Annotated in this window: 200 protein-coding genes and 1 tRNA gene (1 of these 201 cut by a window edge); 70 read left to right on the top strand and 131 right to left on the bottom strand. The window is 35.2% G+C overall.

Annotated features, from left to right (window positions below; translation table 11 throughout):
* The 6 genes from LB465_RS03775 to LB465_RS03750 form a co-directional block, all read left to right on the top strand.
* Window positions 1–236, top strand: the 3' portion of a protein-coding gene (locus LB465_RS03775) for a DUF4402 domain-containing protein (protein ID WP_224467167.1). Its footprint begins 235 nt before the window's first position; the window shows 236 of its 471 coding nt (coding positions 236–471); its start codon lies beyond the left edge, outside the window; the stop codon is at window positions 234–236.
* Window positions 237–332: 96 nt separating this feature from the next.
* Complete coding sequence (locus LB465_RS03770) at window positions 333–827, top strand: DUF4402 domain-containing protein (protein ID WP_224467165.1); 495 nt, start codon at window positions 333–335, stop codon at window positions 825–827.
* 80 nt (window positions 828–907) lie between these two features.
* Entirely contained in the window at window positions 908–1,729 is an 822-nt protein-coding gene (locus tag LB465_RS03765; protein WP_224467163.1) for a fimbrial biogenesis chaperone, read from the top strand.
* Window positions 1,730–5,662, top strand: coding sequence for a hypothetical protein (locus LB465_RS03760; RefSeq protein ID WP_224467161.1), 3,933 nt, complete (start codon window positions 1,730–1,732; stop codon window positions 5,660–5,662). It abuts the gene before it with no gap.
* A gap of 9 nt (window positions 5,663–5,671) precedes the next feature.
* Window positions 5,672–6,190, top strand: coding sequence for a DUF4402 domain-containing protein (locus LB465_RS03755; RefSeq protein WP_224467159.1), 519 nt, complete (start codon window positions 5,672–5,674; stop codon window positions 6,188–6,190).
* Between the two features lie 83 nt (window positions 6,191–6,273).
* Window positions 6,274–8,775: a hypothetical protein gene (locus tag LB465_RS03750; RefSeq protein WP_224467157.1), complete on the top strand. Its 2,502-nt coding sequence runs from the start codon at window positions 6,274–6,276 to the stop codon at window positions 8,773–8,775.
* On the opposite strand, the gene LB465_RS03745 is transcribed toward LB465_RS03750, so the two are convergent.
* From LB465_RS03745 to LB465_RS03735, 3 genes are read right to left on the bottom strand one after another with little or no spacing between them, the layout of a single operon-like run.
* Entirely contained in the window at window positions 8,776–10,122 is a 1,347-nt protein-coding gene (locus tag LB465_RS03745) for a GntP family permease (protein ID WP_224467154.1), read from the bottom strand.
* Window positions 10,122–12,026: an NADP-dependent phosphogluconate dehydrogenase gene (gene gndA / locus LB465_RS03740; protein WP_224467152.1), complete on the bottom strand. Its 1,905-nt coding sequence runs from the start codon at window positions 12,024–12,026 to the stop codon at window positions 10,122–10,124. The genes LB465_RS03745 and gndA overlap by 1 nt, the downstream gene beginning before the upstream one ends.
* Complete coding sequence (locus LB465_RS03735; protein WP_224467149.1) at window positions 12,026–12,520, bottom strand: GreA/GreB family elongation factor; 495 nt, start codon at window positions 12,518–12,520, stop codon at window positions 12,026–12,028. Before LB465_RS03735 ends, gndA begins: the two co-directional genes overlap by 1 nt.
* A 135-nt stretch (window positions 12,521–12,655) precedes the next feature.
* Between LB465_RS03735 and LB465_RS03730 the strand changes: the two genes are divergently transcribed.
* Together LB465_RS03730 and LB465_RS03725 are read left to right on the top strand one after the other, a co-directional pair.
* Window positions 12,656–14,467 carry an SLC13 family permease gene (locus LB465_RS03730; RefSeq protein WP_224467147.1) on the top strand — a complete coding sequence of 604 codons (1,812 nt, stop codon included), beginning with the start codon at window positions 12,656–12,658 and terminating at the stop codon, window positions 14,465–14,467.
* Between the two features lie 119 nt (window positions 14,468–14,586).
* Complete coding sequence (locus LB465_RS03725; RefSeq protein WP_224467145.1) at window positions 14,587–15,846, top strand: glycosyltransferase; 1,260 nt, start codon at window positions 14,587–14,589, stop codon at window positions 15,844–15,846.
* A 55-nt stretch (window positions 15,847–15,901) separates the two neighbouring features.
* On the opposite strand, the gene LB465_RS03720 is transcribed toward LB465_RS03725, so the two are convergent.
* Entirely contained in the window at window positions 15,902–17,239 is a 1,338-nt protein-coding gene (locus LB465_RS03720) for an aspartate kinase (protein WP_224467143.1), read from the bottom strand.
* 165 nt (window positions 17,240–17,404) lie between these two features.
* Between LB465_RS03720 and LB465_RS03715 the strand changes: the two genes are divergently transcribed.
* On the top strand, window positions 17,405–18,049 hold the full coding sequence (locus LB465_RS03715) for a hypothetical protein (RefSeq protein ID WP_224467140.1): 645 nt from the start codon (window positions 17,405–17,407) through the stop codon (window positions 18,047–18,049).
* Between the two features lie 146 nt (window positions 18,050–18,195).
* On the opposite strand, the gene LB465_RS03710 is transcribed toward LB465_RS03715, so the two are convergent.
* Window positions 18,196–18,342: a hypothetical protein gene (locus tag LB465_RS03710; protein WP_224467138.1), complete on the bottom strand. Its 147-nt coding sequence runs from the start codon at window positions 18,340–18,342 to the stop codon at window positions 18,196–18,198.
* 63 nt (window positions 18,343–18,405) lie between these two features.
* Window positions 18,406–19,284, bottom strand: coding sequence for an NHL repeat-containing protein (locus LB465_RS03705; RefSeq protein WP_224467136.1), 879 nt, complete (start codon window positions 19,282–19,284; stop codon window positions 18,406–18,408).
* Between the two features lie 151 nt (window positions 19,285–19,435).
* On the opposite strand from LB465_RS03705, the gene LB465_RS18355 reads away from it, so the two are divergent.
* Entirely contained in the window at window positions 19,436–19,567 is a 132-nt protein-coding gene (locus LB465_RS18355) for a hypothetical protein (RefSeq protein ID WP_262902884.1), read from the top strand.
* On the opposite strand, the gene LB465_RS03700 is transcribed toward LB465_RS18355, so the two are convergent.
* The 3 genes from LB465_RS03700 to LB465_RS03690 are packed head-to-tail and all read right to left on the bottom strand — an operon-like array spanning window position 19,568 to window position 22,581.
* Window positions 19,568–20,638 carry a transporter substrate-binding domain-containing protein gene (locus LB465_RS03700; RefSeq protein ID WP_224467134.1) on the bottom strand — a complete coding sequence of 357 codons (1,071 nt, stop codon included), beginning with the start codon at window positions 20,636–20,638 and terminating at the stop codon, window positions 19,568–19,570.
* Window positions 20,635–21,090 (bottom strand): 3D domain-containing protein, encoded by a 456-nt coding sequence (locus LB465_RS03695; RefSeq protein ID WP_224467132.1) that lies wholly within the window; start codon window positions 21,088–21,090, stop codon window positions 20,635–20,637. The genes LB465_RS03700 and LB465_RS03695 overlap by 4 nt, the downstream gene beginning before the upstream one ends.
* Window positions 21,091–21,114: 24 nt before the next feature.
* Complete coding sequence (locus LB465_RS03690) at window positions 21,115–22,581, bottom strand: Gfo/Idh/MocA family protein (RefSeq protein WP_224467130.1); 1,467 nt, start codon at window positions 22,579–22,581, stop codon at window positions 21,115–21,117.
* Between the two features lie 286 nt (window positions 22,582–22,867).
* On the opposite strand from LB465_RS03690, the gene LB465_RS03685 reads away from it, so the two are divergent.
* Window positions 22,868–23,299, top strand: coding sequence for an FKBP-type peptidyl-prolyl cis-trans isomerase (locus LB465_RS03685; protein WP_224467128.1), 432 nt, complete (start codon window positions 22,868–22,870; stop codon window positions 23,297–23,299).
* Window positions 23,300–23,454: 155 nt separating this feature from the next.
* Complete coding sequence (locus tag LB465_RS03680) at window positions 23,455–23,868, top strand: OsmC family protein (protein ID WP_237690488.1); 414 nt, start codon at window positions 23,455–23,457, stop codon at window positions 23,866–23,868.
* Between the two features lie 75 nt (window positions 23,869–23,943).
* Here LB465_RS03680 and LB465_RS03675 read toward each other — a convergent pair whose 3' ends face one another.
* Genes LB465_RS03675 through LB465_RS03665 form a run of 3 tightly spaced genes read right to left on the bottom strand, consistent with a single transcriptional unit; the run spans window position 23,944 to window position 27,299 of the window.
* The gene (locus LB465_RS03675) at window positions 23,944–24,627 is read right to left on the bottom strand and encodes an N-formylglutamate amidohydrolase (protein ID WP_224467125.1); all 684 of its coding nucleotides are present in this window, start codon (window positions 24,625–24,627) and stop codon (window positions 23,944–23,946) included.
* Window positions 24,624–25,844: a carboxylate-amine ligase gene (locus LB465_RS03670; RefSeq protein ID WP_224467123.1), complete on the bottom strand. Its 1,221-nt coding sequence runs from the start codon at window positions 25,842–25,844 to the stop codon at window positions 24,624–24,626. Before LB465_RS03670 ends, LB465_RS03675 begins: the two co-directional genes overlap by 4 nt.
* 3 nt (window positions 25,845–25,847) lie before the next feature.
* Window positions 25,848–27,299: a RimK family protein gene (locus LB465_RS03665; protein WP_224467120.1), complete on the bottom strand. Its 1,452-nt coding sequence runs from the start codon at window positions 27,297–27,299 to the stop codon at window positions 25,848–25,850.
* Window positions 27,300–27,438: 139 nt separating this feature from the next.
* On the opposite strand from LB465_RS03665, the gene LB465_RS03660 reads away from it, so the two are divergent.
* A complete protein-coding gene (locus LB465_RS03660; protein ID WP_224467118.1) occupies window positions 27,439–28,728 on the top strand; it encodes a dipeptidase in 1,290 nt (429 codons plus the stop codon).
* Between the two features lie 80 nt (window positions 28,729–28,808).
* On the opposite strand, the gene LB465_RS03655 is transcribed toward LB465_RS03660, so the two are convergent.
* From LB465_RS03655 to LB465_RS03630, 6 genes are all read right to left on the bottom strand, one after another.
* Window positions 28,809–29,357, bottom strand: coding sequence for a type 1 glutamine amidotransferase domain-containing protein (locus LB465_RS03655; RefSeq protein ID WP_224467116.1), 549 nt, complete (start codon window positions 29,355–29,357; stop codon window positions 28,809–28,811).
* Between the two features lie 130 nt (window positions 29,358–29,487).
* Window positions 29,488–30,498: a YihY/virulence factor BrkB family protein gene (locus tag LB465_RS03650; protein ID WP_224467114.1), complete on the bottom strand. Its 1,011-nt coding sequence runs from the start codon at window positions 30,496–30,498 to the stop codon at window positions 29,488–29,490.
* Window positions 30,495–31,019 carry a DinB family protein gene (locus tag LB465_RS03645; protein ID WP_224467112.1) on the bottom strand — a complete coding sequence of 175 codons (525 nt, stop codon included), beginning with the start codon at window positions 31,017–31,019 and terminating at the stop codon, window positions 30,495–30,497. The genes LB465_RS03650 and LB465_RS03645 overlap by 4 nt, the downstream gene beginning before the upstream one ends.
* A gap of 2 nt (window positions 31,020–31,021) precedes the next feature.
* Window positions 31,022–33,595 (bottom strand): phosphoenolpyruvate carboxylase, encoded by a 2,574-nt coding sequence (locus tag LB465_RS03640; RefSeq protein WP_224467110.1) that lies wholly within the window; start codon window positions 33,593–33,595, stop codon window positions 31,022–31,024.
* A gap of 95 nt (window positions 33,596–33,690) precedes the next feature.
* Window positions 33,691–34,170 carry an Lrp/AsnC family transcriptional regulator gene (locus tag LB465_RS03635; protein ID WP_037314044.1) on the bottom strand — a complete coding sequence of 160 codons (480 nt, stop codon included), beginning with the start codon at window positions 34,168–34,170 and terminating at the stop codon, window positions 33,691–33,693.
* Between the two features lie 75 nt (window positions 34,171–34,245).
* Entirely contained in the window at window positions 34,246–35,409 is a 1,164-nt protein-coding gene (locus LB465_RS03630) for a M14 family metallopeptidase (RefSeq protein ID WP_224467107.1), read from the bottom strand.
* Window positions 35,410–35,687: 278 nt separating this feature from the next.
* Here LB465_RS03630 and LB465_RS03625 point away from each other — a divergent pair, with 278 nt between their 5' ends.
* Both LB465_RS03625 and LB465_RS03620 read left to right on the top strand, forming a co-directional pair.
* Complete coding sequence (locus tag LB465_RS03625; protein ID WP_224467105.1) at window positions 35,688–36,098, top strand: helix-turn-helix domain-containing protein; 411 nt, start codon at window positions 35,688–35,690, stop codon at window positions 36,096–36,098.
* Between the two features lie 49 nt (window positions 36,099–36,147).
* Window positions 36,148–36,522: a DNA topoisomerase IV gene (locus LB465_RS03620; RefSeq protein WP_224467102.1), complete on the top strand. Its 375-nt coding sequence runs from the start codon at window positions 36,148–36,150 to the stop codon at window positions 36,520–36,522.
* A 2-nt stretch (window positions 36,523–36,524) separates the two neighbouring features.
* Here the strand turns inward: LB465_RS03620 and mscL are convergent, their stop codons facing one another.
* From mscL to LB465_RS03585, 7 genes are all read right to left on the bottom strand, one after another.
* Window positions 36,525–36,980, bottom strand: a complete 456-nt coding sequence (mscL, locus tag LB465_RS03615) for a large-conductance mechanosensitive channel protein MscL (RefSeq protein WP_224467100.1) — start codon at window positions 36,978–36,980, stop codon at window positions 36,525–36,527.
* Window positions 36,981–39,626, bottom strand: coding sequence for a DNA gyrase/topoisomerase IV subunit A (locus tag LB465_RS03610; protein ID WP_224467098.1), 2,646 nt, complete (start codon window positions 39,624–39,626; stop codon window positions 36,981–36,983).
* Window positions 39,626–40,108, bottom strand: coding sequence for a hypothetical protein (locus LB465_RS03605; protein WP_224467096.1), 483 nt, complete (start codon window positions 40,106–40,108; stop codon window positions 39,626–39,628). The genes LB465_RS03610 and LB465_RS03605 overlap by 1 nt, the downstream gene beginning before the upstream one ends.
* Window positions 40,105–41,967: a DNA topoisomerase IV subunit B gene (locus LB465_RS03600; RefSeq protein WP_224467094.1), complete on the bottom strand. Its 1,863-nt coding sequence runs from the start codon at window positions 41,965–41,967 to the stop codon at window positions 40,105–40,107. Before LB465_RS03600 ends, LB465_RS03605 begins: the two co-directional genes overlap by 4 nt.
* A 122-nt stretch (window positions 41,968–42,089) precedes the next feature.
* Window positions 42,090–42,518, bottom strand: coding sequence for a response regulator (locus tag LB465_RS03595; RefSeq protein ID WP_224467092.1), 429 nt, complete (start codon window positions 42,516–42,518; stop codon window positions 42,090–42,092).
* Between the two features lie 107 nt (window positions 42,519–42,625).
* The gene (locus LB465_RS03590) at window positions 42,626–47,332 is read right to left on the bottom strand and encodes a PAS domain-containing protein (protein WP_224467089.1); all 4,707 of its coding nucleotides are present in this window, start codon (window positions 47,330–47,332) and stop codon (window positions 42,626–42,628) included.
* Window positions 47,333–47,535: 203 nt separating this feature from the next.
* A complete protein-coding gene (locus LB465_RS03585) occupies window positions 47,536–48,108 on the bottom strand; it encodes a T9SS type A sorting domain-containing protein (RefSeq protein ID WP_224467087.1) in 573 nt (190 codons plus the stop codon).
* Window positions 48,109–48,325: 217 nt separating this feature from the next.
* On the opposite strand from LB465_RS03585, the gene LB465_RS03580 reads away from it, so the two are divergent.
* Entirely contained in the window at window positions 48,326–49,204 is an 879-nt protein-coding gene (locus LB465_RS03580) for an AraC family transcriptional regulator (protein WP_224467085.1), read from the top strand.
* 97 nt (window positions 49,205–49,301) lie between these two features.
* Here the strand turns inward: LB465_RS03580 and LB465_RS03575 are convergent, their stop codons facing one another.
* Window positions 49,302–49,655 (bottom strand): 4Fe-4S dicluster domain-containing protein, encoded by a 354-nt coding sequence (locus LB465_RS03575; protein WP_224467083.1) that lies wholly within the window; start codon window positions 49,653–49,655, stop codon window positions 49,302–49,304.
* A gap of 134 nt (window positions 49,656–49,789) precedes the next feature.
* On the opposite strand from LB465_RS03575, the gene LB465_RS03570 reads away from it, so the two are divergent.
* The 8 genes from LB465_RS03570 (at window position 49,790) to LB465_RS03535 (ending at window position 57,392) form a co-directional block, all read left to right on the top strand.
* Window positions 49,790–50,839 carry an acyl-CoA reductase gene (locus tag LB465_RS03570; RefSeq protein WP_224467080.1) on the top strand — a complete coding sequence of 350 codons (1,050 nt, stop codon included), beginning with the start codon at window positions 49,790–49,792 and terminating at the stop codon, window positions 50,837–50,839.
* 42 nt (window positions 50,840–50,881) lie between these two features.
* Window positions 50,882–51,946: a 3-phosphoserine/phosphohydroxythreonine transaminase gene (gene serC, locus LB465_RS03565; RefSeq protein ID WP_224467078.1), complete on the top strand. Its 1,065-nt coding sequence runs from the start codon at window positions 50,882–50,884 to the stop codon at window positions 51,944–51,946.
* A 164-nt stretch (window positions 51,947–52,110) separates the two neighbouring features.
* Complete coding sequence (locus LB465_RS03560) at window positions 52,111–53,064, top strand: D-2-hydroxyacid dehydrogenase (RefSeq protein ID WP_224467220.1); 954 nt, start codon at window positions 52,111–52,113, stop codon at window positions 53,062–53,064.
* Window positions 53,065–53,227: 163 nt separating this feature from the next.
* Window positions 53,228–53,848, top strand: coding sequence for a DUF937 domain-containing protein (locus LB465_RS03555; RefSeq protein WP_224467076.1), 621 nt, complete (start codon window positions 53,228–53,230; stop codon window positions 53,846–53,848).
* Window positions 53,849–53,909: 61 nt separating this feature from the next.
* On the top strand, window positions 53,910–54,329 hold the full coding sequence (locus LB465_RS03550; RefSeq protein ID WP_224467074.1) for a DUF6146 family protein: 420 nt from the start codon (window positions 53,910–53,912) through the stop codon (window positions 54,327–54,329).
* 44 nt (window positions 54,330–54,373) lie between these two features.
* Window positions 54,374–54,676, top strand: a complete 303-nt coding sequence (locus LB465_RS03545) for a DUF6787 family protein (RefSeq protein ID WP_224467072.1) — start codon at window positions 54,374–54,376, stop codon at window positions 54,674–54,676.
* 6 nt (window positions 54,677–54,682) lie between these two features.
* The gene (locus LB465_RS03540; RefSeq protein ID WP_224467070.1) at window positions 54,683–55,000 is read left to right on the top strand and encodes a hypothetical protein; all 318 of its coding nucleotides are present in this window, start codon (window positions 54,683–54,685) and stop codon (window positions 54,998–55,000) included.
* Between the two features lie 46 nt (window positions 55,001–55,046).
* The gene (locus LB465_RS03535) at window positions 55,047–57,392 is read left to right on the top strand and encodes a TonB-dependent receptor (RefSeq protein ID WP_224467067.1); all 2,346 of its coding nucleotides are present in this window, start codon (window positions 55,047–55,049) and stop codon (window positions 57,390–57,392) included.
* Between the two features lie 107 nt (window positions 57,393–57,499).
* Here the strand turns inward: LB465_RS03535 and LB465_RS03530 are convergent, their stop codons facing one another.
* The 5 genes from LB465_RS03530 to msrA form a co-directional block, all read right to left on the bottom strand.
* The gene (locus tag LB465_RS03530; protein ID WP_224467065.1) at window positions 57,500–57,739 is read right to left on the bottom strand and encodes a hypothetical protein; all 240 of its coding nucleotides are present in this window, start codon (window positions 57,737–57,739) and stop codon (window positions 57,500–57,502) included.
* A gap of 135 nt (window positions 57,740–57,874) precedes the next feature.
* Window positions 57,875–58,768, bottom strand: a complete 894-nt coding sequence (locus LB465_RS03525; protein WP_224467063.1) for a YihY/virulence factor BrkB family protein — start codon at window positions 58,766–58,768, stop codon at window positions 57,875–57,877.
* 152 nt (window positions 58,769–58,920) lie between these two features.
* Window positions 58,921–59,229 (bottom strand): hypothetical protein, encoded by a 309-nt coding sequence (locus tag LB465_RS03520; RefSeq protein WP_224467061.1) that lies wholly within the window; start codon window positions 59,227–59,229, stop codon window positions 58,921–58,923.
* Window positions 59,230–59,272: 43 nt separating this feature from the next.
* Entirely contained in the window at window positions 59,273–59,869 is a 597-nt protein-coding gene (gene folE, locus LB465_RS03515) for a GTP cyclohydrolase I FolE (RefSeq protein WP_224467059.1), read from the bottom strand.
* Window positions 59,870–59,876: 7 nt separating this feature from the next.
* On the bottom strand, window positions 59,877–60,419 hold the full coding sequence (msrA, locus tag LB465_RS03510) for a peptide-methionine (S)-S-oxide reductase MsrA (RefSeq protein ID WP_224467056.1): 543 nt from the start codon (window positions 60,417–60,419) through the stop codon (window positions 59,877–59,879).
* 135 nt (window positions 60,420–60,554) lie between these two features.
* Here msrA and LB465_RS03505 point away from each other — a divergent pair, with 135 nt between their 5' ends.
* The 9 genes from LB465_RS03505 (at window position 60,555) to LB465_RS03465 (ending at window position 71,405) form a co-directional block, all read left to right on the top strand.
* On the top strand, window positions 60,555–62,993 hold the full coding sequence (locus LB465_RS03505) for a DUF5916 domain-containing protein (protein WP_224467054.1): 2,439 nt from the start codon (window positions 60,555–60,557) through the stop codon (window positions 62,991–62,993).
* 51 nt (window positions 62,994–63,044) lie between these two features.
* A complete protein-coding gene (locus tag LB465_RS03500) occupies window positions 63,045–63,719 on the top strand; it encodes an ABC transporter ATP-binding protein (protein WP_224467051.1) in 675 nt (224 codons plus the stop codon).
* A gap of 5 nt (window positions 63,720–63,724) precedes the next feature.
* Window positions 63,725–64,489, top strand: a complete 765-nt coding sequence (locus LB465_RS03495; RefSeq protein ID WP_224467049.1) for a TIGR02757 family protein — start codon at window positions 63,725–63,727, stop codon at window positions 64,487–64,489.
* A gap of 45 nt (window positions 64,490–64,534) precedes the next feature.
* Window positions 64,535–65,764, top strand: coding sequence for a sensor histidine kinase (locus tag LB465_RS03490; RefSeq protein WP_317198418.1), 1,230 nt, complete (start codon window positions 64,535–64,537; stop codon window positions 65,762–65,764).
* Between the two features lie 113 nt (window positions 65,765–65,877).
* Window positions 65,878–67,101: a GAF domain-containing sensor histidine kinase gene (locus LB465_RS03485; protein WP_224467046.1), complete on the top strand. Its 1,224-nt coding sequence runs from the start codon at window positions 65,878–65,880 to the stop codon at window positions 67,099–67,101.
* Between the two features lie 43 nt (window positions 67,102–67,144).
* A complete protein-coding gene (locus LB465_RS03480; RefSeq protein WP_224467044.1) occupies window positions 67,145–69,070 on the top strand; it encodes a BatA domain-containing protein in 1,926 nt (641 codons plus the stop codon).
* A 54-nt stretch (window positions 69,071–69,124) separates the two neighbouring features.
* Window positions 69,125–70,375, top strand: a complete 1,251-nt coding sequence (locus tag LB465_RS03475) for a dihydroorotase (RefSeq protein WP_224467042.1) — start codon at window positions 69,125–69,127, stop codon at window positions 70,373–70,375.
* A gap of 43 nt (window positions 70,376–70,418) precedes the next feature.
* Window positions 70,419–70,745, top strand: coding sequence for a DUF4870 domain-containing protein (locus LB465_RS03470; RefSeq protein ID WP_224467039.1), 327 nt, complete (start codon window positions 70,419–70,421; stop codon window positions 70,743–70,745).
* Complete coding sequence (locus tag LB465_RS03465) at window positions 70,746–71,405, top strand: alpha/beta hydrolase (RefSeq protein WP_224467037.1); 660 nt, start codon at window positions 70,746–70,748, stop codon at window positions 71,403–71,405.
* On the opposite strand, the gene LB465_RS03460 is transcribed toward LB465_RS03465, so the two are convergent.
* Both LB465_RS03460 and LB465_RS03455 read right to left on the bottom strand, forming a co-directional pair.
* The gene (locus LB465_RS03460; RefSeq protein WP_224467035.1) at window positions 71,402–71,899 is read right to left on the bottom strand and encodes a hypothetical protein; all 498 of its coding nucleotides are present in this window, start codon (window positions 71,897–71,899) and stop codon (window positions 71,402–71,404) included. The genes LB465_RS03465 and LB465_RS03460 overlap by 4 nt on opposite strands.
* Before the next feature lies 1 nt (window position 71,900).
* Window positions 71,901–72,662, bottom strand: coding sequence for an MBL fold metallo-hydrolase (locus LB465_RS03455; protein WP_224467033.1), 762 nt, complete (start codon window positions 72,660–72,662; stop codon window positions 71,901–71,903).
* A gap of 105 nt (window positions 72,663–72,767) precedes the next feature.
* Here LB465_RS03455 and LB465_RS03450 point away from each other — a divergent pair, with 105 nt between their 5' ends.
* Window positions 72,768–74,228, top strand: a complete 1,461-nt coding sequence (locus LB465_RS03450) for a TonB-dependent receptor (protein ID WP_224467031.1) — start codon at window positions 72,768–72,770, stop codon at window positions 74,226–74,228.
* Between the two features lie 192 nt (window positions 74,229–74,420).
* On the opposite strand, the gene murA is transcribed toward LB465_RS03450, so the two are convergent.
* From murA to LB465_RS03435, 3 genes are all read right to left on the bottom strand, one after another.
* The gene (gene murA, locus LB465_RS03445; RefSeq protein WP_224467028.1) at window positions 74,421–75,734 is read right to left on the bottom strand and encodes a UDP-N-acetylglucosamine 1-carboxyvinyltransferase; all 1,314 of its coding nucleotides are present in this window, start codon (window positions 75,732–75,734) and stop codon (window positions 74,421–74,423) included.
* A 16-nt stretch (window positions 75,735–75,750) separates the two neighbouring features.
* Window positions 75,751–76,398 (bottom strand): DUF4290 domain-containing protein, encoded by a 648-nt coding sequence (locus LB465_RS03440; RefSeq protein ID WP_224467026.1) that lies wholly within the window; start codon window positions 76,396–76,398, stop codon window positions 75,751–75,753.
* A gap of 187 nt (window positions 76,399–76,585) precedes the next feature.
* A complete protein-coding gene (locus tag LB465_RS03435; protein WP_224467024.1) occupies window positions 76,586–76,879 on the bottom strand; it encodes a DUF493 family protein in 294 nt (97 codons plus the stop codon).
* 84 nt (window positions 76,880–76,963) lie between these two features.
* On the opposite strand from LB465_RS03435, the gene LB465_RS03430 reads away from it, so the two are divergent.
* The 5 genes from LB465_RS03430 to LB465_RS03410 all read left to right on the top strand — a co-directional run bounded on the left by LB465_RS03430 (window position 76,964) and on the right by LB465_RS03410 (window position 81,497).
* On the top strand, window positions 76,964–77,497 hold the full coding sequence (locus tag LB465_RS03430; protein WP_224467022.1) for an AAA family ATPase: 534 nt from the start codon (window positions 76,964–76,966) through the stop codon (window positions 77,495–77,497).
* A gap of 10 nt (window positions 77,498–77,507) precedes the next feature.
* Window positions 77,508–79,409, top strand: coding sequence for a RecQ family ATP-dependent DNA helicase (locus LB465_RS03425; protein ID WP_224467020.1), 1,902 nt, complete (start codon window positions 77,508–77,510; stop codon window positions 79,407–79,409).
* Complete coding sequence (fmt, locus tag LB465_RS03420; protein ID WP_224467216.1) at window positions 79,409–80,356, top strand: methionyl-tRNA formyltransferase; 948 nt, start codon at window positions 79,409–79,411, stop codon at window positions 80,354–80,356. Before LB465_RS03425 ends, fmt begins: the two co-directional genes overlap by 1 nt.
* A gap of 185 nt (window positions 80,357–80,541) precedes the next feature.
* Entirely contained in the window at window positions 80,542–80,814 is a 273-nt protein-coding gene (locus LB465_RS03415; protein WP_006990442.1) for an HU family DNA-binding protein, read from the top strand.
* 122 nt (window positions 80,815–80,936) lie between these two features.
* A complete protein-coding gene (locus LB465_RS03410) occupies window positions 80,937–81,497 on the top strand; it encodes a YqgE/AlgH family protein (RefSeq protein ID WP_224467018.1) in 561 nt (186 codons plus the stop codon).
* Here LB465_RS03410 and LB465_RS03405 read toward each other — a convergent pair.
* Both LB465_RS03405 and LB465_RS03400 read right to left on the bottom strand, forming a co-directional pair.
* Window positions 81,494–82,339: an aminotransferase class IV gene (locus LB465_RS03405; RefSeq protein ID WP_224467016.1), complete on the bottom strand. Its 846-nt coding sequence runs from the start codon at window positions 82,337–82,339 to the stop codon at window positions 81,494–81,496. The genes LB465_RS03410 and LB465_RS03405 overlap by 4 nt on opposite strands.
* 51 nt (window positions 82,340–82,390) lie before the next feature.
* The gene (locus tag LB465_RS03400; protein WP_224467014.1) at window positions 82,391–82,780 is read right to left on the bottom strand and encodes an START-like domain-containing protein; all 390 of its coding nucleotides are present in this window, start codon (window positions 82,778–82,780) and stop codon (window positions 82,391–82,393) included.
* A 181-nt stretch (window positions 82,781–82,961) separates the two neighbouring features.
* On the opposite strand from LB465_RS03400, the gene LB465_RS03395 reads away from it, so the two are divergent.
* Window positions 82,962–83,035, top strand: a tRNA-Met gene (locus LB465_RS03395).
* A 308-nt stretch (window positions 83,036–83,343) separates the two neighbouring features.
* Here the strand turns inward: LB465_RS03395 and LB465_RS03390 are convergent.
* Window positions 83,344–84,069, bottom strand: a complete 726-nt coding sequence (locus tag LB465_RS03390; RefSeq protein WP_224467011.1) for an SOS response-associated peptidase — start codon at window positions 84,067–84,069, stop codon at window positions 83,344–83,346.
* A gap of 67 nt (window positions 84,070–84,136) precedes the next feature.
* Here LB465_RS03390 and LB465_RS03385 point away from each other — a divergent pair, with 67 nt between their 5' ends.
* The 4 genes from LB465_RS03385 to LB465_RS03370 all read left to right on the top strand — a co-directional run bounded on the left by LB465_RS03385 (window position 84,137) and on the right by LB465_RS03370 (window position 87,207).
* Window positions 84,137–84,553, top strand: a complete 417-nt coding sequence (locus LB465_RS03385) for a LexA family protein (RefSeq protein ID WP_224467009.1) — start codon at window positions 84,137–84,139, stop codon at window positions 84,551–84,553.
* Between the two features lies 1 nt (window position 84,554).
* On the top strand, window positions 84,555–85,817 hold the full coding sequence (locus tag LB465_RS03380) for a Y-family DNA polymerase (RefSeq protein ID WP_224467007.1): 1,263 nt from the start codon (window positions 84,555–84,557) through the stop codon (window positions 85,815–85,817).
* A gap of 181 nt (window positions 85,818–85,998) precedes the next feature.
* Window positions 85,999–86,571 (top strand): hypothetical protein, encoded by a 573-nt coding sequence (locus LB465_RS03375; RefSeq protein ID WP_224467005.1) that lies wholly within the window; start codon window positions 85,999–86,001, stop codon window positions 86,569–86,571.
* Between the two features lie 216 nt (window positions 86,572–86,787).
* Window positions 86,788–87,207, top strand: coding sequence for a hypothetical protein (locus tag LB465_RS03370; protein WP_224467003.1), 420 nt, complete (start codon window positions 86,788–86,790; stop codon window positions 87,205–87,207).
* A 71-nt stretch (window positions 87,208–87,278) separates the two neighbouring features.
* Here LB465_RS03370 and LB465_RS03365 read toward each other — a convergent pair whose 3' ends face one another.
* The 10 genes from LB465_RS03365 to LB465_RS03320 form a co-directional block, all read right to left on the bottom strand.
* Window positions 87,279–87,722: a hypothetical protein gene (locus LB465_RS03365; protein ID WP_224467000.1), complete on the bottom strand. Its 444-nt coding sequence runs from the start codon at window positions 87,720–87,722 to the stop codon at window positions 87,279–87,281.
* 119 nt (window positions 87,723–87,841) lie between these two features.
* Window positions 87,842–89,521 (bottom strand): S41 family peptidase, encoded by a 1,680-nt coding sequence (locus LB465_RS03360; RefSeq protein WP_224466998.1) that lies wholly within the window; start codon window positions 89,519–89,521, stop codon window positions 87,842–87,844.
* A 55-nt stretch (window positions 89,522–89,576) separates the two neighbouring features.
* On the bottom strand, window positions 89,577–90,740 hold the full coding sequence (locus LB465_RS03355; protein WP_224466995.1) for a serine hydrolase domain-containing protein: 1,164 nt from the start codon (window positions 90,738–90,740) through the stop codon (window positions 89,577–89,579).
* A gap of 31 nt (window positions 90,741–90,771) precedes the next feature.
* Complete coding sequence (locus LB465_RS03350) at window positions 90,772–91,788, bottom strand: hypothetical protein (protein ID WP_224466993.1); 1,017 nt, start codon at window positions 91,786–91,788, stop codon at window positions 90,772–90,774.
* A 190-nt stretch (window positions 91,789–91,978) separates the two neighbouring features.
* A complete protein-coding gene (locus tag LB465_RS03345; RefSeq protein WP_224466991.1) occupies window positions 91,979–93,907 on the bottom strand; it encodes an AAA family ATPase in 1,929 nt (642 codons plus the stop codon).
* The gene (locus LB465_RS03340) at window positions 93,897–94,415 is read right to left on the bottom strand and encodes an ABC-three component system middle component 5 (RefSeq protein ID WP_317198417.1); all 519 of its coding nucleotides are present in this window, start codon (window positions 94,413–94,415) and stop codon (window positions 93,897–93,899) included. The genes LB465_RS03345 and LB465_RS03340 overlap by 11 nt, the downstream gene beginning before the upstream one ends.
* Window positions 94,402–94,977, bottom strand: coding sequence for an ABC-three component system protein (locus tag LB465_RS03335; RefSeq protein WP_224466987.1), 576 nt, complete (start codon window positions 94,975–94,977; stop codon window positions 94,402–94,404). Before LB465_RS03335 ends, LB465_RS03340 begins: the two co-directional genes overlap by 14 nt.
* A complete protein-coding gene (locus LB465_RS03330) occupies window positions 94,977–95,330 on the bottom strand; it encodes a hypothetical protein (RefSeq protein WP_224466985.1) in 354 nt (117 codons plus the stop codon). The genes LB465_RS03335 and LB465_RS03330 overlap by 1 nt, the downstream gene beginning before the upstream one ends.
* A gap of 136 nt (window positions 95,331–95,466) precedes the next feature.
* Entirely contained in the window at window positions 95,467–99,348 is a 3,882-nt protein-coding gene (locus tag LB465_RS03325; RefSeq protein ID WP_224466983.1) for a DUF7149 domain-containing protein, read from the bottom strand.
* A 784-nt stretch (window positions 99,349–100,132) separates the two neighbouring features.
* Window positions 100,133–100,381 carry a helix-turn-helix domain-containing protein gene (locus LB465_RS03320; protein ID WP_224466980.1) on the bottom strand — a complete coding sequence of 83 codons (249 nt, stop codon included), beginning with the start codon at window positions 100,379–100,381 and terminating at the stop codon, window positions 100,133–100,135.
* A gap of 711 nt (window positions 100,382–101,092) precedes the next feature.
* On the opposite strand from LB465_RS03320, the gene LB465_RS03315 reads away from it, so the two are divergent.
* From LB465_RS03315 to LB465_RS03305, 3 genes are read left to right on the top strand one after another with little or no spacing between them, the layout of a single operon-like run.
* Window positions 101,093–104,089: a SusC/RagA family TonB-linked outer membrane protein gene (locus LB465_RS03315; protein WP_224466978.1), complete on the top strand. Its 2,997-nt coding sequence runs from the start codon at window positions 101,093–101,095 to the stop codon at window positions 104,087–104,089.
* A gap of 10 nt (window positions 104,090–104,099) precedes the next feature.
* Entirely contained in the window at window positions 104,100–105,500 is a 1,401-nt protein-coding gene (locus LB465_RS03310) for a RagB/SusD family nutrient uptake outer membrane protein (RefSeq protein ID WP_224466976.1), read from the top strand.
* A 1-nt stretch (window position 105,501) separates the two neighbouring features.
* Window positions 105,502–108,369: a M16 family metallopeptidase gene (locus LB465_RS03305; protein WP_224466973.1), complete on the top strand. Its 2,868-nt coding sequence runs from the start codon at window positions 105,502–105,504 to the stop codon at window positions 108,367–108,369.
* A 69-nt stretch (window positions 108,370–108,438) separates the two neighbouring features.
* Here LB465_RS03305 and LB465_RS03300 read toward each other — a convergent pair whose 3' ends face one another.
* The 3 genes from LB465_RS03300 to LB465_RS03290 all read right to left on the bottom strand — a co-directional run bounded on the left by LB465_RS03300 (window position 108,439) and on the right by LB465_RS03290 (window position 110,226).
* Complete coding sequence (locus LB465_RS03300; protein WP_224466971.1) at window positions 108,439–108,705, bottom strand: DUF6520 family protein; 267 nt, start codon at window positions 108,703–108,705, stop codon at window positions 108,439–108,441.
* Between the two features lie 208 nt (window positions 108,706–108,913).
* Window positions 108,914–109,834 (bottom strand): helix-turn-helix domain-containing protein, encoded by a 921-nt coding sequence (locus tag LB465_RS03295; RefSeq protein ID WP_224466968.1) that lies wholly within the window; start codon window positions 109,832–109,834, stop codon window positions 108,914–108,916.
* Window positions 109,835–109,857: 23 nt separating this feature from the next.
* Complete coding sequence (locus tag LB465_RS03290; protein ID WP_224466966.1) at window positions 109,858–110,226, bottom strand: DUF7793 family protein; 369 nt, start codon at window positions 110,224–110,226, stop codon at window positions 109,858–109,860.
* A 604-nt stretch (window positions 110,227–110,830) separates the two neighbouring features.
* Between LB465_RS03290 and LB465_RS03285 the strand changes: the two genes are divergently transcribed.
* Window positions 110,831–111,394 carry a hypothetical protein gene (locus LB465_RS03285; protein WP_224466964.1) on the top strand — a complete coding sequence of 188 codons (564 nt, stop codon included), beginning with the start codon at window positions 110,831–110,833 and terminating at the stop codon, window positions 111,392–111,394.
* Between the two features lie 73 nt (window positions 111,395–111,467).
* On the opposite strand, the gene LB465_RS03280 is transcribed toward LB465_RS03285, so the two are convergent.
* The 3 genes from LB465_RS03280 to LB465_RS18350 form a co-directional block, all read right to left on the bottom strand.
* Complete coding sequence (locus LB465_RS03280) at window positions 111,468–112,556, bottom strand: serine hydrolase domain-containing protein (RefSeq protein WP_224466961.1); 1,089 nt, start codon at window positions 112,554–112,556, stop codon at window positions 111,468–111,470.
* A 138-nt stretch (window positions 112,557–112,694) separates the two neighbouring features.
* On the bottom strand, window positions 112,695–114,995 hold the full coding sequence (locus LB465_RS03275) for an outer membrane beta-barrel family protein (RefSeq protein ID WP_224466959.1): 2,301 nt from the start codon (window positions 114,993–114,995) through the stop codon (window positions 112,695–112,697).
* 86 nt (window positions 114,996–115,081) lie between these two features.
* Window positions 115,082–115,783, bottom strand: a complete 702-nt coding sequence (locus tag LB465_RS18350; protein ID WP_317198416.1) for a response regulator transcription factor — start codon at window positions 115,781–115,783, stop codon at window positions 115,082–115,084.
* Window positions 115,784–116,164: 381 nt separating this feature from the next.
* Between LB465_RS18350 and LB465_RS03265 the strand changes: the two genes are divergently transcribed.
* On the top strand, window positions 116,165–117,790 hold the full coding sequence (locus LB465_RS03265; RefSeq protein WP_224466957.1) for a hypothetical protein: 1,626 nt from the start codon (window positions 116,165–116,167) through the stop codon (window positions 117,788–117,790).
* A gap of 34 nt (window positions 117,791–117,824) precedes the next feature.
* Here LB465_RS03265 and LB465_RS03260 read toward each other — a convergent pair whose 3' ends face one another.
* Both LB465_RS03260 and ccsA read right to left on the bottom strand, forming a co-directional pair.
* A complete protein-coding gene (locus LB465_RS03260) occupies window positions 117,825–118,295 on the bottom strand; it encodes a hypothetical protein (protein ID WP_224466954.1) in 471 nt (156 codons plus the stop codon).
* Window positions 118,296–118,756: 461 nt separating this feature from the next.
* Window positions 118,757–121,945 carry a cytochrome c biogenesis protein gene (ccsA, locus tag LB465_RS03255; RefSeq protein ID WP_224466952.1) on the bottom strand — a complete coding sequence of 1,063 codons (3,189 nt, stop codon included), beginning with the start codon at window positions 121,943–121,945 and terminating at the stop codon, window positions 118,757–118,759.
* Between the two features lie 1,026 nt (window positions 121,946–122,971).
* Here ccsA and LB465_RS03250 point away from each other — a divergent pair.
* The 6 genes from LB465_RS03250 (at window position 122,972) to lepB (ending at window position 129,489) form a co-directional block, all read left to right on the top strand.
* Window positions 122,972–123,316 carry a single-stranded DNA-binding protein gene (locus tag LB465_RS03250; protein ID WP_224466949.1) on the top strand — a complete coding sequence of 115 codons (345 nt, stop codon included), beginning with the start codon at window positions 122,972–122,974 and terminating at the stop codon, window positions 123,314–123,316.
* Window positions 123,317–123,384: 68 nt separating this feature from the next.
* Window positions 123,385–123,834 (top strand): JAB domain-containing protein, encoded by a 450-nt coding sequence (locus tag LB465_RS03245; protein ID WP_224466947.1) that lies wholly within the window; start codon window positions 123,385–123,387, stop codon window positions 123,832–123,834.
* A gap of 753 nt (window positions 123,835–124,587) precedes the next feature.
* Entirely contained in the window at window positions 124,588–125,127 is a 540-nt protein-coding gene (locus LB465_RS03240; protein WP_224466945.1) for a BfmA/BtgA family mobilization protein, read from the top strand.
* Window positions 125,111–126,130, top strand: coding sequence for a MobB family relaxase (gene mobB, locus LB465_RS03235; RefSeq protein WP_224466942.1), 1,020 nt, complete (start codon window positions 125,111–125,113; stop codon window positions 126,128–126,130). Before LB465_RS03240 ends, mobB begins: the two co-directional genes overlap by 17 nt.
* A 232-nt stretch (window positions 126,131–126,362) precedes the next feature.
* Window positions 126,363–127,727, top strand: a complete 1,365-nt coding sequence (locus LB465_RS03230) for a type IV secretory system conjugative DNA transfer family protein (protein ID WP_224466940.1) — start codon at window positions 126,363–126,365, stop codon at window positions 127,725–127,727.
* A gap of 163 nt (window positions 127,728–127,890) precedes the next feature.
* Window positions 127,891–129,489 (top strand): signal peptidase I, encoded by a 1,599-nt coding sequence (gene lepB / locus LB465_RS03225; RefSeq protein WP_224466938.1) that lies wholly within the window; start codon window positions 127,891–127,893, stop codon window positions 129,487–129,489.
* 138 nt (window positions 129,490–129,627) lie between these two features.
* On the opposite strand, the gene LB465_RS03220 is transcribed toward lepB, so the two are convergent.
* The 15 genes from LB465_RS03220 to LB465_RS03150 all read right to left on the bottom strand — a co-directional run bounded on the left by LB465_RS03220 (window position 129,628) and on the right by LB465_RS03150 (window position 144,530).
* A complete protein-coding gene (locus LB465_RS03220) occupies window positions 129,628–130,035 on the bottom strand; it encodes a hypothetical protein (protein WP_224466935.1) in 408 nt (135 codons plus the stop codon).
* Between the two features lie 218 nt (window positions 130,036–130,253).
* Window positions 130,254–130,637, bottom strand: a complete 384-nt coding sequence (locus LB465_RS03215) for a hypothetical protein (RefSeq protein ID WP_224466933.1) — start codon at window positions 130,635–130,637, stop codon at window positions 130,254–130,256.
* Between the two features lie 584 nt (window positions 130,638–131,221).
* Entirely contained in the window at window positions 131,222–132,016 is a 795-nt protein-coding gene (locus LB465_RS03210) for a DUF4138 domain-containing protein (RefSeq protein ID WP_224466931.1), read from the bottom strand.
* On the bottom strand, window positions 132,013–132,927 hold the full coding sequence (gene traM, locus LB465_RS03205) for a conjugative transposon protein TraM (RefSeq protein ID WP_224466929.1): 915 nt from the start codon (window positions 132,925–132,927) through the stop codon (window positions 132,013–132,015). The genes LB465_RS03210 and traM overlap by 4 nt, the downstream gene beginning before the upstream one ends.
* Window positions 132,914–133,531, bottom strand: coding sequence for a conjugal transfer protein TraK (locus LB465_RS03200; protein WP_224466927.1), 618 nt, complete (start codon window positions 133,529–133,531; stop codon window positions 132,914–132,916). The genes traM and LB465_RS03200 overlap by 14 nt, the downstream gene beginning before the upstream one ends.
* Window positions 133,532–133,543: 12 nt before the next feature.
* Window positions 133,544–134,368: a hypothetical protein gene (locus LB465_RS03195; protein ID WP_224466925.1), complete on the bottom strand. Its 825-nt coding sequence runs from the start codon at window positions 134,366–134,368 to the stop codon at window positions 133,544–133,546.
* Window positions 134,369–134,371: 3 nt separating this feature from the next.
* Complete coding sequence (locus tag LB465_RS03190) at window positions 134,372–134,959, bottom strand: conjugal transfer protein (protein ID WP_224466923.1); 588 nt, start codon at window positions 134,957–134,959, stop codon at window positions 134,372–134,374.
* A complete protein-coding gene (locus LB465_RS03185; protein ID WP_224467211.1) occupies window positions 134,956–137,370 on the bottom strand; it encodes a TraG family conjugative transposon ATPase in 2,415 nt (804 codons plus the stop codon). Before LB465_RS03185 ends, LB465_RS03190 begins: the two co-directional genes overlap by 4 nt.
* A 267-nt stretch (window positions 137,371–137,637) precedes the next feature.
* Window positions 137,638–137,925, bottom strand: coding sequence for a hypothetical protein (locus LB465_RS03180; RefSeq protein ID WP_224466920.1), 288 nt, complete (start codon window positions 137,923–137,925; stop codon window positions 137,638–137,640).
* A gap of 132 nt (window positions 137,926–138,057) precedes the next feature.
* On the bottom strand, window positions 138,058–139,179 hold the full coding sequence (locus tag LB465_RS03175) for an exonuclease/endonuclease/phosphatase family protein (RefSeq protein ID WP_224466918.1): 1,122 nt from the start codon (window positions 139,177–139,179) through the stop codon (window positions 138,058–138,060).
* Window positions 139,180–139,182: 3 nt separating this feature from the next.
* Window positions 139,183–139,839, bottom strand: a complete 657-nt coding sequence (locus LB465_RS03170; protein ID WP_224466916.1) for an ATPase — start codon at window positions 139,837–139,839, stop codon at window positions 139,183–139,185.
* Window positions 139,823–140,632 (bottom strand): hypothetical protein, encoded by an 810-nt coding sequence (locus tag LB465_RS03165; protein WP_224466914.1) that lies wholly within the window; start codon window positions 140,630–140,632, stop codon window positions 139,823–139,825. The genes LB465_RS03170 and LB465_RS03165 overlap by 17 nt, the downstream gene beginning before the upstream one ends.
* An 11-nt stretch (window positions 140,633–140,643) precedes the next feature.
* Entirely contained in the window at window positions 140,644–140,916 is a 273-nt protein-coding gene (locus LB465_RS03160; RefSeq protein WP_224467209.1) for a helix-turn-helix domain-containing protein, read from the bottom strand.
* Between the two features lie 258 nt (window positions 140,917–141,174).
* Window positions 141,175–142,008, bottom strand: a complete 834-nt coding sequence (locus LB465_RS03155; protein ID WP_224466911.1) for an RteC domain-containing protein — start codon at window positions 142,006–142,008, stop codon at window positions 141,175–141,177.
* 101 nt (window positions 142,009–142,109) lie between these two features.
* Window positions 142,110–144,530, bottom strand: coding sequence for a bifunctional aminotransferase class I/II-fold pyridoxal phosphate-dependent enzyme/GNAT family N-acetyltransferase (locus tag LB465_RS03150; RefSeq protein ID WP_224466909.1), 2,421 nt, complete (start codon window positions 144,528–144,530; stop codon window positions 142,110–142,112).
* A 235-nt stretch (window positions 144,531–144,765) separates the two neighbouring features.
* On the opposite strand from LB465_RS03150, the gene LB465_RS03145 reads away from it, so the two are divergent.
* Window positions 144,766–145,149 (top strand): DUF7793 family protein, encoded by a 384-nt coding sequence (locus tag LB465_RS03145; protein ID WP_224466906.1) that lies wholly within the window; start codon window positions 144,766–144,768, stop codon window positions 145,147–145,149.
* Between the two features lie 2 nt (window positions 145,150–145,151).
* Window positions 145,152–146,021, top strand: a complete 870-nt coding sequence (locus tag LB465_RS03140; protein ID WP_224466904.1) for a helix-turn-helix transcriptional regulator — start codon at window positions 145,152–145,154, stop codon at window positions 146,019–146,021.
* A gap of 77 nt (window positions 146,022–146,098) precedes the next feature.
* On the opposite strand, the gene LB465_RS03135 is transcribed toward LB465_RS03140, so the two are convergent.
* Window positions 146,099–146,905, bottom strand: coding sequence for a DUF5694 domain-containing protein (locus LB465_RS03135; protein WP_224466902.1), 807 nt, complete (start codon window positions 146,903–146,905; stop codon window positions 146,099–146,101).
* A gap of 129 nt (window positions 146,906–147,034) precedes the next feature.
* Between LB465_RS03135 and LB465_RS03130 the strand changes: the two genes are divergently transcribed.
* From LB465_RS03130 to LB465_RS03120, 3 genes are all read left to right on the top strand, one after another.
* Complete coding sequence (locus LB465_RS03130; protein WP_224466900.1) at window positions 147,035–148,102, top strand: sensor histidine kinase; 1,068 nt, start codon at window positions 147,035–147,037, stop codon at window positions 148,100–148,102.
* Window positions 148,086–148,784, top strand: coding sequence for a LytR/AlgR family response regulator transcription factor (locus tag LB465_RS03125; RefSeq protein WP_224466898.1), 699 nt, complete (start codon window positions 148,086–148,088; stop codon window positions 148,782–148,784). Before LB465_RS03130 ends, LB465_RS03125 begins: the two co-directional genes overlap by 17 nt.
* Before the next feature lie 81 nt (window positions 148,785–148,865).
* On the top strand, window positions 148,866–149,486 hold the full coding sequence (locus tag LB465_RS03120) for an SOS response-associated peptidase (RefSeq protein ID WP_224466895.1): 621 nt from the start codon (window positions 148,866–148,868) through the stop codon (window positions 149,484–149,486).
* 362 nt (window positions 149,487–149,848) lie between these two features.
* Here LB465_RS03120 and LB465_RS03115 read toward each other — a convergent pair whose 3' ends face one another.
* The 6 genes from LB465_RS03115 to LB465_RS03090 all read right to left on the bottom strand — a co-directional run bounded on the left by LB465_RS03115 (window position 149,849) and on the right by LB465_RS03090 (window position 155,830).
* Window positions 149,849–150,247 carry a hypothetical protein gene (locus tag LB465_RS03115; RefSeq protein ID WP_224466893.1) on the bottom strand — a complete coding sequence of 133 codons (399 nt, stop codon included), beginning with the start codon at window positions 150,245–150,247 and terminating at the stop codon, window positions 149,849–149,851.
* Window positions 150,244–150,825 (bottom strand): hypothetical protein, encoded by a 582-nt coding sequence (locus LB465_RS03110; RefSeq protein ID WP_224466891.1) that lies wholly within the window; start codon window positions 150,823–150,825, stop codon window positions 150,244–150,246. Before LB465_RS03110 ends, LB465_RS03115 begins: the two co-directional genes overlap by 4 nt.
* A 1,003-nt stretch (window positions 150,826–151,828) precedes the next feature.
* Window positions 151,829–152,284: a hypothetical protein gene (locus LB465_RS03105; RefSeq protein WP_224466889.1), complete on the bottom strand. Its 456-nt coding sequence runs from the start codon at window positions 152,282–152,284 to the stop codon at window positions 151,829–151,831.
* A 231-nt stretch (window positions 152,285–152,515) separates the two neighbouring features.
* Window positions 152,516–153,442, bottom strand: coding sequence for a hypothetical protein (locus LB465_RS03100; RefSeq protein WP_224466887.1), 927 nt, complete (start codon window positions 153,440–153,442; stop codon window positions 152,516–152,518).
* An 848-nt stretch (window positions 153,443–154,290) separates the two neighbouring features.
* Window positions 154,291–154,764: a hypothetical protein gene (locus tag LB465_RS03095; RefSeq protein WP_224466884.1), complete on the bottom strand. Its 474-nt coding sequence runs from the start codon at window positions 154,762–154,764 to the stop codon at window positions 154,291–154,293.
* Between the two features lie 424 nt (window positions 154,765–155,188).
* Window positions 155,189–155,830, bottom strand: a complete 642-nt coding sequence (locus tag LB465_RS03090; RefSeq protein ID WP_224466882.1) for a hypothetical protein — start codon at window positions 155,828–155,830, stop codon at window positions 155,189–155,191.
* A gap of 779 nt (window positions 155,831–156,609) precedes the next feature.
* Between LB465_RS03090 and LB465_RS03085 the strand changes: the two genes are divergently transcribed.
* Window positions 156,610–158,145, top strand: a complete 1,536-nt coding sequence (locus LB465_RS03085) for a tetratricopeptide repeat-containing sensor histidine kinase (protein ID WP_224466880.1) — start codon at window positions 156,610–156,612, stop codon at window positions 158,143–158,145.
* 79 nt (window positions 158,146–158,224) lie between these two features.
* On the opposite strand, the gene LB465_RS03080 is transcribed toward LB465_RS03085, so the two are convergent.
* From LB465_RS03080 to LB465_RS03030, 11 genes are all read right to left on the bottom strand, one after another.
* Window positions 158,225–158,962, bottom strand: coding sequence for a CPBP family intramembrane glutamic endopeptidase (locus LB465_RS03080; RefSeq protein ID WP_224466878.1), 738 nt, complete (start codon window positions 158,960–158,962; stop codon window positions 158,225–158,227).
* Between the two features lie 108 nt (window positions 158,963–159,070).
* Window positions 159,071–159,940 carry a CPBP family intramembrane glutamic endopeptidase gene (locus LB465_RS03075; protein ID WP_224466874.1) on the bottom strand — a complete coding sequence of 290 codons (870 nt, stop codon included), beginning with the start codon at window positions 159,938–159,940 and terminating at the stop codon, window positions 159,071–159,073.
* A 164-nt stretch (window positions 159,941–160,104) separates the two neighbouring features.
* Entirely contained in the window at window positions 160,105–160,650 is a 546-nt protein-coding gene (locus tag LB465_RS03070) for a porin family protein (RefSeq protein ID WP_224467206.1), read from the bottom strand.
* Window positions 160,651–160,911: 261 nt separating this feature from the next.
* The gene (locus LB465_RS03065; protein ID WP_224466872.1) at window positions 160,912–161,199 is read right to left on the bottom strand and encodes a hypothetical protein; all 288 of its coding nucleotides are present in this window, start codon (window positions 161,197–161,199) and stop codon (window positions 160,912–160,914) included.
* 280 nt (window positions 161,200–161,479) lie between these two features.
* Entirely contained in the window at window positions 161,480–162,247 is a 768-nt protein-coding gene (locus LB465_RS03060) for a hypothetical protein (protein WP_224466870.1), read from the bottom strand.
* Between the two features lie 515 nt (window positions 162,248–162,762).
* Window positions 162,763–163,176, bottom strand: a complete 414-nt coding sequence (locus LB465_RS03055; RefSeq protein ID WP_224466868.1) for a hypothetical protein — start codon at window positions 163,174–163,176, stop codon at window positions 162,763–162,765.
* Window positions 163,177–163,369: 193 nt separating this feature from the next.
* Entirely contained in the window at window positions 163,370–164,794 is a 1,425-nt protein-coding gene (locus LB465_RS03050; protein WP_224466865.1) for a S41 family peptidase, read from the bottom strand.
* 159 nt (window positions 164,795–164,953) lie between these two features.
* Complete coding sequence (locus LB465_RS03045) at window positions 164,954–165,784, bottom strand: alpha/beta hydrolase (RefSeq protein WP_224466863.1); 831 nt, start codon at window positions 165,782–165,784, stop codon at window positions 164,954–164,956.
* 155 nt (window positions 165,785–165,939) lie between these two features.
* Window positions 165,940–166,275, bottom strand: a complete 336-nt coding sequence (locus LB465_RS03040; RefSeq protein WP_224466861.1) for a hypothetical protein — start codon at window positions 166,273–166,275, stop codon at window positions 165,940–165,942.
* A gap of 316 nt (window positions 166,276–166,591) precedes the next feature.
* Window positions 166,592–166,771, bottom strand: coding sequence for a hypothetical protein (locus tag LB465_RS03035; protein ID WP_224466859.1), 180 nt, complete (start codon window positions 166,769–166,771; stop codon window positions 166,592–166,594).
* A gap of 233 nt (window positions 166,772–167,004) precedes the next feature.
* The gene (locus LB465_RS03030) at window positions 167,005–167,679 is read right to left on the bottom strand and encodes a hypothetical protein (protein ID WP_224466856.1); all 675 of its coding nucleotides are present in this window, start codon (window positions 167,677–167,679) and stop codon (window positions 167,005–167,007) included.
* Window positions 167,680–168,032: 353 nt separating this feature from the next.
* On the opposite strand from LB465_RS03030, the gene LB465_RS03025 reads away from it, so the two are divergent.
* From LB465_RS03025 to LB465_RS03015, 3 genes are read left to right on the top strand one after another with little or no spacing between them, the layout of a single operon-like run.
* A complete protein-coding gene (locus tag LB465_RS03025) occupies window positions 168,033–168,968 on the top strand; it encodes a tetratricopeptide repeat protein (protein WP_224466854.1) in 936 nt (311 codons plus the stop codon).
* Window positions 168,959–169,993: a sensor histidine kinase gene (locus tag LB465_RS03020; RefSeq protein ID WP_224466852.1), complete on the top strand. Its 1,035-nt coding sequence runs from the start codon at window positions 168,959–168,961 to the stop codon at window positions 169,991–169,993. Before LB465_RS03025 ends, LB465_RS03020 begins: the two co-directional genes overlap by 10 nt.
* 21 nt (window positions 169,994–170,014) lie before the next feature.
* Window positions 170,015–170,686 (top strand): response regulator, encoded by a 672-nt coding sequence (locus LB465_RS03015; protein WP_224466850.1) that lies wholly within the window; start codon window positions 170,015–170,017, stop codon window positions 170,684–170,686.
* A gap of 358 nt (window positions 170,687–171,044) precedes the next feature.
* On the opposite strand, the gene LB465_RS03010 is transcribed toward LB465_RS03015, so the two are convergent.
* From LB465_RS03010 to LB465_RS03000, 3 genes are all read right to left on the bottom strand, one after another.
* Window positions 171,045–171,860: a hypothetical protein gene (locus LB465_RS03010; RefSeq protein ID WP_224466847.1), complete on the bottom strand. Its 816-nt coding sequence runs from the start codon at window positions 171,858–171,860 to the stop codon at window positions 171,045–171,047.
* Window positions 171,861–172,225: 365 nt separating this feature from the next.
* Window positions 172,226–173,158 carry a hypothetical protein gene (locus LB465_RS03005; RefSeq protein WP_224466845.1) on the bottom strand — a complete coding sequence of 311 codons (933 nt, stop codon included), beginning with the start codon at window positions 173,156–173,158 and terminating at the stop codon, window positions 172,226–172,228.
* Between the two features lie 23 nt (window positions 173,159–173,181).
* Window positions 173,182–174,951 carry an erythromycin esterase family protein gene (locus LB465_RS03000; RefSeq protein WP_224466843.1) on the bottom strand — a complete coding sequence of 590 codons (1,770 nt, stop codon included), beginning with the start codon at window positions 174,949–174,951 and terminating at the stop codon, window positions 173,182–173,184.
* Between the two features lie 368 nt (window positions 174,952–175,319).
* On the opposite strand from LB465_RS03000, the gene LB465_RS02995 reads away from it, so the two are divergent.
* Entirely contained in the window at window positions 175,320–177,317 is a 1,998-nt protein-coding gene (locus LB465_RS02995; protein ID WP_224466841.1) for a tetratricopeptide repeat-containing sensor histidine kinase, read from the top strand.
* Between the two features lie 9 nt (window positions 177,318–177,326).
* On the top strand, window positions 177,327–177,983 hold the full coding sequence (locus LB465_RS02990) for a response regulator (protein WP_224466839.1): 657 nt from the start codon (window positions 177,327–177,329) through the stop codon (window positions 177,981–177,983).
* A gap of 135 nt (window positions 177,984–178,118) precedes the next feature.
* On the opposite strand, the gene LB465_RS02985 is transcribed toward LB465_RS02990, so the two are convergent.
* The 3 genes from LB465_RS02985 to LB465_RS02975 form a co-directional block, all read right to left on the bottom strand.
* Window positions 178,119–178,436, bottom strand: a complete 318-nt coding sequence (locus tag LB465_RS02985) for a hypothetical protein (RefSeq protein WP_224466836.1) — start codon at window positions 178,434–178,436, stop codon at window positions 178,119–178,121.
* A 96-nt stretch (window positions 178,437–178,532) separates the two neighbouring features.
* Complete coding sequence (locus LB465_RS02980; RefSeq protein ID WP_224466834.1) at window positions 178,533–181,118, bottom strand: carboxypeptidase-like regulatory domain-containing protein; 2,586 nt, start codon at window positions 181,116–181,118, stop codon at window positions 178,533–178,535.
* On the bottom strand, window positions 181,115–181,936 hold the full coding sequence (locus LB465_RS02975; RefSeq protein ID WP_224466832.1) for a GLPGLI family protein: 822 nt from the start codon (window positions 181,934–181,936) through the stop codon (window positions 181,115–181,117). Before LB465_RS02975 ends, LB465_RS02980 begins: the two co-directional genes overlap by 4 nt.
* A 187-nt stretch (window positions 181,937–182,123) precedes the next feature.
* Here LB465_RS02975 and LB465_RS02970 point away from each other — a divergent pair, with 187 nt between their 5' ends.
* On the top strand, window positions 182,124–183,575 hold the full coding sequence (locus LB465_RS02970; RefSeq protein ID WP_224466830.1) for a sensor histidine kinase: 1,452 nt from the start codon (window positions 182,124–182,126) through the stop codon (window positions 183,573–183,575).
* Window positions 183,568–184,251: a response regulator transcription factor gene (locus LB465_RS02965; protein ID WP_224466828.1), complete on the top strand. Its 684-nt coding sequence runs from the start codon at window positions 183,568–183,570 to the stop codon at window positions 184,249–184,251. The genes LB465_RS02970 and LB465_RS02965 overlap by 8 nt, the downstream gene beginning before the upstream one ends.
* A gap of 381 nt (window positions 184,252–184,632) precedes the next feature.
* Here LB465_RS02965 and LB465_RS02960 read toward each other — a convergent pair whose 3' ends face one another.
* From LB465_RS02960 to LB465_RS02920, 9 genes are read right to left on the bottom strand one after another with little or no spacing between them, the layout of a single operon-like run.
* A complete protein-coding gene (locus LB465_RS02960; RefSeq protein WP_224466826.1) occupies window positions 184,633–186,048 on the bottom strand; it encodes a TolC family protein in 1,416 nt (471 codons plus the stop codon).
* A gap of 7 nt (window positions 186,049–186,055) precedes the next feature.
* The gene (locus LB465_RS02955; protein WP_224466823.1) at window positions 186,056–186,721 is read right to left on the bottom strand and encodes an ABC transporter ATP-binding protein; all 666 of its coding nucleotides are present in this window, start codon (window positions 186,719–186,721) and stop codon (window positions 186,056–186,058) included.
* Window positions 186,718–187,416, bottom strand: a complete 699-nt coding sequence (locus LB465_RS02950) for a GIN domain-containing protein (protein WP_224466821.1) — start codon at window positions 187,414–187,416, stop codon at window positions 186,718–186,720. Before LB465_RS02950 ends, LB465_RS02955 begins: the two co-directional genes overlap by 4 nt.
* Window positions 187,417–187,459: 43 nt before the next feature.
* Entirely contained in the window at window positions 187,460–189,868 is a 2,409-nt protein-coding gene (locus tag LB465_RS02945) for an ABC transporter permease (RefSeq protein ID WP_224466819.1), read from the bottom strand.
* A 54-nt stretch (window positions 189,869–189,922) separates the two neighbouring features.
* Window positions 189,923–192,307 (bottom strand): ABC transporter permease, encoded by a 2,385-nt coding sequence (locus LB465_RS02940; protein ID WP_224466817.1) that lies wholly within the window; start codon window positions 192,305–192,307, stop codon window positions 189,923–189,925.
* Window positions 192,308–192,317: 10 nt separating this feature from the next.
* Window positions 192,318–194,708: an ABC transporter permease gene (locus LB465_RS02935; protein WP_224466815.1), complete on the bottom strand. Its 2,391-nt coding sequence runs from the start codon at window positions 194,706–194,708 to the stop codon at window positions 192,318–192,320.
* Between the two features lie 34 nt (window positions 194,709–194,742).
* Complete coding sequence (locus LB465_RS02930; RefSeq protein ID WP_224466813.1) at window positions 194,743–197,127, bottom strand: ABC transporter permease; 2,385 nt, start codon at window positions 197,125–197,127, stop codon at window positions 194,743–194,745.
* Window positions 197,128–197,158: 31 nt separating this feature from the next.
* Window positions 197,159–197,836 carry an ABC transporter ATP-binding protein gene (locus tag LB465_RS02925; RefSeq protein WP_224466811.1) on the bottom strand — a complete coding sequence of 226 codons (678 nt, stop codon included), beginning with the start codon at window positions 197,834–197,836 and terminating at the stop codon, window positions 197,159–197,161.
* A gap of 40 nt (window positions 197,837–197,876) precedes the next feature.
* Window positions 197,877–199,127, bottom strand: a complete 1,251-nt coding sequence (locus LB465_RS02920) for an efflux RND transporter periplasmic adaptor subunit (protein ID WP_224466808.1) — start codon at window positions 199,125–199,127, stop codon at window positions 197,877–197,879.
* Between the two features lie 204 nt (window positions 199,128–199,331).
* On the opposite strand from LB465_RS02920, the gene LB465_RS02915 reads away from it, so the two are divergent.
* Together LB465_RS02915 and LB465_RS02910 are read left to right on the top strand one after the other, a co-directional pair.
* Complete coding sequence (locus tag LB465_RS02915; protein ID WP_224466806.1) at window positions 199,332–200,675, top strand: sigma-54-dependent transcriptional regulator; 1,344 nt, start codon at window positions 199,332–199,334, stop codon at window positions 200,673–200,675.
* Window positions 200,665–202,020 carry a sensor histidine kinase gene (locus LB465_RS02910; protein ID WP_224466804.1) on the top strand — a complete coding sequence of 452 codons (1,356 nt, stop codon included), beginning with the start codon at window positions 200,665–200,667 and terminating at the stop codon, window positions 202,018–202,020. Before LB465_RS02915 ends, LB465_RS02910 begins: the two co-directional genes overlap by 11 nt.
* A 274-nt stretch (window positions 202,021–202,294) precedes the next feature.
* Here LB465_RS02910 and LB465_RS02905 read toward each other — a convergent pair whose 3' ends face one another.
* From LB465_RS02905 to tnpC, 26 genes are all read right to left on the bottom strand, one after another.
* Window positions 202,295–202,969, bottom strand: coding sequence for a response regulator (locus LB465_RS02905; RefSeq protein ID WP_224466802.1), 675 nt, complete (start codon window positions 202,967–202,969; stop codon window positions 202,295–202,297).
* Window positions 202,935–204,863, bottom strand: coding sequence for a tetratricopeptide repeat-containing sensor histidine kinase (locus LB465_RS02900; protein ID WP_224466798.1), 1,929 nt, complete (start codon window positions 204,861–204,863; stop codon window positions 202,935–202,937). The genes LB465_RS02905 and LB465_RS02900 overlap by 35 nt, the downstream gene beginning before the upstream one ends.
* 361 nt (window positions 204,864–205,224) lie before the next feature.
* A complete protein-coding gene (locus LB465_RS02895; RefSeq protein WP_224466796.1) occupies window positions 205,225–205,902 on the bottom strand; it encodes a hypothetical protein in 678 nt (225 codons plus the stop codon).
* Entirely contained in the window at window positions 205,884–206,420 is a 537-nt protein-coding gene (locus LB465_RS02890; protein ID WP_224466794.1) for a DUF3575 domain-containing protein, read from the bottom strand. The genes LB465_RS02895 and LB465_RS02890 overlap by 19 nt, the downstream gene beginning before the upstream one ends.
* A gap of 230 nt (window positions 206,421–206,650) precedes the next feature.
* Window positions 206,651–207,139, bottom strand: a complete 489-nt coding sequence (locus LB465_RS02885; protein WP_224466792.1) for a hypothetical protein — start codon at window positions 207,137–207,139, stop codon at window positions 206,651–206,653.
* An 828-nt stretch (window positions 207,140–207,967) separates the two neighbouring features.
* Window positions 207,968–208,438 (bottom strand): hypothetical protein, encoded by a 471-nt coding sequence (locus LB465_RS02880; RefSeq protein ID WP_224466789.1) that lies wholly within the window; start codon window positions 208,436–208,438, stop codon window positions 207,968–207,970.
* 196 nt (window positions 208,439–208,634) lie between these two features.
* The gene (locus LB465_RS02875; RefSeq protein ID WP_224466787.1) at window positions 208,635–209,255 is read right to left on the bottom strand and encodes a hypothetical protein; all 621 of its coding nucleotides are present in this window, start codon (window positions 209,253–209,255) and stop codon (window positions 208,635–208,637) included.
* A 766-nt stretch (window positions 209,256–210,021) separates the two neighbouring features.
* Complete coding sequence (locus LB465_RS02870; protein ID WP_224466785.1) at window positions 210,022–210,585, bottom strand: GNAT family N-acetyltransferase; 564 nt, start codon at window positions 210,583–210,585, stop codon at window positions 210,022–210,024.
* A 184-nt stretch (window positions 210,586–210,769) separates the two neighbouring features.
* Entirely contained in the window at window positions 210,770–211,342 is a 573-nt protein-coding gene (locus LB465_RS02865) for a mycothiol transferase (RefSeq protein WP_224466783.1), read from the bottom strand.
* Between the two features lie 284 nt (window positions 211,343–211,626).
* A complete protein-coding gene (locus LB465_RS02860) occupies window positions 211,627–212,841 on the bottom strand; it encodes a hypothetical protein (RefSeq protein WP_224466780.1) in 1,215 nt (404 codons plus the stop codon).
* Between the two features lie 193 nt (window positions 212,842–213,034).
* The gene (locus LB465_RS02855) at window positions 213,035–213,766 is read right to left on the bottom strand and encodes a CPBP family intramembrane glutamic endopeptidase (protein ID WP_224466778.1); all 732 of its coding nucleotides are present in this window, start codon (window positions 213,764–213,766) and stop codon (window positions 213,035–213,037) included.
* 216 nt (window positions 213,767–213,982) lie between these two features.
* Window positions 213,983–215,299 (bottom strand): M20 metallopeptidase family protein, encoded by a 1,317-nt coding sequence (locus tag LB465_RS02850; RefSeq protein WP_224466776.1) that lies wholly within the window; start codon window positions 215,297–215,299, stop codon window positions 213,983–213,985.
* Window positions 215,300–215,371: 72 nt separating this feature from the next.
* Window positions 215,372–215,965 carry a Crp/Fnr family transcriptional regulator gene (locus tag LB465_RS02845; RefSeq protein WP_224466774.1) on the bottom strand — a complete coding sequence of 198 codons (594 nt, stop codon included), beginning with the start codon at window positions 215,963–215,965 and terminating at the stop codon, window positions 215,372–215,374.
* 136 nt (window positions 215,966–216,101) lie between these two features.
* The gene (locus LB465_RS02840) at window positions 216,102–216,563 is read right to left on the bottom strand and encodes a hypothetical protein (protein ID WP_224466772.1); all 462 of its coding nucleotides are present in this window, start codon (window positions 216,561–216,563) and stop codon (window positions 216,102–216,104) included.
* 7 nt (window positions 216,564–216,570) lie between these two features.
* Complete coding sequence (locus tag LB465_RS02835; RefSeq protein ID WP_224466770.1) at window positions 216,571–216,849, bottom strand: hypothetical protein; 279 nt, start codon at window positions 216,847–216,849, stop codon at window positions 216,571–216,573.
* A 91-nt stretch (window positions 216,850–216,940) separates the two neighbouring features.
* Complete coding sequence (locus LB465_RS02830; RefSeq protein ID WP_224466768.1) at window positions 216,941–218,134, bottom strand: S41 family peptidase; 1,194 nt, start codon at window positions 218,132–218,134, stop codon at window positions 216,941–216,943.
* Window positions 218,135–218,496: 362 nt separating this feature from the next.
* A complete protein-coding gene (locus LB465_RS02825) occupies window positions 218,497–219,465 on the bottom strand; it encodes an alpha/beta fold hydrolase (protein ID WP_224466766.1) in 969 nt (322 codons plus the stop codon).
* 137 nt (window positions 219,466–219,602) lie between these two features.
* A complete protein-coding gene (locus LB465_RS02820; RefSeq protein ID WP_224466764.1) occupies window positions 219,603–219,818 on the bottom strand; it encodes a hypothetical protein in 216 nt (71 codons plus the stop codon).
* A complete protein-coding gene (locus LB465_RS02815) occupies window positions 219,819–222,470 on the bottom strand; it encodes a carboxypeptidase-like regulatory domain-containing protein (protein WP_224466762.1) in 2,652 nt (883 codons plus the stop codon).
* A 17-nt stretch (window positions 222,471–222,487) separates the two neighbouring features.
* Window positions 222,488–223,294 (bottom strand): GLPGLI family protein, encoded by an 807-nt coding sequence (locus LB465_RS02810; RefSeq protein ID WP_224466760.1) that lies wholly within the window; start codon window positions 223,292–223,294, stop codon window positions 222,488–222,490.
* Between the two features lie 237 nt (window positions 223,295–223,531).
* On the bottom strand, window positions 223,532–223,723 hold the full coding sequence (locus tag LB465_RS02805) for a hypothetical protein (protein ID WP_224466757.1): 192 nt from the start codon (window positions 223,721–223,723) through the stop codon (window positions 223,532–223,534).
* Window positions 223,724–223,995: 272 nt separating this feature from the next.
* Window positions 223,996–225,621 (bottom strand): S41 family peptidase, encoded by a 1,626-nt coding sequence (locus tag LB465_RS02800; protein ID WP_224466755.1) that lies wholly within the window; start codon window positions 225,619–225,621, stop codon window positions 223,996–223,998.
* A 142-nt stretch (window positions 225,622–225,763) separates the two neighbouring features.
* Window positions 225,764–226,672 carry an alpha/beta hydrolase gene (locus LB465_RS02795; RefSeq protein WP_224466752.1) on the bottom strand — a complete coding sequence of 303 codons (909 nt, stop codon included), beginning with the start codon at window positions 226,670–226,672 and terminating at the stop codon, window positions 225,764–225,766.
* A gap of 152 nt (window positions 226,673–226,824) precedes the next feature.
* Complete coding sequence (locus LB465_RS02790) at window positions 226,825–227,625, bottom strand: hypothetical protein (protein ID WP_224466750.1); 801 nt, start codon at window positions 227,623–227,625, stop codon at window positions 226,825–226,827.
* Window positions 227,626–227,820: 195 nt separating this feature from the next.
* The gene (locus tag LB465_RS02785; protein WP_224466748.1) at window positions 227,821–229,416 is read right to left on the bottom strand and encodes a TlpA family protein disulfide reductase; all 1,596 of its coding nucleotides are present in this window, start codon (window positions 229,414–229,416) and stop codon (window positions 227,821–227,823) included.
* Between the two features lie 160 nt (window positions 229,417–229,576).
* Window positions 229,577–230,686: IS66 family transposase (tnpC, locus tag LB465_RS02780; protein WP_224466746.1), on the bottom strand; the 1,110-nt coding region annotated here is incomplete at its 5' end.

The following is a 230,686-nucleotide window of genomic DNA, read 5'->3' as shown; positions in this document are numbered from 1 at the left end:
TTAGTGTTACTGCTGCCAATGGCTTTAGATATAATGTTATACTACCAGGAGATACTGATCTTTTAAGTGGAACCGATGTTATAACAGTATCAGCTTTTAATGATGATGCTGGTGCCGAACCTACAGGTAGTGGTGCTGCTCAAACCATTGGTGTTGGAGCAACATTGACTGTAGCAGAGAATCAGCCAACAGGTAATTACACAGGTACATTTGACGTAGGTGTTGCTTACGAATAAATAGAATTATTTACAAGATATAAAAAACGCCGCCCACACTGTGGCGGCGTTTTTTTGTTTAAATTAGTTGTTATCCAACCGTTATTGAAAATAACAATGAGAAATTATATTTTCATCCTCTTTTTTAGCTTCTTCGGATTTGGCGTTTCTTCACAAAATTCGGCTTCCGCTACGGTAAATAGTAGAGCAACGGTTATAGATCCTATTAAAATTGACAAAACTGTAGACCTGGATTTCGGCAATATTATTAGTGCTTATAATCCCGGCCAGGTGATTTTGTCACCGGATGGATCAAGAGTTGCTTACGGTGTTCAGATTTCCAATTCTATTCCCGGAACGGTAAACCCTGCCGAGGCAATTGTTACACACGGGAATAATAATTACGCTATCACCCTACCCGAGCATTTCACGTTATATAACCAGGAAAATCCCAACCAGGTTTTAATAATAGATCAGTTTACAGTACAGCCCCAGGAAGGCAATTTAATCGATATTATAAAAATTGGCGGCACTTTAAACCTTGAAGCCAACCAGACTTCCGGCTTTTATACCAATTCCACCGGCTTTAACGTGACGGTTTCATACAATTAAATTCAGATTTCCCTAATAGGCTTAAATCTTATTTATTACCTTTGAAACCAACGAAATAACATAAATCCAGCCCCACGGAAATGATAAAAAAACTACTTAACCCCCTACTCCTATTCTTTATTTTTATTTTTTCAGGACTTGCAACTTATGCGCAGGGAGATCTTATGATCATGCCGAAGCGACTTGTGTTTGATGGTTCTGAACGTTCCCAGGAAATAAATCTTGCCAACACCGGTAGCGACACAGCTGTTTACGCTATTTCCTTTGTAAACTACATAATGACGGAAAGAGGAAATTTTGAACAAGTAGAAAAACCCGAAGAAGGTCAACGTTTTGCGACCGATTTCCTAAGGTATTTCCCACGACGAGTTAGCCTTGCTCCCAACGAAGCACAAACCATTCGTGTACAGCTTACCAGAACCGGAGATTTAGATCAAGGCGAATACCGTTCGCATATGTATTTTCGCGCTGTAGAAGAGCAAACCGCTCTTGGTGCTGAAGAAGCCGAAGAAAGCGAAGGCATTTCCATCAATATCAAAACTGTTTTTGGAATTAGTATCCCTATTATAATCAGGGAAGGAACTTCTACTACAGATATAAAACTAAGCGAACTTAAATTAAATAGCGATGGCGAAAACCCAAGACTTTCCATGGTGATTAATCGTTCCGGTAATATGTCGGTCTATGGAAATTTAACCGCAACCCATATCGCACCAAATGGAACCCAAACCGAAATTGGCATGGTAAAAGGAGTTTCTGTCTATACACCAAATAACAAAAGATATTTCAGTTTTGAACTTAGAAATGCAGCTGAAGTAGATCTAGCAAAGGGAAAATTAGAAGTTTCATATGCTGAAGATAAGGGCGGAACTTTGGCTACAAAAGAAATTTCACTGAACTAAATGGATAAAAACTACCCCCGGTTTTTTAATTTTTTTAAGCCAGGCTTGTTCTTGGTGGTTTTTTTATTTTTTAGTTTTAATGGGTTTGGACAAACTATTAGTAAACCTATAATTAGTGATGTTCCAGTTTGTAAAGGATCGAATCTAATATTGACTTTTACAGTAAAAAATGCTGATAATGGTGCCTCAAATAAATATTTTACTGCAGATACAAAATATTTAGTGTATGATTACACTGGTGGAGCAAGCCTATTAAGAGGAGAGTATAATTCAAATGTACAACCTAATGGTAGAAATGCATCCGCTACAATTGTTCTTTCTATTTTTATACCCAATAATGCAAGTTATCCTGCTGCAACTGATTACAGGATAAAGGTATTTTCCGAGAATCCGGATGCTGAATCTAATTTTTCAGATCCATTTACAGTTAAATCTAAACCACTTTCTCCTTCAGTAACAAACAATAGTCCTATCTGTGAAGGTGAAACTTTAGAACTTACTACTTCTAATATTGCAGGAGCTACTTACAGTTGGAGCGGGCCAAATGGTTATACCGCTACAGGTCAAACACTGTCACGTACCAACGTTACCACAGCCATGGCAGGCACATACACCGTAACGGCTATGGTTAATGGTTGTAGTAGTGATCCAGTTAGTACAAATGTTACCATAAATAATACTCCTACATTATATTCAGAAAATGAAATAGGAAACGATTCGTGGATTGGTCACGTCTATGATGGGACTAATTTGAATCAAAATTTCAATCAGGATTTCACTAATTATATTGGAGGTTACGAAGAACCTTTGAGCTTTGACCAAAATTTCGGAGGAAACCAAAACAATTTTCAATTAGGATCGGGAATTTGCGCTCCTTCGATTTATACAGAAACATTTGCCGTACGATATAGAATGAATAGTACTTTAAATGGGCTTTATGCTATTAATATTGGATCTGATGATGGAACAAGGTTAAGTGTAGATGACGATTTAATTTATGATGATTGGAATGATCATGCTTATAGAAACCAGGATATTTTGGTAAACCTTTCTGGTAACAGCAACTTAGTGTTAGATTATTATGAGAATGCTGGCGGAAACAGAGTAAGTGTAACAACTCCAAAACTGCTTATAGAGAATATTCTTACAAGTAACACCAGTCAGACTATTTCCACTCCATCTGATTTTCAAGAGATATCGGGAGATGATTTCGCTAATCTACCCAATGGTATCTCAAGAGAAAATACTGGTTTTCAGTGGGTTTATAGTAACACACAAGGAGGTGCCATTTCACTAATTAATGGAGCAAACGGAACTTCTTTTAATCCAGATACTAGCATCGTCCCATTTGATTCTCCTGGAACTTATTACGTTTACAGGATTGCAAGCTTAAATGGTAATAATATTGGACAAAATTACAATACTTCAATTAAGTCTAATCCGGCTACTATTATTGTAGAAGATTTTTGTGCTGATTTAGATGCTAATAATAATATCTCATTTTTTAAAGGAAATACAGCTACATTACAAGCTACTGTAAATGAAAATCAGGATATAAATTTCAGCGCTCCTGAAGGTACTGTTTTTACTTACATAGATTTTGCCAGTTACGGGACACCAACTACTAATAACGGTAGCTTTACTATAGATCCAAACTGCCACGCTGCAACCAGTCAATCGATAACAGAATCTTATTTATTAGGTGAGAGTGCAGCGACAGTTCCGGCTACAAATGTTGTTTTTACCGATCCCTGTGTAGGTGCTTTTAAGCGATTGTACGTAAGTGCAACTTACGCAGAAGCTGTTTGCGAAGCAGAAGATCCCGGAACGATTACCGGAACCAACATTAATGGAAATAATATAGAATATCAATGGCAAATAAGTACTACCGGAGCAGCTGGTAGTTTCTCTCCTGCCCCTGGAAATAATATTTCACAAAACTATCAGCCTGGCACTTTGTATGAGGATATCTGGTTAAAAAGACAGGTAACTACTGATAATTGTACCAGCGAATCTGCTGTATTGTACATTCCTGTAAAAAAAGTAAACACCTGGACGGGTGCTGCAGACACCAACTGGAACAATACCAATAACTGGAGTTGCAACAGCCTGCCTACTTTAGAAACCAACGTCCTAATTCCGGAAAATCTAACTTCAGGAAATTATCCTGAAATAAATCCTGGAACTAATGCTTTTGCTAAAGATTTAGTTATCGAAAATACCGCAAGTGTATTAGTCAATGATAACTGGTTGCGTATTGCCGGGAATTTGACTAATAATGGAGTCCTAAACACGTTTACAGGTAGTATTTCTTTTGAAGGAACTTCAGCGCAGATCATTCCAAATTCAGCTTTTGAAAATAACCGAATTCGAAATTTAAATATTGATAATAGTTCGGGAGTAACTTCAGAGGCGATTATTGAAGTTACAGGAACTTTAAAAGTTGAAAACGGAAATTTTGATACCGGTAATGAACTGACCTTAATTTCTGACGAAAATCAAACCGCACTTATAGACGGCAGTGGAAATGGCGAAGTAATTGGTTTAGTGACTATGCAACGTTATCTTGATAGGGCTTTTGGCTATAAATATTTTAGTGCTCCATTTCAAAATTCTATAGTAGGCGATTTTGAACCTTTTATGAATTTTACAGATCCCGTTACTGCTTTTCCACATTTCTATCGTTATGATGAAAATCGAAATATAGCAATAAATGATACGGTGCGGGATGCCACTGGTTGGACAGCTTATATTGATCCTGCTAACAATCTAAATATAGGCGAAGGCTACGCGCTTAACTTTGGAACCACTACAGCTGCGCAAACCATAGAATTAATTGGAGAAGTAAATAATGGTACAATTCCAGCACGCCAGTTAGAAAACAATCATCGGGAATATACCAAAGGTTTTCATTTGGTAGGAAACCCTTACCCCTCTCCTATAGATTGGGATGCTGACTTAGGTTGGACTAAAACTAATATTGACGACGGTATTTATTTTTTCACCGCAGGAAACGATAGCCAGTATACCGGAACCTATACCGCTTATGTAAATAATATTTCTACAACAGACCCTCGTGAAGATGGCCGTTCTTCAAACATAATTCCTTCTATGCAGGGATTTTTTATTAAAGTAAGCGATTCTGATATTGAAGATAAAGTGACCGGAAGTTTTGGAATGGATAATAATGTACGGGTAACCGATTTTGACCAGGAATTTTTAAGAACCCAGGAAGATCTAAAACCTTTAATTCGTTTGGAGGCCGGCTTTAATACTTCAAACCGTCAGGATCTAATGGTTATCTATTTTTCATCTTATGCCACTCCAAATTTTGAAAAAGAAATGGATGCGCATAAATTAATGAATACCGATCCCGCCGTTCCTAGTTTTTATAACCTAACAGAAGATAAAAAAGAACTGGCCATTAACGCAATTCCTTTTCCGGAATCGAGAAGCTATAAAAAAATTCCACTAGGTATTAAAGCCGATCAAAATGGTAAAATGAAGATCAACCTTACAGCGGTAGAAAATTTGAATTCAAATTTCAACATTTATTTAATAGATCACAAAAAAGGTAAAGGTCAAAACTTAAGAAATAACCCGGAATATTCTTTCAATATTCAAGCGGGCACTCATAATTCCAGATTCGAATTAATGTTTTCTGAAGAAAAAGTGACAAGTCCTGCTATTGCATTTAACGAACCTTTTGATGTTGATGTCGAGAATGGGGATTTAGTGGTTAAACTAAATTTAGAAGAAAATCAGGAAGGAATTCTTAGAGCAAGTACAATGACCGGGCAAATTCTCCAAATAAAAGAGGCCAGTGGAAAAGACCAGGTTATTTTTGAAGGAATAACCAGTGAAGGGGTTTATATAATAAACCTACAGGTAGGGAAAGATTATTATGGTAAAAAAGTCTTGATAAAAAAATAAACGAAAACTATGCAAAATAGACGCTTATTTAAGAACACATTTTTGGTGTTACTGCTTATGTTTTCAGTATTTGAAATTAAAGCCCAGGAAGATCCGCCTATTCCTATAGAAGTCGAAGTAAGAACTTCCAGAAATCTTAATTTTGGTTCATTTACTGCCGGTAGTGCTGGTGGTAATGTAACTGTGAGTTATGACGATCAACGAACCGTTAATGGTGATATCGTTGAACTAAATTTTGGAGAACCGGTCTCTGCCGCTTTATTTGATGTATATGCCAATCCCGGGACAATTATTCAAATTGAAACTTTAGGAGATTACATTTTGTTAAATCAAGATACCGGAGCCGAAATAAAACTTACTATCGACAGTTTTAGTACCGGCCAGAGAACTTTTGTCACCCAGGCCGCTAATGCCCAAACGCCGAATGAAGTCTTTGTTGGAGGTACCTTAACCATTCTTCCAGACAATTCAGGTTTGCTTCCCGGCACCTATTTTGGTAATTTCACGCTAACTTTTATTCATCAATAGTAAGAACGCTAAGCGAAATGCAAACCCCTCACTGCGCTTTTTCTGTTGAGTTTTATAAAAAACTTTTCCCGGTAATTTTCTTGATGCTTCTTTCGTTAGCAGGTTTTGCCCAGGAAGATTTTCCTGAATACGATGAGTTAAGCGTAGAAATGAATGTACCCGATCTCGGTACTATTGAAATCCCTATCGCGATTAAAGGTCAGGACGCTTATATTCCGGTAAAGGAGCTTTTTGATTATTTAAAGATTAAAAATGAAGAAACCGCTAATGGTGTTGAAGGTTTTATTATAAATCCCGATTCTACATATCAAATAAACCCTTCAATAAACAGGATTCTTTATAAAAATGAAGAATTTACGCTTACTGAAGAGGATTACATTCAAACTCCAATAAATTTTTATTTAAAATCGAACCTCTTCGGGGAAATCTTCGGCTTAAATACCAATTTCTCTTTTAGAGGCCTTTCGGTTACCATGAAAACCGAAAAAGACCTGCCGGTAATAAAAGAAATGCGGCTTAAAAAAATAAGAGAAAATCTAAACCGCGTAAAAGGTATTGTGGAACCCGATACAACGATGGCCAGGCGTTTTCCGCTATTTAAAGGCGGTGCTTTAGATTGGGGCGTGGTCACTACTCAACAAAGTGAATTTGAAAATGACAACCGATTATCCTTAGGTCTGGGAACCATGTTTCTTGGAGGCGAAACGAATTTAATGCTGAATTATTCTACGCGGGTTCCCTTCGATTCCAGGAACCAATTTTACCAGTGGCGTTATGTGAACAATGATAACAAGGTTTTTAAACAGGTAACAGCAGGTAGAATATTTACCCGGGCTACCTCTTCCCTGTTCGCTCCGGTAAGTGGTGTACAAATTAGTAACAGCCCATTTCAAAACCGAAGATCTTTTGGAACATACGTGCTAAACGATTATACCGAACCACGCTGGACGGTTGAACTTTACGTAAATAATATTTTAGTTGAATTTACCCAGGCTGATGCTTCAGGCTTTTACACCTTTGATGTGCCGTTAATGTATGGAAATACCGCCGTAAGCCTTAGGTTTTATGGCCCTTATGGAGAAGAACGTATCCAGGAAAGGGTGATCAATATTCCGTATAATTTTGTTCCAAAAAATGAGCTGGAATATACCCTTAGCGCCGGGATTGTAGAGAATGAAGACCTGGACCGTTTTTCCCGGGTTAATTTTAATTACGGGCTCAGCAATTCTGTTACCATTGGTGGTGGTGCCGAATACCTTACCGGCGTGACCAGTGGCGAAGTAATGCCATTTGTGAATTCCTCTATTCGTTTTGCTTCAAATTTTCTGTTTACAGGAGAATATATGCACGGAGTAAAAGGGGAAGGGATTTTAAGTTACCGCACTCCCGGAAATATTCAGGTAGATCTTAATTATATAAAATATGATGAAGACCAGACAGCTATTAATTTTAATTACCTGGAAGAAAGAAAATTGAGCTTTTCGGCGCCTATTCGTTCTAAAAATTTCTCGATGTTCAGCAGGTTTAGTGTGAACCAGATCATTATGCCTACAACCGAGTTCACTACTGCACAATTGTTACTTTCAGGAGCAATTATGGGAATAAGTACTAACCTTACTACCTACGGGATTTATAATGACCGTGTAAAGGAACCTACCATTTACACCTCCATATCTCAGAATTACAGGCTTCCGAATAAATTCTTGTTTTCACCACAGGTGCAATATGATTTTAGCCGAAATCAGTTCAATAATATTATCATGGAAATAGAGCGACCGGTTTTTGATAACGGATTTCTCAATGTTGCCTACGAAAATAATATGCTTAGAAATGCCCATATTTTTGAAGTCGGTTTAAGATATGCATTCAATTTTGCTCAAACTTCTGTGACCTCCAGGTTGGGTAATAGAAATAATTCTTTTGTACAGTCGGCCCGAGGTAGTTTAATGTTGGACGATAATACTGGTTATATAATGGCGAATAACCGTACCGCCATGTCCAGAGCTGCTTTAAGTATTATTCCGTTTTTGGATTATAACACCAACGGAAAAAGAGATCCTATGGAACCTGCTGTGCAGGGAATGGAAATTAAAAATACTTCTGGCCGACTTTCCTATAACGAAGATGAGACCGTTTTACGTATTACCGAACTTCAGCCTTATATAGATATCATCCTGGAAGTTGATCCAAACAGCCTGGATAATATTGCCTGGAAAGTGAAAAACGAAAAGATTAAAGTACACACCGTTCCTAACCAGTTTCAGGAGATTGAAGTGCCGGTGGAAGTTTTAGGTGAAGTTGCCGGAATGGTTTATTTTAAAGAAGGAAGCAGTCTTCGCGGCCAGGGAAGGATAACCGTAAATATTATAGATGAAAATGGAAACCTGGTGAAAGAAATCCTAACCGAAGGTGACGGTTACTTTACTTACCTGGGATTAAAACCCGGAAATTATACTGCTGAAATTGATCCTGTACAAATGCAGAAATTAGATTATAATGCAAGCGAACCCATTGAATTTGAAATCAAAATAGATGAATATGGTGATATTGTAGATACCCTGGAATTCACCGTTGAAGCCGATTAATTAAATTATAAACCATATAATTAGAGAAACAGCTAAACCAACTACGGCTATTAAGGTTGTCATTACCGTCCAGGATTGAAAAGTCTGTTTTTCGGTTAAACCTAAATACTGGCCAACGAGCCAGAATCCGCTATCGTTAACGTGGGATAAAATTGAAGCACCTGATGCAATCGCAATTACAATGAGCGAGGTTTGTGCCATAGAATAATCACCACCTGTCAACACCGGCGCGGTAATTCCGGCAGCGGTAATCATCGCAACTGTTGAAGATCCTTGTAAAATTCTAACCAAAGCCGCCACAATAAAACCAAAAACCAGCGGATTGAACCAGGCGTTATTTAAAGCATCGGCGATCATCTCTCCTGCTCCTGTTTCGATCAGGATTTGTTTAAAAGCGCCACCGGCACCGGTAAGTAAAATAATTATCCCGGCCGCCTGGAAAGATTTTGTAGCTACTTTCAGTAAAAATTCTTTTTGCATTCCCCGTCTTACTCCAAGAAAATACCAGGCTACAAGATTTGCAATTATCAATGCAGAAAATGGATGTCCCACCAATTCTATCGTATATAAAAGCCCTTCTGGAATTAAAACTCCATCAAATAACGGACTTTGAACTAAAGTGTTTGCTACTATTAGAAAAATTGGAATAAGAATGATGGAAATAATCAGTCCCGGTGAAGGTGCTTTTGATTCATCATATTCTATTTCTTCGGTAAAAGTTTTAGGCTCAATCTGGATTCTTTTTGAAATATACCGGGCGAAAATTGGTCCACTAATGATTGCTGCTGGAATTCCCGCTAAAAAACCGAAAACAATCACCCAACCTAAATCGGCACCAAGAATATCGGCAACCGCAATTGGTCCCGGGGTGGGCGGAATAAACGCGTGGGTTATTGCTAACCCGGCAAGTAAGGGCAATGCATAAAGCAAAAGTGATTTTCCGGTACGCTTGCTTAAGGCATAAGTAACCGGCACCAGAATAATAAAAGCCACATCGAAAAATACTGGAATGGCAACGGCAAATCCGGTAACCATCATTGCCCAGGGCGCTTTTTTATCTCCAGTTTTCTTTAATAAAAATGAAGCGAGGCGTTGCGCTCCACCAGATTGTTCCAAAACTCCACCGAATAAAGCTCCTAACCCAACTACCGTGGCTACAAAACCCAGTGTGCTGCCCATCCCGTCCTTCATAGTTTCCAGGATTTCGGTAGCGGGCATTCCGGCGATAATTCCTACCGCGATGCAAACAATTAATAATGCTAAAAAAGCTTGTATTTTAAGTTTTAAAATGAGGAAAAGCAAGAGCGCAATTCCGGCGAAAACGGCAAAGAGTAATTGTATATCCATTAACTATTGTTTTTCCATTGGGTATGAAAAAATTCGCCCCGGGGCTTATCGGTTCGTTCGTAAGTATGCGCACCGAAATAATCCCGTTGCGCCTGAACCATATTTGCGGAATTTTGAGAAGAAGTAAAATTTAAAAGGTAATTGGCCGCAGCCGATAAAACCGGAACAGCAAATCCCGCCTGCAGCGAAACCCCGACTGTTTTAACTAATGAAGCCTGATTTCCCTTTATTTCGGATATAATATTTTTATTAAGTAATAAGTGATTATTTGAATCTTTAAAAATATTAACTAAGTCTTCCATTAAACCAGATCTTATGATGCAGCCATTGGTCCAAACCCGGGAGATTTCAGATAAATTAAGGTTCCAATTGTATTCTGAAGAAGCCACCCGAAGCAGATCATAACCTATTGCGTGATTAATAAGACTCGCTGTTTCATAAGCCTGGAATAATTCATCTTTTATTTCTTCTAAATTTCCATTTTGGTTATTTGTGTTCTTATACAAGTTCGAAGCTTCTACCCTAACTTCCTTCATCCCGGAAATATTCCTGGCTAAAACTGAAGCGGTAATTGTATCTAAGGGAACACCAAGTTCTAATGCGGCGTTGGTTGACCAACCGCCGGTGCCTTTTTGTTTTGCTGCATCCAAAATTTTATCGATCAGGAAACCTTCATTTTCTTTTTTTCGAAGAATATCTACCGAAATTTCCAGTAAATAGCTTTTCTTTTCCTTATTCCAGATTTCAAAAAGATCGGCAATTACTTCTGGATTCGTATTAGTGTAAAATCGTAGATAATGATATATTTCAGAAATAAGTTGCATTTCGCCATATTCAATACCATTGTGCAACATCTTTATAAAATGACCTGCGCCATCGGGACCAATATGGGTACAGCAGGGATTTCCGGTTTTATCTTTGGCCGCTATTTTTTCTAAAATCGGTCCTATTTGTTTATAAGCTTCTAAAGATCCTCCGGGCATAATTGAAGGACCTTTTAAGGCACCTTCTTCCCCACCCGATATTCCGCAGCCTATAAAATGAATTCCCTGTTCTTTTAAGGTCTTTTCCCTTCTCAAAGTATCTTTATAATGGGAATTCCCACCATCGGTAATGATATCATCTTTTTCTAAGAAAGGAAGCAAACTTTCTATTACAGTATCAACCGCAGTACCGGCATTTACCATTAATAAAATTTTCCTGGGTCGATTTAAAGACGAAACAAATTCTTTTAAATAATCAAAACCCTGAAATGTATATTTTTCAGCATTTTCCTGAACAAAATTTTTAGCGATATCTTCTTCCTGGCCGGGAACGTGACGGTTAAAAACAGAAATATTAATATTTTTTGAAAGTAGGTTTAAAGCCAAACTCTTGCCCATTACTCCAAGGCCTATTAACCCGATTTCTGCTTCAGGAGCTTTTAATTTTGCCATAATTTCCTTTAAAATATTTCCTTCAGAAGTATTTACATTTATTCGTAAACCATAATCTGGTTCTTCCAGGGTTTCAAATTGCGAAGTGAGCATTTCCGGCTTAAAATAATGGCCTTTCCGGACTTTTAACCTTTCTAAAATCACCTCAAAATCTGCCCATAGAAAAATCCAATTTAGATCTTCTTCAGGAACTGAAGTCAATTGTTTACGATATTTTTCTTTTAAAGCCGAACAGGCCAAAACAGCGCCACCGTTTTTATCCCATTTTTGAATATTTTCAGCTAAAACCGCTAACCATCCTTTTCTGTCTTCATCCTGCAGTGGCCTACCGCTTTTCATCTTCTCCACATTTTCGGGAGGATGAAAATCATCGGCATCATAAAAGGTTAAATTCAATTTTTTAGCAAGTAGTTTTCCAATGGTAGTTTTACCGGACCCGGAAACGCCCATTACAATATATACGCCCATTAGTAAGCTATTTTCAGGATTTCGAGCTTTCGGGTTTCTTCTCCCAGTTTAAAGTCTATTTTATCGCCCACTTTCTTTCCCGTAACGGCTTTCGCAATAGGCGCTACAAAGGCAATCTTTTGCTTTTTTACGTCGGCTTCATCCACGCCTACAATTTGAAATTTTTGGGTATTTCCGTTTTGTTTAAATTCTACAACGGCACCAAACCGTACTTCGTCTCCAGGCTGGTCTTTTGGATCTAATATTCTGGCTGTATTAATGCGCTCTCTTAGTAATTTCAGATTTCCATCTATCACAGCTTGTGCCCTTCTTCTTTCAGTATCATTTTCCTTATCGAGATTGGCCCGCTCTTCAGTAAGTTCAGCTTCTTCTTTTTTTAATTCCTTTAATCCATTTGGGGTCACATAATTTATTTCTCCAGTGGGTAAAGCCGCTCTTGGCGGGATCATTGGAGCTTCTTCCTGATCGTCTTCCTTTACAAATCCTCTGCTCATAATCTTGTTTTAATCTTCAAAATAGGAATTTATATCGCTTGATGAAAATTATAAGTATGTATTAAATCATAAATCTTTCAGAAGAAGATTTTTCCAAAGCGGTATTCCCTTATTTTTATTTTATAAATTTAAGTAATGAGTCTGGAAATAGCTATACTGTTTTTTATCATTATCGTGGTAATTATCCTTTTTGCACTGGAAATTTTCCCGGTAGATAAAATCGCCTTTTTTATTCTCGCCGCCTTATTATTATCCAATATCGTTAGTCCGGAAGAAGCTATTTCCGGGTTTTCAAGTCCGGCTACTATAACGGTTCTTGCCTTAATGATCATCGCAATTGGCCTGGAAACCAATGGGGTGATAGACTGGCTGGCCAGCGGACTCAAAAGTTTACGGATGCTTCCAATTTTTCTTATGGTGCCGGCCTTTATGTTAATTGCAGGGAGCATTTCAGCATTTATTAATACTACGGCGGTTGTAATCGTTTTTATAAAGATCATTACAGAGTTATCGGCTAAATACGATATCCCTAATTCAAAATTGCTTTTACCTGTTTCTTTCGCGGGAATTATTGGAGGAAGTTGTACACTTATGGGCACTTCTACCAACCTTATTGTAAACGCGGTTGCTATCGACAGAGGTGTTGAACGATTTAGTTTTTTTGAATTTACCTGGTATGGATTGATTTTTTTAATTATCACCATAATTATAGTCAGTGCTTTGGTAAAACTTCTCCCCACCACTAAAAAGACTAAATTAAGCGAAGATTATAACCTTGATGAATATATTACCAAGGTTATTATTACCGCAGATTCTAAGGTAATTGGGAAAAGTATTGGTGAAACTTTTTTGCATGATAATGACGATATTGAAGTTTTAAGACTTAAGCGGAATGGAATTATTAACGACAGGCCAGGGAAATTCACCAGCCTTAAGGAAGACGATCAGCTTTTACTGCGCTGTAATCTTGAAAACCTTATAAAACTAAAAGATGCTGAAGGTTTTACCGTAATTAAAGACGAAGACAATAAAAAGCTTGCTGACCCTATCACTGATTCTGATGAACTCGAAGAAAATGTACAGGTGGTAGAACTTTTAATGCTTCCCAATTCACCTTTAATTGGAAAAAATATCAAAACCGTGGGTTGGTATGATCTTCACGGGGCTGTACCGCTGGCAATAAGAAAAAGAAGAAATTTTAGAAACCCCAGGAGACGAATTTTTAATCGTGGTAAAGATGAAATTGAATTAAGGGTTGGAGACCGTCTACTGGTGGAGGTTAGCGAAAGTGCCCTGGATGAACTTCAAAAGATTGAAAATGTTACCATTTTACAACAACACAAGAATATTGAAGTTACCACTAAAACTAAAAAATATCTTTCGTTGGCTATTCTTTTAATAGTTATTGGACTCTCTGCTTTCTCTATTTTTCCAATTTTAAAAAGTGCGCTTATTGGCTGTTTTTTAATGATTTTCACCAAGTGTATAGATCTTGGTAAAATTTATTCCCAGGTGAACTGGCAAATTATTTTCCTGCTCGCAGGAATGATACCTTTAGGAGTGGCAATGACTAACACCGGCGCCGATAATTGGATATCTGAACAATTACTGCTAATCTTCGAAAATCAAACAGATATTATTGTAATTGGAATTTTGTTTCTTGTCACAATGGTTTTAAGCGGATTTATCTCCAATAATGCCACAGCAATAATCATTACACCTATTGCTATAAGTATTGCTGCAAGTATGCAAATGGATCCAAAACCCTTTATTTTATCAGTTTTATTTGCTTCTAATTTTAGTTTTTTCACTCCCGTTGGTTATCAAACCAATACCATAATTTACGGGATGGGAATTTATCGCTTCAGGCACTTTTTTATTATTGGTGGTATCGTTTCCCTGGTACTTTGGGTAACGGCATCGCTCCTACTTTCAGCCAGTTTTTAATTAGGAATCTGCTTTAATTTCAGGTATTTTTGGAAAAAACTTTATACCGCTTTTAATCGAGATTAGATGGCGCAGATCTAAGTTCAAATTAGAATATTAATTTTTCCTGTAAATTTTTCATGAGCTTACCTAAAAGTAGTTTACTTGTAATTGGTTGTGTTTGGCCCGAACCCAATTCTTCTGCCGCCGGTAGCAGAATGCTGCAATTACTCCAGTTTTTTCTTGCTGAAAATTATGAAATCACTTTCGTATCCTCCGCGGCTCGTAGCGAGTATGCTGTAGATTTAGAAAAGATGAATATCACTTCTGAAGTGATAAGAATGAATCATCCTTCTTTTGATGAAATGCTGAAAAGAATTCAACCAGATGTAGTGCTTTTTGATCGTTTTATGACCGAAGAGCAATTTGGCTGGAGAGTTGATGAAATCTGCCCTGAAGCCATAAAAATCTTAGATACTGAAGATCTTCATTTTTTAAGAAGAACCCGCACTGAAGCTTTTAAAAAGAATATTCCCGCGGAAAGCCTGTATTTTGATGGCGATATCACAAAAAGGGAAATCGCGAGTATATATCGCTGTGACCTTAGTCTTATCATTTCTGAAGTTGAAATGAAATTGCTTCAAAATGAGTTTAGCATACCTAAAGATCTTTTACATTATCTGCCCTTTCTGCTGGAACCTATTACTGAAGAAAAACAGCTTGGCCGACCAGAATTTAATCAAAGACAAAATTTTATAAGCATTGGTAATTTTCTGCACGAACCAAACTGGAACGCGGTTTTATATTTAAAAGAAGAAATCTGGCCAGTAATTAGGCAGGAACTCCCTGAAGCAAAACTGGAAATTTATGGAGCTTATCCTTCGCAGAAAGTCTGGAATCTGCACAACGAAAAAGAAGGTTTTATCGTAAAAGGTCGTGCCGAAAATGCCGAAACCGTCGTGAAAAATGCCAAAGTTTGTCTTGCTCCAATTCAATTTGGAGCAGGTTTAAAAGGAAAGCTTATTCAGGCAATGCAATGCGGTACGCCTTCTGTCACTACAAATATTGGAGCCGAGGGAATTGCCAGCGACCTTAACTGGAATGGGTTTATCACTAACGATTCTCAAGAATTTGCCCAAAAAGCCGTGCAACTATATTCCGAAGAAAAACTTTGGAAAACATCTGTTAAAAATGGTTTTAAGATTATTAATTTAAGGTTTGATAAAGCAGTATTTCAGAAAAGATTTTCAGAAAAATTGTTTGATCTAATTCAAAATTTAAATTTCTACAGGAAGCAGAATTTTGTTGGGAAAATGCTGCAACATCATCAGCATAGAAGTACTTATTTTATGGCCAGATTTATTGAAGAAAAGGAAAAAAATAAAAAAACCGCCGGTTAGCCTACCGGCGGTTTTCACTACACAAAAAGAACAGTTGCCTGTTCACAAACAGAAATCAAACAAATTGAGGTACTTTTCGGTCCTCAAACAATTTATGATTTAAACCCTGTAGGGTTTGTATTTTGTTTTTAGTATCTACCAGTAAAGAAATATTGTTGTCGCTTCCGCCATAAGAAATCATTCTCACAGGAATATCATTTAAAAGTTCAAAAAGTCGGCTAGTGCTTTTATCTTCAATAAGTCCCTCACCCACAATGCAAATAATACTGTGATCTTTCTCCACTGTAATCTCGCCGTAAGCGTTTAATTCTTCCAGGATTAGATCTAAATTCCTATCATCGTCAATGGTTAAGGAAATAGCAATTTCTGAAGTGGTAATCATATCAATTGCAGTTTCGTATTTGTCAAAAACCTCAAAGATCTTTTTTAGGAAACCGTGAGCCATTAACATCCGGTTAGATTTAATTTTAATAGCAGTAATCCCGTCTTTAGCCGAAATCGCTTTAAGTCCACGAGAATGAATCTCTGATGATATTTTAGTTCCGGGAAGTTCGGGAGTAAAGGTGTTTTTTAGAAATAAAGGAATTTGTCTTTTTATAACCGGAGAAATAGTTTGCGGATGCAGAATCTTTGCTCCAAAATAAGCCAGCTCGGCAGCTTCCTCGAAACTTAACTCGGCAATAGCGTGCGTATTTTCAACATATCTTGGATCGTTATTATGAAATCCGTCAATATCTGTCCAGATTTGTACTTCTTCTGCCTGAACCGCTGCGGCCAGAATGGTAGCGCTGTAATCACTTCCACCACGCTTTAAAGTACTAATGGAATTCTGGGCATCAATTCTAACAAAACCCTGGGTAATATAGATATCTGTAGGTTCGAGGTTTTCTATACTTTGCTGAAATAGCTTTCCTACTAAATCTGTATCAGGATTTTCCAGGTTTGAAACCTGCATAAAATCTTTAGCATCCAGGAAGTTATTCTGAATTCCCGAATTGGTAAGAAACGTAGAGAAAATATAGGTAAGCATAGTCTCGCCGGTTGTCACCACTTCCGAATACACTCTTTCAGAATATTTATTGCGGCTAATTTCATGTAAACCTTGAAGCACATTATTCACAAAAGCTTTGGCATAAGAATTCAATCCAGGTTTGTCTATAAGTTCATCTATCGTAGATTCGTGCTTTTGTTTTAACTCAGCAATAATTGTATTGATGGCTGAATAATTTTCGACCTTAATATTTTCGGTGATTTCAACCAGTTTATTGGTCACTCCCGCCATTGCTGAAAGAACCAGAACTTTCTTCCCCCTCCTTGCAGATAAAATGTTTTTTACATTTCTAATGCTCTCTACAGATCCTACAGATGTGCCACCAAACTTTAATACTTTCATTGCTAATTATTTACTCAAAGTAAGATTTATATTATTAAATACTTTATTGATTTTTCCGATTTCATCTAATGAAATAATAAGATGCATAATTAGAATTAAAGCCGTCTGCACCAAAAAATATCTCTCAATTTATATACATTTGCACAAAATGTACAATATTTAACAATGAAGACGATAACTACCTGTGTTCACGATATTATAAGACACCAACCATTTCTCGATGATGCGATAGCTCGTGATATTGTAAATTTTAGCGGACTTGCAGAAGATATTCAGCCCCAGGTGGAAAAAGAAATGAGAAAACCGGTAAAGCAGGGTTCTATTATTATGGCTTTAAGGCGCTACGCTCCCCGCCGCACTAAAATAAATATGCGGCATTTACGCGAGCTTGGTGATATTGTGGTGCGATCTGGAATTACCGAATATACCTTCTTGAACTCCAATACCATAATTGCCAATAAAGCGAAGTTGTTGGACGCGGTAAAAGATCAAACCGGGGTTTACCTGAATTATTCCAGTAATTACCAGGAAAGTAATATTTTGGTTTCCTCCAGTCTTACTAATCTTGTTGAAGATTGCTTTAGAAACGAAAGACGGGTATCTATAAAAGAAGAACTTTCTTCTATAACCATAGCCCTGCCTAAAAATAGTTCGCAGTTTGTAGGCCTATATTTCTATCTTTTTAAACTCCTTGCTTACGAAGGAATTCCGATTTTTGAAATGATCTCTACCTCAAACTATTTTGCACTCTTTTTAGAAAAAGAATATGTGAATCAGGCGTTTCTGTTAATTAATGAGATTAAGAAGTAGGTGATTTTTTTCTTCACATAAATGGTCTATCCACATCAATCTATCTCAAAACCTCAGGCTGGAAATATCTTTCGTTATAAACAACTTAGATTCTGAAATAAATTAGAATGACGTTAAAGTAATTACAAGAAATCAATCTTGAATTATTACCAAAACTCAAAATAAAAACCGGAAATTACCACGGCTGCAATGAGAATAAGTATAATGGTAATAATAAAACCTATCCCAAAATTAGTTTTCTTATTATCCTTTAAAATATAATCTTTCTCTTCTTCGTCTTTCTTAAGTTCCATTTGGTTAGTTTTTTTTTCAAAAATAGTATTTAAAAATTTTAAGAATAATAAGGTAGTCTTAACTTATTGAAGTTGGTACCACCAAACGGCGTTTTGAAAATTCATAGGTAAAACCAACTGATTTTTTTTTGCGTCAAAAAAGATATCTCCCGAGCTTTTTTCTGAAGTTAAAACTTCTTTAAGTTCCCCATCTTTTTTGGCGAGATAAATTTTTCCGGTAGCCCAATCAGAAATGTAAAAAGCATCATCACCTACAGGTTGTACTCCATCCAAATTGCCTATTCCTTCCTTAGATATTTTTTCAATCTCGCGAGTATCCATATCTACTTTCAAAAAGTTTCCGTCGGTATTTTCTCCCCAGGCGGCGGCGTAAAGATGGTCTTTTTGCGCATAGAGACCATTTACATATTCTAATCTGGTACTGTTCAAATATTCAATAATCTCACCTTTTTTATTTTTAGGGACCATCATATTGGCGGAGTCTCCGGGCATCAAATAAATAGCGCTTTTCCCTGAATCTGAAATAAAAATATTTCCAACCGCGTCTACTGTTATATCGTTTAGAGATTTAGCCCCTTCAACTTCAATTCGCTTCGTTATTTTAGAATCTTCAATACTAATCTCAATAAGTTCGGTATTATTGGTTACATAAACCTTATCCTCTACAATAAGTAATCCCTTTGGATCTTTTAAACCATCTATCCACTTTAATTCAATAATTTCACCTTCGGCAGAAACCCTGGAAATAAATCCGTCTCCTTCCACCCTGTCGGCCATATTCGAGACGTAATATTCATTTTTATCTTCATTAAAAACTACAGATTCCGGATGGCTAAATCCTTCTACCTTTTTTATTAAAGTAGCCGAAGTACTTTGCGCATAAATACCGCTGCTCAATATTAAGCTTAAAAAAACGAGTTTGAATGTATGTATTTTCATCATAGTCTATTTTTAATTTTTATAAAGATACAAAATCGAATGTTTTATTGTTTTAAGGCTTTGTGCTTAATTGCTGCTAAATATTTGCTAATTCTAAATTTTAAAATTTGTTTTCATCTAAATTAGTCCTGACTTAACCTATTAATATTTAATTATGAAAAGTATCATCAGGGCTATTCTCGCCGGCTGGGGCGCCAAAAAACTAGGTGGCGGCTGCGGATGTTTTGGAATTATTGTGGTATTTATAATTCTGTGGATAATCCTGGGTTATTTAGGCCTTGGATAATTATTCGTATTCAGCCATAATAGAGTTCCACTCCATAGTTTTCATTACACCTATAAGCACTGGATCAATCTTTTGTAATAACGCTGAATTCTTCGGAAAGCTATACCCGTAATAATCTTTTTTAAGGGTTTTGGGAAGAACTTCTATTTCATCTTCCAGGCCTCTTCTCTTGATCTCATAGCGTAAAATAGGCTCATCGTAAACAAAAAGTTTAGTTTCTTCGTTTTTCAATAAGGCTATGCCTTCTTTTTCATCCATCACTTCATTATGTTCTATATTATAGAGGTTTAATAATTCCTGCGCACTACTGCTTTCTACACTGGTTACCTCAAATTTAGACAAATCCTGTACCGAATTTATTTCATCGTTCATAGTTTGAACGGTAAGCGATGATGCGATACCGGCTGTTAAACTGGAAATAATGATAATAGCCATAAACATCCAGATAAGCGCGATTACCCGTCCTCCTGTAGTTCTAGGAGATTTATCTCCATAACCAACCGTCGTCATAGTTACAGCACTCCACCAAAAACCCTGAAGGATTCCCCGCGATCCGTTTCCAAACTCTTCGGCATTCTTTTTACGTTCAAAAATCCATACCAGGAAGCCGAAAATAAAAATTACAGCGAGTAAAATAAGTATTGCTGAAATAAAATTCCAGCTAAATAAGTTTGCTAAATAACTAAAAATCTGAGATTCACTTCTTTTAGCCACACCGGTATGCGAAATAAAATAAGGTTGCGAAAAATCCATTCGTTGCATTCGATTATTAGTCACCGTAACCGGATTAATACTAAAATCTACTTCGCTGTTTTCTATTGCATTTAAAAGTTCTGATAGTGAACCATATTCTTTAAACTCATAATCGAAATCCATTTCTTCATTGATCAATTCCCAGGAATCGATACTTAAGCCGGAGTACTCACCATTTTCTTCCATCACAAATGGTGGGGTTGGTGTCACACCAATCACCAATGTTTTTGAAAGATTCACACTATCAGTTGCCTGCTGGGCTTGAAAGCTTAAACTTGAAATTAAAAGGATAGATAGTAGAAAGTATTTCTTAATCATTCAGAATTATTTTTTGAATTATTATTTTTTGAAATTGAATCGAGAGGAACTTCAAAATAGATATTTAATTTTTTGCGACCAAAATTTCTGGCTTTTTGGACATCCTCATCCATATAGATATCTATTTTGTTTTTCCAGCGATAATGCATTTTATCTTTTACCAGGAAAACGCTATCAAAACCTTCAATTTTGACACGGGTATTATGGTCCAGACCTCTTTTTATCAAATCCCTGGAAACTGCAATTGCATTTAACCCAGGTTTTAAAGTATCTCCCCAGGCCGTTATATTAGCACCCCCGGCTCCCGTTTGCCAGCTAAGAGAATTATATGCTGAAGCCGTAACTTCTAAAGTATCCCATACCATTTTGGACTCAGGCTCTTTATTATTGAAATTACAGGCTAAAAAGCTGAAGTAAAATACTACTAGACAAACTACTACAACGACTTTCATAACTATAATTTCTGAATTATTATTCTAGCTCAACTTCCAGCCATCGCGGTATTCTCTTCGCACAAACTGATTGGCTTCCTCAAAATTGGTAACCCGCATATTTTCTGAATCCCAGAGCATTTTTATATCACGCCCGGGATAATTGAAATAAGTATCACCATTATCGCGTCTTTGCTCATTTCTTACATCATAACCTCTAATAGCTAAATTAGCGATCAACAAAGTTTCAGTAAGCGGTCCAGCAATTTCGAATGGAGAACTTAATTCTTTTTTTCCGTAACCCGCAATCGCGCCTTCAACCCATTGGGCGTAATGGCCTTCTTCCCCACCGGGAACCCTATCGTATTTTTGAGCAACATTTACTTCATCTGTTTTGGAAGTTGGCAGTAATCTTGGATTTCGGCCATAAGTACCACACATCATTTTTCCTTTATCTCCAATAAATAAAACGCCGTTGCCACCATCGCCAAAAGTTTCATTTGGCCCAAGTTCTTCCGGTCTTTTTGGTTTAATGCCACCGTCCATCCAATGTAGCGTTACATCTTCACTGGTTTTATCGGTTTTCGGGAAAGTCATCACTGCGTGGCTTGATGGCGGACAGCTTTCAGGGAAATATCCTCTTTTAAATTCATCTACATAAACACTTCCCACGCTACACTGAACATCTTTAGGATGGCCCAGGCCTAAAACACGATATGGTGCTTCAATTAAATGGCAGCCCATATCGCCAAGTGCCCCGGTACCATAATCCCACCAGCCACGCCAGTTAAAAGGAACCAGGCCTTCTATATAGTTTTTATAAGGAGCGGTATTCAACCATAAATCCCAGTCTAAACCTTCAGGAACGGCGGTTGTTTTGCCTTTTGGCCAGGGAATTCCCTGTGGCCAAACGGGCCGATCTGTCCACACATATACGGTATGCACTTTTCCTATAAGATCGGCGTCGTACCATTCACGCATTTTTCTAACACCATCACCAGAAGCCCCTTGATTTCCCATTTGGGTAACGACCTGATATTTTTTTGCAGCTTCAGTTAATTGTCTTGCTTCATAAATATCGTGAGTTAAGGGCTTTTGAACATACACCGGTTTCCCCAGTTCCATAGCCGCTAAAGCTTGAACTGCGTGACCGTGATCTGGCGTAGAAACAGAGACTGCATCTATATTTTTAGCTTCTTTCTCTAACATTTCCCGATAATCTGTATAGAACTTGGCCTTAGGAAAGCGAGCAATAGATGCTGCAGCCCTTTTTTTATCCACATCGCATAAAAAACCAATATCAGCCTTACCAGATTGATAAAAACTGTTGATATCGCTTTCACCCTTTCCTCCTACTCCAATTCCCGCAACTACTAATTTATCACTTGGCGCTAAAAAACCGGGGCCTCCCATAACATGCCTGGGAATAATACTAATTCCGGCAGTAGCCAAAGCGGTGGTTTTCAAAAAACTTCTCCTTGAATTGGATTTAGGGGTATGGTCTTTTTTCATTTTGTATAGGTTTTAATTGTAAGTGGTTGAGATAAATCAATATTTTCTAAAACTTAAGTTAATAAATGTATTTACTTATTACGGAAATTCCAATTTAAATTTTAAGCTCCTGTCTTTCAAAGCGCAGCATTTCAAAATAAATTTCTATTCAAAATGTTAAGATTTTTAAAAGATTCCGGGATTAAGGGCGCCATAATTTGGAAGCGCATATTATAACTGTACCTTTGCACTCTTTAACGGGCATATTGTTAAATAAAGCCCATTATAATTTTTGAAAAACAACATTATGAGTCAAGTAAAAGCAAATGACACGGTAAAGGTACATTACACAGGTAAACTAGCTGACGGGCAGGTTTTTGACAGCTCTGTAGAAAGAGGTGAGCCTATAGAATTTACTATGGGACAAGGACAGCTTATCCCTGGTTTTGAGAAAGGCCTTATCGATATGAAAGTGAGCGAGAAGAAAACCATAAATATTCCTAAAGAAGAAGCTTACGGAGAGCCAAGAGAAGAGCTTGTGCAAGAAGTACAAAAGAGCCAACTTCCGGAAGAAATTAAACCAGAAGTAGGAATGGGACTTGTTTCTAAAAGCCCTGACGGACAGGAAATGAACCTTGTGGTTAAAGATGTAAAAGATGAAACTATTGTGGTAGATGGAAATCACCCATTAGCAGGAAAAGATCTTGTATTTGATCTTGAAGTAGTAGAGATCAAATAAGTAGTTCTTATAAATTATATAGAAGAGCTCGAAGCCTAATGGTTTCGGGCTTTTTTGTTTGATGATTTCAAAGGAAGGGGTTAATGTTTTGATAATAATTTGAGGTTGGGTGTAATGATCTTTATCTTAGAAAGAAATCAACAAAAAGTATTATTATGAAAAGAAATGGAACCGCAGTTTGGAAAGGGAATCTTAAAGAAGGTAAAGGCACAGTAAGCACCGAAAGTGGTGTATTAAAAGAATCGCAATATTCTTTTAAAACCAGGTTTGAAGATGGAATTGGCACCAACCCCGAAGAACTAATAGGTGCGGCTCATGCCGGCTGTTTTACGATGCAACTCTCGGCTAATTTAACCGAGGAAGGTTTTGAACCGGATGAACTGGAAACCAAATCTGAAATTACTTTTGAAGATGGCGCTGTAAAAAAATCCCATTTGATTTTAAAAGCGAAAGTGAAAGGAATTGATAAAGCTAAATTTGATAAAATAGCCAAAGATGCTAAAGAAAATTGCCCAATTTCTAAGTTGCTAAATACAGAAATCACTTTAGAATCTGAATTGATTCAATAAGTTTTTGAGAATATTTTATTCTGAAAAAATCAAGCCACGAATTCACGAATATAAATTAGTGAATTAGTGGCTTTCTTATTTTACTAAAACTTTTAAAGCTGAAAATACTTCTCTCTTAACCGCTGAATCCATTTGATTATTCATTACAAATTTTTGATTCACTTCCAGTTCAATTCCCATATAATTTTCAGGAAATTTTTTACGTAAATACGTAGTGAATCCATCAGCCTTTCCCAGGTAAGGATAATTGAACCTGACTTTTAGATCTGGATTTTGACTGTTGAGAATTCGCTTGAAATTCTTACTGAATTCCTTTTCACCCGATCTCGCAGGATCATAAAGTAATCCGATATCGGTATTTCTTACTATTCCGTTTAATTCCGGGGTAAAAGTATGTACCGAAAAATGCAACACCTTCTCCCCTTTTTCTATTATGCTTGAAATTTGCTTTTCTACCGAATCCCGATAGGGAAAATAGTATTCGTTTAAAAGTTTGGTTTTAGAGGTTTTAGAAAGCTTTTTAGTGAATTCAGAAAATAAATTAGAATGCCATTTAGATCTATTTACTTCTACTAACAAACGCCCCGTTTCGTGAAAAAATGAAAAATCGGATAATTTCTTTAGCTCATTAAACAGATCTAAGGCACCGGGATCGTAGGCACGGTGTGATTCCAGAGTTTCCCTGGCATTAGTAAATAAATTGTGATATTCCTGCGGAATAGTATTAAAAGCGTGTTCGCAGGTTAATACCAGTTTCACGGCTTAAAGAATTTATTCTCTTCAAGACAATCGGCTAACTTAAAATAGGTTTTTTGAATATTTTCATTTGAAAAATCATTACCTACGGCTTTTAAAATACGGGTTGAAAGACTTCCGTTATTCAGTAGAAACTTTATGCTTTCCTGGTGTTTTTCTGCAATATTTCTTTTCACTTTTGAAAATAAAATCCGCCAAATTTCTTTGATTTCAATGGTTTGTGAAAGTCCGAAAATTTTGAGGTACTCTTTATTATTGATCTTTGTATTTTCAGCATCCTTAATTACGGCATCAAAAATTTCAAAAAGCTCGTTTTCGTGCCATTTTTTCTGCTTACCAATAGAAATCAATTCTTCGCTAACCAACAATTTTAAGCATTCAATTATTAAAATAGCGATTGCCATATCTGCCTTTGGACATTCCTGAACATCTATTACACGAATTTCAATGGCATTTCGGTCAAACCTAGCGATAGCTCCCCTAGAGTTTAAAAAATGGTGATCCAAAATATTTTCGGTATCGTGTGGCTTAATCTTTTTATTAATCGGTTCAAAAATCGTTTTGTAATAATCGTCTTTAGAGAAAACCTGTTCAGGAATAACTTTACCCGTCATCTCTGGAATTTCCTTTTGGTTGGTTTTATACACCTGCATTCTGGCATCTTTAAAACCGGTATTTTTCCCTTCAAAAATGGGTGAACTGGCGCTTAAGGCCGGAATTATAGGTAAAAGCAAACGTACTGCGGCGTGCAGTTTATCAAACTCATTATCATCAAAAAACGGAAGGTTAATATGCATACTCTGCACATTGCTCCAGCCGTGGCCGCTACAGTCAAAAATACGGTTGTAAAGTGCGTAAATTTTACTGGAACTGTGTTTCCATAACTGAGTTTCAGTTGCAGGAATCATCAAAGGGTGGGCAGCCGAAGGTAAAAGTAGCGTGTTCTTTTCCTTCAATAATTGGTTTATTTCTTTAACATTTTCGGCAAAAAGAAGGTCCAGATGTTCCACATCTCCGGTTGGACCATTGGTTTTAAGTTCCACTACGTGCGCAACTAACTCATTACTCCATTCAATTTCCCCATTTTCAATATCTGAGGTGATATCTCCATTTTTACTGATAAAAAGCTGGTCTACAATTGGATTTACCTTAAAACTGGATGCATCAACAAGCATATATTCCAATTCAATTCCAAAAACTTCAAAAAGATGATACTTCATAAACTATTTCTTTACTAGGCGGTTTTTTAGAGCGGTTATAATTTCCACATAAACCTGTTCGCCATAATAGGCGTCTTCAACTCCAAAATCTATGTTTGGATTATCGTTAATTTCAATTACAAGGGCTTTTCCTCCTACTTCCTTTATATCTATTCCATAAAGACCAGTTCCCATTAATTTAGCCGATTTTAAAGCAGCTTCAAGTATTTTCTTCGGAACTTTTTCTATAGGTAGGCAATCGGCATTTCCATCCTGATCGTCTTTTGCCTTGGCATCCCAATTATAGATCTGCCAGTGGCCTTTGGCCATATAATAACGGCAGGCATAAAAAGGTTTATTATCCAAAATTCCTATTCTCCAATCATATTCTGAAGGCGAAAATTCCTGCGCAATTACTAATTCCGATTTCTTGAGCATCATCGTGACTAATTCCTGGTATTCAGCGGGCGTAGTCGCTTTCTTTACTCCAAAGGAAAACGTAGAATCTGGAGATTTTAAAACTACCGGAAGCCCGGTAATTTCTAGCACCTTATCTATATTTTCTTTATGAATTATCACAGTTTTTGGCGTTGGAATATTAGCGTTTTCCAAAGCTTCAGCCATATAAACTTTATTACAACATTTAAGGATCGCATCAGGGTAATCTATAATCGCAATCCCTTCTTGCTGGGCTTTTCGGGCAAAAGCATAAGCCTCATTATTTACTTCGGTACTCTGCCGAATAAACAAGGCATCAAAAGCAGATAATCGCGAAAGATCTTTAGGAGAAACTATTTCTACGTAGAAATCCATTTTTTCAGCTATTTCCACAAATTTCTTTAATGCTTTGGCATTACTTGGCGATGCGGGATCATCGGGTTGTACTAAAATTGCAAGATCGTATTCCGCAGTATTGGTGCGAGGTGTATCGTAACGTTTTTTTGCAAAATACTGTGCCGCAAATTCATACATACTTTCTAAGTGATCTTCGGGAATTTCTGCCTCAGAAATCGCTTTAATGCTTTTAATGTTCCACCTGGTTGTATAATTAAATTTTACCCGCAAAAACGGTATTTGAAAGTGCCTATGAAACATAGCGCTCAACTCCTTATATTTTTGGGCTACATTTTGCCCAAAATAAATACTAAGGGTGAATTCCTGCGATTTTATACTTTTTAAGCTGGTTTGCATTAAATCGTCAAACTCTTCTGAAACTATTTTTACCAGTTTCGGTTCGTGTAAATCCACAATATTTTTAACGGTAGGAATTGCTAAATGCCCGCGGGCTTCGGCTAAAAGCGACACGTAGTAACCTTTAGATTGATAAGAATAATCTTTGGAAAGGTTGAAAATCCTTGCATTTTTGATCCTGGCAAAGTCGGGATTTGTGAGATAAGCCTGGGCAGAAATTATCTCTACATTATCCAGTATTAGTTTCCACTTTTCAGGGTGGTTTACAATTATATATTTATTCATTGAGCAGTTGAAAATTCTATCAAATGTAGGAGAAAATTAAATACGCTTTTAATGATTTTTACCAAAATAAGACATTCAATTTATTTCTTTAATATTTATTAGTAATTTGAGGGCTTCAATAAAATGAAATACAATATATATGAAATTAAATCTTCTTAGCCTTGCGCTAATTTTTACGGGAAATCTGGTACTTGCCCAGCAAAGCAGTGATGAAGCTTTACTTGAAAAAGCCAAAGAAATTCACGAAAATGTTATTACTATAGACACCCACGCCGATATCAATATAAATAATTTTACTGAAGACAGGAATTATACCATGGACCTGGAAAACCAGGTAACCCTTCCTAAAATGGAAGCCGGCGGACTTGATGTGGCCTGGTTTATAGTTTATACCGGCCAGGATGAACTTACAGATGAAGGTTTTAAAAATGGCTATGAAAATGCAATGAGCAAATTTGATGCTATTCATAAATTGGTAAAAGATTTCGCACCAGACCAAATAGGATTAGCTACAAACTCTGAAGAAGTAAGAAAGTTGACTTCTGAAGGAATGAAAGTAGCCATGATAGGTGTTGAAAATGGATATTCTATAGGAAAAGATATTGAGAACGTAGAGAAATTCTACGACCTGGGCGCAAGGTATATGTCGCTTTCCCACCAGGGCCACAGTCAGTTGAGCGATTCTAATACCGGTGAGGAAAACGATGAATGGCTCCATAACGGCCTTAGCGATTTGGGAAAAGAAGTTATCGCAGAAATGAACCGTCTGGGAATGATGATAGATGTTTCGCATCCTTCTAAAGAAGCAATAAAACAAATGTTTGAGCTTTCTAAAGCACCGCTTATCGCTTCCCACTCCTCTGCTCGCGAACTTTGCAATCGTAGTAGAAATTTAGATGATGAACTTTTATTGCTTTTTAAAGAACACGGCGGGGTTGTACAAACTGTTGCATTTAGCGCTTATGTAAACACAGAGAAAACCCAGGCTTTTAACGAAGCTAGTTCTAAAGTTTATGAGAAAAAGGCCGAAGAAATGAGTTTTGAGATTTTACCCCGCGATTCTGTAAGGGCTTTAAGCAATGAAGATAGAAACGCTTATTACGCCGATTTTCAAAAAGTACGAGCTGAGGCTGCACCTGAAGTTGAATTATTGAAAGAAGAAATCGTACCCGTTGGAGTTTCAGATTTTGTAGATCATATAGATTATATGGTAAAGCTAATAGGAATTGAGCACGTAGGGATTAGTTCAGACTTTGATGGCGGTGGCGGAATTGACGGCTGGCAGGATGCTTCAGAAACCTTAAATATCACCAAAGAGTTAGTAAAACGAGGCTATACCGAGGAAGAAATTGCTAAACTTTGGGGTGAAAATTTACTCAGAGTGATGGACGAGGTTGATGCCGTAGCAGCAGAGCTTCAGAAAGCATAAATTCTGAAATATACACTAAAAAAAGCCTGTCTGGGAAATTCCAGACAGGCTTTTTTAATTCTAATATTTCGGTTTAAGTACTATGCATGTTGTAAATCGTGCTTACCTTCTTTGATTTCCTCAATCATCTTAGCATTAAATGCCGGAAGATCATCAGGATTTCTAGAAGTTACGAAAGCTTCATCTACAACTACTTCTTTATCTACCCAAAGTGCTCCTGCGTTTTCCAGGTCTTTTTTGATAGAGCTAAAAGAAGTCATTGTACGGCCTTCTACAACTTCTGCATCAATTAGCGTCCATGCTGCGTGGCAAATAGCGCCTACAGGCTTACTTTGCTTAAAGAAGTCACGCACAAAAACTAAAACTTCGTCATTTCTTCTTAATTGATCTGGGTTAATCACTCCACCGGGAAGTACTAAAGCATTATATTCTTTAGCGCTTACCTCATTTATGCTGCGATCAACATCTATTTCTCCAGACCAGTCAGTACCTTCCCAGCCTTTAATTTTTCCTTTTTCAAGGCTTACTATATCTACTTTAAAACCTTCGTTTTCTAAAGCCTCTTTTGGGGAAAATAATTCACTCTTTTCAAATCCGTTTGTAGCTAAAATTGCTATTCTCTTTTCCATAATTTCATCTTCATTTTTGGTTCACTCAAAGATAAAATATGTATATCCAATAGTGTGCTAAGGGCATTATAAAAGGAACCCCGCTTAAAGTTAAACTTTATTAATTCTCTTAAAACTATTTAAAAAGCAGCTATTTCTTATTCTTGATTTTTTGATTCTTTCCCCGGTTTTTCTCCCAATCCATATTATTCTTAAGCGTATCTATAATTTCCTTTTCTTCCTCCAACTGAGTACGCTTCTGTTGTAATTTTTCCAGTTCCTGGTAAATGGCAGGTTCTCCATATTTATTTGGAACTACCCTTTCATTTCTAAGAAGGGCGTATTGCACGGTGAATTCGGCTCCAAAAAACAAGATTAGGCAGGTATAATAAACCCAAAGTAGAATTAGCACTACAGAAGATGCCCCGCCATAGACCGAAGCCGGTTCGCTTTTTCCGAAGTAAAAACTAATTAATGCTTCTCCTATTAGAAATAAAATGGTGGTAACCGCGGCTCCCAAATAAGTAACCCTCCACCGCAATTTAATATCGGGAAGCAACTTAAAGATGGCAGCAAATAAGGTCGTAATTACAAGAAATGAAATGCTGGAATTAGCAGCCTCTACCATAAATTCAGTTACATTGGGTGCATAATCACCAATTTTGTCTTTTAGAATTCTTATCAAGGTGGAAATAACAAGGGAGAGTAGTAATAAAAGACCTATAACCATCACCATTCCAAATGAAATAAGGCGATCGAACATCATTCTAAGGAAATCGGTTTTTTTGGCAGCTACGTTCCAGATATTGTTCATAGCCATTTTAAGTTGGAAAAAGACCCCGGTGGCACCAAAAAGCAACATTCCTATACCAAATATAATTGCCCACGTAGATTCTGATGCAAGGGCTGCACTGGCAATCATTTTTTCAATAGCTTCAGCAGGCTCCTGGCCTATAAAACCACTAATTTCTGTAGTTAATCTTCCCTGTACAGCTTCCTGTTCAAAGAAATATCCAGCAATAGTTACTACAATAATCAATAGAGATGGTAAGGAAAACAATGCATAGTAGGCTATAGTAGCACTACGGGCATAGGGTTCGTTCCTATTCCAGCTTATATATGCTTGTTTAAAAAGTGACCAGGTGGTTTTAAGAAATTTCATGAAATATGATATTTCTCTTTAAATATTTCAATATGATGTTTGGTATGTCCCGCAGTTATAAATCCCAAAGCCCTGCAGCTGGTTGAACTTCCACTTACAAATCCCTGACTCTCCAGCATTTCTTTAGAAAAGCTCTGGTATAGGGAAATTCCGGCATTTCGTACCGCTTTAAATTCCTTTTTAAAACTTTTTAGGCTACGGTTTTTAGCAGAGCTGGCAGGAACATAAGCATCGTGATCAAAGCCCGGTAATTTAATCCCCGGTTCTCTTGCAAGAGTAAGCGATCTATATTGAAAAATACGTTCTACATCTATAAGATGCTGAATTACTTCAGCTATAGTCCATTTACCTTCAGCGTAACTATAGGTTAAGTCTTCCGGTTTTATTTTCTTCAGTAAGCCAAGGAATTCTTCCTTGTTCTCCAGAAGTAAAATCCCCAGCTCTAAATTGCCGGGGATTTTCTGTAAATATCTGTCATAGTACGCATTGTACTCATCAGATGTTAGATTCTTCGCTATCATTATTAAGCTGAATTTCTACTTGCGTTAATATTACCGTAAAGGGAACGTGTTACCATTTTTTCGTAAACTTCCAGCATTTCTTCAGCACTCTTGCCCTGCTCCTGAAGCTCCTGAACTTTTCTAAGCGCGTGCTGCTGAATGGTTAACAAAGGTAAAACAATTCGCTCACGAGCCTGAATAGATGCTCTACCGGCTGGCTGATTTTCCATGAGCTCATCATAACCGGTTACTTTTAATAACATCGCATGGCTACGCTTATATTCAGCATAAATGATCTTCCAAAATTCTCCAAATTCCTTATCCTGCTCCATATACGCGGTTAGCGCGAAGAAAGATTTGGTAAGGCTCATCATAGAATTCTCCAATAAGGTTTTAAAGAATACCGAATTGTTATAAAGTTGCTGAACTTTGTCAAACTCACCAGCCTGTTCAAACTTTTCCAGTGCCGTTCCCACACCAAAAAATCCGGGAACATTTTGTTTTAACTGGCTCCAGCTTCCTACAAAAGGAATTGCCCTAAGATCGTCTAAATTAAGCTCGGCAGATTTATTCCTTTTAGATGGGCGGCTACCAATATTAGTTTTTGCGTAATATTTAAGCGTACTCATCTTTTCTAAATAAGGAATAAATTTCTCGTGTTGCTTGAAGTTGGTATAGGTTTCATAACTAATTTCAGCAAGTCTGGTCATAGTTTCCCGGTCTTCATCGGTTAACTTGTTTTTATCATCACTAAAAATTTCATTTGAAACACCTGAACTTAATAATTGCTCCAGATTATATCTACAGGAATCCAGGGTTCCAAAATTAGAACTAATAGTTTGACCCTGTACGGTTAACTGAATTTCTTCATTTTCAATATCTGAACCTAAGGAAGCATAAAACTGGTGTGTCTTACCACCACCACGAGCCGGTGGTCCTCCTCTACCATCAAAAAATACGACTTTAATGCCATATCTCCTGGAAACTTCGGTAAGCATCTCCTTAGCTTTGTAAATACTCCAGTTGGCCATTAAATATCCACCATCTTTAGTACCATCACTAAATCCGAGCATAATCGTTTGCTTATCTCCTCTGCTTTTTAAATGCTCACGATAAACAGGATTTTTATACAAAATCTCCATTACTTCTGGTGAAGCTTTTAAATCGGGTACCGTTTCAAAAAGAGGAATAACATCTACCGTTGGTTTCTTCCATCCACACAGCCTTAAGAAAGCAAACGGTTCTAAAATACTTTGCGGTACTTCACTATGGCTAATTATGTAGCGGTTAGCTCCATTTTCCCCGTTCTTTTCCTGAATTTCCTGCATTGCGTATATAGAGGACAAAGTAGATTTAGTAATACCGTCTTCATAACTTTCAGGATCAATATTTCCTTCAGCTTTTGTAAGCGCTTCTATTTGTTCTTCGTTAGAAAGAGAAGCATAGTTTTTAGGAAGTAAATCGGGCTGGGTTTTAATAATTTCCTCTAAAACTTCAGCGTGTTTTCCCGAATCCTGGCGGATATCTAAAGTAGCAAAGTGGTATCCGAATATATTTACCTTATTAATTAGATCGTCAATATCTTCAACGAACAAGCCCTGATGTTTCGCTTCAACTATTTCTTTGAGTTGATGAAGCTTAGACTTGAAATCTTCAAGTGACATTTTAATCTTTCCAGTCTTGGAGATTGCACTTTGATAGAGGGGAGTTTCTATTTCAGCAATAATTGCATCGACTTCGCTAAAGGTTACCCTTCTTTTAAGTCTTCTAATATCCCGATAATAATTCATCAAAATAGTACTTCTTAATCTCTTGGCAACTTTTAACGTAATTTCAGTTGTCACGAATGGATTACCATCACGGTCTCCCCCTGGCCAGAATCCTAAATTGATTACCTGGTTGCCAATATCTTCGCCATCAAAAATATTCTGCTGAATATAGTTATAGATCTTACTTACACTTTGGTAAAATACATTTTCAAAATACCAGATTAAGCTTACGGCTTCATCATAAGGTGTTGGCTTCTCTTTTTTGAAAAACGGAGTTTTACCAAGTTGCGCCAGTAATTTCTTAATAAGCGTAATATCGTTCTTTTGAATAGCTTTATCCAAATCGGTAATTATTCCTAAAACGGCTCCCGGATAGAACTGCGTTGGGTGGGCAGTTAATGTTGGTCTCACATTAAAGCGCTTTAGATACTCACGTAACTCTGGCGTTTTATCTTTAGCTTCAGCTTCCTCTTTTACGTTTCTAAGAGTTCCGCGGCCATCCATATTATTTACTATAGGAAAAGACGCATCTTCTATAGCATCAAAAAGTACTACCTGTCTTTCTATATATTGAATAAACCTGAAAAGTAAACTGATTTGATGCTCTTCTGAAGGATCATCCTGGTATTTACTAAAAAAACTCTCAATAATCTCTGAAGGATTTTTGTTATCCTTAAAGCCTGCTTCACAAATTTCCTGAAAAAGAGGCAACAGGGATCCTGTTTTACTAATATCGTCAAAAGGTAGCGTTAGGAATATACTATTATAGACCTGATATTTTGAAAGTACGCTTTCATTAAAACGTTCTAGTTTTGGTTCTCTGTGCATAATTAATTTTAGTTGATTAAGATTAAATTTAAAGTTATAAAAAAACCCTTTAAACACGGAAGCCTAAAGGGTTTTTATAATAAGTTTAGGCTTATTTACATATCCTGAAAAATAGAGTGCATTAAACGTTTTTTATCGTTTAAGCTCTCTTCTAAAGAAATCATAGTTTCTGTTCTGTAAACTCCTTCAATATCGTCTAATTGAAAGATTACTTCCTTAGCGTGTTGTGTATTACGTGCTCTAATTTTACAGAATACATTAAATTTACCCGTAGTAACGTGAGCAACAGTCACAAAAGGAATTTCGTTAATGCGTTCTAATACAAATTTCGTTTGTGAAGTATTCTTTAAAAAAACACCAACGTAGGCAATAAACGCATACCCCAATTTCTTATAATCCAGAGTTAAAGAAGAACCTTTTATAATTCCTGCTTCTTCCATTTTTTTAACCCTTACGTGTACGGTTCCTGCCGATATTAAAAGTTTCTTCGCGATATCGGTAAATGGAGTCCTGGTATTCTCAATTAACATATCGAGAATCTGATGATCTGTTTCGTCTAATTTAAACTTGGCCATTTTTTAAATTTCTTTATTTATATGAAATTCAAAATTAATACAAAATCCTTGAATAATTGCTAAGGTTTTTGAGAATTATTCACATTTAAGAGGCAATTCTAGACCATTTAGGGTGATTTTATTAACTATAACGTTTTCGGTAAGTGTAGATTCGCCGTTAATTTCAATTTTTTTATTCTCACAAAAGATTTCTTTATGTGCGAACTTGCTAATTTTTGAGTCAATTTTCTCTATTTCCGGCAAAAACAGCAATTTTCCACCTTTAACCCCTTCTTTATATTGTATTGAGATATCCACTACTCTATTTTCGGTTTTAGCCTCTCTTAAGATGATGTCATTAAATAATTTTTCATTTTCAGGGATGTTTTGATAATCGCGATAATCTATTTCTTTGAAACTTTCGTCACATATTCCTTTTAAAACCGATATTAAAGCCAAAAACACATATTCCCTCGTTTCTTCTCGCTTATAATCTTCAGGATAATGCCCGGCTTCAAAAAGAATGGTAGGCGTTTGCGTACTTTGAAAGGTATCTCCGGTACAATTAATATTAAAACCATCATCATACCTTCCTATTCTCCCCGGAAGTAAATCTGAAAGATCTGAAGCTATTTTAGCGATAAGCTGCATACTTTTTATACGGGAAGGGAAGATTTGTCGCTCCTTATCCATAGAAGGCGTTAAAAACGATAAAACTGCTGGTTCAGGCTTGCTTCCTGCACTAAAGATAGTTCGCTGGTCATGTAGGTTTAGACAGAAATCAGGTTGAAATTTTTCGAATTCCCTTCGTAGAATCCTGCTTTCCGGCTGACTTAGATCCTGCGCATCACGGTTTAGATCAATTTTATTGGCATTAACACGTGTGTAAGCCTCGGCGCCATCAGGATTCAACATTGGAATAATACAGAAGCTGCAGTTCGCTAAAAAAGATTTTACTAAAGCTTCGTCTCTATAAATACTTATATAATTAAGAAGATCAAAAACCGCTTTAGTGGTGGTAGATTCATTTCCATGCATTTGGGACCAGGCAAGAATTTTTATTGGTCCATTACCAAATTGAATACTATGAATAGGTTTACCCAGAACCGAATCTCCAATGTTTTTTACAATGAACTTTTCTTCCAGATTATCCAGCAAATTTTGAATATCAATTTGCCGAATATATCTCCCGGAAATCTCCTGATTTTTAAATGAATTATAACTTTTAAATAGTTGTTTATATAATACTGTTTCTTCCATGTTTACAAAAGTAAACAATACAAATTTCACAATTGTAAACAGATCAATTCACTTTTGTTAGTTACAAGTGTAAACAATGATTCGTTTCATTAGACATCTTGCATGGAATAAATCCTATGCAGTTATTTTTAAATAATACTTATCTTACTTTTAGTAAGTTAAAACACTTTAAATAAAGTTATAATTCATACTTTTTAAATTAATTACAATTGTAATTTGCAGGCTATTTAGGGTTTGATTACATTTGTAAATAGCAATTTTCTATAATAGAATTTACAATGGTAAACACGGAAGACTTTTCCAAACGCTTGCATAAAATCCTTGAGTTTTATGAGTTATCGGCTGCTGGTTTCGCCGATAAAATTGAAGTTGGACGCTCTTCTATTTCCCACATTTTATCGGGTAGAAATAAGCCGAGTTTAGATTTTGTGATGAAGGTTGTAAAGTCTTTTCCCGAAGTGGAATTGTACTGGCTTCTGAATGGAAAAGGAGGTTTCCCTCCTTCTGAAAAACCTAGCCCACAACCTGAAGAAAAACAACCAACTCCTACCGCTTCTATTCAACAAAAGGAAAGTAGTCCCGAAAAGAATGAAATGCCATTCTCTTTTCCGCAGCAGGGAAAAAGTAAACCCATTAGAAAAATTGTTATTTTTTATGAAGATGGTACTTTTGAGGCCTTTGAAAATTGACAGTCCGAAGAAAATAGGCTTATTTTGCAATTCAAAAGAAATTGCCATTATGAAGAAGCTTATAGCGATATTTAGCCTACTTTTTATTTTCACAGGCTGTTTTGAGCCGGAAAGAAATTGCGCCGACTTTAAAACCGGCACATTTGAATATAAAACCTATTTAAACGGCGAATTAGCCACCTCTACCTTTATAAGGAACGATTCTATAGAAATTGATAAATTCCAGGGGAAATCGGATACCTCATCGGTTAGATGGATTAATGACTGTGAGTATATCCTCAAAAATGTTAATCCCAAAAGCATGGCGGAAGAAAAACCTATTCATATCAAGATACTCACCACTAATAAAGACGGCTATACTTTTGAATATGGTATTGTTGGGCAGGATAAAAAGCAACGCGGCCAGGTAGACCGCGTTAAATAAGACTATTTCCTTTCTGAAAAGTTATTTTTAAGCAATTGATTTTGTTCTTCCATAAGATGGTTCATTTTAGATAGAAGTTCAATATCTTTTGGGGTAACTTCCCGCTTATCCTCTGGATTTTCAGCTTTTTTTCTAAAACGGTTCATAAATTTTATAACCAGGAAAATAGTGAGACCTATTATCAGAAAATCCATTAGAGATTCAATTAAAGCACCATAACCTACGGCCACTTCTTCTACAAGTGTCACGCCCTCAGCTTCTGCAACGCCTTCCCTAAGCACCCATTTCTTATTAGCGAATTCAATACCATCGGTCATTAGGCTTAAGGGAGGCATTACCACCTCTTTAACCAGGGTATTAACAACCGAATTAAATGCCGTCCCGATGATGATCCCCACGGCCATATCTACCATATTCCCCTTTATGGCAAATTCCTTGAACTCCTTTAAAATACTCATTTACTCATCAAATAATTTAGTCTGGCTTTCTGAATCTCCGGAATCATCTTTTTTACGCACAATATTCAGCTTATTTTTTTCTTCGGAAACTGACTCCTCTTCTACTACTTCAATCTCTTCAGCCGGAACATCTTCTTCCTCTTCGTAAGGTAATGGTTCTAAAGGATTTATTTGCTTTACTTTATCAGTAGTTAGCTGGTTTCCAAGAGCCTTAATACCCTTTACCGAAATGAATTCTTCAATATTAACTTCCTCATTAGGGCGTTGCTCTTTTCCACGTTGTTTGGAGAAAACTATTTCCGCTTGTGGGTAATAATCGGTAGAAACAAGTTCTAAATAAGAGTTTTCATGTTCGCTTATAAACTTCTCTTCCCTCTCAGGATTTTCAATTAAAAATCGCTTCACATAGAAACGCTCTTTTTCGGGTTCCCAGTAAATTGCTGAAATTGGTTTTTTCGGCATCCATTTTTCCAGCACTACCATCTCTTCATCAAAACGGGTGGTGAGTTCGGGAATTATGGTCTTTGCAACTCCGTCCTGGGTAATGATCAAAATACGATCTTCTCCTCTAAACTCTCCAAGAAGTTCTCCACGTTCATCAACATTCAATCTTTTTACGGTTTCATCAAACCAGATTCTCCTGGGTTTTAAAGTAGAAACTCCTTCTTCTTTTAATTCTACGCGTTTTACGGCATATTTGGTAACGATATTACCTTTTACATTTCTACCTTTAATAAGCATATCGGCAAAGTCTAAATCAAATTTCAATTTTTTGATGCTACCTACCTGTCTTAAGAAAATAGTCACCACTTCTGCTTCACCATTAGGATTTGCTGAGAAATAATGTACTTTCGAGTCTTTTTTTCCTTGTGACAAATCGTATTCTTTGTCTCTTGTTATTGAAGTAACCGAAAAACGCTTAATATAAGATGCACCAGCCTTACCATCGCGGTAGATCAAATTATAAATTGTACGCTTATCTTTTTTCTTAAAAATAGCAACGTGAATTATGTCTTTCCCGATAAAGGTTTTGCTATCTACCTTTGTAACCATCATCTTTCCGTCCGCAGTGAAACAAATTATATCGTCTATATCACTACAATCGGTAACATATTCGTCTTTCTTAAGCGCAGTGCCAATAAATCCTTCTTTACGGTTCACATAAAGTTTAGAATTTCTAATAACCACTTTAGTCGCTTCGATATCATCAAAAATGCGAAGCTCTGTTTTTCGATCTTTATCCTGACCGTAATCTTTTTTAAGTTTTGTAAAATACGCAATAGCATACTCTACCAAATGGTCTAAATGGTGTTTTACCTTTGCGATCTCATCTTCCAGGGCTTCAATCTTCTGCTGTGCTTTATCTAAATCGAATTTTGAAATTCTTTTAATTCTAATTTCGGTAAGCCTTGTAATATCGTCGCGGGTTACGGCACGTTTCAAGTGTTTTATATGTGGTTTTAAACCTTCGTCTATCGCATTGATCACACCATCCCAGGTTTCTTCTTCTTCAATTTCGCGGTAAATCCGTTTTTCAATAAAAATTCGCTCTAAAGAAGAAAAATGCCATTGCTCTTCTAGTTCCTCGAGCGTAATCTCTAATTCTCTTTTTAATAAATGAAGCGTATGATCTGTAGAGCTTCTTAAAATTTCTGAAACTCCAAGGAAGATTGGTTTATTGTCAATAATTACACAACCTAGCGGTGCGATGGAATTCTCACAGGAAGTAAATGCATAAAGCGCATCTATAGTTCTGTCTGGAGAAATATTATTTGGTAAATGAATAAGGATCTCCACTTCGGCTGCGGTGTTATCCTCAATCTTTTTAACCTTGATTTTTCCCTTATCGTTCGCCTTTAAAATAGAATCAATCAAAGTAGTAGTTGTGGTTCCGTAGGGAATTTCAGTAATAGCCAGGGTATTTTTATCATACTGACTAATCTTTGCCCGCACTCTAACCCGGCCACCGCGTTTTCCGTCATTATAATTGGAAATATCGGCAATGCCTCCGGTTGGAAAATCGGGGAATATCGTGAATTTTTTACCTTTTAAATGTCTTATAGACGCATCTATAAGTTCATTAAAATTATGCGGAAGTACTCGGGTACTTAAACCTACCGCAATCCCTTCGGCTCCCTGTGCTAGTAACATTGGAAATTTTACCGGCAGATTTACGGGCTCTTTCTTTCTCCCATCATAAGAGAGTTGCCATTCGGTTAACTTCGGATTAAATAAAACCTCCAGCGCGAATTTAGACAAGCGGGCTTCAATATACCTTGGAGCAGCAGAACGGTCTCCTGTTAGAATATTTCCCCAGTTTCCCTGCGTATCGATAAGAATATCCTTTTGGCCTATTTGCACCATGGCATCACCAATACTGGCATCGCCGTGCGGGTGATACTGCATGGTATGCCCAACGATATTCGCTACTTTATTGTAACGGCCATCGTCCAGATCTTTCATAGAATGCATGATGCGGCGCTGCACAGGTTTAAACCCATCTTCCATGGCAGGTACCGCACGTTCAAGAATCACATAAGAAGCATAATCCAGAAACCAGTCTTTATACATTCCGGTTACCTTTATAAGCTCTTCTTTTGGTTGCTCTAAATGTTCATCTTTAGCTTCTTCCTGGTTGTCTTCCATTAAGCTGTTGTTTTTTGATTGTCTACTATTTTCTGCATCGAAGCTATCATGCCACGCTTCTTCTTACGGGTTAGAAAAGTAGTGTTAAAAGTATATTTTTTGTAGCCACGTCTTCTGCGTGAACTTATATAAATTGTTATTGCGGAATAAAAAAAGTAATCACTAAACCTGAATTTGCCGAGTTTTCTCTTTGGAAATTCGGCTTTCTTCACGCGGTATTCCATAAATTTAGAGAAGAAGACTCCGTTGTTTTTTAAATTTAGGGTTTCGCCGTCGCTATCAAAGTCGAAACTCTGCCCAATTCTATGCACATAAAAACCAAGCAAAAGCACAACTATATTAGGAAGGTAATGACTAAACCTCACCGGTTCATCACTACTCATTAGCTCAATATTCACAAAAATATTGGTAACGAAAATCGCCACCAAAACGATGTAAATTGAAGGGACTACTTTTACTTCATTCTTATTGGTGAATCTCATAAGCCTAACTCTTCAATAAGATCAAGTTCCACTTTAAGGTTATCAATAATGAATTCCTGCCTGTCTGGCGTATTTTTTCCCATATAGAAATTAAGCATTTCGTCTATAGATTTCTCTTTATCCAGCATCACGGGATCTAAACGAATATTATCCCCAATAAAATGTTTGAATTCATCTGGAGAGATTTCACCCAAACCTTTAAATCGGGTAATTTCTGCTTTTCCGGTGAGTTTGTCTACAGCATTTCTTCTTTCGGTCTCGCTGTAACAATAAATTGTTTCTTTCTTATTTCGAACCCTGAATAATGGTGTTTGCAGAATATATAAATGATTTTCCTTGATTAATTCAGGGAAAAACTGCAGAAAAAATGTAATTAACAACAACCTGATATGCATTCCATCTACATCGGCATCGGTAGCGATCACAATGTTATTATACCTGAGATCTGCTAGTGATTCTTCAATATTAAGCGCGGCTTGCAGCAAATTGAATTCTTCATTTTCATAAACGATCTTTTTGCTTAAGCCGTAACTGTTCAACGGTTTTCCTTTTAAACTAAAAACCGCCTGTGTATTCACATCTCGGGATTTAGTAATAGAACCACTCGCCGAGTCTCCCTCGGTAATAAACAAAGTAGTTTCCAGGTAGCGTTCTTTTTTACTGTCTCCAAGATGAATACGGCAATCACGTAATTTTTTATTGTGTAAACTGGCTTTTTTAGCCCGGTCTTTTGCCAGTTTTCTAATTCCAGAAAGGTCTTTTCGTTCCCTTTCTGCCTGTAATATTTTACGCTGAAGCCTATCGGCCGTTTCCTGATTTTTATGCAGGTAATTATCCAGTTGTGTTTTTAGAAAATCGTTTATGTGAGTCCGCACTGTAGGCATATCCCCACCCATATCGGTAGAACCCAGCTTTGTTTTGGTCTGGCTTTCAAAAACCGGTTCCATCACTTTAATACTAATGGCGGAAACTATGGATTTTCTAATATCGCTGGCATCATAATTTTTACCGTAGAACTCACGTATGGTTTTTACGATCGCTTCTCTAAAAGCGGCAAGGTGTGTTCCCCCCTGAGAGGTGTTCTGCCCGTTTACGAAAGAATGATATTCTTCGCTGTACTGAGCTTTACTATGTGTTAAAGCTACTTCAATATCGTCACCGCGCATATGGATAATTTCATATAAACGCTCATCTTCGTGAATGCTATCTTTTAAAAGATCTTTAAGTCCGTTTTCGGAATAAAATTTTTCACCGTTAAAAATTATGGTTAACCCGGGATTCAGGTAAACATAATTTTTAAGCATTTTTTCTATGTATTCATTTCTGAATTTGAAGTTCTTAAAGATAACCTCATCGGGTACAAAGGTTACTTTGGTTCCGCGTCGGCGGGAAGTTTCATCTAAATGTTCTTCTTCTTGTAATTCACCCTGGGCAAATTCGGCAGCGTGAGATTTATTATCCCTGGAAGATTCTACCCTAAAATAAGACGAAAGTGCATTTACTGCTTTAGTACCAACTCCGTTAAGTCCAACCGATTTTTTAAAAGCACGGGAATCGTATTTTCCACCGGTATTCATTTTAGAAACCACATCCACTACTTTCCCTAGAGGAATCCCACGACCATAATCACGTACAATAACACGCTGATTTTGCACCGAGATCTCAATGGTTTTGCCGGAGCCCATAACAAATTCATCGATACTGTTATCCAGCACTTCTTTGAGAAGAATATAGATCCCATCGTCGGCACTGGAGCCGTCACCCAGCTTCCCAATGTACATCCCGGGACGCATTCTAATATGTTCTTTCCAGTCTAAAGACCGTATATTATCTTCGGTATACTTCGTTTCCTGGCTCATAAGTGGTTCATGGAGTTGTGGGGCTAATATAAGGCTTAGGGCAAAAAGTTAAAACAAAGCATTGATATTTTAATTAACAAAAAATTAAAATTTCCTATTAATTATATTTTTAGGAAAAATAATTATTTGGAAGGATGCTTTACCAAATTCACCCAGAAATCTTCAATTTGATTAACGGCTTTCATAAAATCACCTACTTCTATGGGTTTTGTAATGTAGCAATTTGCATAATTTCGGTAAGAACTATCAATATCTTCTTGCGAAGAGGAGGTAGTAAGCATTATTACTGGTATTGTTTTTAGGGCTTCGTGCTGTTTTATATATTTAAGCACTTCGTGACCGTTCATTTTTGGTAAGTTTACGTCCAAAAGAACAAGGTCTGGGATTTGTATTTCTTTAAAATTACCTTTTTTATTCAGAAATTCTACAGCCTCTTTTCCATCTCTAACCACACTTAATTTATTCAGAATTTTACCTTCTTCAAGTGCTTCAGAAGTTAGAAGAATATCTCCCTCGTTATCTTCAATTAAAAGTATGTGGATAGATTCCATAGCTAGAAAATTTTAATAATAAAAATACAGATTTAAATGAGAATTAACTAAAACGTCTAACTCATTTCTAAGGCAAACCTAAAATACATAAAATTGTAATAAATTTCTTACAATTTTGCAATCTTTTTTGAAATGCTGAAATTAAATTTACTTCCTTCTCCTTCAGCTGATTCCACCCAAATTTGTCCTCCAAGATTTTCGATAATTTTTTTCGTTACTGCCAGCCCCATTCCTGTCCCGGAGTATTCGTCGCGACGATGCAAACGCTGAAAAATCACAAATATACGATCAAAATATTCCTTGTCAATTCCAATACCATTGTCTTGTATGCTAAATTTCCAGAAATCTTCGGTTTCAATAGCATCTATTGTAATTATAGGATTAACCTCTTGTTTACTATATTTAATCGCATTACTAATAATATTCTGAAAAACCTGCCGGATAGGACTTTTTGGAACTTTTATAACAGGTAAGTCCTTACTTATTATTTTCACTTTTCGTTCTTCTATTCTTTTTCGGTATAAATGTTTTATTTCATCTAAAATATCATCTACAGCTACATCTTCAAGCTTATCTTCGGTTCTTCCTACCCTCGAAAATTCTAAAAGATCTAGAATAATTTGACGCATCCTTTTTGCACCATCTACTGCGAAATCTATATATAGCAAAGCTTTTTCATCTAGTACATCGGCATATTTTTTTTCTAATTGGGTTAAAAAACTGGTTACCATACGAAGCGGTTCCTGGAGATCGTGAGATGCAACATAAGCAAATTGCTCCAGTTCGGCATTTGATATTGCCAGCTCTTTAGCTCTTTCCTTTAAATCAGCATTCAGTTTTGTTAGAGAGATCTCGTATTGCTTTTTACGGGTAATATCTTGCATTGCACCTACTATCCTAAGGGCTTTTCCCTTTTTATCCCGCACCACAAAACCTCTGTCAAAAACATCTAAATATTCTCCATGTGCATTTCTGTATCTGTATTCTTCTTCCCAAATAGTCTCTTCTCCTTGAATGAACTTTTGGAAACCATCCAAAACCCTTTCCAGGTCTTCGGGATGAATTTTATTATACCAAGTAGATAGCTGTGGCTTAAACTCATTTAATCTATATCCAAACAAAGTCTCAAAACCGGCGCCCCAAAATAAGTTACCGTCAACAACATTATAATCCCAAATAGCATCTGAAGTGGCTTTAGTTACATACCGGTATCTTTCATTCGCGCTTTCAAGTTCTTTTTCGTATGCTTTAATATCAGAAATATCGCGCAGCACCCCGATCATCCTTACCGGCTTTCCTTCATCACTTCTAATAATATAACCATTATCAATTATACTTAGATAAGTGCCATCAGCTTTTCTAAAAAGATATTCAGAATCCCATTTATACTTATTTTTATCCTTTAAACTGTCCTCTAAGCTTTTAACAACCTCAGTTATCTCTTCGGGATGTACGCGTTCGCTCCATTTTTCAAGTGGAAATGTTCCGTTTTCCCTATCGCGACCAAGCATTTTATAGAATCCATCTCCCCATTTTAATTCGTCTTTTACTACATCCCAGTCATAAATGGCATCTTCGGTAGCTTTATTTACAAATTCATATCGCTGGTTACTGCGTTTTAAAGCAATTTCATTTAACTGAAATTCAATTATTAATTGTAATAACCCAACCGATCTTTTAATACTTCTTTGCTCCTGCTTTTCTTCAGGAAAAAAATCATTTTTATAAAAAATCGTGAAAATCCCTAGAGTATTTCCTTTTGAATCTATAATTGGATAAGTCCAGCAAGATTCAATTTTATTTGCCAAGGCTACAGATTTTAAATTAGAATTCCCAGCATCATCAATTTTATGAATAATAGCTTTACCTTTATCAAGCCTTGAACAAATTCTATCTTTTTCTTCTATTCCCTGTTCATTCAAAGCTTGTATTAAATCAGGTTGAATTTTACCTGAAGCCCAACTATATAATTGCTCGTTTTCAAGTTTTTGAATTACGAAATAGGCATTTGGATTTATCCTTTCCAGATTTTGCACATAAAAATTTAAAATTTCTTTTAATCGGGAAGTCTTTTTAAAATTCATTTCCAAGACCTTACGCTCCAGATATTCCAGTTCCTGAAAACGCAATTTTTCGGTAACATCCCTGGAATTTGCGACAAAGCCTTTTACAGCGGGATCGTCCATAAGGTTGGTTACCGTGCTTTCTAACCAACGCCAGCCACCATATTTATGACTAAATCTAAACGGACTTATTTCTAACCTTTTTCGAGATAATATCTTTTCAAATTTCTTTTTAACTCTTTCCACGTCCTCCGGGTGAATAAACTCAAAAGCATTTCGATTACTGAAATCTTCGGGGCTATATCCCAATACCGAAATTGAAGTTGGACTGGCATATTTATAATCCCCATTTTCATCTAATAGCGCTATAAGATCTCCACCCTCCTGTACCAAACCTTTAAAACGCTGCTCACTTAATTGTAGCTGTTCTTCTGCCTGTTTTCTTTCCCGTGAATCCCGGGCAATTGCATACACAAGATCTTCTTTCTTATCCCAATATGCTGACCAGGTTAGTGGAATAACTTCACCGTTTTTTGCAACATAGCGATTTTCGAAATTGGTCATTGGAATACCATTTTTGATGTCAATGGTTGCTTTTTCGGTTTTCTCTTTGTCTTCTTCATATACAAAATCCATAAAGGCTTTTCCATTTAATTCTTCAATGAAATAACCTAAAATATTTTCTGCAGCTTTATTAATTTCTATAAAATTACCACTGTCATCAATTATGGAAATTATATCAAGAGACTCGTTCATGATTTGATCTAAACGCGATCGTTTTTCCTCCAGGTCTCTTTCTGTCTTTTTTCTTTTAGAAATATCGGTCATAATCCCACGTAACCACCTTGGTTTTCCGTTTTCCTTAACAACCGATACTATATCGCTTATCCAAGTATAACTGCCGTCCCCCTTAAGCATTCTGTATTCGAAACTGTGATTCTTGCCTTTTTCCACCTGGCTCGCACAGAAATTAATAGCATACTCACGGTCTTCAGGATGAATATGGCTTTCCCAGAATTTTGGATCGTGATACCATTGTTCTGGTTCAATTCCCAATAAATTTTTAGCCTGTTCACTCACGAAAATAAACTCAAAGCTTTCTATATCCAATTCCCAAAAAACACCATCTATACTTTTTATTAGGCCTTCATATTGTTCTTTTGCTTCATTTAAGGCAGTCTCCGCTTCTTTCTTTTCTGAAATATCTATTCCTATACATTGAATTTCGACAGGGTTTCCTTCGGCATCACATAAAGCAGTAAAATCCCAAACTGTAGTTCGAATCCTCCCGTCCCGCCTTGGTTTTCCTATATCTATTTGAAAAGTCTTACTAGGATTTTCTAAACATTTTATAGCCGTGTTCTCTACCTTTTGCCTGTCTTCTTCAACAATTGAGATCATACAAGTTTGACCAATCAACCCTTCATCTTCGTGGATCCAGCCAAAATCTTCATCAAATTTATTGTTATAATAAGTGTAATTTCCTTCAATATCGGTCCTAATCACATAATTGGTTTGTGACTCTAAAAGACCACGTTGCCTGGATTCGTTTAACTCAAGTAACTCATAAGCTGTTTTTTCCTCTGTAACATCCAAAATAATGGAATCCCAGATAACACTACCGTCTGAAAGCATTTGGGGCGATCCAGAACTTCGGTTCCATCTTAATCCTTTTTCGGGGTGATTAACGCGCCATTCATAAGACCATAAACTTAATTTTTCTGCAGAATCACGAATGCTTTCTTTAAGCTCATCGATATCATCTTCATAAAACAAGTTCCAAACTTTTTCATTATTTCGAGCTGCTTCGCAAGGTGCAATACCCCAAATTTCCCTGGAACCCTCACTAACATACATCATTTCATCTTCCCCATCAGGTTTAAGCTTATATCTAAATACAACTCCCGGAATGTTATCGTTTATATTTTCAAGCCTTATTTCAGTTTGCTTGCGTGAGGTAATATCCTGAGTAGCACCAAAAACACGAATACATTTTCCGTTTTTAAATTCCGTTTGCCCTGTAGCACGTATCCATTTTTCATTATTGCTAGCCGTAATTATTTCCAGTTCCAGATCAAATGCTTCGCCGGTTTCTATGGCTTTTGAAACCGCATTTTTTATTAGAGTTTTCTCCTTATCAGTTTTATAAAAATCAATTGCAGATTCAAGCTGAGGAATATAATCTTGCGCCACCTCATGTATATTCTTGAGCTCATCGGACCAATACAGCCTGCTCTTCCCAATATCCAATTCCCAGCTTCCAATTTGAGCTACCTCCTGGGTCTCTTTTAAAAGTTTTTCATTCTCCTGAAGCTTTTTTAATGAAACCTGCTCTTTTTCTTTAGTAAAAACTATCTGGGTTATATCGCGAACACGGTGTAAGATAAATTCGGTTTCGCCTTTAGCATTATTGATAGGAATACTATCTGCCTCCCAAAATTTGCGTTGTAAACTACCAGTTTCCCGATTGGGTAGATCATACCGTACCTCCGGAATATGATCTGGCTCACCTGCTTCTAGAGTATTTCTTAAAGATTTAGAAAGAATATCAATAAATTCCTGATCGGCCTGCTCCCTGCCAAAAGCCTCTAAAATACCATTCCCTATCAGTTCGTCTCGTGACATACCGGAACTTTTTTCAAAGGAGCGATTTACTTCAATTATTGTGAATTTTGGATAATCTGGTTTCAATAAAAAACAGTTATCTGGAAAAGATTGGAATAGCTCAGTTAAGTGTGTGGGGTTAATCATTATAAATTTGGGTTACAAGGCTAAGTTTAATTGTCTTGAAAAACAAAACTTTATTTCACGTTGAAAATACTTAAAATCTGTGAAACAGTTTAGGTCACGACATAAAAAAACCGAAGCCAGGGAAACCAACTTCGGTTATTAAATAATAAAAGCAGGGAATTTTAGGTACAAATCCCTGCTTTTGGTTGAATTAATTAACTAATTTAAATAGACAGTTTTTCAGTAATAACCTTATCAGCAACACTTAGTCTAAAAGTGTATTCACCTTTTGGCATTTTTGAAAAATCTAGTGTTTTACTAACTGTATACCCTTTTTCTTTAATTTCTCCTACGAGTTCTCCAGCAGCATCATATACTCTTAAGCTGGCATAAGTTTCAGCAGGATTGGTAAGAAAAAATCTAACTTGTTTTGATTCTACTCTATAGATTGGTTTAAATACCACTGCAGCAGTTTTATCTTCAATGCTTAATCCAGTGGAGGATTTTTTAATTACCGTGGTATAAATTCCGTTCAGATCTTCAGAGTTTAAGAAGTAAGTTCCTGTAGGAATACGGCTAAAATCTATTTGCTTTCTATAGTTTCCATCTAGCGCCGGACTATCTTTAAAAAGAATAAATCCTGAAGCATCTTCTAAACTCACTGTACTTACATCATCTAACTCAACAATTAGAGTTTGTCCTTCATTCACACTAACCTCCACACGATCAGCAGCGTATAGATTTATACCGGTTATTAAAGCTACTAGCAATAACGAATTTTTCAATAGTTTTTTCATAATTTTGATTTTTAATTGTTAACACCCCTTGTTTACATTTACAAAGATAGACCACTTTTACCCCGCTGAATAGTAGTGAATAAACAACAAAATGTGCTATATTGATCTTTACAATTATTTAATATTCATTTATTGTGCATATAGCATATTTTTAAGTTATTTTGTATCACAAGCTTATGTTACGCCTGTATTACCTAAAAGTTAATTTGTTGAGAATATGATAAAAACAAGTAAGCCTTCTTTTGAAAAAGTTGACCCAAGCTTTGGAAGTTCGTTTTCCTTTAAAAGCTTTAACCAGGAACATCAGAATAAAAACCACACGTTTTGGCATTATCATCCCGAAATAGAGCTGGTTTACGTAAATGGTGGTTCGGGAAAAAGACAAATTGGGAGCCACGTCTCCTATTATCAGCAGGGCGATCTCATATTAATTGGCGCTAATTTGCCGCATTGCGGCTTTACCGACAGCTTAACCGATAACGACCGGGAAACCGTTATACAATTTAGCCCAGATTTCCTCGGAAGGAATTTCTGGGAGATCCCCGAAATGAGAAATGTACGGGTTTTACTGGAGCGGGCTAAAAATGGAATTGTTTTTCACGGCGAAGATAAAAACCTTATTGGTGACAAAATTGAAGCTTTAAATTCCCTCACTAACTATAAAAGGTTGCTGGGTTTACTTGATGTTCTTAATATGTTGGAAAACGCCCAAGATTTCACACTATTAAATGCCGAAGGTTTTGTGCTGGATACCGAGCTGGAAGACCACAACCGGATTAATGTAATCTTTAACTTTGTGAAGAACGAGTTTAAAAGAAATATCGCCCTGGAAGAGATTGCCAATGTGGTAAGCTTAACTGTACCCGCTTTTTGTAGGTACTTTAAGAAAACTACAGGGAAAACCTTTGTTCAATTCGTGAACGAATACCGCCTGGTACACGCGGCTAAATTACTGCACGAAAAGCAAATAAGCATCACTGATGTTTGCTTTGAAAGCGGATTTAATAATTTTAGTCATTTTAATAAGCAGTTTAAGAAGTTTACAGGCAAGTCACCTTCGGTTTATCGCAATGAGATCAAGTTTGCAGTTTCTTAAGTCCATCTATGACTTTTAAATCTAAAATGGAGAGAAAACAAAAAGATCCCGTTTCAGTTGAAACAGGATCTTTTATATTTTAAATTCAGAATAGAATTTATTCGTTCTCGTGCATAAATTTTTGCTTGGCGAGTAATTCTTCTTCGCTTTCTACGTGTTCATCGTCTGGAACGCAGCAGTCTACGGGACATACTGCGGCACATTGTGGCTCCTCGTGAAAACCTATACACTCGGTACATTTATCGGGTACAATATAATAGATCTCATCACTAATAGGTTCCTGGGCCTCGTTAGCATCTGCTTCCTTACCATTGGGTAACACTACATGGCCTTCAAGGTCGGTTCCATCAGCATGACGCCAGTCATCTGCACCTTCGTAAATCGCTGTATTCGGGCACTCGGGCTCGCAAGCGCCACAGTTTATACATTCATCTGTTATAACAATTGCCATAGCTTTTTTCTTTGTAATTTAATTAACGTAAAACTTAGGTGGTATTTCCCGTCCTTTTTTAGGAGTTTGCCGGCTTAAGTTTTAATTTCGCGCTACAAATTTAAAGCCATTGGCTATCATAACCAAATAAGGAAATGACAATCGAAGAAAGAAAATCATATTTTGTTCAAGTAGGAAAATTCCTGAGTCTTTTTGGGGATAGCACTAATGATTCAATAAAAATATCGGCTGAAAACGAAAGATTTTTTAATGAATTAAATGATAAAATTGATCAGGCTGTTCATTACAACGGTTGGTTTACCCGAGAAAACGTGATTTTCTCACTTCAGCAATGGAGCAAAGCGCTAACGCAAAGCAATTTGGAGCAATGGCTGGAACCATACAAATTCGAAAAAACAGAAGAAAAAACAGTAGCCATTATTATGGCCGGAAACATTCCGCTGGTTGGATTTCACGATTTTCTTTCGGTTTTAATTTCGGGACATAAAGTTTTGGTGAAGCAATCTTCTAACGATAAGCAATTGTTACCTGTAATTGCTGGTTTTTTAATGAATATCGCTCCAGAATTTGAAGACCGAATAAGATTTACTGAAGACAGGCTTAATGATTTTGATGCGGTTATAGCTACCGGAAGCAACAATACTGCCCGGTATTTTGATTATTATTTTAAAGGGAAACCAAACATTATAAGAAAGAACCGAAACTCGGTAGCTATTCTTACCGGTAAAGAAAGCAAAGAAGACCTGGAAGCGTTGGGTGAGGATGTTTTTAGGTATTTTGGCCTGGGTTGCCGTAATGTTTCTAAACTTTACGTTCCTAAAGAATATGACTTTGACGATTTCTTTAAAGCGATGTTCCCGTGGAATACTTTAATGAATTCAGCTAAATATGCTAACAATTACGATTATAATAAGGCAGTATATCTAATGAGTGAATTTAAATTACTGGAAAACGGATTTCTTATTTTAAAAGAGGATGAAAGTTTCGGCTCTCCTATTGCCACCTTGTTTTATGAACAATATGAAGATGAAAAAAAATTACAGGAAAAACTTCAGCAAAATAAAGAAAACCTGCAATGTGTTGTAGGAACAAAGGCCGATGTTGATTTCGGCCAAACCCAGCAACCAAAATTGTGGGATTATGCCGATGGCGTTGATACTTTAAAATTTTTAGAAAAGCTTTAAATAAAGAACCTCCCAGAGGAACTAACCACTAATAAACCAACTATGAAAAAACATAACTATAGCGCAGGTCCCTGTATTTTACCACAGGAAGTTTTTAAAGAAGCCTCGCAAGGTATTTTAGATTTTCAGGATTCAGGATTGTCAATTTTGGAAATTTCGCATCGCAGCGCTGCTTTTGTAGATGTGATGGAAGAAGCCCGCGGCCTCTCCCTGGAACTTTTAGGACTTAAAGATAAAGGATACAAAGCCTTGTTCTTACAGGGAGGTGCCAGTATGCAGTTTCTAATGACCGCATATAATTTGCTAAATAAAAAAGCCGCTTATCTCAACACTGGAACCTGGTCTTCTAAAGCGATAAAAGAAGCGAAACTTTTTGGTGAAGTGATTGAGGTGGCTTCTTCTAAAGACAAAAACTTCAATTATATCCCTAAAAATTATCAAATCCTGTCTGATATAGATTATTTTCATTGCACGAGCAATAACACGATTTTCGGCACTCAAATTAAAGATTTCCCGGAAGTTGATGCACCACTGATTTGCGATATGAGTAGCGATATATTTTCCCGGGAACTGGATTTTTCAAAATTCGATCTTATTTATGCAGGAGCCCAGAAAAATATGGGCCCGGCAGGCACGACACTGGTCGTAATCAAAGAAGAAATTTTAGGTAAAGTTGAACGGGAAATTCCTTCAATGTTAAATTACAAAGTACACCTGGATAAAGACAGTATGTTCAATACCCCGGCTGTTTATGCAGTTTATGTGTCGCTTTTAACCTTGAGATGGATTAAAACCAACGGCGGGATTACAGCAATGGAAAAAAGAAATGCCGAAAAAGCCGACTTCCTTTATAATGAAATAGACCGAAACCCCTTATTTAAAGGTTTTGCTGAAGTTGAAGATCGTTCGCCAATGAATGCCACCTTCACCCTTACCGATGAAAGCAAAAAAGATGCTTTTGATAAACTTTGGAAGGATGCCGGCATCAACGGACTTAACGGCCATAGAAGTGTGGGAGGCTACCGTGCCTCTATGTATAACGTACTAGACCTTGAAAGTGTAAAAGTACTGGTTGAAGCTATGCAGCAGCTGGAAAAACAATCATAATTCAAAATAAATAACACCAGCATGATGCTGGACGCAAAAATTGACAACATACAGGAAAACGATTGTAATCCTGTATCAAATTCCCGCGCCAGGGATTAAATTTTAAACAGATGAAACCTGAAGATTTTTTTAATAAACCCACAACACTAAATCAACCAGAAAAGATAAAAGTCCTCGCCAACGATGGTCTTGCAAAAGCCGGTGTAGAACAGCTTGAAAAAGCAGGTTTTGAAGTAATAAGTACCAAAGTAGCCCAGGAACAACTGGCCGATTATATAAATTCTAAAGACATACAGGTTTTACTTGTTAGAAGCGCTACCACCGTAGACAAAGCGATTATTGATGCATGTAAAAACCTGAAATTGATAGGTCGTGGCGGTGTTGGTTTAGACAATATTGCTGTAGACTATGCCGAAAGTAAAGGCATAAAAGTCATTAATACACCTCAGGCGGCTTCAGGCTCGGTTGCTGAACTTGTTTTTGCCCATCTTTTTAGTGGAGTAAGAAAATTATTCGATGCTAACAGGAATATGCCTTTAGAAGGTGAGTCTCGGTTTAAGGAATTAAAAAAATCCTATTCAGCAGGAATTGAACTTAGAGGGAAAACCCTGGGAATTATTGGTTTTGGAAGAATTGGACGCGAAGTTGCCAAAATCGCTTTAGGTCTGGGAATGAAAGTTATAGCCAGTGATAAAGAAGTTGGAGAAGTAAAAATTTCATTGGAATTCTATAACCACCAAAGCATAGAAATTCCGATTAAAACAGAACCTGTAGAAGAGCTAATAAAGCATTCAGATTTTATCACATTACACGTGCCGGCACAATCTAAACCGCTAATTGGTAAAAAGCAAATTGAAGCAATGAAACAGGGAGTTGGTATCATTAACACTGCTCGTGGTGGAGTGATAGATGAAGTCGCACTTCTGGAAGCCATAGAAGACGGTAAAGTTGTATTTGCCGGCTTAGATACTTTTGAAGCCGAACCAAGACCGGCCATTAAATTGTTGATGAATGAAAAGCTTTCTTTGAGTCCACATATTGGAGCTTCTACCCTGGAAGCACAGGAACGCATAGGTTTAGAACTTTCAAATCAAATTATTTCACATTTTAAAAAGTAGATTATAATAAAGCTTTAACGTTAGATGCTGCTTAAAAGCTGTAAATTGATTTAGTAAATTTCTTCGGGACAAGCCCCAAGGAGCATCATTGGATAATAAATTTTGACTTCTAGGCAAACCTTGGCGCAGTTAAATCTCGATTATCGATTAAAAAATTAAAATTATGGCTTCAATATTAGATTTACTAAATACACAAACAGGAGAACAGCTAGTAAACAAAGCCAGCTCAAAAACTTCTGAAGATAAAACCAAAATAATTTCGGTACTTGGTATGGCTATGCCACTAATACTTGGTGCGATGAAACGAAACGCAAAAGATCCTAAAGGTGCCGAAAGTTTAAATAAGGCTTTACAAAGCGAAAAGCATAATGGCGATGTTTTAGATAATTTAGGAGATAAAAATCCAGAAGAACTTACTAATGAAGGCAGTAAAATTCTAAGTCACGTTTTAGGGGCAAAACAAAGTGGGGTGAGCAAAACAATTGCCGGAACCTTAAATATAGATGAATCCACGGTTAATTATATTCTTGAAATGGCTGCACCGGTTATTATGGGCATATTAGGTCAGCAAAAGAGGAAAGATGATGTTGGCGCTTCCGGTTTATCAGGACTTTTAGGATCGGTTATGGGCTCCAACAATTCTCACGATCAATCTTTGGTCGAAACTTTACTGGATGCCGATGGGGATAGCAGCGTTATAGACGATGTATCAGGAATGATTTTTGGCGGAAAAAAAGGTAAAAAAGGCGGCAGCCTGCTTGGTGGTATGTTAGGCGGTAAATAAATTAGGAACATAATTTGCTTTAAATTATTCAGAGTATTTAAAGCTTCAGAGAGAAACAAAAATGAAAAATTTTATTTACATATTTTTACTGGGACTATTTATCTATAGCTGCGGAAGTTCAAGAGATAGAAACCTGGGAGATTCACAAATAAATGAGGATACGGTTCGTATTGCAAACGATAGCCTTGAGTATGAGATCATAATTATAGAGCCGGGATTCAACCTTTTCATTAATTCCATCGCTAAACCCGAAGGTTATTATTCCCAGCAATACCTGGAAAACAAAAACCGATTTTTGGTTTCAGAGTATAATCAGCGGGTAAGACAACCACAGGTTTATAATCCAGATCTTTATTTACAGCAAATTAACTATGAGCCTAATATAGATTATGGGTACGAAGTTAACTATCTCCTGTACAATTACTTTGTGTATTTCAGTAGGCATTATAACCAAAGCTTTTCAGTCCCTACGCGTATTTAACACTCATTATTTTAATTCTCCGATGCTTTTAGTATTTTTGCCACATGAATAAATTAAAAGCACGTTGGGGTATAGATTCTAATTGGCAGATATTTGTAATTCTTATAGTATTCGCCATTACTGGATCTACATCGGCTAAATTAGCTGAACCTTTATGTAATCTTTTGGGTATTTACGAAGCTTCCTCTCATTGGGCGGTTTACTGGAGTGCAAGAATTTTTCTCATTTTTCCTATCTACCAGGTTCTATTGGTTAGTTTCGGCTGGATTTTTGGCCAGTTTCAATTCTTTTGGGCTTTCGAAAAGAAAATGCTAAGCAGAATGGGATTTGCAAAATTATTCCAATAATTATTTTTGAAAATATTTAGACACATATTCGCTATACTTTTAGGGGCTCTGCTTTTGCTTCCTATGGTAATTAGTTTCTCGCATATCTTCAGCGGGCACGGACACGAATTATGTGTTAATTATGCCGATGAGCATTTTCACGAGAGTAGCCTGGACTGTGAATTACATTCTTTTAATCAAAGTCCGGTACTCGCTGCAGACTTCATTAGTTTTGAACCGCTTTTAGAAAAGCAGATCAAAAAACAATTCTCCGATTTTTATCAATTTTTAAGTGATTATCAAAGGCTCCCCTTTGAGCTTCGCGGTCCACCTATGGCTGCCTAACAATTCGAATTTATTTGTTAGAAGTATAATTATTTAAAAAATTAATATGAAAAGTTTACTTTTCTCATTGCTATTTTTAGCAGTGAGCCCCATTATATATGCTCAGAATAGTTTCTCGGGCCAGGTTACCAATGCTGAAACTGGAGAACCGGTATTTAGTGCTAATGTTTATTTTCCAGAACTCAGTAAAGGCGATATGACCGATATTGATGGAAATTTTAGGGTAGAAAATATTCCAAACGGAAAATTTAAAATTGTGATTTCATCGGTTGGTTTTGCGACTTATTCCAACGAACTCGATTTTCCTGAAACTTCCAGCTTAAATATCACTTTAGAAAAGTCGGCCATAGAAATGGAAGAAGTGATTGTCTCTACTCCTTTTCATCAATTGCAAAGCGAAAATGTAATGCGCGTAGAACGTGAAAACGTAGCTGATCTAAACCGAAAAGGAGCTATTTCTTTAAGCGACGGACTAACCCAGATTGCCGGAGTAGAAAGCCTAACTACAGGTGTGGGAATTGGGAAACCTGTAATTAGAGGTTTAAGCTCTAATCGGGTTTTGGTCTATACACAGGGTGTTAGGTTGGAAAACCAGCAATATGGAGACGAACACGGTCTTGGAATAAGTTCTAAAGGAATTGAAAGCGTTGAGGTTATAAAAGGCCCTGCTTCCCTTCTCTACGGAAGCGACGCTATTGGTGGAGTTCTTTACCTGAATCCTGAAAGATATGCTGCAGCAAATGAAACAAATGCTGAAGCTGATGTGAATTATTTTAGTAATACTCAAGGTTACCAGGGAAGCGTAATGGCTAAAACTTCAGGAGAAAAGCTAAAATTCCTGGCCCGTGGAAGTTATGCCGCTCACAGCGATTACGAAACCGGAGATGGGGAAAGAGTGACCAATACCCGCTTTAATGAAACCGATTTTAAAGCAGGAATTGGCTACCAGGATGCCAAATTTAAAACAGATTTAAGGTATAATTTCAATAAATCTAATATTGGAATTCCGGAGGAAATAGGCGAACAATCTACAGATAAAGATCCTCTTCTTCCCTATCAGGAAATTGATAATCATATTCTAAGCTTAGAAAACAAACTTTATTTTAATAATTCAAGTTTAGACTTTAAAATTGGATATCAATATAATAACCGAAAAGAGTTTGAAGAACATCTTCACGAAGAGGAACACAGTGAAGAAGAGCACGCAGAGGAAGAAGAACACCTCGAAGAGGAAGAAGGCGCAGATCATCCCGCACTGGAAATGCATTTGGAAACTTTAAATTATAACCTTCAATATAATTTACCCAGAACCGGAAGATTTGAAACCATTTTGGGAGTTCAGGGAATGCATCAAACCAATACCAATTACGGCGAAGAAATTTTAATTCCAGATGCCATTACAACAGATTTTGGAGTGTTTGCTACTACCCATGTGCATTTTGATAAATGGGATTTCCAGGGAGGCTTAAGATTTGATACCCGGAGTATTGACAGTGAAGCCGTGGAACCACACGAAGAGGAACACGCTGAAGAAGAGCCTGAAGGTGAAGAGCACGTAGAAGAGCTTGAACATGCGCACGAAGGTGGAGAAATTGCCGCTGTAAATAACTCATACAAAAGTATTAATGGAGCCTTAGGTGCAAAATATATTATTTCTGAAAGATTAAGTGCAAGGTTAAATCTTGCTACCGGTTTTAGAGCGCCTAATTTATCGGAATTAACTTCTAACGGTTCTCACCACGGGACAAATCGCTATGAGGTTGGAGATCAAAACCTTGATAATGAACAGAATTTCCAGGTAGATCTTTCTTTAGAATGGCGGAACAAGCATTTTGAAGCTTTCGTAAACGGATTTCATAATACGATAAACGATTATATTTATCTGGAGCCCACCGGCGAATTAATCGAAGAAAACCCTGTTTTTGAATACACCCAGAACAATGCTGAATTGTATGGTGGGGAAATAGGTGTCCATATTCATCCACATCCTTTAGACTGGCTTCATTTGGAAAGTAGTTTTGAAACCGTGACGGGAAAAAGAAATAATGGAGAGTATTTGCCCTTAATTCCGGCAAATTCCATAACCAATACCTTTAGGTTGGAATTTGATAATTCCGATGAGAAAATCTATAGCAAATATGCATTTGTAAGGCTTAAAAATGTATTCGATCAAAATAACGTGAGTGCCTTCGAAACCCGTACAGGTGGCTACGGCCTTTTAGGTGCTGGATTTGGAGGAGAGTTCGCCATAAATACTACAGAAATGAGAATTGGAGTAAGCGCGAACAATATTCTGAATAAAGATTATATTTCCCACCTTTCCCGCTTAAAATCTGATGGTATTTCTAATATTGGAAGAAATATTTCAGTTTCGGTTAGATGGTTCCTTTAATAATGTAATTGAAAAAAGAAACAGGCATAAGTAAGCCTGTTTAATAAATCTTATAAAAAACCTCACAATACCGAAAGGGACCGTGAGGTTTTTACCTTTTAGCAGTTTTATATTACAATTTTATTTTTCCCTTCAATTTCAGGATTATTGTCTTCAATATTGTCAATATGGGTTAGGTCTTTTTTATTACGCTTTTTAAATAAGCTATAAACTGCGATTCCAGCCCCTGCTGCTACTGCTCCAACCCCAAGTGCACTTGCTGGTTTTTTCATGATCATTTTGCCTGCTTTAAAGATAACAGCTCTTTTAAGCCATTTCATACCTGTTTGTACTACCTGATTAGTCATAATTTTTTTTTAATGGTTTTACCCCGAATTTTTCGGTTAATTAAATATCGAGGTAATTCTGCATTTCTAACGTTAAAGAGATTTCAAATAACACAGTTTTAACGGTCTTACGCAGACTTACATTTCGCTTGAAATTTATTTAAATGAAGTGATCTTCTTAGCGTATCTCTCTGTAGCAGAATTAATTTGAGCTCCGAGCAACATTGTAAAACAACTAATAAAAAGCCATAACATCATAATAACCACAGCGGCAATAGAACCATAAACTTCCCCATAACTTCCAAAATTACTTACATAAAACGAAAAACCCCAAGAAGCGATTAACCAAAGAATGGTAGCAACCAATGCACCGGGAATCACCCACCTTAGTTTAGGATTGGTGCGCTCTGGCGCATATTTATAAATAAGACAGAGAAAAAAACCAACTATAATGGCCAAAATTGGCCAGCGTAACCAACTAATTAGGCTTTCTATATTTTGGGGCAAACCCAATTCTCCCACAACAGCAGGAAAAGCCACAATTAAACCCATACTTAAAATAACCTGTATTATAGCGCCAAAAGTGAACAATAAAGTAAGTGCATTTTGTTTTATAAATCCGCGTGTGCTTCGAGTTGCGTAGGCGATATCAATACCTCTAAATAAAGACTTCATTCCTTTATTGGCACTCCAAATACTAAACAATATACCTATTGCCATTCCCCAACCCAGTGCTTTTCCGGATGTAGATATAAACGCCTCCAGCCTTTGCTCTACGATACCAAATGCTTCATCCGGTAACATCGTGCCAAGCTGATTTAATTGATATTCAATTTGAGCCGGAGTCACCGCCAAACCATAAATAGAAACCAGAGCCATAACTGCCGGAAAGATTGCTAAAAATGCATAGAAAGCTACGCCTGCAGACACAATACTTAAATTATTTTCGTCTATTTTATCCTTTATTATAAAAGCTATTTTCTTCCATCCGGAGAATGAAATTTTTGATGGATTGGAAATTACTGGTCTATCCTGGTCAAATTCTGACATTGCATAAATTTTACATTCAAGGTAAATTACATAAAACATTTAAAAGCAAAAGCGGTCGCTGTTAAAGAGTTTTTAAATAATTTACAACAAATGCAAAAAAAAACGGAATCCCGATATGGAATCCCGTTTTAAAAATTTTATAAAATAGAAACTTATTCTATTATTTCAACTTCTATTACCTGACCTTTAGGTTGTTTTTTCTTGCTCCAAACAAAAGTATAGAAATACATTAGCGTAAAGGTTGGAATAATATCTGTTCCCGGTAAAATCTCTTCAAGAAATACAATTACTGAAGCCACTTTACCTTTTTTTCCTTGATACATTTCACCCATTTTTCTGGCGGCGTAAGGTGCCCATAATAAATCGAGAAACGGCCCCACTAAAGGAATTGCCAAGGTAACCATACCAATAGCATCATACACCAGGCTTTTTATAAATAGTTTATCTTTTAAAAGTTTCATTTTGATTGCTTTTATTAAATAAAGCAAATAAAATGCCAATTTGCTATTTAAGATTCGAGCTTATTAGCTTTAGAAATTCATTCCTGGTTTCTATTTTTTCAAATTGCCCTCTAAACCCGGAAGTCGTAGTCGCACTGTTTTGCTTCTGTACACCGCGCATCATCATACACATATGTACTGCTTCAATCACTACCGCAACTCCTTTTGGTTTAAGGGTGTTATTTATACATTCCAAAATATCGTGGGTTAAGCGTTCCTGTACCTGCAGTCTTCTTGCAAATACATCTACCACCCTTGGTAGTTTGCTTAAACCTACAATATGCCCGTTAGGAATATAAGCAATATGGGCTTTTCCAAAGAAAGGCAACATGTGGTGCTCACACAAAGAATATAATTCTATGTCCTTTACCACCACCATTTCGTCGTAACTCTCCTTGAACATGGCTTTTTTTAGAATGGTTTCAGCATCCATCTTATAACCCTGTGTTAGAAACTGCATTGCTTTCGCTGCACGTTCTGGAGTATCTTCTATGCCTTCACGACTTATATCCTCGCCTATTCCTTCAAGGATATTTTTATAATTTTCCTGAAGCCCATCAGTAACCTCAATATTATATTCTTCTTTAAATTTATATGACATTTTTTTATTATTTCAGTTTATCGGAAAAGACTTCAGTTAGTTTTTTAATTTTAGGATCTATTATAAATTGGCAATATGGTTGCTGCCGGTGCTGGTTATAGAAATCCTGATGTTCTTTTTCTGCAATATAAAAATCTTTCACCGCACTAATTTCGGTTACGATCTTATTCTCGAAAACCTCCTTTTCTTCTAACTCTTCAATTACCTTTTCTGCAGATTCTTTTTGTGCTTCAGAATGATAAAATACCGCGCTTCGATATTGTGTCCCAACATCATTTTGCTGTCGATTCAACGTAGTTGGGTCGTGCGTGGCAAAAAATACATATAACAAATCCTGAAAGCTTATCACCTCTGGATTAAATCTAATCTGAATTGCTTCAGCATGGCCGGTTCGGCCGGTTATAATTTCACGATACGCAGGATTTTTTATATTCCCACCGGTAAAACCTGAAAGCACCTGTTCCACACCATTTAAACGTTGAAAAACAGCTTCAGTACACCAGAAACAACCTCCTGCCAAGGTTGCAAGTTCTATATTTTCTGAATTCATAGATTATTTTTGTTTAGCAAATCTAAGCTATTAATAAACAAACCAAATATAGTTTAACGTGAATTTAAATCAAAACTTGGTCTACATTGAGAACTATGATATATTTGAACTCATTTTCACCCTAATCATCAATTAATGGTTCCGAAAATCCGGTTGATTTTAATATTCTTCATTTTTACCCATCAAATTACTGCGCAAATAGATAGTCTTCCGCGCAAAAACTATTCAGCAACAAAAGCGCAAAAATCTCCTGATATAGATGGACTTTTAGACGATGAAGCCTGGAAGAACCTTACTGAAGCAAAAGATTTTGTGATGTATTATCCCGGAGATGGCGATCCCATTCCATCAAGTCACAACACTTCTGTAAAAGTAGTTTACGATAATGAAGCGCTTTATATCGCCGCTTCTTTATTAGAAAATAATCCTGAAGATATAGTAAAGCAATTTACCCAACGAGATAATTTGGAGCAAAGCGATTATTTCCAAATAGACATTAATACTTATGACGATGGTGAAAACCAAATAAGGTTTGCGGTTACCGCTGCAGGTACACGTGCAGACGCCAAAATTACCGGCGATAATGAAGATTTTGGTTTTAATATCGTTTGGGAGGCGGCGGTTTCTCAAGATGAAAACGGCTGGTATGCGGAAATTCGTGTTCCTTATTCTGCGCTGCGTTTTCCTGAAAAACAGGAACAAAAATGGGGAATTCAGTTTTTAAGGCAAATTTCTCAAAGAAATGAAAGTTATACGTGGAATTATGTAGATAAAGCCGTTGGATTAATGAGTCAGCAAACCGGCTTACTTACCGGTATAGAAAATATAGAACCTCCTACCCGACTTAGTTTTTACCCATATACATCGGCTGAAATAGATAGATTTGATGGCCAGACCGAAACCAATTTTAGTGCAGGGCTGGACGTAAAATACGGAATTAGCAAAGCCTTCACCTTAGATATGACTTTAGTTCCAGATTTTGGCCAGGTGGCTTATGATAATGTAGAACTTAATTTAGGTCCATTTGAGCAAATATTTGGAGAAAATCGTGCGTTTTTTACCGAAGGAACCGAGCTTTTTACAAAAGGAGATCTTTTTTATTCCCGCCGTGTGGGAAATACTCCTATTGGTTTTAATAATGCCCAACGAGAAAAACTTGAAAATGAAGAAATCCTCGAAAATCCTGAAAGGACCGATCTCATAAATGCATTAAAAATTTCGGGCAGGACGGAACGTGGACTGGGAGTTGGATTTTTTAATGCCGTTACTGCTGAAACCAAAGCTGTTTTTAGAGATACTCTTACCGGTAAAAGCAGGGAGAAAGTTACAGAACCTCTTGCTAATTATAACATCCTGGTGCTCGATCAAAGATTTAATAAAAATTCTTCTATAAGTTTAATTAATACCAATGTTACCAGGGAAGGCAGTTTCAGGGACGCAAATGTTACCGGATTTCTATTTGATGTTTTTAATAAATCCAACTCATTTAACTTTGTTGGAGAAGCGAAAATGAGCAATGTGAATTTATCGGGACAAAAGGAAACAGGCTTTTCTTCTTTACTTTCAGTTAATCGAACAAAAGGTAATTTCAGGTATGGCCTTTCGCACGAACTGGCCAACGAAACTTACGATATTAACGACCTGGGAATAAGTTTTACCAACAATTATAATAACTTTTACCTGAATACTTCTTATCAAACTTTTGAGCCTACCGGGATTTTTAATCAATATAACATAGAATTATATGCAAACCACCAGCGGAGATATCGCCCTGGTATAAATGTGGCCAGTGGTGCTGGTTTAAGCATTTTTGCAATGACCCGCGACCGATTTGCTTTTGGAGGTTTTGCCGAAGTGAATTCAGCATTTAAAGATTTTTTTGAGCCGCGTAGGGAAAATACTTTTATAACCTACCAACCCAATATTATCGGAAACGCCTGGATTTCTTCAGATTATAGAAAGAAACTAGCTTTAGATCTTCGCTCCACCTACCAGGTTTTTGGCGAAGACTCACGAGAAAGTTTCAATTTTATATTTAAACCCAGAATTAGGTTAAACGAGAGGTTTCTGGTAATTTATGGTTTTGAATACGATAATGAAATTAACCGCCCCAGCTTTGTAAACCTCCAGCCGCGGGATATTATCTTCGGAAACCGGGATATGCAAAGTTTCGAAAACTCGCTTCAGGCAAATTATAATTTCACCACAAAGCAGGCATTAAATTTAAGTTTCAGGCATTTTTGGTCGGTTGCTCAGTTTGAAGAAGGTGAATTTTCAAAATTAAATAATGACGGAAGTTTAACTTCAGTAAATTATGATACTGAGGAAAATTATAATCCTGACGCTAATTTTAATATCTGGAACCTCGACTTAAGCTACCGCTGGCAATTCGCTCCCGGAAGCGAAGCTATTTTACTCTATAGAAATTCAATTTTTAACCAGGATGAATTAAGTTATCTGGATTTTCAACGAAGCCTGGATAATTTGTTTGACAGGCCGGCAAGACATAATTTTAGCCTGAGGATTGTTTATTATATAGACTACAATCAGGTAAAAAACATATTACAGTCCTAACTTGGGGATTTTCCTTAATTTGGCTAATTTCACGAGCCTTAAAGCGCATATATGATTATAGCCAAAAATATTCATAAATACTACGGAGATCTTCACGTTCTTAAAGGTCTGGATCTTCATATTAAAAAGAGCGAAATTGTTTCTATTGTAGGAGCTTCGGGAGCAGGTAAAACCACTTTGCTTCAAATTCTGGGAACTTTAGATAAACCTGAAAAGGATAAAGATTCTATGCTTGAAATCAATGATACCGATATTTATAAACTTTCATCCAGGGAATTATCAAAATTTAGAAATAAGAATATTGGATTTATTTTTCAATTTCATCAGCTGTTACCTGAGTTTACTGCTTTAGAAAACATTTGTATTCCTGCCTTTATACATAACACCCCAAAAGAAAAAGCCGAAGAACGTGCTAAAGAGCTTTTAGGCTTCTTAGGGCTAAAAAACCGGGCACACCATAAACCGGCAGAACTTAGTGGTGGAGAGCAACAACGTATTGCCGTTGCAAGGTCCCTTATTAATAATCCTGCGGTGATTTTCGCCGATGAACCTTCTGGAAATTTGGATACCGAATCTGCTGAAAATCTTCATCAATTATTCTTTAGGCTTCGCGACGAATTTCAGCAAACTTTTGTGATTGTAACTCATAACGAAGAACTTGCCGATATGGCCGACCGAAAAATCACAATGCAGGACGGAAAAATAATCGACAAAAAGCAAATTTAGGCAGTTTGAAAAAAAGTGAACTCAAATCTTTTCTTGACTTTAAAGTTGAGCAGTACAATACGCCTGAATTTATAGATACTGATCCTGTGCAGATTCCGCATCAGTTCAGTAAAAAGGAAGATATTGAAATTGCCGGTTTTCTCACGGCAACGATTGCCTGGGGAAATAGAAAAAGTATTCTTAAAAATGCAAATCGTTTAATGGAAATGCTGGATCGTAGTCCGCAGGATTTCGTCTTGAATCATTCTGAAAGTGATTTGGAAAATTTAACCGGATTTGTTCATCGTACTTTTAACGAAACAGACCTTATTTATTTTATTTCAGCCTTAAAAAATATCTACAAAAATCACGGTGGCATTGAAGCTATTTTTACTAAAAATGCTAAAAAAGCTTCACTTCAACCCGCTATTCACGAATTTAAAAAGGTATTCTTTGAAATTCCACATCCTCCACGAACACAAAAACATGTAAGTGATCCACTTAAGAATTCGGCTGCTAAAAGAATAAATATGTACCTGCGGTGGATGGTGAGAAAGGACCAGGCCGGTGTAGATTTTGGTCTTTGGGAAAAGCTCGATGCTTCTCTATTAAGTTGCCCATTAGACGTCCATTCCGGAAATGTGGCTAGAAAATTAAAACTCTTAAAGCGAAAAGCCAATGATGCGAAAGCTTTGGCTGAGCTAGATACTTCGTTAAGGAAGCTGGATCCAGCAGATCCCGTGAAATATGACTTCGCTTTATTTGGTCTTGGCGTGTTTGAAAAGTATTAGTATAAATTTAACAAGTTACGGTGAAAATTGTTAAATTTGTTTTAATTGAATTTTCATTATATGTTAAGTCCCGCTATTCCAGAAAACGAAAGTCAACGTTTAAAAGCGCTTGAGGACGCTAATATTTTGTATAGTCCTACCGAGGAGGAATTCGACAATATTACCCAATTGGCTTCTTTTATTTGCAAAACGCCAATTTCTTTAATTTCTTTAGTTGGCGAGCACGAGCAATGGTTTAAATCTAAATATGGCACCGAAATGTGTACCTCAGAACGGGATGTTTCGTTTTGTAGTCACGCCATCTTGGTACCTGAACAGTTGATGGAAGTTGAAGATACCAGGTTAGATAAGCGTTTTGAGGATAACCCTTTTGTTCTTGCCAAATCAGATCCTATTATTTATTACGCCGGGATGCCCCTCAAAAATCATAACAATATGGTTTTAGGTACACTCTGTGTGATTGATACCAAGCCAAATAAATTAAACCAGGACCAGAAAAAAGCCTTAAAATCACTTGCTAAACAGGTAGAAATACTTTTAGAATTAAAACGCAAGAACGATTACCTGGAGGATATTAAAAAGCAATTGAACGAGCATAATGCTATGCTTAAAAATTTTGCCGGAGTGGTTTCTCACGATATGAAAATGCCCTTGGCAAATATGATTATCACCGCAGATATCCTTAAAGCAAAATTCGGCAAAAAACTGGGAGAAGAAGGTTTAGAATACCTAAAAAATCTAAAACAGGCAGGGTTAAGACTTAGCGAGTACATAAATGGCATTTTAGATCATTACGAAAGCGATAATATTGCTGCCTCAAATAATGAAGAATTTGACGTACATCAATTATTAGAGGAAATTATTGACCTCTTAAATATTACCGAAGACTGCATCATCAACCTTCCTGAAGATAATACCATTATAAGTTCTAACCGCGCCGCGCTGGAACAAATATTTTTGAATTTATTGGGGAACAGCCTAAAGTACAACGATAAGCAAAAAATTATAATTGATATTGAATTCTCCCAAAACCCCGATTTCTATTACTTCAGTATTCAGGATAATGGTATAGGAATTCCTAAAGAAAAAGAAGAAGACATTTTTAAACTCTTTACTACCGTAGCCAAAAGTGACCGTTCCGGCAATAAAGGCAATGGCATTGGCCTTTCGACAGTAAAAAGACTCGTAGGTAATTTAGGCGGAAACCTAAAGGTTAATTCAGAAATAGGAGAAGGTACTCGTTTCGATTTTTCGATTAGAAAAAAACATAATTGATGCTGCTTTTTTATAGAAAAATGTTTAATTTTTTCTATATTAAATTAAGCTGTAATATCGGGATCCATAACAAAATCCTCACAGCACATTTTTAGTTTGTCAAATATCTTATAGTGAGTAACATAGCAGATGATATGCAGCAAAAAAAAGTCTCTTCAAACGAAAAATTACGTCGGGCAGCACTTGCTGAATATGCAATTTTTAAATCTGGAGAAGACAAGGATTACGACCAACTTACCTTTTTAGCCGCTAAAATCTGCCAGGTTCCTATTGCGAAAATCAGCATTATAGGGAAAACAAATGTTTGGTATAAATCGGCTTACGGCACTCAACCGGCTGAAATTCCGAGAGAAAACTCCTTCTGTGAACGTGCTATGAATGCTGGCGAAGAAATCTTCATTATAAACAGCCAGGAGCATCCTAAATTTTTTGAATGTGCTAACAATGTTTACGATCGTGAATTTCATTTTTATGCAGGGATTCCACTTTTAAATACAAATGGTCACGCCATAGCAGTGTTCTGCATTTTTGATACAAAGATTAGAAAGTTAGACGAAGATCAAAAAAAATCATTATTAGCCCTGGCGAACCAAAGTATGAATCTCTTTGAGTCGCGCAAGCACAAAACCAAACTTCAGCACGTACAGCGAAAATTGAAGCAGAAATATAATGAACTTGAAAAATTTGCCAGCCTGGTCTCGCACGACATCAAATCGCCATTAGCCAATATTATTTCCTTAACCGAATTACTTAAGGACGAAAACAAAGAAAAGCTTGATGACCAAAGCAGGCAATATCTTGACTTTTTAGTTGAGTCTTCTTATTCGCTTAGAAATTATGTTGATGGAATTCTAAGTTTTTATCGCAGCGATCATATTCTGGAAAAAGATTTTGAGGATGTACACCTTCCTACCCTTTTAAAAAGAATCACCGATCTTTATGTTCTAGAGGAAAATGTTGAAATCTCCTATCCCGATAAAGGTCATCTCAAAAACATAAATAAAGCCGCTCTTAGCCAGGTTTTTATGAATTTAATAAGTAATGCCTTAAAGTACAATAACGAAGAAGTAAGAAAAGTGGATATAAGTTTCAAAACTACTACTACTTATTATTGGTTTGAAGTGAGCGATAACGGCATAGGCATAAATAAAAACGATAAAGAAAAGATCTTTCAACTCTTCTCCACTCTAGATGCGAAAGACAGATATGGCAATCCTGGCAGCGGCATTGGCCTTGCCACCGTAAAAAAACACATAGAGCAAATGAATGGCTCCATTGATGTAATTTCTGAAAAAGGCAAAGGCAGCACTTTTAAATTCAAAATTAAACGGCCCTAGCTTAAATTCCATTTCATATATTTGAAAAACTTTTTAAAGCTTTATGGAATTTAAACAGCCGGAACTACTTTATGCCCTGTTTTTACTAATCATACCGCTCGCTGTTCACTTATTTCAACTACGACGCTTCCAAAAAGAAGACTTTACCAACGTAAAATTTCTAAAAAAAGTTATTCGGCAAACCCGAAAAAGTTCTCGCTTAAAAAAATGGTTGGTTTTAGCTACAAGAATGTTAATGTTAACCGTTTTAATTTTCGCTTTCGCCCAACCCTATTTTCCTGCCGAAAACCCTGAAGCTGCCTCAAGTGATAAAGTTATTTTTTTAGATAATTCTTACAGTATGCAGGCTACGGGACAAAACGGCGAACTCCTGGCAGCTGCTATTCAGGATTTAATTAAAAACCTTCCAGAAAATGAGGAAATAAGTCTTTTTACTCATAATGATGATTTTTTTAATCTTCCTGCTGAAGAATTAACTACAGAACTTCAAAACCTCGACTTTGCAGAAACCTCTTCTGATTTTAATACGCTGAATTTAAGAACAGAACAACTGTTGAAAACTTCTACCAGAGACAAAGATGTTATTCTTATTTCCGATTTTCAGCAAAATTTGAATCCTGAAGATTTATCAGATGCTTCCAATATAAATTATCATTTAATTCCGGCAATTCCCGGAAACACCCAGAATATCAGCATAGATTCTGTATTTATAAGTAACCGTGAAGCTTCTGAAATTGATTTAAAGGTCTTACTGAGCAGTTCGGCAGAGATTTCAGAACCTGTAAGCGTTTCAGTTTATAACGGAGAAGAACTTTTGGCGAAAACAGCTGTGAATTTTGTGGAAAATGAGCAAACACAAACCAGTTTTATGGTAAATGCTGAGGAAATTCCCAACGGAATTATAAGGATTGAAGATGCTTCTTTGGAGTATGATAATTCTTTATTTTTCAGCCTAAATAAGCTTAAACCGGTAGAAGTGGTTATTATAACCCAGGATACAGATGCCAGTTTTTTAAGCCGTATCCTTACCCCTCCTGAATTTAATACTGAGATTTTTGAAATAGATCAACTTGATTTTAACAGGCTAAACGCAGCTGATCTGGTAATTCTCAACGAACTGGAAGCAGTTTCCGGGGCACTTGAATCTAACCTTACGAACCTTCAGAAGAATGCGGTACCTCTGATAATTATTCCCTCAGAAAATATAAATCAAAACTCTTATAACAATCTACTTCGCAGTCTGAACGCTCCTATTTTTTCTGAATTAAAAACCCAGGAGGTATTAATCACAGAACTCGCTTTTGATCATCCTTTGCTCACCAATGTTTTTGAGGAAAGGATTGAGAATTTTGATTATCCGAAAGTGCAGTCTTATTATAGTCTGAACAATGGAAGGAAAATAATTTCTTATCAGGAAAATACCGGTTTTTTACTCGAAGGAAACGGGGTATTTTTATTTTCTGCAGCCTTAAATCCAGATAATACCAATTTCAGAAACTCTCCTTTAATTGTTCCGGTTTTTTATAATATGGGGCTTACCGCTTTAAAAATTCCAAATCTGTACTACGAAACCGGAAAAGAAAATGAAATTAATATCTCGCTACAAACGCAGCAAGACGAGGTGGTTCACATTGTTTCAAGGACCGAAGATTTTATTCCGCAGCAACGTGCTTTAGGTGATAATTTGGAAATTTCAACTTCCGGACTGGAAATCGCTTCAGGCAATTATTCGCTGGAATATAACAACGAAAATCAGACCTACATAAGTTTTAATTCCCCCAGAAGCGAAAGCGAACTGGAATATAATATCCCGAAGGAAACAGAAAATGTAAAAATACATTCTAATATAGGATCTTATTTTAATGAAATAAAAGCAGCCGGGCAAAGCAACGAGCTTTGGAAATGCTTTGTTATTTTTGCACTGATATTTTTAACAGCAGAAATGCTCCTCTTAAAATATCTTAAATGATCGCATTACAACTGAATACAATTAGCAACAGATTGGGATTAAAACTATAACTAAATGAAACTACTTTTAAAATCGGCCACAATTTTAGATAAACACTCAGCCTACAATAATAAAAAGCTAGATATTCTAATCGAAAACGGGATTATAAAAAAAATAGGTGAAGACATTAAGTCGAAAGTCGATAAAGTAATTACTGAAAAGAATCTTCACGTTTCAAGAGGTTGGTTTGATAGTAGTGTAAGTTTTGGAGAACCCGGATTTGAAGAGCGTGAAACCATTTCTAACGGACTGGACACTGCAGCAAAAAGCGGGTTTACCAGCATTGCTTTAAACCCTAATACTTATCCGATAATTGATAATAATGGTGCGATCACTTCAGTGAAATCAAAGGCAGCGCATCACCCGGTTAAAATGTTCCCTACCGGAGCATTAACTATTAAAAGTGAAGGCGTAGACCTTGCCGAACTTTTTGACATGAAACAGGGTGGCGCCATTGCTTTTGGAGATTATAAACGGGCTGTAAGGAATCCGAATCTGCTAAAAATTGCACTTCAATATGCTCAAAATTTTAATGCTTTAGTGCAGTCATTTCCTCAGGAAGATCGTATAGCCGGCAAGGGAATGGTCAATGAGGAACAAAACAGTACTTCGCTGGGGTTAAAAGGAATTCCTAACCTGGCAGAAGAATTACAAATTACGCGAGATCTATACCTTTTAGAATATACCGGCGGGAAATTACATATTCCTACAATTTCAACTAAAAAATCGGTAGACTTAATTAAGGAAGCCAAAAAGAAAGGCCTGGATGTAAGCTGTAGCGTTGCGATTCATAATTTGATCTTTACCGATGAACTTTTGCAGGATTTTGATACCAATGCAAAAGTTTTACCTCCGTTAAGAACCAAAAAAGATATAAAAGCGCTCATAAAAGGTTTAAAAGATGGAACCATAGATATGGTCACCAGCGATCATACACCAATAGATACCGAGCATAAAAAAGTTGAATTTGATAATGCTTTATACGGTACCATCGGCCTGGAATCAGCTTTTGGAGCTTTAAATATGATTTTTTCCACCGAAGAAGTTGTTGAAATGCTTTCACGAGGAAAACAAAGGTTTGGTTTGGAAGACATAGAAATTAAAGAAGGAAATCCGGCAGATCTCAGTCTTTTTATTCCGAATGAAAAATATGAATTTACTGAAGCGGATATTTCTTCGACTTCAAAAAACAGTATTTTCAAAGGCCACCAACTCAAAGGAAAAGCTTTAGGAATTGTTACTAAAGCGGGAGATTTTGGTTTATAAATTCTTACTTAATTTAATACCTTTGTATTTTAAATAACCAGCTATGAAAACTGTTACCGAAGAAGGAAAAACCCCTGCTATTGTTGCCTATCTTACGATTATTGGCACCATTATCGCCTATTTTATGAACAACGAACATAAAAATCCTTTTGCTTCATTTCATATTAGGCAGGCCTTTGGCATTCACGTTACTTTTTACGTTTTAGGAGTTTTGGTAGGAATGTTTGACAGCTGGTTAATTTCATCGGCCTTTTATATTTTTATTGCGGTTTTGGGTATTTACGGCCTGGTAACCGCAATACAGGGCGAACAAAAAGAAGTGCCAATTCTTGGGACTTATTATCAAAAATGGTTTAGCACAATACAATAAATGAATACCAAAGAACTTTCTCTACAACACCTTATAAGAAAACCGAAAACCCAAACTGAAAAGCCGCCCTTACTCATTATGCTTCACGGATATGGAAGCGATGAAAATGATCTCTTCTCTTTTGCTGAAGAATTACCGGATGAGTTATTCGTTGTTTCTGTAAAAGCGCCTTACCCGATGCAGCCTTATGGAAATGCGTGGTACGCAATTCACTGGGATAACCAGGATGGTAAGTTTAGTGATGACGAGCAGGCCAAAGAATCAAGGGAACTAATCGCCGGATTTATAGATGAAGCGATAGACGCTTATAATTTAAATGCAGAAAACGTAACCCTTTTAGGTTTTAGCCAGGGCAGTATCTTAAGCTATGCAGTAGCACTCTCCTATCCTGAGAAGGTTAAAAATATTATAGCGCTTAGCGGTTATATCAATAAAGCAATTTTAAAACCTGGATTTGAAAAGAATGATTTTTCGAGCCTATCATTTTATTGTTCACACGGCTCGGTAGACCAGGTGATTCCGGTAGAATGGGCACGAAAAACCAAGCCGGCCTTGGACGAGCTTAATATTGAAAACAGCTATTCAGAATTCCCGGTTGGACACGGAGTAGCGCCACAGAATTTCTTCGAATTACGGGAATGGCTTAAAAAACGAATTTAACTCGGGGGATAAAGAAAATATTTTTCAGAATTAAGTTCGAGCTTACCCTCTTCGTCTATTGAATAGGTGAAAAATATTTCACCCCAATAAGTACCATCAGTAAAATCGGCAATCACCCATTTATGGTTTAAGATCTTGATTTTATTAATGTGCATATCTCCTTCCATTCCAGGAAAAGGAACATAAGAATTATCGACAGAAACTTTATTCTCGCTAATTAATTCATTTTCTATAGCTTCAGAAACATCAGCAACGTCAATTCCCCTATTTTCAAAATAGGTCATTGCATCTTCATTTTCCAATAAGGAAAAATAGCCGTCATTTTCGTTTAAAATAGCAAGAGAATCAGTTTCCAGCTCAAGTCGTTCGACTTCCGCTCTTAAATTCTGAATTTCTGCATCCCGGGAATCAAGGATCTTTTTGTCGTTTACATAAATAAAAATGGTAAACAATAGAGAAAAAATAAAGAGATAAAGCAATAAATTCTTGCGCATCTTAAATGGTGATTTTTAGGTTATCGTAGGCTACGAATACATTTTCAGGAAGCTGTTTTTGAACTTCATCATGAAATCCAAGTAAATGGCTAATATGAGTTAAATAAGCTCTTTCCGGCTTTACTCGGGCAATGAACTCTAAAGCTTCTTCCAGGTTTAAATGAGAATGATGCGGCTCAATTCTTAAGGCGGTAACCACCATAACCTTTACGCCATCCAGTTTTTGAACCTCTTCTTCTTTAATAGATTTAAGATCGGTTAGATAAGCGAAATCTTTAAGTCTAAAACCAAAGACCTGTAAGCGATTGTGCATATAATCTATTGGCGTAATTTTTAAATCTTTAAAGTAAAAAGCTTCATTTACAATTTCGTTCTCGTGCACACCCGGAGCTCCGGGATATTTATTGGTTGAAGTAAAAATATAATCAAAACGTCTACGCAAGGATTCTAACACTCGTTTGTGCGCAAAAACAGGAATATCTCCCTGACGAAAGAAAAAAGGCCTTATATCATCTAAACCAGCGGTATGATCGTTATGCTCGTGGGTGTACAAAATAGCGTCAAGGTTTTCTACAGGATTTGCAAGCATTTGCATCCTAAAATCAGGACCGCAATCTATCAGGATATTATATCCTTCCCATTTTACTAAAACCGATACCCTAAGGCGTTTGTCTTTGGGGTTATCACTAAGGCAAACTGGGTGTTTACTACCTATAATTGGGATTCCCTGTGAGGTGCCAGTACCTAAAAATATTACTTCCAAGAATTGTTTGTTTTACGCAAAAGTAAAGATATTTTTTTTCAATACCTTGCTGTTTTTAGTACCTTTGATAGACACAAAAAAGAAATCACACTTAAAAAAGAAATTATGCCAATTACAATAATGGGCGATAAGGAATTTGAAAATGTTCCTTCTATAAAAAGCAAAGCACTTCGCATTAATTTAAACGAAAATATCTACGGAACTTTTTCTGAAATTGGTGCCGGTCAGGAAACTGTAAGAAATTTTTTTAGGGCCGGTGGTGCCTCCGGTACTATCGCAAAGGCAATGAGTGCCTACGATAAAGACTTTAGTGATGCTATTTACGGAGTTGAAAATGACAGGAGATATGTAACTGAGGCACGATTAAAAAAGATGCTTTCCCACGAAATTGGACTTATTGAGCAGCGAATTTCCCGTGAAAAGCATCCTAATAAACTTTTCTTTAGTTATGCCAACACCGTAGCTACTATAGATTTTGCAAAAAAATATAAAGGTCACGGTTGGGTAGGAATTAGATACCAGGTTGGCCCTGAAGAAGATTATAACGAGATTAGCCTTCACGTTAGATTTCACGAAAACGATGCACGTCATCAACAAAATACTTTAGGAATATTAGGTGTGAATCTTATTTATGGCGCTTATTATAAATATGATAATCCTAAGAAACTTCTACGTTATCTGTACGATCATATAGATAAAGATCAAATAGAAATTGATACTATAAACTTTAGCGGACCTCGATTTGAAGGTGTAGACAACCGTTTAATGAGTTTACAACTGGTTAAAAACGGAATGACAGATGCCGTAATGTTTGCACCTGACGGAAATAACGTACTTCCCGCAAAAATTCTTTATAAAAAGAATATTCTTGCGCTACGCGGAAGTTTTAGACCGGTGACCAAGGTAAATATGGATATGTATGAGCGTTCCCTTGAACTATTCCTAAAAGAAAGCAAAGTAGAAAAAGAAAATACCGAAGTGATTTTTGAAATCACGCTTTCTAACCTTAGGGCCGAAGGTGAAATTGACGAACGTGATTTTATGGACCGGGCAAAACTTTTATGTTCCCTGGGCCAAACGGTAATGATCTCCAATTTCCAGGAGTATTATCGTGTTGTTGAATATTTCTCAAGGTATTCCAAGCAGCGTATGGGCTTAACGATGGGTGTAAATAACCTGGTTGATGTTTTCGATGAGAAATATTACAGACATCTAAGTGGTGGTATTCTGGAAGCCTTTGGTAAATTATTCTTTAAAGACCTTAAGGTTTATCTATACCCACTTAAAGATTCTGAAACCGGAGAAATCACTACCAGCGATAACTTAAAAGTTCATCCTAGGATGAAAGAATTGTATAAATTCTTTAAGTATAATGGTAGAGTTGAAGATATCGAGAACTACAACCCTGAAATCCTTGATGTTTACTCTAGAGAAGTACTACAGATGATTAGCGAAGGAAAAGAAGGTTGGGAAGATATGCTACCTGAAAAAACTACAAAAATGATTAAGGAGCACAATCTTTTCCATTATAAAGAAAACAAGAAAAAAGCCGAAACTGAAGTTTAGTTTTTAAAGTTAAAAGCATAAAAAAATCCGGATGAATCACCCGGATTTTTTTATGCCTATTTTTTACGTCATCCTGAATTTATTTCAGGATCTAAGCTATTTGAAATCCAGTTATGTTAGAAACTGAACCAAGTTCAGCTTGACAAAAACAAGATTTTCCGAAAACTTTTTATTTTATTTCAAAATTGAACCTTAAGCAACCCGCTCAATTTTTGCACCAAGTGCTTTAAGGCGTTCATCTATATTTTCGTAACCTCTGTCTATTTGTTCGATATTGTGGATCGTAGAAGTTCCTTTTGCAGAAAGTGCAGCAATTAATAAGGAAATTCCTGCCCTGATATCCGGTGAAGTCATTGTGGTAGCTTTTAATTGCGACTTGAAATCGTGCCCAATTACCGTAGCCCGGTGTGGATCACAAAGAATAATCTTAGCGCCCATATCTATCAGCTTATCCACAAAGAATAATCTGCTTTCAAACATTTTTTGATGAATAAGTACACTTCCTCGAGCCTGTGTTGCCACTACCAAAACGATACTCAATAAGTCCGGTGTAAAACCCGGCCAGGGTGCATCGCTAATATTCATTATTGAACCATCTATAAAACTCTGTACTTCATAACCATTTTTATGCGCGGGAATAAAAATATCGTCCCCTTTACGTTCTATAGTAATTCCTAATTTTCTAAAAGTAGTTGGAATAATCCCTAACATATCCCAGCGAACATTTTTAATGGTAATTTCGCTTTTGGTCATAGCGGCCATACCAATCCAGGAACCTATTTCAACCATATCAGGCAAAACTCTATGCTCACAACCTTTTAAAGAATCTACTCCTTCAATAGTTAAAAGATTAGAACCTACGCCGGTAATTTTTGCGCCCATTGAATTGAGCATATTGCAAAGTTGCTGCAAATAAGGTTCACAGGCAGCATTATATATGGTTGTAGTTCCTTCAGCAAGAACAGCAGCCATTACAATATTAGCGGTACCGGTAACCGAAGCTTCCTCCAGGAGCATATAGTCACCTTTCAGTCCGTTTGGAGCTTCAACTCCATAAAAACGTTCTTCTTTATTATACCTGAATTTTGCGCCCAGTTTAATAAACCCTTCAAAATGCGTATCAAGTCTCCTTCTACCAATTTTATCGCCGCCCGGTTTCGGAACAAATCCTTTACCAAATCTTGCCAGTAATGGTCCAACGATCATAATTGATCCTCGTAACCCGCTACCGTCTTTTTTAAACTGATCACTGCTTAAATAATCTAAATCCAGATCGTCACTTTTAAAAGAATAACTTCCTTTTCCAAGTTTTTTGATCTTAACTCCCAGATTTTCCAGAAGCTGAATTAATTTATTCACATCCAGAATATCTGGAATGTTATTAATAACAACTTCATCAGAAGTTAATAATACGGCACAAAGAATTTGCAGGGCTTCGTTTTTGGCTCCTTGCGGCTGAATTTCACCACTAAGTTGCTGCCCGCCTTCAATTTGGAAAGTTCCCATGAAAGTAAAATATTATTTAATAGCGCTTACGGCCACCTCCACCTTTGCGGTTGGATTTTTTAGGATTATTGTTTTTACTGGTATGCTTTTTCTTATTTCTAATAAGGTTAGAAGCATCGCTAAGATCTTCATCGGCGTTTTTTAAATTAATTTTCCCGCCGCTAAGTTCACGAAGATGTTCAAAGATTATCTCGTCTTCTACAGTATCACGATTCCAGTTAAGATAAGACTTCTTCATATGGTTGGCAATGGTTAATACCAAACCTTCTTTTAAAGGGCCTTCTTCCCAATCTTTAACCTCATTAATCATTCGGTTAATATTATTTCCGTAGAAACGATATTTTGGGAAATTCTGAGGATAACCTAACATTTCAGGACGCTCTGCCAGCATTTCCCTGGTAGGTTTTGGAAAAGGTGATTCAACATCAAGCTTAAAATCACTAATTATAAATAATTGGTCCCATAATTTATGCTGAAAATCGGGTACATCACGAAGATGTGGTTGCATATTACCCATTACGGCAATTATAGATTTTGCAACCTGGTTTCGTTCTTTATCATCCTCAATTTCAACGGCTTCTTCCACCATTTTTTGAAGATGTCTCCCATATTCGGGAATAATTAAGTGTTTCCTTTCGGAATTATATTCTAATGCGTGTGTCAAAATTGAAATTTATAAGGTGATACTTTACTCGATAATCGAGTCTTAAATATACTGAGGTTTGTCCCAAAATTAAAAATTCTTCCATTTAATGCCTCGAAGGCTCAACCCCAAGGTAGTTTATTGTAGAATTTAATCGCTGCAAAATACTAAATATTATCGGGATAGATAAAAAATTCAGAATTTAAAATTAAAGGGAGATTACGCCCTCTACCTTTTTTGCAACTTCTTTGTATTTTTCTATTACCGCATCTGGATTTTTCATGCGTACATTAACCGAAGTACTTATATAAGTTCCCTTTTTTGATTTCCTGGTAGTAATTACCGCCCCCATATTATTAAAAATCTCATCGATAATTTTCACCTGATTCGATTTTGTAGGAACTATAAATTTATAAAGATACTCAGATGGCCACAGGGATGTGTCTTGTAATTGTGATCTTAATTTGTTATAAAACTCTTCCTGATCTTTCTCTCCACTCATAATTTTCTAACTTAAATTTAGGCTGCAAAGATACATGGATTGCATACATTTTTATAATCAATTTCAAATGTCGAAATTTGCAGCGTGAAAAAACAGAAAATAGTAATTACCGGCGGTCCCGGTACCGGAAAATCTTCTATAATCCGCCAGTTGGAAAAACGTGGGCACGAATGTCTTCATGAAATTTCCAGACAGGTAACTTTAGAAGCCCAAAAACAGGGAATAGACCAGTTATTCCTTGAAAAACCTTTGCTCTTTAGCGAAAAATTGCTGGAAGGCCGAAAAATTCAGCATCGCGAAGCCGATATGATTCCTGCTTCAATCATATTTATAGATCGTGGTCTGCCCGATGTACTAGCTTATATGGATTATTTTAAGACTGAATATTCCTCTTACTTTACCGATGCTTGTATAGAATATTCTTACGATAAGATATTCTTTTTACCACCCTGGGAGGAAATTTATCAAAGCGACAACGAGCGCTATGAATCTTTTAAAGAAGCCAGCCTAATTTCTAAACATCTTTTTAAAACCTACAAGACTTACGGCTACACCCCTATTGAAGTTCCAAAAACCTCGATAATTGACAGGACTTCATTTATTTTAAATCAAATTTGATCCAGGCTATTTGCAGGACGCGCACTACATATTAAAAAAATACTGGGGACATTCGTCCTTCAGGCCGCTACAGGAACCTATTATAGAAAAACTCCTGGAGCAAAAGAATGTGTTGGCCTTAATGCCAACTGGCGGAGGGAAATCACTATGTTTTCAAATCCCGGCCTTAATTCAGGATGGAATTTGCATAGTGGTTTCTCCCCTGGTGGCCCTAATGGAAGATCAGGTTAACGCGCTTCAACAAAAAGGAATCAAAGCTATGGCCCTAATTGGCGGGATGGCCTATCGCGACCTTGACGCCGCCCTTGATAATTGTATCTACGGAAATTATAAATTTCTGTATCTATCTCCTGAAAGACTACAACAAGATTTAGTACAGGAACGTATTAAACTGATGAACGTTAACCTTATCGCTGTAGATGAAGCGCATTGTATTTCACAATGGGGTCACGATTTTAGACCAGCTTATCGCAATATTTCGCTCTTAAAAGATTTAAAACCAGAAACGCCCTTTATTGCGCTTACCGCTACCGCAACTCCCGCGGTGGTAAAAGACATTGTGAAAGAACTGGAATTAGAAGATATTGAGGTTTTAAAAGATTCTTTTTATCGACCGAATATTGCTTACAATGTTTTAATAGCCGAAGACAAATATTATCGCTTATACCAATTGCTGAAAGATAAAAATGAAGCGGCCATTATCTATGTGCGAAGCCGAAAAGCAAGCCTGGAAATCGCAGATTTATTAAACAAAAAAGGCTATAAAGCTGATGCTTTTCACGGCGGATTGCAACCTAAAGAAAAAACCAAAAGGTTAAGTGATTGGTTGGAAAACAAGCATCACATAATGGTGGCTACAACAGCTTTTGGAATGGGAATAGACAAACCCGATGTTCGGCAGGTAATTCATTTAAATCTACCGGAATCATTGGAAAGCTATTTTCAGGAAGCCGGTCGCGCAGGTAGGGATGGCGAAAAAGCTGTCGCAACTATTCTTACCAATAAAAGCGATATTCCGGTTTTAAAGAATCAGTTTCTTGCAAATTTACCACAACTGGAAGATGTAAAACTGGTTTATAAAAAACTGAATACTTATTTCAGGATCGCTTATGGTGAAGGGGAGGAAACCGAACATAATTTTAGTTTTTCTAAATTTTGTGCCCAATACGAGCTTTCCTTTTCAAAAACCTACGAGGTACTTCAGCTTTTAGATCGGTGCAGCGTCTTGAAGCTTTCAAAGGAATTTCATAAAAAAACCAGCATTCATTTTACGATTTCAGGCAAGCAACTACAGTATTATTTAGATCAAAATCAGAAATATGAAAGCTTTGTAAAAGCCCTTTTACGGACTTACGGCGGAATCCTGGAAAATAAAACTGCGATAGACCTGGCTTCGATTTGTAAAAAATCAAATATCGATCAGAAAAAAGCGCTTAAATTTCTCGAGGAGCTGGAAAAAGACCAGGCGCTGGAATATGTTTTTGCTGAACATGATGCTACCGTTTTATTTTTGGTTCCCAGGGAAGACGATTTGGTTATTTTTCCACTGGCGCCATATATAAAGCAACATAATAAATCTAAAAAGGAAAAAATTGATTCGGTTCTAGATTATTTAAAAAATGATAAAATCTGCCGAAGCAAACAGCTCCTGGCATATTTTGGAGAAGAAAAAGAAGAAAACTGTGGTATCTGTTCAATTTGCCAAAAACAAGCTGAGCCCTTAAACAGGGAACTTAAAAATGCGATTTACAAAGAAATAATGAAAACTTTAAAAACCTCTGATGCTTCTTCCCGAGAACTCACCGAAGCCATAGATTATCCTGAAGAACAGGTTTTAGAAGTTTTGCGCTTGTTAATAGACAAAGAATTAATTTCCCGAAAATCAGGGAATATTTACAAAATAAATAAATGATGAGATCATTAAGAATAGTATTTATGGGTACGCCAGATTTTGCCGTGGGCAGCCTGGAAAGCATCCTAAAAGCCGATTATAATGTAGTTGGCGTAATCACAGCTCCCGATAAACCAGCGGGCCGCGGAAGAAAATTACAGGAAAGTCCAGTGAAGAAATTTGCAGTAAGCAAAGGTTTAAAGGTTTTACAACCTACAAATTTAAAGAATGAAGATTTCATTTCAGATTTAAAAGCTCTTGAGCCTAACGTACAGGTAGTGGTCGCTTTTAGAATGTTGCCAAAAGTTGTTTGGGATTTACCGGAATATGGCACTTTTAATCTACACGCATCCCTACTCCCTCAGTATCGAGGTGCTGCACCAATAAATTGGGCTATTATTAATAATGAAACAAAAACAGGCGTTTCAACATTTTTCTTAGATGAAAAAATAGATACCGGCGCGATGATCCTTCAGAAGGAAATAAACATCACTCCTGAAGAAAGCGTTGGCGAACTTCACGATAAACTAATGAAACTTGGATCTGGACTGGTGGTAGAAACCCTTCAGCTTATAGAAAAAGGCAACCTATCTCCTACTCCACAGCCCTCGGATGAAATACTAAAAGATGCGCCCAAGTTAGACAGGGAGAATACAAAGATTAACTGGAGCGATTCTTTAGATCAGATTTACAACCTAGTTCGCGGGCTAAATCCCTATCCGGCAGCCTGGAGTATTTTGTTTAACGATGGAAAAGAAGAAAAAGTAAAGATCTATCACTGCAAAAAAGAAGTAGTCAGTCATTCTTTAGAAAGTGGAAGTATAATTGTTGAAGATAAAATGCTAAAGGTAGCGGCACAGGGCGGTTATCTAATTATTGAAGAATTACAACTTCCCGGAAAGCGAAAAATGGATGTAAAATCACTTTTAAACGGATATAATTTTTCGGAAACGGCAAAATTCGTCTAAAGCCTTATGGTTGCTGAAACGGATAAAAATCAACTAAAATCGGACTTGTTTATTAACAAAATGGCCGACTTATTAACAAAATCCGGCATTTCCCTTGATATTACTTGCACGGCCGAGAATTCCATATAAATTTGTAAAGCAATTTAACAGAATGTTTAACCAACAATTTATTTAAAATTCAAATTATGAACAAAACAGATTTAATTGATGCAATGGCTGAAAATGCTGGAATCTCAAAAGCAGCAGCAAAAAAAGCCTTAGAATCTTTCTTAGAAAACGTAGAAAAGTCTCTTAAAAAAGGAGATCGTGTTTCTCTAGTAGGATTTGGATCTTGGTCAGTTTCTAAAAGAGCTGCCCGTGAAGGAAGAAACCCACAAACCGGAAAAACCATTAAAATTGCTGCTAAGAATGTAGTTAAATTTAAGGCCGGTGCAGATTTACAAAAAGCTGTAAACTAATAATTTATATTAGTAAAACATTGAAAGCCTCCCAGCTGGGGGGCTTTTTTAATGAAAATATTTTAAGTATTAATTTGATTTTTTTTCAAATTAATGGTAGCTTAGATAAAAACAATGCTAAAATGATTGCTTTAAAACCAACCAAAGGCCATCTATTGGTAGCAGAACCATCTATAATAGGAGATGTGGCATTTAACCGCTCTGTGGTTTTACTTGCCGATCATTCTGAGGCAGGTTCTGTAGGTTTTATACTTAATAAAGCATTGGACTTTACCTTAAAAGATCTTGTTCCCGACCTTTCTTCAAATTTTAAAATCTATAATGGCGGGCCAGTAGAACAGGACAATCTTTACTTTATTCACAAAATACCAGATCTTATTCCACAAAGTGTAGAAATTGCTAATGGGATTTATTGGGGTGGTAATTTTGATGTAGTAACAGAATTAATTAATCAAAATTTAATTAGTGAAAAAGAGATACGGTTCTTTCTGGGATATTCGGGTTGGGATGCCAATCAACTGGATGAGGAATTAAACTCCCACGCCTGGATTGTAACCACAAATGAAGATCCTAAAGATATTATAGAACGACCTTACCGCTCTTTCTGGAAGGATAAAATGATGCAACTTGGCGGAGAATATCTGTTATGGTCTAACGCTCCAGAAAATCCCAGCTATAACTAACCCAGTCTTGCTTTCACGTTTAATTTTGAAAGCAGGTCTTTTGCAACTTTATTTTCAAACTTCTTTTTCCTGTATTTTGTTACCGGTTGAATTCCTGTAACGACATTGGTTATAAACAATTCATCAGCTTTTTGAAGTTCAAAGGGAGATATTGAAGTTTCTTCTAAAGTTAATTCAGGCAAGGTTTTAATAATTTCCAGCAATTTCTTACGAGTAATCCCGTTTAAAGCGCCGTCGGTAAGAGGTGGTGTTTTAATCTTATCTCCTTTCACAAGAAATAAATTTCCGTTTAGAGCTTCAACCACGTTTTTCTTTTCATTAATCAGGAAGCAGTTTTCATACCCGTTTTCAGAAGCAAAAATACTCCCCAAAACATTAATCGCGCGATTGTTCGATTTAATTGTAGAGAATAAGCCGCTGGTTACATAATGATCTTTAAAAAGCTCCACTTCATAATCATTTTCATTCAGCAAATAAAATGCGTCAGAAAGTTCTTCTGTAGTAATTATAAATCCTATTTCACGGGTAGTAGGTCTATAATAGCCTCCTTCTTCTCTGTAAGCTGAAAATTTTACGCGGGCCGCAGTAGTATCTAAGTCATTTTCTTTAACCAGATCAAGAATCTCCTCTTCAAGGAATTCAGGAGAAAAATTCGCAGGAATTTCCATACGCATTATACGCATAGAAGCCATTAGTCTAAAATAATGATCTTCCCAGAACATTATTTTCCCGCTAATTACACGAATGGTTTCAAAAACCGCATCTCCATAAGCAAATCCTCGATTGGTTATTGACAGTGATGCCTGTTTGTCTTGTACTAATTTTCCGTTTAGATTTATCATAAAAAAGCCCCGTTTTAGAACGGGGCAAAGGTAATGTTTATCTTAGGAATATTAAACCGATCCCAGCACCTGTTTAAGGTTTGAAATCATATTTTCCCAAAGCATCTTGCCTTCTTCAATTTCATCATCATCTTCAGCAAAATCGGTAATCATTATAGAAACATCTTTGGTAATTTCGTCTACCTGAATTCTTATTTCAAAAAAATACGGAGTGTCTTCATCATCAAGCCATTTAAATTTTACGCGCTCGTCACTCTTTTTGCTTACCAATTTGGCCTTCTCTTCACTTCCTTCCCAAATAAAAGTAAACAATTCGCCCCGTGAATTTACATTATCTGCATACCATTCACTTAATCCTGAAGGGGTTGATATATATTGGTATAACAATGAAGGAGAAGCCTGAATGGGAAATTCCATTTCGTACTTTATCTTATCTTCCATTTTTAGATTTAATTAGTTTCGGGCAATATAGATATTAATTGGAAGGATAAAAAGAAAACAAATTAAATATTTTAGAAAATAATGTTTGCGACAATACAAAATGTTTATATATTTGCACCCGCATTCACAATCACCTAGAATGCTTGTAAAGTCAGGCCAATAGCCAGCTTACAGAAAATACGGCGAGGTAGCTCAGTTGGTTAGAGCGTCGGATTCATAACCCGGAGGTCCCGAGTTCAAATCTCGGTCTCGCTACTAGTAAAATAAGGGGTTTCGATTTTTAGAAATCCCTTTTTCTTTTCCCAGGTACAACATAGGTACAACTTTAAGACTTTTTTAAAATTTCATTAATGTTCATTGCAGATGATTTCATTTGCAATAAAACCTCTTGAAACTTTTAAAATTAGATTCTAAAAAAATAATGGAAGAATAAATTTGTTCAAGATTTTTGAAAGTAGATCTTAGAAATTTGGCTTCACAGAAAGCTAATTAAAAAACCCACCAGTTTATTGAACTAAGCGGTGGGTTTTTTTGTGTTTTGGTAATATTAAAACTAAGATAATTTACTCATTAAAAAGGTTAGGGTTTTCCTCTACTTGTTTTAGAATTTCATAAGTGTTGGTATTAAAATCAGCTCCATAGAAATTGGCTACAGTATGTGATTTAAATTCTTCCCTTATAAATCCGTGTTTCACCAGTTCTAGAATACTTTTATCTGCTAAATCCTTACGGAGCCATTCATCTTCAAAAGTAGGATCTAAAACCAGGGGCATCCTCTTTTCTTTATTATTAATTTTGGAGAATACATCATTCGCTTGAGTGGTTACCAAGCTTACATTCCAGTATTCATCATCAAAGTCATTATATATTCCAGCAATACAAAATAGCTTTCTTCCTTCAAGAAAACAATATTTTGGAACTGGACTGGCTTTAAAATTATTGTTTGGGTAGTGGGGCTCAAAGAATCCGTCCGCTAGAATTAAACAACGTCTATTTCTTGCTGGTTCCCTATTTGTTTTAGATTTCATCAGGTTCTCTCCTTTTGCTATTAAGGTATTATAGGCTTGTCGGAAATTAATAATATCTAAATCTGGCTTATTAGGAAGCAACCCCCACCACTCCATTGGATATATATGTGAAGGATCTTCAATTGGTAAGCAAAAAAGGTTGGGATGAGTATAGCCCGATACATGATAATAGGGTTCATAGGTCCCATAATATAAAAGCTCAACTCCTTTATTTTCTTCGATATAATCCAATGATTTAGTAAGGCTGGTTTCGTAACACATAATTTTAAATTTGGATTATATCCAATTATATGGATTTTTGCCTAATTTTGTTTTCCAATCTTAGCTTATGAAAATTTACAAAAAATATTCTTTACATAACCTTATAATGCCGCTTTCTACCAATGGAATCTCTGCGGGATTTCCCTCCCCTGCAGATGACCATCTGGAAGATATCATTGATCTTAACCAACAACTCATAAAGAATAAAGAGGCCACTTTTTTTGGCCGGGCGGAAGGCGATAGTATGATTGGTGCCGGAATTGGTAATGGTGATCTTTTGGTAATCGATAAAAGTTTAAGACCAAAAAATGATAACATCGCGGTATGTTTCTTAGACGGTGAATTTACCGTGAAGCGTATTAAAATTGAAAAGGATATTATATGGCTTGTAGCTGAAAATGAAAAGTATCAGCCAATTAAAGTCACCAGGGAAAATGATTTTGTGATCTGGGGAATCGTCACTCACTGCATAAAGGATTTATAATATGTTTGCCCTGGTAGATTGCAATAATTTCTATGCGAGTTGTGAAAGGGTATTTGATCCTTCCCTTCGGAATAAACCGGTTGTTGTGCTTAGTAATAACGACGGCTGCGTAATTGCGCGAAGTAATGAAGCTAAGGCAATGGGCATTCCTATGGGCGCACCGGCCTTTCAATTTGAAAAAGATTTTGAAGCTAATGGAATTTCTGTTTTTTCCAGTAATTATTCCCTCTATGGAGATATGAGCGGACGTGTTATGAATATTCTTTCTCAATTCACCCCTGATATAGAAATCTACTCCATAGATGAATCTTTTTTAAAGTTTAATGGCTTTGAATTATACGACCTGGAGCGAATTGGTAAGGAAATGGTGAACAGTGTGTTCAGGCAAACCGGTATTCCCATAAGTGTTGGCTTGGCTCCTACCAAAGCCCTGGCCAAAATTGCCAATAAGATCGCCAAGAAATTTACCGAGCGCACCGGTAATGTTTACGCCATTGACTCCGAGGAAAAGAAAGAAAAAGCACTTCGCTGGACAAAGATTGGCGATGTATGGGGTATTGGTCGGCAGCACGAAAAAAGATTACTTGATATAAATGTAAAAAACGCCTGGGATTTTATTCAGTTGCCCAATGAATATACCCTGAAAAAAATGAGCGTGGTGGGTTTAAGACTAAAGCGGGACTTATCTGGTGAAAGTACGCTGGATTTTGAAGAAATAAAGAACAAAAAGAACATCGCGGTTACTCGTAGCTTTGAGAAAATGTACAGCGAGTTCGACGATCTTCGGGAGCGGGTAGCTACTTATGCCGCAAAAGCTGCAGCCAAACTTCGCAAGCAAGATTCAAATTGCACTTTAGTCTATGTGTTTTTAATTACCAATCCTTTTAGAACCGACCTGAAGCAGTATCGTGCCAATATGGTAGTGAAACTATCCTCACCAACCAATTCCACTATGGTGTTAACCAAGGCTGCTTTATATGGCCTTAAAAAGATTTTTAAACCCGGTTACCAGTACAAAAAAGCCGGAGTAATTATTATGGGAATTACACCAGGTTCTGAACGGCAGCTCTCATTGTTTTCTGCGGAAGACCCCCGGCATCATATCCTTATGAAAACCATAGATCGATTAAACAAAACCGAAAACGGAAAAGTAAAATTTGCCGGAATGGATCTTGGCCGTACCTGGAAAATGAAACAGGAACGTCTTTCAAATCGTTTTACCAGTAGGATTGATGAAATAATTCGGGTTAAGTGTAGAAATTAGGTGAAAGTGAAGATGGTCGGGAATTCAATAATTAGGTTAGATTATTGCCAGATTAATTTATGGTTTATCTGATTAAACATCTAAACTTAATAATTATTCCTTGGTTTTTTCTCTGAACTAGCCCTATATTTTGGAAAATTACTAACTAACCGTATTTTAGATGAGATTAAACAATCCAAAAATGAATAATCTTAAAGTTTCTCTATTCTTTCTAACTTTTACAATTCTTTTTTCCTGTTCCAAAGATGATGTTTCTCCAACCCCACCCACCGAACGGTTTCCAGGAATTGAGGGTGAATGGCAATTAGAGGAATATTACTATGAAAATATCACTACTGTCTCCAACAAAGAGTCGTCATTTCCTAATAATTATAATGCGGTAGCAGATGATATAGATTTAAAACTTGAAATTAAAACTGAACCAAATAACTGGACTATTAAAGGAAATTATATTCTTAATTTAAGTTCTATGGAAGATGAATCGGTTACCAAGGAGATTGCAATTGAAGGTTTATCAAATAATGGTAACTTTAGTTATGATGATTATTGGTTTGACCCAGAAGAAGATCCAACCGGTTTTCCCGGTTTTCCTAACCCAAAAGAAGTTACTCCTATGAATTTCTCAGTTTTTGTAATAGAAGATCTTTCAGCGAACAGAATGGAATTAAGGATTAGTGAACAGCATGTATTTACTGAAAATGGAACACCTGTTAAAGTCCTTAGAAGTGGATCCCAAATCTACAAAAGGCTTTAAATCACTCAAAAACAGAAAGTAAAATTTATGGAATGGATCCTGGTCGTTTTTGTAAAATGAAACAAGACTGTCTTTCAGATCGGTATACCAATAAGTTTGATGAGATTATTCGGGTAAGGTGTAGTTAAAAAAGGTAAACTTCCTTATTAAAAATTTTTCATAGAGTTTTAAGTACCACTACCCTTCTAATCAGTTAAATATTATAACTTTAGGAGAATGAGAATTCTTTGCCTAATATTAATATTTACACCATTTCTCCTTCGAGGACAGGAAGTTTATTACTCTCCTTTTACTGAAACTTATCCTAACATTTATAGATCTGAATTTGAAAAAATAAACCGTAGAATTGTTTTCGAACCAAATGAGGTAACCATTGTAACCGAAACTCAAAGAGGCAAGGATATAGAAGTTTTAAATATTAAGGAAATCCAATTTGTAGATAACAGACTTATATTACAATGTCAAAATAGGAGCAAGCGTAAAGTAACGATTATATTACCGGAGGAACAGGAGCAACTTTTTTATATAGATTATTATTACCGTTCCTCTACAACCAATGAAGAGATCCAAATAAGGTTGCACCTTGAAGAAATGCAAACTGGCCAGGGAGATCCGGTAAAAATTAAATTTGGTTAAGATTGAGACACGCAGAAACCGGAAACACTACAAGGTCAACCTGATTTATCAGAATCTCATATGACCTAACCTTAAATCTTTTTGTAAACAGATGCCTTATGCTTATAGCTTACGCCATCCCTTGTGTAAGCCCCTCCCGAAATCATCCACATCGTACTATTATCGGGGAAGGAGATTTCATATTCTGTACCGGCACGAGCACTAAATATTTTATAGGTTCCATCAGAAATTTCTTCCCAATGGAGATCATCACTGGTAGCAAATTCATTTATAATACACGCTCCAGTACCACCGTCCAATGTATATTCCACAGACTTGAAACTCCCATTATTACTAAAAGTGATGATAGTATTTTCCGTACATGGTGCAGGATCTCTTTCAATTGTTTCCCCCTCTTCTGTAAATTCTGTTATTCCCTGATACTGCCAGCTACCTACAATTTGGTTTGAAGGCTCATCTTCAGAAGAACAGGAATAAAATAGAATTGCTAAGAGAAGAAGTAATAAGTTTTTCATTTGTTAAGAATTCAATTTAAAATTTATATGATTTTGTTCAATTTGTAATTTAAACAGAGAGATAACTCACTTCCCCCTTGCCCTACTGTCATCGCAACGAAAAATTGAGCTAATCAAAGCTAATTGCTTTCTTCAATAAGCTCAATTGCAGTCTCCAGATAAAGATCTTTATTATAATTAATTGCACTTTCGTCTATGACCACGTCAAGTTTTAAACCATCACGCTGCACTTCAGGACCCTTGGGATAGAAGGCAGTAGTCATTGTGAAATCTATGGAAGTATCATCCATTAAAATTATTGGATTTCTGTTAAGGACAGCACCGCCGGTCTGTTCTCCTACAGTAATAACATTAGGAGCGGCCTGTATTGCCATTCCTATCCACTCAGCCCGGCTCAAAGTAGATCTGTCTACCAGCAGAATAATCGTTCCTTTATAATAATTCCTGTTTCTCTTACCCGCGGCAAACGGATTACTGATAAATCTCAGGGCCGTTTTGGTATCGGGATTCCCGTAGGACGGTAGTTCGGGAGTTAGCGCTTTGACAAATTGCTTTTTGTGCGGATAGAGATATTTTGGTAGGGTCGATGTGGAAATACCTTGGGGATAATTGCGAATATCAATAATAATTCCTTTTGTTCCCTCAAACTTCTGGAATGCCACATCTACTTCATCTTTTGTAATTTCGTACAGGTTCATATAACCAATTTCCCCGCCCAACATTTTCCAGCTTTCTGTCTTCTCAGGCTGCTTTCGTTGATACTTTTCATAAGGATACTTTAATGTATCTAAACGTAAATATTTCTCCAGTGTACTCCCGTTCTTTTTAAGGACACCTACCCTAATAGAATCTTTATCTGAAGCCATTAAATAATTGTTTTCAATTTCCCTCTTCAGGTAATTTTCATTGGAAACGCTAATAACCTGTGAAAATTTATCGGTGTAATATTCTTTAAGTTTTACGCCTTCTACAGAATATATAATATCCCCGACTGAAATCTTATTCTTTTTTATCGAATCTTCATTAAAGATCCTGGTGACTACGAGGGAGTCATTGATTATTCTTCCACGGAAGTTTGGAAAATGTGTGAGTGAATTTAGGGTAAGGCTGGGATAGTAATTTGAATGGGAGTCGTTTAGTTTGCTGAAAAGTTTTTCCTTGGCTAACTCAAATGACTTTGTATTCAATAAGCTAAACTCCGGGATCATTTCCGGCAGGACCTGTGACCAGGGTGTTTTGGTAAGGTAAATATTGACGTTCCAGTATTTCATCGCATTCCAGAAGTGGGCAAGAAACAATAACCGGTGTGCTTTGTTGGTTGCATCAAAATTCTTCTGCGGCAGGTCATTGTCAAATTCCACAACGCTGGCCCAGCGGTTAACCGATGCATAATGATCTTTATAATTTTTGTTCAATTGAATTTTTTCCAGAAGCACCTGTAATTCTTTACTAAAACCCGATTTCCCTATCCACTTAAAATCTGCATTTTTGCTAAATAGTTCCTCTCTTTTTCTCCAGTTCTTTTTCGGCTTTAAATCTTTTGTTCCCAGGCTTTCCATCCAGTTAAGAACTTGCGAATTGAAATCCTCCCGACTTTTTATGCTTTCCAGTTTTTCCATCTGACTAAGAAACTCGGCGTTGATATCGTAATTACCACGGCTAACTTCAGGATGTTGATATTTAACCATACCCCACACCCGAATAAGGTTTTCAATTTTTTCTTCTTCCGAAATCTTTGCTTGTGAAAAACAAACCTGGGAACATAATAAAAGCAGCAGGAAATAAAGTTTTTTTATCATTTGGTTTTAAAAGTAAAATATAGGGGTTTTGATAAGATTTATTGGTTTTCCCAAGTTATTGCTGGTTTTGTTCATTATGTTTTACTATTCCATCAATTATTTCATCAACGGCCTTTTTCATTTTTGGAGCTGTATCTTTTCCACTTTGGTTTGTGATCAGAAAAATTCCCAAATCGTACTTCGGTAATATAAATAGAAAACATTGTGACCTGGGTACCCCGCCATGATGTGAATAATATTTACCTAAATCAGCTTGTGAAGCATCCACCTCCCAGAAATAAGCTACTCCCACTTCATCAGTATAATCTACCAGTACCTTTTGGGACTCCTCCACTACCTCATTATTTCCTAATTGGTATTGGAGGAATTTCATCATATCCGGAACAGTAGATTTAATACCTGCACCAGCACCCCAGGGTAATTTACCCATTGGTAAGGTAATATCAGGATGATCTGCGTGATAACCCACAGCCAGGTTTTTCTCATTATTCTTATCCAGGGTAATAAAAGTCTCCTCCATACCTACTTCATTGGAAAGAAACTCCGTGAGCAGTTTTTCGAATTCTGTTTGATACACATTCTCTAAAATGTGGGCGGCTAGCTCTGTTCCTGCTGTTGAATAAGAATAATTTACACCGGGAACGGTATCTATGCTAATGGTATGTAAATCCTTCAGAAATGACTGCTGACTATAATCCTTCAGGATGCTATCAATCTTTGAAGGTGTGTCCTGCTTTAGAAAGTCGGTTGTCATAAGAGAATTAAGCTTAAGGGGAAGAATGTTTGGCAGGCCGCTTGAGTGTGTGAGCAGATGTTTAATTTTTACTGGCTGATTCTCATAGGCCAAATTAGGATAATCTTCCTTCAAATATTTACTGACCTTATCTTCAAGATTCAGTTTATCCTCTAATACTGCATTGGCCATAAGGGTTCCCGTCAATACTTTACTCAAAGAACCTATTTCATAAACAGTATTATTGGTAGGAGAATTGTTGTTACCTTTTTCCAATTCCCCTTGATGTGCTATGTATTCCTGGTTATTGTAAACTATACCTATGGAGGTAGAATTAATTAATGGTTCATTAATTAACCGATTTGCAGCACTATCAATGAGTTGTTGGATCTCGTTATTCTCATTCTTTGCCAGGCTTTCATTTTTTTTATTCTGATTACAACTTGTAATGATTATAATAAAAATAAGGAAAAGGTTTTTATTCATAGTTTTCATTTAGAGGAAGCTATAGCATTTTTCAATTCTTAATCTCTGAAATACTTTTAAGCTTATAATTATCATCCCATTTGGTAATGAGCTTTAAATCAAAAACATCGTAATCGTCAGTGATTTTCGATTTGGATTTATAAATCATCTCATAGGAAACATGATAATCTCCATTACTTTTCCTAGCAACTTTAAAGCTATCCCAGTCGATATCTGAAGACGAGAATGGGTACTTACCACGGTGGGCTTTAGCATTTCTATAGATCCACTCCCGGGACGGGTTCTGTTCCCCATACCAGCCGGTGACTTGCGGACTCAAATACTCTGGCAACTTTTCTACTTGATTACTATTCATGGTTTGATAATAATCAGCTACAATTTCTTTTAGTTGTTCCTCTGGAGTTTTTACAGGATTCTCATCAGAAAAGGCGAAGCTGTAAATTATCATAAAGATGGCCAGTACTCCAACACCAGCGAGCGCCAGGATTTTGGAGTTATATTTCTGAAAACTTTTTTCCGGTTCTGTTTTTTTCTCTCCTTGTGGAGGTACTTGACCTTCTTTTGGCTCACTCTCTTTTTCTTCTTCTTGTTGAATAAAATGGTTATTAGGATAATGAACCTTCTCGATATTAAAGGAATGAACTTCGCCAGGTGAAATTTTTAAACTTCGCACTTGATTCAAAGGAATCAGGCTAACATAATCCGGATTCGAGGCTTGGCCTCCATAGCCAAAGGCAATAAAAACTGGTCGCTCAGAGGAATTAATTGTAGGAAAAGATTCAAACTGTTTTTCGCTTAATACCTGATATAAATCTTTATAAGGTTTTGCTCGCCATTTTGCTTCAACATAAAATTCTTTCCCCGTGACTCTACATTTGAAATGAAAATCGGGTTCTAATGATTTTGTAACGAAACGTCTCCTATTTTGTGTACTATCACTGGTTTTGTAAATTACCTCATAATGTGCTTCTGGAAAAATTGTTTCCTCAACATATCTTTCAAATTGTTCTCCCTTTTTAAAGGATTCTTCGTTGTAATTTTTTTCCATTCAATTGGTATCGTAGTTTCATCTATTTGTAATTTTATTCACTTCACGCATCGAGAACAGTCAAGTATAATCGTATCAAGGGATTATAAGTACTTCTTCTTCAGTTCGTCAATATGTTTGTTAATTCATTTTGTTAAAATTTTGCCCTTCTGCCCGTGTTATACTTATAGATTTTTGTATGCAGTCTTTTCTACTTATTAATGTTTTTAAGACTTGGATTTTCTTTTGTGTAATATTCTCCAACAACAAGTTCACTTTGATTAAGTTCCTCTGTAATATATGAGGTTGTATAAATCATTTGATATTTGTTTTTATCAAAATTATTTACCCTTTCAATTAATAAATATTGAAGGTTTTGAGCCCTTTTCATTTCAATTCCTTTATCCTCCATATTGTCTGCGAAAATAAATCTAGGGTAACGCATTTCATCAATATGTAAAGAAGCTAAGAAGATTGAAAACCTTGCAACAACTTTTAAGTAAAAATTTGAGCTTGCCGAATATTTAGAAAATTTATTTGATAGAAAAGCGATATTATTTGAATAATCAATAAAGAAGTCATTCGCGTTTTTAAACTCATCCTGTCTATCTAAATCATTGTTGAGTAAATAAACCCCTTCCTCTTTGATTTTTTCATTTATTGCTTGTTTTATTGTTGTCTGAGCTTTCTCTGTTTTAAAAATATAAGATTTTAAATATTTCACCTCTTTTCCTAACTGATTTTTCTTTTGGAGAAGTCGGTCATATAATTCGGCATTTTCTAGCATAGTCCTATATTGAAGAATTTCTCCTTCAATAAAACCTTTTTTATTGTTAAGATTATCTGTTGCTTCTTCATTGTACGATTTGACATCTTCTAATGCTGAATTAACTTGTTTTTGAATATCATGGAGTTTGCCAATTTCGCTAGAATATTTAGATTCTAATTCTAACAAACTTCTCTTATTGAGCTCAAGTAATTTTTTTGATTCATTAATTTGAAAACCAATTTCAAGTTCCATTCTTCTAGCCTGAACAACACCAAACGATTCATCTATACTTTCTTTGCATAGTTTACAATTAGAACTTTCTTCATTTACTTTTATCTTTGTCAAACATTCAGGGCAATATTCAAGAGGAAGATTGCCTAAAAACTCTCTAGTATGTATAGAATTCTTTAATGCTTCTACTTTTTTATTAAGAGTTTCAATGAAAAAGGTGGAATCTTCAATTTCATTGTACAAATATGTGATTTCATTTTCTAAAGCAGTAACAACTTTCCGTTGTGCAATTGCATTTTCATTTATTTTTTGAAAGGAAAGTTTAGAATCATCATCGTAACTAACTTCCTTACCTTTATTTCTAATAGAGATAATTTCTTCTTGAATAGCGGATATTTCCTTTTCTCTGTTTTGAATAGCTTCAAGAATATGTGCTGGATTTAGTGCAAGCGGATCAGAAAAAAATTGCGAAGTTACTTTTAATTCACTTTTAATGCTTTCGTATTCTTTCTCTGCTGCAATTAGACGCTTTTTATTTTCATACAGTTCTTCATTATAAACACCTAATAATAAGTCCGATACTGTTTCTCTAGTTAGTTGGCTATCAAAGTGTTCATATAAGAATAAGGAGCTTGTGGGTGATTCTTGGTCAATATACAACAGTCTCAAAATTTGGTGAAATGTTATATTACTATCACCTTTAACTATAGGCAGATCAAGGTTTTCAAATATCACGTTAGAGAAGCTTTTTCTATTATCGGTAGTCCTATAACCAAATTTTTGCCAACCTTTATCAATTGGAGGATCAAAGCTTTCATTCATATTACCCCAAAAAAAATAGAGTGGTGTTTGTGTACTTATATTTCCTTTATCATCTTGTACAATATCTCTTTTTATAGTAAAAGTTGCACCATTCATCTCAACTTCTGCAATGGATTGTGAACATAGCCTTGCCTCTGGTACAAAATCATTAAATGCTCCACCTAATACGTAAAAAATGAAATGAGTAATAGTTGATTTACCACTACTATTATCTCCACGAATTATATTAACACCTTTATGAAATTTTTCGTCATATGCTATTTCTCCATTCTCAGTATATATTCGTAGTCTGTTCAGGAATAAATTATTACGCATCATACTTACTTTCTAATAGGTTAGTTCTACTCTTTAATCCATCAGTTCCGAATAGTGATATTTGGTTAAAATGTGATGTCATTAAGGAAATTACATTTTTCTCTTTTGCAGGTAACTCTTCGAAGTTATTTACAAATTCAGTCAAGATTTCTTTGTTAATTATTGAAATTCGTTGTTGATCTAAAAAGGATTTATCAATTATACCATAGGAAGCTATACAGTTAAGTGCGGCTAGTTGATATGGTTTTATTTTTTCAAATATTTTTCGATTTTCAAATATTTCCTCATAGGGATTCTTTGAATCTTTTATGAATTGTTTTCTTAATACTCTAATATCAGATTCACTTTGTTTCAACCTTATTTCATGAATCTTACTTGGAAAAAGAAAATAAAAATCCCAAATCCTAATTCTTTCAATTTCAATCATACTCTTGTTTTCAAACTTGTTAAGAAAGTGGAGCAACCTAAAGATGGTATGATATAAATCAAGAGCTTGATTATATACTATCATAATTTTTCCAGTTTATGTGACATTGACCTGTTAAGTAATAAATCATTCCAAAAATATCATCAGCGTTGTAGTTTAACACTTCATCATCTTCACCCTCGATATTTATTAAGTCGAGCACAGGCTGAACTACTTTTATAACAACATGTTGTAATATTTCGATTTTGGAAGACCCATTGTCAATTAGAGGTAAAACAAAAGCTTCAAAATCCATTTTTATTTTGGCAAATAATTGACTATCTATCCACTGAGCAGATTCGAAAAATCTATTGAGTTGTAATCGTTTTGCATACTTTTCTTTTCGTTTCATTGCGGAAATAATCTCATTTTCATTAAAACCACCATCAGACAATTTTGTTTCGGCATCAATTCCATCAAGTTTTGTTAAATAATATTTCAAGGATTCCATAGTTCCTTCATATCGTTCATCATTTTTGACTTCCTGGTTTAGTTTTTCAAACCTTTTCGCGAATCGGGTTTTCTTTGTGAAATATATGCTTCCTTCAACATTTGTTGCATTTAACTGTGATTGGATTTCTCCTTCATTATTTACTTCTTGCCCCATTAAAATTTAATATCTCCTGTATTAGATTGAATATTTACCTGTTTTTCAACTTTACCTTGATTATTGATATTTTGTTGATTAAGGTTTATTTCGGCCTGAGTAATAGTTTCAAGAAGTTCATTTTTAAAAGTTTCATTGTTTTGAACTTTTAGGAGTAATTCCTCTTCTATTTTCTTTAATTGTTTTTCATTTGGGCATTCCGTAAACAACTCTTCCTTTCTTTCTTTGCTGAAAGGTTTCTTTAGTAAATTCCATACATCTTCGCCTATTTTCTCAGCAACCTTTTCACCTGTCTTTGCCAAATATGGAGAAGCTAAAGAAAGTGCGGTTGTTATTATTGTAATTGGTTCCATTTGTTTAGTTCTGTAATGGTTTAAATTGAATATTATCTGTTTTTAAAAAGTTTTTTCCAATCAATTTATTGTTCTATTCTAATAAAGAGAATTAATTATTCTTTTCCTCAAAACAATCTCCCCTCAGGAACGTCAATTAATTATTAATCGAATTTTCAACAATCCCGATCTCCTCCTCCGTCAGCCCATAAAGCTCATACACCAGCCGGTCAATTTCTGCTTCTAAGACAGCGGTGTCGGCGGTGGGATTTTGTTTTTTTATTTCAATCAGAGTTTTAACCTTCTCCGTAATTTCCTGCTCTTTTTCTATTGAAACTGCTCCTGGAAGAGGAAAGGGATTTAGATAATTTGTTTTGAAAGTGCGCGCATCACCACGAAGGGTATCACCAGTGATAATTAGGAACCACCATAAAATTTTAGAATTGGCGATGCTAAGTAAATATTCGTAGCTTTCTTTTGTCGTTTCTTTTTTGATCCAACTATAAACTTTTGTATTGTGGTAGATTCCAGGATTGAGAGTCACATTAGGATATCGTGAACAAATTTCCATTGACGAGAGCTTATACTTTTGAAACTTATCTAAATTTTTCGGATAAATATATGTATACCATAAATCCATTTTTCCGGCTCTCCCTCTCTCTCTTGATTTAAAATTTATTTCATTGTCAATTATATATTTAAATGTCAAAGGGTAGCCTTCTTCAAATTTATTTAATGTAACAGCTGGTTCCCCTTCAGTAGATAAATCATAAGGAAAGAAAACAAACAGATCAGTTTTCAAATAGGAATATCTTTGCACATCTTTTCCTCTAAGAAGTGGTTTAAAAAAATCTTTTTCAACCTCATACTGTTTGTTTAGTTTTTCAAAAGTTAAAACGTATGTTTGTTCAGTCTCCTCAAGGAGTTCTCCTATATATAACTCATCTTTACTTGTTGCTATTCCTTGGTAAATCCCTTCAAATCTGTCAGAAAAAGTAATTCCTGATTTATAAAGCTTTTCGAATATTCTTACCCCTAAACGGCCTTCAGGCAATATCCACTGATTTGAACCATATAATTCGGACAACTCATTCAGCTGTTGATATAATATTAGATCGTAATTATATTCGTCAAGCATTTTAGAATGATAATCTTCATTATATTTTGCTTTGTAAAGTAAAAAGCCTGAGTTGGGAAGAGGACTAAAATTAGCTATACAAGTATAAGTATCAGCCTCATCAAATATCATATTTGCTCCAAAATGTGTTAATTTGTCAATATACTGTCCATCTGTAAGGTAATCCCTAAAATTACTTGTGCTTGATGAGTTGAAAAACTTGTGTGGTAATATGTAGCAATTACTAGATTTAACATTAGATATATTTACGGCTAATTCCATAAAAATATTAGCCAGATCGTAAGAAGAACGAGCAACCTGATAATTTTGTTCGTAGAAATTCTTTTCTAAAGGCTGTGTTTTAGTAATTTCCTGTACGCGCATATAAGGCGGATTCCCAATCACCACATCAAAACCTATATAATCTCCATTTTTATCCAACACTTCCGGAAACTCAAAACGCCACTCAAAAGCATTTTCATAGATCTTATTGTCTATGATCTCCTGGATTTCGGTTTCCAGTTTTTTGCTGTCTTTGGTGAGTTTTTGCAGTTTTTTATTCCAGGCAGCTTTCTCACTTTTTGAAAGCTCAAACATCTGGGTTTGATTAGACATTATAAAGAGTTCGCCTTTTACTTTTTGCAACTTTTTAACCTTGGGATCGTTGGCCGAGATCTCGCTTCTAAAATCGCTTTTAATGTCCTGGATAATCTTCTCCATCTCCCGCTTTTGCTCTTTATTTTGAGCGTTCCGGTAGGTATCTACGGCATTGCGATAGCTGTCAATATTCCATTTGCTGTCTTTTAGCGCCTTGCTTAAGTCGGCATCCAGGTCAAAGCGGCTAATAAGGGAATTTCCGCATTTTATGTTGATATCAATATTCGGCAAGGTCTCAAGTTCCGTCTCGTTCTTGTAGTAGGCATTCTTCAGTAACTCTATCCACAGTCGCAGTCGGCATATTTTTACCGAGTTCGGGTTGATATCCACTCCAAAAAGGCAGTTTTCTATGATCTTCTGCTTCTCGTGAAAAAGGGCTTCCTGGATGCGCTGACTTTCCTTTGCGGTGGGGTTATATTCAAAGAGTTCGCCGTCCTCATCGGTTACAATAAGTTCGTCGTTCACCACTTCCACCTGGTATTCCTTAAGCCGCCTTCCGGAGCGATCCTGCAGGATATTCAGGTCGTTTTTAATGGCGATCATCTCATTTAACGCCGAAACCAAAAAGTGTCCGGAGCCCACCGCGGGATCACAGATCTTCAGGCTGTTGATAAGCTCATTCGCTTCCTTGCGGTCTTCTATTCGATCATATAATTCATCCAGATCCTTACAATCCCAGTCTTTGTTCTCGTTAAATTTCTGCACCACCGCTTTCCTTATGGTCTCGCGGCACATATACATCGTAATAAAGCCGGGTGTAAAGAAAGAGCCGTCTTTATAGCCGTTTATCTTTTCAAAAATAAGCCCCAGCACAGAGGCATTAATTAAGGTCTTGTTATCTTCCTGAATGGTCTCCCCGCCTTCACTGCTAAAATCGTAGGCATTGAGGAACTCAAACAAATATTCCAGGGCGTTAAGTTCGCCGCTGCGTTTTTTGCCTTTTTTGTCCTTTAGCACCGTAGCGCTATATATAGGTAAAGTCTTATCGTCCCGTAGATTACTTATAAAAAGCGTACTGTGTTCAATATCTGTAGGTTCAAAAAGGGAAGAATTGAGATAGGGCACTTTTTCAAAAAGGGCTTTTACATCTTCATTCCGCTCTGAATACTGACGTGCCAACACCTGAAAAAACAGGCTGTTTAGATCGTCATAATTATTTATCCTGTCCAGGCTAAGAAATTCATAAGATCTATCTCCTTTGTGATAGGTGATTAATTGAGCTTCTAAAAGCTTTAGGAAAAGAATCCTGTTTAACCAGGTAATACTTAGTTCCAGTCCAACATTAAAAAGCCGTTCCTGTTGGTTTGCACCAAATTGAGTGGGGTTTTCCAGTCTGCCAATCTTATCCATACTATCTAGTTGGATAATAGCATTCTCCAAAAAAGAACCGGTATTTCGCTGTCCTTCTTTCTGGCGTTCTATTAGTTTTTTACCACCCTGCTTGGTTTCGGTTAGGCCTATAATATGAAGCAATTCGCCATAGAATCGTTTATCAAGGCTGTTGCTATCGTTGGTAAAAGGAAGTTTTAAAAGATGTTCAGGCGATAACAATTTATAAAGGGCAATCAGCTTATTATCATCCTTTGGGTTGTTGTTCCTGAGTGGTTTTTCGTAGTTCCTTATATCAAAATAAGTGAATTCCACTTCCTGCTGCATTTCAGCAATAAAAGGCTGGGCTATTTCTTTATAGAAGTAATCGGTATTTGTTCCAGTAAGTCTGCCGGCTTCAAAATCGGTAAACTGACTTACCAGTTTTTTGTTCTGTGCAAACGCCTTTTCAAAAACATTGGCATCAAAGATAAACCACTCGTGAATATTAGTGGCAATCACGTATTTCACCTCCAGGTTCTTATGCGTGATGCGTTCCCGCAGGTAATATAACACCAACTCCTGGAACGCCTTCACGTTGATCTTCTCCCGGCTAAGCATCTCTGCCCGGTTCGTGGGTTTCTTTGCCTCCAGGATAACACCTACGCTGCTTTTGGCTTTGTTTCCGTTATGAATCACCAGGTCGTTCCTGCCCTTGGTATTGATGAAATGTTTGGATTCGTAATAAGTCCTATTCAGAAAGTTTGTTACCAGGTTCTTATGGAACTCCTCGCTTTCAGTATCATTAGTCCTGTCCAGTAACTGAATAAGGTTCTCCTTAAACTCCTCGATCTGCGAGCGATTAGGCTTAACCTTTAAAAAAGCTTTGTTGAGTGCCTTGCGAGGCTTGAGTATATGTGTATTACCTATTTTTTTGGCGTGTTGTTCAGTCTGCATGCAAAGATGGGGGAATTATCATTAAAACAGACAGCCTGTAGGGAGTGCTGTCTGAGCAGAATCCGTTTCATTCTAATTCTGCTTGTTAAAATTTTTAACAATATAAGAAGAAACCTTAAAACTCTACAAATACTTCAAAAAAATCTTTTAACAATTAAAAGTGAATAATTCCTATATTTGAATTAAAGTTGAAGATAGCGGTTAAGGAGTGGCCAACACCTGGCAGATGATGGGGGCGACTTTCGGCTGATAAGGACGGCGTTATCTGATATTAATCTGCACTTAAGTCCCGTGTGAGGCGGGGCTTTTTTTATATGTACTTCAAGTGATAATTTTCAACCCACCCTTCCTTAGATCTATAGAACTTAAAGGTTTAGCAATCAAAAAATCTTCTCGAAAATGCTGCAATTAAAAATCCCTGGTTACTTAAATCGTTTCTTTGAAGAGTATTAAGATAGTCAGTATATAATATGTGAGTTATTGAATACATACTAACTAGTATGACAAGTCCTACAGCAATAATAGCATCCATTTGATTTATTGTATATTTTTTTGGCTTCCCTAACAGCACCATGGCAATCAGAGTGATAACCTAAGTCCCGACGATTAATTGGAGTTGGCCCATTAGAACAATAAGTGTCTTCATGAACTTCGTGATCACCATTAGATTGAGCGTTGGTATTCACATAAAATCTTGGCATAACAATATAATTTTAAGTTAATAATTCTTAAATATAAAACTATATAGTCGAAGTAAATTACGGATTTCCGTAAAAGAAGAAACCTACTTAATCGTATGCTTTTTAATATCAAATTCAAAATCCAACAATTCTTTTGGATGAACATCTAATACATGAGCAAATTTTAAAAATGTTTTAAAAGTCATATTTATTTTTCCTTGCTCATATTTACTGATTTCTGAAACTTCTAATCCAGTATGGAAACTAAGATCCGATTGTTTATCACCTTTTTTTTCTCTGATCTCAATAATTTTCTTACCTATTTCCTTAAGAAAATCTTTATTTATATCCATAATAAACCATTTCAAAGCAATTTCTTTTAAATGGCAAAAAATATTATTGGGATATATCCCAATTTTAAAAATTATTATTATATTTACCTCATATTATTATATTTGCGATACTTCTTAAAGTAAAATATTAGAAGCATTCGCTTTGAATCTCGCCGTCAAAAACTGGTAATTTATGCAACGAGATGATAAGCAAGGATGCTCACGACCTAGGCGTGGGCTCTCTTATCGTTGCACGGTATACCAGTACCTTGATGGCATAAGTTGAGTCTCTACGCCTTTTTTGGTTACAAACTCCACTTAATTTTCAAAGTTACCTTCTACAGTTTATAAGCATTAGTCTCGCTTTTTTTGCCCCTACATTATAATAGGCCATAGTGATCGGCAGTAGTTTTACTGTATTCGCTAATTCTTGTTTGCGGGAACAAGGAAATCTAATAAACAATCCCGTGGGCTGCTGTTATGTGCCCTATTATTCAATAACAGCTTTGGGTGGGGTCTCCTCGAGGCACTGGGAAAATTTGATTTGGGTTAATAGGTGTTAACGATTAGGGCCGTTAATTTTAAAAAAAAAAGAAATTGTCTATGAAAAGAAAGTGAATTAGCCTTAGTTAAAGGTGTTAAGCCAAAAAGCCTTCCCCTAAGATTGCCGTCTGAGTGGGGAAGGCCTAAGCTTAAATAAAACATTGTTTCATTTAAATCACATGTAAAATTATGAAAAATAATTATTCGCGCCTTAAATGGGTGGCGCTAATTATTCTTGGTGGGATACTATTCTTCCTGTCCAAGTCTGCGACTGCAGCAACCACTACTACCCCACTCTTTCAACAACAGGAGGTTTCGGGTTTAGTGACAGATCAAAATGGGCTTCCCATTCCTGGAGTAACCATAACGGTTAAAAATACCACACAAGGTACTGTCACCAACCTGGACGGTAAATATGAAATAACCGCTCCTTCTAATAACACTTTGGTATTTTCTTTTATTGGTTATAAAACCATGGAAGTGGAAATAGATGGTCGAGCTGAAATTAATGTTCAACTTGAAGAAGATATTGCTGCACTGGGTGAAGTAAAAATTAATGCAGGATATTATAATACAACGCGTAGAGAAAGTACGGGAAATATTTCGAGAGTCACAGCAGAGGAAATAGAACTACAACCGGTGGTAAGCCCGATACAAGCTTTAGCCGGCAGAATGGCTGGGGTGGAAATCATTCCCGGTGGCAATTTACCTGGACAGGCATCTACCATACGTATTCGAGGAACTAATAGCTTACGCGAGGAAGGTAATTTCCCCCTATATATTATTGACGGGGTACCAATAAATCCTACTCCTATAGAAAGTAATAGTAATTTAGGTAATGTAGGAATAGATCCTTTAAACTCCTTAAATCTTTCGAATATAGAAAGTATCGAGGTTCTAAAAGATGCCGATGCGACCGCCATTTATGGATCTCGCGGAGCTAACGGTGTAATTTTAGTAACCACTAAAAAAGGAAGAGAAGGAAAAACTGAATTACAGGCCCGGATCTATACCGGTGCCTCAACGGTGCCTAACCGGGTTGACCTACTCAACACAGAAGAATATCTACAAATAAGAAGAAGGGCTTTTGAAAATGATGGTGTGGAGCCTACCGAGGGGAATGCCTACGATTTATTGGTCTGGGATCAAAACCGATATACAGATTGGCAAGAAGAATTTTTTGGGGGCACGGCCCAGGTAACTGATGTAAATCTAAATGTAACAGGGGGAAATAAGAATACTACTTACCGATTAAGTGGTTCTTATCATAAACAAGGTACCGTTTTCTTAGGGGATTATGACTATAACAAATTTACTGCTGGATTACAGCTCAGTCATACTTCAAATAACAAAAAACTGAATTTCAATTTATCGGTTAATTATGGAATAGACATAAACAATCTCGTAGGATATCTGGACCTATCTTCCTATGCGTTTTTGCTTCCCCCTAATGCTCCTTCCCTATTCACTAACAATGGTGATTTAAACTGGGAAGATTGGGGGTCTGTTGGACAAAACCATCCCTTAAACGGTTATTACAATTCCAGTAAAACACAAGGGGATAATCTTAATTCTAATTTGTCGATTTCTTATGAATTTTTAAAAGGATTAAGTATAAAAACCAATTTAGGATACACCGATTATAACGGGCAAGAGATAGTAAAAAGACCACGCAAATCCTACAGCCCCGGCAGTCGCACAAATATTGAGAATCGTTCAAACCATTTAATGTCCAATAGAAAATCCTGGATTATAGAACCTCAGTTGATTTATAATGCACAATTTGGAAAAGGAAGTCTTGATGCGCTATTAGGTGCAACCTTTCAGGAAAGTGAAACCAGTGGCTTAAGCCTTCAGGGAGAAGGTTATGTTTCTGAATCAATAATAGGTAATTTAAGTGCAGCTGAAGATATTATTTCTTCATTTAACCAAAATATTAAATATAGATATAATGCCGTATTTGCTCGCCTGGGTTATAACTGGAATAAAAAATACTATGTTAATCTAACTGGTAGACGAGATGGTTCTTCCCGATTTGGATCTGGAAATAGGCTTGCTAATTTCGGGGCAGTTGGTGCTGCCTGGATATTCTCAGAAGAACCTTTTATTAAAAAGTCACTGCCATTTTTGTCCTTCGGAAAATTTAGGGGAAGTTACGGTACTACCGGTAATGATCAGATTGGCGATTATGGCTATTTTGATGCATATCAGGCAACTATAGGACCCGGTGGCCTTTATCCAAATCAACTTGCAAATCCTGAATATTCCTGGGAGATCAACAAAAAATTTGAAGCTGCCATAGAACTAGGTTTATTTAAAGACAAGCTAAGGATGGGAGTAAGTTGGTTTCGAAACCGTTCTTCTAATCAGTTAGTTGGTTTCTCGCTTCCCGCTATTACAGGGTTTTCATCGGTTCAGGCCAACTTGCCAGCCACGGTAGAAAACACCGGTTTAGAAGTTGAAGTTTCATCAGTAAATATTAGCTCAGATAAGTTTCGATGGGAAACTTCTTTAAATTTCACATTACCAAGAAATGAATTAATAAGCTATCCTGATATTGAGCAATCTTCTTATGCAAACACCTATAGAATTGGAGAACCATTAAATATTTCGCTTTTATATCAATACAAAGGTATTAATAGCGAAACCGGTTTCTATAATGTAACTGATGTTAATGAAGATGGCAGGTTTGATTACCAAGACAGGACTGTCGCCTGGGACCGGGGACGGGAATTTTTCGGTGGAATTAGCAATACAGTATCTTATGGAAATTTCTCGTTGCAATTTTTAATGCAATATGTAGAACAAGAAGGATTATTAGCACTCTTCGATGCAGGTTCATTAGGAGTACAACGCGCTGATGTGACGCAAGCATTATCAGAAAATAGTACATACCAAAGGATCTCCAGGTCAATAGCAGCATCTCGGGCTTACAATGACGTTTTAAATTCTACTTATCCTATTGTAGATGCTTCATTTTTAAGATTAAAAACAATCAACCTGGGTTATTCATTACCTACTGCCTTTCTCCAGAGTATCGGTTTACAGGAAGGCAAAATCTTTGTTAACGGACAAAACCTATTTACTATAAGTCCTTACCAAGGTATGGACCCTGAAACCCCTGGCAGAGGAACTGCATTCGCAGGTCTGAGAACCATAACCGGTGGCTTACAACTTAATTTTTAAAAAATATATTATGAAAACATTTATATACAAGCTGGCTCTACTGGCAATTATAATTTTTTCGTTTACCTCTTGTGAGGATTTTCTCGAGTTAGAGACTCCCGATCATAAGATTGTAAGTGAAACAGTTTTTAACAACGAAGAAACCGCAATTAGTGCAATGACGGGAATTTATAACCAGTTATATAGAACATCTTTTAGCGGTGGAAGAGAAAATAGTGTACACGTATTGGCTGGTTTATCGGCTGATGAACTTCAGGTTATTCGCGAGAATGATCTTTCATTTCTGGAATTTCAACAAAATGAAATCCAACCAAACAATAACAGGAATCTTTCTTTATGGTCAGGAAGCTACACTATGATCTATATGACAAATTCACTTCTGGAAGGCCTGGAATCTTCAAATGAATTATCAGATGAAATCAGAAAAAGCCTGGAGGGGGAAGCAAAATTTATTAGAGCCCTTACCTATTTTTACCTGGTTAATTTATATGGTGAAGTTCCACTTATTCTTACCACTGATTATAACGAAAATTCACTGGCTTCCAGAAAAGATAAGGACTTGATATACGAGCAAATAATTAATGACTTAAACGAATCGATAGCCTTACTCAGTCCTGAGTACCGGGAAGATGACCGCTCAAGGGTTAACCGTTTTGCGGCCGTAGCCTTATTAGCCAGAGTACATTTATACCTTGAAAATTGGGAAATGGCTCAGGAATTAAGTAGTGAAGTGATTGCTCAGTCTAATTCTTATCAAATCCTGGAAGATTTGAATCAGGTTTTTCTTGCCAATAGCCAGGAAGCAATTTGGCAAATTTCACCAATAGGAGGCGGTGGTAGGTTAACATATACCAATGAAGGTTTGACCTTTATAATCGATCCCTTTGTTCCATTTTTTACACAGCTTAGGTTACACAGAAACCTGGTGAGTTCCTTTGAAGAGGAAGATAAGCGCCTTACTGACTGGATAGGATATTTCGAAGGCAGTGATAGCTATTTCGCCTATAAATATAAAGATGGAAATAGTATAGATAACATTACAGAATATTCTATGGTTTTACGCCTTTCAGAACAATTTCTTATAAGAGCAGAAGCAAAATTAAATCAAGGAGACCTACCCGGTGCCATTGCTGATTTGGATATCATTAGAAAAAGAGCTGGATTAGATTTAATATCAGAAATGAATCCTGAAATTTCTGAGGAGGATCTAATGAATCAGATTCTTATAGAGCGCCGGAAAGAACTTTTTACCGAATGGGGACACCGTTGGCTTGACCTAACACGAACAAATATGGCTACTAATATTTTAAGTGATATCAAGCCCAATTGGCAAGACACAGATGTGTTGTACCCTATACCAGCTGAAGAGCGTTCGAAGAATCCAAACCTATCTCAAAATTCAGGCTATTAATATGGTTTTATTTAAAAATATATATAAGCTCATTCCCCATTCTTTCATGATTCTATCATTTTTAGGGTTTGGGCAAACCTCTCTAGATACCAGCCTAACGACTGAAAGAAATTTCAGGGAGGGAAAGTTAAAAAACGGTATGAAATATTATATAAAGTCAGTACCGAATTCACAGCCAACTATTCATTTGAAGCTTTTAGTACGGGTGGGAGTGCATAACCAGGATAGTAGTCAGGCTGATATTGCTCATTTTGTGGAGCATATGGCTTTTAAAACAACTGAAAATTTTCCTAAGGGAATTCAAAATCATACTGAACTTTTAAATAGAAATAACATGTCTCGTTTTGATCTTAAAGCTCATTACGGCCAGAGATTTACTGAATACATATATCTTTCTCCCGACGAAAATATCGAAGCTTTAAAAACAGGTTTATTATGGTTTGAAGATATTGCAGTTAGACTTAAAATGACACCTCAAGATATAGACAGTGAACGTGAGGTTATGATTCAGGAGTTTATTGAGCGAAGCGGAGATAATTTGGATAAATCCATAGTGAGAAATAAACTAAAAAGGCAACTCCTTCCTGGGCACCAAAACTTGACCGATATTTCTATGCATCTCAGAAATTTTGAACCTGAAAAATTAAAAAATTTTTATAAAGACTGGTACCGACCCGATTTGATGGGAGTTATTGTTGTTGGTTCGTTGGATAACATTGATAAAATTGAACAAGAGATAATAAAACGTTTGTCAGATATTCCGGTAAAACAAAATCCCAAACAACCTGTAAATTATGATTCTATTTTTTTGAATCAGCCTCCCAGGTTTGTGGTAGTGAACGGTAACACTAAACATAAAAATAGTGAAGCGTCTACTACGCTTTTTAATCTACATTTTAGAGATAAATCAATGCTCAATCTTAGCAGTAACTTTGAAGTCCTTAAGCGAAAATATAAGTGGAGTATTTTTCAGGATATATTAAATAAAAGATTTAGAGAAGCATCGAATGTTTATAATAGTCCCTTCAGCGCCAATATGTTTCAGAGAGGGATTCTGCCATTATCTTTAAGACTAAAATTATCCATCAAAAACGGTAAGGAAGAGGAAGCTTTGAAAAAGACTTTTCAAATTTTAAAGCAGCTTCAGAAATACGGTGTTTCTGGTTCCGAATTTAAGGAAGCAATGGAAAGACAGCTCCATGCTATTTCAAATAATAATGAGCAGGAATATTGGATAGAGGCAATAAAAACTCATTTTCTTAACGAAGAAACCATCCAAATTGATAGTCTGGAAAATTTTTCAAATTGGGCCTCAAATTTCAAATTAGATGATTTTAACCAGTTTATTCGACAAGAAAACTTTTCGATGCCCGAGGACATTGGAATAATAGCTTCTTCAGATCATCAAAAATTACTGTATAAGGAGAATGAAATTCGGAATTGGATAAAAGAAATTGATAAAGAAAGCATCCATGTCTATTCACCTCCCCCCGTTCCTAAATATCTTTTAAGTCCTAATAAAATTAATGAATTTAAAGAAGGAAAAATCGAAGATATGGGTGTAGGAGCATCTGGAGCAATGAAATTCAAATTAAAAAACGGAGTTAATCTAATTCTGAAACCTTTTAAACCCTCACCTGGTGTAGAGCAGGATAATATCTTGATTCACGGTATTGCACCTATTGGTGCCCTGGATTTTCCTCACGAAGATTATTTCTCTGCTGTTAATGCCCCAGGCTTCATTAAAAATAGTGGCGCAGGAGGATTTGATAAATTTCAAATACAGCGCTATCTAGCCAATAGTAGTCTATGGTGGGGAGGTATTCATTTATACTTGGACAATTTAGAAAGCGGAATAAAAATAGGAGCTTCCCCTACAGACCTGGAAAAAATGTTGCAGGTTATTTACCTATATTTTACCCAGCCAAATAAAAGTAAAGATGCCTTTCAAGATTGGAAAAAAGATCAGAAAAGGTTTTATAAAAATCCTTCTAGTGACCTAAAAGATACCGATTTGAGAGTGTTGATTAGAAAAGTTCTCGGAGATTCATCTGAGGTGTTAACGGGCACAGAGCGTTTTAAAGGTTTGGAGAAAACCAATATGAACCGCGGACACGAAATCTATCGGAATATATTTCAAGCCTCGAATGAATTTACGTTTATCGTAAGTGGGGAATTTAAGAAAGATTCAGTCCTTCCAATATTTAATAAATATCTGGGAAATCTACCTAATGACCATACTGAATCATCGCCTGAATCTAAACAATTAACTAAGAACTCTTTACCAAAAGGCCCCTTTTATAAGGAATTTGTTTTTCCAGGAAATTACAATAAAAGTAACGTGCTTTATAAACCAAAATATATAAAAGCAACTAACATAAAACCTGATTGGAAAGAAAAATTAAGGATTCAGGCTTTAGGAGCTGTGGTGAATAAATTGGTTTGGGATTTACGATTCGAAAAAGGATATGCATTATACGTAACCGGTGCAGTAGGAGAGTTTAATGAAAAAATAAACCAATATTCAATTGGTGCTAGTTTTAATTGTTTACCTGAAGAATATCCTTTACTACGTAAAGAATTTTCTCAAATAATAAATAATTTAAAATCTGATTTGATTACAGAAGAATTACTAGAACAAAGTTTAAAGCGTTTAAGGTTTTTATCAGTACCAGATGGAAGAATTAAATCGAATAGAGAAATGCAAAATAGATTATACTCACACTATAGATATGATACGGAATGGATAGATCCAAAGAAAAAGTTTGATTTTATAAAAACACTGAGTCCCGAAGATATTAAGGAATCTGCAAATGTGTTATTCAAAGATGAATATCTATACGAATTTGTAATAGGAAAAAATTTATAGTCCTTATTTTTTAAGGGATAAACAAGCCGGGAAATTCCCGGCTTGTCAAATTTTAAAAAATGATTAGAATTAAAATAATTGAATCACCTGCCCACTACCTAATTTTGGTGTTTGAAGATTCATGTCGTCGTACACTTCATAAATCGGTCCATTTTCAGAGAATTGAACTCTACATTGTTCATCTCCACTACCACACTCCAATTCTTGAATAGATCTTATTCCATTCTCAGTTTCAACATAATCCAAAGTCGGATCAGCTTCTACAAACGGGTTGGCAAACATCATCCCTATGGCACATATAAACGCCAACATGGGTAACAAAACTTTAGTTTTCATAATTTTAAATTTAAAGATTAATAAAAAATTCCCGTTTTTTATTTCAGGTGGCGGTGCACCCTAAAATTGCTGCAACAAAATTTCTTTTTCTTATTTTACTGTTTTAGAAGAAGCTTCTTCAACACCTCATTGATTATCAATGGTGTAAAGTTGCAGAATAAAACATGACAGAAGTGGAGGTAAACATATCAAATCGGTAGAAAATGGATTAAATGCTAGGATTTTTTCTGCGTTTCCGGTATCCTTTGGGCGTCATTTTCACCTCCCTTTTAAAATACCTGGAAAATTTTGGATAGGTTTTAAAGCCCATTTTAACAGCTATGTCCTGCAATGAATAGTCGGTATTTTCAATCAGGATTTTACTCTGTATGATACGATGTTTTTTATGGTATTGGGCAGGAGTTAGTCCTACTACTTTTTTAAAGCCTGTTTTAATTTTATGTTCATTGGTATTAAAAATCCTGGCCAGTTCGTAATTTTTCCTTGGAGGCTCCTTAATATGGTCCAGGATATACTCTTCAATATTCCGGAAGAGTTGCTGATTCCAGATAGAAATCTTATTTATCCTGGAGTTTTCTGTGACATTGAATAATTCATCTTTTTGAATATCTAAATACGAAGAGGTGACGATAAACTTTATTTCATTTTTTCCGCCTACTTTGGTTAGTACTGATGGTTGTTTAATCTCTAAATGTTTGTAGAATTCATACCTCAGTAAAAGTTTTATAAAAGTAGGTTCTCCCTTAATGAACTTTTGGATGTCCTTCCGCCATTGCCGCCTGTATCCCGACATCAGTAACATTTCAAAATCATTGCCTCTAATATCCAGTGACTGGGTGTTTTTTTTAAGAGCACTTCCCTCCCACTTATAATCAATTATTTTAAGATCGTTACTTAGTAAGAAGCTTGAAGTTCTTATCGTTACAATTTCATTGTACCTTTTAAACCATAAAAATTGGTTCCTATTCTTATTTAATTTTTGGACGGTTATATTTAGAAGGGCTATTAGTCCCTCCAATTCATCGCGATGGTTCGTACGCTTAATTTGATACGCAAAATTTCCTTTTGCTATTTCATACAGCATACGGTGCACACCTGCTAGACTCTCCCTAGTTAATTCACGTTCCATAACTCTCCACTTTAGGTGCTATTTCATTTACTGTAGGGTATAAGAAAGTTTATAGCTTGGTTTTTAGTTTCAAAAATATCAGCCGGTATATTTTCTTGAAGGGTTTCCAGGAAGAATTTAGTTAGAAGTATATTTGGAGGGAATTTTGGGTAAAATGCTATAGCCTTTATAAGAAGTAAGCCTTCCAGGGCAAGATAAGTAAGGGCTTCAAAATCAGCTTCAATAATACCGGAGGTATCACAAAATATTGCATACTCCCTATTCTGTTGATAGGTGATGCGACTATTTACTACCACACGAGCTACTTTCTGGGTGAGCTCAAGTCCATGCTGGTATTCCAGAAATAGAATGTCGTTTTCAATCCAAATTCTCGCATATTCATCTTCATACATTACTTCCGTTTTTACAGAAAGTCGTTAGAAATTACATTATTCTATTTTAAAAACTATTTTCTTTAATTTAAAGTCAAGTAACAAAAATGGATTTGACCTAATCAACAAAACTTTTTACCCTGAAGTGCTTTTTTAAAGTATTGTTAATTTTTTCTAAGAAAAATAGACTTCTAAAGCAAATTCAAAATTTTTAAGGCAAATTGTTCCTTGATCTTACTAAAAAAATCGACTTTAATTAAGTAGATAAAAATGAACTAATCTATATTACTCGTCAATATTGATTACCGCTTTAGGAGTAGCTCATCGTATTATTGACAATGTTTTTAGCAATAAAAGCTTATATTTTAAAAGTATCTTTTTATTCTCCGGTGAGATTGATTTTTTGTAAAATTAAACCTATTGAACCAATGAGTTTTGCAACTTCCACAATTTCCTATCGTCTTTTAAATGATGGCAAGCACTTGTAAGAGGCTATTTAACTTATAAATTCTTTAATTAGATTATTAAGAAAAAATACTAACCATAATTAACAATGAAGAAAATTTTATTTTTTATCCTCCTTATAATAATTGGGCTAATATGCTTTTTTTCAAATTCCTTCGAATTGATTTTACTTCCCATTAGTGCGGTAGCTTTAATTTTTATAATAATCGCTGGCCTAATTCAGGTTTTTAGAAAAGTGAATTTTCGCTATTTTAAATTCCCTTTGCTAATTATCGTTATATGTGTTTTTGGCATGGTTGTTTCCATTTTTAGACCTTATGAAAATGCAGTCATAACTTCTGGAAACGTCAGTGAAAAACTGGAATATGCATATAAAACGGACCAACAAGACCGAAAACAATTAAAATCCTTTATACCTTATTTAAGTAAGTTAGAACAACGGGATTCAAAAAGATTAAAGCTTACAAAAGACCTTTATAATGATGGTCTGATAAAAAAGCCTAGTGATAAGTTCTACGCTGCTTTTATTTATCATCACAGCGATAATACTAAGGATTACAAATTGGCGTCTATCCTGTCAGCCGAGGCAGCAGAAAGTGCTATATTGAAGGATGATTACCAGGCACAATGGCTCAAAAAAGCAGCTTACGATCGCTATATGGTTTCCATTGGAAAACCAGAAAAATATAATACCCAAAACAGCTTTAGCCTGGAGGTGGAATAGTTCGATTCTAGAGTATCCAAGCTTCTATTTAAAGGATTTGGAAAGTGCGGGATTCGTTTTTTGGAAATATAATTTATTTAGTTCCTCCTGCAATTAATGTTTTGAAAAATTCAGATACCATTGCCTGACCAGTATCCATACTCGAATCAACATTAGACAAAATTGTTATCGTATAATCAGATTCTGGGAAATATATTATCTCCCCACTTATTCCATACCAACCCCCGCTATGACCTAAAATAATTTCATCATAACGTTGATCTACATCTATTCCATAACCTAAATGTGTATTGTAACCTTTCACTCTTGGCTCGATCATTAGGTTCAAAGTTTTTTCACTTAGTAATGTATGGTTAAAAAGTGCTTTGTTGAAATTAAATAAATCTTCAACTGTGGAATAATGAAAACCTCCTGGTGAAGCTTTAGACAAATAATAAATATTATTTTTTAAAGGTTTCGTGGTATCGCCGGCAAAAGTATATCCGTTGGCTTTATTTCTTACAATAGCGTCAACCTCAAAAGCTGCAGTATTTGGCATTTTAGCTATTTGAAATATATTCTCTGTTAGGTAATCATAATAAGTTGAGCCGGTTACTTCTTCAATAATTAAACCTAGTAAAACATATCCAGCCGCATCATAGTTGTATTCGGTTCCTGGCTCAGAAAGCAAGGAGTCATTTACAAAAAGTGGTACAAAATCCTTAACTTCTTTAAAACCAAATTTACATCTATCTAAAAAATTAGTAACATAGAAATTTGGCAAACCGGCAGTATGGGTTAATAACTGGGATATAGTTACTGAATTTCTTACTTTCTTGTTTGGGTAGTCTTCCAGATATTTTCCTATCGGGGTTTTTAAATCAATTTTTCCAGCTTCATAAAGTTGGAGAATCGCAACGGCAGTAAATGTTTTGGTTATAGATGCTATATTAAACTTTGTATTAATTTCATTCTTTACATCAAATTCTATGTTGGCCAGGCCATAAGCGCGATGTTGTAAGACAATATCATCTTTTGCAACCAAGATGGAGCCGGAAAAATCTTCCTCGGTTAGGCTGTCAAAAAATGAATTGATATTTTTTTCAATTGAAGTACTTTGAGAATGAATAAGCATAGGGGAAAGAAGTAAACACAAAAGCCCTACATATTTAATTTTTTGCATACTAATCAGCTATTTAGAATAATCATAAGTTTCGGATAAGAATCTAAGTAAAAAAAGTCGTGCGAAAATAGTAAGTAATAATCTTTCATTCGGATGGGTCAGAAATTAAAGATAGCTAAAAAGTTTAGAACACTAATTTCAATTGACCCTATCCAATTCCTCATCTACCATTTCCTGCTGGATTAGATCTTTTAATTCTTTTCCGAATGAATACTTTATACCGATGGCTATTTCCTGACCGTCTGCAAAGAAAATACTGTCAGTTCGGATATTATTGATCTGATAGCGTTCTCGGTAATTCAATTGCTTAAAAAGGTCATTCAGGTTTAAACTTAGCTGCCATTTTTCAAAAAAAGTTCTTGAAATGGATGCACCTACCACAACCATGGCATTCCTTTTGTAAATTCCTTCAAACCGGGTAGTTTGCCCCCAAAAGTTAATGGCAAATTTAGTTTTGGGTAATATATTGAATTCATTATTGGAATAGTAATATAGAAAAGGCTTTGCGTTAAATGACTGTATTCCTTCGGCATCTTGTATCTTGGTATAAGCTAACAATGCCGTATTATAAGAAGTCAGAAATTTATAAGTAAAAGGTGCGGTAAGTTCCAGGTACATTCCATTTTCTCTTTCCAAATTATTAGGTGCCATAATTAAGCGTTCCATATTTTCATTAAAATAGGCGGTATAATACACAGGGTCTTTCTGGGTATAATAACTAAAGCCCAAAGTGAATTTGTCCCAATGATAACTCAGGGAAATTTCGTCGGTATAAGTTGGTTTTAAATTAATATTTCCGGAGAACTCCAGAAATGGATTTAAATAAGCAGTAATAGAACTGGCATTAGAATAATTAGGCCGTTGTACACTTCTCTTATAATTTAAAGATAATTGGCTATCATTTTTTGTAGAATAATTAATTTGAAGTGAGGGCAACCAATTAATGTTGTCCCGGTTTATTAGCAAATTCTCTTCACTTGCATAAGCACCTTTTACCAGACTTTTTTCCATTCTCAAACCCATTTGATACTCAAATCTTTTTAGACTTCCCGAAAAATCAGCATAGGTGGCATAAATGGATTCTTCATATCGGTAGTTTTTGGTTTGTGAATCAATGAATGTGTATGCGTTAGCTCCGGCTAAGCTCAGATTGGCTCCTAATGAAAAGTCTATTAATGTGCTGAATTTATTTTCATAATCAACGCGCATACTACCCCTTCGGATCCCAAAATCCTGATCCCTGAAATCTAAAAATTCATATCCCTGTTGGTTAATACTGTTATAAATTTCTGTTTTTAAATCCTGTCCATACCAGGAGTATTGAGCACCTAAAAATAGGTTTTGTTCTTTTGAAAGTGATTTATTAAAATTCAACTGAGAGCTTAAATAGCTTTTTTTTGTTTTATTCTGGGTTAGCGTGGTAATATCTACGTTCTGAAAATCTTTTCGAAACAATGTTTCTGTCTCTATCGGGAAATCTTCGTAATGGGTCCTGTAATTGATACTTGTTGAAAGTTCCGTGTCCTTGTCGAAGTTATAAGATAACAGAAGCCCGGATATGATCTGCGGTCGTGGAGCTGAAGTTACCACAAGATACTTCGAATAAATATCCTCGTTGAGAAGTGTGAATTCGGATTGATTACTTTCCCAATGATGAAGCTGGTTATATTCAAAATTAGCAGTAACCCCTATATTGTTTTTTCTATAATTGACAGCGGTAGATGCATAATTATTAAATCTTCTTTTAAAAGATGCTGTTTCAGCTATGTTCACATGGACGCCTTCTTCCAGGTTATCCTTTAGGTGTACTACAATGGCACTACTTCCCTCAGCCTCAAATTGAGCACCAGGATTATTTATAATTTCAATATTCTTAATATTGGTAACGGGAATGGAATTGAGTTCCTCAAATTGTATTTGTTGGTTTCCCAAGTAAATCAGTGGAGTTCCTTTCCCAATAATACTTAGATTCTCTCCATCAGGACTCACTTGTATTTTTGGAAGCCTAGTGAGTAGATCTTTGGTTTGGGGAAGTGTTTCTAAAATGGAATTTTCGACATTGATATTAATATTTCCATTTTTATAGGATACTGTTTTTCGTTTCGAGACAATTTCGACTTGATCTAATTGCTGCGGGAGATCAGTTAATTTAATATCTAAATTTATGTTTTTATTTAAATCAATAGGAGTCTGATGAACTTCATAATTCAGTACTTCAATTTTTAACTGGTATTTACCGCTCTCAGCCCTAATCGTAAAATTGCCATTTTCTAAAATACCAAAATCAATAAGCTGTCCTTCCTGGTTTAGGAGATAGGCCTGGCCCATGGAAATTTTCTTATGCTGTTCATTAGAAATAGTGCCAGATACGGTAAATTCCTTTTGACTATAACCGGAAATTCCAGTTATCAAACAGATAAGTAAGACGATAGTTTTCATTTCATAAATTTGAAACGAAGAAACTATCTCAAATCCTTTATCACCTGAATTACGGGTTTGAAAAAAGGACTAGTACCAGTAGGAAATTAATTATTAGCCTGTAACTCCTTTCGATTTTTAACTCCTAACTTATTGTATATATTGGTGGTATGTGTTTTTACGGTGCTTACGCTAATAAAAAGTTCGCCAGCTATTTCTTTATTAGTTTTACCTTCAATGATAAGGTCATTGACCTTTTTTTCTTGTTTACTCAAAATGCTCACAGAAGATTTTACTTTTTTATTTTTGATAAAGCCAAAAGTCAAGCCTCCAATGGCAACAAGTCCTACAAAATTCAGGATTAGGCTGGTTTGAAATTTACCGTTTGCCTGGTCAAGACAAACTTTTCTAATCTTATTTTCAAAATAGAGGTAACTTCTTGGCGGTAATTCACTTTTTTCAAATTCCTCCAGTAATGCTAAATAATAATTTTCGTTTTGGATAATATCTTTTATAAGCAGTCCTTTTTCATCCAAAGTTTGCAGGCCTTTGAGTTTGACTATTAAAATTTTTGTTGAATCTTTTAGAAAGGCCTTGGTCTTATCCAAGTACTTATCAGGATCGTAATCTGTCCTTAAATCACTTTCGAAAAGACGGTAATCAATCCAGGCTTTCTCAGCTTTAGAATCCCAAACTTTCGTATCAGGGAATTTACCTTTTGAAATTGTTTGCTCAAATTTGTTAAGGGTATCTTGGAGGACTTGTTTTTGTTCAGAAGTTACTGTGGAGTGTGATTTATTCTCCTTCACATCATAAAATTGAGATGTTGTCTCTGAATTGATACTATATCCATTTATAGATAAATAAGATATTGAGGCAATTATAAATAAGGTAACCTGATTCATACTAATAGAAAAAAGATAAAGTTTAAAGTTAATACGGTTTTTTAAATAATTAAAAATCTAATGCATTTACTTTTTTCCCTAAAGGAATTCAGTTGATCCTGATGGAGAACAATTTTGCTTAATAATTAGGCTATCCCCTATTCTGATTTATTTCTGATTGTATTTATATTACACTCCGATTCTCAATTTCAAATTCCTCGAGATAAAAATTTCCAATTTAAATTATTTCAAACTAAATAATTAGTTTTATATTGGACGTATAAGATTTATTTTTATATGACTTTAATGAGAAAATTATTCATCCTATTAGGCGTGATTTTGTTTGTTGTTTCCTGTCAATCCTATCACCCGTTAAGCAAATACAACTATTACAATCAAAGTAGGTTATATAATGAACCACTTAGTCTACAAGTCCAGTACTTTGGAGATGTTAAAATGAAATCTTTAAAAGAATTAAGGTCAAAAGATATTAAGAGAAAAATTGATCATTTTGAAGGTTTTAAAGTAAGAAACCTTGTATCCTATGGCGCTACCAATGTAAACCCGGAATATAAGGTCTACTTGTTTCTTAAGGAGAACCATGGTAATAACCCTGATACTAAAGGAAAATTAATAGCTAAAGATACTGCTTCAAATACAGTGCTATTCAAAAAGGTTACCCCTGATAAAATTGCCTATTTATATATGGAGGCAGAAAAATTAAATAATAATCTAGGTTCCCTTATCACCGATGGTGAATCTATCATAAATTCCCTAACAACAGATTCTGATGTAAAAGAAAAACTTACTTATGCTAAGATATTCAATGCCGTAAAGGATTCTCCCAATTACCTCAAAGCTAAAGAAGAAATAATTATGGCCCCTGTTGAGAAAACTGATGCTAATGAGTGGATGCAATTCCAATATTTAGCTACTATAAATTCCCTTTTTTCCGATAATCAGGAATATATTGAACAGTTTGAATCCAAGAGAAAAAAACAATTGAAACCAATTCTTGATACGCTCTTACAAAATCCCGGGATTAAAATAAATAAAGAGGCTATTGATACTATATCCCAAATGGCCAGTAATACCAGGGTTGTAATGCTCAATGAGAACCACTGGTATCCTAAACACAGGGTATTGGCTGTAAAATTATTGGAAGAATTAAAACAAGTGGGTTATACCCATTTGGCTTTAGAAGCCCTAAATCAAAATCAGGATAGGAAAATAAATCAAAGGGGATATCCCACCTTTAATTCTGGTTATTATATAAGAGAGCCGAATTTTGGACAGTTTATCCGAAAGGCTAAAGAATTAGGGTTTGTATTGGTAGGTTATGAGAATCAAAACCAGGACATCAATAGAGAGCTTGGACAGGCTCAGAACATTGCCCAAGTACTTGAACAAAATCCGGATCATAAGGTTTTTGTTTATGCCGGTCTGGATCATATCATCGAAGAAGAAATAAAATCCGGTAAGAGAATGGCAGCCTACTTTAAAGAACTAACCGGAATAGATCCGCTCACTATTAACCAGGCAGATATTATTGGTAATACCCAGAGTGAATTAACTCTAGTCCCCAGTAGCCAAGTCAATAGCTATAAAAAATTAGATAAAGCCGTAGATTACTTTATAATCAATAATTTAGAAGTAAGTACTTTAAACAGTCTCGGAAAGGAAAACTTGCGAAAAGTTACCATTAATCCTCAGCGCTTTGCCGCATTAGAAACTGAAAAGATCCTGATAAAGATTTATAAAAAATCTGAGTATGATATTTACAAAACTCAGAGTGTTCCCATTCAAGCAACTTTGAGAACAGATTCTGGCAATAATTGGATGTTTTATTTACCCAAGGGAAATTTCACATTTCATTTAAGCTCATTAGATAATGACGAAATACATATATTTCATAAAACTATCGAGAAGTAATTATTTACAAAAGCTTAATTAGGAAGGTTCTGATTCACCTGAACATTTCTCGATATTCACTTTTAAAATTATATTCCGTTTGTCCCAGGGATTTTAATTTACTATCTATCTCTAATTTAACTCTATCATAATTAACGTGATAGAACTCTGATAAACAGATTATTCTTCTATCGCCTTTTATTAAGAATATATACTCTGAGGTGCTTCCCTTATTAGGTTGCTGGATTATTATATAACCATCAAATTCTTTATAACTGTATTCCTTTCTTTTTCCTAAGCCAAAATATTCTTTTTTTGATATTTTTTCTTTAAAAACTGCAATTTTATGCGCCCTTGTCCTGAATTCTGTGAGCCAGAAATAAGTTACAAATAATAAGAAAAGTATTGGAAGAACGATACCAGCTTCTTTTGAATCTATGGTTATAAACAAAAATCCAATTGCTGATCCTGTTAATACTACACAAACAAATATCGAGAGAAAGCTGAATTTAGTTTTTTGGTTCATTTACATTGGTTTGAATTTTTTATTAAGATGCATACTCAAGATCAAGTTTCACATATCAGATCTACGTTCTACACCATTGCAGGAGTCTTTCAAAAATTAAACATCTCAATCCTTCATTATTCTTAAACATATTAAAACACGCATTTAAACTCGTAATTGATTTCAAATCAATGAATATTAAGAATTTTGCATTTTTTAAAAAGAAGAACCGTTGAATTGGATTTTACTGCTTATCTCTTCCTTTGATAGCAATCATTTGACCAAGACTTTGTTTAAAAAATCGTTTCCATCCGTTCTAGGCCAATTTTATTATAAAATGGCGAAGTATTTTAGCAAGCTCTAGCAAACTTGTTTGTTCTTTAATCGCTTCAAAGAGAATTAAGATTCAAATACAGCTTTAGCTTAAACTTTATTATTTAATCTTTTAAAAGCTTCATTTGGTATAAGAATGTTGTCAATTTTTATTTACGAATACTTTTTTTGTTATTTTTTGAATAGAATTTCTGAAAACGCCAATAAGAAAGTGCTCCCAAAATGGTAACACCAGCAATACAGTAATAAACAAATGTTGGGGTAATCACTTTATCTCCGCTTGCGTAAGAGTGTAAACCGGCCAAATAGAAGTTAACTCCAAAATACGTCATCATAATACTGGCATAACCTATTACCGCCATTAGGTTAAAAAACCATCTACTTCTAAGCCCGGGAACCAAACGCATATGTATAATAAATGCGTATACCATAATACTGATCAATGCCCATGTTTCTTTAGGATCCCAACCCCAGTAACGTCCCCAACTCTCATTAGCCCATTGGCCACCAAGAAAGTTACCTATAGTTAACATGACCAATCCCACGGTAATCGCCATTTCGGTAATAATGGTGATTTCCTTTATATTAAGGTCCATTTTCTTTTTATTCTTCTCGGTGGTCATAATCATTAGCAGTAAAGCAACCACCCCGAGAATCATTGCTAAAGTAAACGGGCCGTAACTACCTACAATTACCGGAACGTGGATAACTACCCAATAGGAATCTAGCACTGGTGATAGATTAGCGATTGCAGGGTCCATCCAGTTCCAATGTGCAACCATTAAAATCATGGAAGTCACAAAGGCGGTTGAAGAAATAGTTAGATTACTCTTCCTGCCGAAAGCTAGCCCAAAAAACATCGTTGCCCACGCCACATATATCATCGATTCATAAGCGTCACTCCAGGGAGCATGACCCGAAATATACCAGCGGGCAATAAGCCCGGCAGTATGTAAAGCAAATAGTATCGCAATAATTGCTATACTTGAGTTTATAAGGTAAAGGACAATCTTATTATTATAGAATATTTGGAAAATGACAAAAACCAACATAAGAAGGCCGGCAAGCATGTACATCCAGAAGATATTCCTAAAAATATCATATTTGTTATAAGCGATTTCTGCATTAACTTTATCTTCTGAAGGCAATACTTCGGACCCAAATTTTTTCTGAAAACCTTTTATACTTTCTAAATACTGATTTGCTTTAGAATAATCTCCGGTTTCGACCGCATCAGAAAGGGATGTCATATAAAGCGGGAGGATTTGTTTGGTATATACCGAATCCATTCCTTTAAATACCACTCCTTCATCTTCTAATTCAGGATAGGAAATCCATTTATTATTTTCGTGATCAGGAATTGGGAAAATTCTTAAAATCTTACCCTGAAGCGCACGATATAATAGATTCACCTTTTTATCGGTATTGATAAAATCTTTCTGAAATTTATTGGGAACAGCAGCTTTGTAGGCTTTATCCAGTACTGAAGAAAGCTTATAATTCCCCGTTTCGTCGAAGAAACTACTTAAGGTTAGGTATTTTTTTCCTTCTTGTACATCAAGAAGATTATGTATACTATCGTTATGCTTTTCCACATAAATAATAGGTACGTTGTACCAAATCATCGGATTTTGGGTTAGTGACACCAAAACCTGGTCTGAACTCAAACCTTCGTAGGAATCAGATTTACTTATTTTCCGAAGCAATTCTGAAGAATAGGTATTAGCCGGTTTCATTCTACCGCCTGCATCCTGAATTACCAGACGTCCAAATTCTGCCGCGTGCTCTTCGCTTATCGCATTACTTTTAATAATAGAATCTACTTCTCTTTTAGCTGATTCGGCATGCTCGTGCTCGTCTCCCGGAATTTGAGCAAACATCGAACCCGTGGCCATAAAGAAAATAAGAACTGTACTTAGTTTTTTCTTTTTTTCCTTCACTTTCTCAAGCATTTCCTTAAGATTTCCAAATCGTGATCCTTTATCGAATAAAATAAGCATCAAACCTAAATACAATAGAAAATAACCAATGTAGGTAATCCAGGTTCCCCAGAAATCGTGATTAACCGACAATACTGTCCCGCTTTCATCAGGCATAAAACTGGCCTGGAAAAACCTGAAACCTTTGTGATCCAGTACGTGGTTCATATAAATTTCATAAGGCACATTTTCTTTTCCTTCTTCTACAATTTCAACTTTACTCTTAAAGGCAGAGTAACTACTCTCAGTACCGGGATATTTATCAGCTATAAAATCATTGAGCTTTAAAGCAAAAGGTAATTCTATCTCCTTACTACCGTAATTCAAATAAAATTCGAGCCCTGCGAGTTCTAATTTTTGAGGTTCGCTGGGAATTCCCTTCCCTCCCATTAAGGTAACGGTTTCTGATTCTCCTTCAGAAGTAACTCTTACACTCAAGGCGTCACTTTGCCCATCAGCTTTTTCCGGGGTTTTTATAATATCATATTTTCCCTTCACCACCGGCTCAGGAATTACAAATTGCATAGCTCCGATATTATAGAGGGAACGCAGCATCAGGTTTTGTGTAGAATCTTTTACCAAATTTCCTTTTTCCTGATCTGCCATGCGCATATAATCTCCTTCAAATGGCGAGTTTATAGTGTATTCCCCGCTTTCTTTATCAAAAGTTATATTAATAGCCCCATCGGTAGGTTCATTCAAGGCAAATAAAACATTATGAATATTCTGAACTTCACCCTGTTTTAGATAATGATCGTGACGTTCTCCGCCTCCAGCCTCAACAATTTTAAGATGATTTACACCATCTTCGGCTGGTACTAACTCCTCCTTTGCTCCATATATAAAATTAGTAGCTTCAATAGTTACCGGTTGCCCGTTATAATCGGTGTTGAGTACGTAATTATTTTCTGTTTCCGGAGCAAAAAGTACCGGTTCTTCTAAAACTCTCCGACGAGGCTCACCTTCAATTTCTCCATCTATAAAAGTGGTGAAATAGGTTTTTTCTGAAAGCATCACATTGGTAGTTTCACCTTCCGTAATTGGCATTACACCCTCATAACTAATATAACGAGTTATAAATGCGCCTACCAGAATAAGTACAAAAGATAAATGGATTAATAGTGAAGACCATTTTTCGCGCTTATGAAGCTTATAACGTTTAATATTTCCGGCGAAATTAATAACAAAAAACACCATGATACCCTCAAACCACCAGGTGTTATAAATTAACACTCTAGCGGTTTCGATGCTATACCAACTTTCAATAAATGTTCCGAACGCCATGGCCATTGAAAAGACCACAAATAAGACTGCCATAATACGTGTAGAAAATATGACAGAGGCTATTTTATCCTGCATGAAGTAACTCTTTTTACGGCTGCGAATTTAAGAAATTTTAACGGTTTGCAGGCGTAAAACCAAAGACAATCTCGTATACTAATTTTAATTATATTTTGTAATTTATTATGAAAATTCAAGAGTTTGTAAGTTTGCCATTACTCACAAAATAAAGTTTGAATTTTTTAAATTTTAGTTTAAAATAGTAGATAATATTTGTTTTACACTTTGTTGCTAAAATTCGTATAAAGGTGGACTTATTTCTGTATGCATGGGAAAAATACTTTAATTCAACATTTTGTGTGGACACCAAATATATTCTCACTACATCAACACTCCCTTGTTTAAAAGTAGCATTATCCAATTCTCTCTCATACAAATATAAATGCAGTTTCCTACCTGCATTTTGTTTATCCTTCTTGAAGCTTTAAAAATATTTTATAGTTCCTTCATAGAACTTCAGCTCGTAAATTATTTTACATTCGAAAATTATTCCTTCTTTTTTAAGTTTTCATTTGCGATGTATGATTCTGTTATACCCCATAAATATTCAGTTGAAGCTCAAATAATACAACTCTTTATTCGCAAAACCGATATTAAATAAGTTTAGGCAAATATTATTTTCAATAGGAAGTAGTTTTTTCCTGTTGCTTAAATGATATTGTAATAATTCTTTTCCCATTCATTCCCTTCCCGCCGTGTACTGTCCTTTACCTTTTTCGAGATGCAAAATACCAATATTTAGAAGTTAGTGCAGACTGCATAAGCCAGTCAGGCTCCGCCCTCCTTTTTATAAGTCTTCCCTAATTCTAAATCTTGAAAATGTATAAGCATCAAAAAAGGAAACAGCAAACGGCTCTAAAAGAAGTAAATGAAAATTAATAGAAAATGAAAAAGTCAACGTACATATCATCCGCAGTAAAAAAGGAAAATCAAAAAAGGAAAACGCTCCGGATAAAAAAAGTAAATGATTTTTTTAAAAAATCTCTGAAGGGTTCAGGGATTTATTTTAACCACGCCTTGATAAGGCTATAAATCTTTTCAATTATGAGTACTTTAAAAAACAATGTTCAGTTAATCGGAAATGTGGGAAACACTCCCGAAACAACCACTTTTGAAAGTGGAAAAAAAGTAACCCGTTTTTCATTGGCTACCAATGAATTCTACTACGTGGAAGACGAGAAAACACAACAAACCTACTGGCACAACCTTGTAGCCTGGGGAAAACAAGCCGACATTATCGAAAAGTATGTAGATAAAGGTAAAGAGATCGCTATCTCTGGAAAACTAACCTCAAGATCCTATGAGGATAAAGATGGTAAAAAACAATTCGTAACCGAAGTGATTATTCAGGAAGTTCTGCTTTTAGGCAGTAAATCAAATGAAGCATAATTAAAAAAGAAGAGGGCTTCATCGTCGAAAATAGGCCCTCTTCTCTTAAAAACTTTAAACTGATTATAATGAATATCAAAGTTAATGAAATTAATGTAAGCTATACAGGGAATATCAAAGTAAGTGAACTACCTAAAATAAATTCCTCCGTTACAGCCGCGACTGTCTTTTATGAAAATTGGAATAAAGACAATATTGAACTCCACGAAAGCTTTAAACTAATGCTTTTGAATAACAATAACCGGGTAAAAGGTATTTATACACTCTCAACCGGTGGTATTACAGGAACTTTAGTAGATATACGTATACTTTTTGCAGTTGTTTTAAAAAGCCTAACTACCGCCGTAATCCTGGCTCATAACCACCCATCCGGAACCCTCAGCCCAAGCCATCCAGATAAATCGCTCACCCGTAAAATCAAAGAAGCAGCCGCATTTTTTGATATTAAAGTTTTGGACCACCTTATTATAAATCCAGAAGGAAATTTCTTTAGTTTTGCCGATGAAGGTATCTTATAATACCATTTAAATTTAGCCTGCTAATAAGCCCTTTTAATTTTTAAAAGGGCTTTTTTATGAAATATCTGAGCCTTCTAAAACTTCCCGTGCTAATTATAATTTAAAAAAAATCAATTTTTCCCTACTTTATCCGGCTTCTACATTTTCTTCCCGATCATAAAAAGTTCAATTAAAAAAACTCTAAAAATCCTAGACCATAAAAATTTAACATTTTTGGAGTTGATTTTAGATTTCCTAACTGATTTTCCAGCAATGATTTGATATCAAATGAAAGGATATATTTTTAAGAAATCATCCAATCTTTCCAAAGTAATATCCCTTGCTACATATTGATTTTAAAGGCTATTACACTATTATTTTACACTCCTTCAAGCCTATTAAATGTTCTTAGAATTTTACCTTTATAAGGCTGATATTTTAAGGTTTATAATTCTTAGGATTCAATTTTTTGACTTTCACTGATCTCTTTATAAACCGAATTTATAGCATTTGAAAAAATTTTCTTTTTAATTATTTCAGCTTTTAGCCGGTATAATTAAAACCAGGAAAACTAATGAAAAAATTGTCCCGCACGGCGGGACGGGACAGCAAGAGGGTAACACGCAGAGCGATGTTAAGTCCTTTTTTGCGTGGGATTTGAGGCTAAAGGCCATCAACCAATATCAATTTATATGATAAGGCTGAACTACTGTCTTACTTTTTTATGAAAAAAGACTGGGAAGCCAGTAAAGACGCTAAATTTTTTATGAAAAAATGGATAAAAACTATCAAAAAGAAGCATTTGAAGGACTGAAAATTAAAGCTTCAGTCGCCCGGAAATTTCGGAAGTTTTGTAAAAGCATTTCCAGGTCGCAATCAGCAAGTCTTGATCTTATGCTTAATTTTTTCGAGAGGAATAAGCTCTCCCCTTTCCAGGATCTGGGCCCTAATATGAAATCTTTGGAACACGTACTTAAAAAACGAATTGACTCTTCTATAGCTATCGTCAGGGATATTGAAACTACCCAGACCAAACCTACCCAGGCAATGCTGGCGGCTCTTTTTGAAAACCTACCGGATAATGCCAAAAAGAAATTACCTCCTTCCTTTGAAAAGGCCTTACAAAATACCCTAGCCCACACACCAATAATATTAGATGTACCCGAAATTCGACAGGAAGAAAGAGACTTAAAATTCCTTCTGGACCAAATTGAACAGGTGAAACCAGCCTTCGGAAAACCTTACCTGAAAATCGAGTTGCCGCTCTCTGAAATTGAATCACTAAAACAGAAATATCATGTACATCACCATTAGCCCACAGAAACTTGGACCTGCTTTTTCCTCGAGCGTTTCAGACTTTGTAGATTACCTGGAAAAAGAAAATACCGATCGATCTCCTGAAGCCCAGGAGTATTTCTTTGACCAGTCCAATGAAAATATTACCCGGGAAGAAGTGATTAAAGAAATTGATGGCAATACCGCTAAACTCAAAACAACTGAACCTCGGTATTATTCCCTGACTATCAATCCCTCCCAGCGAGAGCTTCAACATATCCAAAATGATCCGGAGAAACTAAAAGCTTATACCCGGGAGGTGATGAAAGATTATGCCAGCTCCTTTAATCGCGAAATTAATGGCAGACCCGTACAGGTTTCGGATATTAAATATTATGCAAAAATGGAATTCTCCAGAACCTTCGGCCCCCGTGACAAAGAAGTGCTGGAAAATGCTTCCTATAATAAACAAATAGCTAAACTCAATAATGACTTGCGTAAAATAGAGCGTGGAGAAATTAAAGGTTCACCTGAAAATATCAGGAAGGAAATCCAATACCTTCAAAAAGAAGCTCCTCATAAAATCGGTGAAAAATTAATTGATGAAGGCATCTCCAAACCCGGTAATCAAACGCATTTGCACCTTATCGTTAGCAGGAAAGATAGGACGAACTCCGTGAGCCTTTCTCCCGGTAGTAAATACAAAGCTTCAGAAGTAAGCCTGCACGGTAAAACTATCAAGCGCGGGTTTGACAGGGATACCTTTTTTAGCAAAGCCGAAAAGACCTTTGACAAGCAGTTTAATTATAAACGAAACTTTGTGGAGCAATACAATTCCAGGAAAACTTATATACAATCCCCTAAAAAATACTATTCGCTCTTACTTAAACTTCCTACCAGCGAACGAAAAATGGCGATGGGGCTACTTAATACTGCGGGAATCGGGGTATCCAATATTCCAGATGCCCGGATTAGGTTTGCTGTAAAACAATTTCAAAAAGCCATCGAGTTGGGCTTAAAATCAAGCTCAATCGGCTATTAATCTATGAATGATGATACTCTACTATATTTTTGCTTATCTTCTGTTTGCCAGCTTTATTAGCATTCTTATAAATCTTAAACGCCATGGACTATTACAAGGCTTAAGTATCATTGCTATTTGTTGGTATGCCCTTTATCTTCAATTTCCCAGTAACGAAAAAATCATTTTACTTTACGTGGCTTTGCCCCTATTACTCATTTTGTTGTGGCACTACATCTGCCAATTAAAAGCCATGGCCGCAGGACTGAACTCAAAATACAGGGTTAAATTTACCCTGGAATCAGGGAGTCTTTCCATCCAGAACCTAAGAAGAGGCGTTTCCATTACCGGCGCTGCCGGAAGCGGAAAAACAGAAAGCGTTGTCTATAATTTCCTAAAGCACTTGTCCAAACATCAATTCTGTGGTATCATCCATGATTATAAAAATTTTGAACTCACCGAACTTGCCTACCCCTTATTTAAAGATTCTCCTATCCCTTTTAAGATCATTTCTTTTGACCCTGTCTACCATAAAGTAAATCCCATTGCACCGCACTACCTTCCTGATGAAGAAAGCGTCAATGAAATTGCACGCGTATTAATGGAAAACCTGCTTGAGCAAAAAGAACAGTTTGCCAGTGGTACCAACCGGTTCTTTAATGATGCCGTGGAAGGAATTCTATGCGGATTGATCTGGAAGTTGAAAACCTACCATCCTAAATTCTGCACGCTTCCTCATCTTATCGCTCTATACCAGCGGATGACTTCTGATCAACTCATTGAGTTTCTAAGTTCTGATGTTACTTCTAGAGCGATGGCCGATGCCTTTATAAGCGGGATCGATTCAGAGAGACAAACAGCTGCGGTTCGGGGAACTCTCGCCAATGCTTTTAAAAAGATCACTACCCGTAAAATTTTCTTCTGTCTTTCTGCGCATGAGGTGTCACTGGATCTCAATAATCCCCAAAACCCATCAGTAGTAACCATCGTCAATAATCCAAAGAACGAGTCTGCTTATTCTCCGGTCATTGCGATGATATTGCACACCGTTATTAAACAAATGAGTGTCAGAGAGCGTGAAAGTGCTTTTGTGCTTATGGAAGAAGCGCCTACCATTCGGCTATTACATATGCATCGTGTTCCGGCCACTCTTAGAAGTTATGATATCGCCACCCTCTATATCTTGCAGGACAAGGTGCAAAATGATTTACTCTATGGAGAGAAAGCCAGTAAGGCGATCCTGGCCAACCTATCTTACCAGTTTTTTGGTAAAACCAACGACCCGGTTACAGCAGCCTATTATGAGAAGTTTTTTGAACTTGTAAAAAGAGATGTCCTGAGTATCAGCAAAGGAGAAGGACTTAATTTTGATACCCGGATAACAAGAACCAAAAGAGAAGTATCCAAATTACGGGCAGATCTTTTTTTTAGACTGAAACCCGGTGAATTTGTAGCTTATGCGGATGGTAAGGAGAAAAAGGTGCAATTTAAGTATCAAAAACTGGAAAAAGACCTACCTAAAAAATTCCAGCACTACACTCCTGAAGAAATCAATACAAGCTTTCTAAATATCTATACCGAAGTTGAAATGCTCTTAAATTCTTTAAAGATTAAATAACTCGCGATTTGAAACATTTTAGCTTATCAGTTCATTTAACAACGACTGGTAAATTTTTGAGGCTTATTATAGCACTGGTCAGAAGTCTGTAAAGACCAGTAAAGCAATAGAATTTGTAACAAATTGTCCTTTTTTCATACTTATCCGTAAAATTAATTACCCCATGACATTTTTTCAATGGTTTCTACTATTTGTAGTAATTCAATTTATTCATTTCTTAGGTACTTATAAATTATATCAAAAAGCTGGTAGAAACCCCTGGGAAGCCATAGTTCCTATTTATAATGCGGTGGTTTTAATGAAAATTATCAACCGGCCATGGTGGTGGACATTATTATTATTTATACCGGTTGTAAACCTTATTATGTTCCCGGTCATTTGGGTGGAGACGGTTAGGAGTTTTGGAAAACATTCAATATTGGATACATGGTTGGCTATCTTAACCTTTGGGTTTTATATTTATTATCTCAATTATTTCCTGGATGTTTCCTTTGTAAAAGACAGAAGTCTTAAACCAAGAACCTCTGTTGGCGAGTGGGTGAGTTCTATTTTGTTTGCAATTATTGCCGCCACAATTGTGCACACTTATTTTATACAGCCTTATACTATACCATCCTCATCTTTAGAAAAAACTCTATTAGTAGGTGATTTCTTATTAGTAAGTAAGATCAATTACGGAGCAAGAATACCTATGACTACGATTGCTGCACCAATGGTTCATGATACTATTCCAGGTTTAGGTAAATCATATCTATTTAATGATGAGAAGGAGGAAAAGAATTCATCATGGATCAATATATTTCAATTCCCTTACCTAAGATTTCCCGGTCTAGAACAAATCGAAAGAAATGATCTGGTGGTTTTCAACCAGCCGGCAGATACTCTTTTAGATATGAATGATTTTTCCCCAGATCGTAACTACTATAAGCCTGTCGATAAAAAAACCAATTTAGTAAAAAGAGCCGTGGGTGTACCCGGAGATTCTTTAGAAATAAAGGAAGGATATATTTTTATCAATGGAGACCGAACAGTTTTACCGGATCGGGCAAAACCTCAATATAACTTTTTTGTAAATACTCAAGGTCAGGCCATAGATCAAAGATTACTGACCAAAAGATATGGTGCTCGTGATGGGCTGAAATATCCAAATGGAAATTTTGCAATGCATCAAAAAGGAGGGTATTTATTAACCCTTACCGATTCTGAAGCAGATTTAATTAGAAAACATCCCGTAGTTAAAGAGGTTAAAAAATCCTTGAGTAATCCAGAGGAAGCTCAAAACGTTTTTCCATATATAGACTCCTTAACGTGGAATTTGGATAATTACGGACCTATTTATATCCCTAAAGAAGGTGAGACCGTAAACCTAAACCGCAATACTTTACCTTTTTACAAACGAATTATCGGAGAATATGAAAATAACCAATTAGAAATCAAGGATAATAAGATATTTATAAACGGTAGTCAAACCGATAATTACACATTTAAACAGGATTATTACTGGATGATGGGTGATAATCGTCAGAACTCTCTAGATGCTCGAAAATGGGGTTTTGTACCATTCGACCACGTGGTTGGGAAACCTGTCTTTATTTGGTTAAGTCTTGATAATATGGCTAGTGGATTGGATAAAATCAGATGGGAGAGAATGTTTACTACGGTGGGAGGAGAAGGTAAACCACGGTCGTACTTCATTTATTTTATCATTCTAATATTATTCATTGTAGGAATTCAAAAATTTCTAAAAAATAAACGTGATTAGTCATATACATAATAATGAGTTTCTGAGATACTCAAATTATTAATGAAATTCCTATTGCAGGCAGGTTTTTAGCCCATTAATTAAAGACATTTTGAAGTCTGAAAAAAATTGATACCTGGTATGCTTATCACAAATATTCTATTCAAATTCATTATATAATTTTTTCTTCAGATGCTTAGGAAAATCTCTGTGATCAAAATTGTCAGGACTTAGTTCTATGAAAGTAAATTCTTCAATTTGATTGTCTTTCTTTAAATAAATACTTGTTTCGTCACCCTTCTTTATAACACTATCTCCTACTTCGGCATTTTCAATGAACTGTTTTGAAGGGGAGATCTTTATGATCTTATCACTGGATTTTAATTTAATATGCGTTGGAGGTGTATTTCTAACGGCATAAATTTCTATTATTTCGCCTTTAAAACTGTCTTCAATTTTTTCTACTTTAGAATTTATTATGGAAGGCTGAAAAATAAAATACTCCATCAAGAAATAAAATGCTATAATCCCAATTATCGCACCTGTATGATTTAAAAATCTCTTCATTCAAAATTCTAAGAATTAGTAAATAGTTTCATAAGACAAAAAGCAAATTTTCAAAAGTTTTAATTTGTTCAATTTGAGCGTCTAAAAAAAGATGTTGCTTCAATCGAAATAAACACCCCCCATTTTTTCTCGATCCAAGTTATTTAATGATATTTCTTAACTTAAAAATTTAGTTTTTATACTAGGAATAGTTCGGAACAATAATTGTCATTCAAACCTCAATTTAATTTTAAATTGGGATATTTTTCTTTTAATTTCTCTTCTGTAGTTTTATTTATAAATCGGTATTTCAATTTTTTATTATTCCTGGTCAAATAAATAAAATTTTCGTCCTTGAGTTTGTATACGCTGTCAGAAATTTTTAGCTTTTCTATTGTAGATAAAAACACACTCACAAGAAAGACCTCATTGTTTTGGGTCCTAATTTTAATATGCGTTTCATTCATATTAGGTCTCGTAGCCACTTTATCCACTACAACCCCTTCGAATGATCTAGATATTTCCTGCTCATATAATTTCAAACCACCTTTCTCATTTTTAAAGCCCATTATAAGGAATAATAAAATGATATAATTATACGCTCTTTTGAATTCAATTTCCATCAAGGATGTATTTTTCAATGCTCTCAAAAACCTTTCGACCTTAGAATATCATAAAATTTTTATTACAACGAATGCCATTAAAAAAGAGGCTATTATAAATACAAGAAAATTTCTCCCATAATTTTTTTCTTTAGCTTCCTCTTCATAATCTGTTCTTCCAAATTTTATGCAGATCCAGAATATAAATGCACCTATATCAGAAATAAGGCTGTGAAACATACTATTTAGAATTAAATTTTAATTTGAAACGGCTAGACTCAGTTCAACTTAAAAAAGCTTAGTTATTATAAATCCTAAAACAAAAATACTTAATATAAGCGTTAAAATATTTCTTTCAATATGTTGACGCTCCTGTTCATCTTCGATTTTAGTCCGACAGAATTTGATGAAAATCCAGTATATATAGCTTGCTAAATAATGAAGGAACATATAAGACATTTGTTAGGTGTTTTAATTCATAATTTATTTTTCCTCGATATTCTTTCACAGAAACTGCAGTTAAACTAATTGATTTCATTTAAAGAAAAAAAGAAAGGAATAGTTTAGGTCAATAAACCCTGAAAGGTAAGGTATATGCGACTGCCTTAAAAATTCAGACCAATAAACCGGGAACCCTGATCTTCATTTAATTCCAGTCTCAGTTTTTGATGCTCCCCTAAACTGAACTTTGGATAGACTACTGTAAATTGTCGCAGCTCTTCTTTCAATATTATCTCAGGTTGTTTCTTTGTGTAAAGGGGTTCTAACCGGATTTTCTGAAAAGAACTTCTACGGGATTTCTTACCCTGGACTTTAAATAGCGCCAAACTACCAATTTCATAATTTATCGTTGACCTGTTTTTGATGCTAAAAGTCACATAAACTTCGTCCCGGTGGTGCTGTAACCCCAACACTTCAATACGCATCTCATCTTTTCTTTTAACTGCCAACCGCTTTTTAGCCTTTGTGGCAAAGTAGGTTGATAGTTTTTGATAATATTTCTGCTTTCTCTCATTAAAGATTTCCTTCTTTTTTAAAGTAGGCTTTTTATTAGATGTTACTGAATCGATTAACGAGATTTTATTAGCCCTATTTATTTGATAGGTATAATCCAAAAGACTATCCCGATATTTTAATGTGTAGGTATATACCGCCCCGTCCATAGTCCTTACCACCAAATTGCTCGGATGCCCGGGCTTTCCCTGTAAGAGCCCTATGCTGTCAGACCTCGTTTTATCATACGTAAACACAAAATGCTCTGAACCAGTAACCGCCTGTGAAATAGGACTGGGACTCATTACTACCACGTTTTGAAATTCATTGCAATAAATGGTTTCTGCCTGCGCTGTAAGTATCCCGGGTAATATTAAAAATAAGTAAATTTGAAAAAGAGATTTCATGATGCTGTTTTTAAAATTAATTGATGTTGGTTTAAAACTTTGACTTTCACGTTCCTGTTGTTCCGTTGGAAAATGCCTTTTAATCCCCTTACCTGGGGAACTCCTGAAATATTAATATCCTGAATGACATCATCAAGTACCTCCGTTGTTACCTGGCTCCGGAATGAGTTTTCAATATAAATACCCTCCAGGCCATCGGAGAGATCATAAGCAACGAGCTTCTCTCCCGGGATCGCATTCCCTGTAATTTCTAAAAGTAACCGGTTAGCCCTAAAACTACAGCCGGCATAAAGAATGGTGTTTCTGGGAAGAGTATCTCCGGCAATGATCACTTGTTTCTCTACCCGAAGCTCCAATCGCTCATCTTTACGTACTACCTGGTCACCATTGACACTGGCTAAGAAACCATCCTGGTTTTCACTCGCTATTTGCTTAACTGGTTCCTTTGATACAAAAAAGAAATCCAAATGTCCCTGGCCCGGGTTTATATCCGGAGGTTCTGGTAAGCTCTTAAGCGTATCAAACTTGATATTGTTTTGGGCAATACGGATGGTATCCGGTTTTTCAAATCCGTATTCTTCCACGTCAGGCCCTTGCTTAAGAATACTGTCCATAAGGGCTTTCTTCTCTTTTTCCTCCAAATAAGGGTCATATTCCCCCGTTTCTTCAAAGCTTTTGTTCGGATATAGACTTGGCGGAATACTTTGACGCTCTTCCCGTAACCCATCTACAGCTTCCATTCTACTCTGATATTCCTCGGATTCCTCAGAAAGAGAAGGCACGGCCGGGTTGATCATTTTTTCTTCTTCTTCTACTCCCTTATCCAATCCCCATAGTCCGTAGCCTATGATAAAGCTAAGTAGTAGCGCTACAACGCCTATAAAACCTGCCTTTTTCTTATTTATGTTCATCGTTTTGCTTTATTAATTGGTTTTCAAAAAAATTGGTGATCAATAACCCGTGCGGATTATGAGGAAAATTGCGGTCAACCCTTAACAATTCTCCACTGGTGATAAGCTGGTAGCGCTCAGTGGTACTTCCCCTATTGATCTCAAACCCCGTTGTCACTTCAAAAGAATAAGGCGATTGGGATAGATCGATTGAAGATTCTATTTGGGTTACTTTCTGAACCAGGGAGTACTGCAAGAGCCGGTTATATACCCCGTCAGCTTTTTTCTGTCGGTAAACCTGGTCGACGGAACTATTGCCTAGCCATAAAGCCTTTTCTAAATTATCTTTATAATTGCTCGTATTAAGATCATAAAAGTAACGGTGAAAACGATCTAAATGCGACCTGGCCTCTACTTCTAACTGGTCTTGTTGATTTACCAGTTCTAAGGGAAGCACCGTTCCTTCTTGCCCTATGGCAAAAGCTTTGTTAAGAAAATCCTGCTGTACCTTTCTTACCTGGTATAGGGAAATCAAGCTACTGGCAAAAGCAATTAAAAGTACGCTTAAAACTATGAAGCGGTTTAAACGGAGTACTTTGTAAATATGGGTATATGGTGTTTTCATAAATGATAGATTTTAAGTAGCGAATAACCGGAAGGTGAAACTAATTGCCCGGTGGTATAATTTGAATTTTAAAAGGACAATAAAGGCTACCGATCCCAGTTGAATGACCGGTGCCAGGATACTATCCTCGCCCGCACTTCCGATAAGGCTGGGCCAAAACTCGGTATTAATGGCACTGTAGAGTTGGTTGATGAATATATTAACCAGGAAAAATGCAGGTACGATCATATATACCGCTGCATAGAGCTTAAAAAAGCGATAGCCCATATCCCGGAATTTTTCAAATACCGATAAACTTATGACCAGCGGGAAAAATACCTGTAGCAAACCCAGGATAAAAAATCGCTCCGCCAGAAATAAGGGATAGATGAACAAATCCATGATCCAGAGAAATAAACCCAGGATAAAAGCAATCATTTTTAACGCATAAAACGGGGTCACCAGGTATTCAAAGAGCAAGCCTAAAGCTTTACTCCCAGCTTCCAAAAAGCCAACGTCTCTATCGATCTCTATATCCTGCAATTGCAGGGGTACCAATGCGGGTGCCGTATCGCGGAAATTAGATTCGATGCCTACCAGGATGCCATCAAAAACCGTCAAGATCTGGCTGGAAAATATAACCAAAAGAACTACCATAAAGTTTTTTATAAGCTCCCCGGGACTTAGTCCCCAGGTATAGCCATCCCTTGTAACTGCCCCCTCGTGGTATTTCTTGATGATATTAACTAAAAACAAGAGTATCGCCAGCCCTTTCATTCCCGCTATGGTATACTGGGAGAAATCGGTTTCCTTTATCGTGGTAAATACCGCGTCTACATATTCCAGTCCTAGATCCATTGCTTAGTATTGGGTTTGACGCTGATTGATTAGGTCTTTGATACGCCGGAATTCGATCAGGGTCTCATAGCGTTGCTTTTTTAAATCGATCTCCCGAATGACCTGCCGGGAACGCATACGTTGGGTCTCCAGCACCTCCATTCGCTGAGCATCGTCCATATTTAAAATATCATTGGTAAGTAATTGCTGCATAAAGTCCAGGTCTTCCAAAGCATTTTCCATAAGGCTATTGAAAGATTCACTAATGCGGTCAACTTCCTGAGCCCTGATATAGGGGGAGGAAATTATTTGTCTGAGATCCTCCCTAACGGTTTCGTATAAGTGTTGGTTGTTTTCGACGATTTCTCGAACTGCTTTTAGCTGGTTAATGACTGCATTTACTTTTTCGATCCGCTCCTTTTGCTCTTTTAAAAACCGGGCAGTTTTTAAAAGTTCCGAGGTTTGCTTGGCCGATTCGATAAGAGATTGACCTAGGGCTAAAAAATTGGTATTATCATACACCGGCATCCCCTGGGCTACAATGTGCCCGGATGGGAAAAAGGTAATGGCCAATACAATAATTAAGGATTTGAGTTTGTTCCTGTTTTTCATAATGTTGCTGTTTTAGTGGTTAAAAATTCTGTGATAGCTCTCTCCATATTTTGAGTTTTATTGTAAATGGCCATAATGGCCTGGTTTTCTTTACCATCGGTGAGATAGGCCGCGTAGACTTCTGGGGGTACTTCTAACCTGAATATATTGCTCTCCTTACCGATCTTGATAAAGATCTCGGTGTACTTTCGTTTACCCTTAAGATTGTTGCGGATTGAATGTAATTGGTTTAGGTCGTGCGCCGATAAATTAAGGCGACGGCTAAGATCCTTATAACCCTTCTCATTATGCAGGCTATAGATTACCTGGGTGTTTTCAAGGATACTAGCCGCGGTGGCATTTTCAGGAAGTTGGTTAATGGACTGCAGGATAATTCCAATAGCTCCCTCCTGTTTACGGATCGCCTGGTAATAGAATTCTACACTCTCCAGCACATTTTCGAACTTAAGCTGCTTAGCAAATTCATCGAAGAGAATGATTCCCCGTTCATCACGATTTTTCCAGATCGTTCGTTGCACTGCTGATTTGATCAGTTTGAGCATCACCGAAAGGATCTCTTTATTATCCCTGACTTCGTCCAGTTCAAAAATGATCATCCGCTTATCCTCTAATTTATACGCCTGATCCAAACTGCTCTCAAATAGAAATCCATACATTCCATCTCCTACATACTCTGACATAATGTGTAGAAATTGACCGGGGTTGAAATAGTCGCTACCGATGCCTAGTCTGCTTTCAAAATCTTCGTGATTTTGTGTAACGAACTCATAAAATCCATGTAATGAGTATGGGGATGAGTTTTGTTCATAATAAAACTGTAGAATCTTTTTTAAAGCGACCTGTCCTTCTTTGGCGACCTTGAGTCCCGAAGCGTAGAGCTCCAATAAAAAACCACACAGGTCTTCAATTCGCTCCGGGCCCAGGTCATCTGGTCTTTCAATATAAAAGGGATTAATCCCTAAATTCTTTCCGTGCTCATAACGCAGGATAATATGGTCGTCGGGATAGAGTTTGGCAAACTTGGAATAGGAACCTCCCAGGTCAATGATCACCAGGCGCGTACCCGCTTCATAGAACTGGCGTAAAATATTATTGGCTAAAAATGATTTACCCTCCCCGGTGGGCGCAAAGATGGCGAAATTTCTTGCCTTTATGCGTTTTTTATCATTATCCCAAACATCTTTAATCACCGGGGAGTTAAAGATGCGATCATTGAATAATATACCTTCTTTATCACTATGATATCCGGTATTGTTGATCCATAAACATAAAGCATGTTTTATGTCGGTGACATAGAGATCATCATTGGAAAACCCTGCACTATGGCCGAAATAACTATTTAAAAAATATTGATATAATAATGGTCCGGCTGGTTCATAGGGTTTAATATCAAGCTCCTTAAACCCGGTTTTTATAACGGAACTGATCCGGCTGACTTCTTTCCCATCCTCACCTGCAAACAAAATATTGACCTGCCCCCTAATGAGACGGGATTGGTCATCTTTACTAATGGTTTCCAGGGTTTCCTCGATTTGATCTAGAAAAATCCTATTCTGAGTTCCAAAATTGACACTCTTTAATAGTTCTTCTCTTTTCTTATTTAAAATTGCCATCCACCGGTTTCGGTCATCGAGGTAAAGAATCTGGTTAACCACATGGTCTTCATACAGTTCCAGCCCAAGATCATCCAAAAAGCCCTGGTGAAAACTAATCTCATCCGAGGTGAACCTGGGATTTGGTTTACTGCTTTGTACACCCTCACCAAAACAAGATTCATGGTTAACGGCAAGCATCCCGAACCGGCGGTTTCCGATGCGAAGTTCTCCATCTTTTAAACGGATATCGGTATCACTATCCATCTGAAATCCATTAAAATATTGATTGGTAATGGTTAGGGTATATTCAGGAGAAAGCGCTTTTAATTCCAGGTTGCCTGTATTATTTAAATACCCTACAGCATCGCCGACCGCAGCGATAAAGTGCTGTGTATTGGTATTGAGCTGAGTTGGAAGTGTCTTAGGAGTTTTCACAAAAGGATTAGCCATTCTGGGTCTGGAAAATGTCCTGTTCATGGGCCAGGTGAAAAACAGGTAGCTACGATGCTCTAATCGCTGCCTCCCCTCAAAGTGTTTTGAAGTTGCTTTAGAAAGAAAACTAGTGCCTGTTAAAGCTTTAGCATCAAATTCCTTTTTCAGATAAACATCCTGTTTATGAACAACCGTCCCAACAGGAAGGGCTTTTAAAGCCTGAAACCAGCTATTGTGTAGTTTTTCAAAAGCTTTTTCCGAAAGGGAAAAGATCTCGGGTAATTCTAAAGCATAGCCAAGACTGATATTACCATTAGCCAGAAAGACAAGGTTATTTTGTTGGTCTATTATCGGGTAAAAATGTTGAAGGTTAATACTCATAATACTTACTTAAACCTGTTTTTTTATTTGAAATAAGTAGCGGAAGGCTACTGCTTAATTGTGTAAAATCGAAACTCCGCAATCGTAATAAGACGATGTAGAGTCCAAGGTTCCAAACCACTACCGCTAAAAGAAGGATTAGTTTGAAAGAAAAAATGATCAGTAGCAGCGATGCGACCACAGATCCCATCTGGATCGCAAAACTGCTGACAACCAATCCGAAGATCATGGCATTCTTACGGATATTTCGGTACACCTGGTAGCTTTTCATTAGACTACTATGCCAATGAGATAGGTAAAGATTCCCACTACCGCCCCGGCGATAAGCACGAAAACCAGAACGCGGGTTATTCCCTTTTTAAGGTCTGAATTCTCTCCAAAGAAATGACCTGCATTAAAAAGAAAACCTACCAGGAAAATGATACCCAGAATGATGGGGAAAACACTCCTAATCGTATCGGAAATATCCGCTACGGATTGTTCGATCCCACCGATCTGCGCGAACATCGGGATACTGAACAGGGACAAAAAAAGGCTGGGGTAGATTCGATTTCTCATAAAGTATAGTTTTAAATTCTTTTGAAAACTAAACTCTTATCGACATCTATAATACTTAAATACAATAGTTTAACGCTTCATTTAATCATTATTACGGATATATAATTCAGCGTGTTATAAAAATGAATTTTCCTAATCAGGCTTTAACAAAAAATCAGCCCACATTAAGGGATGACTACTGGCCTGGTTTTTTCCACTGGTGATACCTGGATAGCAAAACCATTTTCGATCCCTGCCCGACCAAATGCCCCTACGACTAAGACCACAGCTCATAATTTCAGCTTTAGGGGTATTGTTGAATAAAAAATACTCCGTCTCCCGTAGATTGATGCCTTTTTGATAAGCCCCCAGGCTAAAATACGTTGCGGCCTTTCCATAATCCCGGTCGGCTTTAAAACAACCACTTTTCAGGATATTTCTAATTTCGGTTTTAGAGATCAACTCGGAGAGGGATTCACAATAGGAGGGTCTGCCTAAACTCCCACAGCATATTAAAAGATCATGGAACATATCCAGTTGGTCCTCCCAGACCTGGCTGATAAATCTTAGCTGCGCTTTTCTTTTATGATCTGCCTTTTCTCCTTTTTCACCAGATGAGAGATTGGTATTAATAATTCGAAATAACTGGCCTTTAGGATCCCGAAGCCACAATACTTGCATACCCGTACCGAAAAGTGGCTTTCCATCTACGTCTTCTTTATTAGAATAGGCCCTGCATACGGAGAGGGAAAAACCTTTTCGTAAAAGAATCCCAAAGCCAAGGCCCTTTGTGGAGTTTCCCTCAAAATAGTAACACTCCCTATAATTAAAATCAGCGAGGTACTTATCCCGGAAACTTAAAAGACTTGCACGATCCTCGATCTCCTGTAGTAAGAGCACATCAGGATTGATCTCACTAATTACCCTGGCTTTACTCAATACTGCATCCTGGGGAATCATCTGACTGGTCATCTTGGTCCAGGCCAGGCTGCCTTTTAATGCTTTTTCTAAAGACCTGCCAGAGGTTACGATTTTACCGTGTAATTGCCCACTGTGGTTTCGAAGTACCAGGTATTTTTGAGGGTTCTCCTTGTTAAGCCCCATAAGAAAGGATAGTTCCCTTAGTCTTCGGTAATCATCATCAAGCCGTAAACCTTTTCGTAAAATGGCTTCGAACTCATCCAGCCAGTCCATAAAGTTTTTATTGTGCCCTGTTCCAAATAGGGATTCATCCCTGAAGTATAAATTTTCAATATTATAACTTGCTATTCTCATGATTTATTTTCTTTTATCGGTTGCATTTTCAGCAAAAGCAACCAGGTTAAATAATTGTCGCATTCGGCTCCTGACCCGGTTACCATAGCGCTGCTCCAGTTCCTCGGCAATGAGGTTAGTAGTAGCGTGGGTTCTAACTTTGTGGTTCAGTAAAAGTTCATAGCGAGAGAGTAATATCTCTCCGATTACATTACAGTCGTGTCCATAATATCTCCCCATAGGCTCCACCCCGAGATCATCAAAACACAGGTAACTTGTATTTCCGTAATCCTCGATTGTTTTATAACCAAGGTGGTTGAAGGAAAAAACAACATTCCGGCTGGGAATAACCTGGTAACTTTTTTGATGCGGCACCAGGTATCGAAGTAATTTTATAAAACTGGTCTTTCCACATCCAACAGGGCCACTGAGCAAAAGGCCTTTTCTGGGGTCTAGCTTCAATTTTTCACACTGCTCCTGGTCTGCGATGATATAATTGCAGAGCTTGAAGAGCAAGGCTTCATCCTCCGGGAACAACCGGAAATCCTTTTGAAATAAAAGCTTTCCTTTGATCTCGAGGTACTCCAGCATTTTCGGAAAATCATAGCGTACTTTTTTGCCCCGCGCCTTGCCAATGCTATAGGTCACGCCACCTTCGATAATTTCACAGGGGTTCACCATAATTTTTATTTTTTGTTGTTTTCAAATAATCTTCCGGCTCTTTCCGGTTTAAATTCTTGAATTCTCCGGCTTTGAGCATCCATCGATGTGCAAGTGATTTCCAATTTTCAATTGGGGTATTGCCACCGATCTTCCACCCGATAGCTTGGTAGTGGTGATAAAATTTTAGAGCTTCCCTTACCGACCATTTTTTTTGATTAAAAAATTTAACTACTTCATCCTCGCTTGGGGGACTAAGTCTGGTCTGTTTAGTTTCTTTAGTAGGTTTTATATTGTTTGTTTCACATACCAGTGCTTGTTCATCACTTGACCCTTTCTTTTTTGTTACTTGTCTATCACTGGTTCCAGGCATATCCACCGCTTGTTTCTTTGTGGTTTCAAGCTTGTCCACTCTTCCATCACCAGATTCAAAAGCATCCACAACTTGTTCATCAATTATCTCATACTCCTCAGGTGGGTTCCCTTCATACGATTGAGGCAGGTCTTTGATTTTTTTTCTGTTTTTCCAAAACACAGCCATCTTAACCTGGCTTCCTTTTAAAGGATTTTTAGAAGGGAGGTAAGCGATATAGTTCCACCTATTTAGGTCATTAATACATCTATGATACGTGGACAGAGAACCAACTTTTGATGCTTGCATGATTTCTTCCCGTTGTACAAAAAACTGGTTCCGAAAACGGAAAAGGTTCCAATACTGGAAAAGCGCATAATAAATACTGATGTGGGTGGCATTTAACCGGTCATCAGTTTTAAACTTTTCAGTTACGTCTGTTAGAAGGCGGATGTAATTCATAAGGCCTGTTTCTAAAATTCTACCTTATTTTCTTCCAATACTGCCGCAATCTTATCCGCTTCATAAAAAATAAGTCCCCCAATTTTACTATAGGGCAAAGTCCCATTGACCCTCAGGTTTTGCAGAGTTCCCGGGCTGATTTTGAGCATTTTCATTACATCCGTGGATTTGAGGTACTTTTTAGAAGAGAATTTTCCCTGTTCCTGTAGTAATACTTTGATTTCGCCTAACAATTCCTTTTTAAATGATGCCAGGTCTTCCGTGGTGATAATACTTGTTGCCATTGCAATACGTTTTGTGTAAAGCCCCATCTCGTTATAATTTTTAAAGATGGAATTCTACTGGTTTAACTTTCGTATGTACAAAGTTGAAGGGCTTTTAGCTGGATCTTTCCCAAGGCCCATAGTAGTTACTATAAAATTTAACATTTATATTCCTTGGTAAGAATTGGGGTATTTTGAGGAATGAAATGGAAAGAATTGTAGCAATCAAAGTGGAGAAAATTTGAAATAAAAAAACCGTAATTACGGTTTGGTACGAAATTACAGGCCATCATCCCTACGCATCTTATTCTCCAGTTTCAAAATGAGTTGGTTTAGGTATTTTGTCCTATCTCCTTTCCTGGCCTTGATATCAGAATAGGTTTTATACCCCTGGTCTAATTTCGTATTAAAGAAGTCTTCAAAGGATGAGATGATTGTACTTATCTCCACATTCCCATGGTTCAACGAACCATCTGCATATAAGGCATAAATAAGCTCTACAAGCGCGGTTTTCGACCCTGACCAAAGCAAAAGTTTAGGCTGTTTTTCCGCGTAAAGCGACTTATTCCCGGGCTGTAATTTTTGAAGTTTCTCACGGATGTAATGAATGAATTTGTACATCGCCTGAATCATTGCCCATAGCATATCGTGACTCGTAGAGAATTCCGGGTATTGATAATAATTGATCGTAGGTGCAAATGGATGATAATCGAGGTTATTCCGCGTAAAATACTGGGGATCCATATAGTTGTGGGACTGCTCCATGTAGTTCACGAAATCCTTGGTCTGAGAAAAAAACTTATTAATCTTTTTTACTTCCTTTTCCAGGAACCGGATTTTTGGATTATTTCCGGCCTTGGGAATACTGAGCTCACAGGTCCTGACCTCCGTAAAGTAGATCAGGTAACTCATGGGTATGGGTTTAATATTTTTAAAGAAGTTGATCTCAGCAGCCGAATCCTCGAAATCCTCCTTTTCTACCATATGCTGCAGTTCAGATAGGGTACGGTTGCATAGCCGGATCCCAGATTCGGCTTTTTTAAGTGATGAACTTTCCGAATTGATGATCCGGTCTACCTGGTCAGTAAACATAGAAATTGCCTTCTCGAACATGAGATTCGTATTAAGGGAAAACAAATAATACCGTTGTTGCGCTATTTTCAATATGGTTTTTTAAGGAGGATATATTAAAAATTATGCTTGAGAGGGGCGAATCAATCCGCTCTAATCCAATCCATCGCTTCCAAACTAAAATTATCATCTGCTTGAATATACGCGACTTTGGGAATCAGGGTGGCTCCTAATTTTCGTTTTTCAAAACTTGCACTTAAGCCAAAGTTGATATGGGTAAACTGACTTTTTCCAGCCCTTTTTATGGTTTGATATAGTAATTGGCGATAAGTATTAAATTTCTCATTATAGGTATAATCCATTCCTACTAAACTGGGTACATAAGTATCTCCGGACCGGTAACAAAACATAACCCCTACCGGTCTATCATTTGTCTCCATCTCCAATTTATTTAACTTTAAAACAAGGAATTCCCAATTGGGATTGGTGGCCATCGTATGGAAGAGTTTTTTAGGAAATTTAAAAGTATTTATCCCTAAATTATGTTGCCATACTTGTTCAAATAGCCCATAGTGATAATCGATCTCTTCTGGTTTGGGATGTTGTAGTATTGTAACCTTAAAAGAATTCTCAAATGCTTTTACTTCTTTTCTAAAGTGTTTTCTGGAGCGTTTGCTTAAAGTTTCAATATAGTTTTCTTCGTCTTTCCAGTTTAGCTCGGAAATCTCGCAAGAATCAGGCATATCGATAGGGATAAATCCTTGGTCGTGAAAAAAACTATGCAATGAATTCTCCTTATCAAAATCGCGTAAAATAACTATTTTTGCCTTAACTCGGTTTTTTATCTCCTCTACCTTTTCCAAAAATAACCGGATTGCTTTTTCCTGCAGAGGATGGTTGGAATCTACATATAAGTGTTCCCCTTCCGAGAAAACCGATCCTAAGGAAAGCACAATATCAGTCATATAATAAGGATCCTCTTTTCGGATTTCTTCGATTGCCCGGGAAGTATGTGCATTCGAAAGCATATCACTTTTTAATATCCCGCTGGTTAGGGGCGCCGCTAAAACTATATTTCTACTTTTATCTTTAATTATAATATAATGGAATGCCCAGTTATGTTCTTTAAGTTCATTATTGGTAAATACACTCTCCAAAAAAGAAAGACCCTCCCAATCAAAGGTTCCTAATCCCCCAAAACATGCATTCCATTCCCTCTTATCAACCTGTTCAATAGTATTTTTGTAGCCTAAACTCAAACCTTCCTCCTTCTCATTCGGTTTAGCAGCTTTCCGTTTTTCTGTTTCCATACCAAATGATTGATGAATCTTAGGTAAATCATTGTGTGTCTCTTTTAAAGCTTTGGGTAAATATAAGCTCATGGCATCTACAAGTGCTTTAATATCCTCCAATTCGTTATGTCTGGAAATAGTAATCCGTACACCGGTATTTTTAACTGGTACCGCAGGAAATAATCCTAGGTTGACAAAAAATCCAGCCTTCATTAATTTACTTACAAAATTATACCCGGTGGCAGGAAGCCCTGTACCCATATAAAATACTGGTGAAGTATTTTGGTGTACCAAAGGAAGGTCGGTCTTTTCAAGCAGTTCATTGAAGTAACCTATTTTTAGCTGTAAATCTTCCTGTAATTCATAAATTTCAGGAGATAAATGAATATCAGCTGAAGCCGTTGCAGCAGCTACCGAAGCCGGTTCTAACTGAGCGGAAAAAGTTAAAGGACCTCCGAAATTTTTTATTTTCTTATGTAATTTAACGTCAGGACATACCAGAACTGCGCCACTGGCACCAAATGTTTTACTCAAGGTGCCGAATAATAGCATATTTTCTGGAATATCCTTCAACACAGACATAACATAACCGGTTCCGTTTCTACCTTTCCAGCTCATACCGTGAACATCATCTATATACAAATGTAATTGCGGGTACTTTTTAGATAGATCCATTAAATCTTTTAAGGGTGCAAAATCTCCATACATTGAATAAACGCCATCAGCCATATACCAAATCTTATCAACCTTATTTCTAAATTCTATAATATATCGCTCTAGCATATCCATGTTGTTGTGCCGGATCATTCTAACTGGAATACCCCTTGATTTTAAAACTTCCGTAGCACTTTGTACACTCCAATGGACCTGGTGATCCAGAATAATGGCATCACCATCCCGAACTGCGGTAGGAATTACAGCTAGATGGCCTAACGTACTGTTTTTGGTAATTAAGATGGGATGATTATACATGCTATGAATTTTTTCTTCTAGAGGAGCATATAATGGATGGGAAATGTAGGTCTTGGAAAGTGGAAACTGGGTCCCGTACTTTTGTATTGCATTTATTGCAGCAGCCTTTAGCCGTGCATCCTGCTCCAAACCTAAATAACCTGTGGTTCCGAAGTGGAAAGACTCCCTGTCATTGATTATTATCTTTCTTCCATTTAAGTGCTCTCCCTGTGCTTTTAAATGTAATACTCCTTCTTGTGTAGCACTTGTGATAACTTCATCGACAGTATCCAGAAAATTGTTGTGTTTAACTTTAGCCATTGCCCTATTTTTTGATTAACAAACTCAAGCTAAAAAATCTTTTTAAAGACTTAACAATTTGAATTTAAGTTAACCAGGGAAATGATCCGTAAAGTAAAATTTTAGTCTAAAAAGTCAAATAGTAGCCTAAATTTTGACTATGAATGAAATTAAATGACCCTCGAAGTCAATTTTTTTATTATTTAATAAAGTAGAAATCATTAAATTACAACATTCGATAGCAAAGCTTATTACATTGAATAAAAGGGCACAAAATAAATTTGCGGAAGTTTGGATTGAAAAAGATATCCTACACTTTATTTATGCTCCAATAGAAACCCTGAACCTGCCCCGAGCAAAACAACTCTTAAAACTTAGATTATCCATTCAAAACGAAAAAGAATATCCCATTCTTTGTGATTTGCGTAATGTCATCCAGGCAGATAAAGATGCTATGGATTACTTAGCAAAAGAAGGATCCATTCAAGCTACAGCAGTAGCCTTGCTTGTAAACTACCCCCATTCCACATCTACCGCTCAATTTTATCTTTCCACCAGTATTCCCAATGTCCCCACCAGAGTATTTGAAAATAGATTAAAGGCACTTGATTTTTTAGCAAAACATCCCATAAAAAGGTAGCTATGTACTTTCCAGATGATAAACAATTCGATCAAATCACTCGCCTGATCACTGCGTTGGCAAATGGAGATTATGATAAACGCATTAAAGTCAGTAACCTAAATAATAAACTCTCTACTATCAGTGTTTTATTAAATATGTTAGCCGGTGTCCTAAAAGAAAGTATTCCAGCCCATTCCCCGGAAAATGAATTTAACTACCTCAATCATATTATACTTCTAGTTGATAAGAAACTCCAAATCCTCGACTATAATTCAGGTTCTACGACACTTTTTCAAGGAGACCACTTACGTAATCTGAATTTTATTCTTGATAATGCTTCAATTACTATTGTTAAAGAAGCTATAGTCTCAAAAAAGTTTAACCGATCCTTCAACTTAAATTTTAGACTTAAGGAAAATTTATTTTTACTAATGAATACTAGAATTACTCATTTTGAAAAAAACCAGGATGATATTTTTATTCTGTCAGCAGTCAAGACAATAGCTAAAGATGAATGGACTAGAGAAAAGCTATTTATTAAAGCTCAAAATCCTAAAAGACAATTTAACCTTTCAAAAAATAAAAAGCTTATTGAAAGCCTTTACCATTATTTAATGGATAATCTGGATTCTCCTCTAAAACCAATACCACAAATTGCAGATGAGTTAAATACTAATGCCACCCTATTGAAAAGGGGGTTTAAGGTAATCCACGGAAAAACAATCGCAGAATTTCACAGGGAAAAGAGGTTAGAAAGAGCTAGAGAGCTGGTTTTGGATACTGATACTAAGCTCAATATCGTAGCTCAACAATGCGGATTTAAAAGTCTTTCTCATTTTTCTCGAGCCTTTAAAAAACACTATGGAGTAAATCCTTCTGATGCAAGATAAACTCAAAGTATTATCAATTTATCATAGAAAATGAAATAGCTCCCTAGCACATCTCTAATTAGTTGGAAATTTAATTATTACAAGTATTTACTGGTGTCTATTAGTTCATATTTAGGACTTCTTTCTAACCACATATCAAAGAAGGCTGTATGGCTTGCTCCCATCAAAATAAAAACCCGATCATCTTTATTTAATTCTATTTGGTTTAAATTAGAATACATGACCAGGTTCCGATGGTACAACTTTGAAGCTTCATCTGCTCCCTCTGCATTACCCTCAGTTGAGATATGGGTAAGCATATCCGCATTTATATTGAGAAGCATATCTTTATAGTTAGGATTGTTACTCATTTGTAATTTTTCTAAGACTGACATATCTTCCTCTGGATATTCTTTTTGTAATGAATCCAGAACTGCAAAATATTTTTTATAGGTTTCAATTCCATAGCTGTTATTAATTTTCTCCGCAATTCTATAATTATAGCCTTCTCTATAATCTATTCCATAGATTCTTTCAGAACCTGCCAAACGACCAACTTCGAAAGCCAGTAGTTCAAGTTCTGAAGGGTTTTTAAACTTCATTTCAGGATTTTGCGTATATTCTTGATAACTTTCCTGTACTTCTGCATTTTTTTCTGGAACTTGCTCTACAAGGATAACGGTAGGTCTAAATTCTGCAATAGCTTCGGCCACTTCGTGAACTTTATCAATATTTCGTTGATCGTGTTCATCAAATTCTGTAGTAGATGCATCGGGAGTATATCCCATATGAAAAGTACCCATATTCAAAACCTTTACTGTATTTTTAAATTTTACTGGTCCTTTTAACTCCTGGGCTTGTAATTTGATGCTTAAAAGCATCATAAGCACTAATGTCGTTTTCATTCTAATTTGTTTTATAGTTTCCTCAAAAATCATTTTTATTCCCCATTTGCTACACTTTTTTCTACAAACCCCTGCTAGTTTTCGACAAACCCAATAGTGCTAAACCTAAGAATGTTTTAGTTTTACCATATGAGTAAATTTTCCAATACCTACACTTTCACATTAACAAAGAGGAAGGAGTTTCTTTTTCATTGCTTATTAGGTTTACTATTTATTTATTTCGAGCTTATTCAATTTGATTTAAGAAATCCTTACTTTTTTACAATTAGTGATCCAGAAGTTTTTGCGCTTTCCGGAGGTTTGGTCATTATAGCAACATTCTATTTCAATTATATTTTGGTCATACCTAAAGTCTTTGAGCATCTGAATTGGATTAGGGTATTGATAGGAATAGCAACTGTGTTAGGTTTCTTTATATCCTTTAGGTACCTGATTGAAGAAATTTTGATAGCAGGTTTTATTGGTAACGGAAATTACTTTGAAGGTACTTCGTGGCTGTATTATATTTATGACAATCTTTACTATGGCAGTTTTCCACTTATTATAAGCTCTATTTTTTGGATTATTGTATTCAATATTCGATTACTAGAACATAATAAAAATATTGAGGAGGAGAAAAAAGCAACAGAAATAAAATTTCTTAAGGCTCAACTTAATCCCCATTTTATGTTCAATACCCTCAACAATATCTACTCCCTTGTTTACTTCAAATCGGAGAAAGCTTTACCAGCCATTGAAAAATTGGGAGAACTTATGCGCTACACTACCTATGAAACGATCAAAGAGAAAATAGCCCTTGAAGAGGAAGTCAATTATATAAAATCCTATATTGAGCTCGACCAATTAAGGCAGGAGGATGAAAATACCGTCAATTTTAAAATTGCTATCGAAAACCCCGCTGCTCACATACCACCGTTTCTACTTAGCCCACTGGTAGAAAATGCTCTGAAGCATGGCAAAAATGACCCTGACAATCCTATTCTCATTAGTTTGAAGCAATCAGACAATACGCTTAGCTTTAAAATAAGTAATAAAATTGATACAAAGAAAAAGGATAAGCTAGGTGGAATAGGTCTGGATAATTTGAAGAAAAACTTAGAAATACATTACCCTAATACCCATTCTTTAACTTTTAACCAGAAAGAACAAACCTTTAATGCCCAGTTAAAAATAAAACTAAATGGAAAACCCCATTAAAACTATTATCCTAGATGATGAGCCTTTTGCGGTACGTTTACTAAAGGATTATGCCGAAAAAATATCATTTTTAGAGGTAATATATGCAGGTGGAGATGTGTATAAAGTGCTTGAGCTACTTAAAGGAAATCCAAGTACTTTGGTGTTTATAGACTTACAAATGCCGGAACTGAGCGGAATGGAACTTATGCAGATGAGTAATGGTTCCGCCCATAATTTTATCATAACCTCTGCATATCAGGAATATGCGCTCGACGCATTTAAGTATAAAGTAATTGATTTTCTAGTCAAACCTATTTCCTTTCAAAAATTTTATGAAAGTGTCGAGAAATTTTTGGGGTGGCAGGAATCTTTTGAAACTGATTCTAAAAGTAAAGATATTTTTATTAAGGCTGATAGAAAGGTCTATCGGATAAATCCAGAGGAGATACTATATATCGAAGGCCTGAAAGATTATATCAGAATACATACTATTGATGATAAAATCATCGTGTATGAGAATATGAAGGATATCATTATGAAATTGACTACAGATGAATTTCTCAGAATACATAGGTCCTACATTATTCCACTCAAAAGAATCAAAGTAATAGAAGGTAATAGAATATGGATAGCTGACAACTTAAGATTGCCTATTGGAGAGACATATCGAAAATCGATCAAAGCGATGTTTGGCCAGTAAACCTTCCCCTATGCTTTTCTTTGATTAAAATTAAATTAAAGCATTCTAGCATTTTTTGTAAATTCACTTAAAACCTGAATTATGTGCTACCGAACAAAACTGAATTCAAAACTTAGCGAAATAGAGCGCAGTCTTGACGCCAGTTTCATTGAACCGGATTTATATAAACCACAGCAAGAGATTAACGCCTTTACTTTTTCTAAAACACCAGTCATCACCAACGAGAATCAGGGAGAAATTCAAATGTTTAATTGGGGACTTATTCCTTTTTGGGCTAAAGATGATAAGATTAAAAAAATGACACTCAATTCTAAAATTGAAACTGTAAAGGAAAAACCTGCATTTAGAAATTCAGTGGATAACCGTTGTTTAATCATTGCTGATGGATATTACGAATGGCAATGGAAAGATTCCAAAGGAAAAGAAAAACAAAAATTTTTGATTAATCCCAAAGACCAAAAGATATTTACTTTTGCAGGAATCTATTCTTCCTGGACAAATCCACAAACTAATGAACTTATCAATTCATATTCAATTATAACAACAGAGGCTAATGAACTTATGAGTGAGATTCACAATAATAAAAAAAGAATGCCAGTAGTTTTAAAAAAAGAAGATCAGTCTAACTGGCTCTCGGGGACTGAAGTTTCTAATTTTGCTTTTCCCTATGAAGTGCCATTAATAGCTTCAGAAGTTTTATAATATTTAAAGAGATTTTCTTCAACTTAAATATCTCATTCCTGTATTCTTTACGAACCTCACTTGTTATTTTAATATTTAGCTCTCGCTAAATTTATCAAATTAAAATTTAGGACTGTACAGCCTTTTAAGATAATTGTTGTTATCATCCTAATCCCTGGCTTGATTCGAATCCGAACAGGGTTACAGAAAAGTAGTTAGAATTAATAAAATAAGGTTTTTGAGATTCGCTATAACGTTCCGCATAAAACAGAGCAAACTGGAAAGAACCGTATTAGAATTAAGACTGACTTTAGCAATGTTTTAAAATTTTTTTGTTTTTGACTTTGTTATTTACCCTAGGTAAAAACCTTAGGAGAGAACCTTTACCTTTGAAATTCGATAAGCACTCCATCTGATGCTTGCCCAGTATCAATCTGTAGGAGGTTACTTTGTAGTTTGATACTTCCAATTTTTTCCTCTTGAACGTACAAAATCTGAGATTCTCCGTTTTCTAAAACTTCATAACTGTACGTTCCGCTTTCCAGGCTTGATAGACGTTGTTCTATATTATTAACAACAATCAACTCGTTACTTTCTTCGCTAAAGGTCCATACTACTTCTCCCGGAGAGAATTCCTCACTTCCCGGTATTTGTCCGTATAACGCACTCAAGTTCCAGGAACCGTTAAGTAAATCACCTTCTTTTATTTTGTCGTCAGTACTACAACTAAATGAGATAAATAAGGTTACTAGAATAATTAACTTGGTAAATTTTATTTTCATAAGGGTTTATTTTCAAGATTTTGGTCTAAAGGTTCAATATCAGCTATGTAATTCAGTTCTGACCATTCAACAATACTATAATCTTCAAATCTATTTTTCCATACCAGCTCTTTTCCTTTTGGCACATAAAAACGGATGACACCACTATTCAATTCAATATTATGTTTCTCACTTAATTCCAGTTCTTCCATAGACATAAGCCAGTCATTCTGAAATTCTACTTTATCCATTTCAAAGAGCCTGGGAAAAATTGTTATATCATTGGTTTGGTTATGTAGGTAACCTGTCACAAACCAATTTAATCCATCGTTTGTATATGTTTTCTCATTAAGAAAATCTAAAACATGCTGTAGACTGTCTGATGGCAAGTTTGATTTGAAGCTTAGTGAATTGATGTTATCAACCTTATGATCAAATTTATTAATAAAGTGGAAAATCTCTTTGATATCCGTACCACTTTTAATCCCAACCCCTACTTCTTGAGGTACAAATTCCTGGTTGTCTATTTCCGAATCAACGTTTTTAGAGCAGGAATATATAATTCCGAGAAATGAGATAAGAATTAATATTTTTTTCATACTAAAGGCTTTATATTGTAGATGCACTTTCGCCCAAATGGTTGCGTCTAATCGAATAGAATATTTCAATTTAAAAAGAGAATGAGTTGGCGAGCTTGGTCGACCCTAGGACAATCTTGCGTTGCAAACGAGTGCAATATTTCGATTAGAGGCTGTTTTACGCGTTGTTTTTATTCCTTGTGTGAGATCGTTGTTTATTAATAATACGCGGCTGGTGTTCTTGAAATGGGATTTTAAACCCTAGTCCTTATGAGTAGAGCAATCGCCAGGTCTGATGATCTACTAGGCGCTTAATCCCCAAAAAGCCCTTGTTTAAAATGTGCCTGGAAAATTGTTGTCCGTGAGTATACCCTTCTATGATAGAGTTAACAATTTCTTCCTAATTAGGAATTACATTAAAAATAAATGCAACTAGAAATCCAAGTGAAAAGTTGCCGGTAAACTAAAATCTGCTGATTGCAATCCGTTTCTGATGACTCATACCGTCCCGGTTACATAGTATTTGTCAGATATCCATTTGTAGGTGTGCGAACTATATGATAAAAAAATTATTTCCGATTTTCTACGGATTCGGTTACGTTTTCCTTATCACTTCTTCCATCATTATATGCTAATATTACCACCATAGCAAGTACCAAAATTAAGGCACTAACAATAATTTTATTCTTATTTTTCATTTGAACTAATCTTATAATTTCATTTTATTTGATGTCTCACAACGTCCCATATAAAAACTGTGTGAGCGAGCGAGATTGTCCGTAGGATAATCCGCTGAGCAAGTGAGCCCAGAGTTTGGATTTGAGACTGAATTAAGCATTGTTTTTATATACTGTTGTGCCAAGTTTTCTTTAGTTAAAAAGGTAATGAAAAAACTGCCCAGCTCTTTCTCCAAATTCGAAAATCATAACTACCGATAAAATTATCAGTAGAATAATAAACATATTTTTGCTTTTCATAGGATATAGTGTTAGCGGTTCGGCTTAATTATCTTGATTTACTTAATTTAGTCAGCATTAATTTGCCTACCTTCCTTTTTAACCTTGCTATCTAACCACATTCCTACCATAATCCCAATACCTAGTCCGATAGGTAAACCAAGAGACAATAATCCCATATTACCACTTATTTTTCCATAGATTATGCCTGTAGGCAATCCGAAAACTGCAATCCCTAGTGCCATCCATAGAAATGTGTAATGATTTTTTGGAATTAATCGGAGTTCTTTTCTAACCAATCTAAGAATTTGCGTTTGTTCTTTATTGAGTAGCTTCATTAAGTTTTTATCCGTCTCAGTTGAAGAGTTTATTTCTTTAACATTTTGATTGATAGATTGGATGATATCTTCTGGTAATTCTTTTTTTCTTAAATCTTTTAGAAGTATGTCAAATTGAGAATAAGCATACTTCAAGCTTTTGTGGGTTGATATATCTTGTCTCTCCTTTAATTCAATTATATACATTATATTCTTTTTTACCAGCTGACCGCTAACGTCTCGTTTATGGCTCGTAGTGTATAAAATGGCGATTACTTTTTGGTTAAGCACGAGCCAAATTTTTTAATTTTCTTTTTATCTTATTTTCGCAAAAAGCCAGATTAAAAAATTTGGCGAACTTGTAAATATGCCTTAACCTCGATTAAACAACTACCTGACTATAATTAATATACGTTGTTTATGGCTGATTTTTTAGCTTTACATTTGGGTTTGCAATATTGCATTATTAATCTCAAAAACCACTTCGTTGTTTTCTTTTGCAATTAAATTGAATTTAATCTTTGTTACCAATTCACCTCCTATTTGTACTTTTTCAATGATTTCAAAACTTCCAGAGGTTTCATATTGTAACCATTCTTCTGGAACTATTGAATTTTGAAATGCTCTTGGAACACCAATAAATTTTCTAAAATCTATTCGATGTGAAGTCGAATTTTCATCAAAAACATAAACGCCTAAAGGAATGTTCTTAAAGGTTTCATTAAAGTTTAAAAATTCTAATTGATAACCATTATTAGTATTTGCGTAATAACTTATGTCATTTGGTTGTTGTCTCCTTGCTAAACCATCAAAAATAAAATCATTAAAATTTGAAATGTTGCTTAAGTATGAATTACAATTACACGTATGGAAATCTTTTATTTCAATTTCAGCATCAATTGTGACGGCTTCTGGTGCGTCGAAAAAGTTATACGACTCTCTAAATATTTTTCCACTAACATTAACTTTTAATATTTCATTTTCTATAAATTCAAAGCCAGTAACATTCAATTTTGAAGTTGGATCAAAAAACGGACTATAATATTCCTTCCTTGGACCATAGCTCTGATACCATAATGAGAGTAAATTACCATTAGTGTCCAGTTCTAAATACATTCCTGTACCACCGTAGTAATTACCGTTTTCTGTATCAACTAAATTATCGAAGCTTATATTTAATGCTTTGGAGCAACAAACAGATGCAGACAAACCTCTAATCCTATTGGGAGAAGGTTGCCCATTAATTTTTAATTCTATCTTATTGTTTATTGGTTCCTCCGTAATAATTTCTTCTTCAATATCGTCAGAATTACAGCTGTAAATTAATATTAATACAAGTAATAGTAATTTATAATTATTTTTCATTGTTAAGTATGTTGTCAGTTAAGCCCTTATTTTCATTTTATTCGTTGAGTTGGTCTTACCTTGCCAGTAACTTCCCGTATAAATACAGTGCGAGCCGGCGAGCGTGATTGTCCGCAGGACAATCCGCTGAGCAAACGGACACGAAATTTCGATTCGAGACTAAATTAAGCATTGTTTTTATACGTTATTGTGAGCCGTTGTATTTAAAAGTCCACTGCAAAGAGGTTCCAAAAATGCCCTTTTTGGGAGGTTATATTCCTGATCGACTCTGGTCAAAAGTCAGTATTCTTTAATAAAGCAACATTGGATTCTGCCATCCATGAATTAAGGGTTTAAGTGTTTTCACTCTGTTGAATTGGATTTTTTACATAAACCTTTTCAGGTATTACCATCCGAAAAGACCACGTTTGAAATTTTCCCAATCACTAATAATAATTATAAAAATAATCACGAATATTATTTTTATAATTAACTCTGGAGTTAGATTAAATTTTTTCACTTTTTGATTCTTGACATTCATAATTTGTTCCTTTACTGTATGTTAACTTTTTAAGATTGCTCTTACATTAATTTTCATTTTAAAAAAAAGAGCGCTGCCTGAGGCTGACAAAAAATTAAAAAATTACCGATTGGTCTTTTTGTGTTCCTCAATGACTCACAACGTCTCGTGTAAAAACTGTACGAGCTGTCGAGCGTGATTGTCCGCAGGACAATCCAGCGTAGCAAGCGAGCAGGGAGTTTCGGTTCGAGACAGGTTTAAGCATTGTTTTTATATGTTGTTGTAAACTGGAGCGATAACACAAACTGTTCTTTAAAAGTCGGTTCGATTTTCTAGGGATTATCCCTCTTTATAATCTATTCAATATTTTTTTTACTAATCTATCTCTTTTCATCCTGGACCTAAAAAAACTTATTTTAGGTTTTATATGAAGATTATGATCCGCAAGTACAACCTCATCTTTAACTGTAAGTACTGAAGTTACACAAGATGGAGCTAAATAATAATCCGAAATATTACTATCTGGAACTTTATATAAACCTATTATATAAGTTTCGTAGAGGTCTTCATCAAACACTTCCGTACAATCTGTTCCTCCTTCGTATATTCTAATTGTATCATTTGAAATTTTTCCTTTGTATACCTCATTAGTGATTATATACCCTCTTAAGGTAACAGGATCTCGATAAAATTTTCCCTCAACTATAGCATCAAATTTCTTTACTTGGTTTAGAAAATTTGAGCTTAGCGATTGTCCACAAGTGCAACTAAAAGCATAAGTAGAAACTAAAAATAGAGCTAAACTTAAAAAGGTTTTTTTCATTTTATTTAGTGATGATATTTTAAATTATTGACAGAATAGTTTTTAGCTTTTGTTTACAACGTAGTAATAAATGCACCAGGACATTTATTTCTTTTATATATCTCCTTACAAATCTAAAGGATTTGTTATTTGAGGATTTAAATTGCAGCTAATACCCTAATTTTCCTTCATTTTTAAATAAACTAAATAGGATTATTCCAACCGTAGATTGCTTGTTCTAGTGCATAATCAAAGATAATTAAGAGTAAAATAACTAATGAGATTATTGCAATTACATTAAAAACTTTGAGATGTTTTTTCTTCATTTAGCTATAATTTAATTATATAATCTTAAATTTTATTTCTCTTTTGTAAAAGTTCAAAACGTCCCTTTTTGAAAAAGTGCTAGACTGCATGGGGATTTTTCCAAATACTCCTTTTTAAATTACAAGAATATCCCAAATGAAAGGCTTGTAAAAAGCATTGTATCTCCCTGAGAATCCGTCTGAAGTCCAGGATTTATTCCGAGCAAAAATCTATCATTAATTTTATAGTGATAGTATAATCGAATACTTCCACCTACTGCATAGGTCCTACCCGGCTCATGCCTTATTAAATAACGTATAGGGAATGGCATGCCTGTTATAATAGGGTAATCAATGCTACTCTCTGAAAACACAGAGTTCGTCTGGTACCTTCCAAAAATACTTGGGTTAACTCCGAACTTACTACGCTTTGAGTTTATGAAATTAAAGCCTATACCGGCATTTAGTTGAAAACCTGCCAGTACATCATGAAGGGTGCTATCGTAAATATTCCCGTTAGGGTCTTCCCAAATAAACGGAGAATCTTCACCGTCATTTAAGTTTGCCTCGAATGAAGCAATTATTTCGAATTTTTTTGAGATTGGTTTATGTACTCTAAGACCGTATAAATATCCCGACATATCTCCTGTTCCGTGCTTGTTAATTCCAAATTCACCAATAATACTAACTGGATTTTTGGGAGTTTGTTCCTGAGCAAAGGATATGCTGGTGATAAAAAGGAAAAGTGCGATGATTTTTTTCAGACTGTAATGTTCTCTCATAATAAAAATTCGGTTGTGGTCATAAAATTTATTCAAGCTTCCCATAAAGTAAACTCTAAATAGTTTTTTAGAGCTGTGTTAAATTTTTAACGAATTTAATTTTAAAACTCTATTAGAAATAAAATTTTCCCACATTAATTACGTGGTAAAACCACATTTTAATTGCAAGGGGAATAATTAAAATTTTATTATGTTTAACCTCTATAAATTTTTACGATCTGAAAGTAGTTTAGCATAATTTAATCCCTTAAAACATTGATCAGAATGCTTTAAAATGAGTGCACAAAATGAACTTTGCTTAATTTAATTCCCATTTGCGAACGCTATACAGCTCTTTAATACTCTTAGTTTTGTTACTATCACTTGCTTCCTGTAGGGATAATAATCAATTAGATCAGAAAAATGCAAAACCTACTTTAGATAAAATATTTTCTAATACTACCATAAACAAAACTCAAAAGAAGCATTTTTTAGACAGTGCTTATGCCAGTATCTCTACGATACAAAATAACAGTCTGAAGAATGAGAATTTACTGGAAATATCTTACCAATATTTAAAAATCAATGATTCCCTTAAATTTCTTCGTTCTAATAAGGAATCAAGGAAATTTTCGATTAAGGTAGAGGATTCTGTAGGTATAGCTGCTACATACTGGGATTTAGCACATTTCTATCACAATTATAATAAGGAAGACAGCGCCTACTATTACTATAATAGTGCTCAGAGAATATATGAAAATTTAGGGGATGAATTAAATTCTGCTAATTTGTTTCTGAACATGGCTATCATCCAGAAAAATGTTAAAGATTATACTGGTAGTGAGGTATTGGCAACTAATGCTATACGTTTATTGAAACCTTTAAATGAATACGGGCAGCTATACAGAGCATATAATAATCTAGGAATAGTATTCAACGAATTGGAGCAGTATGACAAGGCCTTAAAATATTTTAAAACTGCCTTCTATTATTTAAAAAAGTCAGGAGACGAAGAATCATATCCTTCTTTATGGAATAATATAGGTGTAGCATACCAGAGAAGTGCGCGGTATAAAGATGCCTTGTTTTATTTTGAAAAAGCGATGAATCATAACAAAAATATTAAAACAACTGATCCCAGGTTGTATGCAATGATATTAGATAACAGTGCTTACGTTAAATTACTTTCTAAGGATACGACAGGAATACATAAGGACTTTTTGGAAGCTTTAGAAATAAGAAAACAATTAAATAAAAAGTCCGGAATTACAATAAATCAACTGCACCTGGCTGAATATTTTTTGGAGAAAAAAGATTCTGTGACTGCTATTAATTATGCACTTGCCACTAAAGAACTATCTTTAAAAACTCAAAACATCAGAGATTATTTATCTTCATTGAAATTCCTATCTAATACTGTTAAAGATAGTGCCTTAGCTTATTCGCAGGAATACATAAAGATTAATGATAGCCTGCAAAAAGATGAAAGAGCTATTAGGAATAAATTTGCTAGAATCCGGTTTGAGACTGACGAATATATTTCTGAAACTAAGCGATTAAATGACCGTATTTTACAAACTAGCTTCATTTCTGGGGGAGTAATTCTTATAATTTTTCTATTATACATTATTAGCAATCAAAGAGGGAAAAATAAGCTTATCAAACAAAAACAAACGGCAAACCAGGAGATTTACAATCTGGTTATAGATCAGCAGAAAAGATTTGAAGAAGGACGTGATTTAGAGAAACAATACATTTCCAGAGAATTACACGATGGAGTTTTAGGGAAACTCTTTGGTATTAGACTGAACTTGGACTCCCTTAACGAACAAGATGATAGCGAAAGCAAGAGGGAAAGATTTAAATATATAAGGGAAATTCAAAAAATATCAGATCAAATTCGTTTGCTTTCCCATAGATTGAATAAAACTACCTTAAGCAAAGTTAATTTTGAAACGGTACTTGAAGAACTTGTAAAAAGTCAAAATGCCGGAAGAATAAAATTTCATATTGACTTTAACGGGTCTATTCATTGGAATACAATGGATAATAATATTAAAATTAACTTATACCGCGTTCTTCAAGAGGCTATTAGCAATATCCATAAACATTCTAAAGCTGCGGAAGTCAGGATTATATTTGATAATTTAAGTGATCAATTGATAATTTCAATAGCAGATGATGGTATAGGGTTTTATCCAGAGAACACCAAAAATGGTATAGGCCTTAATAATATGTATGCCCGTCTTAAAAAAATAAAGGGTAAATTTTCTATAAGTTCATTAAACGAAAATCGGAAGGGAACCATATTAAGATTGATGGTTCCTCTAAATTAATTGCTGCATGGGAAGTTTAGAAATTTCCAATTGAGACAGTTTAAGTACTGATAATATATCCTTGAAATATGTTTTGGACTTACCATTCCCTTTTCTTTATGTCCAAGAAATTCACTGATTGCTTGATTTCATATTTTTTTGACAACAAAAATATTATGATGATAATCATAATTCTACATAAGACTCCAAAAACACTGCCTTCGGGACCTATTTCTCCACCATTCCAAATCCAATTATCATCAATCTCAAGATTAAAAAGTCCGGTTGAAATTCCTTTGCTAACCGGGAAACCAAAAATTGCTCCTTGAAAGTAATTCCAGGTAAAATGTAATCCAGTAGCGGCCCATATAGATTTAAACTTTAAGAAAGTCAATCCATACATTATTCCCGCTGTAAAATAACTTATAACACTAATTAAGTCTGTTGGAGCATGCACAAAACAAAAAACAATAGAACTTAAAATCAATGTAATTAATTTATTTCCTGTAAGATAAATTAATGCTATAAAAACTGCTACTCGAAAAAGAAATTCTTGAACAAATGCACTAATAAAATCTTTTGGAATCTGCTTAACACTTGAAAACCATTCATTAGTCGATTCTATTTGAATAAACCCGAGGTAATTGTTCGTTAAGAAAATAAGAAACATTATTGCAGCTCCTACTATACCCATAATAGAAAAACCTAGCAAAGTTTTTTTATTGATTTGAAAGTTGGTCAATTCAACAAACCTTGTTCTATGCTTTATAGAATAAATAATACCAATTATTGTAAAGGCAATAAAAAATAGTACATTAATAATACCTACAAATACCATCTAAATTTAATGTATTCTAATTGTTTAGAATTTCCTTATAAAAACAGTGTGAGCTGGCAAAAATAATTGACTGGTGCGAGCTAACAAAGGCTTTTGATTGAGACAGGTTTAGACATTTGTTTTATATATCCTTTTCGGGATTAATTTTTTGCTTCTATAGTGCTTTGTTATTGCAACGATTGTAATTATGATTGCAATTAAGGATAATATAGAACCTTCAAATCCGAATGAACCACCATTTAAGAGCGTATTTTCATCCATACTGAATTTAATAGCAGAATATGTGTTCTGTCCACTTACATTAAATCCAAAGATGGTTTGAAAAAAATTCCAACTAAAATGAAGTGCAATTGGGAACCAAAGGTTCTTTGTGTGTATATAGGTAATACCTAATAAAATTCCTGCTAAAAAAATATTAGAGAAGCCTATTGTATCAATGTTTGGGTTCCAGGCATGCATTAAAGAAAAAAGAATGGCAGATATAATGAGTGCGATATATTTATTAAAGGAATACATTAGATTTCTTAGTACATAACCTCGAAGTAAAATTTCTTCCGTAAAGGATACTAATATGAATAATAGTATCGATAATATGATCTCCTTTGGCTTAAATATGATTTCTTGAAATTGTATTTCATCTATTATTTCTAACAATCCAAATGCGAGAAGCATGATAACAAAGCCTACAAGTAAACCGGTCCAGAATTCATTAATTCTATTCCTGGTTTGAAAACCTATATCAATGATCTTTTCTTTATCTATGTATTTTACGAAAATAAATACGACAAGACTTGTCCCTAAAAAGGAAAAGAATTGAATTATTAATTTTTGTTCCGAAGTTTTACTAACATTTAGATTTCCATAATCGAAATCTACTAAGGCAGCCCCGATTAATTGAAATATACCTACAACAAGTAAATAGGGAATTATAATAGATAAGATTCTCACCCATCCTGCAATCTTGAATTGTTCACTCATAATAAAAATTAATCCCAGCCTCCCGTCCTCAAAAATAGTGCGATTTAAAGAGTTTGATTGTTTGCAATCAAATTTGCTCTAAAAGCTAGATCGGACTTTCGATCTGAGACTGGTTTAAGCATTGTTTATAGTGTGTTGTCCACCGTATTTTCTCCACATAAAATTTAAAACATCATTCCAACTCCTAATTGGAATCCATAGTTGTATATATTATATTCATAATTCTCGCGGACAAAAGCATCAGTTAACCCCTGCATATATCTAACACTTCCAAAAAAACCTCCTCCAAATTTGTAAGATGCTCCCAATGCTCCCCCAAGTTCGAAACTGCTTCCATACTCCTCTTCTTCCCCATCTATTTTTCCATTTACTAAAAAATTAAATGATGGTCCTGCTTCAAGAGAAAGGGATTCTGTAAGGAATAATTTAGCCAAAACTGGAACCTTTATATATTCAAGGACGTATTCTCTCGATATAGGACCACCTCCATACTGAATAATGTCCGCATCTGTGCCATTAGTAGAATATAAAACTTCGGGTTGAAGCGAAAATCTATTTGTTAAAGGAATTTCGGCTAAAAGACCTAAATTAAGTCCTGTCATAGTATTACTTTCAGAAAAATTATCCGATTTCATATTAGTGAAATTAACCCCAGCCTTAAAGCCATAAAGAACAGACTCCTGTGCTTTAACTGTAGTGCCTGTAAAAATAATAAGTAAAAAAATTAAAAATAGATTTTTTATTTTAGAATTGTTTATGATTAGTTAAATTTAGAATACATTTTGAGAATCTTAAATCGTGGTTACTTATCGCATAAATACTGTTCGATTTGGTGAGCTTTATTGTGTACAGAAGGGAATAGCAAAGCACAATCAGCTTAAGCATTGAGCACGCACGCCCAATAAATCATTAAGTTAGAATTAATTAAGGTTAGCGTATTTTGACCGTATTATCTTGGAGGCTGAAGGTTTCTAATTTTTTATTCCTGTTTGGAAAATTTCACCAAACCGTTTTTCAGCATAGTTTTCAAGTTGTTGTCTTTCATCGGGATTTAGCAACAATTTCAAAGAATCTAATTTTTTGTGCAGTGGTACAGCCACTTTGTTATAGTCCGACTCTGTCATTTGATTTTTACCCAACTTTTTATTTGCAACGAAAATCTTGTCTACAGTATTTTGAGCCTCGGCAATGGGTTCAGGCTTTTCACTACACGATGCTAAGCATAACAAAATAATCAAAAAGGATAAAATTTTTTTCATTTTAATTGTTTAAACGTTTAGTTTATAGAATTCTTTGTTGGTTGTTTCAAATAATTAGCGAAGTTAATACTAGTGATTCATTAACAATAAAATTTTACCACATTGTTAGCGTGGTAAAACCACAATTTTAATTTACAAAGCAAAGAATTTGGTTGATTATTGAATTAGCTAGTGACTGGCTAATGCATTAGCTGATAAGGGGTGATAGAAATTGAAATATAAAGTTGTCAACCTGATGATAGCTAAAAATAGAATTTTTGAAAGGTATCTTCCAATTTGTTTATTCATTGCTGGCAGCTTGTTTTATTTCTCTAAGCTTCTTATAGTCAGGAGCCTTTTCTCTGAAGAATTCTATGAGCTCTAAATAACTATCATTTTCAATTAGTTTTCTGTAAATGGGACTTGTTGCACAATAATAAACGAAGTTGATGATTTCTTCTTCAGGTATTTGAAACTCAAGAATAAAGACTGAAGGTTCAATGGCATCAATTCCTTCCTGAACATCAAAAGTCAACTGCTCATTTTCATTAGCTTTCTCTAACATTTGCATTCTTCCTATGATCATATTCAGGAGGGGATCAATATCTCCATCTCTTGCTGTGTAAAGTTGTCTGCCTAAACTGGTTAATCTAGGTATTTTTGAAAGAGGTATACCTTCGTAATAATCGTAAGTTTTAATATTTTCTATATCTCCAGATAAATTTCCTGTAAGGCCAATTTTGCTAAGCATAACTTCATTTAAATCTATCACCTTTTTTGTTAATATTACTTTTAGGAATTTCTGGATAATATTTTTTTTCGAAATTTTTATTTGGACTCTTTCATATTGAACAGATGAAAATAAAAGGATATCATCTTCCTGTACTTCGATTTTAAATTCTCCTAGATCAGAATTAGTCGTACCAATATTCTTTGTGATATTTAATATGTTAATCCTAGAATTTTCAAGTGAGTCAGCGATTATCCTTCCCTCGAGTATGATTTTCTCTTGCGAATAAACGGTTGAATACAGAAGTAAAAAACCTAGAGTTAAGATGAATTTATTCATTAGTCCTTATAATTCAGTTTTAAAGTTCGTAAAACATAGTGCAAGTGCTATATAAAAACAATGCAAGCGGCCGAGCTTGATTGTTCGCAGGACAATCCGCTATGCAAACGAGCACGAATTTTTGATTTGAGACTGGTTTAGCATTGTTTACATATTTTCCATTCTCTAATCCCCTCTGTAACTTGCCCCCTCACCTTGTTAAAACTTCAAATCAGCGTTTCCAAAAAAATTGTTATTTTGAAGATTGGTATTCCGTAATTTCAATCCAATTTTAATTTTATATTTTTTTCTCTGATTTTCTGATGTTGATTTATAAGAAAATTAATTTAATGTGATTTCGATCTCCTCTATTAGAGATTTCTCTTCGAAATTACTAAAAACCAGACCTGTCCATTTACCTTCCAGTTCTAAAGTTTCACCACTAGTAGTTTCCCAAAATGTCGCTAAAAAACTAGCTTTATTCTTTCTTAAAAACACGGTATAAATTGAAGTCAGTTGGCTTCTTTTTTTTAAGATTAATGGAATCTTTGCGTTATAGTGAAAAAGCAAAGGATGATTCTTCTTTTATGAATGGTGCTTTGACTCCTCCACCCGGGTTTTGTGCAACGCTCAGATAACAAGTTTAATTCTTTTGGAATAGACACCTCCACTTCAGAGTAATTTAGATCTGTAGAACTTAAAGAGTCATTAAAGGTGAATGATGACATCCCCTTTAAATCCTTAAGTGGTTCAATAACCACAGACAGAATTGTATCAGAATCATTTATAAAATGAAACTCCGAAATATTTTTTTCTACAATACTTTGTCCATCAGTATCATTTAACTTCCATTTTATGGAAATTAATTCGTAAGATTTTAATTTTTGCTCATCATCAATTAATGAATCGTCGTTACTGCACGACACAAAACCAATAGATAAAATAGTCAAATAAACGCATCAGTAATTTTTCATATTTATTTTTTTTATAGTTTTCACAATCAATAAATTAAAATATTTATCTAAAGAAAGTTTGCCTTGTGTGAGCAGATTTTCGGAAAGAAAATCAGAGTCAACAAAAGTTATAATGTATTATAGATTAAGTGTTAAACCAATAATTTTTTCAACTATTTTGATAATATTATTATTCAGTTCTCATTAAATGAAATACCTTCTCAATAGCCTCGTCGCCATTTTTTAATTTTAATGCCAAATCTTCAATAAACAAATTTTCATCCACGGGATAATTTATCTCTATATCTGGTGGAACACCAACCCCTTCGTAACAATTACCTTTATAATTTACTTGGATCTCATTAGATAAATATAGGTCCCATCCATTTGGCAGCTTTTTTTCTAATACATCTGATGTAATTCCCATTGTCCTGGAACCTATGATTGTAATATTTTCAAAGGGCATAGAAGCCATTGTTAAAGACTCTGGTGCACTTGAAGTCTGGTGGCTTGTCAGGAAAAATACTGGTTTATTGTAAGTTTCTTCTGTTGGACTAATATAAAAGGATTGGGGTTTTGTAAAACCCGTTCTAGTTTTAGCTTTTTTACTGAATACTTTTGATTTCGAATCAATAAAATGTTTTAAAACCTCTAAAGAAACTACATCGTAACCTCCGTAATTGAAACGTAAATCTAAAATTATTGCATCTGTATTTTTAAATTTATTTACAATTGTATCCATAATACGCTTTATTCCTTTTATTTCATCTTCTTGATAGTTTGGATTTTTTCTTGATTCTTTTAAATAAGCAAATAAATAATCATATCCTGATAAAGAATCTGAAACCTTATAATTTGCAAAGAATAGCATATTATTAAGTTGAATATATCCTATGTTGTTTGAAGCTATACCATAGTTGATAAGCCCATTTCCATGTAAACTTTTGCCATATCTACTAGGGTTTTCGACATATTGGTATAAAATCTTATCCTCTAATTCAGCAATTGAAAGATTTGTGCTTGAATTGCTCTCTTCAAGAGAATCCGATTTTTTTTCGTATTCTATTCTTATATCTTCCGTTGGTATAACAGACGTATGATCATCATTCAAATGGTCAGTTATCTGTCGAAAAATTTCATAAAGCTCTTGTTCGTTTTTTATTGTATCCGCCTGGGGGCCATAAGCCTCATAAATATGCTGCCAATCTAAATTCCTTTCCTTAAAAAACGCATAGTTCTCATTTAATGTGTGCCAAAAAACATCGAAATTGAGTTTTAAATTTTTTGCTTTAATGGAATCATTAATTATTTTATTCTTGGGTAGCTCCTTAATTCTATGCAAGTAATAGTTTGTTATACCAAGTTTCAGGTTTAAAGTATCTTCATTAATAACTTTAAATTTCCCTAATTGGCCAATTTGATTTCTCTGAATTTCGGAATTTAAAATGCAAGAAATTTTAGTGATGTCAAAGGTGTTTACTTCACTTTTCGTAATCTCAATTATTTTTCCATAACCGTTCATTTTCCAAATTCCATTTATTGAATCATTTGCAACTGTTTGCGTGAACGCCAATTGGAAATTAAGTAACGAGAATGCTAAAAGAAATATTTTCATTTTTACTTTTTGATTTTTTAATCTTAATTCCAACGTCCCGTATAAAAACTGTGTGATGGTAAGCTTGATTTTCTGCGGAAAATCAAGCGTTGCAAGCGAGCACGGAGTTTCGACTCAAGACCAAATTAAGAATTGTTTTATATGTTTTTGTTGTGCGTTTTATTTTCCAATGAATTCCAGTCCGTCGATTAGTGTTTTCAAACCCGAAGTCGCGTGGCTTTCATTTTCGTAAATTTTACTTCCCACATTTTGGTTGTCCAATTTATGGTTATCCAAATACTGTTTTAACCATTCTACATTTTCACGATATCCATTCCCATCATTTAATCCAGCTGTTAGAAACATAGAATCAAATTGCAAACTTCCTTTTTCCTCAATAGTTTTGAAAATAAAATGTTGGTCATACATTGTGCTCGGACTTGCTGAAATATAATTTTGAAACAACTCAGGTCGTATGACTGCAAAAGACAGAACTCCTAAACCACCGAGTGAATGACCGAAAATTGTCTTTTGTTTAAATTTAATTTCTAACTCCTTTTCAATTGAAGGAATTAATTCGTTGCCTAAAAAATCGGCAAATTGAGGAAATTTTCCAGTTCTCGAATACAAATCTTCAAAGCTTTCTTCTACATTCGTTGTATCATTTGTAGGTGTATAATAGGCCCATCTACTTTCCTTTGTACTGGGAAGCGAAAGAATAACGGTCGGATAAATTTTATCACCGAATTCATAAAGAGAAGTCACATCTTGTGCAATTCCTGAATAATCATCACCATCTAAAAGAACTAAAAGGCTTAAACTGTCTTTGTTTGATTGAAATTTTTCTGGTAATATTACTTTATAAGGAATATTATGATCAAGGTTCTTAGACTGAAAGAATTGTAATTCAGACGTTTTTTGAAATTCTATAATCTTTTTTTCTTTTAACGGAGTCGAGCTGCTACAGGAAAGGATAATGATTGATAAGAAAATTAAAGATATTTTTTTCATTTATTCGTTTTTTTTAATGCACTACAACGTCTCGTATAAAAACTGTGCGATCTGGCGAGCGTGATTGTCCGCAGGACAATCCGCTGAGCAAGCGAGCACGGACTTTCGATTCAAGACAGGATAAGTGTTGTTTTTATATACTGTTGTAGCCTGTATTATTCTTCCCAGTCCAAAACTTTCATCGGCATTTGGGTGTTATTGTTTAAGTCGATATCCTGCAATGCTGAAACTTCTTTTCTAAACCAAGAAGAAAAGTCTGATTGGTCATTTTTAAAATTAATTAAAAAGTTTTCGCTGTCCGCCTCAGTATAGACCACAACAGAATGACCGTCAGCTGATTTTTGTAAAAACCAACTTTCTTTTCTTACTCCAATTCGTTTATGCATTGCACTAAATTCCTCACTTTTTGTGGTATTTATTTCTTCAGAAAAATTTAACCACTGGTCAATTTTATCTTCTAAAATCGGAAAACTATATGCGAATTTTTTCATTTGATTATTTTTGTTTTAAAATATTGGCTACAACATCTCGTATAAAAACAGTGAGAGCTGGCGAGCACGGACTTTCGACTTGAGACAGGTTTGAGCATCTTTGTTTTTATATATTGTTACCAACTTTAGCGACACGACAAAGTAAGCACGAAACGTTTAAATTGTTCAAGTCGGTCACCAAACTTTTTTGACTTTTCCTGTCACCAGAAGTCCGATTCCAAGTCCTATCAATATTCCAATCCAAAATCCATTCATTTCCATTAAAAAATTTGCTGCTAAGCCGAAAAGAAGCATAACTAACCCTATTATCCGAACTTTATTCATTTCTTTTCGTTTTTTTTGTTACCCCATAAGTCAATGATGCGGATATTATAAACGCGGCTATTATTAAAATGGAAATTACAGTCCTTGGTTCAATCCATTCATATTGTCCGATTATTATTGCAGATAATAAAATCACATTTAAAATATAGAATCCTACTTTATTAATTTTCATTCAAATTTTGTTTTAGTTTTAATTAGGAGCTATTGTTGGTAAGGTCCCGTATAAAAACTGTGCGAGCTGGCGAGCGTGATTGTCCGCTATGCAAGCGAGCACGATTTTTCGATTAAGCATTGTTTTTATATTTTGTTAGCCACTGGACTTTATCGGCTTTAAAGTCAGTTCTTTTTTGATGATTGGGAAAACGACTCTAGAAAATTATAAGGCTATTTCACCAGTTTATATTTTTATAATTTTCCCAAATTATAACTTAACTTTAAATATGGAATTGTGAATCGCTCGTTGGTCAAAAAGTATTCTGTCACTGTTGTTGTCAGTACCCCGGCCATTACCTCCACTTTATCTTTTTTATATCCTAGACCGAAATTTTCAGGTTGGAAATGGAAATTATTTTGACTGATACTTTTTGATACGAGATTCCCTTCCTGGTCAAAAAACGAATTTTTTGTACCGTAATCTGTACCTCTATTGGCAAGTGATTTTCCTGCTCTTATGAAGATTTCGGAATTCTTGAAAATTTGAAAATGGTAATTAAGATAAAAATGAAAATCGGTTATTAGAGTTTTTTCTACTTGTGTAGATCCTTCATTATTTTCAGGACTATCAAAGGAAACTTCGTTGTTATATAGTAATAAATCATAGCGAAAGGAATTTGTAAACCCTAAGGTCAAATTTTTGGTTATAAAATAATCTAAACTATAATTAATAGCAAGCCCAGAATTTTGAATACCAACATTTGTGAGACCAATATTTGGATCACTTTCTCCTGCATCATAAGGTAATGGTGTGATTCTGTATTCTGTACCTATTTTAAAAAACAATTGACCCTTTCTGGTTTCAATTGTTTGGGAAAAAGCTAAAAATGGTACGCTAAAAAAGATGATGATAAGTAATTTTTTCATAATTGATGATTGAGTTAGGTTTTTTTATTCGAGCTTAAAGTAAAGTCTGAATAGTTTTTATAGAGCTGTGTTAAATTTTTAACGAATTTAATTTTAAAAATCTTTTAGCAATAAAATTTTCCCACATTATTTACGTGGTAAAACCACAATTTAATTGTGGGAGGAATGATAAAAATTTTATTAAGTTTAACCTTTATAATTTTAACGTGAGTTTTTGCGGTCTGATAGTAGTTTAGCATTAGTTAACCCTTTAAAACATTGATCAGATAGCTTTATATAGAATGCACTTAATGAACTTAGCTTAAATTTATTCCCATTTGCGAACGCTATATAGCTTTTTACTACTTTTTGTTTTGCTACTATCACTTGCTTCCTGTAAGAATAATAATCAAGTAGATCATAAAAATTCAAAACCTAGCTTAGATGAAATATTTTCTGATACTACCTTAAACAAAACTCAAAAAAAGCACTTTTTAGACAGTGCTTACGCCAGTATCTCTACCATAGAAAACGATAGCCTAAAGAATGAGAATTTACTGGAAATATCTTACCAATATTTAAAAATCAGGGATTCACTCAAATTTCTTCATTCTAATTTAGAAGCTAGGAATATTTTCTTTAAAATAAAGGACTCTGCCAGAGTAGCAGCTACATATTGGGATTTGGGTAATTTTTATCAATCCTCAACTAAAGACAGTGCCTATTTTTATTATACTAATGCCCAAAGGATATATCAAAATTTAGGAGATGACTTCAATTCAGCCAGGTTGTTACTGAACATGGCTCTTGTTCAAAAAAATGTTAAGGATTATACAGGAAGTGAGGTTACTACCATAAAAGCAATAACTCTATTAAAACCTCTAAAAAAATATAAACAATTATATTCAGCTTATAATAATTTAGGAATAATTTTTAATGAATTGCAGGAGAATGATAAGGCCATAGAGAATTATAACATTGCGCTTGATTATTTGTATATGTCAGGTCGAGAATATTTATATCCTTCTATTTGGAATAATTTAGGTGTAGTTCACCAAGAAAGTAAACGTTATAATGAAGCTTTATCCTATTTTGAAAGGGCAATGAATTATAAGGAAAATTTAAAAACTTCAGATCCAGAGCTATATGCGATGATTTTAGATAATAAAGCTTATGTAAATTTGAAGACCAAAGATACGCTAGGAATACATAAGGACTTTATAGAAGCCTTAGAAATACGAAAAAAATTGAATATTAATGGCGGGATTACAATCAATCAGCTGCACCTGCTGAATATTTTTTGGAGATAAAAGATTCTGTGACTGCTATTAATTATGCCTTAGCGACTAAAGAATTTGCTTTAAAAACTCAAAACACTCAAGATTATCTTTCATCTTTAAAATTTCTCTCAAATACAGTAAAGGACAGTGCCTTAGGTTTTTCTCAAGAGTATATAAAAATTAATGACAGCCTCCAAAAAAGAGAAAGAGCTGTTAGAAATAAATTTGCCAGAATACGATTCGAAACCGAGGGATATATTTCTGAAACTAAACGATTAAATGATCGCATTTTACAAACTAGCTTCATTTCTGCAGGAATAATCCTTATAATTATCCTACTATATATTATTGGTAATCAAAGAGCAAAAAATAAGCTAATTAAACAGAAGCAAACGGCTAACCAGGAGATTTATAATCTTGTTATCGATCAGCAGAAAAGATTTGATGAAGGACGTGATTTAGAGAAGCAATACATTTCCAAGGAACTGCACGATGGAATTTTAGGGAAACTCTTTGGTATAAGGCTAAATTTGGATTCTTTGAATGATGAAGATGATAGCAGAAGCAAGAAGGAAAGATTTAAATATATAAGGGAAATTCAAAAGATATCAGATCAAATTCGCTTGCTTTCCCATAGATTAAATAAAACTTCTTTGGGCAATGTAAATTTCGAAACTGTACTTGAAGAACTTTTAAAAAGTCAAAATGCCGGAAAAATAAAATTTCATATCGACTTCAAGGGGGCAATCAATTGGGATACAATAGATAATAATATTAAAATTAATATCTATCGCATACTTCAGGAGGCTATTAGCAATATCCAAAAACATTCTAAAGCTACTGAAGCAAGGATTAAATTTGATAATCTAAATGATCAATTGATAATATGTATAACAGATAATGGTATAGGGTTTTATCCGGAAAAGACAAAAAATGGTATAGGGCTTAATAATATTTATGCCAGGGTAAAAAAAATAGAGGGAAAAATTTCTATACGTTCATTAGGTGAAAATAGGAAGGGAACTACAATTAAATTGACGGTTCCATTTAATTAATTATTGAAAAGGAAAATATAAATGCAGGAGGTAAATAAAGATTTAGATATATTATTAATAGATGATCACCATATGATTATGGAAGGATATAAAAACGTAATATCTAAATCTAAAATTTTCAGGGCTCTAAATTTTAATATTGATATGGCAGATAATTGCGACTATGCCTGGGAAAAAATTAAAAAAGGTAATTATTCTGTAGTTTTTCTGGATATAAATTTTCCAGTTTTAGAAGAAAGCAAAATCCATTCTGGAGAAGACCTCGGGGTTAGAATAAAGAATAAGTTTCCCGAAATCAAAATTATTATTCTGACGGTTTTAGAAGATACTTTTAGAATTTTCAACATTTTATCAAATATTCAACCAGATGGTTTCTTAATAAAGGGCGAAACGACTTCCAAAGAGTTAATTCATTGCTTAGATAAAGTCATGTACTCACCTCCTTACTATGGTTCTAAAATTTCAAGTCTTCTTAGTTCGGGAGTAGCCCAAAAATCCTCAATTGATGAAATAGATAGAGTGATGCTTTACCAGCTTTCTTTAGGCACCAAGACTAAGGATCTTCCCAAATATGTGAACCTCTCTTTAAGAGCGGTTGAGGATAGAAAGAAAAAACTTAAAGTAGTGTTTGGAGTTAACGGAGAAGGTAATAAAGCATTATTAAACAAAGCCAGGGAAAGTGGATATATTTAAACAAAAAGTGTGATTTGATACTTTAATCTTCCCCCATATTAATGTTTAAACAATTTCTAACTGATAAGGGTGATACTTCAAATCCAGAAAATTTAGTTCGAATTCAATCAAGCCCTCCCCTTCCACTTTAGAGTCAATAAGGATTATGACATACTTGAAATTCAGTTATAGTTTTAAAACTGAAGGTTTGAACATCAAATATCTACTGAAGTATTAAACGGTCATCATATTTATAAGATTATTGAAGAATAGTTTGTAAGACCATCAGCATTTTATAATTAACAACCCAGGTTGTTAATCCTTTTCCCGAATCTCTCTCATCAGTAGGCGATATATTTCAATTTTTAATTTCAGTTTTCTATTTTTTAATTAGTTTCATATCATTATAAAGTAAATTTTTTATTCTAGGAGGAATAAAGCTCAAAAATTCTTCCCAGTAGTTTGATGAATATCTGGTTGCTAAGTTCTTATTTAACTCCTCCGTAGCGATTTTGTACTGCTCTTTATTCAAATAGGTGAAATTACTTACAATGAAATCTTGTTCTAATTGATAGTCTAATTTCTGACCTTTCTTTTTCAGCTCGCTACTATAATATTTTGAAACACTTTCGAGTTGTTCAATGTTTGGTTTATCCGATTTAAATTTCTCTCTGATCAAATAATGATCAACTATTGTCTCTAATCCCAAAAGAGAGATTGTTCTGGGATTTTTCGGAGTATAATATTCAATTGTGATAATCGAATTCGTATTATCGCTTAGCAAATTTCCTACTTCATCTTTATCCAGGATGTTTTCAAATTTTGTTTCAGGATCATCCCACTCGTTAAGCAATATTTCTTCCTTAAAATTGAAAGGTAAAATATTGGAACCAAGCATACTTATTACCTTTGATTTTTCCTTTCTTAATTCTTCAATCCATTTTTCATTTTTGAATAATCTCGAATTCTTAATATGATATGCTTTGATTTTATTTCTTTTTAGATCTATATAATACTCGATTGTTCCATCAGAAAAAGACTGCGCAACATTATCAATTAACTGATAACTTAAAAAATACCCGGTGATTTTTAAGTACCTGGGTTTTTTTCCTGTAATTATTACTTGCTCTAAATTTTTTATCACTGTGGGTTTAAGAAAAATTTTTTCTCGATCCACTAATTCTTTATATGTCAAATTTTCCCCTGTAAAATCGGAGTGAAAAATACTCAGAGAATCACTTTTTTTAATTTCATAACGCTCTGGTTTAATGCTGCCTTTGCTATTACTGATCCCTAGAATTTTCCCATGCTTATTAAAAACTTTTACATTGGAAATTGGTTCCTCAGTTTCCATATTTAAAAATTGTAGCTGCGCATAGTTTTTATGAGCAAATAGCAACAAAAAAACTAAAATTAATTTCTTTGGAACGTTCATTTTTTTTACTCTATGTATTTTTTTGTGTTTGATCCTATGATACTGTAACTCTAAAATTTCACATCCTGGGTTGTAAACTCATAACCTGAACTTCCGTTCACGGACTGGACTTTTTTCTATTTTTTTTAATTCTGCCAATGAATAGAATATTCGCCAGTAGGAGCATATTCTATCCATATTCCTTCAATTGTTTTCGGCTCGTTTGTCCGATTATTTAAAAGGTGTAGAACGTATGAAATTTTACGCTTTCTATACTCGACTTCAGTATACAATTCAGATTCGCCTTTTGGGAGGGTTACTGTTTCTGACAAATTTTGAAACCTGTGCTCCTCATTACTTACTGTATTTGTATAAAGAATTTTTTCTTCGGAATAAGTGATCTCGTCCTCATAGATATTCACAGGAAACTTAACCTTTACTGAATCCTGTTTGATCCAAACAAAGGCATCATTTTCTGAACTCTCATAATATGAGCTTCTATTGACATCAACTCCATTAATTGGATTAAATGAAAACTCCTGGGAAGCCATAATATCGAATTTGTATCCCACACCCCTTTTTTTGTAAATGGAATCGCCATCATTCTCTTTTAAGAAATATTCTATTTTTTCAAATTGATAGCCTTGAGATTTTTTCTGACTAACAAGAATTTCTTTTAACTCACCTTGGGACTCTAAAACTATAACAAAATTAAACGACTCTCCCGAACTGTTCTCTTCCACAATAATTTTTAGTGATGTTGGGGAATTCCTTATTATTTTAAAACCTTTATTAGACCATAGCGCATTTAACTGTCCCAGGCCCTCCAATGCTAAACGTTTATTCTCTATAAGATGTTCTTCATTATCGGAATAGACATCCCCTTTTATAGTTACATTTCCATCTCGATTTACTATTTCTGAGATTTTCCAGGGATTACCTGTAACAGAAACTTCTGCCTGTCCTCCTTCCCCTTCCATTTCAATTAATTTCGAGGAAATTTGAAGTGGCGAATCGGATTCATCCTTATCACAGGAAACTAAGATTAAAATCAATAAGAAAAACTTAATCAATTTCATGGTGAATTATTTTTAAATTTGATTCAATTGTTCCTGACATTCAGCATATCAGAACCTTCTGAATATTTTATGAAGATTAAATAGTCAAATAGCTCCTGTGGATAATTTCCTAAAGACTCGAATTGCATATTCTTATCTAATGCACCAATTGACCTTTTGTAAATATCTTCTTTAAATAAACGATGATTAAGAAGTGGATTTTCTGCTGCCTTTTTTATATTTAGTAACTGGACTGGAGCTTGAAATCCAGCTAATATGGATTCTAAAGAACTACATACTACTGGATTTAATATATTCTCACTATGTAAATCCCGAGTATACCTATCTAGCGCAGTAAATGTCCCTGAACCAAGTAAAAATCCGAAATTAAGGTAATTATCACCAAGACGTTCTGAAAGAAAACCTCCAGTCCATCCCTTTTTCTTCTGGACATGTAGGTCATGTCCCCAAAGTATGGCTTTTGAATTTTTAGGTAATTCTTTTACCAAATTTTCTGTATTCAATGCCATTAAACTGTCTCTCTTGTGAGAATATTCTAATCCACTGAATTGATTCAGGTAGTATGACTGAGTAAGCGTTTCCGCATTCTTGTTTATTTTTTTATCCTGATCGCTTTCTCGTAGGATACTTTTTAGTTCATTAGAAAGTTCAAGTTTTTGAGCAAAGGGTACCGTATCAGTATCTAATTCTTCTAAAACAGAATAGAATTCGCTATTATCCTTAAATTTATCTTTTAAAAACTGTAATGATTGTTCGGCAGATTGAACATCTATACCTGTTATAGAAACTTTATCGGAATTTGAATTATTATAATTTTTAAGCCATTCTATAAGTTCAAGAAACTGCCTATTATAATACGGCCAAAACTCAAGATTTGCCAAAATCTCCTTTGCATTGCCTTCCCCAGTTAGTATGTAATCATTCAAAACCTCAGTATTTTGATAGTAAGCTTCCAAAGCTATCTTTCTTACATTTTGATTAATTATAAGGTAGGTTATAAGATCCTTCTTTATTTCAAATATTTGTTTTGTACCGTGAGTTGCCTCTCCCAAACCAATAAGACGAATTTTTGAAAATTCATCGCCAATAGTTGGATAATCAGATGGCTCAAAAGCTTTAGTATATTTGAAAATTTCCTTTTTAATCGATTTCTGATATTTTTCAATCTTTTGAAAATCTTCTATTGCTAATGGTACTTCATTAACTTTTACTATAAAATCATCAAACCAGACCTTACCCAGACCCTGAACCAAGCCGCTTATTATTAGGTGATTCAAATCTTGTTCTAAAACTGATTCTATGGTAATTTTGGTCCATGGAGTATTTCCACTCAGTATATTTTGACTAAACTCAAATAGCGCTGGGGTGGATGATTTTTTATTGGAATATGCCATTAAGCGTAAGATAGCCCCTCCATTTTCTCCCACCAGGGAATCTGTTTTCACCCAAACAGATACATTGATTTTAGTACCTTCGCTAAGTTTTAAAGGCACCTCAAATGATGTAGTCGCAAATGTTTTAGATGAAGAATTAGCCCCCTCTACTTTAAGGCTTCTTAAGCCCTCTCGAAATTCTGTGCTATCTAAAGATACTTTATATTCATTTGAAGCGCTGCTGTTTACTGATGGATTCGAAAAGGAAAACCCATCTTCAAAATTCAATGTTTGGGGATTGAAAATTGGCCGGCATTTGTTACTTTCGGTTTGCTGGCTAAATAAGTGAGTTAAATTCAATAACAAAAACAGAGTAAAGATTACATGCTGTTTCTTTTTCAACAAGCTTTCAATACTCATACTTTATAACATTTTATTCTTTTGGAGAGTCACTTCTATTTCCTTATCATTTTTCAATACCATCATTTCAATTTCATCTAGTTTAGGTTCAAGTATCGTTTATCTCCCACTTTTAAATTCCGTTGGTTATCTAAACATATTACAAGGGTTATAAGATTATTTTTATCAATTCATTTAGAAGATGAAAAACAATAATTGTCATTTTTATTTTTTTTAGAGTTTATAATCGATTCACATGGCTAATTCAAGGCCGCTAAACTACATTGATATCTTCTAAAAAAAGTAAGGTAAAACCTTACTTTTTTATGATCTGAAATTTGATTACTCTCATCAAGAAGTTTTAAGTTTATCATCCTAAACTCAGAGAATTGGTAGTAAGAATAATTATTCTTTTTTCTTTACTTTTTACTGTAAGTTCCTGCAATCAAAAGCCACCGGCGGAAAATGACAATGAGCGGATGGCTCGCCTTTACTCGATTTTGGAGTTGAAGGATATAATTAATATTCAAAAAAACGACTCTTTAAATAACATCTTAGAAGACGTCGAGAGTGATTCTATAAAAAAAGACCTTTTATTAAAAATTTCACGTTACTATATGAGAACTGATGAACCAAAGCAGTTCAAATCCTGGAACGAAAAAAGTAGAAAACAATCGTTTAAAATGAACGACTCTATAGGAGTGGCAGATTCGTATTGGGATGCAGCCCTTTTTTATGGATCAAGAGACTTACAGGACAGCTCGTTTTTAATGTATTCAAAGGCATATTCTATTTATGAAAGATTAAATCAACCTAAAAGAGCCGGACGTTTATTAATAAATATGGCTTTAATCCAGATGAAAATAAAAGACTATACAGCTGGAGAGATTTCTAATGCAAAAGCAATTGAGCATCTAAAAGGTTCTGGAGACAATCAATGGTTATATTATGCTTATAACAACCTTGGAATTATCTATGTTGAAATTAAAGAATATGAAAAAGCAATCCATCACTATAATCTGGCATTTGATCATATTGAAAAAATAAGGAATCGAAACAAATTCCCATATTTTCCAAATCATTATAACAATATAGGTGTATTACATCAATACAATAATGACAACAAAAAGGCTATTAAATTTTTCAATAAGGCTTTATCATCCGATAGTCTAAGAATTATAAGTCCGGAATTATTTGCCATGGCTCTCGACAATAGAGCCTATTCAAAGGTTTTATTGAAAGATACCACAGGCGTCCAAAAATCGTTTAATCAGGCTTTAAGGATAAGAGATAGCATTGAACATACCGCTGGTATAATTATAAATAAGATTCATTTAAGTGAATTCTATGCTTTTAAGCAGGACACCGCAAAAGCTATTGCACTAGCTACTGAAGCTAAAATTCTAGCTAATGAAACATCAAATAATAAAAACATTCTAGCTTCTTTAAAGTTACTTTCTGTTTACGATACTAAAAACGCTAAAAAGTATTTGGATGAATATATAACTCTAAGCGATAGTTTGCAGCAAACCGAAAGATCATTAAGAAATAAATTCACAAAAATAAAGTTTGATACAGATCAATACATAGCTAAAAATGAAGAACTTAGCGGTCAGCGTAATTTGTTTATAGGTATTTCCCTGGGTATCGCATTACTTGGGATTTCAGGATTTGTAATTAAAAACCAGAGAACCAAAAACCGTGAATTAGGTTTAAAACAAGAACAACAGGAGGCCAATGAGAAAGTATTGAAGCTTCTTCTTAACCAGCATAGTCTTAAGGAAGAAGGGCGTCAAAAAGAAAGAAAGCGCCTTTCTGAAGAAATTCACGATGGTATTTTGTCGAAACTTTTTGGGTTGAGGTTAAGCCTTACCAGCCTTAATTCTAAATCAGATGACACCTCAGTTCAACAAAGGGAAAAATACTTAAAAGATCTAAAAGTATTAAGCAACGAATTAAGACACCTATCCCATAAATTAAATGCCCCATTTTTTACAGCAGAATTTGGATATTTGTCAATTCTAGAGGAAGTTCTTTCTGACCAGACCGAGAATTCTTTTTCTTATAATCTCAAGGTGGATGAAGATATAGATTGGGATAGTATTCCTGGTAATATTAAACTTCACTTTTTAAGGATTTTACAGGAGTCTGTAAAAAATATTAGACAACACTCCCGAGCAAATGAAGTTCGTGTTACAATTGGATTTAGAAAAGATCAATTAGTTTTACTAACTCAGGATAATGGTATAGGATTCGATACCTCCATTCTTACTGAAGGTATAGGTCTAAAAAACATGCAATCCCGAACCAGGGAACTGAATGGGATATTCAATATTAAATCCAAAGTGAACCAGGGAACCGAAATCAGAATTGAGATTCCTCTTTAAAATTTTATTATGAAAAACACTTTATCGATCCTTATGGTGGATGATCATCCAATGATCCTTGAAGGTTATAAAAACACGTTGTTACAGGAAAAAGATTTTAACCTGGAAATAGATACTGCCACTAATTGTGATACTGCAATTTCTAAACTTGAAAGGCCTGGATCAAATTATGATATCGTCCTTCTAGACATAAAAATCCCTCCTTGCGCTAATGGAAAAATTTTGTCGGGTGAAGATCTCGGAGTATTCATAAGACAAAAATTTCTTAGCACTAAAATAATTATTCTTACTATGTTTAGTGAGAAAATACGTTTGACAAATATCATAGAGAATGTCAATCCAGACTCATTTCTTATTAAAAGTGAAGTGATGCCTTTGGAATTGGTTGAGGCTGTAAAAGGAGTAATGAACGGTGAAAAATATTACAGTGAAACCATCAAAAAATTAAATAAACAGCAAAATCAAGATTCAGTTCTAGACGATTATGATCGCCGTATAATCTTTCAATTGTCTAAAGGGACTAAAACCAGTCACCTTGTAGATTATATCCCTTTATCCCTGGGAGCCATAGAAAAAAGAAAACGTAGAATCAAAGAAGTCTTTGGAATCAATCGCGGGGGCGATAGAGAAATTTTAGACAAAGCAAGGCAGCTGGGATATTTATAATTATTTTTCCTAATTACTATATATTCTGCTCCAATAGGATTGACTTTTTTACTGAAATAATTAAAATATTTCTAAATCTGCCAAAGAGATTTTTTTTCTCCGGTCCTTCAAAAATTGAAAGTAATTATCACTGTTTCACCTATTTTGAAGAGAAGTAATAATAATTACATCAGCTTGTGTGCACTCAGCTGTCAGTGGTATAGGCTCTGTTTCAATTTCATACTGTACACAGACATTGATTTCAGTTTTCTGAAATTGTTCATCGATTTCGTGTTGAAAAACAAAGGTTTTATTACTATCTTCCAGTACTATATATCCGTTGATTGTTGCACAGTCAGGCGTATAATATAACTTTGCGGGCTCTCCCTTGTCGCAAATTTCAGTCTCTGTCTCGCAGCTAATAGCAACGCTTATAATGCTCAGAAAAAAACACAATCTCTTTATTTGTTTCATAATTATTGATTTAGTTAATCTTGCAGGCAATATGTAATTAAATGCACTGGTATATTTTTTTCTATATTATAAAATCTAATAGTGTTACACAACATATTAAAATTTTAGATCAAGACCTATAAAAATGAGCCTTGGTCGCAGATGAGTAATATTTTCAACAACAGAAAAATCAGTGTTGAAAAGTGAAATATATTCTTTTTCATTGAAAATATTCTGTAATCCTAATTCAAGTTCAATATCCCATTCAGGAACCTGAATTTGATATTCTAAATCTGCAAAATAGGAGCTTGTTGAATTTTGAAATTGATTAATAGTGTAATTCTGGTTGAAGGAAACTAGATGACCTTCATAAGGCATTATGCTTAAATCAAAATTATATTCTTGCAAGGAATATGAAGTTCTTTCATCCCCATCAATATATTTTTTGGAATAGAGAAATCGATTTTCAAAATCCACTACCAACCATTCTAATAAAGTGTTATTAACTTGTAATCCTACACTATAGGTATAATTTTCAATATTATTTTCCTGGCTATCCAATTTTTCCCTAGAAGAATCAAAACTAACCGAATTTTTGAGTTTTAAAACCGTTTTTGATTTTCTTAAAAATTTACCCAAATTGGAATTAAACTTAAAAGATGATTGTTGACTTGGTACATCAATTAGATTAAAACGATAAAAACCGTTCTCGTTTATAGTATATGATGGAGTAAAATCTCTAAACCGCTCTAAATTAGACAAGGAAAAATCTATAAACGTTCCTTTTAATGGATTTTTAAACGAAGAAGATAAATAACTATCTAAAATTTTAGTACCCCTAAGATTCGAAGGAAACCTTTGAATATTCCTGTAATTCACTAAAATGGGACTACTATATAATTGATCTATTTCACTAAAAATTTGACTGAAACCACTGCCAATTCTTACACTCCATTTTGAATTTAAATCATATTTCAGTTTAACATGCGGAAAGATTAATAGTTTATCAATCTTATTATTTAACTCGTTATCATCAAGTAATTTGATCGAAGTCATCCTAAATGGAAGGTTTAATTCAATATTCAAGTTTTTTGAATTAAACTGAGTTCCTAAACTTAAATATGGAATTGCCGAAATTTTTGAGATTTCGTTTCCATTATCATCCATTTCATTTCCATTTTGTTCTTGAAGATGGCTATTTAAAGTTTTCTTTTCCAGTAAAAATCCAACTTCAGGAATTATTGTGAAATTGGAAACCCGCTCAATAAAACTTGCCGAATTTTTGGTTCGCCAGTCATTTAATTCAATATTTTGAATCGCGCTAGTAGTATCTGAATAGGATACATTTAAAGCCTGAGGTGAGGTAATTATATGACTCGAAGAATTAAATTGGATTAATTTCTTTCCTACAAAAGTCTTTAAATCTAAATCGTTTTTAATGATGGAATATTTGTCTACTTTTTTTTGAAAAATATCTGAATTATTTGCGACAACTGATTCTTTTCCTTGATTTGCCTCGTGTTCAAAACTTAATTTATTCTCAAAATAAAGTCTTTTCTTATTGGTATGAAGCGTGAAATTGCCTTTGATATTATTCTGGTTTTGAAAGGTATTTATTTCTTCATTTAGTCTGATTTCATTTTCTCCAGTAAATATTCTTTTTTCAGAATACGAAGACTGATCTGTATTATTATTTAAATAAGATACCCCACCCTTAATTTCTAAATCGTTATCAAACTTTTTTATAAAATTTGTACTTAAAAAATTAATATTATTAAAGATCCAACGCTTGCTTTCAATTGGAGGAGGCATAACCCCAACTAACTTCACAAATTCCTTTCTCTCATTTGTTTCATAATCTTCAACGGTTAAATCTTCAAGTTGTTTTTCTATACCTTTCCCTATATTATTGGCTTGATAAGAGCCTAATCCCTGGATGTTTTTTCTAAAAAGCATAGGAGTGGTGTTGACATCCCAACTTAAAGGAGATCCACCAATTCCTGCCCGAGTTGTTCCAGTAACTGTAATGTCGTTTTTAAGTTTTAAATTTAAAGAGGCTCGATCAGAAAAAACTAGCGAATCTAATATTTTTATAGGCTGATCATTTTCTACCACCTGTACTGATTTCACAGCCTCTGCAGGCAAGTTTTCATTGGCCAGACTGTATTTTCCTTCGAGCATATCTAACCCATTGATATAAAACTTTTGAATAGGCCTGTTGTTATACAGTATTTTATCCCCATCCATTTCTATTCCAGGGAGTTTTTCAATAATGTCTCTAATAGCTTTATCATTATTATCAGAAAATGCACTCACATTATAATTTATGGTATCTCTTTTTTTATAAATGGGCGGAGGTGACTTAACTACTATTTCCTCTAATGCATCAATCTGTTTTTTTAGGTAAAAGACAGTTTTGTAGTTCTTAGTATTAATATTTTCAACTAAAGGTTGAAAGCTAATATGAGATATATTTAAAATAATACTATCTATTTCTGAAGCCATTTTCAGTTCAAAATCACCGGTATTATCTGTTATAGTATAGCCCAAAATACTAGTGCCATCAACTGTTTTAAAAGAAACATTTGCATTACTTATAGGGTTACTGGCAGAGTCCTTTATTTTTCCTGAGATTATTTGTTGTGAATACGAAGAAATAGCTAAGGAGAATGCCATAAAGAATAGTAGATATTTTGATATCATTCTGAAATTAAAAATTCAATCCAGTTATTATCCTCCTTTGCCTCTTTATCAAATCTTTTTCTTGTAGCCATTGGTTTTTCATAGGTCCAACCTTTAGATTGCATTATTTGCAATCTATTTTCCATGCTATATTTTTTCTCTTCTAAAAATCTGGTCTTACTTCCAATAAGTTCTGGTTTAATATTGCTGAAATTTAGATCTAAACTTTTATCTATATTTCTAATTCGCATCAGTTCCATGATCCAATGCTTTTTTTCATCATAAATATTTACAATTAAACCTGGTAAGCCACTAAATTTATAGGGGCCCTCATTAACCCCAATAGAAGGTGCAAACCAGGCTATCCATTTTCTTCCTCCAAACCTTGCAGTAGCCTTCTGACATTCTATCCCGGAAATAAGCGTAGTTTCATCTTTAATTTTCCAATCTAGAATAGGTTTACTTTCATAATATTGATATACTTTATTTATGAAGGGGGCGGGTTTACCGTAGTATATAATATTGGAAGAGGTTTTAAAAATTGTCATTGTTGTTTTGGTTCCCCTTTCTTCATAGAATGACATTGATGGACCAAATGAATTACCTTTTTTCAGTTCACTAGTCATTGCAGAGTCCATCGCGATATATCGTCGCGATGTAAATAAAGATTGTTCATTACCTACTAACAAACTCATGATCTCAGATTTTTGTTTATCGACATCATTACTATCAGGTATGGAAGTCATACTATAAAGCACTTCAATCTTATAATCATAAGGCTGTTGCTGAGAAAATACACTATTGGTAAAAAACAGCGATAACATAAAAAATATACGCACTATCCACATTTTATAATATTTCAATATTGGTGAAATCTCCTCGAGAACTCTTTTATCAGGAAACTCTTATTCATCCCTGGGTTATTAATCATCAAAAATGCACAAAACAGTTGTTCTGTATGGTTAACTAACGTTAACGTGTGTTAACGGCACTTGGTGACATACCAATAATAATCTACTTTTGAATATGCAAAACGCCAAATTCACAAATGTTTTATACTTCATCTCTATAGTCATTTTAGTAACCTTATGTATTCAGTTTTATTGGAATTACAAGAATTATAAGACTGGAGAAAAACAATTGATCAGGGAGGTTGGAAACAGCGTCAATAAAGCTATTGATTCCTATTTTATGCATATGGAAGAGAGAAATACTTTCAAGTTTTTTACCACTGAAGATGGTCAAATTTTAAGAAATTCTAAAGTAGATAGTCTTATTGAAAAATTAGGGGGATCCGGTGAAAATAAAAATTTAGGACTGGATATTCTTAACAACTTAGATCTAAATCAAATAGCTGATATGAACGTGATCACGGGGACAGAACTTCGTGATCTAGATTCAATACCAAGAATATCTAAGGATAATGGTATTTCAGAAAATCCTGCAAAACTAGTAATACTGTCTTTTAAAACTGATACCCTCGAAATTCCTATCCTTAATACCTATATTGATAAGAATTTAAAATCACTGGACATTAATGTCAAATATGCATATATTTTTCAAGGTCCTACAGGTATTACGCAGTCTTATAATAAAAATATTATAAATGGTAATGAGGTAGGAAAAACTACAATAAATTCACCATACCTCCCTAAAGACAGTACATTTGAACTACATTATGAAAATTTAGCCCCAACGGTTATAAGGCGAAATTCAATCGGTATCATTCTCTCCGGGACCTTAATAGCTATTGTCATTGGTTGCCTTTTTTTCCTCTTAAAAATTATCAATCGCCAAAAACAACTTGCAGAACTTAAAAATGATCTTATCGGTAATATTACACACGAGTTTAAAACACCCATCGCAACCGCCAAAGTAGCCCTGGAGGGAATTGAGAAGTTTAATAAGGATAACGATCCTGTTAAAACCCTGAACTATCTTCAGGTATCGAATGCACAACTTGACAAGCTCCAACTTATGGTAGAAAAATTATTGGAAACAGCTACTATTGATGGAAACAACCTGCAATTTAAAAAAGAGAAAGTACACCTGGAGTTGATGCTTTCAGACTTAATCGAAAAACACCAAAACCTCGCCCCAACAAATCAGTTTACCTTTTATACAAAAGATAACGAAACTTCGGTTATAGCAGATGCTTTTCACTTGGAGAATGCACTAAATAATATTTTAGATAACGCAGTGAAATACGGAGGTGATAAAATTGAAGTTTCAGTTTCCTCTATTAATGAAGTCGTAAAGATTGGTATAAGCGATAATGGAGGAAACCTTACTAAACATCAGGCAGAACAGTTGTTCGATAAATTCTATAGGGTACCGAAAGGAAACACCCACGACGTTAAGGGCTTTGGCATAGGCCTTTATTACTCTAAAAATATAATTGAAAAACACGGAGGTAGCATTGAACTCCTCCTGAATAATCAGACCAACTTCATTATAACAATCCCAGTAAATGGCTGAGAAAATAAAAGTATTACTCGCTGAAGATGAACTTACCCTTTCCCAAATCATAAAGGAAAGCCTCGAAACCAGAGGTTTTGAAATACACCTAGCTAAAGACGGCTATGAAGCGCTTCTAATGTACCAGGATATGGCACCTCAAATCCTTGTCCTGGATGTGATGATGCCGAAAAAAGATGGCTTTACCCTGGCAAAAGAAATAAGGCAAATTGATGAAAAAATTCCCATAATATTTCTAACGGCTAAGTCTCAAACAATTGATGTTGTAGAAGGTTTTAATGTTGGGGGGAATGATTATTTAAAGAAGCCTTTTAGTATGGAGGAGTTGATTATACGTATTCAAAATCTCCTCAATCGTAAAGAATTGCAGGAGATATCAGAAATTTTAAAGATTGGCCAATATACCTTTGATTTTCCAAAACAGTCACTCACATACAAAGAGGAAGAAAAAGAAATGCTTACTCACCGCGAAGCTCAACTTTTATTCTATTTATGTAAGAACAAAAATCAAGTTCTTGACAGATCTTTTATCTTAAAAAAATTATGGAATAACGATGATTTCTTTAGCGCTCGTAGTATGGATGTCTTTATTTCCAAACTGAGGAAGAAATTAAGCAAAGATAAAAACATACAGATCGTTAATGTAAGAGGGTATGGATATAAATTGATAATATAATTGAAAAATTATTAGCTTTCCCCTCATTAATTCTGAAATAAGTGGAATGAAAGAATTAAATTTTAGTTTAACCTCTTGAAATCGATAATGAAGAATACGCCTACAATTCATTTGATGATCATCAAATGAATTGTAGGCACTAACTGGGAAATAGAAACAGTTACTGTTTGTGATTCTGCCTTTTCCAAACTGGAAAGACCTGGTTCCAATTATAGTCTTTCAATACATAAAAATCACTACTTGTACACTTTTATGAATTGAGTCTCCTGTAGTCTATTATTCCCATCACACAAAATAGTATTAGTTCTGGTAGATTTGGGGCTTGCAGCACTTCGTTCGCTTCTATTTTTACTTGCTGCTGTAATCCCATTCAAATCAGATTTAAATTGATAATCCTCTATAATAATCCAGGATTTTTGTTCTGAATACGTATTCATATCGAGCATTGGACAGGTTTATTCGTGCGTTATCAAGATTGTTCTTACTGATTATATATTCTACTATATTAGAAACCCCGCTGTTAAAACGAATTTCATTGACACGAAATGATTCGGAATATGCCGATACCTGCTCTTTATATATTGAATAACGATTTAAGGCAGTTTTCATATCGCTATAAGCTTCACGAATGGCTTGTTCAAACTCATTTTTAGTCCTTTGATAGGCAACTTTTTGCTCCTCTAATTCGATCTTTCGTAATGCTACAGTATTTTTTGCCCTAAACCCATTGAAAATTGGGATGCTTAGCGATACCCCAATATTGGAATTTAAATTATTGATTAATTGATCCTGATATGGAATTTGCTCTTCCATAAAATTCGTTTGCTCTTCCATTACCGAATAACTATTATCCCCTACGTTTACAAACTCTCCTGTTTCAACAATCGATGCCCCCGTTTCATTAAAAAGCCGGGCTAGACTTGAATAATTAGTGTTTAATTGGGCAAATAGTGAGATTTCTGGTGCATATAAACTTCGGGATACCTGCACGTTTTCTTTTGCAGCTTCAATCCTTAATTCACCTGCCTTAAAGGTTGCCAGGTTTTCCAGAGATTCATTGAAAACCTCATCAGCTGAAAATTCATAATCACTCGGTTCCATATCAAATTGACCAGCCACAACCACAAGATCAGCCTCTATGTTTAAAAGCCTTCTTAATTCAAGTTTTGAAGCTTTTAGATTATTTAAAGCATCGGTAATTGAAGCATCATCATTGGCAAGCTGACCGCGTATATCGGTATAATTGGCAGGATTCCCCTCCCCTTCTTCATTAAGTGTCTCAAGGCGTTCCAACTGATCAAGGGTGGCTATTCTTCTTGTTTTAGCAAGTTCCAACAAATCGGTATTATTTAAAACCTGAAAATAAGCAAGGGTGACATTTAGAACCATTTCCTGCCTGGCCTGCTGAACCTCCATTTCTGAAGCTTCCATATTAAAACGGTCTCGCTGAATTCTATTCCTGAGCTCAAATCCGTTAAAGAGATTTAAGCCTAGATTCAAGCCTGCATTGGAGAAGTTTAATTCTTCATCTATATAGGAATTGGTAAAAGGATCTATACTCCTACCGTTATTCAATCCGTAGTTATAATTTGCATTCAGATTAGGTAGTCTGCTATTTCGGGTTTGTTTAAATTCCAATTCACTAGTACTTTCCCTTAACTCCGAACTTTTTACATCCAGATTATTTTCTAAGCCAATACTAATAGCTTCTTCAAGACTCAATTCAAGCACTTGTTCCTGGGTAAAACCTGAAACACTAATAAAAATTAATACTATGAAAGTAATTTTTTGAAACATCTTATTTTTAATTTTTTGATATACTACCATCCAAAAGCTTTATAGTCCTGGACCCGTAGGCCGCATTATTTTCAGAATGCGTAGCTTGTATGATGGTTACTCCTTCTTCATTTAATTCTTTAAAAAGTTTCATGATTTCATCACTTTGAGTAGAGTTTAGATTACCCGTTGGCTCATCAGCAAGGATAAGTTTAGGTTTTATAATTAATGCCCTGGCTATACCCACCAGTTGCTGCTGTCCGCCGCTCAGCTGATGCGGAAACAAATCCTTCTTCCCAACGATATTGAACTTATCCAGTATGTCAGCCACAAGTGCCTTGCGCTCCGAACTTTTTACTTTCTTATAAAGCAAAGGGGTTTCTATGTTCTCATAAACCGTGAGCTCATCCAAAAGATGATAGGCCTGGAAAATAAAACCGATATTTTCATTGAAAATGCTGGTCCTCTTTTTCGCCTTTAAATCGTGGATAGCCTCTCCTTCAAAATAATATTCCCCTTCATCAAAACCATCCAGCATCGCAACGACATTTAATAGCGTTGATTTTCCAGACCCCGAAGTCCCCATTATGGATAAAAATTCCCCTTTTTCAATATGCAGGCTTAGATCATTAAGTAAAAACACTCGTCTTCCTCCCGATTTTACCCATTTATAGATGTGGTCTAATTGTATCATAAATTTTCTTTCAATATTTTTTTTACCTTTAATCGACCGTCAATTATTCCCTTTTTTAGTCTTAAATCTCCGATATAATCAATTTTTGTATCTCCATAGGAGGTGATATCTAATAGTTCAGATGCATTAACACGAATAAAATTTGATCCAAAGGATACGACCTTAGATAAATCACTTTCCATATGTATCGTGTTGATCTTACTACTTGAATAGCAGCGATACACTGCTTCTTCTGAATACCCATTTTCTATCAAAAGAAAACTGTCTCCATAGGTATAAACTTGTAGGTTATCTAACTTTACTTCATTCAAACTTAAATTGGAATTATCGAAAAGCTTGATTTCCAATCCTGATCCCTTATGCATACCTTCAAAACTTACTTTCTCATTTCCTATAACTGAAATATGACTTAAGCTCTTGTAATGAATAATCAAATGGACACTGTCCAATCGATTAAAGCCAAGGCTTTGCTCCTTCGATAAAATCTTTAATTTCCCGTCTATTACCTTAATTTCTATATCCTCCTTAGTTAAATTATCGCTTAGCCTTATAAATTCCTGGCCATCTTGAATTAATGAAACATTTATACCTGAGTTTAATTCAAGCTCTTTAAAAGCATCGACATTGATCTTTGATTGAGAATGAATTTGATGATTAATTACAATTAATAATAGACTTAAACATAACTTTTTCATTTTTCTGGTTTTTAATTAATATTCGTTTTTTGATTGATGAATTTTATTCAGTTCTTAAACTTTTAATTGGATTAACTGATGCGGCTTTAAAGCTTTTGAACCCAATGGTCATTAGGGCGATAAACGTGGTGAGAAATGCGGCGAGTAAAAACATCCACCACTTTATTTCAATCCTATAGGCGAAGTCCTCAAGCCATTGTTCCATTAAAAAATACCCCAATGGAAATGCAATTAAAAAAGAGATCAATATTAGCCTGATAAAATCTCTGGAAAGCAAGGCTATTATCTCAGGAATACTTGAGCCTAAGACCTTCCTTATCCCAATTTCCCTTACCCGTCTTTCTGCAGCAAAAGTTACAAGACCAAATAAGCCCATACAGGCAACAAAGATGGTTAGCCCGGTAAATATGCTGAGTATAGTTCCCATCTTTTGTTCCCGGAGGTAGGTCCTGTTAAAGGATTCATCCAAAAAAGTATAACTGAAAGGTTCTTTGATATTAAATTTTTGCCACTGATTTTCAATATTGGCTAGGAGCGTTGATATATCAGCTGTATTGATCCTGATAATTAAACCGCCATAGGGGTTGTTCATTAAGATTAAAGGTTCAATTTCACGATGGAGCGATTTGAAATGAAAGTCTTTTACTAATCCAATTATGTTTAGTTCTCGCCCCCCATCTTCAGTATCAAGGGTAAAGGTTTTACCAATAGGGTCTTTATGGAAACCAAGCGATCTTGCCGCGGTTTCGTTAATAACCACCCTATTCCTTTCAGCTCCAAATTCCTTTGAAAAGTTTCTTCCCGATACTAGGTCCAGGCCCAGGGTGGGTATATAGGCCTCATCTACATTATAAATAAACATCCTGCGCTGGTATTCGCCCCCAAGTAATACTCCCGACATACTTATATCGGTAGGACCCGCCGGCACAAAAGAAGAATTGCTTATCGATGTTACTCTGGGATCTTTCAAAACCTGATTTTTGAATGCTTCCCTTTGTTCTCCAAGTAGGTGTGCTTCTCTAATTACCAGGATATGATCTTTGTGGTAACCTAGGTCTTTGTTCTGAATAAAAGCCATTTGTTGATAAACAACTATAGTTGCCAGGATAAGGCCAGCAGATATTATAAACTGAAAGACTACAAGCCCGTTTCTTAAACTACTTTTCCCTGAGGATGCGAATCTGCTTTTTAAAACCTGTACGGGTTTAAATGATGAAAGAAAAAATGCGGGATATCCACCGGCTAAAAAAGCAACGAATACAATCAATCCCATGGTCGTTAACACAATCGAAAATTGAAGTAAATCTATGATCTGCAATGACTTTCCGGCAAGTTGATTAAATGTAGGCAGAAATAAAACCACCAAAAGTATCGCAAGTAGTGCGGCAATAATAGTAGCCAGGAATGATTCGGTTAAAAATTGTTTTACCAGTTGTTTTTGCCCGGAACCCAGCACTTTTCTAATGCCTACTTCCTTTGCCCTTTTGGAAGCTGCAGCCGTAGCTAGATTCATAAAATTAATGCAGGCTATAAATAACATAAATATGGCCACTGCCCCAAAAATATAGAGGTACTTAATATCCATCCCGGGTTTTAAATCCCCACTGCTCACAAAATCCGGATTCAGGTGGATTTCAGTCAATGGCTGTAAAAATAGACCTACCTGGTTCTTATCTTTAAATTCTGAATAGGACACCCCAATTGCTTCACGAATTTGTGGCCCCATATACTTGTCCATAATACCCGGCAGTTTTGCTTCCAGATTTTTATATTGTTCGCCATCTTTTAATAACAGGTACGTATGAAAATCGGAATTAACCCAGGAAGTGCTTTTTGCATAGTCATACCCCTCCATTGATGCTAAAACTCCGAATTCAAAGTGGGAGTTCTCAGGGAATTCTTCAATGACCGCAGTTACCGTAAATTGCTTATCCCACTGTTCAAAACTCAAATTTTTCCCGATTGGGTTTTCAGTTCCGAAATATCGTTCCGCTTGTTTTTCGGTGATTATAACTGCTTTTGGATTCTCTAAGGGGTTAGTGTTGTTCCCTTTAATAATTTTAAGATCAAATACTTCCAGAAATTCAGGATCTATATAAGCAAACTCAAAATCCCCATAATTTTTGTTATTGTATGTGAGTTTGGGATTATTCATTTTTCGTAAACGGGCCGCAGTCAATACTTCCGGGAACTCTTTTTCTAAAGTTGGACCCACAGGAGGCATTACCACAGCTTCGCTTATCTCCTCCCCTCCAATTTCAGCCTTGAAGACGACACGAACGATATCCTCAGATTTTTGATGATAGCTATCATAACTTACTTCATCCAGAATAAATAGTAGGATAAGTAAGCAAGAGGCAAGCCCTAAACTCAGGCCTATGATATTAATACCATACACTCCTTTATTCTTTAGAATAGTTCTTCTTGCTGATTTTAAATAGTTTCGTAACATTTTTCTAAGCGTTTAGGTTGTCAAAGGTTTCGGTAACCTCTGATACTATATATTTCATTCGGTTCTTAAACTTTTCACAGGTTTTGAAGCTGCAGCGTGCACAGTCTGAATACTTACCGTTATCAGCGCAAGTAGGATTACCACGATTGTTACACCCGCATAAGCCCACCATTCTATGCTGGTTTGATAGGCAAAATCATTAAGCCATTTATTTAAAGCCCAGGCGCTTATTGGAATGGAAATAAGACTTGCTATGCATACGAGAACCAGGAAGTCTTTACCTATTAGCGCAGTAATGGTCTTAACATTGGCACCAAGTACTTTTCTTATCCCTATTTCCTTGTTGCGTTGTTTGATAATGAAAGCTGTTAAAGCAAATAAGCCCATAATCGATATGAGGATCGCAATGCTACCAAAAAAGGTGAGTATCTTCTGGAGCCTGTAATAGGTGCTAAATAATTGTTGAAAGTTGGCATCAATAAAGGAATAGCGAATGGGAAAGTTCGGTTCAATAGATTTCCATTGCTCGCCAATTGCTGTTATGGTGGCCTGCACCTGATCAGACTTCAATTTGACTAAAATCGCCCCACCAGACTGATACATGCAAGCTTTATTCTCGATGGTATAAACTGCTGGTTTTATTGCAAATTCAAATCCATGGACATTGATATCTTTTACTACTCCCACAATTTGTACGTCCCCTTCATCACAGCCTCCAAAGGAGATAGTTTCCCCAATAGGATTGGTGACATTGAGTTTCCTGGCTGCAGTTTCGTTGATTATGGCATTTCGGGTATTTTGATCGGCATAGCTTTCATTGAAAAATCTCCCTTCCACTAAAGGAACCTGAAGCGTTTCAAAATAATCTGTACTAACCTTTACAGACCCCATGCGTATTTGATCTCCCTTGTAGTTGAAATTAACTGTTGAGGAATCGGCTATTTTATCGCCAGGAACTGTTGTAGTTTTGGCTACGCTGCGTACCCCTGGAATAGAAAGAAGTGACCTGCGGGTTTGAGCAAATCCCTGTTCCCGGGTTGCCTGGGTTGCCTCGATACGTAAGACTTGCTCATCCACAAAGCCTTTATCTGAATTTTGTAAATAATCCAGTTGCTTGTTTACTCCAAAGATGGCCACTATAAAAAATGCTGTAACGATAAATTGAAAAGTAAGAAGCACGTTTCGAAGTCCTAACCCCTTTTTCCCCCCGGAAATATCTCCTTTTAAAACCTTTACTGGGTTTAATCGAGATAGGTATAACGAAGGATAAATCCCGGATAAAAATGTAATTACTGCCAAACAAATTCCCAGTTGCAATAAAAGTTCCGCAGAATTCTGCCCCCAGAAATTAAGGTCCAGATTAAGCGAAGTATTGATGAAAGGCAGGCTAATGATAACAATTATCAAAGCAATTATCAAGCTGATGCTACACTGTAAGGCGGTTTCGCTCATAAACTGAAAGATCAGGTTTCTGCGGCCAGAGCCCAGCGTTTTTCTGATTCCTACTTCCTTCGCCCTGCTTATTGATTTTGCAATAGTGAGATTACTGAAATTAATTGCTCCAGTAAATAATAGTAATATCGCAAGAATAAAGAGGATGGATATTGTTTTGATATTGCTGTTCCCATACTTGGAGAAATTTTGGATATTTGGAACAACATCAGTAAACAAAACGGTGTGATTACTGCTACCAGATGCCTGGCCTTGTTGTTTATCCGATTTAATTCGTTCTTCAAAATAAATGGTATTCAAGTCTTCCTCCAGATCAGCTTCAGCAACAGGCTCCTTTAATTTGATATAAGTATCATAGGAATGGTTGTTCCAGAAAAAATTCTGTTGCTCATAAGGATCTCGCATTACTAAATGAACATTGCGATGTGATGGAGTTTCCGGTACTTTTATAACTCCTGTCACTACCCCCTCTACAGCATTGAAGACTTTAATGGTTTCCCCCATAGGATTGCTATCTCCAAAAAGTGTTTTTGCTAATTCTTCACTTATAATTACTGAATTAGGAACGTTCAGGGCAGTAGCTCTGTCCCCATGGATAAGTTGATAGGGAAAAACCTCTAAAAAAAGTGAATCTGAAGATGCAAAGCCTTTCTGGTAAATACTTTTTTGACCGCTACTGATAAGCACCTCATAGTCCCCCGTCCCCTGCATTGAGGTAGCTGCCTCAATGTTAGGATGTTTTTCCGCCAGAAGGGAAGCTAATGGCGCTGGAGTTGCTTCCTGGATCTCATCCTGGAAACGCATAGAGACTTTATAAACCTGTTCAAGTTTTGGATCCCAGGTGTCATAACTCAGCTCATAATTAAGGGCTAGTAATACAATAATGAAACTGGCCATCCCTGCAGCCAAACCCAGAATGTTTATCGTAGTATAGGTCTTACCTTTGCCTAAACTTCTCAAAGCAATTTTAAAATAATTCTTTAGCATACCATGGGAGTTATTCGGTTCTTAAACTTTTCACAGGATTTGCGACTGCTGCTTTGACGGACTGGTAACTTATTGTCGCTAGTGCAATAAGTATGGATCCTGTCCCTGCAAAAGCAAAAATCCACCATTCCAAAACAGTACGGTTCTCAAAGCCCTGCAGCCATTGTTGCATCACATACCAGGCAATCGGGGAAGCAATTAGAATGGCTACCATTACAAGTTTTAAGAAATCAACCGAAAGCAAATAAGTGATTTGCGTAACCTTTGCCCCTAATACTTTTCGAACCCCTATTTCCTTTTTCCTTTCCTGGGCACTAAATGTGGCGTATCCAAACAGTCCCATCCCCGAGATGAGGACAATTAATCCTATAAAGACGTTTAAAACTTTAGCTAACCGCATTTCAGATCTAAAAAGCGCGTCAAAAGCTTCATCCATAAATTGATATTCAAAGGCATTTTCTGTATCATATTTTTTATAAAGACCTTCTATGTCTTTAATTATTGAGGACACATTTGCATTAGCACGGAACTTGATAAATAGGCAGCTGGACTTCTCCCCAAAATCCATAGAAAACTCTTTCGAAGGGGAAACGAACATAGCAAGAGCACCTATTTCATTATTTGGTGAGTCATAATAGAAATCTTTCACCACGCCTACCACCTCATATTGGGAATTTCCAAAAACTATAATCTCTCCTATTGGATTTGGATTAAGGTGAAGTTTATTAATAGTAGCTTCATTGATAATTACACTATTTTTTTTAGTTGCTATATTCTCATCTTGCAAGGGAATACTCCATTCTATATCAAGAGCATCAATGAACTCATGATCGGTAGCTAAAATGGGAAGGGGAATTTGACCATCTGAATTTTTATCGTCTACAAAATACATATTGGTGCCCCCATACATCGGCAGGGACGCGGCTGCTATTTTTCTTACTCCGGGGAGGTTTTCAACCTCTTCTCTAAAAACCGATTGGCTATTATCCATCGTGTTTTGCAATGGAACCATTAAAACATCTGTTCTGCTAAGGCCGGTATCCAAAGTTCTAAGGTGATTTATTTGCTGGTGGATTACAATTCCTGAAATAATAAGTCCCACTGCGACAACAAATTGAAAAATGGTAAATACCTGTCTTAGCTGTGCCCCATTTTTTCGGTTCCCAAAGTTGCCTTTCAGGGTTTCAATCGGTTGGTAAGAAGATAGAATTATTGCAGGATAGAGACCGGCTATAAATATGGTCAGGACAAGAATCCCTACCATCGTTGAAATAAAACCTGGATCGAAAAAAAACGATGAATCGATCTGTATTCCAACTAAACTGAAAAACCATGGTTTGAGAAGAATGGTGAACAAAATAGCCAACAGAAAGGAAATAAAAACATAAACCGCGGACTCCAGAAAGAATTGAACTGCTACACTTCGCTGGCTAGCCCCATTCATTTTACGTACCCCTATTTCTTTTGCCCTTGTTCCTGCCCTGGCAGTACTTAAACTAATATAGTTTATTAAAGCTAATAGCAGGATAAGTAAAGCGACCAAGGAAAAGATCTTTACGTATTTCACATTGGTGGACTCCCTGGATAAAAGATGAATGTCAGTAATATTTGTAAGGAAATATTCATCCGTCGATTCTTCATGCCCCTGAACAGCAAGAGCATTCATGGATCTTTGTACAGGAGCTACCTTCTCTGGATCCTTTAATTTCACAAATGTTTGAAAAGAGCCTCCCTGGAAAATCTGAGATCTCATATCATAAAAAGCCTCTTTCATTGTATTCAAACTGGAAGCCGATACAATTAGATCTGTTTTAATGCTCGAATTTGAAGGAGTTTCTTCACTGATTCCTGTTACAGTAAAGGTGTAAGTGCTATCAATCCTCAACGATAAATTCCTTCCTATTGGATTGGTTTCTCCAAAATATTTTTTTGCCAGATTTTCTGAAAGTATGATCGAATACGGCCGCTCTAGCGCCGTTTCTGGATTGCCATTTATCAGTTTAAAAGAGAAAAAGTTAAAGAAATTACTATCCGTATATACTAGATCTGTTTCTGAAAATTGTGACTGATTCTCTGGATTCTTAATGATTACCGGATTATATTCCGTTTTGATCTTGATCGCAGAAGAAACATTAGGATCCTTATCTTCAATCATTTTAGCGGCAACGGAACTTAATGAATTCATCCGAATAACATCCCCACTTATATTTGTCTTGGCAAATACATTGAATATGCGTTTTGAATCTTCATGAAAAGTATCGTAACTCTTTTCGTGTGTCACGTAAAACATAATTAAAATACAGGCTGAAAGTCCCAGCGCAAAACCGCCAATATTTATAGTGCTGTAAAGCTTATTGCGATTTAGGTTTCTAAAAGCTATTTTAATGTAATTTCTGATCATAATGCCATTATTCTTCCCTTGGGAAATTGGATACTTACTCCGTTCTTAAACTTTTTATAGGGTTCGCTATTGCTGCTTTTATTACTTGAAAACTTACGATGAGCAACGAAATGAATAGCGTGACGAGTCCGGCGGTCACAAATACCCACCACTCGATACTTATGCGATAAGCAAAATCTTGTAACCAGTTGTACGTAAAATACCAGGCTATGGGGCTAGCTATACTTATGGAAATTAAAATCAATTTTAAAAAATCGGCAGATACCAAATTCAGAATACTAAGAACAGAAGCACCCATAATCTTGCGAATGCCAATTTCACGTCGGCGTTGCATTATACTGTAAGATGCAAGTCCCAACAGACCAAGACTAGCTATAAAAAGAGCAAGGATCGTAAAGATTAAGAATAGTGTACCGAATTGTTCCTCGGAACGATATTGCCGGTCAAAAAATTCATCCAAAAAATAGTAATCAAATGTTTTTTTGGGTATATACCTTTCCCAGTAGGTTTCAATGGTACTAATTGTCTCCTGGAGATTTTCAGTATTCACTTTTAGATTCAGTAATTGATTTTGATTACCGCCCATAACTATACTTAAGGCTCTAATTTCTTTTTGAAGTGATGTAAAATGAAAATCCCTGACTACCCCAATGATCTGACCCTTCCTATCACCCTGATCAAATTTTTTACCTATGGCATTTTTAGGATTTGCATATCCTAACATTTGTGTGGTCTTTTCATTTATAATCAAGGCCGTTGTACTATCAGATGCTAATTCATTAGAAAAATTCCGGCCCGCCACCAGCTTCAAATCTAATTGTGGAATATAATGGACATCTACATGATTACGAATTAATGCCAGTGACTGATTATGACCCTTTTTATTTTCTACAGTACTTAAGATAGCCTCCTTCTTTCCGCCACCTCCTGGCACTCCTGAACTAGTACTCATTGAAAGAATATTGGGGTTTTCGGCAAGGGCAGATTTTAAACGGTCCTGCCCCGTACCAACACCTGTTTCTAAAACAAGCAATTGTTCTTTATTAAAGCCCAGATCTTTAGCACGCATAAAATTTGTTTGTTTGTAAATAATAATCGTTCCGATGATCAAGAGTACGGAAATGGTAAATTGAGAGATAACCAGACCTTTTCTTAACCAGGTTCCTTTGGAGCTCCTTGAGAATTTACCCTTAAGTACGTATGTGGTTTTAAAAGAAGACAAAACCCAGGCAGGATAGGATCCTGCTATTAAGGCGATACCCATGGCTATACCAAATAGAATAAGAAGGTTTGAGGGTTGATCAAAAATAGTGGAAGCTACTACCTTCCCGGCCAATTCATTAAAATAGGGAAGAACAAGCGCAGTCAGACCTATCGAAAAGATAAAAGCAAAAAAGCAAATAATCATTGACTCGCTTAAAAACTGGAAGGTAAGCTGTCTTTTTTGAGCCCCAATAACTTTACGTATTCCAACTTCCTTCGCACGCTCTGTAGACCTTGCCGTGGTAAGGTTGATGAAATTTATTGCAGCGATAAGAATAATAAAGACGGCGACAATGCCAAATGTATATACATTACTAATCTTCCCATTAACATTACCCTGGTTAGAAAACAGATAAACATCTTTAAGCGGCTCTAAACGATATACAAGTTTTAATTGGGTTTTATTCATTATATCCCCATGAGCCTCCTCATTATATTTTTTAATTTTTTCTTCAAGTATTTCGGGACTGGCATCCTGATTTAAGAGTACATAACCATAATTTGAAAATTCAGCCCAGGAATCCTTAAGACTTGGATCTATAACTTCAGTATATGTAGAAAGTGATAAGATCATATCCCCTTTAATGAGCGTGTTTTCTGGAAAATCCTTTACCACGCCTGTCACTTTAGCATTATATTTTCCATCCATTATTTTAAGGACTCTTCCTAAGGGGTTCTTAGCGCCGAAGTATTTCTTAGCTGTGTTTTCACTAAGTATTATACTCAAAGGAGCAGTTAGCGCTGTTGCAGGATCACCTTGAACTAATTTAAAATCAAAGAGATTAAACAATGATGCATCTGCTGCAATTACTTCGTTTTCCTGGTAAGTTTCGGAATTCACCCGAACATCCAGATCCGTATTCTGCACACGGGTATAATCTTCAATCTGGGGCAATTCAGATTGTAATTCACTTAGTATATTCCAATCTACACTTGTATTTTCATGCTCACCAGATGGTGTAGTGATATCGGTCACAACCCGGTACAACCGATCTGATTTACTATGGAAATTATCATAGCTAAATTCAAAAATTATATAAAGTAATAATAGAAAACCAGCGCTCATTCCAATGGCCAGACCTCCAATGTTCAGTGCAGCGTATGCTTTGAATTTCCAAAGATGCCTCCACGCTATTTTAAAATAATTCCTGATCATGATTTCCTAATTGATTGATGAATGCCCCTTTTTATACCAACACGTTTTCGGTAACTTTCTGGCCATCCAGCATCCTGATGATTCGATGACTGAATTTCGCGTCGTGCTCGCTGTGGGTAACCATGATGATGGTGGTTCCCGCCTCATTAAGTTCTGTGAGTAAATCCATTACTTCGTTTCCATTGCTACTATCCAGGTTTCCGGTGGGTTCATCGGCAAGGATAAGCTTTGGGTTATTCACCACAGCCCGGGCAACAGCCACCCTTTGCTGCTGTCCGCCCGATAATTGCTGCGGGAAATGCTTCCTGCGGTGCATGATGCCCATTTTCTCTAAAACCTGGTGAACCCTTTCTTTGCGCTCTGCAGGTTTTACGCCTGTATAGATCAGTGGAAGTTCTACGTTTTCAAAAACGCTTAACTCATCTATTAGATTAAAACTCTGGAATACAAATCCAATATTATGTTTTCTAAGTTGAGCCCTTTTTCTTTCATTATAACCGGCTACTTCTATCCCGTTAAATAAATAGCTGCCTCCATCGGGATCATCCAAGAGCCCCAGGATATTTAAAAGTGTTGATTTTCCACAACCCGAAGGACCCATTATTGCTGCAAACTCTCCTTCCTTGACCTCAAATGAAAGCTTATTGAGCGCTATGGTTTGGACCTCTTCGGTTTGATAGTATTTCTCGAGGTTGGTAATTTTTATCATTTTTTGATTAGTTTTATTAGTTGTTAATCCTATCGGTTTATCAGTTCAAGACCAATTCTTCAATATCTCCAAAATTAGAATAACTGGAAGTAATTACCCGGTCCCCTGGCTTAATACCCTCCAGAACTTCATAATATTCAGTATTCTGACTTCCCAATTGAATTGGTGTTTTGTATGCGGTTTTCCCGTCTTCAGATAGTTTAAAAATCCAGTTCCCTCCGGTCTGCTGAAAAAAGCCTCCTTTAGGTATTAGAATGGCTTCCTTTTCCTGGCTAAGAGCCAGCCTTATTTGAAAGGTTTGTCCACGTCGCAGCCCCTGGGGTGCCTCATTTTTAAATTCCATATCAACCTGAAACCTACCATTATTTACCTGGGTATAGACTTTTTTGATTTCCAGGGTAGATTCATTGCCACTAAAATTAAAAGTTCCCTCCTGCCCTGCAACGACCCTGGAGATATAATGTTCATCTATTTCTGCCCTAAGTTTGTAACCACTAAGTACATCTATCTGCCCTAGTCGCTCTCCCTTTGTTTTAGATTCACCAATTTCCGCATCTAAAGAGGTGAGCTGTCCTTCAATTGGCGCACGAACTACCAAATCTTCCACTTTCTTTTGCATCAATTCTAATGCTTTCTGAGTACGCTGGTAAGAATTACGGCTCTGTACGATTTCCTGTTTGGTAGCTATAGAATCTTGTTTCATTACCTCGCGCGCCAGTTCCATACGCTCTTTCTGATATTTGTAATTGTTCTCCGACTCTATAAATTCCTGTTTCCCAATTGCACCTTTCTCAAGCAATCGTTTGTTCAATTTATAAACGCGCTCGGCCTCAATTAAGCTATTTTCTACGTCGGTTAATTGGTTTAACCTGTTGATCGTATTCTGACGTGCGGCAGTTTGAGAAATTTGCATTTGGGTAAGTAAATCGTATACCGAAGTCTCCTGATTCACCAGGCTTAATTCCAAATCGGTATTGGAAAGTCTTAAAATGGGCTCGCCTTCTTTCATCATAGCCCCATCTTCCACAAATTTTTCCTCTACCCGTCCTCCTTCAATGGCATCAAGGTAAATTGTTTTTATAGGCAAAACCGCTCCATTTACAGGTATGTTTTCCTGAAAATCACCTTTCTTCACTGCATTGATACTTATACGTTCCTTTTCCACATTTAATTTAGAATTACCGGTAGAAGAAAATATCACAAATAGAATTAATGCTGCCAGTAAAACAATGCCCGAAATTATTGCTATTCTTTTAGGTGTAAAGCGTTTCTTTTTAAGTGGTATGTCCATAAAATAATTTGTTTCCTCCTAATCTTTATACAATACAGTGCCACAATTATAACTCGCTATTTTTCAATTGTTTAATTAATTAAACTAAAAAAAATGTGTTCGTTTTCGGACACTTAGTGTTCGCTAGTAATACAATTTTAATGATCCTTGTTTTTGTGCTTTTCAAATTCTGAGGAGGTCTTAATAAATTGTAATATTGTACTTATGCAACTTAAACACGCCAAAATCCTTATTGTAGATGACGACCAGGATGTTCTCACCGCATTGCGCCTGTTATTAAAACCCTTTGTGGCTGAAATTACGGTGGAGAAACAACCAGGCAACCTGGTTTCAATACTCGCCAGTTCAAGATTCGATATCGTTATCCTCGATATGAATTTCAATGGTCTGGTAAATACAGGAAACGAAGGGATTTTCTGGCTTAAAAGAATTAAGGAAATTACTCCCGATACCGATGTAGTCTTAATTACGGCTTATGGTGATATCGACCTGGCAATTCGATCTCTCAAGGAAGGTGCCTCTGATTTTATAGTGAAACCCTGGCAAAATCAAAAAGTTATAGACTCTTTACGAGATTTACTTCAGCATCGAAAAAGTAAAGAAAAGCCTTTTAAGACTGGTACTGATGGATCGAAAATAATTGGTGAATGCCAGGAAATTCAAGAAGTCTTTCAAAAAATACATAAAGTAGCGCCTACTGATGCTAACATTTTGATTCTTGGAGAAAACGGGACGGGAAAAGACCTGGTAGCCAAAGCCATTCACGAAAATTCAAACCGAAAAGAAAAACCGTTTGTAAAAGTAGATGTTGGTGCACTTACTTCCACCTTGTTTGAAAGTGAATTGTTCGGTTATAAAAAAGGAGCTTTTACCGATGCTCGGGAAGACCGGAAAGGTAGGTTTGAAGCTGCACAGGGCGGAACATTATTTCTTGACGAAATCGGCAATATTAGCCTAAATCAACAGGCAAGATTACTTACCGTTCTTCAAAACAGACAAATTAGTCCGTTGGGATCTAATGAAGTTATTCCTATCGATATTCGTCTTATCTGTGCTACAAATCTGGATATTTCAGAATTATCTAATGAAGCTAAATTCCGTAAGGATTTAATTTACAGAATTAATACTGTGGATATTATTATGCCGCCGCTTAGAGCACGAGGAACAGATATTACCCTACTCACAAAATATTTTTTAGACCTCTATTCGGAAAAGTATGATAAAGGTCCTTTCAAATTAGACCCGGGATTCCTACATAAATTAAAGAATCATGGTTTCCCTGGAAATGTCAGGGAACTACAATTCGTTATTGAACGTACTGTGATTATGGCCGAGGGAAGCTTACTTTTAGAAAATGACCTGTCTTTTTCATCTATAGAAAGTAAGGCTGAAACCGGAGGAATAGAAGATACACGCCTGGAAACGGTAGAAAAAAATACCATTCTTAAGGTGATTGATAAAAACAAAGGAAATATTTCTAAATCGGCTAAAGAATTGGGGATTACACGTGCGGCACTCTACAGAAGACTCGAGAAGTATGACCTTTAAAAGCTATCATACCGGTGTTTTAATACGAATTTTCCTTTTGCTTATCGTAATGGGTTCTTTAACCTATAGCGCTATTCAAAGCTACTATGTGACAGCCATTGGGTCAATGGTTCTATTAATTCTAATGACCTATGAATTCTTTCGGTTCCTCAGTAGAAGATTTGATATTATTGAAGATTTCTTTGAATCAATAAAATACCGGGATTTTTCCAGGAATTATCTAGAAAAAAATAAATCCCCTGATATTCAATCCCTGTATCAGGGGTTCAATTCCGTAAACAAAGTGGTACGGGAAATAAATTCTGAAAAGGAAACACAATACCTGTACTTGCAAAAAATTCTGGAACTTATAGATATAGGGATTCTAGCCTATAATACTAAAACCGGCGAAGTTCTATGGACCAATGAATCTTTTCAAAATTCCCTGGATTTTCCTTCTTTCAAAAATATAAGTTTTGTAAAAAGCCGAAATAAAAATATACATCAACTCCTTTTTGAGAATTTTTATGCGGAAGCAAGTGCACTGGAAATACCTGTTAAAAAAGACCCCATTAAAGCTTTGGTGTCTAATTCCCTTTTCAAGGTAGGGGAAGATTCATTTAAATTAATTGTTCTTCATAATATTGAGGATACCTTAAATAAAACGGAATCTGAGGCGTGGAAAAAATTATTAAGCGTTATGACCCATGAGATTATGAACTCCATTGCCCCTATTTCTTCATTGGCAGGCACGCTGAAATTTCAGGTGGAAATGCACCAAAAAAATCCTGAGGATAATAGTCTCGATATAGATGATCTTAATTCAGGCTTAAGCAGTATTGAAAAACGAAGTGAGGGTCTGCTCAAATTTGCAAAAACCTACCGGAGTTTAAGTAAGGTAACCAATATTGATAAAGAGCAAATTCAATTACGTGAGTTATTCAAAAGTTTAGAAAATCTTTTAAAACCGGGAACGAACAAGAATATCACATTGGATTTTCATTTAAAAGATTCTAATTTAAAGGTAGAAGCCGATGCCTATTTATTAGAACAGGTATTAATAAACCTGGTATTAAACGCAATGGAAGCCTGTGAAAATACTCCAAATCCGAAAGTAAAGGTTTATGCTGTAAAGAAATTTGATGGGCAAGTAATAATTTCTGTTACAGATAATGGTCCAGGAATCCCTGAAGAAATTAAAGATCAGATATTCATTCCATTTTTCACCACTAAAAAAGAAGGAAGTGGTATAGGCTTAAGTCTTTCTAAACAAATAATGACCTTACACGGTGGGAAAATTCAATTTAATAGTATGGAAAATAAAGGAACTTTAATTAGTTTAATTTTTAAAGAAAATTCTAAGTAGGCTGGATTATAAAAATATCAGTCTTATTTAAAACTTAATTATTTTAATGTTGCAGGTTAACCAACTGGGAGTAGTTAAGATTATAAAATATCACTTGCTGATTTCCCAGTTGAAACTTCTAAAAGATTAATAGAAGTCGCTGTCTATAAAAAACATATTTCCGTTCAAATAACATTGATTAGAATTTATCCATTTATTGATATAAATCCCCTGTAATAATCAAGAAAGAGACTAAAAGAATTTTCGTAGATTGATATTCCAACTCAGTTTAACCCTACAAAAATCCTAATTGTTTTGCTTTATTTATTAAAACAAGATCCCCTTCTTTTTCAATACCGAATATATCTTTTAATTGCCTTTTTCGTTTTTCTATTGCCGCTAAAGAGAGGGGTATGACTTTAGGTAGTTTTTTAGTTTGTATTCCTTGAGAAAGCTGAAAAAGAATTTCCCTATCATATTGATCTAAAGTGAATTCATTAGTAATCTCATTGCGCATAAATTTTATGACCGTATCACTATAGGAAATTTTTCCGGCTAAGACGTCGGTAAAAGCCTCCATTAAATCTTTTGATGCAACATCACTTTTTATGAGTAGTCCCTCAGGGTTTATATTCTTTACGATGTTGTACAATCTAAAATTCTCATTATGCATGGTAAGAAAGACTATTTTTGAATGAGGTGAGACCTTTCTTATAAAAATGGCTAAATCTTCACCGGAATATATTCTTTCCTTCTGGTATTCCGGCAAATTAATGTCGAGGAAAATGATGTCAAAGATATTGGAAGAATTTACACTAGTTTTAATTTTATTATATGCACTCTCAGTAGAGTTTGAAGTTTCAAAGACTATTTGGCGACCCTCAATATCCATTTCAAGAATAATATTTTTATAACCCTCTAAAATGAGAGGATGGTCATCTACCATTAAAACTTTTATAATATCCATCATATACTTCTTCTTTTGGAACACTCACTATTAAAATAGTACCATTTTCATTAGATATTATATCAAATTTTCCCTGAATTTCCGTAACTCTTTCTCTAATATTTTTAAGTCCAATTCCTTTTTCTTTATTTTTAACATCAAAGCCCTGACCGTCATCGCTAATATGCAAAATTAGATAGTCTTCTTCAAAGTCTATTCTAATCCCGACATTTTTGGCCTTTGCATGCTTTCTTATATTCTGTAGGGATTCCTGAATTATTCTATAGAAATTAATTTTAAGATTATTTTTTATAGCATTCCAGTTTATCTCCCTACCACTTGAGAATTTAATTTTAAGCTTGTCCGATTCTTCGAGTTCTAGAAAAAGGTCTTTTAAGATATCTTGAAAACCTATTTCCGAGAAAACGGAATCTGCGTTTAGCTTATGCGATATATTTCTAATTTCATTTTCGATACCTTGAAGGCTTTCAAGATACATAGAGCGCTTTTTCTCTGAATCTTTACCAGTTTTATTATTTAAAACTTCTAAGTTAATCCTTATCCCAAAAAACTTACTTAAAACCGAGTCGTGTAGATCTCGGGATATTCTTTTACGTTCCGTAATACTGCCTTCTTCGTATTTTTGCTGTGAATTTAATAATAAGTCGTAAATCCTTTCATTCGAATCTTGTTGTTGTTTCTCTAGCACCAGTTTTTTATTCCTTGAATTTTGTAGTTGGATTATATAGGTTAGGAAAAATAAAATTAAGATCAGAATGATTCCTACAATTAAATAGGTTTTCTGTTGGTTCAGATTGTCAGCTCTCGTTATAAACTGATCGGTTTCATACCTAATTCTGGCAAACTTATTCTGAATGGCTCTTTCTTCCTTAAGCAGGCTATCATTAAGGTGAATATAACTATCGAGGTAATTCGGTGCTTTCTGTGGTTCAATTTTAGAAAGCAGGCGGTAAGACGCTAGTAGGTCGCGGTTATTCCTGGTAGAATTAGCAAGGGAATTAGCTTCTTTGGTATATCGCAACGCCTTTAAGGTATCACCGGTTTCCATATAATATTCTCCTAAATGGAGCTTGTTAATGACTATTCCGGCTTGATGCTCAATGCTATCCCTGATTTTAAGGGATTTATGAAACAGAAATAAAGCATCCTTATAGTTGCCTAGTTTAAATTCTGCATAGCCTAAATTATCGGTAAGCATCGCAAAGACTCTAGATTCCTTTTCGTACAGGCTATCTAAGGCTAATGCTTGAGAGAAATTAGATTTAGACCTATTATGATCTTCCAGCTTTTGATGAACTACCCCAATGTTATTTAATGAGGTGGCAAATTTCACCGGATCCTGTAAAGATTCTGCAAAGCTTAAGGCTTTTCCATGATATTCACGTGCCTTGGAGTAATCTTCTAAACCGTTGTATATTATACCTAGATTATTGTAAGCAGAGTAAATAAATTTTTGACCAGCAGAAGAGTCTTTTATCAAATCTAGCGCCTGAAAAGTTGTATTTTCACTTCCGATATAATCTTTTACCCTTTCCTGTATAATAGCCATATTAAGTAACATTCTACCGGCCATTAATTTTTTATTAACCTCCAGATACTGTTCATAGGAAAGATTATAATGATAATATGAGCTATCTAGAATGTTTTTCCGGTAAAGAAAATTACCGAGATCCCAATTGGACTCTGCAATACCGGATTTGTTCTCCTGGTTTTTGGAATTGGTATAAAAATACTTATTCCACTCCCTGAATTTTATTGAATCATCTTGCTTATAGAAATAGTAACTAATATCAGAGATTAAAGCATTTTTTATAGAATCATCCGGGGCATTTATAAACTCATTTCTACTTTTTAAATAAGTTTCAGCTTCATCTTTAGACATTATTCTATTGGCCAAAATTTCTAGCTCACTGGGACCTTTAGGATCTTCCTTCTTCTTACAAGAAAAAAGTATGAAAAATACCACTAGAAATTTTAAATAAGAAGATATCGGGGTCTGCATCTATGCAAGTAAAAATAAAGAAATTTAATTAACCAGGAGTTTTTGAATACGATAAGAAGAAACTAAAAATTATAAGATTAGAAAAGTTTTTTATGAAGCTTTCTAATAGTTAAAATTCTGGTATTAAATAGATGTAAACAGACACTTGAAAAAACCAGAAATTTATCATTTTTTTTAATCAAGGATTGGTTTTACAATAACTAAGGTTATTGAGCCGCACTTTAGTATACTCATTTAAAATGACCTTTTACATCTACTATTTCCTTTGTAACAATTGCAAGAGATCAAGGTATACCCTAAATGAAATTCCAATACCATCAGCACTTCCTCCGAATGAATTTAGTGCGCTTTCCTCAAAGTCAATTTGGCTTAATATTTTTTCTGAATTCAATAAATGATATTTAATTAGCAAACTAAAATGTAAGACTTGTGAATCAAAAAAATTACCTTCTACCCCTGCAGCAAAACTACAGAAATGAATATTATCTTTAACAATTTGTTGATCTACAAGATAATATTGCCTTCCAGAATCTCTTAAAAAATCACCTCGACCTCTAATTTTTCCGAAATTATATTGCGGTATAAATACAAATGCAGCCTCCTCATTTCCAAAGATAATTTTGGGAGCCACTGAAAAGGTATGACTTGAAAATCTTGTATCTAAAATAGAAGGTGGTCGGGCGTTAGAATCTACCGGGTTTAATTCTTCATTATTCCTAACTAATCCAAAATGATATTCATATCCAACTTCAGGCGCAAAAAATTTCCATCGCAATAGTTGAGCCCCCAAATTAATATTAGCGTAGGCATTTTTTTTAAAACCTGTATTTCTAAAATAATCTACACCTCCATATACAATAGGATTTACCTGACTGTAGCAATTAATACTTAAAAAAAGCAGTAAAATTAAATAAGTTATTTTGCGACTAACCATCCTAACTGTATACCAATAAATGGGGAAAAGTAAGAGTCACCAATGTCATTAAAGCCATATCCAGCACCTAAATTTAGGTTTAGTTTAAATCCACTGTTATATGTTCGCTGCAGACCCCAGGCAGGTCCAATTAAAATGGCATAATCCTCTCTAAGATCAAGGTCTCCTATTATTGAATTGCCACTTCTAATATTAGCAATCGCAGCCAGGTAATTCCCGCTATTTTCAGACACCTTTTTTCCCTTTTTTATTCTTTTATCAAAATTATAATAATACCTATACTGAGAAGCAAAATGCGGAAAGAAACCAAATTCACTTTCAGAGCCAGATTTGGCATAACCGATACCGGTCCCTAATTTTAAATCTATAGTAGATTTTTGTCCTGTACTTACTTCCCATTCTATAGACGGAGCTACAAGGTTAAGGGAGAATTGATCATTTGTAATTGCCACCGCTTCCTGTCCAAAAGTTTGCGTAGAAAATAAGATAACGGTAATAAATAATAAAACACTTTTCATTCAACTAATTAGATTAATGGAAAAATTCCTGTGGACTTTAATTAAGTCTAAATTTTTCTGTTTATTAATGGTCAAATTTAGGTTTTATAAGGAACTCCATTACCATAGCAAACCTTACTATTTTTACGGTTTTTGTACGAACCATTCGCCAAGCAAGTGAGCACGGGATTTCGATTCGAAACTATCTCCAGAATTGTTTCTTATAATGTTGTGCAAAGTTTAATTACCAGCTAACTTAAGAAAACGACCACTTTCAAAATCAATATATTGCTAAAGGAATATCCATTGATTTCAATATCAGTAAAAGGTCCTTCGGGATCATAATTAGGTTGACCACATTCCGTGGTGTAAATCTGATACCCTCCATTTTCCCAATATCTCTTTACCTTGAACAATAAATCCTCGTTTTGATTAATTTCTAGTATAAATTCAAATCCGAAATCAAATGTGTTAATAAAAACAGAACTTTTTAAAACTTCAAAGCCTGTCAAATCACAACTATGTTGTCCGTTTCTTTCTGTATTAACTATTATCCTTTTCTGAATGGCAGAGGCTGAAAACGAGGCATCTTGTTCATTCACATAATTCAAGGTTGAATTTTGGTCAAAAGGAATTCTATTTTTAGCATTCTCAGGGATGGTATAGGTGTTTATAATTTCATCCTGACAGCAACTTATGAACGAAAGAACTAGAAGTAAAGAAAAGATTAATTTTTTCACTGTATAAAATTTGTCTATTTGATCTCACTACAAAGATAAATGCACCGTTTAATTTATTTTTTTATAGTTATCCAAATTTATAATTTTTAAGTAATGGCTAACCTAAGCAAACCATACAATATATAAGGTTTGTGTTATTAATTTTAAGATTTGATATGGGAAATTTCGGTTCAACCATAAATAGATGATGGTTAGTTCTTTGAATTTAAATAAGGGAAGATATATCCTTGTCGTTCCTAAGAACTTGAATTAGACCATTGATTATATTATAAAAATCAAAAGTATTTATGAAGCATTTAAGTGTTTTATATACTAAACTGAGAATGGTTTATCAACATAACAGAATAACAGAATAAAGATAGAACAGAAGCGCATCTATGTAAAGCTTATTAAAGGAATAGCTTTATTTGGAGGATTGTTTTTTGTTATAATTCGGTTATTGTATTTAAAATTTTTATAATTAAAAGATAAAACCTCTTTTTAATTTCTTGGCATTATTAAATGGTAGCCAAAATTATAGTTATCTGGAGTAAGATCTCTATTTTCAGAAACTTGACCTATATGAAAATCTAAAACACTTTTTTAGTTGCAGCTTTCAACACAGTCTAAGGAATTTTTATCCGTCATAAAATAGCGGAAGGTTGAATTTTCTTCTCCTTAATAATCACCGATAAAAGTCAAAGAATTTCCTGAAGGAATACCAAAATTAAGTTGGATTTTGATTAATAATGTGTTGTAATTAATCATATAAGAGGTTAAAAACTGAATTATAATGCTGAAATATGTCATATCATTCGTATTCAATTTATTCAAAGGCAAATCAATGATTTAATTAAATATTAAATTTAAGACCCCACCTATCACAGCTTCAGAAAAATTAGAAGCACCATTAGGATTAAAAGAGTCTCTAATTATATAATTATCATCTTTTAATAATAAAGACCTATTTGGTAAAAGAGTATTATTTTCCATTGAGGAGGCATTTCCTAGAAAGAGAGTAGTAAAAAAATTAGATTTATTTCTAAACATTGTATTAGAGCTGCTGTAACCGTAACTATCATTATTACCTACATAATTGTCGTACAAATTGGTTGTTTTGTTATATAAAACAAGAGTTGATGCATTTGTTTGAATATTCAACTTTTTAGGAACAAAAGGTTGATCTACCTTAGAAAAGCCGGAATTAAAAAAATTAGATTTTACGCTATTCACGTTTTGCAAAGAGTCATTTGTTTGCCCATAAAAAGACAAACAGATAAAAAGGCAACATATTAAGACTACAAATTTATTTTTTTTCATTTTTCTATTATTGAATTAATAATTAGGCTGTTTTTGAAACTGCATATTTTATTGGAATCATATTTAAAAAATACGTGTCCCCAGTCCGATAACATATATGGTAATGATTAAGAGTGGGGTTTATTATCGTTTCATTTTGAATAGGCGAGATAGATTTCGACCCGTAAAATTAATAATATGTTTTTTTAATTTAATTTCAATCTTTTTTGTGCTTTTTATACTTTCTGATGAGTTTAGAAACACTTTTATTTGCTAATAAAATTCCAGATGTAAGATATTCGAATCCTGAATTTTCTCTTTCTATAACCTCATCTTTTGCAATTGCCGAACTTTTAGATATGAGTTTAGAACTATTTAGATCATATATTTCTATTTCTGTCCGAGCCATATTAACTTTTTTAGATACACCTAATGACCTAGAGAATCTGAAGGAACCCTCATTCTCCCCAATGATTTCATTACGTACATTAATTAAAAAATCGCAATTAGACACTAATTTTAATTCTTTAAGATCTGCTTGTGTTGGACTGTGAGGTATTTGATGACCTACCAGATTGTTTTTCCTGAGTTCAAATATTTCTATTAAACGATCCTTCGATATAATGTCCATAAATTCATTTCTGGCAATATCTTCAATAGTTTCTGTTCTTCCGTCAACAGTTTCTGGCTTATTTAACAACCATTTTCCAGTGGTGAAATCAAGCTTTTTTCCTCTTTCGAAATCATACTCCATTTTCCCAGCATTACAGCTGCTTAAAATGGTGATTATTAAAATTATAACAAAATAGGGTCTATAATTTATTTTCAAATATTTCAACACTAGTCGATTTTACTTATGATTTTTTAATTAGATATTGTGTTATTTTAATTCCAGATTTTAAAAATGCATACTACAATTAAAATTTAAAACGTCTTTTTTCAAAACAGTGTGAGCTAGCGAGCTTGGTTATCCGAAGCACAATCAGCTAAACTAGCGAGCAATGTGTTACGAGTTGAGACAGGTTTTAGCATTGTTTTTAATTAGTGTGGTGGCAAGTTTGTTCTGTTCAGATTATTTCCATTTTCTTGAGAATCAAATAGAAAATAAAAACAGGTAGAATTACTAATAACCCAAACCTGATCAAATAATAAGCAGCTTCGTTCACTATGTCCTGCGATGAAAAGGATTTATCTATTGGCTTAGAGAAATTTCCTGTTCGCAGCCTTATGATCAGAACTCCTATGGGAAATAAAATTAATCTCATTTACGTTTTCTTCCTGAATCTGATACAATAATTAAAATAATTTAATGGATATAAATCCGATTGAGAGTCCGAGTAATACAAATAGAATAAGTTCCTCGCCCATTTGTCCGGCGTCTGCTCTTTTTCTAAGTCCGTTTTCCCGAACTTGATGGTCAGCCACCAAAGAAACCCTCCTAAATCTGAAAATATTTGATATCTCATTTGTCCGCATTTAGTTTGAATGTGCTATACGTTCCGTATAAAAACTGTGCGAGCTGGCGTGCTTAATTTATCGTTAGGAAAATGGAGCGTTGTAAACGAACACAGACTTTCGAATTGAAACAGGTTTTAGCATTGTTTTTATATTATGTTGTGTGTAGTGCTTTTTAGGTCAGTTGATAATATAGCATATTCGAAGTTATCCGACCAACCATCTTTAAGAGGCAAAACTTTTCTTTTTCTTCCCTCTCTTGTCATTCCAACTTTTTCTAAAGTTCGAATACTTCCAATATTTTCAACAGCACATCCAGCTTCAATCCGATGTAAGTCAAGATCACAAAATGCGAATTCCAGGATCTTTTTCAGAGATTCTGTCGCATACCCTTTATTCCAAAAATCAGAATGAAATTTATACCAGACTTCTCCAATTTTAAATTTAGGCTTTCCCAAATTCAAAGAAATTAGCCCAATAAATGTTTTACTCCCTATTAATTCAACTTTAAATGTAAAATTTTTGTTCTGACCATTATTATTTTTTTTAATCCAATCTTTAATTATACTTTCTGTTTGATTTAGGTTTTCGGGAATTCCCAAGGTATTAAATCGATCAGTTCCCGGAAGAGAATGTAATTCATGAATTTTCTCTAAATCCGATAATGAAATAAGTTTAATCAATAATCTATTGGTCTTTAACTGGATACTCATTTTAAATTTTTAGTTGTATAACACAAAACTTTTCGTATAAAAATTGTAAGAGCTAACGTGATTATCCACAGGACAATCCGTCATGAAAGTGAGCACAGAGTTTCGATTTGAGACAAGTTTAAACATTTTTTTATCGTTGTTGCCAATTGGCTTTTTCTTTATTTACGCAAGTTATGGTGACAAGCTACTTTTCTTTTCTCTTTAAAATGAATCGAATTTGGCCCATATGATTTGCCTGATGTTCCATAACGTGATACCAAGCCCAATGATTATTCATATCTGTTTTAAGTATCTTCGAGTTAAACCATTTATCATCTTTGGTTTTAAGAAGTCGTAGCGTTTCGGCTCTAACTTCATTCCAAATATCTAAGTAATAATCTATCGGCTTATTTTTAATTTGGTTTCTTGCGGCTTCGCCTAAATTTTGGGCTACGTCCCATATCGCTTTTTCTTCGTCATTGAGTGTACGATGTTCAAACGTATAAACTTGATATAATTTTTCAGTTGCAGCCAAATGTAGTATCATCGCTCCTACACTATTAGCTTGATTATCTAATAAAAAATCAGTTTCATCTATTGAAAGTTCGGATACACTTCTAGTTACTCGTGCTTTTAAATCTTCTAACATTGAAACCATATTTCCAATTTCAGTTGAATAACCTTTAGGTGGTTCAATAACTGTTTGTCCATAAGTTGAAATATTGAAAATTAATAGTAGAATAATCGAAGTCCAGTAATGTTTGTGATTTAATCTCATGTGTATTTTATAATTTGTTTAGAAAGCTTTTGCTTCAGGAAACTCCAGTAGTATTTGACATTTCAGATTTTTAAGGTTTTACTCGTTTTTATTTTTAATCAATTTTTTAGCTTAAGGGCAACGTCCCATATAAAAACTAGGCGAGATGGCGAGCAAGGACTTTCGATTGGAGAAAGGTTTTAGCATTGGTTTTATATAGTGTTGGCAAACGTGGTCCTAGTCCTTTATAATTCATTTCTCCAAACTTAGACGAAAGTTAGAAATTAGCCGGAGAAAAGGTGTACTTAATTTACTTCTAATTCATATTTTCTTGCCTTATCCTCAGTATTAGCTAAAACAATTATGTATTCTCCTGGATCTAAGGCTAAATACATTTCCTCCTCTCGTTTCTTAACCTCTATAATATCAACCGGAATGGCTCTTTTGTAACCTTCTTCTTTGTTAAAAGCTAAAACCATCAGGGGAAAAGAAAGATCAGTGTCTGCTATGTCAAGTGCTACAGGCTTAGCCTTTCCTTCAAGTAGCCACCCTGGTCTTCCTTTTTCATAGGAAGTTTTAGGTTGTATAACAGCTATATCTGTCCATCTATCTTTAATCCGGTTTGTAACAGCTTCATAATTTTCATTAATCAAAACACCCGGAGTTTTAACTTTATAGACACGGCTAAGAGGAGAAAAGAAATCTGGATTCCCTTTTTCGCTGTGTGCAACTTGATCTATAGTTAAAGGATCAATACCGGTATACTCCTTTAATCTTTCAGCCAAAGCTTTCATTCCCGATGGAAATATTCCCTCCATAACATGGCCAAAACCGCAGTGAATTAGAAATTTCGCATCTGGATTTTGATCAATTATCCTCTTAATATTCTTTGCTTGCTCGATTTCTCTCTCGCCATGGTTCACTCCAGTGGTATCTTCATAAGGAAAAACGCTGTAGCCCATTTCTAACGCCTTTCTGAGCATACTACCATAATTGGGATCACGGGTGTAGAAACCTGATGTTTGAATGGGAAAGTTACGAGTATTTAAATGAGAGTCTTTCTTTAGCCCATTTTCCAAAGTTTCCAAACCAAAATACCTAAATCCATTTCGATAGAATACCTCTAGTAAAGAGCTTATAAAATGGCGATGAAAAGAGTTATGATGAGCCTCGTTTATAATTACAATTTGATAATCTTTTATCTTTTTAGCCAGATATTTTTTAGCATCCGCTACTTTGTAGTTCTTTTGAAGGGAATCGATCTCCTGTTGAGAAAATTCTTGATAATCCGGTTGCCTGGCAAGATCCCATTGTGACAGGGCATTTTTGTAATCACCCTGAAAAGCGAATTCCCAGGCGGCATATTGATGTTCTCCAAATCTCTTACCCTCCTTAGCTTCATCCAAAATTTCTTCGCTAAATTTATAAGTATTATCAAATTCAATTGATTTATATTTACTCCCTTTTGAACAAAAACCAATTAATGTGCAGAGGAGAAACAAAAAAAATACTTTTTTCATTATTTAATTAAATCACTGTTTGTTCAAGTTGACTGGTTATTTTATTTCAAGTTTGCCAACGTCCCTTATAAGAACTGTGCGAGTTGGCTTACGTGAAAGTCCGCAGAACAATTCGCTAAGTAAGCGAACACAATTTTTTTGAATTGAAAGGTTCAGGCATTGCTTTTCATAGAATATAATGTTGTAAGCAGTTCTATCGGAGCCTTATAAATATGTTCATTGTGTTTATAAGGTTATGACCAATTACAGGCAATATCAAATTACCAGTAAATTTTCTCAAAATTCCAAGACCCAATGATGGGATTAAGGTCAAATAAGCTATTGTAATAATATCAAATTTTAATTCCAATTCCTCTGTCAGAAAAACCCCGTGAACCATTCCAAATAAAAATGTCACGATGATGAAGCCCCATCCGAAAGCTACTTCCTTTATATTCTTAGAAGAACTAAAAGCTCTACCTAATAAGTATAAATAAATACCTCTAAAAACAAGTTCTTCTGTACCTGGCATAGTAGCTTGGAAAAGAAAACTTTCCAAATCAAATTGTCCTCCTTTAGGAAAAATTATCATTTTGAAAATAAAATCAAAAACTAAAAAGCCAAGAAAAATAAAAACACCTAATTTTAATGTCTTTGAGTTGAATTTGGAGGTAAAACCGATTTCCTTTCTTATCTCTTTTGAATGAAAAAATATAAACGATAAACTCAAAATTAAACTTAGAATCTTTCCACTCCAATTCCAGTCTAGATTAAGAAAGTCTAGTTTCAAATATTCAGTACCTAAGGCTTGTAAATAGGAATCTACTAAAAAATAAATCGCAAAAATCAGTAGATATTTAAAATTTGTCTTTTCTGAAAAAAAGTGGGCAATTATTAATAATGGTGAAATGATTAAAAGCCATAGTAATGGTGTTAGTAAAGACATTAAATAATTTTTATTGGTTTTTTATTTCGTCTCGTATAAAACAGTACGAGCTGGCGACTGTGATGGTCCGTAGGACAATCCGCTTAACAAGCGAGCATGGACTTTCGAATCGAGACAGGTCTTAGCATTTTTTTTATATGATGTTGTCATTAGTAGCGCCCCAGAATAAGAACTCGTTTTAAGTTTTTTCTACTTACATTCAATCTTCGGACTGAATTATTTTTTTAATCTCTCAACAATCATGGACGAGAAATAGTTAACTCCTGTTTTAATAGCGTCTTCATCTACAGCAAAATTTGGCGTATGTGGCATAGCAACAATACCTTTCTCAGAATTTGACCCACCCAAAAAGTAATAGACACCGGGTACAAATTTCTGAAAATGGGCAAAATCATCACTAAATTGTAAAGGCGGAACTCCATAAAGAGGAATAACACTTTGTTTTCCGTATATATTGGAAATACTTTTCAAAGTTTCATCTGTCAGTTCCCGATCATTCATGGGTGTTTCCATTACAGGCATTCCCTCCTCGAAGTTAAATTTTACAGAAATTAATTCTTCAGAGTATCTGGAAGTTTCAATTTCATTTTTAATTAATGCCAAATACTCATTTAATTTTTCTTCATTACTGGCATCAACTAATACTCCTAGTTTCACCCTTTCATTAGATTTCTCTATACTAAAGTCACTCATCAATGCGACGTAATCTTTATAAATTGTATTGGGATTGGTTACTCCTAATTCTGTGCTAAATAGATTTTCATTATTCCAAAATTTAGCGTTTGGTCCATATGTTTGAGCACTCCTCATTATTTGCTTTGTATAATTTATTAAAGATTCCTGGTCTTTAGGAGCTTTAAATTCTATTTCCATAAAGGTAAAATGAGCATATACATTTTCCGATTTAGTTGCTATCGTACCAACAGGATATGGAGACATGTGCAGGCCATAAATTTCATCAGGGTTAATTAGTTTAAACAATCCATCGTCTACCATCCCTTTTGCTCCCTTATTCATTTCCTCCGCAGGTTGAAAAACAAAATATACGGATCCTTGTAAATTTTCTTTCAGGCTGGCCAGAACATTTGCTATTCCCAATCCTATTGTTATATGCACATCGTGTCCACAAATATGCCTTACCCCTTCATTTTGTGATTCAAAATGGACAACATCGGGAAGATCCGAAGATATAGCGTCAATGTCGGCTCTCCAGGCAACTCGTTTTCCTTCTTTTTCACCTTTTAATATCCCAACTACTCCATATCCACCTATATTTGTTTTCACCTCCAATCCAAGGGACAATAAGTAATCTTCTATTTTTTGAGAAGTCTTTTCTTCTTTTTCTGATACTTCTGGATATTTGTGAAAATCTCTTCGGATTTCGACAAGAGAGTCAAAAATCTCATCCGTTTTGGATTGAATTGACTGATGAATTGAAGATTGAGCTGTAGAAACCTGCCCGAATGCACACAGACCGTAAAGAAGAAATTGAAAAATAAAGGCAGTTCTAAATTTATTAATAATGGAAGTCATTTTTTTATTTTCTGATTATGGCGGAAATTTAGTAGATAACCATAAACCCAACCTGTCACCTATGTGACATAATTATTTTCTTTTTGCAAGTTTACTGCGTATTCTGCTAAGTGATTGTCTTTCCATCCCTAAATAGGATGCTAAATGGCTTAAGCTGATTCTATTGATAATATCTTGGTTTTCGTCTAAAAAGTTCAAGTATCTTTCTTCTGCACTTTCAAATAAAAGACTTTCAACTCTGTCTGTTTCTCTTGTGAGTACTCTTTCAGCTGCTAATCTTCCGTACATTTCGTTCCCTTTATGTTTACGGTAAGCTTCTTGAAGTTTTTCATAAGGCATTTTAACGACGACAGATGGCTCCAGAAACTGTAGATAGTATTTCGAAGGTCTTTGTCTTAAAAAAGAAGGGTAGTCGGTTGCATATTCTTTTTCTCTAGAAAAACCTGTAATTATTTCATTTCCTTTTTCATTGACGTAAAACTTTCGTAAAAGTCCTTGGCATACATATCCAATTTCTTCTTGCACTTCACCATTTTGATATAGGAATTCCTTTTTCTTATAGGTTTCTATAATTAAAAAAGAACTCGTAAATTTCTTAGCTTCAAGACTCAATGTGGGAAATTGTTCCATGAATAAGTCAAAATAGGTATTTACTTCTATTTCCATTAATTTCTTTTTTGAGCTATTAATGACAACGTACCGTATAAAAACTGTGCGAGCGGGCGAGCGTGATTGTCCGCGATACAATCAACGAGGCAAACGGGCAATAAGTTTCGATTCGGGACTGATTTGAGCATTCTTTTTATATATTGTTGGCATTTGTTTTTTTGTCAATTCTGTGATTTTCGAATACTTCAATTGCAGTTTTTAGAAAACCTATAAGTCCAATGCCTAAAACAATTACCCCAAATGATAATTCATTTAGTTTATTGTTGGAAACAAAAAAATATAGAAAAATTCCAAGAGCCAGAGTTGAAAAAGTAATTAAAGTTAACAGTAGAATCATTACTTTTCCTTTTTTAGGATTTATCCATATCTTCTTGGAAAAATTATTTTGTGTTTTGGTTGTGTCTTGTAGTGTAGAGAAACTAATAGCAAGACCTAAAAAAATTAAAGCTTTATTGTAATTCAAAAACAAAATATCCAGATTATTTTTAAAATTATCTAGTCCATTTAAATAGGGTTTTATTACGAAAAATAGGGCCAATAACATCAATGGATATTGTAAATAGCTAATAATTTGAAAAGCACTTTTAACTTTCATAAATCACTTAATTTTTATTCATTTCAATAGTATTTTTAGATTTTGTTTTTCTTGATTCCAGTTCTGCTCTAAGTATTTTAAGGTTTTTAAAATTTATTGGTAGAATAGCAGAAAGTGCAAATGGGACAGCAATTAATGGTGTGAGTCCATCTTTTATTGAAATAAATATAAACAAACCTAAAGACCCAATTAAAACTACTGTGAGCATCCATGTAATTGTTTTTATAGATGTATGCTTATTTTTAAGTTCTTCCAAACTTAAATCTGATATTTCCTGTTGATTCATAAATTAAGCTTTTAACTTTCAATTTTTTTATAGGTGAAATCTTCGTTCAGTTAATTTTTATTTTTTTTAAATAATGTTAGTGGCAGTTTCTTTATTTGATTTCTCTGGCTTTCAGTATTGTCTCTTCACTGTTCTGTGTCAGCATTTCGGGAACAAAGTTTTCTCTGGGCGTACCGTTTATATGATATAGTCTTTCGGTAGGAAACTGAAAACCAATCTTCGTTTCCGTCAGTTGGAAATTTGAAATAGCACCGAGGAGTCCTGCCATTTGAGTTCCGATGATTCGGGCTCGTTTCATTCCGTCAAAACCAATGGCCATTCCTTCTCCCATACTTCCTGTCCAATGTCCCACAAGTATATTAACCTTACCTTTGTAAACATCTTTTCTTGGTGTTACATATTCCATCCAATGTCTCTTCGTTTGGTATTCTTTTTCATCAAACTCGTGAATTTGATAAGGAAGTAGTTTGTTAGTAAATCTTCCCATTATAGCTCGTGCAACGGTTGTATTTCCTCCTCCCGGCGTTTCGGTTAAATCAATGATTAGATTTTGGTATTGAAGCAAACTATCAAGTGTTTTGTCAAACGCTGCAATCAGATTATTGTTCCCTAAGGAATTGTTGATTTTGATATAAGCAGTGTTGTCATTAAAAATTTTGCTATATAAAAATTCATCTCTATTTCTGTAGGTTATCGGACAATATGTTCTTTCCTTGCCGTTTTCAAGGACTGTAACTTCCCTTTCCGTATCGTGTGTTCCTGCAAAAAGCATGTCAAGAGCATACTGATACATTTCTTGAGTTGGTTCGTTTGTAAATTTTGGAAGGAATTTTGTCAATTGATCTTCAATCGGTTTACCGTTAAAAAGTTTGACTTCCATTCCAATTTTAAGACCCGATAAGTCTGCACCAAAGCCTTTTCGCAAGTCCTTTATGAAATATTTATTACCCGATTTTTCAACATAGATATCCAAACCCGAAGGGATTAACCTATTCGATGAATCTAAGTTTGTATTCAGTGAGGAATGACCGTTATAAAGTTCATTTAAAACGCTTTCTAAAAACTGAATAAATTCATAGTCATTTGATACTTTTGCAGCTTTCGGTTCGTAAATTCCCCTAACTTTATCCCAATCAATGTCTTGCTGGTCTAAATAAGCGTAATGATTATCGATGTCTGTCCAAAATTCAATAAAGTCTTTTTGATATTTAGTTTGTGAAAAAAGCGTATTTGTTACAAATAGTAGAACAAGAAAAATCGAGTTTGTCAAAAGTTTTATCTTCATAGGTAAATTTATTAATTAAATTGCCACTAACGACCAAGTATAAGCGTATTACGGGATTTCGGAGCAATTCACTGTCCTCCCAACGAAAAGATTCTTAGGAGCAAAAAAGCTCATTTTCAGCCGTTCAGCCTGCATTACGCTTATACAATGTTAGCCATTGTTATTTTTATTCAAATTCAATGTTCCAATTATTTCTAAGTGCTTCAAGTTTTGGAATAACACAGGATCTTCCTGGGTTTTCAGTCGAAACAAACTCTTCAAATAAAAACTGACTTTGGCAAATCCGCAGGATTTACCAAGTGAGGACTGACCAAGACATTGCTTATATACGGTGTTTTAAAACGTTTTTTACCTTGGCTTTTCTATTTAATTGATTCCGCCATTAAAAGTATTTCCTTATTAATTATTTCTGCATTTTCTTTTTTCGTAATTATGGACCCGTGGTTTGCATCTATATAATAATGTTCTCCTATACTGGAAAGGTTTTTAAGTTCCTTTTGCATTTCGAACCAAATTTGAGGATCACCGTATTGTTTTTTTGCCGTAAAAACCAAAACAGGTAAGGAATCTAGGCTACTTGCCTCGCCTGCTCGTAAAAGAATATCATCATTTATATTGTTTTCTTTTACATACCTACGATAAATATCCCCTGAATATGAAGTCAGATCCAGTTTACGATCCCTGGCATCTTTTGGCAAGTGTTTATCTATAGATTTTGGATTAGTTATTTCATAATATGCTCCCGTTATTCCCATATCAGAAAGTATTCCAACAGATTTTATTAAGAATACTTGATTTTCATCAAATAATCCTTCTACTCCCAATCGTTCCCATTGTTCAGGATGGCTAGAATCAAGGAAGACCATTCCTTTTACTTCATTTGGATATAGGTCTCTGAATATTCGATTATAAGGACCACCCATAGAGTGACCTCCTAATATATAAGGTGGTTTTTCGCCATTTTTTGCTAGTAATTTATATAATTGGCGAGCATAAAATTCTGATTTAGTACTGTCTTTACTTGATTCGCTAAACCATTTTCCTTCTCTATCATAACGTACAACTCTCATATTCTTTTTCAACCCTTCAGTTATCCAATGAAATACATCTGTATCACCCCCTGCACCAGATTCAAGGACAAGAGTTGGTAACTCATTTTTTGGCCCTTCTGCTCTTATATGAAGTTTGGTACCATCGACATCAACTAATTTCCCTGGTGGAACGGGTTTTGAACTAAATAAACGGAAAGCCAATCCTAATATCATTAGTAGAATTATAAGTCCAGCTAAGATTTTACCAATCCACTTGAGTATTTTTAAAAATAATTTCATCGTAGTTTTTTTACTAATTCTAACTAACGTTAAATTTAGATATTATTTATTCCATTCCTTTTGGTGGTCGGCCCTAACCAATTTTTAAGGTCTTTTTTTATGAACAAAATCCAGAAATTTGACGTTAGCCTAGGAAATTAATTGAGTTTGGGATTTTTTGTATTGTTTGCAACGTCTCGTATAAAAACTGTGCGAGCTGGCGTGCGTGATTGTCCGCAGGACAATCCGCTAAGCAAAGCAGCGCGGAGTTTCGATTTGAAACAGGTTTGAGCATTGTTTTTAAAATGTTGTGAGGCGTCTTCTTTTGCGGTTGATTTTTCCGCTCTTAAGGCTTCTTTAATGAAATTGTTCATTTAAAGCGTAAATTTTAAAGTTGCCAGTACTTGGGAAGGACGCAAGCGATAACTATTTTGTACGTAATAATACTCGTTATTGTAAGCATTAATAAACTCATCGGTATTCAGGATATTTCGCCAACTAATGTTTAGATCCATTTTTGGTTTTTCAAAAGTAAACTGATAGCTAAGGTTCAAAAAATAATTCTCGCCATTATCAGATAACGAGTTTCCATAATATTCGCTGCTCGCACTTAAATATTGATTTTCCCTAGGATAAAAATAAAGATCAAGTGTATGTTGATGGGTTTCTATTTGTTGGAAATCACTATCTCCGAAACCCGAAGTATAAGTTGAAAAATTACCTGAATAACTCGCAATTAACCAACTCGCAATATCGGCTTCCAAACTTCCTCGTAGATTAAAACTTTGCGTATTCACCTCGGCCAACGTGTTATTTAAAAGCTGTTGTCGCTGCGATAAATTATATGAAGCATTCAGTTTAAGTGTTGTTTCTAGTTTCCTAAAGTATTTACTCCCGCCGGCTCTAAAGCTATGATTATCGAAACTATTATCGCGAGCCACGGCTTCTAAAATTGTCGTTCCGTTTTCGCCAATATTAGAACTGTACAACAAGTTATTTTCAGAATAACTATAGGAATAAGAGGCATTTAAAAACAACTGCTTTAACGGATTTCTATAGCCCAGGCCACTACTATAATTTTGCCGTGTTTCTTCGGAAATTGGTGCGTTGTACCGATTCAAATTTCGATAGCTATTCAGTAAAAACCCATAATATAATTGCTGAAGTTCACCAAAATCATAACTTAATCCTGCTGAAGCATTCGCATCCCAAAAGGCTGAAAGTTTTTTATTCACAGAAAATCTGGGCTCAAAAACCAATCGATCTAAACCTCTTTTTTCTTCAAAATTCTGATCTTCGAGCTGAAAACTTTTAAATTGAAGCGGCGTACTTAAATTTAAATTCCAGGTTTCATCCTTACTTTTAAACCTGAAAGCGTTTTTAAAATAAACCGAAGATTGTACGAATTCGGTTCTGTTTTTAAAATTGGCATCTAAAACCTCTTCTCCTTCCTGAAAAATATCTGTATCTAATTGCTGATTCTGGATCGAAAATCCAAACTTTGGCGATATGGTAAATTTGCCAAGCGCTTTGGTGAAGCCAGCCGAATTATCGGTATATATTTTCCTTGAAGAAACTAGTTGTTGAATTTCATTGTAAGGATCGCCATCATTGAAAATAGCTTCGAATTGTCCCGGCTTTACCAGTAGATCCTGATTATTTTTGGTAAAACCTGTATTCGAATTAAAAGTAATTAGTTGTTTCCCTAAGGTACGAAGCAGGCGTAGATCGTTTTTAATTCCGAAGAAAGGATTATCCAGTTGCTGCTTAATTTGTGTATCGGGACGATCGATCAAACCGCGATTTGCATTCCAAAATCCATTAAATTCCAATTGATTTTTCAGGTAATTTTTATCGGCATTGTTCTCTAAGGTGAGTTGCCCCTCTAACTTGCTTAAAAAAATATCATTATTGGTGTTTTCGATCACATCAATCGTATCTGTAGGTGTAAAATATCGAGTTTGCGTACTTCCATCTTGCTGTTGGTAATCATTGAGATAAGAAATATTCAGTTTTAGATCGACATCTTCCTTAATGTGCTGTAAAATGTTTGCTGAACCTAAATGTACGTTATTATCCAACCAGCGCTCCGCAGAAAATGGAGGCTCTGAAACATTCTGGATCGAAAGCCAATCCTTTTTATCGATATCAAAGTTATCCCCGGCATATTTGATCGAAAAATTACGTATTTCGCCCGAGACGTCGCTCCCCGTATTATTACTTTGATAGGTAACGATCGCCTGTTGTTTTTTAGTGAAAATCATAGGGGTTACCTTTGTTTGCCACAGCAAAGGCGCTGCACCAATCCCGGCGGTGGCCGTTCCGCTATACGTAATATCTTTTTTAAGCTTGATATTTATCGAAGCGCGCTCTGAAAACTCCAAACTATCCAAAACTTTTACCGGCTGATGATTTTCCAGGATCTCGACTTTAGAAACCGCCTCGGCAGAAAGGTTATTATTCGCCAGATTATAACGCCCTTCTAACAGATCTAAACCTTCGATATAATATTTTTGGATAGGCTCATCTTTATAAAAGATCTGTCCGTTTGGCCGAATATCGATACCCGGTATTTTTTTTAGAACATCAGCGATCACACGGTCGTTTTTACCTTTAAAGGCTGCTACTGAAAAACTAAGCGTATCGCCACGTTGCCGCAAAATTTCGGATTTCACTAGCACCTCTTTTAAAGATTCTGAAGAAGGTAAAAGTTTAACTTCCAGTGTCTGCGCTTTATTTTGAACCGTTTTTTTAAACGTACCAAAACCAATGTAGGAAACTTTTAAAAACAAAAAATCGCTATCACTTTTGACTCCTATTTTAAATTTTCCATCGGTATCTGAAATACCATAAGCTAATATCGAAGAAACAGAATCTTTACTGACCATCACCGTGGCCCCACTAAGGTTTTCATTTTCATCATCAAAAACTTGCCCCGAAATTTCAGTTTGAGAATAGCTCGCAAAACCAACGAATATCGATATCAGGAAAAGGAAAATCTGTTTAAAAATGATCCAATTGTTCAATTGTTTTTGATTGATGATTATTCCTTAAGATGAAGTTCAATAGGATTATTTCGTTTTTTATATTTTTCAGTTAGTTCTTTCTTTTGTTTAGCTTCATCTTCTTCGCTCCAACCGAATTTTATTCCTGCCTTTTGCATTGTTCCAATCGGATCGCGATTATAATCGTCCCGAACCTGATCAAGTTCTTGCTGAGAAACAGCTTTATAGCTGTCCAAATTCAATAGTTTATCCACGGGTTTTTCTAGTTCCTGAAATCCCGTTAAGCTAAAATCATAGTGTCCCTGAAGGTCGGAGATCTCTAAAATGAGTCCCGGCAAACCACTAAATTTATAGGGCCCATCGGAGAATGGTAAATCTGGCGCAAACCAGGCTATATAATTTCTACCTGCAAAAGTACCTGTGGCTTTCTGAACGCTAAAGCCTAAAATTTCTTTCTTCTCTGGCTGAATTTCCCAATCAATCTGTTTTAGATCCTGTTTATATTTTAATTCATATTGAAAAACCTTTTCGGCTAAAATGATTTTATTATCCTGGTAATCTTTGAAGATTGTGTATTTAAAATCGGTCATTTGATTGTACTCATCCATCCTAATGGTTTCAGGATTTGTCATATTCTCTAAAGAATCTTTAACTGCTTTACCCAGGCTGGAATATCGCGAGTGGTCTTTACCTAAATAAAGTACACCTATTTCAGATTTTATGGAATTTGTATCGGTAGAATTTTCCTGATATTCTAAACGGTAAGTAGCTTTATAAGAATAGGATTTTTGTGCCTGCAAATGTCCCAAACTCATTAAAAGTACAAGGATTATAATTTTTCTCATTTTTGTAGTTTCATAGGATTAATATTTTTTGTCAATTCTGCTCCGGTTCGCTATTCAGAAAAAATAATGATCTTCCCGCTCTGCCTTGGATGCCTCACAACGTATCGTATAAAAACAGTGCGAGCGGGCGAGCGTGGTTGTCACAGGACAATTCGCTAAGCAAGCGAGCACGGAGTTTCGATTCAAGACAGGTTTTAGCATTGTTTTTATATATTGTTGCAAGTGTGCTATAATTTTTCAATTCGGGTTATCGCTTTGCTTCTTGTTTTTAGTCGAAAAATAACTCCATAAGGCTGCGATTACTGCGATTCCAATCACAATAAAAAAGGCATAATCCTCATTCTTTTCGCTCATATAATTATTCGGAATATTAGAGAGTGCAAATCCTATAATTACTCCTAAAATGATGAATATAGATTTTCTATTCATTTGCTTCTATTAGATTAATATTAGATATTTCAATATTTATTGATATAAATTTTTAGTCAGTCAATAAACCTTTATTTCTGAATGAATTCTCTTTCCCCTAAATTTAAATTAGATTTTCACTCTACTTGACCGCATTGTTTGCAACGTCTCGTATAAAAACAGTGCTAGTGGGCGCGCGTGATTATCCGGAGGATAATCACGTTGAGCTGGCGAGCACGGAGTTTCGATTCAAGAATTATAGAGAATTGTTTTTATATGTTGGCAACAGTAAGTTATTCATTCGCAATCTCAATGGCTTTTTCTAAAATTTCATCTCGACCTTGCCTTAATCCATTTATTGTTGGTTCCATATGTACATCTATTTTAACTCCTTTTCTTTGGGTTTCTGTTCCATCAGGGTAGAGAATTCCATTACCGGAAATAGCAGTTTTATAACCTCCCATGTACTCAAAAACAACCACGTCTCCATCAGCACCAGCGGTTTGATTTCCAACAGTTATAACGTTGTCAGCAGTTTGAAAAGCCATAATTGTAAACTCAGTTCTACTTATTGAGTTTTCGTTCACTAATAGAATGATTTCCCCTTTATACGCTTTTCTGCTACCGTCCGTTTTCAAATTTTCTATAAGAAGAAACTTACCAGGATAATTAATACTTGGACTGTAAACTTTACTGAAATCTCTTTTCTCTGAATTTATAAATCCTGAAAAATATTTATATATAAAGGCTGGATAGTTTCTCAAATCAATTATAATACTCTTTTTAGTTTCAAAAGATTGGAAAATATTAGAAACATCTTCCATTTTTAAGGTTGCCATATTTATATAGCCTATTTCATCGCTTATAGACTTTGATTTTATAGCTTTTGAATTGGCCCTATAGTTAAAATCATTGAAGTCATATCTATTTACATTCAGTTCCTTTATTTGTCCATTTCTTTCAATAGTCAGGTTTAATGAATTTTCAAAACCATTCAATAACTTGCTAAAAGTAGACTTAGTTTTAATTTTTAAATTCGATCCTGGAACATATTTTAAATTTTCATTAGTTTCTTCCTTCAAATCTTTACCATCAAATTTTAAAATAATATCACCCAGTTTTAAATTGTTGAGATTAGCAATAGAATCGTTGTAAAAACCTGAAACAACGGCTTTATTCTCGATCTGTGAAACTTTAATAGGAAGCGATTTTGGTCTTTCATCTGAAAAGCTTATCCAGGCATGTGTATCATCTAATTTTGCAATGAGTTCTTTTATTAAGGCTTGATATTCAAATTTATTTTTCGCGTTTTGAAATTCTGGAATCATTTCTTTTAGAACAGAATCCCATTTTTGATCTGTTAGATATTTGTATGGATAAAAATATTCTATAATGTTCCAATACTTAAATAGACCTAATAGCCTGTAATCTTCGGTTGGATATTCAAAGTCTTCATAAATTGGTTCATTAATAACTTGTATGTTTCCAACAGGCCCGGTTGAAACATAAAAATTATCTCCCTGATTTCTATTGTTTTCAATGTACTTTAATTTTGATGAAAGTTCTCTCGTGAAAAGAGTGGTATCCTGTGTCCAGGACAAGTCAAAATTCTTTTCAAAATAATCTTCTTTTGAAGAACATTTTTCACAAATTTCAACGTCTCCTAAGCTGTTGATCCATTTAATATAAATTGTGGATAATGATTTCTTATCGGTTGCTGATAAAACTTGCGGTAAATATTTAATAAACTCATTGTCCCAATTATATTTTCCATTTGCAACTTCTGGATGGTAGTACTTAAGAAATCCATACAATTTTGCAAGGGAAGCTAACTTTTTAGTTTTGGAAATTGGCTTTTGAACAGTCTGAAAATTACAACTGAAAATTATTAAAATTAGAAGTAATCCTATTTTTTTCATATTGTTGCCAACGTCCCGTATAAAAACTGTGCGAGCTGGCGAGCGTGATTGTCCGCAGGACAATCCGCTGAGCAAGCGAACACGGAGTTTCGATTTGAGAAAGGTTTGAGCATTGTTTTTATATGTTGTTTTAAACTGTATTTTACTTTAACACCCATTGAATTAATTCTTCTTTATCAACTATTGACCAACTGTGGGGATTTCTTGTACCATCTTCTCTATAGCCTTTACCCTCAGTGGTAATTAACTCCACATTGTTGTAATCTTCGGAAATCAAAAAGTCTGATAATCTTTTTAAATGAAAGGCATTCATTTGTTCATAATTTATACCCATATTTTCCTTCCACCAATCTTTATCAGGTTCAGTGTAAAAACGAATTTTAGTGTTTTTTAAATCTTTTAAATTTTGAAAATTCTGCGTTTCATAGGTAAATGTAGAATACTGTTCATAAGGTGCTATTTCTTTATCAGGATTTCCCAGTTGCGCATTAAAATATTGCAACATAAATGAGCTTTCACCTACTGCTTCTTGCGAAAAATTATTTTTAATATTTTGTTCCGAAATACGATATAATGCAGCAAGGTCAACTGGAGAATCAATGGCAAAAATTCCCAATGGATCTAAGTCATAATCGGAATTTTGAGATAAAAAATTACCTATTAGCAACGCTATACTCCCACCGCTGGACATTCCTCCAATATAAATTTTATCAGAAGGCAAATTATTTACGGTAATCATTTCCTGAATATCATTTGCCAGTTGAACTTTTTCTTCCTCTTTCAACCATATTTTACGATTGAAATTTAAATATGCCACAGCAATATTTTCATTGGTAGCATAGTCGGTTATGGGAAATGCATTTTCAATATCTGCAGCACTTTCTGGAAAACCACCAAAAAGTAATATCACGGCCTCAGAACTATCTGGTTTATAGAGATTATATTTTTCCGTTGAGATTAGATTTTTTTGGACTTTATTTTCTTGACTATGTATTATAATCGTTGAAAAAAAGATTAAGATAAGGCTAAAATTATTAGTGAGTTTTTTCATATTAAATATAGTTTACAACGTCCCGTATAAAAACAGTGCGAGCGGGCGAGCGTGATTGTCCGCTGGACAATCCGCAAAGCAAACGAGCACGGAGTTTCGATTTGAGACTGATTTGAGCATTGTTTTTATATAATGTTGTGTGTCAGTACCCTTTAGTTCGTATTCACCTTGATAATTCCTAATCTACCACGTGTACCATAAATTAATTTCCTATTATCATTTATAATCTCATAATCTTTCACATCTGATAATGTCAAATCGTTTAGATCCTTAAAAAAACGTGGAATATTATCAATTACAATTAATGGCATTTCAGTAGGATTGTTTTTTTCGGTAACCCTTAATTTTTTTAAAATTTCAGATTCTATTTTTTTATAGAAATCTGATTTGTCTTGTTTGGGTAAATGATCAATTTTTAATCCTGTCATTCCATATCGATAATTACCTGCAGGAAGGTTGCTAATTATTTCTTTTCTTACTTCCCCGATTGAATTTTCTTTTCTAATAGTTTTAATTATTTCTTCCAATTGTTCATTCTTGTAAAATGATATTAAATTATAACTATTTGAGTTATTTAGTTCAATTGTTATTGGAAATGCATCTATATGAATTTGATCATTTTTAGTATTGCTTGTTGTTCTGAACACCTGAAATAATGAATCCAGATTAAAATTCATAGGTAAACTTCTTTTTTCTATAATTGCTTTTTGTCCGTTATCTGAATGAAATATATATTGTGGGTTTTCTTCCAAGGAAATAATTTCATTTGGACTCCATATCCTAATTGTTGGAGTATCAGTTTCTCTTAAATCTCTTAAGTCATATTTAGTTTTTAATGAATCTAGATTTTCATAGAATCGTTGCGATATTTTATTTTCTGGTTTTCCAATCTGTTTTTGACAATAACTATTAATTGAAAAGAAGAATAAAAAAAGTAAAGTTAGTTTTCTCATATTTTTTTCTAGGGTATTGCACACAATGTCTCGTATAAAAACTGTGCTAGCTGGTAAGCGTGATTGTCCGCATGACAATCCGCTGGGCAAGCGAGGATGGATTAGCGATTCAAGACAGGTTTTAGCATTGTTTTTATATGTTGTTGTGTGTAGGTTTTGCTTGACTTGTTGCTCTCTTTTATTACAATATTTTCTTTACTGGATGCTATTTAAAAGTTTTTCGACCGCTACAGAGTCTGCCAACCTTGGTGCATTGCTTGATATTATTTCTCCGTTTCCATCGATCACCGTGTATTTAGGTATAGCTATTCTTTCATTTGCCCCACGAACCTTCAGGAATGAAAGTATCCGGGAATCATCGATATCCAAAAGTTTATACTGCTCGCCCGAAGCAAGATATTGCTTTAGCAAACCAGACTTTTTCCTCCAGTTCTCCAAATCCTTTTCTACAGAAATATAAATGAATTTTACATTTCTTTTTGAAGAAAGGCGCTTTTTGAAATCCTTGGAAGCGTTAAAATCGGATATACAAGGAGGACACCAAGTTGCCCAAAAATCAAGATATCTTATCTTCCCTCTTGTTCTTTCCAATACCTCACCTATTGTGAGCGTATCGCCTTGGAGGTTTATCAATCTGTCCTGAAGCACAGCTTCGGGTAAATTGCTGTTCATTAAATTCAGTTCCTCTTTTATATAAGAAATTTCCTTTTGATAAAAAGGATTCGAAAGTTTATCTTGATAATCATCTATTACTTCTGTAAAGAACTTTTGTTCTTCTTTTCCCCTACCGAAGCCTTTTCTGTGATATTCCCAGATCAGTTTTCCTGTAGCGGTTGTTTTTAATTCCCCTTGAAGATTTCCGTCAATAAACTTAAGTTCCATTCGTAAATTTTCTTCCGTATATCCGGGAACCTCGTTTTGAGCAAAATAATGCCTAATGAAGTCAACAAGATTTCGCTTAAAGTAATCGTTGTTCACCAGTTCTGGCTGTTGAAAATCTTTAATTACTACTTCGTCAAAATATGATTTGAGATTCAAAATTTGCTCCCCTCCCATGCGGGAATCAGTTAGTACGGTTCCAATTCCGTCCATATTATTCACATATATATTCTTCGCACCTTTAGCTTTAACTGTTCTTGGTGCTATCAGGTTATAGAGGTATTCAAATCTTAATTCCGCCCCGACCTGTTTTTTAAATGCTTCAGAAACTTCTGGATTATCTTCTAAATAGCTGTCAAAATAAGCTTTTCGACTGGTGTAAATTTTCTCAACTTCCGTTTTGTACTGCTGTGGATCACCTTGGTACGGAGTTTCGGCATAATCAGAATATGGAAGACCACCATAAAAATTATAATGAGCAGCGTTTTTTCCTGAAAAATTGAAATCACCATTTTTGTAATCTAATTGAATAGTATCCCCGGGGCTAACCAAAAATCTCGTGCTGTTCTTCGATACTGTATTGTTGAACACCTCCATAATCTGAGGGTGCCGAATTTCTTTCAGAACAAAATGAACAGAATCTCCAGCTTTTTTGAAATAATCTTGCGGAAGCTCTGAAGGCTGACTCCCAGTAAAATTTGAATAATCCAGTAAGGTCAAGCCATCCAAGTCGTATTTATCATCTGTAGTTATTGTAACAACTACAAATTTAGAAGAGGGATTTAATGCTTCCTCTCCTTCTTCGCTTTCCACTGCAGAAGGCACTTCGGAAAACTCTTCATTTTCTTTACAACTCAGAATGGTCAATAAGCATAGGAGAAATAGAATTATAACTGGCGATTTTTTAATCATCTGTGTTTATTTTCTGTGCAACTAGATCTGTTAACTTACACACGACGTCCCATATAAAAACAGTGCGAGCTGGCGAGTGTGATTGTCCTTAGGACAATCCGCTGAGCAAGCGAGCAAAGAAATTCGATTCGAAACGTATCCGTCCGAGCAACTGCACTCACTACCCCTTCTGATAGCCGGGCAATAACTCCTCCAATTTTTGGATGCTATGATCGGGTATTTTTTGCAGGGTATCCTCTAACCACTGCTGGGGATTAACACCCTGCATTTTACAACTCCCAAAGAAGGAATATAACATAGCCGCATCTTGTGCAGCCTTGTGGGAGCCTGCGAACAGGAAGTTTTTTCTTCCGAGAGCAAGCGGACGAATAGCATTCTCAATAAGGTTGTTATCCAATTCGATCCTCCCATCTTCAAAGATCACCTCGAACTTGGGGTATTGATTCACGAAGTACGTCATGGCTTTTCCAATGGCACTTTTGGGCAACACCTTAAACTGTTCCTCCTCTATCCAGGTTTTGATTTGTTCCAATAACGGATGTACCTTTTGTAATCTTAGTTCTTTGCGCATATCCGCATCCCTAGCTGATGCTTTCTTGATAGCTCGTTCCTGGATATAAATCTCACTAAATAGCGCCAGTGCTTTTTCTGCTCTTGCTTTATCCTGATCCCGGGCATCCACAAATTTTCGTCTGGCATGCACCAGACAGCCCGCCATAGTAATATCCGGATCAACACCGATTTTATCATAAACGCTATAGCCATCACATTGGACGTAGCCCTTATACCCATCAAGGAGTTCCTTGGGGCCATGTTGCCCGCGTCCTTTGCGGTAATTAAAAAGCACCAGTTTTTGCAAGGGATCGTGATAGACCCATTGGTAGCCTTGATGTGTGCTGCCTTTTTTATCACTATCCAGCACCTTAATCGGACTTTCGTCGGCCTGGATGTACCCGTCTTCCAGTATTTTTTGCTTCAAGGTATTATAGAGGGGTTCCAGTAACTGGCAACAACTCGACATCCAGTCACTTAAAGTACTAGAGGCCGGTTCCCAACCAAACTCCCGCTTAAAACGCTGGATCTGACGATAGAATGGTAAGTGGTCAATATATTTGCTCACCAGGATATAAGCCAGTAAACAGGCTTCGGCAATAGATTTTTCGATAGGACGTGTGGGCAGTGGTGCGATTACTACCCCTAGCTGGTCTTTTCTGGCATATTTAGGCCGAATGGTACGCCTTTTAACCAAGCTGGCCGGGGTATACTCGAG

The organism is Salegentibacter lacus (genome assembly GCF_020164555.1).
Lineage (GTDB): Bacteria > Bacteroidota > Bacteroidia > Flavobacteriales > Flavobacteriaceae > Salegentibacter > Salegentibacter lacus.
Note: the sequence above shows the minus strand (reverse complement) of the source record. Positions and strands in the feature narration are given on the sequence as shown.

Coding starts and splice junctions, on each gene's coding strand:
- LB465_RS03770 (WP_224467165.1), top strand. CDS start 333: ATGAGAAATTATATTTTCATCCTCTTTTTTAGCTTCTTCGGATTTGGC.
- LB465_RS03765 (WP_224467163.1), top strand. CDS start 908: ATGATAAAAAAACTACTTAACCCCCTACTCCTATTCTTTATTTTTATT.
- LB465_RS03760 (WP_224467161.1), top strand. CDS start 1,730: ATGGATAAAAACTACCCCCGGTTTTTTAATTTTTTTAAGCCAGGCTTG.
- LB465_RS03755 (WP_224467159.1), top strand. CDS start 5,672: ATGCAAAATAGACGCTTATTTAAGAACACATTTTTGGTGTTACTGCTT.
- LB465_RS03750 (WP_224467157.1), top strand. CDS start 6,274: ATGCTTCTTTCGTTAGCAGGTTTTGCCCAGGAAGATTTTCCTGAATAC.
- LB465_RS03745 (WP_224467154.1), bottom strand. CDS start 10,122: ATGGATATACAATTACTCTTTGCCGTTTTCGCCGGAATTGCGCTCTTG.
- gndA (WP_224467152.1), bottom strand. CDS start 12,026: ATGGGCGTATATATTGTAATGGGCGTTTCCGGGTCCGGTAAAACTACC.
- LB465_RS03735 (WP_224467149.1), bottom strand. CDS start 12,520: ATGAGCAGAGGATTTGTAAAGGAAGACGATCAGGAAGAAGCTCCAATG.
- LB465_RS03730 (WP_224467147.1), top strand. CDS start 12,656: ATGAGTCTGGAAATAGCTATACTGTTTTTTATCATTATCGTGGTAATT.
- LB465_RS03725 (WP_224467145.1), top strand. CDS start 14,587: ATGAGCTTACCTAAAAGTAGTTTACTTGTAATTGGTTGTGTTTGGCCC.
- LB465_RS03720 (WP_224467143.1), bottom strand. CDS start 17,239: ATGAAAGTATTAAAGTTTGGTGGCACATCTGTAGGATCTGTAGAGAGC.
- LB465_RS03715 (WP_224467140.1), top strand. CDS start 17,405: ATGAAGACGATAACTACCTGTGTTCACGATATTATAAGACACCAACCA.
- LB465_RS03710 (WP_224467138.1), bottom strand. CDS start 18,342: ATGGAACTTAAGAAAGACGAAGAAGAGAAAGATTATATTTTAAAGGAT.
- LB465_RS03705 (WP_224467136.1), bottom strand. CDS start 19,284: ATGATGAAAATACATACATTCAAACTCGTTTTTTTAAGCTTAATATTG.
- LB465_RS18355 (WP_262902884.1), top strand. CDS start 19,436: ATGAAAAGTATCATCAGGGCTATTCTCGCCGGCTGGGGCGCCAAAAAA.
- LB465_RS03700 (WP_224467134.1), bottom strand. CDS start 20,638: ATGATTAAGAAATACTTTCTACTATCTATCCTTTTAATTTCAAGTTTA.
- LB465_RS03695 (WP_224467132.1), bottom strand. CDS start 21,090: ATGAAAGTCGTTGTAGTAGTTTGTCTAGTAGTATTTTACTTCAGCTTT.
- LB465_RS03690 (WP_224467130.1), bottom strand. CDS start 22,581: ATGAAAAAAGACCATACCCCTAAATCCAATTCAAGGAGAAGTTTTTTG.
- LB465_RS03685 (WP_224467128.1), top strand. CDS start 22,868: ATGAGTCAAGTAAAAGCAAATGACACGGTAAAGGTACATTACACAGGT.
- LB465_RS03680 (WP_237690488.1), top strand. CDS start 23,455: ATGAAAAGAAATGGAACCGCAGTTTGGAAAGGGAATCTTAAAGAAGGT.
- LB465_RS03670 (WP_224467123.1), bottom strand. CDS start 25,844: ATGAAGTATCATCTTTTTGAAGTTTTTGGAATTGAATTGGAATATATG.
- LB465_RS03665 (WP_224467120.1), bottom strand. CDS start 27,299: ATGAATAAATATATAATTGTAAACCACCCTGAAAAGTGGAAACTAATA.
- LB465_RS03660 (WP_224467118.1), top strand. CDS start 27,439: ATGAAATTAAATCTTCTTAGCCTTGCGCTAATTTTTACGGGAAATCTG.
- LB465_RS03655 (WP_224467116.1), bottom strand. CDS start 29,357: ATGGAAAAGAGAATAGCAATTTTAGCTACAAACGGATTTGAAAAGAGT.
- LB465_RS03650 (WP_224467114.1), bottom strand. CDS start 30,498: ATGAAATTTCTTAAAACCACCTGGTCACTTTTTAAACAAGCATATATA.
- LB465_RS03645 (WP_224467112.1), bottom strand. CDS start 31,019: ATGATAGCGAAGAATCTAACATCTGATGAGTACAATGCGTACTATGAC.
- LB465_RS03640 (WP_224467110.1), bottom strand. CDS start 33,595: ATGCACAGAGAACCAAAACTAGAACGTTTTAATGAAAGCGTACTTTCA.
- LB465_RS03635 (WP_037314044.1), bottom strand. CDS start 34,170: ATGGCCAAGTTTAAATTAGACGAAACAGATCATCAGATTCTCGATATG.
- LB465_RS03630 (WP_224467107.1), bottom strand. CDS start 35,409: ATGGAAGAAACAGTATTATATAAACAACTATTTAAAAGTTATAATTCA.
- LB465_RS03625 (WP_224467105.1), top strand. CDS start 35,688: ATGGTAAACACGGAAGACTTTTCCAAACGCTTGCATAAAATCCTTGAG.
- LB465_RS03620 (WP_224467102.1), top strand. CDS start 36,148: ATGAAGAAGCTTATAGCGATATTTAGCCTACTTTTTATTTTCACAGGC.
- mscL (WP_224467100.1), bottom strand. CDS start 36,980: ATGAGTATTTTAAAGGAGTTCAAGGAATTTGCCATAAAGGGGAATATG.
- LB465_RS03610 (WP_224467098.1), bottom strand. CDS start 39,626: ATGGAAGACAACCAGGAAGAAGCTAAAGATGAACATTTAGAGCAACCA.
- LB465_RS03605 (WP_224467096.1), bottom strand. CDS start 40,108: ATGAGATTCACCAATAAGAATGAAGTAAAAGTAGTCCCTTCAATTTAC.
- LB465_RS03600 (WP_224467094.1), bottom strand. CDS start 41,967: ATGAGCCAGGAAACGAAGTATACCGAAGATAATATACGGTCTTTAGAC.
- LB465_RS03595 (WP_224467092.1), bottom strand. CDS start 42,518: ATGGAATCTATCCACATACTTTTAATTGAAGATAACGAGGGAGATATT.
- LB465_RS03590 (WP_224467089.1), bottom strand. CDS start 47,332: ATGATTAACCCCACACACTTAACTGAGCTATTCCAATCTTTTCCAGAT.
- LB465_RS03585 (WP_224467087.1), bottom strand. CDS start 48,108: ATGAAAAAACTATTGAAAAATTCGTTATTGCTAGTAGCTTTAATAACC.
- LB465_RS03580 (WP_224467085.1), top strand. CDS start 48,326: ATGATAAAAACAAGTAAGCCTTCTTTTGAAAAAGTTGACCCAAGCTTT.
- LB465_RS03575 (WP_224467083.1), bottom strand. CDS start 49,655: ATGGCAATTGTTATAACAGATGAATGTATAAACTGTGGCGCTTGCGAG.
- LB465_RS03570 (WP_224467080.1), top strand. CDS start 49,790: ATGACAATCGAAGAAAGAAAATCATATTTTGTTCAAGTAGGAAAATTC.
- serC (WP_224467078.1), top strand. CDS start 50,882: ATGAAAAAACATAACTATAGCGCAGGTCCCTGTATTTTACCACAGGAA.
- LB465_RS03555 (WP_224467076.1), top strand. CDS start 53,228: ATGGCTTCAATATTAGATTTACTAAATACACAAACAGGAGAACAGCTA.
- LB465_RS03550 (WP_224467074.1), top strand. CDS start 53,910: ATGAAAAATTTTATTTACATATTTTTACTGGGACTATTTATCTATAGC.
- LB465_RS03545 (WP_224467072.1), top strand. CDS start 54,374: ATGAATAAATTAAAAGCACGTTGGGGTATAGATTCTAATTGGCAGATA.
- LB465_RS03535 (WP_224467067.1), top strand. CDS start 55,047: ATGAAAAGTTTACTTTTCTCATTGCTATTTTTAGCAGTGAGCCCCATT.
- LB465_RS03530 (WP_224467065.1), bottom strand. CDS start 57,739: ATGACTAATCAGGTAGTACAAACAGGTATGAAATGGCTTAAAAGAGCT.
- LB465_RS03525 (WP_224467063.1), bottom strand. CDS start 58,768: ATGTCAGAATTTGACCAGGATAGACCAGTAATTTCCAATCCATCAAAA.
- LB465_RS03520 (WP_224467061.1), bottom strand. CDS start 59,229: ATGAAACTTTTAAAAGATAAACTATTTATAAAAAGCCTGGTGTATGAT.
- folE (WP_224467059.1), bottom strand. CDS start 59,869: ATGTCATATAAATTTAAAGAAGAATATAATATTGAGGTTACTGATGGG.
- msrA (WP_224467056.1), bottom strand. CDS start 60,419: ATGAATTCAGAAAATATAGAACTTGCAACCTTGGCAGGAGGTTGTTTC.
- LB465_RS03505 (WP_224467054.1), top strand. CDS start 60,555: ATGGTTCCGAAAATCCGGTTGATTTTAATATTCTTCATTTTTACCCAT.
- LB465_RS03500 (WP_224467051.1), top strand. CDS start 63,045: ATGATTATAGCCAAAAATATTCATAAATACTACGGAGATCTTCACGTT.
- LB465_RS03480 (WP_224467044.1), top strand. CDS start 67,145: ATGGAATTTAAACAGCCGGAACTACTTTATGCCCTGTTTTTACTAATC.
- LB465_RS03475 (WP_224467042.1), top strand. CDS start 69,125: ATGAAACTACTTTTAAAATCGGCCACAATTTTAGATAAACACTCAGCC.
- LB465_RS03470 (WP_224467039.1), top strand. CDS start 70,419: ATGAAAACTGTTACCGAAGAAGGAAAAACCCCTGCTATTGTTGCCTAT.
- LB465_RS03465 (WP_224467037.1), top strand. CDS start 70,746: ATGAATACCAAAGAACTTTCTCTACAACACCTTATAAGAAAACCGAAA.
- LB465_RS03460 (WP_224467035.1), bottom strand. CDS start 71,899: ATGCGCAAGAATTTATTGCTTTATCTCTTTATTTTTTCTCTATTGTTT.
- LB465_RS03450 (WP_224467031.1), top strand. CDS start 72,768: ATGCCAATTACAATAATGGGCGATAAGGAATTTGAAAATGTTCCTTCT.
- murA (WP_224467028.1), bottom strand. CDS start 75,734: ATGGGAACTTTCCAAATTGAAGGCGGGCAGCAACTTAGTGGTGAAATT.
- LB465_RS03435 (WP_224467024.1), bottom strand. CDS start 76,879: ATGAGTGGAGAGAAAGATCAGGAAGAGTTTTATAACAAATTAAGATCA.
- fmt (WP_224467216.1), top strand. CDS start 79,409: ATGAGATCATTAAGAATAGTATTTATGGGTACGCCAGATTTTGCCGTG.
- LB465_RS03415 (WP_006990442.1), top strand. CDS start 80,542: ATGAACAAAACAGATTTAATTGATGCAATGGCTGAAAATGCTGGAATC.
- LB465_RS03410 (WP_224467018.1), top strand. CDS start 80,937: ATGATTGCTTTAAAACCAACCAAAGGCCATCTATTGGTAGCAGAACCA.
- LB465_RS03405 (WP_224467016.1), bottom strand. CDS start 82,339: ATGATAAATCTAAACGGAAAATTAGTACAAGACAAACAGGCATCACTG.
- LB465_RS03400 (WP_224467014.1), bottom strand. CDS start 82,780: ATGGAAGATAAGATAAAGTACGAAATGGAATTTCCCATTCAGGCTTCT.
- LB465_RS03390 (WP_224467011.1), bottom strand. CDS start 84,069: ATGTGTTACGAAACCAGCCTTACTAAATCATTGGATTATATCGAAGAA.
- LB465_RS03385 (WP_224467009.1), top strand. CDS start 84,137: ATGAAAATTTACAAAAAATATTCTTTACATAACCTTATAATGCCGCTT.
- LB465_RS03380 (WP_224467007.1), top strand. CDS start 84,555: ATGTTTGCCCTGGTAGATTGCAATAATTTCTATGCGAGTTGTGAAAGG.
- LB465_RS03375 (WP_224467005.1), top strand. CDS start 85,999: ATGAATAATCTTAAAGTTTCTCTATTCTTTCTAACTTTTACAATTCTT.
- LB465_RS03370 (WP_224467003.1), top strand. CDS start 86,788: ATGAGAATTCTTTGCCTAATATTAATATTTACACCATTTCTCCTTCGA.
- LB465_RS03365 (WP_224467000.1), bottom strand. CDS start 87,722: ATGAAAAACTTATTACTTCTTCTCTTAGCAATTCTATTTTATTCCTGT.
- LB465_RS03360 (WP_224466998.1), bottom strand. CDS start 89,521: ATGATAAAAAAACTTTATTTCCTGCTGCTTTTATTATGTTCCCAGGTT.
- LB465_RS03355 (WP_224466995.1), bottom strand. CDS start 90,740: ATGAATAAAAACCTTTTCCTTATTTTTATTATAATCATTACAAGTTGT.
- LB465_RS03350 (WP_224466993.1), bottom strand. CDS start 91,788: ATGGAAAAAAATTACAACGAAGAATCCTTTAAAAAGGGAGAACAATTT.
- LB465_RS03345 (WP_224466991.1), bottom strand. CDS start 93,907: ATGATGCGTAATAATTTATTCCTGAACAGACTACGAATATATACTGAG.
- LB465_RS03340 (WP_317198417.1), bottom strand. CDS start 94,415: ATGATAGTATATAATCAAGCTCTTGATTTATATCATACCATCTTTAGG.
- LB465_RS03335 (WP_224466987.1), bottom strand. CDS start 94,977: ATGGGGCAAGAAGTAAATAATGAAGGAGAAATCCAATCACAGTTAAAT.
- LB465_RS03330 (WP_224466985.1), bottom strand. CDS start 95,330: ATGGAACCAATTACAATAATAACAACCGCACTTTCTTTAGCTTCTCCA.
- LB465_RS03325 (WP_224466983.1), bottom strand. CDS start 99,348: ATGCAGACTGAACAACACGCCAAAAAAATAGGTAATACACATATACTC.
- LB465_RS03320 (WP_224466980.1), bottom strand. CDS start 100,381: ATGGATATAAATAAAGATTTTCTTAAGGAAATAGGTAAGAAAATTATT.
- LB465_RS03315 (WP_224466978.1), top strand. CDS start 101,093: ATGAAAAATAATTATTCGCGCCTTAAATGGGTGGCGCTAATTATTCTT.
- LB465_RS03310 (WP_224466976.1), top strand. CDS start 104,100: ATGAAAACATTTATATACAAGCTGGCTCTACTGGCAATTATAATTTTT.
- LB465_RS03305 (WP_224466973.1), top strand. CDS start 105,502: ATGGTTTTATTTAAAAATATATATAAGCTCATTCCCCATTCTTTCATG.
- LB465_RS03300 (WP_224466971.1), bottom strand. CDS start 108,705: ATGAAAACTAAAGTTTTGTTACCCATGTTGGCGTTTATATGTGCCATA.
- LB465_RS03295 (WP_224466968.1), bottom strand. CDS start 109,834: ATGGAACGTGAATTAACTAGGGAGAGTCTAGCAGGTGTGCACCGTATG.
- LB465_RS03290 (WP_224466966.1), bottom strand. CDS start 110,226: ATGTATGAAGATGAATATGCGAGAATTTGGATTGAAAACGACATTCTA.
- LB465_RS03280 (WP_224466961.1), bottom strand. CDS start 112,556: ATGCAAAAAATTAAATATGTAGGGCTTTTGTGTTTACTTCTTTCCCCT.
- LB465_RS03275 (WP_224466959.1), bottom strand. CDS start 114,995: ATGAAAACTATCGTCTTACTTATCTGTTTGATAACTGGAATTTCCGGT.
- LB465_RS03265 (WP_224466957.1), top strand. CDS start 116,165: ATGAGAAAATTATTCATCCTATTAGGCGTGATTTTGTTTGTTGTTTCC.
- LB465_RS03260 (WP_224466954.1), bottom strand. CDS start 118,295: ATGAACCAAAAAACTAAATTCAGCTTTCTCTCGATATTTGTTTGTGTA.
- ccsA (WP_224466952.1), bottom strand. CDS start 121,945: ATGCAGGATAAAATAGCCTCTGTCATATTTTCTACACGTATTATGGCA.
- LB465_RS03250 (WP_224466949.1), top strand. CDS start 122,972: ATGAGTACTTTAAAAAACAATGTTCAGTTAATCGGAAATGTGGGAAAC.
- LB465_RS03245 (WP_224466947.1), top strand. CDS start 123,385: ATGAATATCAAAGTTAATGAAATTAATGTAAGCTATACAGGGAATATC.
- LB465_RS03240 (WP_224466945.1), top strand. CDS start 124,588: ATGGATAAAAACTATCAAAAAGAAGCATTTGAAGGACTGAAAATTAAA.
- mobB (WP_224466942.1), top strand. CDS start 125,111: ATGTACATCACCATTAGCCCACAGAAACTTGGACCTGCTTTTTCCTCG.
- LB465_RS03230 (WP_224466940.1), top strand. CDS start 126,363: ATGGCCGCAGGACTGAACTCAAAATACAGGGTTAAATTTACCCTGGAA.
- lepB (WP_224466938.1), top strand. CDS start 127,891: ATGACATTTTTTCAATGGTTTCTACTATTTGTAGTAATTCAATTTATT.
- LB465_RS03220 (WP_224466935.1), bottom strand. CDS start 130,035: ATGAAGAGATTTTTAAATCATACAGGTGCGATAATTGGGATTATAGCA.
- LB465_RS03215 (WP_224466933.1), bottom strand. CDS start 130,637: ATGGAAATTGAATTCAAAAGAGCGTATAATTATATCATTTTATTATTC.
- LB465_RS03210 (WP_224466931.1), bottom strand. CDS start 132,016: ATGAAATCTCTTTTTCAAATTTACTTATTTTTAATATTACCCGGGATA.
- traM (WP_224466929.1), bottom strand. CDS start 132,927: ATGAACATAAATAAGAAAAAGGCAGGTTTTATAGGCGTTGTAGCGCTA.
- LB465_RS03200 (WP_224466927.1), bottom strand. CDS start 133,531: ATGAAAACACCATATACCCATATTTACAAAGTACTCCGTTTAAACCGC.
- LB465_RS03195 (WP_224466925.1), bottom strand. CDS start 134,368: ATGGATCTAGGACTGGAATATGTAGACGCGGTATTTACCACGATAAAG.
- LB465_RS03190 (WP_224466923.1), bottom strand. CDS start 134,959: ATGAAAAACAGGAACAAACTCAAATCCTTAATTATTGTATTGGCCATT.
- LB465_RS03180 (WP_224466920.1), bottom strand. CDS start 137,925: ATGAGAAATCGAATCTACCCCAGCCTTTTTTTGTCCCTGTTCAGTATC.
- LB465_RS03175 (WP_224466918.1), bottom strand. CDS start 139,179: ATGAGAATAGCAAGTTATAATATTGAAAATTTATACTTCAGGGATGAA.
- LB465_RS03170 (WP_224466916.1), bottom strand. CDS start 139,839: ATGGTGAACCCCTGTGAAATTATCGAAGGTGGCGTGACCTATAGCATT.
- LB465_RS03165 (WP_224466914.1), bottom strand. CDS start 140,632: ATGAATTACATCCGCCTTCTAACAGACGTAACTGAAAAGTTTAAAACT.
- LB465_RS03160 (WP_224467209.1), bottom strand. CDS start 140,916: ATGGCAACAAGTATTATCACCACGGAAGACCTGGCATCATTTAAAAAG.
- LB465_RS03155 (WP_224466911.1), bottom strand. CDS start 142,008: ATGTTCGAGAAGGCAATTTCTATGTTTACTGACCAGGTAGACCGGATC.
- LB465_RS03150 (WP_224466909.1), bottom strand. CDS start 144,530: ATGGCTAAAGTTAAACACAACAATTTTCTGGATACTGTCGATGAAGTT.
- LB465_RS03140 (WP_224466904.1), top strand. CDS start 145,152: ATGTACTTTCCAGATGATAAACAATTCGATCAAATCACTCGCCTGATC.
- LB465_RS03135 (WP_224466902.1), bottom strand. CDS start 146,905: ATGAAAACGACATTAGTGCTTATGATGCTTTTAAGCATCAAATTACAA.
- LB465_RS03130 (WP_224466900.1), top strand. CDS start 147,035: ATGAGTAAATTTTCCAATACCTACACTTTCACATTAACAAAGAGGAAG.
- LB465_RS03125 (WP_224466898.1), top strand. CDS start 148,086: ATGGAAAACCCCATTAAAACTATTATCCTAGATGATGAGCCTTTTGCG.
- LB465_RS03120 (WP_224466895.1), top strand. CDS start 148,866: ATGTGCTACCGAACAAAACTGAATTCAAAACTTAGCGAAATAGAGCGC.
- LB465_RS03115 (WP_224466893.1), bottom strand. CDS start 150,247: ATGAAAATAAAATTTACCAAGTTAATTATTCTAGTAACCTTATTTATC.
- LB465_RS03110 (WP_224466891.1), bottom strand. CDS start 150,825: ATGAAAAAAATATTAATTCTTATCTCATTTCTCGGAATTATATATTCC.
- LB465_RS03105 (WP_224466889.1), bottom strand. CDS start 152,284: ATGTATATAATTGAATTAAAGGAGAGACAAGATATATCAACCCACAAA.
- LB465_RS03100 (WP_224466887.1), bottom strand. CDS start 153,442: ATGAAAAATAATTATAAATTACTATTACTTGTATTAATATTAATTTAC.
- LB465_RS03095 (WP_224466884.1), bottom strand. CDS start 154,764: ATGAAAAAAACCTTTTTAAGTTTAGCTCTATTTTTAGTTTCTACTTAT.
- LB465_RS03090 (WP_224466882.1), bottom strand. CDS start 155,830: ATGAGAGAACATTACAGTCTGAAAAAAATCATCGCACTTTTCCTTTTT.
- LB465_RS03085 (WP_224466880.1), top strand. CDS start 156,610: ATGGCTATCATCCAGAAAAATGTTAAAGATTATACTGGTAGTGAGGTA.
- LB465_RS03080 (WP_224466878.1), bottom strand. CDS start 158,962: ATGGTATTTGTAGGTATTATTAATGTACTATTTTTTATTGCCTTTACA.
- LB465_RS03075 (WP_224466874.1), bottom strand. CDS start 159,940: ATGAGTGAACAATTCAAGATTGCAGGATGGGTGAGAATCTTATCTATT.
- LB465_RS03065 (WP_224466872.1), bottom strand. CDS start 161,199: ATGAAAAAAATTTTATCCTTTTTGATTATTTTGTTATGCTTAGCATCG.
- LB465_RS03060 (WP_224466870.1), bottom strand. CDS start 162,247: ATGAATAAATTCATCTTAACTCTAGGTTTTTTACTTCTGTATTCAACC.
- LB465_RS03050 (WP_224466865.1), bottom strand. CDS start 164,794: ATGAAAATATTTCTTTTAGCATTCTCGTTACTTAATTTCCAATTGGCG.
- LB465_RS03045 (WP_224466863.1), bottom strand. CDS start 165,784: ATGAAAAAAATATCTTTAATTTTCTTATCAATCATTATCCTTTCCTGT.
- LB465_RS03040 (WP_224466861.1), bottom strand. CDS start 166,275: ATGAAAAAATTCGCATATAGTTTTCCGATTTTAGAAGATAAAATTGAC.
- LB465_RS03035 (WP_224466859.1), bottom strand. CDS start 166,771: ATGAAAATTAATAAAGTAGGATTCTATATTTTAAATGTGATTTTATTA.
- LB465_RS03030 (WP_224466856.1), bottom strand. CDS start 167,679: ATGAAAAAATTACTTATCATCATCTTTTTTAGCGTACCATTTTTAGCT.
- LB465_RS03015 (WP_224466850.1), top strand. CDS start 170,015: ATGCAGGAGGTAAATAAAGATTTAGATATATTATTAATAGATGATCAC.
- LB465_RS03005 (WP_224466845.1), bottom strand. CDS start 173,158: ATGAAATTGATTAAGTTTTTCTTATTGATTTTAATCTTAGTTTCCTGT.
- LB465_RS03000 (WP_224466843.1), bottom strand. CDS start 174,951: ATGAGTATTGAAAGCTTGTTGAAAAAGAAACAGCATGTAATCTTTACT.
- LB465_RS02990 (WP_224466839.1), top strand. CDS start 177,327: ATGAAAAACACTTTATCGATCCTTATGGTGGATGATCATCCAATGATC.
- LB465_RS02985 (WP_224466836.1), bottom strand. CDS start 178,436: ATGAAACAAATAAAGAGATTGTGTTTTTTTCTGAGCATTATAAGCGTT.
- LB465_RS02980 (WP_224466834.1), bottom strand. CDS start 181,118: ATGATATCAAAATATCTACTATTCTTTATGGCATTCTCCTTAGCTATT.
- LB465_RS02970 (WP_224466830.1), top strand. CDS start 182,124: ATGCAAAACGCCAAATTCACAAATGTTTTATACTTCATCTCTATAGTC.
- LB465_RS02965 (WP_224466828.1), top strand. CDS start 183,568: ATGGCTGAGAAAATAAAAGTATTACTCGCTGAAGATGAACTTACCCTT.
- LB465_RS02960 (WP_224466826.1), bottom strand. CDS start 186,048: ATGTTTCAAAAAATTACTTTCATAGTATTAATTTTTATTAGTGTTTCA.
- LB465_RS02955 (WP_224466823.1), bottom strand. CDS start 186,721: ATGATACAATTAGACCACATCTATAAATGGGTAAAATCGGGAGGAAGA.
- LB465_RS02950 (WP_224466821.1), bottom strand. CDS start 187,416: ATGAAAAAGTTATGTTTAAGTCTATTATTAATTGTAATTAATCATCAA.
- LB465_RS02945 (WP_224466819.1), bottom strand. CDS start 189,868: ATGTTACGAAACTATTTAAAATCAGCAAGAAGAACTATTCTAAAGAAT.
- LB465_RS02940 (WP_224466817.1), bottom strand. CDS start 192,307: ATGCTAAAGAATTATTTTAAAATTGCTTTGAGAAGTTTAGGCAAAGGT.
- LB465_RS02935 (WP_224466815.1), bottom strand. CDS start 194,708: ATGATCAGAAATTACATTAAAATAGCTTTTAGAAACCTAAATCGCAAT.
- LB465_RS02930 (WP_224466813.1), bottom strand. CDS start 197,127: ATGATCAGGAATTATTTTAAAATAGCGTGGAGGCATCTTTGGAAATTC.
- LB465_RS02925 (WP_224466811.1), bottom strand. CDS start 197,836: ATGATAAAAATTACCAACCTCGAGAAATACTATCAAACCGAAGAGGTC.
- LB465_RS02920 (WP_224466808.1), bottom strand. CDS start 199,127: ATGGACATACCACTTAAAAAGAAACGCTTTACACCTAAAAGAATAGCA.
- LB465_RS02915 (WP_224466806.1), top strand. CDS start 199,332: ATGCAACTTAAACACGCCAAAATCCTTATTGTAGATGACGACCAGGAT.
- LB465_RS02910 (WP_224466804.1), top strand. CDS start 200,665: ATGACCTTTAAAAGCTATCATACCGGTGTTTTAATACGAATTTTCCTT.
- LB465_RS02905 (WP_224466802.1), bottom strand. CDS start 202,969: ATGATGGATATTATAAAAGTTTTAATGGTAGATGACCATCCTCTCATT.
- LB465_RS02895 (WP_224466796.1), bottom strand. CDS start 205,902: ATGGTTAGTCGCAAAATAACTTATTTAATTTTACTGCTTTTTTTAAGT.
- LB465_RS02890 (WP_224466794.1), bottom strand. CDS start 206,420: ATGAAAAGTGTTTTATTATTTATTACCGTTATCTTATTTTCTACGCAA.
- LB465_RS02880 (WP_224466789.1), bottom strand. CDS start 208,438: ATGAAAAAAAATAAATTTGTAGTCTTAATATGTTGCCTTTTTATCTGT.
- LB465_RS02870 (WP_224466785.1), bottom strand. CDS start 210,585: ATGAGTATCCAGTTAAAGACCAATAGATTATTGATTAAACTTATTTCA.
- LB465_RS02865 (WP_224466783.1), bottom strand. CDS start 211,342: ATGAGATTAAATCACAAACATTACTGGACTTCGATTATTCTACTATTA.
- LB465_RS02860 (WP_224466780.1), bottom strand. CDS start 212,841: ATGAAAAAAGTATTTTTTTTGTTTCTCCTCTGCACATTAATTGGTTTT.
- LB465_RS02855 (WP_224466778.1), bottom strand. CDS start 213,766: ATGTCTTTACTAACACCATTACTATGGCTTTTAATCATTTCACCATTA.
- LB465_RS02850 (WP_224466776.1), bottom strand. CDS start 215,299: ATGACTTCCATTATTAATAAATTTAGAACTGCCTTTATTTTTCAATTT.
- LB465_RS02845 (WP_224466774.1), bottom strand. CDS start 215,965: ATGGAAATAGAAGTAAATACCTATTTTGACTTATTCATGGAACAATTT.
- LB465_RS02840 (WP_224466772.1), bottom strand. CDS start 216,563: ATGAAAGTTAAAAGTGCTTTTCAAATTATTAGCTATTTACAATATCCA.
- LB465_RS02835 (WP_224466770.1), bottom strand. CDS start 216,849: ATGAATCAACAGGAAATATCAGATTTAAGTTTGGAAGAACTTAAAAAT.
- LB465_RS02830 (WP_224466768.1), bottom strand. CDS start 218,134: ATGAAGATAAAACTTTTGACAAACTCGATTTTTCTTGTTCTACTATTT.
- LB465_RS02825 (WP_224466766.1), bottom strand. CDS start 219,465: ATGAAATTATTTTTAAAAATACTCAAGTGGATTGGTAAAATCTTAGCT.
- LB465_RS02820 (WP_224466764.1), bottom strand. CDS start 219,818: ATGAACAATTTCATTAAAGAAGCCTTAAGAGCGGAAAAATCAACCGCA.
- LB465_RS02810 (WP_224466760.1), bottom strand. CDS start 223,294: ATGAGAAAAATTATAATCCTTGTACTTTTAATGAGTTTGGGACATTTG.
- LB465_RS02805 (WP_224466757.1), bottom strand. CDS start 223,723: ATGAATAGAAAATCTATATTCATCATTTTAGGAGTAATTATAGGATTT.
- LB465_RS02800 (WP_224466755.1), bottom strand. CDS start 225,621: ATGAAAAAAATAGGATTACTTCTAATTTTAATAATTTTCAGTTGTAAT.
- LB465_RS02795 (WP_224466752.1), bottom strand. CDS start 226,672: ATGAAAAAACTCACTAATAATTTTAGCCTTATCTTAATCTTTTTTTCA.
- LB465_RS02790 (WP_224466750.1), bottom strand. CDS start 227,625: ATGAGAAAACTAACTTTACTTTTTTTATTCTTCTTTTCAATTAATAGT.
- LB465_RS02785 (WP_224466748.1), bottom strand. CDS start 229,416: ATGATTAAAAAATCGCCAGTTATAATTCTATTTCTCCTATGCTTATTG.